Raw genomic sequence first — 230686 nt, 5'->3', positions numbered from 1 at the left:
TAGTTGGTGTCATTCCCGATTTTCTGGATGCCAAGGAGCTGGCCCACAAAGGCTGCACCGAGTTGTACGTGGTAAAATCCATGCACGAGCGCAAGCTCATGATGGCCGACCGCGCCGACGGCTTCATTGCCATGCCCGGCGGCTACGGCACCCTCGAAGAGCTGTTTGAAGTACTGACCTGGGGCCAGCTCGGCCTGCACCAAAAGCCCGTGGCCCTGCTGAACGTGGACGGCTACTACGACCTGCTCCTGCAATCCCTCGACCGCATGCGCGATGACCAGCTGTTGCGCGCCGAAAACCGCGCCCAGCTCCTGCAATCCGCTAACCCAGAAGAATTATTGGCGCTGATGGCGGCGTACAAACCGGTGCAATTGGAGAAGTGGCTCACGCCGCCCACTACCTGATTGCACTCGCGGACTAAAAGTCTGCGCTACAATCAGGCAGTCCGAAAACCTATTGACCTTCGTAAGGTTACGCAAACACTACTTACGCCAAATCATGAAAAATTCCCTGCTTCTCACGCTGGCTACCGCTGCCACGGCTGTAGTCATTATCGCAGCCAAGCCGGCTGCCCCCACCGCCATGACCATGCCCGCCGAAACCACCGCCGCCCCCACCTCCGTGTATGATTTCACCGTGAAATCCATCGACGGCAAAGAAGTGAAGCTGAGCAAATACAAAGGCAAGAAGCTGCTGATTGTGAACACCGCCTCGAAATGCGGCTTCACCCCGCAGTACAAAGAGCTGGAGGAGCTGTCGAAGAAATACGGCAATAAGGTGGTTGTGCTGGGCTTTCCCTCGAATAGCTTCAACCAGGAACTGGCTTCCAATGCAGAAGTAGCCTCGTTTTGTGAAAAGAACTACGGCGTGACCTTCCCGCTGTTCGAAACCGTGTCGGTGAAAGGCGACGACGCTACGCCGCTCTACAAATACCTGTCAGACAAGACCAAAAACGGTGCAGTATCTGACGCGCCGAACTGGAATTTCTGCAAATACCTGGTCGATGAGAAAGGCCACGTGGTAAAGTTCTACAACTCGAAGGTGACGCCCCTGAGCCCCGAGCTGGTGGCTGATATCACGAAGTAATTTTCTGTCGAAATGCATTTTGAAAGAACGTCGTGCCCTGCATGACGTTCTTTTGTTTTTATTTCTGTTTGCCTCGTTGCCCATGTCCCCCTGGATTTCTGCATTCCGCCCCCGTACGTTGCCGCTGGCCCTGGCCAGCATCCTCACCGGCGCATTTCTTGCCGCCGCCGCCGGCCATTTTAATGGCTTGGTGGTGGCCTTGGCCGCCCTCACCACCATCCTGCTGCAAGTGCTGAGCAACCTTGCCAACGACTACGGCGACTCCCAAAACGGCGCCGACAGTGTGCACCGGCAGGGCCCGCAGCGCGCCGTGCAAAGCGGCGCCATCACCCCGGCCCAGATGAAGCGCGGCATGTGGATTTGCGGCTTGCTGGCGCTGAGCAGTGGCCTGGCGCTGCTGTGGGTGGCCCTGGGCGCGGCGGGCATTGGGCTGTTTCTGGCATTTCTGGCGCTGGGGCTGGCGGCCATCTGGGCGGCGGTGAACTACACGGCGGGCTCGAACCCCTACGGCTACGCGGGCTTTGGTGATATTTCGGTGTTCCTGTTTTTTGGCATTGTGGGCGTGTGCGGCACGTATTTTTTGCAAACCCGCACGCTACCGCTGCAAGTGCTGCTGCCCGCTGCCGCGCTCGGCTGTTTCGCCACGGCCGTGCTGAACGTGAACAATATCCGCGACATTAATTCGGATGTGCTGGCCGGTAAAATCACGATTCCGGTGCGGCTGGGACCTATTCATGCGCGGCGCTACCACTGGCTGCTGCTGGTGCTGGGCATCGGCTGCGCCACGGTATTTGTGGCTCTCACGTACCACTCGCCGTGGCAATGGCTGTTTGCGCTGGCCACGCCGCTGTTTGCCTTCAATGCCATCCAGGTGTGGCAGCGACAGGAATCAATGCAACTCGACCCCTTGCTGAAGCAAATGGCCCTGAGTACGTTGGTGTTCACGGTACTGTTTGGGGTGGGGCAGGTGCTGGGGTAGAAGCTTCATTTACAAATCATATGGCTGGATTGTCTGCAGCTTCCAACTTGCTTGCTCCTGCATATTACTTGCTGGTAGAACAAGGATTTTCTGTGCGCTACGAATCGGCACAAAGCTGGTGGATAGCTGAAAAAGACGATATTCAATTACTAGCCTATGACCCCATTGAATTGTGTGGATTGGCCTTTATACAGGAGAAAAAAGGCAATGACTGGGCTGTTTCAGACGAAGCCATCGAAGCATTTCTGAAGATGGAATAATAATCTATGCTCTCTGAAAAAGAAACCACCCGACGCAGCAAGCTGCTAAGCCTCGTATTGCGCCACGAACCCGCCCACATCGGCATTAGTTTGGATGAGCAGGGCTGGACCGATGTGCCGACACTGCTGTCGCAGCTGGCAAAACATCAGCAGCCTCTCACGTTTGAGCAGTTGGTTTACATCGTGGAAACCAACGCCAAGCAGCGCTTCCGCTTCAACGACGACCGAAGCAGAATCCGAGCCAGCCAGGGGCACTCCGTCGACGTGGAGCTGGGCTACACGCCGGTGGCGCCGCCTGAAGTGCTGTATCATGGCACGGCCGTTCAGCATCAGGCGGCTATCCTGCGCGACGGGCTCCGGAAAATGTCGCGCCACCATGTTCACCTGAGTGCCGATATCGCTACGGCCCGTACCGTGGGCCGCCGGCATGGCCGGCTGGTACTATTCGAAGTGGCCGCCGGGCCGCTGCATCGCGAAGGCCAGGCTTTTTACCAAGCCGATAACGGCGTCTGGCTGACGGATGAGGTGCCGACTGGGTACCTGCGCCAGTTGCCCGAAATGGCGTAACCGTTGCACAGTAGGCATTAGGCAGAACCGCGGGTTTACCTTGCAGCCTCTACCCGCTACTGCATGCAACGCGCCTATTACCACGCCCCAATTGCCGATTTTCTCGGCCACCACGAAGACCAAGTTATGGGCACGCTGGCAGTGGCCCACAGGCACGCGTTGGAAGAGTTGCAGAAAAACGCTTGGCAGCAGCAGATTCGCATCCTGCAACGGGAGCTGGCCGGATTTGCGCACGGCTACGTGCTGTTCGAAGTAGCAATTCCGCGCATGGGCAAGCGCGCCGATGTCATCTTATTGCTAGATGATGCCGTGTTCGTGCTCGAATTCAAAGTGGGTAGCACTACTTACGGCCAGAGCGGCCAGGACCAAGTTCTTGATTATGCACTCGACCTGAAGAATTTCCACGCCGGTAGCCTCCACGCGCGCATTTTGCCGGTGTTGGTTGCCACTGGGGCGTCCGAATATGATAACCAGCTTCAGCCTTATGAGGATGGGCTTTATGAACCGCTGCTAGCCAATGCCACGCAGCTGACGGCCGTGCTGCAACTGGGCTTGGCCGCGGCCACCAACGCGGCGTTGAATCCGACCGAATGGGTGCAGGCTGGCTACCATCCCACGCCCACCATCATCGAAGCAGCCCAGGCGCTCTACAAAGGCCACCGGGTAGCGGACATTACCCGTTCCGATGCGGGAGCGGCCAACTTAGCCATTACCGGAACGTGCATTTCGACTATTATCGACCGCGCTAAAGCCACCGGGCGCAAAGCTATTTGTTTTGTGACAGGCGTGCCGGGCGCGGGCAAAACCCTGGCCGGCCTCAACATCGCCAACGAGCGCACGCAGGTAGATGCGCAGGAACACGCCGTATTTCTCTCTGGCAATGGCCCACTGGTGGAGGTGCTGCGCGAGGCCCTGGCCCGCGACAAAGTGCAGGACGAGAAACAGCACGGCAACCGCCTCAACAAGAAACAGGCGGTGTCACAGGTGCAGTCGTTCATCCAGAACATTCACCATTTCCGCGACGAAGCCTTACGCCACGCGGGGCCACCCATTGAGAGAGTAACGGTATTTGATGAGGCCCAACGGGCATGGTCAGCCCAGCAAGCCAGCAAGTTCATGCAGCAGAAACGGGGGCAGGCCGACTTCTTCATGTCGGAGCCCGAATTTCTGGTGGAAGTGATGGACCGCCACTCCGATTGGTGCACGGTGGTCTGTTTAATTGGCGGCGGCCAGGAAATCAATACTGGCGAGGCCGGCCTGGAAGAGTGGCTACGGGCTTTCGAAACACGCTTTTCGGCGTGGGATATTTACTACTCCCGCCGCATCCGCGACGACCGCAACTACCTGCCCGATGCCAGCGCCGTGGCCCGGCTGGATGCCTTGGTGGCTGAGCCGCTGGATGAGTTGCACCTGGCCGTTTCGGTGCGCTCTTTCCGGGCCGAGCAGCTGGCGGCTTTCGTGCAGGCCGTGCTTGATGCCAACCTGACCGAAGCCCGTGACCTCTACACCAGTCATTTACAGCAGGTGTATCCGCTATACCTCACGCGCCGGCTCGAAACGGCTAGGGCATGGCTTCGGCAGCATGCCCGCGGCACCGAGCGGTGCGGACTGGTGGCCTCATCGGGCGCACACCGGCTCAAGCCATTGGGGTTGAATATCAAGGACAAGATTGACGCGCCCGTGTGGTTTTTGAACGACCGGGCTGACGTACGCTCGTCGTACTACCTCGAAGACGTGGCCACGGAATTCGATATTCAGGGCCTGGAACTGGATTGGGTGGGAGTGGCTTGGGATGCTGATTTGCGGTTGCACCAGGGCCAGTGGCACTACCAGAAATTTGTGGGAACCAAGTGGCAGCAATGCCATACTGCCGACAGCCGCTGCTACCTACTCAATGCGTATCGGGTATTACTTACGCGCGCCCGGCAGGGGATGGTGCTGTTCATTCCGGAAGGCAATGCGGCCGACCCAACGCGCTTGCCGGGTTTTTATCAGGAAGTTTATGAATTCTTTCGGGCAATAGGCATTCCCGAGCTGGAGCAAATGCGGAGTTAAAGCAGAGCGTGCACCCATCCGCTATGGATGAAATACGCTTAGCCATTCTCAACCGTGCCCAAAACTATTTTCATCACCGGCGCGGCCACCGTCCGCCTCTTCGCCCAACGCGGCTGGCAAGTGGCTGCCACCATGCGCAATCCCGCCGATGCAAAGACCCAACCAATGACGCCGACCCCTACGCCAGCAAGATACGCAGCGTCATTGCCGCTTTCAACGAGCGCAGCGACGCCGCAAGCTTGAGCAGATTGCCGAAGTCATCTGCCGCTACCCTCGCAGCTGCGCTACATCGCCGGCGATGATGCCAAAGGCATCCTTGGCGCGAAAGCCTAGATGTACGAAGCCGATTTCGCAGCCATGATTCAGAAAAACTTCGGCATCTAGTTTACCAGGCTTCGCTTTCGTGTGAAGCTTTGCCGCACAAAAAAGCGGCCCCTTGAGGCCGCTTTTTTGTGCGGCAAAGCTACTGCTATTCGGTTGCTGCCGGGGCTGCGGGCGCATCGCCCGCTGGCGAAGCGCTGCCTTCCGGCTTGGGCCCACGGCTACGGTTACGGCCGCCGCGGCTACGGCGACGCTCGCCGTCGGCCCGAGGCTCCCGGACTTGGCTTGCGCCTTCCTTTAGTTCGCCTTCGGGGCGGGGCGGGCGGGCCTCGCCTGCCGGACGAGGGGCGCGCGGTTCGCGCGGTGGGCGGGCTTCACCCTCAGGGCGCGGCGTGCGCTCAGGACGGGGGCCACGGTCGCGGCGCTCTTCGCCTTCGGGGCGGGGTGGGCGCTGGTAGGGCACGCTAGGAGCTTGGCCGGCATCAAGGGCTGCCAAGGCATTTTTGGCGGCGGCGAGGCGCTCCAAGTGCTTGGGGTCTTTGGGGTCGGGGGCATCGCGGCGGGGTTTGCCACCATCCCGGCCACCGTCGCGGCCACGGCCACCTCCGCCACCTTCGCGGCGCGGGCCGCGGTCGCCGTCGGCACGGGGGCCACGGTCGCGGCCACCACCGCTGCCGCCGTGGCCACCACGGGCGGGGCGGCCACCGATTTTGCCACCCAGACCGGCGAAGCGCTTGGGGTCGAACTCGGGGGCTTCGCCCAGACCGAGCTCTTCGGTAATTTTCTGCTTCTCAATGTCGCGCTCAATGAGGCGCTCGATTTTCACCACCCGGTCCTGGTCCTGGTCCGAGATGAAGGTGATGGCCGTGCCTTTGGTAGCGGCGCGGGCGGTGCGGCCGATGCGGTGCACGTAGTCCTCGGCGGCGCGCGGGATGTCGTAGTTCACCACGTGGCTCAGCGAGTCGATGTCGATGCCGCGGCTGAGTACGTCGGTGGCTACCAGCACCGGAAACTGCTTGTTTTTGAAGGCGCGCATGATTTCCTCGCGTTCTTCCTGGGTGCGGTCGGAGCTGATGCCGCGGGCTTCGATGCCGAGCTTGTTTACCGCCTTCACGATGCCGCCCACGGCCGCTTTCTGGCTGGTGAAGAGCACCATGCTCTGCACGTCCTGGGTCTTGATGATGTGCTCGAGCAGGTAGATTTTCTGGCGGTCGTAGGCCATGTAGAACTGCTGGTCGATGCCGGCGGCGGGCTTGGAGACGGCCAGCCGGATTTCGTCGGGGCTCTTGAGAATCTGCTGCGAGAAGTCGCGGATTTTGCTGGGCATGGTGGCCGAGAACAGCAGGGTCTGGCGCTCCTTGGGCAGCTGGCGCACGATGTTGAGGATGTCATCGCTGAAGCCCATGTCCATCATCTTGTCGGCTTCGTCCAGCACCAGGTACTTGATTCGGTCGAACTTCACGTAGCCCATTTGCAGGTGCGCAATGAGGCGGCCGGGCGTGGCAATGATGATGTCGGCGCCGGAGGTGAGGGCGCGTTTCTGCTGCTCCCAGTTTTCGGATTTGCCGCCGCCGTAGATGGCGATTGAGCTGGCTTCCACGTAGTAGCCGAAGCCCATTACTTGCTCGTCAATCTGGGTGGCGAGCTCGCGGGTGGGCACCAGAATGAGGGTGGTGGTGTGGCCGTGCTTGGCATGCGAAATCTTGTCGAGCAGCGGCAGCAGGTAGGCGGCCGTTTTGCCGGTGCCGGTTTGGGCACAGGCAATGAGGTCTTTGCCGTCGAGGATTTTGGGGATGGCCTGCTCCTGAATGGGGGTGGCCTGCTGGTAGTTCATGGCGTCGATGCCAGAAAGCAGGTCGTCGTGGAGGTTAAATTCGTGAAACGTCAAGGTTCAGCTAAATAAAAGTTGGTAAAGGGCTGACCGTGATGCCTGGGCCAGCAAACCGCTTGATTTGAGGTAAAGATACGGCGCAGGTTAGGGTTGGGGCGACAATGGGCGGCTGGTTGGGAAAAGCTGTCATGCTGAGCGCAGCTGAAGCCTCTCTGCCGCATCGTTGAGACAATTGGATTGCTTATGCAGTAGAGAAGATGCTTCGGCTACGCTCAGCATGACGTTCTTTGGCCCCGTCAACCCTACAAATTCACCCCATGCCTGCCCTCGACCGTTTCTCCACCCAGGCCGCCGATTACGCCCGCTATCGAATCGCCTACCCCACCGAGCTCTACGACTGGCTGTTGCCCCAAATCGAAAGCCGCGAGCGCGCCTGGGACTGCGCCACCGGCAACGGCCAGGTAGCGGCGGTGCTGGCCGATTCATTTGTGCGAGTTGATGCTACCGACCTCAGTGAAAATCAATTAGCCCAGGCTCCGGTGCGGCCCAACATCCACTACCAGCAGGCCACCGCTGAGCACACGCCTTTCCCCGACCAGCGCTTCGACCTCATCACCGTGGCCCAGGCCGTGCATTGGTTCGATAGCGAAGCCTACCACCGCGAGGTGCGCCGCGTGGCTCGTCCCGGCGCGGTGCTGGCCGAGTGGGGCTACCAGCTCTGCCGCCTCGAAACGCCCGAGCTGAACCAGGTGCTCGATGAGTTTCACAACGTCACCTCCGGCCCGTACTGGGATGCCAACCGCCGCCACATCGAAAACGAGTACGCCAACCTGCCCTTCCCGTTTGCCGACGTGCAACACGCCCGCTTTGCCGTGGAAAAGCACTGGACGGCGGATGACATGCTGAATTATCTGCGCACCTGGTCGGCCACGGCCAACTACGCCCGGCAGCACAACGGGGCCGACATGGTGGCCCTGGTGGCCGACGAGCTGACGCGGCTTTGGGGGCCGCAACCGCGCCTGGCCGCGTTCCCCATATTTGGGCGGGCCGGGCGGGTAGAGTAATTGACCGGTCGCCGCGTTCATCCACTGAAACAACGGTTCACCGCTACGCCGAGGTGCTGCCCATCTGCGACGTGGTGTACCTGCTGCATCAGGGCCGCCTGCTGAAACTGGACGGCGACGTGCGCGGGCAGTTGAGCGATTATGGCTATTTGGCGAGCTGAGCCAATTTGTGGCCCGGCGCGTAGCTTGCCGGTTCTCTAACCAGTCTGATATGTCGTTGCCGCTTCCCTTCGCCCACCTGCGCATTCTTGAACTCGCCTCGGTGCTAGCCGGCCCGCAGGTGGGGCAGTTTTTTGCCGAGTTGGGAGCTGAAGTGCTCAAAGTTGAAAGCCCGGCTGGCGACGTCACCCGTACCTGGAAAACCAGCGCCGAAAAGCCCGCCTCATCAGCTGCTGGAGATGCTTCGGTTTCAGCCTACTTCGCGGCTTCCAACTGGGGCAAAAGCTCCCTGGTGCTGGACCTGACCACCGCCGACGGCCAAACTGAGCTGCACCGCCTGGCCGCCCAAGCCGACATCATTCTCGCCAGCTACAAGCCCGGCGATGCCGAAAAGCTGCGTGCCGACTACGCCACGCTGTCTGCCGAAAACCCGCGCCTCATCTACGGTCACCTCACCGGCTACGGGCCCGATAACGCCCGCGCCGGCTACGACGCCGTGCTGCAAGCCGAAGCCGGATTCATGTACCTCAATGCTCCCGGCCCTGACCAGCCACCCCAGAAAATGCCTGTTGCCATGGTGGATTTACTGGCCGCGCATCAATTGAAAGAGGGCTTGCTCACAGCCCTCTTTCAGCGCGAGCGCACCAGTTGCGGCGCGCTGGTGCAAGTCAGTCTACTCGACAGCGCCCTTTCGGCCCTGGCTAACCAGGCAGCCACCTCCCTCGTCACGGGCCACGACCCGCAGCCACTGGGCTCGGGCCATCCCAGCATCGTGCCCTACGGCACCGTGTACCGCGCTGCCGATGGCCGGGCGCTGGTGCTGGCCGTAGGCTCCGATGGTCAGTTTCGGCAGCTCTGCGCCGCGCTGGGCCGCTTGGAGTGGGCAACAGATGCCCGCTTTGCTACCAACCCGGCCCGCGTGGCGCACCGCCCGGAGCTGGAAACCATACTAAGCGAAGCCATTGCTGCTGTGAATGGCGACGACCTATTGGCCGAGTTAGAGCGCCGCGCCGTGCCGGCCGGGGCCGTGCAAACGGTGGGGGAGGCCCTAAACCATACCTCGGCTCAAGCTATGCTGCTGCCGGGCCACGGGGCAGGCCCACAAGGCCTGCGCACGGTGGCTTTCCACAGCCCGCAATGGTCCGTGGCGGCGCAATTGAGCGCGCCGCCAGCGCTAGGCTCGGCAGAAAGTACCGCCTTCACGCCCAATTCATCGGCGCCGGATGAAACTACGGCCCCGCTTGCTTGCGTACCCCCTACATCCTAAACGGCTAGCCGGTGGCCCGTCGTTATGCGTTGAAATAGCTAATCTCCTGCCCCGTGCCGCGCTCATTCGCGGCTTATTCCCCTTCCGCATGGCTAAATCATCCCCCAAGAAAAGCGTCGCTTACGAGCCATTAATTAACCCTAAGCCGACGGCTAAGCCTGAACCCGCGCCGGCCCGCCGCAAAGCCGCTAAAGCGCCCAAAGCGGCTGCCAACCCCAGCGCTCCAACGCCGGCGGCGCCCGAAACGGGCCACACCGGGGCCACCGCCACCAACAATTACCCCACGGCTGCGGCCGGCTCGCCCACCGAGGCACCGGCCGACCGCCTCAACCAGATTTTCGAGGGCCTCAAGCAAAAATCCACCGCCAAGCAGGCCATTTACCGCAACACCCAGGCGGCGTTCGATTGCCTGCGGCTGGTGTCGCAGGAGTTGGTGCTCGAACTCAGCCGCAAGCTCACGCCCCTCGATTCGAGCGTGGTGATTGAATACCGCTCCATCAACGACATGGAGTTTCACATTCGGTTTTCGGGCGATTTGCTGGTGTTTGTGATGCATTCCAACATCGTCACCTTCCCCGACGATTATGGTCCCATGCCCAGTAAGTACGTCGAAGCCGATTTCCGCCGCCGCTTCTTCGGCCATATCATGGCCTACAACTTCATGGCCGACAGCATCAAATACCAGCGCCTGAACGACCCCGGTTACCTCGTGGGCCGCCTGCTCGTAAACATCAACAACCACTACTTTCTCGAAGGCGTGCAGCAGCTTGAGCTACCCGATAACGACATGAGCGACAACCCGGTAACGCCCGAGTCCATGCGCCTCTTCGTGGAAAGCGCCATGATTGCCGCCGTGAATAACGACCTCATCGCCCCGCCGCTGCCCGAAATTCAGAAAATATCGGTGAAGCAAAAGCTGGAAAACCAGCAAGTGAGTCGCGGCAGCAAAGTCGGCTTCAGCTTCTCGGCTCAGCAGGCGTTTTAGCTTTCGTTTGTCATTGCGAGGCCGCAGGCCCTGGCAATCCGTCCTGTCAAAATCAGATGCGTTCTTACACCAAAAGCCCCAATACTGCTCAGTATTGGGGCTTTTGAATTGAAAAAGGCTTTATCACATCTGATAGCTAGTCGCATTGAGAGGACGGATTGCCAGGGCCTGCGGCCTCGCAATGACAAACGAACCCTACCGCCCGTAGCCCACCTTTTGGCGCACCTTCGCCAGCACGCCCGCGCCGTATTCCTGCGCCCGCTTCGCCCCAACGGCCAGCGCTGCGTCTAGTTCCGGCAGGTTGTTCATGTAAAAATCGAACCGTTCGCGCTCCGCGGCAAACCGGCGCAAAATCAGCTCGTACAACTCCTTTTTGGCGTGGCCGTAACCATAGCCGCCGGCCAGGTAGTTGGCGCGCATCGTCTCGATTTCGGCCGGCGTAGCCAGCAACGAATACAGCTTGAACGTGACATCCGTATCCGGATTCTTAGGCGCTTCGAGCGGCGTGCTATCCGAAATAATGGTTTTGACGGCCTTCAGCAAGTCTTTTTCGGTCGCGAAAACGTCGATGATGTTGCCGTAGCTCTTGCTCATCTTTGCGCCATCGGTGCCAGGAATGGTCATCAGCTGCTCATCGGCGCGGGCCTGGGGCAGCACCAGCGTTTCGCCGTAGCGGTTGTTGAAGGCGCTGGCGATGTCGCGGGCAATTTCGAGGTGCTGAATCTGGTCTTTGCCCACGGGCACGATGTCGGCATCGTAGAGCAGAATATCAGCCGCCATCAGCACCGGGTAAGTGAAGAGGCCGGCGTTCACATCCGAGAGCTTGTCGCTCTTGTCCTTGAAGCTGTGCGCGTTGGCCAGCATGGGGTAAGGCGTGAAGCAGCTCAGGTACCAAGTCAGCTCCGTTACCTGCGGCACGTCGGACTGCCGGTAAAACAGGTTTTTCTCGGTGTCAAAACCGCAGGCCAGCCACGCGGCAGCCACGGCGTAGGTGTTGGCGCGCAGCACGGCAGGGTCGCGCACGGTGGTGAGCGAGTGCAGGTCGGCGATGAAATACAGCGAGTCGTTGGCCGGGTTTTTCGACAGCTCAATGGCGGGCAGGATAGCGCCGAGCAGGTTGCCGAGGTGCGGGCGCCCGGTGCTCTGGATGCCGGTAAGAATGCGGGACATGTTAGGTAGTTAATGAGTTAAGCGCACGCCTTGATTATAAGCGTGCACGACGGCAGCGAGCTGGGCCCGGCTGACGGCATTGGTGGCAAATTGCCGCTGGAGCACCGGGTCGGCCGGAAACAGGGCCGCCACGAAGCCGCCGGGCGCTAGTTTCTGGTCGAACCCCGGCGTGTGGCCAGGACTGTACGCAAAGAACGTACTCGTGCCGGCTTTGCGCAGCACCGGCAGCTTCACGTGGGCCTTAAAATTGGTGCCCATCTCTACCTGATAGTAATAGTAAAACAACTCTACTGGCCCGGTTTCGAGGATTTCGAGCAGCGCGGGCTCCTTAAAATCTGCATCGGTGCCGCTGAGGAACCGGAAATCATTCACCCGCACAAACCGGTGTTTTTCCACGGTGAAGGCCGTGACTTCGGCGGCGCGGAACTTGCGCTCCTTGCCGTTTTTTATACCCACCATCATCGTAGGACTGCCGTTTTCGGCCAGCGCCAGCTTCAGCGAAGCTTCGCCTTTGGAGCCGTTGGCGAGCTGGTAGGTGCCGGGGGCAAAATTGAATTGGGCGCGGGCCACGGTGGGCAGCAAAAAGGCCCCGGCCGCCAGCAGGAAATGGGAAAGTCGCATGGCGGTGAAAGGCGGACGAGCAAAGAAAAGTTACACGCTCACGTTTTCCACGGCTTCTTCCTGCAGCTCGGCCGTTTCCTCCTGGCCCAGGTACTTGTCAATCAGGAAGTGCGCCAGGTAGAGCACCGGCGTGAGCAGGATGGCGGCCGCAAACTTGTACCAGTAGTTGGTATTCGCCACGCTGATAACCTGGTTGAATGTCCAATTGCCGAACACGTAAAAGGCCACGTACAGCACCACAAACGAATCGACCAACTGCGAAATCAGAGTCGAGCCCGTGGCGCGTAGCCAGATGTAGCGCCCGCCCGTAGCCTGGCGCAGGGCCGTGAAAATAGTGGCATCAAGCACCTGCCCTACGGCAAACGCCACGATGGACCCTGTGATAATGCCCAGCCCCTGCCGGAAAATGCTCTGGTAGGCAAAATCAATGTTGAAGGGCCGGCCCAAGTTATCGGTTTTGTTCACATCGAGCCAGAAATCGGCCGGCGGGAGTTTGGTGGTGAGGTAGATAACCCCGAATGCAAACAGAATAAGCACCACCGTTAAGTAGCTGATGCGCAGCACGCCGGCCTTGCCAAAATACTCGTTGATGATGTCCGTGGTCACAAAAACCACCGGCCAGATGAGCACGCCCGCCGTGAGGTTGCCGGGCAGCCCCATCAGCTTATCGGCCGAAAAAATCTTGACGCCGATGATTTCGGCCAGCAGCGCATTCACCAGAAAAATCCCGCTGAGCACGAGGTAGAGTTGCTGTTTTTTATGGGCGAAGGTGTTCATAATCAAATCGAACTACAGGCTCACGACTAATCCCTCGGTGGCCAGCTCGGCGGTGGGGAACAGGGCCTGGGCCTCGTGCAGCAGCGGCTCCAGGGCCTTGTAGCGGCTGGAGAAGTGGCCCAGCAACAGACGTTTCACACCGGCAGCCTCGGCAATGGCAGCGGCCTGGCGGGCGGTGCTGTGGTGGGTTTGGGCGGCGCGCTCCCGCAGGTCTTCCAGGAAGGTGGCCTCGTGATAGAGCAAATCGACCCCTTGGATGAGGGGCACCAGCGCGGGCGTGTAGAGGGTGTCGGAGAAGAAGGCGTAGCGGCGTGGCGTGGGGGCGGGGCCGGCCACATCGGCGTGGCGCAGGCCGGGCTGCTGGTCGTCGGGCGGCAGGTCGTCGCCCTGGGCCAGGCGCGCCAGCTGGGCAGGGGCGAGGCCGGGGGGCAGTTTTTCCTTCAGCAAATTGGCGCGGCGCGGCCGTTCGGCAAACAGGTAGCCGGCGCACGGCACGCGGTGGCGCATGGGCAGCGTGGCCACGGTCATGTTTTCGTCCTCGTACACCACGGCGTGGGCTTCGGTGTCCACCACCGTAAAATCCATGGCAAAGCCCAGCTGCATGTTGGACACCCGGGCCTGGGTCACCAGCACTTCGTCGAGGCCGGGCGGGCCGATGATGGCCAGCGGCTGGGTGCGGCCCTGCAGGTGCATGGTGCCGAGCAGCCCAAACAGCCCAAAATAATGGTCGCCATGCAGGTGCGAGATGAAGATGGCCCGGACGTGGTGCGGCCGCACGCGGTACTCCAGCATCTGCCACTGGGTGCATTCGCCGCAGTCAATCAGGTAGTTCGACGCGCCGACGGTGAGCACCTGGGCCGTGGGGTGACGCCCGGCCGTTGGCGTGGCCGAAGCCGAACCCAGAATCTTTAGCTCAAAAGTCAAAACGAAATAGTTGTCAGTTGATAGTTGTCGGTTGTCAGGCCTGAATCGGGTCGTGCAGAAAACAAAAGTTGGTTGCCAGTTGCCAGCTTCAACAAACTGACAACTGACAACCAACAACTGGCAACTAAAAAAAGCTATTCCTTATCCGTCAGGTCGCGCTCGATGGCGTGCAAAAACACGCGGTCGATGCCTTCTTCTACCGTGGGCAGGATGTGCAATACCGACTCCAGCTTGCTGATAGTGATGAGTTTCAGCACGTGGTCCTGCAAGCCGGTGAGCACCAGCAGGCCGCCCGTGGAGTTGCACAAGCGGTTGGCAATAAGGATGGAGCTGAGGCCCGACGAATCCGTGTATTTTACGTTCGTGAGGTCGAGTATCAGGTTGTTAATGCCTTCAGCGTTCAGCTTCACGAATTCCGACTTGAGGTCGGGCGCGACGGTGGTATCGAGCTTCTTCTCCTCAATGGTGATGATGGTGTAGCTATCTTTTTTATCAATCGTGTACTTCATACAGCGTAGGGCGAGGGAGGGTAAGAGAACGGCGAAGGTAAAGAAAAAACCTAAAATTTTGGGTGAAGTTTGGCTAATGTTTTGCGGGAATCCGCAGAACGGCGGCCGGACCGGCGAAAGTTAGCGATGCCCAGGTAGATTGCCAATCGGCGCGGGCGCGCAATTTGGCCGGGGCGGCGCTCATATCCACGGCCGCCAGCAGGTAGGGGCCGGGTCCGGATAAGCGTAACAGGATTCGGCCGTTTTGGTTGGCGCGGGTGGTGTAATGCGTGGTGGGCAGGCCGCCGGGCTGGCGCTGCCACACTTGCACGGCCGCGCCAAACGCGGGCCGACCGGCGCGTAGTACGCGCACGGTCAGGGCTTTGTCGGCGGCCAGGCGGTAAGGGTTTTGCTCCGGCACCAGCTCCAGCGGCAGGCCGTAGATGTGGCAGCAGGCGCTGTCGGTGACTGCTGCGGTAGCGGAAGCTTCGCCTACCTGAATCAGGGTTTTAGCGCAGCGGCGGTAGGTTTCGCGGCCGGGCTTGGCCATTTCTTCGTTTTCCTGGCGGAGTTTCAGGGCGTAGTCGAGGCCTTCTTCGCGCAGGTAAGCGGTGAACTGGTCGGCGGGCAGCTCGATGAAGGAATTGGTGGAGCGCAGCAGCACGACGTGGGTGCCGGGCTGGGCAAAAGGGAAACCGGTGCGGAAGGTGTCGGTTTCGGTGGCGTTTTTGGGCGTGAGGTCGGTTGAGTCGGTGCGGGTGGGGCCGAAACGGACGAGGCGCTGGATTTTGGCGGCTTTGGTGGTCCAGGGCTCGCCCTTGAAATCGGTCCCGATGAAGGTGTGCACGTTCACGGTTTCGCCCGGCTGGAGGCGGAACCGCGGGGCTTCGAGCCAGAACTCGTGAGCGAGGGCGGCGGTGGTTAGAACGAGAAAAGGAAGCAGCCTGAACAGTTTTGTCATTGCGAGCGAAGCGCGGCAATCCGTTCTCTCACTGCAGAAAGCCTGATGAACTCAGGATGTCTTCTGCAAAAAGAAAAGAGTCTGTAAGTTTAATAAAAAGCTTTCTGGGGCAAGGACGTTTGTCCCATTGAGAGGAAGGATTGCCGCGCTTCGCTCGCAATGACAGGCGATTACTGCCGTTCCAGGGCCAAGGCATAAGCCCTATCATAGTGTACGCGCAGGTTCTTCCAGTCGAAAAGCTCGGCGGAGCTTTCCACGGCGTTGCGCTGCATGATGCGGTCGCGGCGGTTGAGCTGCACGAACTGCCAGAGCATGTCGCAGAGCTCCTCGGCAGACTCGTCGAAGGATTTTTCTTGGCGGTGGACCACAAAAATGCCTTTGCCTTCGGGGTCGGGCACGTTTTGCAGGGCGTAGTCGCCGAAGCCGGAGAGGTCGGAGGTGATGGCGGGCACGCCGCGGGCCACGCATTCGAGCGGGGTGTAGCCCCAGGGCTCGTAGTAGCTCGGGAACACGCCCATGTGGCAGCCGCGCACAAACTGGCCGTACTCCATGCCCAGCAGGGGCGAGGCGGGCGACACAAAATCGGGATGGTACACCATCTTCACCCGGTCGTGGCGGTGGTTGAGCAGGTTGGAGCGGCGCAGGTAGTTCAGGATTTCGTCGTCGGCATCGTTCACCAGGTTGTGGGTGATGACCGGGGGCAGGGCGCTGGTTTTCCAGCTCTGGAGCTGGCGGCGGTAGCGTAGCTTCCAGTAGTCGTCCACCATCGAGCCGAGCTCGGGCAACCGGTGGTCCTGGCTGGCGGCGGCGGCATAAAAGAGGCGCTCGCCCACCTGGCGCTCAATGGCCTTGCAGGTTTCGTGCACTTCATCGAGCATGGCGCGGCGTTCCAGCACCTGCGGGTTGATGCTGGTGAAGGGCCGCTTGGTGATGAAAAACATCACCACCTGCGTTTCGAGGCCGCTTTGCTGGAGGCGGTAGTTGAGGCGGGCCAGGGCCTCAAGGGTCATATCGAAGCCCTTGTTGTGGTACTCGTAGCGGCCCGAGGTGAAGAAGTACAGCGTCTTATCCAAATCGAAGGCATACGACTGGAAGAAGTGGGCCATCACGAATTCGTGGATTTTGGCCTTATACTGCTGGTGCAGGTTCTGGAACTCGTGCAGGGCCACGAAGCGCTCGATGTTGAGGCCGTTGGGCAGCACCGCGTCCGGAATTCTATCCAGTAAGTAGATGCACTCGCGCACCGTCAGCTCGCTCACCGTGGTGAAAACGTGGCTGCCGTGGGCAGCAGCACGCTCCATGCGTACGGCGGGCTCGATGTTGAATTTCTTGGCCTCGGCTTCCCAGTTCACCCACATGAGGTGGTCGTAGAACGCGGGGTCGTTCATGGCCAGGTAGCGGCCCAGCAGCGTGGCGTGGGTGGTGAAGAGCAGGTGCGCGGGCACTTGCAGGCGGCGCAGCTCAGGAATGGCCACGCCGGTCATCCACTCGTGGAAGTGGCCCAACAGGCGCTGCTCGGCCAGCTTTTGGGCGGCCAGGTGCTGGAAGAAAACGGTGGCAAGGTGCCCAAAGGCGATGACCTGGTGCAGCAGGTCGTCGTTGTCGGGAGACGGGATGCTGTGGCGGCCCCAGAGGTCGGTTTTGAGCTGGCCCAGCCGGTCGTAAACCTGAAACGGGTTGATGAGCACCACCCGGGGGCGGCCAGTGATGAGCCAGGTGCCAATCTGCACATCGTAGCCCTGGGCGCGCATGGTGCGCACAGCGGCGGCAAAAGGGTCGGCGCCGGTGTGTACCGTCAAGTCGTCGTAGGGCTCAAACTCGCCCTGGGCCATGTTGGGGAAATAGGGGCCCAGCAGGCAATATCGGTCGCCCCAGGCCGGCACGGTGGCCGGCACCTTGCTGCGAATAACGGTGTAGATGCCGCCCACCTGGTTGCAAACTTCCCAGGCCACTTCTACGAGCAGCGAATTGGGAAACAAGGCATCGGGAGCTTCGGGGGCGTGGGGCGCGGGCTGCATAAGCGGGGGAGGAAGGACAGGGCGGGAAAAAGAACGTGGCGAAAGGTAAGCCGATTGGGGCTTAGTTGGCATCGGAGGCCATATTTTTTCAGATACCTTGGAAAAACAGGATTGAAGATGAGCCAAAACTTCGCGTTAGCGTGGTGGTTATCCGGCTTCACCCTCATTCATCCCCATTCTAATGGCCGATACCACCAACGTTCTGAAACTCGAACACGAAATAATGCCCGTGCTGACCCAGCGCCGCAGCACCCGCGCCTACTCCGACAAAGCCGTTTCGGCCGAAGTAGTGGAGCAGATTTTTACCGCCGCTTCGTCGGCGGCTTCCTGCTTTGGCGAGCAGCCCTGGCGCTACATTCTGGGCAGCCAGTCGAGCAGTCCCGAGGCCTTTGAGAAAATCCTGGGCGGTCTGCTGGGATTCAATCAGGTGTGGGCCAAAAATGCTCCCGTTCTGGTCGTGGGCGTCGCCAAGCTTCAGTTTTCGCACGACAACAACCCGAATGGATGGGCCAAGTACGACGTGGGCCAGTCTACCGCCACCATGGCGATAGAAGCCACCGAGCTGGGCCTGCAAATCCACCAGATGGCCGGTTTCTCGCCCGATGACCTGCGCGCCGCGTTCAGCATTCCCGAGGGCTTCGAGCCGGTAGTGGTGTTCACGCTGGGCTACCCCGGCCCGGCTTCGGCCCTGCCTGACCCCATCCGCGAGCGCGAGGAAGCGCCCCGCACCCGCAAGCCCCTGGCCGAGTTTCTGTTTGAAGGCGCGTGGCCCACGCCCGCCGGCGAGCGGTATGACCAGGCGGCGGTGTAAGGATAGAACGAAGTAGGGGCGGGGTCGTACCCGGTAGGGCTTGCCCCCGCCCCTACACTTTTTTTACCTCCAGCATACCGGGAATAATTACTTCGTCCGGCAGCCTTCCAGTGCGCGCAAAATCGGCCCAGAGCTGCCGCACTTGTCGGCCAGCCGTATCAAATTCCTCCCAATTGGCCTCGCCCAGCAGCGGGGTAGCGGCCCAACCAGCCTGCGTGCCCAGCAGCAGTGGCAAATCAATGACGTGTGCCGCGCCGAATGGACTGCCGGGCGGCTGGTACGTGAGCAAAAACCGATAGGCCCGGCCACCCGCTCGGGCCTGATGCCTGGCAAAGGCCCGGGCCGGGTCCAGGTAAATGCGGCGGGAAGTCACGCTGGTCAGCAAGCGCACCAAATGGCTGCCAGCCACGGGCAAGCGCTGCAACCAGTTGAAAGTAGGGTCGATGACGGCGAAAAACCGGGTTTCTTCGGCCGTTGCTCCAATGAGAACATCGATGTGCGGGGCTACGGCCGCCCAGGTTGAGTCAATGGCGTTTTCGGGTGGCAGCGGGGTGGCTCCGTATTGCGGGCCGAAGGGCATGCCGCTTTTCAGGCCCTGCCAGCGGGCGGCTTTTATCACGGCGCTTTCCCGGGCCAGCACGTCGGCGGCGGAAGCGGTGGCCGGGATTGTGCCGACGGCCCGGCTCATGGCGTGCAGCATGCGCTGGCGGTTGCGGGTGAGGCCCAGCGGAGCGCTGTGCAGCATCACGCGGCGGAACAGGCTTGGGGCTTCGGGCACCAGCATGAGCTGGGCAATGGCATCGGCCCCCGAAGAATGGCCGAATAGCGTTAGCAGTGCCGGGTCGCCGCCGAATGCGGCAATGTTGCGCTGCACCCAGCGCAAGGCTTCCAGCAAATCGAGCAGGCCGAGGTTGGGAGGAGAGGTTTCGGTGCCCAGAAACCCGAACAGCCCCAGCCGGTAGGTAACGGCCACGAACACCACGCGCCGCTCGGCTACCCAGGTGGCGGGGTCATAAATGGCCAAATCGCCGGCCCCGGACACGTAGGAGCCGCCGTGCACCCACACGATGACGGGCAGGATTTCATCAGGCCGGCGGTCGGCCGGCAGCGTGATGGACAGGCGCAGGCAGTCCTCGTCGAAGCTGAGAGCCGCGAACAGGTCGCCCATCACCTGGTCCACCCGTGGGTCGGCCAGCTGCGGGCAGGCGGGCGCAGCGGCTGTGGCTCGGATGGGCTCCCTGGCGGGCGGCTCGGGTTCCGGCGGGCAAAAGCGGGCGGCCCGGGCGTAGCGGATGCCCGTGGCGCGCAGCACCGGCCCATCGGCCCGGCCGATGATGGTGCCGGCCGGGGTGGTGAAGTGAGGAGCGGTGGGGGCAGATTGCAAGTGAAGGGGTATTGGGTTAGGAGTAAGGAGTTTCTACTGAACGGTCATGCTGAGCGTAGCCGAAGCATCTCTACTGCGCAACTAATCCTTTCGATTGGATTACTTCTGCGGTAGAGATGCTTCGGCTGCGCTCAGCATGACCGTTCCTTTTGTAACAATTCAACCCTAGTGCAACGCCCGTTTTTTAATGATGCCGCCCTGCGCGTCATCAATGCGGTACTGCACGATGAAGGCGTTGGGGTCGACTTCCTGCACCGCCGTGCGCAGGGCGGGCAGCTCCAGCCGGGTCACGACGGTGAACACGATGTCGCGCTCCAGGCCCAGCTCGCCGCGCTTGCCGTAGCCCGATTTGCCCTGGTACATCGTCACGCCCCGGCCCAGCTTTTCGGTGATGACCTTGCGCACATCGTCGCTGTATTCCGACACGATGGTGACGCCGGTGTACTGCTCAATGCCGTTGAGCACGAACTCCAGCACGCGGGCGGCGGCGAAGTAAGTCAGCATGGAATACAGGGCGGGCTCGGTGCCCAGCACCAGCACGGCCACCCCGAAAATAACAACGTTGAGAATCAGAATCAAGTCGCTCACTTTGAGCAGCACCAGGAAGCGGCTCACGAGCAGGGCCGCGATTTCGGTGCCGTCCAGCACGGCGCCGCCGCGCATGGCCAGGCCAATGCCCGCCCCGATGAATACGCCGCCGAACACGGCCGTCAGGAGCAAATCATGCGTTACGTCGGGGAAGGGCACGAAGGCCAGCATCAGCGCCAGCCCGCCGATGCCCAGGGCGCTGCGCAACGCGAATCGACGGCCCAGCTGCTTATACCCGAGGGCAATGAATGGCAGGTTGATAATGAGAATGAATACCGAGAGCGGCAGCCGAAAGCCCGTGGCCAGCAGCATCGAAACGCCCGTGACGCCGCCATCAATGAAGTGGCTGGACAACAGAAACGACTTCAGGCCAAATGCCGCGGAAACAACGCCCGCGATGATGAACGCCGCGTTGGTCAGCTCAGAATTGGGACGGTTGATGGTTTTTGCAGAGGTAGGTATGTCCATGCAGGTGGGGTTGGGTGAATTTAATAATACCAAAGAACGTCATGCTTCAACTGCGCGGACGCTGGTTGGGCATGACGTTCTTCTATACGGGCAACCGAGAGCTTTACCCTTCCTGCGACAAAATCAGCACGGCATACGGGGCGATGGCAATGCTGCCGTGCCACTCGAAACCGTCATACTCGCCTTTCTCGGCGTCGATACCGAAGCTGGGCATGTCGCCAAACTCGCCGTCGTAGCCCTGCCAGTCGCTGTTGAAGCGCACCTGCCAGTGGCCCGGGCCGGGCAGGCCGATGGTGTAAGCCTCGTACGCCTGGTTGGCGAAGTTGGCCAGCACCACGGTGGTATCGCCGGGGCCGCCCTCACCGGCCTGACGGCCGAAAGCCACCAGCTTGGCCTCGTCATTTACGTGGAAAACTTTGGTGTGCTGCCCGCCCAGGCCGCGCGTTTTGCCGTGCAGGTTGCGGCGCAGGCCAATGAGGTCGCGGTAGAGGTTCACTAGGCCGTTGCGCTCTTTCACGCGCTCCCAGCGAATGGGTTCGGTGTCGACAAACGACCCATCGGCCAGCATTTCCTGGCCCTGAAACAGCATGGGGATGCCGGGGGCCGTCATCACCAGGGCCGCGCCCAGGGTGGTGCGCTTCTTGGCAAACCAGTGGTCGGCCGCGCCGGGCATGATTTCCTCGGCCACGCGGCTCTTGCCGTTGGCCACTTCGTCGTGGCTTTCGGTGTAGATGACGCGCCGGAAGGCGTTGTCGTTGTAGACCTGGGCCAGTGCCTGGGCCACGGCCTGCATGTCGCGGTCGGCATCATTCGGGGTCGTCAGCGCATCGCGGATGGGGTATACAAACGAGCCGTCCCACTGCGAGTCGAAGCCCTGGCCGCCGTTGGCGGTGGCTTCGGTGATGGCGGGGTTGCCGCGCAGGTCCTCGGCGATGGTGATTTTCCAGGGCATCGTCTGGTCGATTTCCTCGTTAATCCAGCGCATCAGGCTCCAGCCGTCGGGCAGGTCGTCGCCGGGGTTTTCCTCGCCGTTCACGTTGCGGATGAAGGCAATGGCATCGGCGCGCAGGCCGTCACAGCGGTACTCGTTTAGCCACATCAGGGCGTTGTCGCGGATGTACTGGCGCACCTCGGGGCGGCCGTAGTCGGGGCGGTTTTCGCCCCACGGCGTTTTGGCGCGCCAGTCGTTGTAGAAGTAGATGCCGCCGCCGTCGTTCTCGCTCCAGCCATCAAACTGCCAGAGGTCGAGGTCGCCGGGCCCGAAGTGGTTGTACACCACATCGAGCACCACCGCGATGCCGTGCTGGTGGGCCTGCTTCACCATTTCCTTGAAGGCCACCGGCCCGCCGTAGTCGCTTTCCAGCGCAAACGGGTTGGCGGGGTTGTAGCCCCACGAGCGGCTGCCCGGAAACTCCGTGGCCGGCAGCAATTCGATGCAGTTAATGCCCAAATCGCGCAGGTAGGGCAGCTTTTCGGCCACGCTCATGAAGGTGCCCACGTGTTCGGCATCGGGGGCGTTGAAGGTGCCCACGTGCAGCTCGTAAATCACCAGCTCGTTCCAGGCCGGCATCTGGAACTGGTCGTCGCCCCAATCAAAATTCGGGTCGTGCACCACCGACGAGCCCGCCGAGTTCGTGACCTGGCGGGCGTAGGGGTCGTTGCGGTCGAAGGTTTGCTTGCCATTGATGAGGTGAAATTTGTATTCGTCGCCCACTTTGGCCGCAGCCACATCGGTGGCCCAATAGCCGTTTTCTTCGGCTTGCAGCGGGTTTTTGTCGGCCTGCCAGTCATTAAAAGTGCCGATGACGGAAACCGACTCGGCGTGGGGTGCCCACACCCGGAAGGTGGTGCCGGCCGCGTGGGGCACGGCGCCCATGCCGGGCTGCAGGGTGGGACTGGGGGCTGCTTGCGGCACTTTGGCCGGAGCTGGTTTAGAAGAAGCTTTCGGAGCAGTTTTAGCGCGGGAAGCGGGTTTGGGAGCAGAAGCGTTGGACATCGAAAAAAAGACTCTCCACCGCCCGGGCAGCCGAAAATGCGGCGGGTACGGGGCGGCAGGTACCGCTGATATACGAAACTGTCGCGCTTTTGGCCACTTGTGCGCCGCTCGGCCGTCGCATCGGCTGGCCCTCAACGAAATTAAACCCTTGCGATATTCCGGCCGGATTACAACCGGAAAAATATTTTGCCGACTTTTCAGTCATGGACACCGCCATACTCCCCACCACCCAGGGCCGCACCACCCTCTACCACCGCCGCCACGCCTGGCAGCAGCGCGTCAAAACGCTGAGCCATCTAGGCCCGGCCCTGGTGTTGCTCTTTGCCGTGCAGCCCGTGCTGGCGGGCAATGAAGCTTTCACGCCCCTGGTAGCGCTGGAGTTTGGGGTGGGCGCGGCCTACCTCGTGCTCATGGTGCGCGAGCTGCTGCACCTGCGCCACAACCCCTTTCACCAGGAGCGGGTGGCGTGGCTGGAGCTGGCCGCCGCCGGCATTCTGGCCCTCGAAAGCTACCACATCTGGCACCGCCACCACGTAGCCGAGGCGGCCCAGGGCGTACACCGGCTGCATACCCTGCCCTGGATTTACGCGGCCGTGGCCGTGGCATACGTGGTCATGGCCTTCCGCACGCGGCAAATGGCCGGCCGCCGCTTCCTGCACCTGCACCCCGCGGGCTTTGGCGTGCGCACCACCCGCCTCGGCCGCGCCCACGAGCTGCGCTGGGCCGACTTGGCCGCCGCCGAGCCCGCCGGCCCCGCCGACGTGCTGCTGCGCCGCCACGACGGCCAGACCCACCGCATCTCCTTTGCCGACCTGCACGACGGCCCCGCCCACCGCGACCGCCTGCTGGCCCACGCCGCCCAAGCCCTGGCCCCCGCCCCCGAGGGTGCCTGAGCAAGCGCATTGGACAACTTTACCGGCGTATTTGGGGTTTTCAGGGTAATCTTTGCCCCGATTTATCGCCCTTATGCCCCGTCCCAAGCCCGTTATTTTTGGCCTCTACGGCTGGTCGCCCGACTACGGCTTCCGCTACATTCATCCCGCCAACCGCCGCGCCTTTGAGTTGCTGGAGCCCGTGGGCAAGCTGTTTGAAAAGATTTCCGAGGACGAAGAAGGCGAGTGGATAACCATCCGCTACGACGAGCAGCAGTTCCTCGTGCGCCCCGAGCTATTTAAGGAAATCTACCACAAGCCGAAATTCAGCTTCGGCGACGCCGTCGAAGAAGTCACGCCCCAGCCCGGGCAGTACCGCCACTTCGGCCACGTCTCCGACGTGTTCTGGGACGAGGCCACCGATACCGCCACCTACCAGATTGTGGAGCGCAAGCGCAAGCTGCCCCACGTGTTCCAGGCCACCGAGCTACGCGCCGACTAACGGCAGCACCGTATCTGCTGGTGCCAGTAGGATATCTTTAATAGGCAGTAGGATATCTGCTAGGGGTATAGGTGTGTCGGATGTAAGTAATTGGATATATTTTAGCTAAATTAAGATATCTGCTGGATGCAGGGACGTGTCAGCGGTTTTTATACCGCTAAAAGGCTATTTGGGCCCGTCAGCGGGCTTGGCCGCCCCGTCCTACACCCCCACCGCGATGCCCACCACCACCGCCACGGCCCCCAGCGCAAACAGCGCGGCCCACAGCGGCGCGGCAAACTTCACCCACTGCTCAAACCGCACGCCCGTGGCCGCCAGCATGGCCATGAGCGTGCCGTTGGTGGGCGAGATGAGCTCGCACAGCCCCGCCCCGTACTGAAACGCCAGCACCGTCACCTGCCGCGACAGGCCCAGAATATCGGACAGCGGAACCAGCAGCGGCATGGTAAGGGTGGCTTGCCCGCTGCCGCTGGGCACGGGCAGGTGGAGCAGGGTTTGCACGCCCATCATGCCCAGGGCGGCCAGCGCCACGGGCAGGTGCCCCAGCGGCGCGGCCAGCCCGTGCACAATGGTATCCACGATGTGGCCCTGCTCCAGCACCACAAAAATGGCCCGGGCAAACCCCACCAGCATGGCCGAAAACGCAATGTCCCGGAAGCCCGCAATGAATCCCTCGGCCGTGCCCGTGAGCCCGCGCCCGCCCACCAGCCCCGCCACCACGCCCAGCCCCAGAAACAGGGCCGACATCTGCTCGAACTCCCAGTGCAGCTGCACCACGCCGTAGGCAAACACCGCGAATGCGCCCAGCATGAGCAGCAGCACCAGGCCCGGGCGGCCGCTCTCGGCTGCCGGGCCCGCGGCCATTTCGTTGGCATCGAGGCTTAAGTCCGGGGCCATGCGGTGGCGCACGGCGTGGCGCGTGGTGGCCCACAGCCACAGCCCCACCGCTACTAGCAAAAAGCCCATCCGAAACGCCCCGCCCGAAAGCAGCGGAAGCTGCGCCAGCTTCTGGGCAATGCCCACCTGAAACGGGTTTATTGGGCTGAAGGAAGCGCCCACAAAGGCCGCCCCCACGCTGGCCGCCACCGCCGTGAGGGTGGGGTAGCCCAGTCGCCGCATTAGCACGAGCAGCACGGGCACCAGCGGAATTATCTCCTCGCCCATGTTTTCCAGCGCGCCCATGGTGGCGAAGAGCGTGCCCACCAGCGGAATCACGAGCACCTCGCGGCCATGAGCGCGGCGCAGCAGCCAGTCCACCCCAAAGCGCAGCGCCCCGGTCTGGTCGACCACCGTGAAGGCCCCGCCGGCCAGGAAAATCAGGAACACCACGGCCGCCGCGTCGGCCAGGCCCTTGGGCACGTCCACCAGCACGTCGAGCGGGCTCACCGGGGTGGCGGGCACGGCGTGGTAGGAGCCGGCCACCACCACCTGCCGCCCGGTCACGGCATCGAGGTGGCGCGTGAATTCGCCGGCCGGCAGCACGTAGCTCAACGCCGCCGCCAGGATGATAAAACCAACAATGAGCACCAGCGGGTGCGGAAAACGAAATCGATTCATGACGCGAACTTAGGGCGGCCGCGCACGAACTTTGCAAAAGCGCCGTTTCGCTTCCCATGACCATCACCGCGTTCAAAGCCCTGCATCAGCGCCGCCAGCTCGACTACCTGGCCCGGCACGGCACGCGCCTGGCCGAGCGGCCGGAAGACAGCTTCGAGCTCACGCTCTACGCCGTGGAGGACTTTTATGCCGAAACCTGGCGCAGCCGGGGCGAAGAGCACATCCTCTTCATCCACGTTTTCCAGAAGCCCGCCGGCCTGGGCGAATACCTGGCCCGCGTGCAACTGCCCGCTAATCTCTAAGGTCCTTGCGCCGCCCCGGCACTACCGCCGCAAGGCATAAAACCAGCTGAATGCGCCAACTATTACTGTCTCTGTTGCTGCTGGTGGGGCTGAGTAGCTCGGTTTTCGCCCAGAAAAATCCGGCCGCCCCGCAAACGCCGCTGGAATTTGGGTTTGGGCATCTGGTGGTGATGTTTGGCAAGGACAGCGTGGATTTGCTTATTCAATCGCCGCCCGGGCGGGAGGCGGCCACGCTGCCAGTGCTGCTGTGGGCGCAGGGCTCGCTGCCCAAGCCACTCATTTTGTATGACCAGCACGGCGCCTACGGCGTGTTTCCGTTCCTGAATAAGAAGACATTTCCTAATTGCCACCTCGTCATCATCGGCAAGCCCGGCGTGCCGCTGGTGATGAATGTGGAGGGCCAGAACCCCAACCAAGTATTTCGCACGGCCACGCCACCGGCCTATTATTGCCAGCGCAACTACCTCGACTACTACGTGCGGCGCGACGAGGCCATCATCCGCTACCTCAAAAAGCAGCCCTGGGTTGATGCCAAGAATGTGGTGGCCGGCGGGCATTCCGAAGGCAGCGCCGTGGTGGCGCAACTGGCCGCCATGCCGGGTCTGCTGCGCCGGGCCGTGTACCTGAGCGGCAGCCCCTTGGGCCGCGAGCTTACCAAAATAACCCGCGACCCCACCGATGCCGACAGCGCCGCCGTGGAGGCCGAGTTTGCCCGCTGGCAGCATGCCGTGGACCATGCCACGCAGAACGACTGCGGCCCGGGCGACAGCGACCTGAACGTGTTTTCGCACGGGCAGTCGGAGCTGCCCGCGCTGCTGGGCGCGGCGGTGCCCATCTTCGTGGGCTACGGCACCCGCGACGCCGGCGCGGCCGCCAACGACTACCTGCGCCTCGAAGCCATCCGGCAGCACAAAACCACTCTCACCTTCCGGCCCTACATCGGCCGCGAGCACAACTTCTTCGGCTTCAAGAACGGCCAAGTGAATTACGATGACTATTACTGGGAGAAAGTCGGGGCTGAATTTCTGCGCTGGGCCGGGCTGCAATAGCGTCGGCATATACGCCAAAGCGCTACCTTGCCGGGCATGAACCGCTTGCTCCCGCTCGTCTTTGCCCTGCTCAAGTTTGTCTCCGGCTATCTCCTCAGCAATCCGCAGTACGACCTACACCGCGATGAATACCTCTACCTCAACCAGGGCCAGCACCTGGCCTGGGGCTACTTGGAAGTGCCCCCGCTGATGGCCGCGCAGGGCTGGGTGAGCCTGGCGCTGGGCGGTAGCTTTTTCTGGGTGAAGTTCTGGCCGTTTCTGTGGGGCGCGGCCACGCTCTACCTCGTGATGCGGCTGACGCAGCAGTTGGGCGGTGGCTGGTTTGCCACGGCGCTGGCGGGCACCTGCTACCTGGGCACATCCTTCGCGCGGCTCAACCTGCTGTTTCAGCCCAACTCATTCGAGGTGTTTGGGTTCGTGTTTTGCCTGTTCGGGCTGGTACGGTACGTGCAGACGGAACGGCCCCGGTTCCTGTACTGGCTGGGCGTGGGGCTGGGCCTGGGCCTGCTGAATAAGTACACCACGCTGTTTTTTATTGTGGCGCTGGGCGGGGCCCTGCTGCTCACGCCCTGGCGGCGCTTGCTGGCGCAACGGCACTTTTGGGGCGCGGCGGGGCTGGCGCTGCTGCTGTGGCTGCCCAACCTGGCCTGGCAAATCCGGCACGGCATCCCCTTTCTGCACCACATGCAGCTGCTGCACGACAGCCAGCTGGTGCACGTCGAGGCCGCCGAATTCTGGAAAATGCAGCTGCTGATGTGCATTGGGGCCGTGTGGGTGTGGGTACCGGGTCTGTTGGCGCTGCTGCTGAGCCGCGCCCTGCGGCCCTACCGGGTGGTGGGACTGGTGGTGGGCTTTGGCATCGGCTTGCAGGCGGTGCTACACGGCAAGGCCTACTACACGCTTGGTTACTATCCGGTGCTGTTCAGCTTTGGAGCGTGGTGGTGGGAGATGCGGTTCCGGCAGTTTGGGCGGCCAACTCGGCCGGGCAGCCTGGCCTGGCGGCCGGTGGCCCAGGTGGTACTGCTGAGCCTGCCGCTGCTGTTGCTGCTGCCCATCCTGCCGTTCATCTATCCGCTGCGGTCACCGGCGGCCATGGCGGCCATGGCGGCCCTGCGGTCCGGCTTCGTCGGTCTGGGCCTCTACCGCTGGGAAGATGGCCAGAACCACGCCCTGCCCCAGGACTATGCCGACATGCGCGGCTGGCGCGAAATGGCCGACAAAACCTGGGCCGCCTACCAAAGCCTGCCCGCGCCGGTGCGCGCCCACACCCTCATCAAGTGCGATAACTACGGAGAGGCCAGCGCCATCAACTACTATAACGCCCGCCGGGGCATGCCGCCGGTACAGAGCTTCAACGGCAGCTTTTTGTACTGGTACCCGGTGCGGCTGGACTGGCGGGCCATCATCATGGTTGATGATGAGCCCGACGCGGAACTGATGTCGCATTTTGCCTCCTGCCGCCCATTCGGCCGCGTGCAGGATGCCTACGCCCGGGAAAAAGGGACGGTTATTAGCGTTGGAATAAAGCCAGATAGCGCAATAATCAGTCGGGCTAATAATGAGCACCGCGCCGCACTGGCCGAGTGGGAAGGCCCGGCCGCACACCCCTGATTGCCTCGGAAATAACGGCACCAACTCCGGCCAATCTGGACTGCAATAAAGACGATATTGATTTTTAATATGAATAAGTAAATAAGTTGTTTTTGTGGCGCCTTATTGGGCTCTCAGGTGAGGCATGCGTATTTACCCGTATGTATTTTTGCCGCCGAGCCATTGGTGCGCCGCTGGTTCTCACCCTATCACTTTCCCTTGAGCCATGGCTGTCTACCAGCTAATCTACCGCAGCGTCGCCACCCGTTTACCCAGCGGCAAGGAATTGGCGAGAATGGTTGAGCAGGCGCGCATCCACAACTACAGCCAAGCCATTACCGGCGTGTTGTTTTACGCCGAAGGCCGGTTTTTGCAGGTGCTGGAAGGGGAGATAGCGCCGGTAGAGGCCCTGTATGAGCATATCCGTCAGGATTCGCGGCACACCGAAGTGGTTAAAATGCACGGCGCTCCCGGCGCGCAACGCCTGTTCCCTCACTGGAGCCTGGGCTTTGGCCAAGTGGCCGCGCCGGCGCTGGCCCGCCTTCTTGCGTACCTCGACCCCGAGCATCGGGCCGAGTTGCTGCCCCAGGGCTACGCCGCCGAGGAGTTTATTGCCGACACGCTCCAGGAATTTGCGCGCGAGGAGCTGACGGGGGCAGGTAAGCCGCTCGGACAATAGCGGCCGGGCGGGCTAAGCAAGGAATGGAAACTCGGCCAGGCTTTCCCACGGCCCGTTGCGGTAGGCCCACAGGTGCAGGCCGGTGCCCTGGGCTTCGAAGGGCGTGAAACCGGCCTGCAAATCGGCCAGGAGCGTGCGGGCTTCTTCAGGAGCTACTTTATTTTGGATGGTGATGTGGGGCTGAAGCTTCTGCTGGTCCTGGGGCGTGAGGTACGGGGCGAAGGTGGCCTGGAGCCGGCGGTGCAGGGCGCGCAAGTCGTCGTTTTCGAGAGTGAAGGCCACGCCCCGGCCCAGCGAGCGCAGGCCCGTGACCGCCAGGGGCAGCCGGGGCTGGCTGGGCGCAATGGCCTGGAGCTGCGCCTGCACGGCGGCCAGCTCCGCGCCGGGCAGGTGATGAAACAGCGTGAGGTGTGCCGCCAAATAGTTGATGGCTGGCGGGAAATGCTGGCGGCGCAGGTCATTGAAGTAAGCCTGCGCCGCGGCATCGAGGGCGAGGGTGAGAATGAGCGGAGCGGGGGTGAAATTGGGCATTGGATGGGGCAGAAGTAGCACGGGCACCTACGCAAAGCTGCCCGTCGAAGCCGTACTTTGCCGCTCCACCCACTCGCTTTTGCCATGCCGCACCCCGTCTCTTACACCCTTCTCATTCAGCACGCCGCGCAGGTACTCACGCTGGCCGGCGGCCCGACCGACCGGCCCCTGGCCGGCCCCGACCTGAGCGGCTGGACGATAATCGAGCGCGGCTACGTGGCTTGCGTGGATGATAAAATTGTGGCCGTTGGCCCGATGAACGAGCTGGACCTCTCGCGCATTGGCCCCGAAACCCGCCTCGTAGATGCCACCGGTTGCGTGGTGATGCCTGGCCTGGTGGAGTGCCACACCCATTTGGTATTCGGCGGCAACCGCGCCCACGAGTTCGAGCGCAAGCTGCGCGGCGAGTCCTACCTCGACATTCTGGCCAGCGGCGGGGGCATTCTGAGCACCGTGCGCGCCACCCGCGCCGCCTCGGAAGCGGAGCTGCTGGAAAATGCCCTGCACCATCTGGACGGGTTCCGGCGCTACGGCGTGACTACCGTGGAGGCCAAAAGTGGGTACGGCCTCGACCGCGACACCGAGCTGCGCCTCGTGCGCGTGGCCCGCCAGGCCGGCCGGCAGCAGCCCGTGCGGGTGGTACCTACGTTTCTGGGGGCGCACGTGGTGCCGCCCGAGTTCAAGGAAGCCGGCCCGCAGGCCTATGTCGATTTCATTTTGCGCGAAGTGCTGTCGGACCTGAAAGGGGAGGCGGCGTTCGTGGATATTTTCTGCGAGCAGGGCGCGTTTCCGCTCGAAGTTTCGCGGTATTACCTGGAGCAGGCCCGCCACATGGGCTTCGGCCTGAAAATCCACGCCGAGCAGCTGCACGACCTCGGCGGCTGCGAAATGGCCGCCGCCCTGGGCGCGGTCAGCGTCGACCATTGCGATTACCTCATGCCGGCCGCCGCCGGCCGCATCGCGCAGCAAACCCAGGGGCAAACCGTGGCCGTGCTGCTGCCGCTGGTGCCGCTGTTCCTAAGACAAGAGAAGTACGCGCCCGGCCGCGAGTTCATCGAAAACGGCCTGCCCGTGGCCCTGAGCACCGATTTTAACCCCGGCTCGTGCCCCAGCAAAAACCTCTGGCTGGCCCTGTCGGTGGCCTGCCTCAAAATGGGCTTCACCCCTAAGGAGGCCGTGGCCGCCGCCACCCTCAACGCCGCCTGGGCCATCAATCAGCAGCACGACTGCGGCAGCCTGGCCCCCGGCAAGCGCGCCGACGTACTGGTATTGAACGTGGGCAGCGTGGCCGAAATCCCCTACTGGCTGGGCGAAAACCCAGTGCGTAATGTGATAATCGGCGGGCAGTAGCTGGTAGTTGTTCAAACGTAAAAAGGCCAGTCCGAAGCTTCAGATTGGCCTTTTTTAGTGGAAAAGGAAGGAAGATACGGGTTACAACTGCCGGATGCGCTGCACGATTTCGGCGGCGCTGAGGGCTTGCAGCGTGGGCGTGACCACGGCTCCGGCGGCGGTGGTCAGGCGCTGGGTGCCGTAGTAAAGCAGGCCGTCGCGCTCCTGCAGCACAATGGCGATGACATCAGCTCCGTAGGGCAGGGAACTGTTCCAGCGGGTGGGCGAGGCCGCCGTGGGATAGCAGCGAGCCAAGCCATTGTAGCCCACCGGGCGGAAGTACACTCGCGTGCCGGTAGTGGTGCTGTTGAAAGGCACATCCACCCCGATTTGCCCAGTGCTATTGGCCGAGTAAGCATGCCAGAACTGGTCGAGGTTCCAGAGGCTGAGCGAGTCGAGCGGGATGGACGCATGGTAGTAGCCGGTCGGTCCGGGCCCAACCGGCGTTGAGCCGACTATTACATTGGTCGTGTCAATTGGCAACTGCCACCCCGACGAATCCTGGGGTGTACCAGCTAAAGGACTCGCCGGCTGCTGCCACAGTAACATGGGCGACGTCGCATCGAGGCCGGCGGTGGGCTTGGGGGAGGTCAGTGAAAGCCGCTGGACAACGCCGGTGGGCGAAACCCGGGCTAGGCGCAGTCGCGTGCTGCCCTGCCACACCTGAATGTCGAACTCGCCGCCGGAAATCAGCATCTGGTGCGACGAGGCCGCCGTGGTGGGCAGGTTGGCCAGCACCATGTCGGGCACCGAATAAATCTCGCGCACCCGCAGCTGGGCTTGGCCCGTAGCCAACTGGCGGTTGGGCAGTTCGAAAACATTGGCGTCGAAAGCCAACGTGGCTCCGGCCCGGGTACGGAAGCTCTGGGCCTGATTCAGGGCGAAGGTGAAGGTTTGGACGGCCGGCGCGGCGGCCCGCAAATCGGCGAAGGTGGCCGGCGTGGCAGCCGGAGCACACACCACTATGTCGTCTTCTTTGCGGCAAGCGGCCAGCAGGGCCACGCCCAGGCATAAACATGCGAACTGTTTCATGAAAACCAGGAAGGAAAAAATGGGTGGAAAGTCCCTCATCAGGCGCAGGTTTTCCGGCCGCTGGCCAGCCAGTCGGAAGCCCGCACCGAGGCATTTAGGGCAAATTGAAAGCCGCTCCCAGCAGCGCTGCGCCTCCAACCAGGTGGCGCTGGTAATAGGCCGAGGTGGCCGGGGCCAGGGGCGTGAGCAGGTAAGTGGCCGTGGGCTGCGCCAGCAGCTCCCAGCGCCCGCCCTCACCCAGGCGGTAGCGGACTTCAGCCCCCAGGCTGGCCCCCACGCTCACGCGGCGGTAAGGGCTATTGTTGAAGCTCCAGGTCTGGCTCTGGCAGGCGCACGAGCTGCCCTCGGTGCTGCTGCCGCCCACGTACACGGCCGCTTCGGCTCCGGCAAGCACGCCCACGCGCCAGCGCCCCGAGAGCGTCCAGCCGTAGCCCACCTGCATCGGCACCGTCACAAACCGGTAGGTATCGCGCCGGTGAATGCCGGTGGTGGCGGATGCGGAATCCAGGCTGTTGGCAACGGCTCCGGTCGTGGCGGCATGCACTTGTTGCAGGGCCAGGGCAGCAGCATACTCGGCGTAGCCAAGGCCTGCGCTCAGGCTCCAGTGCCCCCCGAGGGTGCGCCGCACGGTGACTTGCGCCGTGCTGCCCAGGGCCGGCCGTTCCAGCGCGGCCGCCGCACTGGTCGTGCTATTGGTATTGGTAGGTAGAAAAGTCGAGGCGCTTGCGCCTGCGCTCCCTGTGTTTAGCGTCCGGTAGGTGAGTGCCGGGCCGGCCACCACCTGCACCGCCCAGTGCGATGCGAAGGGCAGTGGCAGCGGGCTGGGTGCCACGGCCACCAGTTGCGGGGTGGGCAGCCCCGGCCCGGCAGCCAGCTGCACGGCTACTGCCCGGGCGGGCTGTACGGTCTCGGCAGTGCGCTGGCTGAAGCGGTTTGCCACCAAGTGGGCAGCGCTGGCAGCGGCCGTTGTTGGGGCCGATTGGCGAATAGGCGGGTCTGCAGTTGGCGGTGTGGGGGACTGCGACTGAGGCAGCGGCTGCCCGGCGGCGGGAGTTGCCACCGCCGACAGCGCCGCTTCGGACTGGTGGTGGCTACGCGCCAGACGCTTTCCCGAAGCCGTTAGTGCTGGAAATGATTGACTGATTACTGCCGTTGAAGATTTGTGACCCGGCCGTGCTGGACCGGACCGGAGCACTGCCGACTTTGTGGTTTTGGGCAAATGGTTGGCGGTACCCGCTACGGAAACAGCCGGTTTGCCCATTCCCGGCACTTGCCCACGAGCGGCCACGGATGAATTCTTTCGGCGAATACTGCCCGCGGCCCGGTCTTTAGTGGCCGGCGTAACTACGCTACGGCCGGCCCGGCCCGAAATACCAGCAGAGGCCCCCTGAGCAGCCAAAGCAGCGGCAACCGACCCTGTCGCACCTGAAACCGTTCCCCCAACCGAAGCCGAAGTAGCAGCCGATGCCGGCGCTGCTGCCCCCTTGGAGCCCCGTACTGCCACCGGGCCTTTTAAATCCGAAACTGCTGAACCGGCCATTGAAGTGCCAGCCGACCCGGCAGCTGCACCAACAGATAATTGCTGTTGGGCGGTAGCGGAAGAAGCTTTTGTTGCCGCGGGCTGGCTCAGGGCCACTGCCTGCGGGAGTGCGCGCCTGGAAATAATGGCGTTTTGCGGGCTGGCGGTGGAAGTTCTGGCAGCGGTAGGCGTTAAAATACGGGAATTCGTTCGGCCCACCTTTGAAACAGTCGTCGCCGGCTTCACTCCCCACCAGTGCCAGCCCGCGCCCACGGCCACCATCGTCAACGTAACCAAAAACAACCACGCTACCGGCACCCGCCGCCGGCGCTTCCGCAGCTGCGGCGCGGCTACGGGCGGCGGCAACTGCGCCCGAATGCCCGCCCACAGTGCGGCCGGCGGCTCCTGGCCGTAGTCGGCCAGGCGGTCGCGCAGGGCATCGTACAAGTCGTCGGGTTTGCGGTCGGTCATGGCAATTGGGGGTGATGGTGGGCCGCCAGGCGGGTTTCGAGCAGCCGGCGGGCCCGCGCCAGCTGCGATTTGGACGTGCCTTCGGCGATGCCCAGCAATTCGCCGATTTCCTGGTGCGAGTAGCCCTCCACGGCGTAGAGGTTGAGCACCGTGCGGTAGCCGGGCGGCAGGGTGGCCAGCAGGGCCAGCAGGTCGTCGGCGGCCAGGTGCTCCAGGGCCGAGGGCTCGGCGGTGGGCAGGTCGCCGGCCAGGTCGTCGAGGGCCTCACCGGCCGGGCCGGGGTGGCGCAGGCGGTGCTGCTCCAGGGCGTGCAGCGAAGTGGTGACGGCAATGCGCCGCGCCCAGGCCTCGAACGGCCCCTGCCCCCGAAACTGGTCGAGGCGGGTGAAGATTTTAACGAACGTGTTTTGCAGGGCGTCTTCGGCTTCGGCCCGGTTGGGGCAGTAGCGCAGGCACACGCCCATCAGGGCATAGGAAAGTTTCTGATAGAGCTGGTACTGCGCCGCCGATTCGCCCCGCCGGCACGCAGCCAGCAGCGCCTCATCAACCAGGGTAATGGGTGGCGGCATGCAGTGGAAAAGTAGGAGTGAAGGCAAGCGGTACCGGCCCGCCTTATACCCCCCTGACCGGCCAGTGCCGGCCCGGGTTGCGTGGCCTGTAAAAGATTTTAAAAATAAACTGCTAGAAACCAGCCCGGCAATTTGCCAACGCGACCCGTGCCGTATTCTTGCCGAAAGAATCCGCTCCCATTCCCCCAACCTTCCCGAACCCGCCATGCGCTACTTCCACGTCGACGCCTTCGCCCAAACGCCCTTTGCTGGCAACCCCGCCGGCGTGTGCCCGCTCGCAGCCCCGCTGCCCGCCGCCCTCATGCAGCAAATTGCGGCCGAAAACCACCTGGCCGAAACCGCCTTCTTCGTGCCCCGCCCCGGCACCCCGGCCGAATTTGATATCCGCTGGTTCACGCCGGCCGTCGAAATTGACCTTTGTGGCCACGCCACGCTGGCCTCGGCCCACGTCCTGTTCACGCACCTCGGCTTCGCGGGGCCACAGGTCACCTTCCACAGCCAGAGCGGCCCGCTGCGCGTAACGCGCGAAGCCGATGGCCGGCTCACCCTCGATTTCCCCTCGCGCCCGCCGCAGGAGCTGGCCGTGCATCCCACCGGCCTCACCGACGCCCTCGGGGCCACGCCGCTGCGGGTGCTGGCCGCCCGCGACCTGCTGGCCGTGTTCAATTCCGAAGCCGAAGTGCGCGCCCTAGCCCCCAACTTCGCCCGCATCGCGGCCCTGGAGTACGTGGGCGTCATCGCCACCGCGCCCGGCTCCAATGGCGTTGATTTCGTGTCGCGGTTTTTCGCGCCCCGCGTGGGCATCACCGAAGACCCCGTCACCGGCTCGGCCCATAGCATCCTCATTCCCTTTTGGGCCGAAAAGCTGGGCAAAACCGAACTACGCGCCCGCCAGATTTCCCCGCGCGGCGGCGACCTCTGGTGCCGCCTGCGCGGTGATAGAGTGGATATTAGCGGCTACGCCGTGACGTATGCGGCGGGGGAGTTGCTGGTGAGCACTGAGCAACATTAATCAGTTTCTTAGGGCGACAATAAATTCCAGAAAGACCGTTGCTTGATGCCAACTCCTTACTCCTTTACCATGATGAAAATATTGACTCTACTGCTGTGGGGCTGCAGCATCGGCTCGGCACTGGCACAAAGCAACGATGCTCCGGTACGTGAGCTAGTGAAAGAGGGCGTGAAGCTCTACGACGCGGGCAAATACGAGGAAGCCATTGCTAAATACCAGCAGGCCTTGGCGGCTGCGCCCAAAGACGAGACAGCCCTCAGCGAGTTGGCTCTCACCTATAATGAGCTGGGCCGCAACGCCGACGCCGCGGCCATTTGCGAGAAGCTGGTGAAAGCCAACCCCGACATCGACGCCAGCGTGTACGTGACTTACGGCAACAGCCTCGACGCGATGAAGAAAAGCAAGCAGGCCAACCAAGTGTACGAGCAGGGCCTGAAACACCACCCCGATGCCTATTCGCTGTATTACAACGCCGGCGTGGCCCAGGCCGGCAGCAATCAGTTGCCAGCTGCTATCAACAATTTTCAGCAGGCGGTGATGCTCAATCCGCAGCACGGCAGCTCGCACATGAGCTTGGGCATGATACAATTAGGCAGCCGCGCCCGCGTGCCGGGCATGTTGGCCTTGGGTCGGTTTCTGGTGCTGGAGCCGCGCAGTGCTCGGGCCGCCCAGCGCCTGCCGTTGCTGGACCGCGCCATGACGCAGGGCGTGGCCAAAACGGGTGAAAATGCCATCACCATCAACATATCGGCCGATGCGCTGAAGGGTAGCAACGGCAAAAGCAGCGGCCCCGACAACTTCGGTCCGGCTGAAATGATGTTGTCCATTTCGGGTGCCACGGCCCTCACCACGCCGCCCGGCCTGCCCGTGCCCACGGCCATGGAGCAGTTCAGCAGCCGGTTCAGCAGCCTGTGTAAGGTGCTGCGCGAGTTGAACGAAAAACAACCCCAGGCGGGCTTTACCTGGAATTACTACGTGCCCTACTTCGTGGAAATGGAAAAGAAAGGCTTTGTGCCGGCTTTCACCTACCTCGTCCACGCCTCGAAAGCCGATGAGCCCGAGGTGCAGCAGTGGCTGGCCGCGCACCCCACCGAGGTGGAAGTGTTTCAGGAATGGTCGAAAAACTACATCTGGCCTAAAGCCATGCGCTAGCCGGCCTTAGAGGTAGGCGGAGATTATACCGTTTTTCGGGGAGCTTTTTTTGAAGTGGTGCTGGCTCCCAGCCGCTCCGGATTGTCAGCCAGGAACTTTCCCCAGCTTTTGCCGCCGCTCACGGTGTTGTTGTTGCCCTTCTGGTAGTGGTGGCACAGGGCCACGGCCAGGGCATCGGTGGCGTCCAGAAACTTGCTGGCTTCGGCGATGGGCGGCAGCGTGAGCGTCTGGCGCAGCATGTGGGCCACCTGCTCCTTGGTGGCCGAGCCCGAGCCCGTGACGGACTGCTTCACCTTGGTGGGGGCGTACTCAACGTAGGGAATCTGGCGGGAGAGGGCAGCCGCGATGGCCACGCCCTGCGCCCGGCCCAGCTTGAGCATGCTCTGCACGTTGACGCCGAAAAACGGGGCCTCGATGGCCAACTCGTCGGGTAGGTACTCGTCGATGAGCTCCAGCATGCGGTCGAAAATCCGCTTTAGCTTTACGGCGTGATTCGAGCCCAGGGCCTTCATATTGATAACGTCGTAGCACAGCACGTCCACGCGCTGGCCGCGCACCTCAATCAGGGCGTAGCCCATAATCTGGGTGCCGGGGTCGACGCCCAGAATGATTTTGGGCAGCAGCTCGACGGCGGGGCGGGGGCGAAGGGGAGCGGGCATCTTTCACAAAGTTACGACCCCGGCAAGGCCGATGCCCCGGAAACTGGTGTTCCATCGGCAGCGGCCGGTGCTTCGGCAACTAGTTTCGGCCCGGGCGCATCATCGCCAGAACCCGAAAAGCGCCGGGCCCGGCAGTGGAAACGCCTGGTGTTCTGGGGCAAAATCGGCGTCACGCTGCTCACGCTGGGGCTGCTGTATAATTCCATCTTCGCCGCGCCCGACACGGCGGCGGCCTGGCGGCACCTGCTCAGCACCACGCTCAGCGGGGCGGGGCGCGGCCCAGTGCTGCTGGCCCTGGCCCTGGTGCCTGCCAACTGGGGCCTGGAGGCCTGGAAATGGTACCGCCTGGCCCGGCACCTGGAGCCGGTCACGTTCGGGCGCAGCTTCCGGGCGGTGCTGGTGGGCCTTACGCTGGGCTTCGCCACCCCCAACCGCGTGGGCGACTACGCCGGTCGCATCATCGAGCTCAAAAGCCGCCGCGTGAGTGCGCTGGGGGCCGTTTTTCTGGGGCGCTACTGCCAGCTGGTGGCCACGGTGCTGGCGGGCGTGGCGGGCCTGCTGTACTTCCTGCTGACTTTTTACCTGAACGGCTACCCGGCGGCCGGGCTGGGCGTGGCGGCCTCGGCGGCGCTGCTGAGCGGGCTGGTGCTGGTGCCGCTGTACCGGTCGCGGCTGCTGCTGGCGGCGCTGGGCGTGTGGCGGCCGTTGCGGCGGTTTCGGCCGGCACTGGCTATTATGCCTACCTATCCGGCCACGGCGCTGCATGCGGTGCTGGCCATTTCGGGGCTGCGCTACGGGGTTTTTTGTGCGCAGTTTATGCTGCTGCTCGCGGCGTACGGCGTGGGCGGGCCGCTGGGGCCGGGGCTGGCCGCCGTGGCGGGCACGTTCTTTTTGAAGTCGCTGGTGCCCTCGCTCAATGCCCTGGCCGATGTCGGAGTGCGTGAGCTGTCAGCCACGCATTTGTTTGGGTTGCTGGGGCAGCCGGCACTGCCGGTGCTCTCGGCCAGCCTGAGCTTGTGGGTTATCAATATTGCTCTGCCCAGCGCGGCCGGCCTGCTGCTGGTGCCCGGCCTGCGGGTGCTGCGCGAGAAGCGCGCCGGGAAATGATGGCCGCGGTTGGCATTGGGTTGTTGGTGCTGCCGGCGCTGTACGCGGCGCTGATGGGATGGCTGCGCGGCGGGTGGGCGAGGAATGAAGATTTAAGCGCGAAGCATCAGGGATTGAGGATTGATAATTCTTCGAGGCTCTCTGTTGATTCCGCTTCAACTCCTCTGTTCTCAGTTCTCATTGCCGCCCGCAACGAGGCCAAAAACCTCCCCCAACTCCTGCGCGACCTCGCCGCCCAAACCCAGCCGGCTGCCTGCTTCGAAGTCCTCATTGCCGACGACCATTCCTCCGATGCCACCGCCGCGCTGGTAGCCGCCGCCGCTCAGGAAGCTGCTTTTACCCTGCGTCTCATCAAATTACCCGCCGCCCTAACCGGCAAAAAAGCCGCTCTGCTCACGGCCTTGCACGCCGCCCGTGCTCCCTGGCTGGTATGCACCGATGCCGACTGCCGCCTCGGCCCCGGCTGGCTGGCGGCCTACGCAGCCCTGCTACAGCGGCAGCCACAGGCCAATTTCATTAGCGGCCCGGTACTGCTCACGGGGTCGAATTCACTGTTCATGACCCTCATGGGGCTGGAATTTGCTGGTTTGGTGGGCGTGGGCGCGGCCTGCCTGGCCTGCCAGCAGCCCACCATGTGCAACGGCGCCAACCTGGCCTACCGCCGCGCCGCCTTCGAAACCGTGGGCGGCTTCGCCGATAATGCCCACCTCGCCAGTGGCGACGACGAGTTTCTGCTCCATAAAATCCACGCGGCTTTTCCCGGCACGGCCCATTTCCTGACCGATGCGGCCGCCATTGCCCGCACAGCAGCACCCCCTACGCTGCGGGCGCTGCTGCGGCAGCGGGTGCGCTGGGCCAGCAAATGGCGGCACTACCAAAGCGCCGCCTCGCGCCGCCTGGCCCTGCTGGTGCTGGGAGCCAACGTGGCCCTGGCCGTCGGCCCCCTTGCGCTGCTGAAATGGCCCAGCCTCTGGCCCTGGGTGCTGGTGGCGTGGCTACTCAAGCTGGGCGGCGATGTGTGGCTGCTGAGCCCGGTGCTGCGGTTTTTCGGGCGGCGGAAGTGGCTGTGGGGGCTGCTGCCGCTGCAACTGTTGTACGCGCCGTATGCGCTGGCGGTAGGAGCGGCCGGCTGGCGCGGCGGCTACGAGTGGAAGGGGCGGGCAGTGCGGTAGGGCAAGGCATTATTGGGCCTGAAAAGCAGCGTCAAAAAAATACTGTCTCGCGGGCTTGGAAGGTAAATTTGCCGCATATATATTCCACCTAAGCCCGACGTGTTATGCGCTTCAATTCGGTTGGTTTCGCCCTTTCAGTCGGCATGATGCTGGTAGTCGTGCTCATTGGTTTCACCCTGTTGAGCGCCGCCGGGCTGGTGGGCTTCGCGGCCGATGACGCCGAGGCCGCGCGTATCGAAGCTGAAAAACCCATCAATGAGCGCGGCCCGGCAGTGCCGCAGGTAGTCGTTAGCCGGTCACGCCCGGCAGCTGGCCCGGAAGCGGCTGAAGTAGCTGCGGGCGACGCCCTGTTCAAAGGCAACTGCGCTCAATGCCATGCGGTGAATGAGCAGGTGGTGGGCCCGGCGCTGGCTGGCATTTCGCAGCGCCGGCCCATGAGCTGGATTTTGCCCTGGGTGAAGAACTCCAGCAAAGTGGTGGCCAGCGGCGATGAGTATGCGGTGGCGCTTTTTGCCAAGTTTAATAAGCAGCAAATGCCGTCGTTTGCGCTTTCAGACAAGGAAATCCGGTCTATTGTTGCCTACATCGAATCCGAGCGGGCGTACAGCATGGCAGTGGCCCGGCAATAACAGCGGGAGTTTATCCGGGCACTGCCAGCCGGAGCTGGATTGGCCGCGACCGGGTCAGCCGGTCGCGCAGCCGCAGGAAGGGCGTCTCGAAGTAGTGAAAAGACAAGCTGCTCACGGCCACCGTCGCGCCAAAAATCAGCCCGACCAAGAGCAGGTTTTCGCCCACGGTACCGACGATAATGCCGTGGTTGGTGCAGTATTGAATGGCGACGTGGATGGCGACGATGTGAAAAACGTAAAGCCCGTAGCTGATGCGCCCCAGGTAGGCCAGTACCGGATTGGTGAGCCGAATGGCCGAGCCGGCCGGCAAAAACATGGCGACAAGTGAGGCAAACAGCGCGGCTACCAGGCTGGGACGGAATACGTTGAACCAGCTGCCCGGCACGTACGGCAGCACGTCGATTTGAAACACCACCGCCAGCAACACGAGCCCAATGAGCCCGTAGCGCCACCCCAGCCCCAGGCCATTGACCCGCGTCGAAAAGCCGACGTAATCAGTGGCCACCCAGTGGCCCAGCAGCCCGCCGATGGCAAACACGTCGAGGTGCGTGAGCAGGTCGTTGGTTTCCATCGAAACGTTATGTGGGAACACGAATGGCTCGGCGTAGCGGCAGGCCCAGGCGATGGGCAGGCACGCCAGCAGAAACGTGGGAATGTGCCGCCGAGCCACCAGGAAAAGGACCAGCACCCACACCAGGTAAAAATGCTCCTCAATGCACAACGACCAAAACACCGGCAGCGGCGTAGTGCGCGGGAAATTGTCCATCAGCAGCATCTTGTAGTTCTCCAGAAACGTGAAGGAGAAACGCCAGTCGGGCACGTAGCCGCCGCTCATCATGTGGAAGCCCCAGCGGGTGGCCAGGTCGTCGGGCAGCAGGAAGGCCAGCAGGACCCCGGCATAAAATAGCGGCCAGATGCGCAGGCTGCGGCGAATGAGGAAGTTGCGCACGCCGACCTGGCCCCGGGCCAGCTTTTCGGCCACCAGCAGGTAGGTGATGAGAAACCCGCTCAGCACGAAGAAGAAATCCACCCCGATACCGCCGCCCCGCTTCAGGTACTGTAGCACCGGCCAATCGAGCTGAATGGGAACATGGAAAAAGAAGACCTTGAGAAACGCGAAAAAGCGTAAGGCTTCGAGCGAGGCAAAGTGCAGCTTGGGGGGTGGAGAAAGCAAAAGGACAGGCTGCATCAGCAAAAAAGCAGGGCTAAGGCCCAAAAGTAGGAGTTGGTTCCATCATGCCGCCCACCGGGCTTACATTTGCCCAAAACCCAGCCCGCCGTTTCTCTCCGTGACTGACCCCGAATTCGACCTGCTCGACGAACTGTACTTCGTCACCCCGTTCCGCACGCTGCTCCAGAAAACCGGCCTGCCCGCCGCTGAGCTCGAAGACCAGCTCCGCACCTTGCTGGAGCAGGGCCTCATCCGCAGCTACTGGCCCGACCCCGACACCGAGCTGGCCTACGAAACCACGTCCTTCGGCGCCATTGCCCGCGATGCGTCCTACCTGGCCTCGAAGGAAGGCCTGCTGCAACACAACACCCGCTAACGGTGGCGACGGCAGCAACGGCAGCACCACCCACCACTGCGGCCGCCGCCCGGCCGCCCGGCTACTACGTGCGCCAGCGCCTGTGGCAAAACCGCCCCGCCGTGGCTGGGCTGGCCTTTATTGCCCTGTGTACGCTGGTGGCGCTGCTGGGCTACTGGGTGCTGCCCGACAACTCGCCCAACGCCAACCACGGCTTCGTGCAGATTCAGAAGGAGCGGCCCGGCCTGCGCGTGCTGCTGCTGCGCCAGCCGCTGCCCGATTCGGCCCGCACCGGCCTGGCCCCGGCCAACATCTTCAGCACCTGGCTGCGCGGCCGCGAACCCGAAATGCAGGAAATGCCCATCGGCGGCTACCAGTTTTCCGGCGATTCCATCATCCTGAAACCCCTGGGCCAGCATTCGGCCGAGGCGGGCCGCCGCCGACGTCTGGCGCTGGCTACCGTGGTCGGCCACGCTGGCCCGGCCGCCGAATTGCAGCGAGAAATCAAGGCCAGTCACCTCGTCACCCGCACCTACGCCCTGGGCACCGACAAAGCCGGGCGCGACGAGCTGAGCCGGCTGCTGCTGGGCACGCGCATCTCGCTGGGCATCGGCTTGGTGGCGGTGCTGATTTCGGTGGTGCTGGGCATGGCCGTGGGCGCGGTGGCCGGCTATTTTGGCGGCTGGGTCGATTCCGTTTTGCTGGGCCTGATGACCGTGGTGTGGAGCATTCCGGGCATCATGCTGGTTATTGCCATTTCGCTGGCGCTCGATAGCAAGGGCGTGTGGGTCAGCTTCGTAGCGGTGGGCCTCACCATGTGGGTGGACGTGGCCCGCGTGGTGCGCGGCCAGATGCTTAGCCTGCGCTCGGCCACCTTCGTGGAGGCTGGCCGGGTGCTGGGGCTGCCCACGTCGCGGCTCATTGCGCGGCACCTGCTGCCCAATATGCGCGGGCCGCTCATTGTGCTGGCCACCAGTAATTTTGCCTCCGCTATTCTGCTCGAAGCCGGTCTGAGTTTTCTGGGACTCGGGGTGCAACCGCCCGCGCCCAGCTGGGGCCTCATGGTGAAGGAAGGCTACGATTTGCTTGGTACCGAGGCAGGGTTGTGGCTCACGCTGCTGCCGGGTACGGCCATTTCACTGCTCGTACTCAGCTTCAACCTGCTCGGCAACGGACTGCGCGACGCCTACGACCCCAAAACGCCCGTAGCGGTGTAAATTTACGGTCCCGCGCCTGGGTTCCCGGCGTATTGCTTACCTTGCTGCATGCCTGCTGTCGCTCCAAATTCTCCCACCGAACCACTGGCAAATTCTGCCGCCGAGCTTGCCGCGCGCGATGAGCAGCTTAAGCAGCTTCGTCGTCAGCTGCAACTCAAGCAGTTCGAGCTGGATACGGTGCTGGGCGTGGCCTACGACATGACCGCCCGCGACCACTCCGTGGATGAGCTGTACCATATGTTGCGCCTCACCCTGCAGGGCCAGCGCAACGTGGTGCAACTGGTTTTGTTTGCCCGCGAAGACCACCATTTTCGCGCCCGCCTCGCACTGGGCACCGACCTGGCCACGGCCGAAAAGCTGGTGCTTTCGCCTGCTTTGATTGATGGGGAAATAAAAGAGCCGCACGCAGTGGAAGACCTGCTGCTGGGGCCGGCTTGGGACAAATATGAGCTGGTGCTGCCCATTCTGCGGCAGCGCCAAGTGGTGGCTTATGTGTTCGTGGGCGGGCTGCGCACCGATTTCGACCGCCAGCAGCTCATTCCCTTCCTCACCTCGCTGGCCAACACGCTGATGGGCGCCGTGGAAAACCGCCGCCTCCAGGCCCAGCGCGTGGCCGATGCCGCCGTGCGCAAGGAAATCGAAATTGCTCAGGAAGTGCAGGCCATGCTCTTCCCGCGCAAATTGCCCAACGACGCTGACCTGGCCATCGAGCGCAGCTACGTGCCGCACACCGAAATCGGGGGCGACTACTACGACGTGGTCGAAATCGACGCCGACCGCCTGCTGCTGTGCGTGGCCGACGTGAGCGGCAAGGGCGTGCCCGCCTCGCTGCTCATGTCGAACTTCCAGGCCGGGTTGCGCACGCTGCTGCGCCAGGGCGTGCCGCTGGTCACCATCGTGCCCGAGCTCAACCACTTGCTGTTTCGCAATTCGGGCGGCGAGAAGTTCATCACGGCTTTTCTGGGTATCTACAACCGCCGCACGCGTCGCCTGCAATACGTGAACGCCGGCCACAACGACCCGCTGCTGCTGGCCGACAATGGCACCGTAACCACGCTGAAAGAGGGTACCGTGATGCTCGGCATCATGGAAGAACTGCCGCTGCTGCGGGTGGGCGAAACCGAAATTCCCCACCATTCGCTGCTGTTGCTCTACACCGATGGCCTCACCGAGGTATTCGACGCGAACAACAACGAATTCGGCGAGGAAGGCGTGCTGGCCGTGCTGCATCGCAGCCGCTACCTGCCGCTGCCCAAGCTGCACCAGGAACTACTGCGCAGCATCAACGCCTTCAGCGCCCACAACGCGCAATTTGCTGATGACGTGACGATTCTTAGCTGCCGGTTTAAGTAAAGTCCTGCTCTGTCATTGCGAGTGGAGCGCAGCGGAACGCGGCAATCCATCCTGTACAATGTGCTAAGCCCTGAGATGTGAAAAGCCCCGGCTCTACCAGGAGTCGGGGCTTTTCACATCTCAGGGCTGGTTGCTTCGAGAGGAAGGATTAGCTTCGCTGACCTTCGGTTGCCACGGCCTGCGGCCGCGCAAGGACAGCCTCAGCTGACGCTTCCGCCCCTTCTTCCAGCCACGACTGCGCCCGCACCAGCAGGGCCAGGCAGATGAAGAATATTGGCCCAATCTTGTCCACTTCAATCAGCTCATTCAGAGTGAGGTGGAAGATGATAACGACCAGCGAGAGCGTAGCGGCCAGCACCACGCGGCGCACTGCCGGCTGCGCGCGGGAGCGGTGGTAGAGGTTTTCGGCGAATAACAGCGACGTGGCTATCAGCGTGACGAACAGCAGGAAGCCCGGGATTCCCTGCTCGGCCAGTTGCAACAGAAAGTAATTGTGAGTCGTGGATTTCTCGGGGTTGTCGCTCACGTAGGTACGGAAGCTCTTCACCGTGTAGCGCTTATATTCGGGGTAGAAGGTGGCCGCGCCGCTGCCGGTGATGGGCTTGTCGCCAATCATGCGGGCGGCGGCTACCCAGCGGTACACCCGCTCCATGCCCGATACGTCCTGCAATTTGTAGGTGGCTTCGAGGTGCTTTTCGAAGTTCTGGCCGTTGAAGACGGTGCGCTCGTAGTTGGGCGCAAACTCCATGTACCGGTCGCCGGTCACCACATACACCACGCTTAGCGTCACGCCCACGGCCACGGCTAGCAGCAGCAGCCGCGTAAGGCGCAGGCGCATCACCAAATAAAACAGCCCCGCGATGGGCAGCGACAGGATGGAAGCCCGCGTGTAGGAAGTGAGCAGGCCAAATAGCACAATGCCCAGCCCCACGCGCCACGCCAGCCGCACGCCGCCCCGGCTGCTGGCCTGACTGGCAAACCAGGCAAATGGCACCAGCAGCGCCAGCATGGCGGCATAAATCACGTGGTTGCGAAAAAACGGGTGCAGCGCCCAGTTGATTTCGGCGAAGCTAAAGCCCTTGGTGGCGTGCCGGCTGGCTACGTACAGCACACTCAGGGCGGCCCCGGTCACGTACACGGCCGCGAAACGCCAGGTTTCGTTGGGGCGCCGCACAATCAGCAGCGTGCCCAGCAGGAAAGGCACGATGTACCACGCCTTAGCCAACAGGTACTTAAAGGACTTCAGCGTGTCAACCGAAAACAGGAGGTCGACGCCCGTCCACAGCAGCATGAGGGCTAAAATGACCAGCAACGGGTTTATGAGCTCGCGGCGCGGGATGTGGCCCACGCCCAGTATCATGGCGCCCAGTACGCAGGCCGTGAGCACCAGCATCAGCGGCTCGGAAGGCACGTCCATGCTCAGCCCCCCAAACAGGCCGATTTCCTGCGAAAAAGGCAGCACGAAAAACAGCAGGTAGTAGAGCCAGCGCCATTCAACCAAAGCCACCAGCACGCCGATGGCCAGCAGCGCCGGCAGGAACAGGGCCGGTAACTGGGCCAGGGCCGCCGCCGCACCACCGGCCAGCAGCAGCCCCACAAACCCCATAAACAGGAGTTGGGGCGTATCGAAAGACCGCCAGACCCGGCCCAGCCGCTCGTTCACGGGCGGGTTCACGCCGGGCGCACGGCCCCGGGCCGGTTGTGGCGGTACAGCTCCAGCAGCGCGATGAACACCACCGACAGCGCAAAGGTGAGCAACATAGAACCTAGCACGATGAGCGAGCGCACCGGCTTGAATTTCTTGGTGGCCGGGTAGGCCTTTTGCACCATGTATACGCTCGAAATATGACCATTAATGCTAAGCTCTGCCGTTTCGTAGGCCGAGCGTGCCCCGATGAGGCGGCCCTGCAAGTCCGCCACGCGGGTCGTGAACATGGCCAGTGAGTCGGTGCCTGCCACGTAGCTTTCCAGGTTGATGAGGTTGCCGCCATCGGCGCGGGTCAGGCCGCGCAGTGCGCGCTTGAGGCCGGCCACGTCGCCGCCGCTGGCTTCGGCCTTGCGCAGGGCGGCCTCGGTTTCGATGAGCTGCTTCACCATGTAGCGGCCCTGCATTTCAAGCCCGAAGATGCCGTAGCGGTGGCGGGCCCCCACCAGCTCGCGGCGGCTGCGCTCGTAGCTGGTGCTCAGGTAGTTGTAGCGCTGGCGGTAGAGGTTGAGCACCTGGCGGCGGTTTTCCAGCGTCAGCTGCTGGTTCACTGAGTCGATGACCTGCACCAGCGTGTTGGCGATGCGGGCGGCCAGGTTTTTATCCTTGTCGACGAAGGTCAGCTCGATGGCGTCGCGCTCGTTGTGCACGATGTCGAGGTTGCTGCTAAACTCGCTCAGCACGGCGTTGTCGGCCGCGTCGTCGCCGGGCGTGCCGGCTTTGTAGTGCTGGTGTAGCTTGAATTTTTTGATGACCAGCTCGGCCACCGGCTGCGACTCGCCGATGGTGATGGCGCGGTCCAAATCCTCGGCCCGACCGCTGAGCTCCAGCTTGCCGCCGTCCACCAGGCGGTCAGGGTCAGTGGTTTGCGGGTTGGTTGGGATGAAAACGGCGGTGGAGCGGTACATGTTGGGCAGCAGCAAGGCCACCACGATGCTCACAACGGCTGCCAGCGCCACGGCGCCGGCTACGAAATATTTCCAGCGGTTGATAATGGGACCCAGGCCCACCAGCGAGAAAGAAGATGCAGACATAGAAAGGAAAACCGCTGGCTCAGCCTGCAAAAATTAGTTGGGCAGGGAGCAACAAAGCGGCCGGCAAAGATAACCGGAAAATAGCCCTTCGCACCTAATAGCACGGCTGCCCCGGCGCGGTTCGTAGCTTTGCGGGCTAAGCACCCCGCCCCGGGGCGCGTTCTCGGAATCTAGCTCTCCCTCCAGCATCAAACGCTTTTTTGGCAATATCAGCTTCGTCGTCCTGCTCAACCTGCTGGTGAAACCCGGCTGGGTGGTGGTCGAAAACCTGGTGCAGGACCGGCTCGGACACGCCACATTTGGCCTCATCACGGCGCTCTCGGCCCTCACGATGGTGGTCGCAGCCATTTCCGATTTGGGCCTGACCCCCTACGCCGTACAGCGCGTAGCGGCCGAGCCTAGTTTCATGGCCGAAACCTTCCCCACGCTGCTGCCTCTGCGCGGCGCGCTCAACTTCGTGGCCCTGGCCGCCATGCTGGTGGTGGGCGGGGTATTGGGCTACCGCGGCCCTGAACTGGCCTTGCTGGCGGCCGTGGGCGCGGCCCTGCTACTGGCCCAGTACGGACAATTTTTGCGGGGCACGCTCCAGGCTCACCAAAAATTCAACACCGACGCCGTGCTCTCGGTGGTCGAAAAATTTCTGCTGCTCGGGGCCGTGCTCGTGCTCATTCCGGTGGGGCTCACGCTGCCGCGCTACGTGGGCGCGCGGCTGGGCGCGGCGGCCTTCACTACAGTAATCCTGTACGGGCTGATGACGCGGTTTTTCGGCCGCGTGAAGTACCGCTGGAAAGGCCCGGTGGCCCGCACCGCCCTGCGCGCCAGTCTGCCCTTCGCCCTCATGACGCTGCTTTACGGCGTGAATGAGCGCATCGACATGGTGATGCTCGAACGCCTGGCCTCGCCCACCGAGGCGGGCTATTACGCCGGCGCCTACCGCTGGGTCGACGCCGTGATGATGTACGCCTGGACGGTGCTGCCGCTGTTTTTTGCCAAGTTTGCCAGCGTGCCGAAGGATGCCGGTGCACAACGCGAACTGCTACGCTTCGGCCAGCGCATCGTCACGCTGCCGCTGCTGTTTGTGGTGGCCTTCATCTTTTTCCGGGGCGAGGTGGTGTTCTGGCAGTTCAAGCACAGTAGCCCGGCCGAAGTGGCCCGCATGACGCTCTGCCTGAAGATATTATTCGTCAACGTGCTGGTGCACGGCTTTTTCGCCATCTACAGCACCTTGCTCACCAGCACCACCCACGAGCGCGCTGTGAGCTGGCTGGTGGCGCTCAGCATTGCCCTCAACATCGGCCTGAACTTGGTTTTCCTGCCCAAATTCGGAGCTGTTGCGGCTTCCGTTGATACATTGGTTTGCGCTGCCGCCGTATCGGTTGGCTACCTAGTGCTGGTGGTGCGGCGCACCGGCGTGGGCGTGCCCGGCCGCCTGCTGGCCCGCCTGTTGCTGTGCTTCGGGCTGCTGTGCGGGGCGTGGGCTGGCCTGCAATATGGTATGTATCTGAAATGGTGGCTGGAAGCGGGCATCATGGCCGTGGTATTTGGGCTGATTGTGCTGGGCACCGGCCTGGTGCGGCAAAGCGAAATCAAGCAGCTTATTCCTGGTAAGAAAGCATGACCTCTGCGCCTCTGCACATCGCCGTAAACACCCGTTTCCTGCTGCCCGGCGACCACCTCGAAGGCATCGGCCGCTTTACCTATGAAACACTGCTGCGCCTTGTGGCGCAGCACCCGGAGGTCACGTTTCACTTCCTGTTCGACCGCGCTTACGATACTCGCTACCTGTTCGGGCCCAACGTGGTGCCGCACGTATTGCACCCGCCGGCGCGGCATCCGTTTCTGTTTGTGGCGTGGTTTGAGGGCGCGGTGGCGGCGTGGCTGGCCCGGCACCGGCCGGCCGCCTTCCTCAGCCCCGACGGCTTCACGGCGCTGAACACCAGCGTGCCCCGCGTTACGGTCATCCACGACCTGGCCTTCGAGCATTTTCCGCTCGATGTGGGCCTGCTGCAGCGCAAGTACTATCATTTTTTTTCGCCGCGTTTCGCCCGTGCCTCGGCGCAAATAGTGGCCGTGTCGGAAGCCACGAAGGCCGACATTGTGCAGACCTATGGCACCGCGCCCGAAAAAATCAGCGTGGCCTACAATGCGCCGGCTGATTTATTTCAGCCCCAAACTGAGCACAGCCAGCGGGAAATTCGCCGGAAATTCAGCCACGGGCAGCCGTATTTTCTGTTCGTCGGGGCCTTGCAGCCGCGCAAGAATCTGGGCAACCTGCTCCGCGCCTTCGACCAGTTCAAAGCCACCGGCGGTGCGGCCGTGGCCGATGCCCAACTGCTCATCGTGGGCCGCAAGGCCTGGAAAGCCGGCCCCATCCTCGCTGCTTATGAGCAAATGCGCCATCAGAATGCCGTGCATTTCACCGGCCGCGTGGCCGATGCCGAACTGGCCGGCCTCTACGCGGCGGCCCGGGCTACGGTGTACGTGCCTTATTTCGAGGGTTTTGGGATTCCGATTGTGGAGGCGCAGGCCAGCGGCTGCCCGGTGCTTACCTCGGACGTCAGCTCGATGCCGGAGGTGGCGGGGGAGGGCGGCGCGCTGCTGGTCGACCCGCGCGATGTCGGCAGCATTGCCGCCGGCCTGGCCCGTTTGTGGAACGATGCCGACCTGCGCCACCAATTGGTGGCCCGGGGACACGCCAATATGAGCCGGTTTTCGTGGGCGCAAAGTGCCGAAGTGCTGTGGCAGACCATAGAAAAGGCCATCGGCAAGCGGTAATTATGAAGTGGTAGTATGTACCGCACGAAGTGCCGGCCGGCCGTACTTTTGCACCTAGTTATGGCCCGTTTGCACCCCTACAATTTCGCCCACGTTCTGCTGCCGCAATTGGCGTGGCGTCGTCCTTCGTCGGTGCGCCGCGAACTCAGCGACCCCTATCTGGCCAGGGAATTGCTGCATTACGTGTGGGACAAAGCGGCCGAGCACGTGGCTCCCGCCGACCGTGTGCCGCCCCGGGGCCTGCGCCTGAGCTGGCACGAAGTAGCCGGGCGGGTCACGGCCCTGTTCCATCTGCCCGCGCCCCAGGCCACCATGGAGGCCCATTTTTCGGCGCTGGTATATGAAGAGGACGATGAACCCGCCGAAACCGAAGCCGAAGAAACGCGCCCTCGCTACTTCACCCTCGAAGCCACGCTGGGCCTGAGCGGCCCCGCCGGCACGCCCACCGTGGTGGGCGAATGGGCCGGCGATGTGCACCGCCACTTAGTCCGTGGCCCCGCCGGCGGCCGCCCTAACACAGCCGATGCTTTCCTCGAAGCCTTGGCGACCGTGCTCGGTCCGCTGCCCGATAACAGCGTGCCCTTCATGCGCATCGTCCGTTCCTGATGAGTGCTTCGTCTGCCTGGCTCGAAGCGGCCGTGCTCACGCGCCCGCCCCGGCTGCTGCACGCCCTGCTGCCCGGCTGTGAGTGGACCGGTCCGGCCACCACGCCCGCCGGCGCGCCCGTCGTCTACCTCACGTTCGACGACGGCCCCATCCCCGAAGAAACGCCGTGGGTGCTGGAGCAATTGGCTCTGTTTCAAGCTAAAGCCACCTTTTTCTGCGTGGGCGAAAACCTGGTTCGCTACCCCGAAATTGCCCGCGCCGCTCTGGCCGCCGGCCACCGCCTCGGCAACCATACCCACCGTCACCGCAGCGCCTGGGCCACCGCCCGGCCCGATTACCTGGCTGACGTGGCGGTTTGTCAGGCGCAAATTGATAAGCTGCTGAATGAGGCTGGGCAAACGGCCCCAGCGCTTTTCCGCCCGCCCTACGGCCGGCTTACCTGGCCGCTGCTGCCTGCGCTGGGACGTGATTTTCGGGTCATTATGTGGTCGGTGCTTACCCGGGACTATGACCCCGGCCTGAGCCCGGAAACCTGCCTGCGGTTTGCCTTGGATGCCATTCGGGCCGGCGATGTGGTCGTGTTTCACGACAGCCGCAAGGCCAGCGCCCGGCTGCGCTATGTGTTGCCCCGGGTGCTGGCCCATCTGGCCGGGCAGGGCTTTCAATTCGCCACGTTGTGAGTGAGCTGCTGCTGAATGCGCTGTTAATTTACCTGGGGCTGTGGCTGCTGGGTATGGCGTTTACGGCGTGGCGCTTCGCCAGCGGGCGTGGGGCCAAAGCGGCCGAAAAGCTGCTTGCGCCGCTGCCCCGCGTCAGCATCCTCATTGCCGCCCGCGACGAAGAAGCCGCCTTGCCGCGCTGCCTGGCCAGCCTGCGGGCGTTGGATTACCCGGTTGAATTGCTGGAAATCCTCGTCGGCGATGATGGCAGTACCGACCGCACCGCCGCCGTGGCCGCCCACGCTATGCAAGGCTTCAAGGGTCAGTTCCAGATAATTCCCATCTCCGAAAACCGGGGCCAGGCGCGGGGCAAGGCCAACGTGCTGGCCCATCTGGCCCGCCTGGCCACCACCGATTTCTTCTTCATTACGGATGCCGATATCAGCCTGCCCAGAACCTGGATAGCCGGCCTGCTGGCCCATGCCGCGCCGGGCGTGGGCACGGTTACGGGCGTCACGGCCGTGCGCGGGCCGCGCTTATTCGTCCAGTTGCAGGGCATCGACTGGCTGCTCTCGCTGAGCATGGTGCAGGTAGTGAGCGACTTGGGTCGGCCTGTGACGGCCATGGGCAACAACATGCTCGTGACCCGCGCCGCCTACGAGGCCACGGGCGGCTACGAAGCGCTGCCCTTTTCCGTGACCGAGGATTTTGCCCTCTTTCAGGCCGTGCTAACGGCGGGTTTCGGCTTCCGGCAGGTGTTTCAGGCCGACATCCGGGCCGATTCATTGCCCATGCCCACCTGGGCGGCGTTGCTGCGGCAGCGCAAGCGCTGGCTGCGCGGGGTGGCCGGACTGCCACTGCGTCTGCGTATGGAGTTGCTGTTTTTTAGTGGTTTCTGGCCGGCTCTGGCGGGCGTGGCGGCGCTGGCGGGGCCGGCCGTGGCGCTTGGTATCTGGGGCGTTAAAGTGCTGGTGCAGGGCGCGCTGGCAGCGGCAGCGCACCACCGGGCCGGCCTGCGGCTGCGCTGGTGGCTACTGCCGTTGTTCGAACTGTACACGCTCGGCCTGACGGCGGCCATTCTGGTGTTTCAGCTGAGCGGCGGGAAAGTGGTGTGGAAGGGGAGAAGCTACGAGTAGCTGTTGCTGCCACCGTATCCCAAAGCATTTCAATCCGGCCGTATTGTTTTCAGAGTCAATAACCAAGTAGGGTGCGGGGCTTGCCCCCACCCGCCGTTGAACGAAACCAGCATTGGCTGTTCAACGGCGGGCGGGGGCAAGCCCCGCAGGAAGCCATTACTTAGCTTTTTCTACCACAACCAGCGCAATATTTACCAGGTCGGTAGACTCATTAGGCCGCATTACCGGTGCGGAGTTGATGCCCACTTTATTGGGGTCAAACTCACCTTGCTGGGCCAAAATGCGTTGCGTTTCCATCAGCTTGGCCCGGCTGAAATCCTCGCCCGAGCGCAGTGGAATCAGCTTGAGCAGGGCGGCCGTGGAAGTTTTGGTGTTGCCCGTGATGGTGATGCGGCCAATCTGCGCTTTCCGGCCTTCGGAAATGTTGAAAGTCAGGTCGGTAGTGCCGTCGGGCTGGCGGGTGGCTTTGGGCGTTACCGAGAAAAACAGGTAGCCGTGGTCCATGTAGCGCGAAGTGATATCGCCGCCCTTGGGGTCGAAGCTTATCCGGCGGGCCACGGCGGCAGAGTCGTAGGCATCACCGGGTTTGAGGCCCAGCGCCTGGTTCAGCTCGGCCGTCGACAAGAACGTATTGCCCTGCCAGCTGATGCGGCCAATGCGCCCCGCCGCTGGCGCAGCCGAGGAATTAGCTGAATTAGCAGCCGGAACCGCAGTTTCCGGAGCCGGTGAGCCGACGCAGGCTGTGGCCGCCCAGGTGAAGGCAAATACGGGCACAATGAGCAGAAAACGAAGCTTTTTCATGGGAGAGGAAGTTGGTTGAGTGAGCATGTGGATTCGCAGGAAAATTTGTTTGTGGGAGAAGGCATGGACCAGGGCAAAGGGCAATTGCTGCGCCGCCAGCTTTATCAGCAGCTCCCCGTAGGGAGTGGCGCTGGCCTGGGTGCGGGCCACGGCTGCGTCGGTCAGATATTCGTGCACCACTTTTAGCTGCCGGCCGATGTACGCCACCGCGCCGTTGAACCAAAAAACCACGCCCAGCGCCTCCACCAGCAATAAATCCACGGTGTGGTGCTGTCGGACGTGCACTTCCTCGTGCAGCAACAGCTGCTGCCGCTCGGCCGGGCTCAGCGCCCCGTGCTGCGGCGACAAAAACACGTGCCGCCCGAAGGAAAACGCCGGCAGGCTAGGTTCAGGCAGATGCACAATGGCAAAAGTGCCCAGCTCAGTTTGCGGATTGCGCCGCGCCAGTTGGCGCAGCGCCTGCACGTTGCGCACGGCCCTAACCAGCTTGTAGAGTGCCCCCGATGCGTAAATAATCACGGCTCCGGTAAACAGCAGCGCTAGCCAATCCGGACCGCCGGCTGTGGGCGCTGCCACCGTGTGGGCCGGCGGCGCATTCAGCTGCCAGTTGAGGCGGAACGGCAGTTGGGCCACGGTCGGCGCGGTGGCCGGGTTGGCCAGCCAAGCGGCCAAACCCGGAAAAGCCAGCAGCGGAATCACCACGCTCGCAAGCAGCGTGCCCAGCAGGTAGGCCCGGTTCCAGGCGAAATAGGTGAGGCCGGCCAGCAGCAGGCGATAGGCCAGGGCAAATACTGCCATGCAGAAGCTGGCCTCGGCCAGGTAGAGCAGGAGGCTAGTGAGCATCGCCGTCGGGTTTGGGGCCGTTTTCGGAATCGTGGAGCAGGTCAAGCAGCTGCTGCTTTTCGCGCTGGCTCAGCGTTTCTTCCACCATAAATGACACCAGCGCCGTGGGCGAATTGTCGAAATACTGCGCCAGCATGCGCTTCAGGCTGGAGGCCCGGTACTCCATCTTGCTGATGAGCGGGAAGTACTCATAGGTCTTGCCATAGGCCTTAAAACCCACGTAGCCCTTGCGCTCCAAGATGCGCACTACCGACGAAATGGTGTTGTAGGGCGGCTTCGGGTCGTCGGGTAGGTGGTCGATAACGTCCTTGATGAACGCCTTCTTCAGCTTCCACAGCGCCTGCATGATGCGCTCTTCGGTTTTAGTCAATTCTTCCATGAATCAAATGTATAACGGATGAATCAGTTTTAAAACTTATTTTTCAGTTTTGAAACTGATTCATCCGTTGATAGTCGTTTTTGAGTTCGTAAGACGCTTTTTGCTTTGCAAAATTGTTGTCGGCCCGCACCTTCGCCCGACCTTTGCCCCACTATGCACATCACCGATTCGCACGCCCATCTCTACTCCGAACAGTTCCGGCCCGACCGCCTCGACGCCCTGCGCCGCGCCCAGGAAGCCGGCGTGCGCACCATCGTCATGCCCAACGTCGACCACAGCACCATCGACGCCATGCTGGAGCTGGAAGCCGAGGCCCCGGAAACCTGTTTCGCCATGATGGGCCTGCACCCGTGCTCGGTCACGCGCAATTTTGAGCAGCAGCTGTACGAGGTGGAAACGTGGCTGGGCCGCCGCCCTTTCGCCGCCGTAGGCGAGGCCGGGCTTGATTTGCACTGGGACAAAACCCTGCTGGCCGAGCAGCAGCAGGCCCTGAAAATTCAGCTCGACCTGGCCAAAAAGCACAGTCTGCCCATCGTGCTGCACACCCGCGAGGCTTTTGCCGAAACCGTGGCGCTGGTCGAAGCCGCGCAGGATGGCACCCTACGAGGCGTGTTCCACTGCTTCTCCGGTACGCCCGAGGAGGCCGAGCAGGCTATCAAACTAGGCTTTAAGCTGGGCATCGGCGGCGTGGCCACCTTTAAGAATGGCGGGGCCGACAAGGTGCTGCCCGGCATTGGGCTGGAGCACCTGCTGCTCGAAACCGACTGCCCGTACCTGGCGCCCGTGCCGCACCGGGGCAAGCGCAACGAGCCGGCCTATCTGCCGCTGGTGCTGCGCCGCGTGGCCTCGCTGCTGGCCCTGCCCGAGACGGAGGTGGCCGAAGCCACCACGCGCAACGCGGCGGCGCTGTTCAATCTGTGATAACCAGACGTCGTTTTAAGCTCCCAAACCGCTTTACGCGGCGCGTTCCAGGCTGGTGAGCAGGCTTTCAATCTGGTCGGAGTAGGCGTTGACCTGGTCGAGGCCGGCGCGGGCTTCTTCGAGGTGGCCGCGCTGGTAGCGGTTGGCCAGGTCCTGGCCGGTGTTGAGCATGCGTTGGAGGACGTGTTCGAGCTCGCGCACGGCGGGCTGGCCGGGGGCCTGGGGCTTGAGCACGGTTTGAATCCACTGGCCCAGCGGGTTTTCGGTAAAGGAAAACAGGCCCGGCTCGGCTTCACGCACGCCGTAGAGCACCGAGCGCAGCCGCGACTTAAACAGCACCTGCTTCACGCGGGCTTGCTGAAAGTCGAAAGAAGATAGAGGCATGCTGGGAGCTGAAAAAGTCGGGCAGAAAGGACCGCAAAGATACGCCGGTTTTAGCCGCCTGTGGCATTGTCGAGGGCATCGGTGGCGGCGTTGCGCACCTGCTCCAGGGCCTTGCGGGCCATTACCAGGTCGGTAACCTCGAAGGCAAATACCATAATACCAGCCGGCTCGCCGTTTTCGCGGAACTGTTGGTAGATAAAATTGAAATAGCTGTCCTTGAGTACGCTGGTGGCGTCACGCTCGAGCTGCATTTTTAGCTCGTTGCCGTGAAATGTTTCTCCGGTGCGGAACACATCGTCGAGAATGGTGATGATGCCCTGGTCTTTGACTTCGGGTATCACTTCGGCCACGGTGCGCCCCACCAGCTGGCGGTGCGGAAACAGCTGCTGGTAAGTCGGGTTCACGAACTCGTAGCGGTGTTCGGGCCCGCGCAGGATGCATATCATGGCCGGGGCCTGCGTGAACAGATTCTCGTAGGTTTCGCGCTGGTTCTCGGCCTTCTGATACATCTGGTAGGCCTGCTCGGAGAGGGCGGCCTGCTGTTCGTTGGCCGTCAAGAGCTCCTGCACCATCTGGCGCTGCTCGTGGATGTCGGTAGCGCCGCCTACCCAGAGGTTGATGCGGCCCTCGGCATCGCGGCGGGGCACGGCGCGCACCAAAATCCAGCGGTATTGGCCATCGTGGCGGCGCAGGCGGTATTCCACCTGGTATAGGTCGCCGGTTTTGACGGAGTGCTGCCAGGTGGCGAGCACGCGGGCGCGGTCTTCGTCGTGAATGGCTTCGGTCCATTGCAGGCCGGTTTGCTCGGCCAAGGGCTTGCCGGTGAAGGCGAGCCAGCGGGAGTTGAAGTAGTCGCGGTGGCCGTCGGCGGCGGCCGTCCAGATGAGGACGGGCAGGTTTTCGAGCATGAAGCGGGTGCGGTCCTGGGCCTCGTCGAGGTCGCGCTGCACCTGGGCGGCGCGCAGGGCAGCGCGGTGCGCCTCGGTCACGTTTTCGGTGCGTTGCAGGATGTATTCCAGCTCGCCCTGCTCGTTCAGGATGGGGTAGTGGGTGGCCTGCCAGTACATTTCCTCGAAACCGCCGCCCTGCTCGGCGGGCAGGGCCAGGTCGTAGCGAATGAGGGGCATTGTGTGCGGCGTATGGTGCTGGCGCACGTGCTCATGCGATTGAAAAATAACGTCGCCCTCGTTCTGGTCCACCGATGGGAAGGCTTCAAACAGCGTTTTGCCCACCACCTCGGCCCGGGGTTTCAGCGAAGCTGCTACGTGGCCGTCGGTGTTGTCGACGATGGTAGCATCAGGCATCATCAACAGCAGGTTTTCAGGCAAAGAGCGAAACAGGCGCTGATAATCGGGGGAAGCAATGAAGGCAGTCATTTTGTCAAACAGGGAAACGAAACGCAATACAAGCGGAAACGGCCAGGGGCCGGCAATTGAAGCCTTAAAAGTACGGCCAGCGGCACACTACGCAATGCCGGCCGTTAGAGGGTTTAGGCCACGGCCAGGCCGCGCTCCAGGGAAAGGAGCAGGGCTTCGATGTGGTCGGCGAAGGTGTTGATTTGGTCGAGGCCGGTGCGGGCTTCCTCGATGTGGCCGCGCTGGTAGCGGGTGGCCAGGTCCTGGCCGGTGCGCAGCATCTGCTGCACGGTGCGGTCGAGCTCGCGCACCTCGGGGTGGGTGCCGTGCTGGGGCTGGAGCACGGTGTGCAGCCACTGGCCCAACGGGTTTTCCAGGGGCGAAAAGAGGCTGGGTTCGGCCTCTCGCACGCCGTAGAGCACGGAGCGCAGCCGCGACTTAAACAGCACCTGCTTCACGCGGGCCTGCTGAAAGTCGAACGAAGTAAGAGGCATAGAAGGGAGAAAAAAGAATAGAACGGAGGCCCTGGGGGCCGGACGACTGGTGACTGAAGAGCCGCCAGCCGCGCTAATGGTTGCGGGCGGCCTACCACAAATCAGGCCAAGGAGGCGTCGGGGCTGGCATCGCGCAGCTTTTCCAGCGCCTGGCGGGCGCGCACGAGGTCGGAAACCTCGTAGGCAAAGACCATGATGCCGGCCGACTGGCCATTCTCGCGAAACTGCTGATAAGTGAAATTGAAGTAATAGGTATGCAGCTCGCCGCTGGCGTCGCGGTCCAGCTGCAAGGGCAGCTCGTGGGCTTCGAAGGTTTCGCCGGTCTGGTACACTTTGTCCAGCAATTCAATAATGCCCTGGTCTTTGACTTCGGGCAGGGCTTCGGCCACGGGCAGGCCCACCAACTGGCGGTGCGGAAAAATTTGCTGGTAGCGCGGGTTCACGAATTCGTAGCGGTGCTCGGGCCCGCGCAGGATGCAGATGAGGGCCGGGGCCTGGGAGAACAGGTTTTCGTAGGTCTCGCGCTGGCTTTCGGCCTTCTGGAACTGCTGGTAGGCCTGTTCGGAGAGGACGGCCTGGTGTTCGTTGGCAGTGAGGAGCTCCTGCACCATCTGGCGCTGCTCGTGGATGTCGCTGGCCGCGCCTACCCACATGATAATCTGGCCGGCCTCATCGCGCCGGGGCGAAACCCGCAGCAGGAGCCAGCGGTACTGGCCGTCGTGGCGGCGCAGGCGGTACTCGTGTTGAAACAGCCGGCCCTCGCGCAGCGCCTCCTGCCAGGCTTGCACCAGCCCGGCGCGGTCGCCGGGGTAGGTCAGCTCGTCCCATGCCGCTTCTGCCAGCAGCTGCTCGTGGGTTTTGCCCGTGAACTCCAGCCAGCGCGGATTGAAATAATCGGGCGTACCGTCGGGGCGGTTGGTCCACACCATCACGGGCAGGCTATCGAGAATGAACTCGGTGCGCCGCTGCGATTCGTTGAGGGCCTGCTGGGCTTCGGTTGCGGCGAGGCCGGCGCGGTGCGCGGCCGTCACGTCCTGCGGCATTTGCAGGATGTATTGCAACTGGCCCTGGGCATCAAGAATGGGAAAGTGCGTGACTTGCCAGTACCGCTCCTCGGTGCCGCCGCCCAGTTCGGCGGGGCGTTCCAGGTCGTAGCGCAGCAGGGGCATGGTGTCGGGGCGCAGGGTGCGGCGCACCTGCTCGTGCGAGGCGTGCAGGTCGCGCTGGCTTTCGGGGGCCGAAGGGTAGGCGTCGAAGATATTGCGGCCCACGGCCTGGGCCCGGGGCAGCAGCGACACGCCGACATGCTGGTCAGAATTATCGAGCACGGTGCCATCGGGAGCCAGCAGCAGGTAGGAGCCGGGCAGGGCCTGAAACAGGGCCTGGTAATCGATGGGCAAAGAAGTGTCAGCCATGAAGCGTACTAAACTGGATGGTGCCGCAAACTTCGGCGGGCAAGAATGATGATGCCGTGAAGGTGGTTTCTAAGCCGGCAGACCGGGAAAAGTAGTCTGGACTGTTGGCGCTACATGTCGTGGCGGGGGCGCTGTCAGAAGTACGAGACGCGGGCCGTTACGGTTGGAATTATCCAATTTTTGAGGCTGAAGTGTCAGAAATTCTGGCTCAACTCATCACCAGGCTCGACGGTTCATCCGCTTCATCCGACGGTTCGGAAACGGGAAGTTGAACACCGGCAAGAGGCGCAGGCACCTTTGAGCCATCAAAACGCCCGCCCCATGAAAACCTCGCTACTTCCGCTGCTCCTGCTGCTGAGCGCCACGCCCGCTGCCCTGGCCCAAAACGCCCCGGCCCAAAAATCGCTCAGTCACCCCGCCACTCAGTCGCTCCACGGCGTGGTGCGCGACGCCGCCGGCCAGCCCCTGCCAGGCGTGAACGTGTTCCTGAAAAGCACCTTCGACGGGGCCAGCACCGACTCGCTGGGCCGCTTCGATTTCCGCACCGACCACGCCGCCGGCCCGGCCGTGCTCGTGGTCAGCTTCATCGGCTACGTGCCGCAGGAGCTGCTCGTGAACCTGGGCGAAGGCCCCATCAGCCTGCCCAATATCCGGCTGAAATTGAATCCCGCCGCCCTTGGCGACGTGGTGGTGACGGCCGGGGCCTTCGAGGCCAGCGACACCAAGCGCGGCACCCTGCTCAAGCCCATCGACATTGTGACCACGGCCGGGGCCCTCGGCGACGTAGCCGGCGCCCTGAATGCCCTGCCCGGCACCACGCGGGTGGGGGAGGACGGCAAGCTGTTTGTGCGCGGCGGGGCGGCTTCGGAAACCAAGTACTACATCGACGGCCTGCCCGTACAGACGCCCTACGGCGGCGCGGTGCCCAACGTGGCGTCGCGGGGCCGGTTTTCGCCTTTCCTGTTTAAAGGATTGGTGTTCAGCACGGGTGGCTACTCGGCCGAGTACGGGCAGGCACTGAGCGCGGTGGTGGTGCAGAACTCGACGGATTTAGCCCCGGAGACGCAGTCGAGCATCTCGCTGATGTCGGTGGGCGGCAGCCTGGGCCGCACCCGGCGCTGGGAGCGCACCAGCGTGGCCGTGAGCGCCGACTACACCAACCTCGCGCCCTACTACAACCTTGTGCCCCAGAACCTGGGCTGGGACCGCGCTCCGCTGGCGCTGGGCGGCTCGCTCAAAGTGGCCCACAAAGTAGGGGAGGCCGGCATGCTGAAAATCTACAGCACCTACAGCCGCCAGCGCCTGGCTCTGCGCCAGCCCGACCCCAGCCCCGCCTATGCCGCCGATGGCCACCCCATTACGCTCGGCAACGACAACGCCTACCTCAACGCCACCTACCGCGCCCCGCTGCGCCGCGGCTGGAGCCTGAACACCGGCCTGGCCCTGACCGTGGATGATAACCTGATTCGCCCCGACGTGCAGTCGGTGCGCGACCTCGACCAGTCGGCCGTGGCCCGGCTCGTGCTCACCAACGACTCGGCCAGCACCTGGTTCAACCTCAAAATGGGCCTCGAAGGCTACGCCCAGCGCTACCGCCAGCAGTACCAGTCCTCGGCCGAAGCAAGTACGCTGGCCCTGGCCGTGAATGAGCAGCGCGGCAGCGGCTTCGCGGAAAGCGAGATGGTGCTGAGCCACCGCCTGGCCGCCCGCGTGGGCGCGCGGGCCGAGTATTCGGCGCTGCTGCACCAGTTCAATGCCGCGCCGCGCCTGGGCCTGGCCTACAAAACCGGCGAGCACAGCCAGCTCTCGGCCGCTTGGGGCTACTTCTACCAAACGCCTACCACCGATTTGCTGCGCGTCAACCACGCTCTCAACTTCGAGCGGGCCGAGCATTACAGCCTGCTGTTTGAGCGCACCGTGCACGACCGCACCCTGCGCGCCGAAGCCTACCAGAAAAACTACCGCCAGCTTGTGACCTACGACCGCGCCAACATTTACAACCCGGCTGGCTACCAGAACGCCGGCAGCGGCTACGCCCGCGGCCTCGACGTGCTGTTCCGCGACCGCGGCACCTTCAAAATGGCCGATTATTGGGTTAGCTACGGCCTGCTCGACACCCGCCGCCAGTACCGGGCCGACCCCGTGGCGGCCATCCCCACCTTCGCCGCCCGGCACAACCTGAGCGTGGTGGGCAAGTACTACGTGGCCAAAATGCACACCCAGTTTGGCTTCACCTACAGCTACGGCAGCGGCCGCCGCTACTTCGACCCCAACCAACCCGGCTACAACCAGGCCACCCTGCCCGCCTACCAGGACCTGAGCCTGAATGTGAGCTACCTCACCCACTGGTTCAAGCAGTACACCATTGTGTACGTCTCGGCCAGCAACGTGCTCAACCGCCAGAACATCTACGGCTACACCTTCGCCGGCTCGCCCGATGCCGGCGGGCAGTTCCGCAGCGCAGCGGTGCTGCCGCCCGCGCCCAGGATGCTGTTCGTGGGCGTGTTCATCTCGATTAATAAGACCACGAAAGTGGATTTGGAGAAGCGACCGGATTAATAGTATTTGCTGGTACGCGTCTGCGACGCATGCCGACTGGACTGGCGTTTTCAACGCCCGTGGTCACGCCGTTTGGGCACGCAGCCAAACTGGCCCCACATGCGCCGCAAACAGCCGCCTTTTTTGGCATGATTTGCCCTGTTGCAAGTGTGTCGTTCGCCTCACCTTTGTGCCAGTCATTCACCCACCCACAGCCCCATGAGAAAGCTTAGCATCCTGGCCCACATCTCCCTGGATGGCGTCATCCAACACGAAAACGACGCCCACTTCACGCACGGCGACTGGACGACACCCTACCGCACTCCGGCCGGGCTGGCCGCTGTGCTGGAAGCCCAGGGCAGTAACTTCGATTTGCTGCTGGGCCGCCGCACCTACGACCTCTGGGCCGGCTACTGGCCCACAGCTGGCGGTACACCGGTTGCGAAGGGGATAAATGCGGCCACCAAATACGTGGCCACCCACCGGCCCGACAGCCTGGCCTGGGGGCCGGCCCAGGGGCTGGGACCCGACGTGGCGGCCGACATTCGCCGCCTCAAGGCCACCGCCGACCCCAACCTTATCGTGTGGGGCAGCTCCACGCTCACCTCCGGGCTGCTCGACGCGGGGCTGGTAGACGAGGTGGTGCTGCTGACGTACCCCGTGCTGCTGGGTCCGGGCAAGCGCCTATTTTCGGACCGCATTGCCGCCCGCGAGCTGGCCTTCGTCGGCTCGCAGACCACGCCCTCGGGCGTGCTCATCACCACTTATCGGCACGTCGGGGCGCTGCCCGGGTAGCCGTGGACCCCGGGGCCGGCTCGCCAAAGCCACCGACGACGTAACGCGCTACGCCGCCCGCAAAGCCAACCTGGAGCTGAGCAACACCGCCGCGACCGGCCTCACTGCGTTATGTAAAAAGCGGCCGCTCCCAATGTGGGAGCGGCCGCTTTTGCGTGGCGAGCCGTTGGCGCTAGCTCCCGAAGCGGTAGCGCAGGCCCAGGGCGCTACTGCCGATGAAGTCGGGGCGAGTGAGGTCGCGGTTGGTGGCGATGTCGAAGTTGAGCTCGACACTCGGGCTAATGCGGTAGCGCGCGGCCAGGCCTGCGGTGAGGAGCCAGTTGTTGGAGGCGCGGCGCTGGGAAAACGGCGCGGTCTGGGGGCTGCCCGAGAGGGTATTGGTGCTGCGGTAATAGTTGTCGGTGTGCACCAGCCCGAAGCCGCCCAGCACGTCGAACTGCAGGCGGTGGGGCTGGCGCGTGAGGGCGTAGCGGGCCAGAGCCGACGCCGTGGTGGTGCGCAACGTGGACGTGGTGCTGGATTGGTAGTAGTATGGCGTGCCCGCCGTGGTGTAAGCGACGCCATCGTAGGTGGTGGCGCTGCTGCGGCCGCTGTAGGCCGCGCCCACCTCCAGGGCCAGGCGGGGGCACAGCTGGTAGCCGGCCACCAGCTGCACCGGCACCCGAAAGCCGGTGTCGCCGTAGCGCATGGCCAGGTTCTGGTAATTGCTGTGGTAGGCCCCCAGGCCCACGTAGAAGCGGTGCGGGGCGGGCGCGTCGGCCGGGGTTTGGGCGCGGGCGGGGAGGGTGGTGGCCAACAGCAGGCCGCCGAAGACGAAACGTAGAAAACGCATGAGCTGGAGGAAAGGAAGTATGGGAAGATGAGGCTGCCGGAGGGCACAAGGTTGCACGGCCGCCGCCTGGTTTGGTAAGGGAACGCGCTATCCGCTCGTCTATTGCGGCCGACGCTTCATCCGCTTCATCCGACGCTTCGGGAACACCCATTTTCCCCCGGCCCGGCCTGCCGCCACCTTTGAATCATCAACCACGGCAAACCAACTTTCACCATCACCCCAAGCCCAGTACCATGAAAACCCTCGTCCTTACGCTCGCTTTCGCCGCCGCTTCACTTGTCGCCTGCGCCCAGTCGCAGCCCATTGCTGCTGTAGCGCCGGCCGCCGCACCCGCCGATGCCTACACTACGATGATGGCTGCCACCATCACCGAGCTGATGAGTACCGGCGACCCGGCTGCCCTCAAAGCCGTGGCCGCTAAGTTTGAGCGCGCCGCCACCGTAGCCCCCAAGGACTGGCTGCCCCGCTACTACCAAGCCTATGCACTGGTCATGAATGTATTTCAGAGCAAGGAAGACGGCGATGCCAAAGACAAAACCCTCGACCAGGCTGAGGCGGCCCTCGCCCAGGCCCGCCAGCTGCATGGCGACGAGTCGGAGCTGCTCACGCTGCAAGCCTACGCCTATCAGGCCCGCCTGGGCATTTCGCCCATGATGCGCGCGCAGAAATATTCCGAAATGGTGGGCGAAGCCGTGGCCAAAGCCCAGGCCCTGAACTCCGCCAACCCGCGCCCCTACCTGGTAGAAGCCAACAACGTGTACTACACGCCCAAGATGTTCGGCGGCGGGGCCGAGGCCGCCAAGCCGCTCTACGAGCAGGCCCAGGTCAAATTCGCTGCCTTCGTGCCCGCCGGCCCGCTGGTACCCAACTGGGGCCAGCGCCAGTTGCAAGGCCGGATGAAGCAGTACGAGCCGGCCACCACGACAGCTGCTAAGTAGGGGCGCGGGATAGGGGCGGGAACTGGACAGAAGGTCATGCAGAGCGCAGCGAAGCATGACTTTCTACAAGATGCTTCGCTGTGCTCTGCATGACCTTCTATGTAATTCGTTCTTGCCTCCCACCCCCTTACTTTGATGGAAACTTGCCCGCCTACCGCCGTGCTGCCGCCCCACCCGCCCCTTGCCCAGCCCTGGATAACGACCACCGAACCCTCGCAGCTGCGCAGCATCTGGAAGCGGCGCTGGTGGATACTGCTGGGCACGGCTGGCTTCGCGTTCTCCAACGAGCACCAGCCCTGGCTGCACCCGGTGAACTACGCCATCAGCTTTGCCATTTCGCTGGGGTATTTTGTGGGGCTGTGGCTGGCCAATGGCTACACCGGCGACTGGCTGAATCGCCACCAGGGTTGGACGGAGCGGCCCATGCGCCGCCTGCTGCTCACGGTGGGGGCCTCGGTGCTGGCTTCTTTTTCGGTGATTCTGTTGATGGGCGAGTTCATTACCGTGGTGCTATGGCACAAAGGCCCCTTGTTTCCGTTTCGGCACAACGTGGCCGGGCAGGTGCTGGCCCCGCTGGTAATGACGGTCATCATCTCCCTGTTCATGCACTCGCGCTCCTTTCTACTGGGCTGGCGCGAGGCCACGGTGCGCGTTGAGCGCCTCGAAAAGGAAACCGCCGTGGCCCGCCTCGATTCGCTGCGCCGGCAGGTCGACCCGCACTTCCTGTTTAACTCGCTGAATGCGCTGACCTCGCTAGTGGAGGAAAACGACCCCGCCCGCGCCGTGCGCTTCATCCGGCAGCTCTCGCAGGTGTACCGCTACGTGCTCGACAGCGAAAACAAAGAACTGGTGCCGCTGGCCGATGAAATTGCTTTTGCCGAAAGCTATTTGTACCTCCAGAAAACCCGTCTCGGCGATGCGCTAGTCGTGGAAATGGACCTGCCGCCCGCCGCCGTGGCCCCGTACTATGTGCCGCCGCTGGCCCTGCAATTGCTGCTCGAAAACGTGCTAAAGCACAACGCCGCTTACCAGACCGACCCGCTGCACCTGCACGTAACGCTGGACCCCGCCGCCCACACCCTGATGGTACGCAACACCCGCCGCCCGCGCCGGCTGGCCCCGGGCGAGTCGTCGGGCCGGGGCCTGGCCAACCTGGCCGCCCGCTACGCTTTCCTGACGGACAAGCCCGTGGTGAGCGGCGAGGAAAACGGCGAATTTGTGGTGACGCTGCCGCTGTTGGTGCTGTAGAAGCCGGTATTAAAAGAACGTGCGGGATGCCGAGCACAGCCAAGGCATCCCGCGTGTAGCAATAAATCAATCGTTGAAACAGCATTGATTTGTGCCCCACACCCGATGCTTCGACTATGCTCGGCATGACGTTCTTTTGGGTTTCAATTACTCCGTCGCTTGCCTTCCCAATGCCCATTCGCGCTCTCATCGTCGAAGACGAACCCCTCGCCGCCCGCCGCCTAGCCGATATGTTAGCCCGCCAGCCCGAGCCGCTTGAACTCCTCGGCACGGCCGAATCGGTGGCGCAGGCGGTGCAGCGGCTGCAAGCTGGCCCCGACCCCGATGTGCTGTTTCTCGACATCAACCTGGCTGATGGCCTAAGCTTCGAGATTTTTGAGCAGGTGGCGGTGCGCTGTCCGGTCATCTTCACCACTGCCTACGACAATTATGCGCTGCAAGCCTTCAAGGTGAACAGCGTGGATTACCTGCTCAAGCCCATCGATGCCGACGAGCTGGCCGCGGCCCTCACCAAGCTCCGCCAACGCCTGCCCGCCGCGCCGGCTGCCGCTTTGGTGCCGGCTTTCGACCCTGCGCTGCTGGCCCAGCTCATGCAGCAGATGCAGCAAACCGCCGCGCCCGCCGCCGCCAGCTACAAAACCCAGTTTGTGGTGCGCGTGGGCGAGCACCTGAAAGTGGTGCCGCTCGACCAGATTGCCTACTTCTTCAGCCTCGAAAAAGCCACCTTCCTGCAAACTACCGAAGGCCGCAAGTTCGTGGTTGATTACACGATGGACCAGCTCGAAACGCTGCTCGACCCGCGCCGCTTTTTCCGGCTCAACCGCGCCTACCTGGCCCAGCAGTCGGCCATTCAGGACATCATTCACTACACCAACTCCCGCCTGCAAACCGTGCTCAAGCCCACCGCGCCCGATGCCCAGGTGCTGGTGAGTAGGGAGAAGGTGAACGTGTTCAAGAGCTGGCTGGATAGGTAGTTACTGTCATTGCTGCGCGCGCCATGACAAGGCAAAAGCTACCCTTCCAGCCAGGCCTTCAGGGCGGGGGCTTTCTCGCGGCTCACCAGGATTTCCTCGGCCGGGGCGGGGTATAATTCCACCACCAGCTTGCCGCCGAAATGCGGGTGCAGGCGGCGCACGGCCGGCAATTGCGCAATCACCTGGCGGTTGAGGCGGAAGAACTGAGCGGGATTGAGCAGGCCTTCGAGCTGCTCCAGGGTGTGGTCGAGCACGAAGCGGCGGCCGTCGGTGGCTACCAGCGTCACGGTTTCGTTGCGGCTGAGAAACCAGGCGGCTTCGGCCACCGGCAGGGGCAGCAGCTGCTCGCCCTGCCGCACCAGAAACCGCGTTTTGTAGGGCCGCAAGGCATCGAGCATTTGCTCGATGGAGTTCAGCGTTAGGGGTGAAGCGTTAAGCGTTGGGCCGGAAGCATCAACCGAATCAACTCTTAACTCTTCACTCCTAACTCTTAACTGACTCAACTCACTCCATTGCCGCAGTTTGGCCAGGGCGGCTTGCAGCTCAGCCAGCTTCACCGGCTTGAGCAAATATGCCACGCTGTGGGCCTGGAAAGCCCGGATGGCATAAGCATCGAAGGCGGTGGTGAAAATGACCGGACTGGGCACCACGGCCTGCTCCCAGATTTCGAGGCTCAGGCCGTCGGCCAGCTGAATGTCGCTGAGGATGAGGTCGGGGGCGGGGTGGGCGGCCAGCCAGGCCAGGGCGCCGGCCACGGTGTCGAGCACGGCCAGCACCCGGGCCTCGGGCGCAGCTTGCAGCAGCAGGCGCTGGAGGCGCTCGGCGGCGGGGTACTCGTCTTCGAGGAGGAGAACGGTCATGGTGGCGGGTTAGCTCTGGGCCGGTAGCAGGGGCAGCTTTACTACGAATTTGCCGTCGGTGGCGCTGGTTTCCACGGTTTTCGCCGCGCCCAGCAGCGCGTAGCGGCGGCGCACGTTGGCTAGGCCGGTGCCCGTGCCCGGCGCAAAACCAGCCTGGCGGGGCCGCAGCGTGTTTTCGACCACTAAAATATCCGGCGCATCGGCGGCAACGGTTAGCCGCAGGTGCAGCGGGTGCTCGCGCGAGGCCACGTTGTGCTTCAGCGCATTCTCTACCAGCAGCTGCACGCTGAGCGGGGCGACGTGCCGGGCCAGCGCGGCGGGCGCAATGCCGATTTCGACCCGCAGATTGTCCCGAAAACGGGCTTTGTGCAGCGCCAGGTAGGTTTCGATGAAGGCCAGCTCCTCGGCCAGGGGCACGGTGGCGCGGCCCTGTGCCAGCAGCACGTAGCGGTACACGTCGGCCAGCTGCTCCACAAACCGCTGGGCCGGGGCGTTACCGGGCTCGATGAGGGCGGAGAGCGTGTTGAGGTTGTTGAACAGAAAATGCGGGTCGAGCTGGCTTTGCAGGGCTTCGAGCTGGGCCTGGTTTTGGGCGCGGCCCAGCTCCTCGGCGCGGCCCAGGCTGGCCTTCCATTGCTCGAAGAAATACATGGTTTCGTAGAGCGTGAGCACGGCGGTGGTGGGCACCAGACTGAACCTGGTTTGTTTCGCCAGGAAGCTCAACGACAGCTCGAAATAGCTGGGCAGCAGCCAGTGCATGGGTAGAAAAAGCACCACCGAAGCGGCCGTGGTGACGAGCAGCGCCAGGCCCGCCAGCAGCCAGAGGCGGCGCGGCGTCTGCTCGGGGCGGGGGAAGCGGGCCAGCAGCGCCCGCCACAGCTGCCGGTTGGTGAGCCAATACCCGGTGGTGAAGTAGAGCGAGATGGCCCAGTGCGCCAGCATCACCGGCCAGCTATGCACTCCGGCGGGCAGGTCGAAGGCCGCAATCAGCAGGCTCAACAGCGGAATGCCTCCCAGCAGAAAGCGACGGTCATTCATAGGCCGGCCAAGGTACTGGACTTTACGCACCGGCTGCCGAAAAAGCAGCGGCGTGCCTGCGCCGCCGCCGATACACATACCCCATAAAACCCACCGCTACCGCCGACCCCAGCAGCGACGGCAGAAACTGGCTGTACGGCTTATACGCTTCGAGCACCGTGCCGGTAAAGGCCGACAGCAGCGCGGCGTAGGTGCTCATCATCTTCCAGATGTGCTCGTAGAGCCAGGCCCCGCGCCGCCACCGCGCCCGCCACCAGGGCCGGCTCAGGTCGTACACCGTCATGGCCAGCAGCGCGCCCAGCGTGCTGTACATCACCACGGGCGACCACACCAGATGGATGTGCGGCAGCGCCAGCAGAAAAGCCAGTCCGCCCAGCAGGAACACCGCCGAAAACAGAACATCGCGCCGGGTCGGGCCGGTGGCGCGGGTGAGCAGCACGCGGTAGCCGGAGTACGCCTGATACACGCTCAGCAGCACAATAACCACCAGAAACGGCCGGAAGTTGAACACGGCCAGCCCCAGCACCGCCGTGGCCAGCACCACCGTGCTCAGCCCCAAAAACCAGCGCCCGAACCGCGCGTGCGTGCGTCCGCCCTTGGTCGTCACAATGGGCACAAGCCCCACCAGCAGCGCCAGCGTTCCGAATAGTATGTGCACCAGAATGTTGAGGCGATGCAGGGTTTCCATGACAAGCGAGCAGAAAAAGGTGGACGAAGGGAGGGGTTTTAACTACTGGCAACGCGCCATTGCGGCCTGCGTTTGGGCCGCGCCCCAGGTGGGCACCGCCGGAGTGGCGGGCCGAAAAGCCCGGAAACACGCCTCGGCTTTCGCGTAGCTGGCCCGGGCGACGGCGGCCCCGCCCCCCAGCAGCCGGGGACGGTGAAAGTCGTCGTTGCCGAGCACAAAATACAGCCGTGGGTTATCCGGGGCCAGTTGCCGGGCGCGGTCGAGGGTACTGCGGGTGAGCGACGAATAATGCAGGACCTGCGTGAAGGGCGCCGTGGTCAGGCGAATCTGGTAGAGGTAGGCCTGCAACACCAGCAGCTCGGCCGCGCCGGCCGGTGTGGGCGCGGCCGCCTGCGCCAGGGTGTGCTGGGCCTGGTCGAGGTACGCCGTCTGCCGCGGGGCATCCGGTGCCGCCAGCAGCGCCAGCCGGATGCAGGCATAAGCCTGGTAGTAGCGCGGCAGCCAGCCCAAAGCGGCCGAGGCGGCAGGCAGCAGCGCCAGTTGCTGCACCGCGCGCAACAGGGCTGCGGAGCCAACGGCAGGCGTTTGCACCGCGCTGGCCAGCGGCATCAGCCGTTCGGTAAAAGCATCGATTGGCACCGAAGGCTGGCGGAGTGAAAGGGGACGAGTGAGGGCTGTACCCCAGGCGAGGAACAGGGCTCCCCACAGCAGCAGTCGCATAACTGAAACAAGAATTAGAAGGCTTGATTTTCATTATAGTGCCCACAGCGGCCGGCCCGCCATGGCCAGCACAAACAGCCCGGCCACGGCCCCGGCATACAGCGCCGCCCCGGCCCAGGTGAGCCCGGTGGCTTGTTGCGGTGCCCAGCGGCTCAGGGCCCAGCCCAGCAGGGGCAGGGCTTGCAGGGCATGCATGCCCAGGAAGTGGGCGGCGCGCAGGTCGCCGGCGCGGGTGCTCCAGCCCAGGCCGGGCAGGCCGGGGCCGCCGTCGGGCGCGCCCACCGTGTGCTGCTGGTTATGAATCATGAAACCGCCCAGCACCGAGCCCACCAGAAACACCAGCAGCCCCAGGCGCAGGCCCCATACGTAGCCCGCCGGCCCAAACGGCTGGTAGCGCCAGGCCAGGTACAGGGCCCACACCGTCATCAGGGTATTGACCAGAATAAACACGCCCATCAGCCCGAACAGGACGGCGTTGAGCGCCGAGGAATTGTTGTAGTGCGAGGTGGTGCCGCGCGCCGCCTGGGTAAAAATCACGGCCTGCTCCACCACCATGCTCACGGCCACGCCCCAGCTCAGCAGCTGCACGCTGCGCTGGGCCGAAGCCGGCAAATCGGCCAGCAGCCAGCCCAGCGTCCAGACGAAGGCGGTGATGGACAGCGCGAATTTTAGCGGCTTGAGCCAGACCAGGGCACCGGTCACGTGGCGCTGGTCGAAGGGCAGCAGGGTTAGGGCCAGCACGGCCAGCGCCACGTTCAGCCAGCCGGTGTAGGAGAGCACGGGGTTCACGCGGTGCAGCAGCCGCAGGGCATCGCCCACGGTGTTGGCGGCAGGCGCAAGGGTGCTCAGTGGCGAAAAATCAGCCGTCGAAAGCAAGGTGGTTTTCATGGGCGTAGGCACTAAATGGAGGGATTTGAACCAGCAATTATCAGGCGTCTCCGGCGGGCTCCGGATACCGGCTGCGCACCCCGAAATACAGCAGCAGCCCCACCGGCCCGAACATAAACGTGAGCAGCAGGCAGGGCACCAGCAGCAGGTGCGGCACGCCGCGCCGCTGGGCATCGCGCAGCTCCCAGGCCCCGGTCCACATATCGAAGCAGAGGTAGTGCACCCAGCCGGCCAGCAGCGCCCACCGGTTGCGGAACAGCGCCGCCACCTCATCGAGCGACCCAAAACCGCCCTCGCCGCCGTGCGGCCCCAGGTAGTGCGCCGCAATGAGCACCGCGTAAGCCGCAGCCAGCAGCAGGGGCAGCGCGCCGCTGAGCACCACGGCGCGGGTGCCACGCCAGCGCGGGGCCAGCACCAGCAAGGCCCAGCCCAGCAGGGCCACGGGGCTGGCCAGAGAAAACAGGAAATCGGGCGTGAGCATAGGAGCAGGGCGAAGAAGTTGGTCAAAGCTAGCGGCCAACCCCGGGGGGCGCCAGCCGTTTCGGGGCGAAGCGGCCAAACAACCGGGCGAAGCGGCGGTTGTGGCCGGGTGAAATTCCCGACCTTTGCCATTGGTCGGTTTTTGGTTTGCTATGCTCCGGTTGTTGCGTTTTGTGTGGTTGAGTGTGGGCCTGCTGCCGGCGGGCGCGTGGGCGCAGGCCGTGGCGCCGGCCCGGCCCGACTCGGTGGTGCGCCGGCCCAACATCCTGCGCCTGCCGCACAACCGCTTCGTGGTGCAGTACGACTCGCGCTACTCCATCCTCAACCACCACCTCACCACTATCAACGGCCTCAAGCTGGGCATCGAGTTCAAGAGCCGGTTCCGCACCGGCGCGGCCATCTACTTTCTGAGCACCGGCGTGCCCTCGCGCCAGGCCAAGCCCGACAACGCCGCCGAAGACGCCGACGCCGAAATCCGCTTCCGCTACCTGGCTGCCTACGCCGGCTACGTGCTGCTCGAAAACCGCCGCTGGGAGCTCAGCGCCAACCTTCAGCTGGGCCTGGGCTCGGCCTATGTGCTCTACCAAGCCGATAACGGCGTCTCCGACAAAACCCCGCGCGAGTTCATGGGCATCGTGGAGCCCACGCTGGCCGCCCAGTACCGCGTGTTTCGCTGGGGCGGCGCGGGCACGGGCCTGGGCTGGCGGCAGCCGGTGTTCGTGCCCGGGGCTATCCAGAAAGAGCTGAACGGCCCGGTGTTCTACCTGCGCGCCAACCTGTTTCTGGGCGAATTATTCAAGGTGATGAAGGACAAGGAGCCGCTCTTCACCCAAACCAACATGCGCCCCTAAAAACGCCAAAACGCCCAACGACTGGCTGCTCCTGCTGAGCAACCGGCCGTTGGGCGTTTTCGGGTGTGGCTTTGGGGCCGCCCCTAATTAGTCGATAAATTTCAGCTGCAACGCATCGGCCACCTGCTCGGCCGGAATGGCGAAGCCGATGCCCTCGATGCCGCGGCCCACCAGCTTGGCGTTCACGATGCCCAGCAGGTGGCCGCCGTGGCTCACCAGGGCGCCGCCGCTGTTGCCGCCGTTGATACTCACGTCGGTTTGCAGGAAGGAGTGGCCCTCAATCTTGCGGCGGCCGCTGATGATTCCCTTCGTGATGGTCTGGCCCAGCTCCTTGTCGGCGGGCGTGCCGATTGCAAACACGTCGGCCCCGATTTCGGCGGCGCTGGTGCTGGGCACCTGGAAGGCCACGAGGCCATCGGTGTCGATTTTCACTAGGGCCAGGTCCATTTCGGGGTTCACGCGCACCACCTGGCCTTTGGCGGTCAGGCCGTCGGCCATCAGCACTTTCACTTGCGCGTCATCGCCTACCACGTGCGCGTTGGTCACGATGTAGCCGTCGGCAGAAATGATGCAGCCGCTGCCGTGGCCGTCCGAGGTTTCCACGATAACCACGCTTTTGGCGGCCGTGCTCACGCCGTTGTCGGCCGTGGCTTTGCTCAGCGCCGCGCGGTGCACGGCAATGGGCGCCAGCTCGTTGTCGGCGGCGGCTCCGGCGGGGGCACCGCCGCTAGCCTTGGCCAGCGCGTCGCTCACCTCCTTGTTGGCCATGAAGGCGTAGAGCGAGTTCTCGAACGCGTCTTCAAACGCCGCGTTGCCGCCCTTCTCAAACTTGATGCTTTTGCCCGCCGCTTTTTGCTCAAATACGGTTTTGCGGTTCTGGTTCACCAGCTTCCAGGTCACCTCCACTGCGCAGTGCGTCTCAAACTTGGCGTAGGCCTCGTACTTGTTGGTGGCGTAGATGTCGTACTTCAAGTCGCGCATTTCACCCTGTAGTGTGTAGCGCGACGACGTGCCCGTGGAGAACATGCTGCGGCCCTCGCTGGTGGGCACCGTGTAGCCCAGGTCTTTGAGGCTGCCGTTCACGTCGGCCTTCAGGTGGTCGGCGTCGAAATCCAGCGACTTGCCGAAGTACAGGATGTCGGTGGGCTCCTTGGCGATGATGATGTTGCCCATCTTTTCGCCGCCCTTGATGCGTACGTTCATCACCCCGCACTGCACCGTTTGGCTGCCGGCCACGGCGGTGGGCATGCGCACCATGCTGGGAGTCAGTTCGCTTTTGTTGAGGCGGTGGTTTGAACCGCTGGCCAGGTCCACGAAGTAACCGCCGATGGAGGCCAGCCAGCCGTAGGTGGTCACCGGGCTGATGTTACTTTCGCCGTTCACGGTTTCAATGCCTTTGCCCAGGCCGTAGAGCGTGCCGGCCAGGCCCAGGTAGTTGAGGTACACCACCGGATTGCCGCGGTCGGGGTACACTACTTCGCTATAGTCTTTGTAGCCAGCGTGCTTCACCTTCACCTCGGCGCTTTTGCTGCGCTTGAGGCGGATGTAGGTGCCAGTGGCCTTGATTTTGGCTTTCACTTCTTTGTCATTCACAAAGTAAGTGCTGCCGTCAGGCTGCCCGCTCACCTTCACCGACTGAAACGGGGTGCTGATTACGGTGGCGCAGCTTTGCAGCAGTAGCGCCCCCATAATGGTGCCATTGAGGACGATAGTAGAGGTTTTTTTCATTAAGTACCCGGTAAACGTGTGGAGAATTGACTAAAAAGGACCAGAAAATGAATTGCGAAAAGTGCGCATTTGTGCAAATTCGGTTCAATACTACTACCAAAAAATTCCTATTCCTACATTCACTTGCCCGACGAGTAGGCAAAGCCGACCGAGAGTGTGCCGTTGGCCCGGCTGCGGCTCTGCACCACCACGCTTTCGTAGGAAAACGAGTAGGCCAGGTTCAGGGCCAGGTGCTGGTATAGTTTAAAGGCCAGCACGGTGGCGCTGTTCAGGCGGTAGTCGCCGCCCGGGTCGCGCAGGCTGGGCTGATAAAAAAACAGTTCCGACGCGCTGAACACGCCCCGGTTCAGGCGTAGCTTGAGGCGGGTGGAATTGCGCACCACGTGCCGCGAAAAATCGGGCTCGGCGTTGTAGTCGGTGCGCTCATTGAGCAGGAAGGAGCTCACGGCGGCCTCGTTGCTGAGGGTGTCGGTGTAGAGCTGGTAGCCCACGCCGCCGCCCGCCACCACGCGGCGGTCGATGGCGCGCAGGTTGCTGGTTTCAAACTCGCCCAGTGCGTAGAATTTCCACCGGCCAATGCGGTAGTCGGGCGTGCTGAGCAGCAGCAGCTCCCGCTCGCGCAGCGCCCCGTCCTGTCGGCCGTAGCTGTAGCTCAGGGCCGCCGGAAACTGCCAGTGCCCCGCCGTGAAGCCGCCCGTGTGGCTGGTGCTGAAATACACCCGCTCCACCGTACCCGTGGTGTAAATGCCGGTGAGAGCTGCCGTGTAGCGCACGCCGGTGCCGTCCACATTGTAGGTCTCAAACTCGGCCGAAGGCAGCCCGGCCGGCGGTGGCGCAATGCTGCCGACGCTGTTCACCACCGCCGAATCGGGCGCGGCCGTGCCGGTCGAGTCCGGCTCCTGCGCCCATGCCGCCGGGCTGGCCAGCAGCCCCAGCAAGCAAATCAACCAACCGAAAAAACTCCGAATTTTCATCAAGCTACAGCGTGCGCAGCGTGGCCGCCCGGTTGAGCTTGCCCGTGGCCGTCATCTGAAATTCGGGCAGGTAGATGAAGTGCCGGGGCTGCTCGTAGCGCCCTAGCCGGGCCGCCAGCAGGGTTTTGAGCTCGCCTTCCTGGGCTTCCGTCAAAGCCTTTCCTTCGATAAAAGCCGTCACTACCTGGCCCAGCCGCTCATCGGGCTGCCCGGCCACGAAGCAGCGCCGCGAAGCGCCAATTTCGGCCAGCGCCACATCCAGCACCAGCTCCACTTTCTCCGCCGGCACCTTCACGCCGCCCGAGTTTATCACGAAATCGGCCCGGCCCAGCCACTCAAACGTGTGCGCGTCGGCGTTCAGCTGCACCACGTCGTTGGTGGTGATGAGCTGGTCGTCGGTCACGTCGCCGCGCAGCGTGAGGCAGCCACGCTCGTCCTGCCCCGCCGCAATGCCCGGCAGCACGCGGAAGCTGGTGGTGGCGTGCGGCCCGTTGAGGCGGCGCAAGGCTACGTGCGAGCACGTTTCAGTCATGCCGTAGGTCAGCCACGCGGCGGCTTTCAGCGGTTGCAAGTCCTGTTGCAGCGCCGCATCGGCCGGCGCGCCACCTATCAGAAACGACTTCATTTTATCAAGCCGCGCGGCGTGGCCGGCCGCCAGCACGGCCTTCAACTGCAAGGGCACGAAGGCCGAAAAGTCGAATTCTGCGTCCTCGGCCACGTAGGCAAACGGGTCGGCGTGCGGCTCCACGATGGTGAGGTGCATATTGCGCTCCAGCCCGCGCACCAGCATCATCATGCCCCCGATGTACTCGCAGTTGAGGCAGACCAGCGCCCGGTCGCCGGGGCCGAGGTCGAAGAAATCGGCGGTGCGGCGGGCCGAAGCTTCCAGCTGCCGCCGCCGCAGCACGATGGGCGAAGGCGGCCCCGTGCTGCCCGACGTGGTGAGGGTGAATTCCTGCGTCCCATTCAGCCATTGCCGGATAAAATCCAGCACCTTAGCTTCGTAGCCGTTTACGGGCGCATCAAGCTGGGCAGGGTATTCACGAATGGCGGCGTAGGCGTATTCGCGGCCGTTGAGCAGGAGGGAAGTGGGCAGGGTAGCAGGCATGGCGCGAAAGTACGCCGGGCGGCCGGCTTGACTTTCCGACACAAATTCCGTATTATTACAATACACTACTCCCTCAGCGCCATGCAATCCCACCCGCAACCTGCCACTGTCGTGGCTCCCGCAGCCGGCAGCCCGCCCCCCAAAGTCCGCAGCTTTGAGCTGTCCGAAATCAAGGCCCGCGCCAAAGCCATCAAAAAGCAGCGCAAGCAGGAAGACCGACGGTACTTTTTCAGCTGGTGCGCGTGCCTGCACGCCATCGGGTTCAGCTATTAGCGGTTTCGTAGACAATTCTCCCATAAAAAAGGCGCGTCTGCTTTCTGCCGAGAGGTAGAAAACAGACGCGCCTTTTTAGCTAAGCTCCGGGATGAGCTTACGGGAATTTTGGGAATTTCGAGAAGTCCGGCTGGCGCTTTTCCATGTAGGCGTTGCGGCCTTCTTTCGCCTCATCGGAGAGGTAATAAAGCAGCGTGGCGTTGCCGGCCAGCTCCTGAATACCAGCTTGTCCGTCCAGCTCCGCGTTGAAGCTCGATTTGAGCATGCGCAGCGAGAGCGGGCTTTTCTGCAGAATCTTGTGGCACCAGGCCACGGTGGTTTCTTCCAGTTTGTCGAGGGGCACCACTTTGTTCACAAGGCCCATGTCGAGGGCTTCCTGGGCGTCGTACTGGTCGCAGAGAAACCAGATTTCACGGGCCTTCTTCTGGCCCACCACGCGGGCGAGGTAAGAAGCGCCAAAGCCGCCATCGAACGAACCCACATTCGGGCCGGTCTGACCGAAACGGGCGTTTTCGGCCGCAATGGTGAGATCGCACACCACGTGCAGTACGTGCCCGCCGCCAATGGCCCAGCCCGCCACCATGGCAATGACCGGCTTGGGGATGGAGCGGATGATTTTCTGCAGTTCCAGCACGTTGAGGCGGGGCACGGTGTCCTCGCCCACGTAGCCGCCGTGGCCGCGCACGCTCTGGTCGCCGCCCGAGCAGAAGGCCCGGCCGCCCTCGCCGGTGAGGATGATGACGCCGATGTCGGTGCGGTCCTGGCAGATGCGCATGGCCTCAATCATCTCCTGCACCGTGAGCGGCGTGAAAGCGTTGTGCACCTGCGGCCGGTTGATGCTGATTTTGGCGATGCCGCCAAACTGCGAGAAGAGAATTTCTTTGAACTCCTTAATCGGGGTCCACTCAATGGGTTCGGTCATAGGGAAGATGGGAAAAAGAACGTTAGGCGAATGCGGCTTTCACCGCACTACGGTATTCTTCGAAAAACGCCGCGTTGGTCTTCGAGTCGGTGAAGACTTCCAGAATGGCCGCGCCGGTTTCGGCTGCAAAGAAAACCGGTAGCGCGGCTTCCAGTTCTTCAAACGATGAAACCGGGAAGTAGCGCAGGTTAAAATCTTTGGCCGTGTTCTCGGCCGTGAGCAACTGGCGCGTCTCAAAAAACTCGTCCAGCTCCGGCTGCTGGCGCGGCCCGTCGATGATGCGGAAGATGCCGCCCCCGTGGTTGTTGAACAGCACCACCCGCAGGTTGGGCAGCGGGTAATTGTGCCAGAAGGCGTTGCGGTCGTAGAAAAACGCTACGTCGCCGGTGAGCAGGACTACCGGCCGCTCCGACTGGGCCAGTGCCGCGCCCACGGCCGTACTGGTGCAGCCGTCGATGCCGCTGGTGCCCCGGTTGGCAAAGACTTCGATTTGCCGGCCTTGCGGAATGCCGAGGATGTTGGCGTAGCGCACGGCCATGCTGTTGGCGAGGTGCAGGGCGGTGGTTTCAGGTAATGCGGCCAGATTATGGCGGAAGGCAGAGAATTCGTTAAAAGGCTGGGTTTCGTCCGTGAAAAATCGGCTGATAAATTCAGCAGACTGTTGATTCGCACGACGCCACACCTTTCCATATGGCATAGCTTGCACTCGCACTTCCTGTGAGAATTCGTGTGCAAAATCGCCCAGAAAAATTGTTGGACTGGTTCGAATAACTTTTGTGAGGGAGCGAAATACATCTGCCACCACACCAGAATGCGGTTGAAGGTGCCATTGCTGCTCCGCTGGATATTTTCGCAGGTATAATTTCAGCGCTTTTGATATCAACGATTTTCCGAACGTTATCAGGAGACTAGGCCGCAATGACTCCCGAAATTCCTCATTGGCGCTGCTTAGAAAAATATCCTGCGACATAATTGCCGGAATATCTGTTGAAAGGTTGCTAATAGAATCTGCAACCACAATAGCGCCGGATTGATGCGCAAAATCCCTAATCGCCGCTACCATTGATGAATCACTGACATGCTGGCCAACTACCACCAGAATGCGATTTAAAAGCCCGTCGTAGGGCGATGATGCATGTGCTTCTGCGTAGAAAGTGGCTGACGGTACGTCTGCATCATCCCGAATAATCTTCACATCCTTCTCATACCCAATTCCCTCGCCCGCCTTCGGATAAAACGGCTCCCGCAGCGGCACATTCACCTGTACCGGCCCGGCGGGCGCGGCTTGGGCCAGGTTGATGGCCTCGTTCACAATGCGGGCCGAGTGCCACTTGGCATCCGCATGTGAGGTATCGACTGGTAATTCAAACTCGCCCTTGGCATGCGCGCCGTACAAATTGCGTTGGCGGATGGTCTGCCCATCGAGTTGGTCAATCCATTCAGGCGGCCGGTCAGCGGTGAAAATCACCAGCGGAATATGCTGGAAAAAAGCCTCTGCCACGGCGGGCGCGTAGTTCAGCCCGGCAGTGCCGGACGTGCACACCAGCGCCACCGCCCGCCGCTGTGCCTGCGCAATGCCCAGGCCAATGAAGGCGGCGGCCCGCTCATCGGGCACCACGCGCACGTTCAAACCCGGGTGGCGCGCAAAGGCCAGTGTGAGCGGCGCGGAGCGCGAACCGGGCGACAAAACAACATCGGTAATGCCGTGTTGGGCGCAGATTTCGGCGATATTATAAATGGCTTGCATCATTCTTAATCAATCAAACATCACTGAAGCACCGCGCCCACGGTTTGCAATTTCATTTCGGTTTCCTGCCACTCGCGGGCGGGGTCAGAGTCGACGGTGAGGCCGGTGCCGGCGTAGAGAATGGCCTCGGTGGGGCGCAGCTGCAGGCAGCGCAGGTTCACAAACAGGCGGGCAATGCCGGGCGCGGCCACATTCACCGGCCCCAGGAAGCCACTGTAGTAGGCGCGGTCGTAGCCCTCGTGGCGGCGCAGGAAATCGAGCGCGGCCGTTTTGGGCATGCCGCCCACCGCCGAGGTGGGGTGCAGCAGCCGCAGCATATCGGTGCCCAGCGAGGCAGCGTTGGGCACGTTTTGTAGGTCTACTTCGAAGTCGGTGCGCAGGTGCAGGAGCTGCCCGGCGGCCACGGTGCGCGGGCCGGTTTCGTGGTATTCACGCAGCCGCAACTGCTTGAAACAGCTCACGATGTAGCGCGCCACCAGCGCCTGCTCCTCAATTTCCTTCTGCCGCCAGATGGCATCCTGCGGGCGCGTGTCCGGCAGCAGCGGCTGCGTGCCGGCCAGCGCCATGGTATGAAAATGCCCGTCGGCTGTGACTTCGGCCAGCACCTCGGGCGAGGCCCCCAGCCAGGTGCCCACGCCCGGCACGCTCACCAGCGACACAAAGGCGCGCGGATATTTTTCGCTTAACTCATCAAACGCCGCCAGCGGGTCGAAGCCCACCGGCAGTGGGCGGCGGGCAGCGCGGGAACTCACCACCTTCACCACTTCCTTGGCCTCGATGGCGGCCACGCCGCGCCGCACCAGGGCAGTGTACTCGGCCTCGGTGGCGGCGGGCGGGGCGGGCTGCGGGCCGTAGTGCCAGGCCAGCTCCGTCGGCGTGGGCAAGCCCAGCCAGGCCGTGAGGCCCGGCACCAGCTCGCGGGCCGCCGGGGCCACGGTCACGGCTTCAGGTTGGGCTAGGTTGTAGCCCACGTCAGCGGGCAGGAACAGGGCCGGGTTGTGGTCCGAATCGCGGAACGGGAAAAAGGCGAAACCGGCCGGAGCTTGAGCATCAAGCGCGGGCGGCAGGCCGGTGTAGGCGGCTTCGAGGGAGCGGGCCACCAGCAGGCGCGGCGGCGCGGCTCCGGGCTCGCGCCACAGGGCCAGCGGGCGGTTGGTGCGCAGCGCGCCGGCCACGAGGTGGCGCAGCCGGGCCGGGGCATCCAGCCCCGCCGCCACCGCCGGCCAGGGCAGGTATCGAAGTTGACCAGCCTGCATTTAAACCGCCTTGGAGCTAGCGGCCGGCAAATCAATCACGGCCATCGTAATGCGGCTGATGCACACCAGCGCCCCGGTTTCTTCGTGCGAAATGCGGATTTCCCACACCTGCGTGCTCCGGCCGATGTGCACCGGCGTGGCGCGGCCCAGCACCCAGCCATCGCGCACGCCCTTGAGGTGGTTGGCGTTGATTTCGAGGCCCACGCAGGCCTGTTTGGTGCGGTCCACGCGCAGGGTGGCGGCAATGCTGCCCAGGGTTTCGGCCAGCGCCACCGACGCTCCGCCGTGCAACAGGCCCATGGGCTGGTGCGTGCGGCCGTCCACGGGCATCCGGCCTTCGAGGTAATCGTCGGTTACGGTGGTGATTTCCATGCCGAGGGCATCGGCCAGGGTGGGGCGGGAGGCCGTCCAGCGCTTTACTTCTTCCAGATTCATGGGGTGGGGCAGGAGAGCGGCCGGGGAAGCTCCGCTCGTCGGTGAATGATAGGGCGTAAAGGTCAACTGTTGGGGTTTAAACTCCGTACTTTGAAGAATTGTTGACCGATTGTTACGCAAAACTACCGCGAAAGTGAGGCCCCGGACCATCTTCCTCCTGCGCCATGGCCAGACCGATTTCAACGTGCGCGGCATCGTGCAGGGCAGCGGCGTCGATTCCAGCCTGAACGATACGGGCCGCCGCCAGGCCGCCCAGTTCTTCGCGGCCTACAGCCACGTGCCCTTCGATAAGGTCTACACCTCCACCCTGCGCCGCACCCACGAGTCGGTGCAGCAGTTCCTCGACCTCGGCCTCCCCCACGAGGCCCACGCCGGCCTCAACGAAATCAGCTGGGGCGTGCGTGAGGGCACCCGCATCACCATGGAAGAGGATGCCGAATACCGCCAGGTACTGGCCGGCTGGGTGGCCGGCGATACCCACGCCCGTCTCACCGGCGGCGAAAGCCCGGAGGAAGTGGCCGCCCGTCAGCGCCCGTTCATCGAGCTGCTAAAGGCGCGGGAGGCCGAGGAAACCGTCCTCGTCTGCATGCACGGCCGGGCCATGCGCGTCATGCTCTGCCAGCTGCTCAACTACCCGCTCAGCTGCATGGAAGGCTTCGAGCACAGCAATTTATGCCTGTATAAGTTGGAGTACACCGGCTCGGTGTTCACCATCAAGAATTTTCTGGACGTGACGCACTTGCAAGCAGCCGGCTGATGCTTAGACGTATTGTCCAAAACGTCATGCAGAGCGTAGCGAAGCATCTTGCCCGTAGTAAGTGAATCAATTGCAAAGGTTTAGTTGTGCAGGCAAGATGCTTCGCTACGCTCTGCATGACGTTCTTTATTCGTTCGATGAGCCAGTCCTTACATTCTCCCTATAATAACATTGCCCCCGCCAACTTTTCCGGCTAATTTTGGCCTTCTCAACTCTAGCGCTTCTATATCCGATGGCCGAAATCATAAAAATGCCCAAAATGAGCGACACGATGACCGAAGGGACCATCGCGGCCTGGCTCAAAAAAGTGGGTGATAAAGTTAAGTCCGGGGACATCCTGGCCGAAGTCGAAACCGACAAAGCCACCATGGAGCTGGAAAATTACGAAGACGGCACCCTGCTCTACATCGGGCCGAAAGAGAAGGATTCCGTGCCGGTTGATGGCATTCTGGCCATCGTGGGCAAGGAAGGCGAAGACATTTCGGGCCTGCTGAATGGCCAGAGCGGCGGTGCCGCCCCGGCTCCGGCGGCTGCACCAGCCCCGGCCCCCGCCGCCGAAGCTCCCAAAGCACCGGAAGCTGCTGCGCCGGCTCCCGCGCCAGTTGCTGCTGCCCCGGCCGCGCCCGCCAATGGCAAGAAAGCTACCGTGGTCCGCATGCCCAAAATGAGCGACACAATGACCGAAGGCACTATTGCCGCTTGGTTGAAAAACGTGGGCGACAAAGTAAAATCGGGTGATGTGCTGGCCGAAGTCGAAACCGACAAAGCCACGATGGAACTCGAAAACTACGAGGACGGCACCCTGCTTTACACTGGCCCCAAAGCTGGCGAAGCCGTTGCTGTTGACGGTATTCTGGCCATCATCGGCGAAGAAGGCGCTGACATTCAGGCGCTGCTCGGCGGTGGTTCGGCTCCGGCCGCTGCTCCCGTGGCCGCCCCGGCTGCTCCCGCCGCCGAAGCTGCTCCGGCTGCTGCCGTAGCTTCGGCTACCCCTGCTGCTTCCGCCAACAGCGGCCGCATCCTGGCCTCACCCTTGGCCAAGAGCATTGCCAAGGAAAAAGGCATTAACCTCTCGCAGGTTGTAGGCAGCGGCGATAATGGCCGCATCGTGCAGCGCGACGTGGAGAACTTCCAGCCCTCCGGCGCTACTGCCGCGCCCGCGCCGCAAGCTGCTCCGGCTGCTGCACCGCAGGCGGCTCCGGCCCCGCAGGCTGCTCCCGCCAGCGCCCCGGCCTCGACCGATACGTACACCGACACGCCCGTGTCGCAGATGCGCAAAGTCATTGCCAAGCGCCTATCCGAGAGCCTGTTCACCGCCCCGCATTTCTATCTCACGATGGAAATCAACATGGACAAGGCCATGGAAGCCCGCGTGAAGCTCAACGAGCTTTCGCCGGTGAAACTCAGCTTCAACGACCTGGTGCTGAAGTCGGCAGCTATTGCCCTTCGCTCGCACCCGGCCGTAAATTCTTCGTGGCTCGGCGACCGCATCCGTCAGAACAAGGTCATCAACATTGGCGTGGCCGTGGCCGTGGACGAAGGCCTGCTGGTGCCCGTGATTCGCAACGCCGACCAGAAAGGCCTGGCCAGCATTGCCAACGAGGTGAAGGAGCTGGCCGGCAAAGCCAAATCCAAGAAGCTACAGCCCGCCGAGTGGGAAGGCAGCACCTTCACCATCTCGAACCTGGGCATGTTCGGCATCGATGAATTCACGGCCATCATCAACCCGCCGGATGCCTGCATCCTGGCCGTGGGCGGCATCAAGCAAACCGCCATTGTGAAAGACGGCGCGCTCGCCATCGGCAACATCATGAAGGTGACGCTGAGCTGCGACCACCGCGTGGTGGACGGCGCTACCGGCGCAGCCTTCCTGCAAACGCTGAAAAGCCTGCTGGAAGACCCGATGCGTTTGATGATTTGATTTTAACTGAAGTAGGGGGCGGGGCTCATCCCCGCCCGTCGTTGAACGGAATTGGCTAGGTTTTGCCTAACTCAAACGTTCAACGACGGGCGGGGACGAGCCCCGCCCCTACATTTTACCGAACCTAATGACCAGAATCCGCTCTACTACCGTTCTCGGCATTCGCCACAACGGGGAAATTGCCGTGGGGGCCGATGGCCAGGCCACCATGGACAAGCACGTCGCCAAAAACAACGTGCGCAAAATCCGTAAGCTGCAGGATGGCAAAGTCGTGACCGGTTTCGCCGGCTCTACCGCCGATGCGTTTATGCTGCTCGACCGCTTCGACGAGAAGCTGACCAGCTACGGCGGCAACCTCAAGCGCGCTGCCATCGAACTGGCCAAGGACTGGCGCAAAGACCAGTACCTGCGCAAGCTGGAAGCCATGATGGTGGTGGCCGATAAAGACGAGCTGCTAATCCTAAGCGGCACCGGCGACGTACTGGAACCCGACTCGGACGTGGCTGCCATCGGCTCGGGCGCGATGTATGCGCAGGCCGCCGCACTGGCTCTTAAGAAACATGCGCCGCATTTAACGGCCCGCCAGATGGTGGAAGAAGGCCTGCACATCGCGGCCGATATCTGCATTTACACCAATCATAATTTGATGATTGAGTCGCCGTCGTAGGCAACTCTGAATAAACCAGAATGTCATGCTTCGGCTACGCTCAGCATGACATTCCCCCCAACCCTGAAAACAACCCCATCCAACCCATGCAAATCACCAATTTCCTCAAGCATCATTACCGCCACTTCAACGCTGCTGCGCTCATCGACGCGGCCGATGGCTACAACAAGCACCTCGCCGATGGCGGCAAAATGATGATTACCCTGGCCGGCGCCATGAGCACCGCCGAAATGGGTATTCAGCTGGCCGAGTTGATTCGGCAGGACAAGGTGCAGATTATCAGCTGCACCGGGGCCAACCTGGAGGAGGACATCTTCAACCTCGTGGCCCACGATTTTTACGAGCGCGTGCCCAACTACCGCGACCTCACGCCCGCCGACGAGCAGGCCCTGCTGGAGCGCCACATGAACCGCGTGACCGATACCTGCATCCCCGAAGAGGAAGCCATGCGCCGCTTGGAGCACACCGTGCTCAAGTTCTGGGAGAAGGCCGACCAGGAAGGCAAGGCCTACTTCCCGCACGAGTTTTTCTACCAGATTCTGCTCAGCGGCGAGCTGGAGCAGTATTACCAGATTGACCCCAAAGATTCCTGGATGTTGGCCGCGGCTGAGAAAAACCTGCCCATCATTTGCCCCGGTTGGGAAGACTCCACGCTCGGCAACATCTACGCCGGCCACGTCATTTCGGGTGACATCAAGAACGTGCACACCATGAAGACGGGCATTCAGTACATGATGTACTTGGCCGACTGGTACACCAACACCGCCACCGAGGAAAGCAAAGTGGGCTTCTTCCAGATTGGCGGCGGCATTGCCGGCGACTTCCCCATCTGTGTGGTGCCCATGCTGCACCAGGATTTGCAGCGCCACTCGGTGCCGCTGTGGGGCTATTTCTGCCAGATTTCGGACTCCACCACCAGCTACGGCAGCTACTCCGGGGCCGTGCCCAACGAGAAAATCACCTGGGGCAAGCTGGGCGAGAAAACCCCGAAATTCATCATCGAAAGCGACGCCACGATTGTGGCTCCGTTGATTTTCGCCATCGTGCTGGGGCAGTAAGGTGCCTGTGGGCTAGGGTGAAACCAACCCTGCTTCACAAAAAGCCCCGGTACCGTGCTGTACCGGGGCTTTTTTGTGAAGCAGTGGATTACTTAGTTAGCACCTCTTCGCCAATGTTATCGCGGCCTACTTTCTTGATGGCGGTCATCGACACAGCGGTGCCAGGGTAGTCACAGCCCTCTGCGGTCATTTCGGGCAGGGGCTTGCCTTTCGTGGCGGCCATTGCCACAGCGCCGACAATCGGCACGAAGCTCAGTCCTTTGCGAGCGTTGGAATCCTTAAGACCGGCCGTGCCGGTGCTGATGCGGTTTTTCAGCGCAATCGGGGCCGAAGTATAAACTTTGGTGCTGGTATAGATGGCGTCGCCCTGGTCGGTGAAGCGCCCGGAATGCGTATAGGTGTAGATTTCTACATACATGACGCTGCCGGAATATTTGCCGGGGTCAAACTCCGTGTACTTCAGTAGGTTGACCGAGGGCATGTTCTCCTCGGCAAAGTATTCTTCACTGGGGCGGTATTCGCGGTGGGCGTTGAAGCGCTCGAGCAAGCCGGAGCGGGTGATAACCCCGTAGCCCTTGTTGGCATACTTGGCGCGCACGGCGTCGGCATCGCCGTCTTTGTACATGGTGAATTCGCGCAGCTCGTTCACAAACTGGCCTTTGTTGTTGAGGGAGCCGGCCCGCAGCCCAATCGAGAAGTAATTGCACACATCGAGCGGGGCGAGGTAAGGATATACGATGGTGTACTCGTTCATCCCGTAGCAATCAATTTCCGATACGCGCTTGCCGTTGAGGTAGAGGCCGGCGTATTGGGGAGCTTCCTGGTCAGCGGGGGCTTCTTCGGCGGCCGCTGTCTCTTCTTCGGTGGCGGCAGGCGCGGCAGCGGCTTTCGCAGCTGGCTTGGCGGCGGGCTTGGCAACGGATTTGGCAGCGGGGCGAGCCTGGCCGTGGGCAGCGCCAAGCATAGAAACTGCCAGGACGGCAGAAAGGTAAAGGTGTTTCATCGATGTGGATGACGAATGAAAAGGAGTGATTCCCTACTTTCAGAATAGATTGACCGCTGTTTCGGGATAATTCCGGCCTTATGGATACTAATGTTCCAAGCTACAATGATACAATGTTTAGTTGATTGCTCAAAATAAAAACATCTGCTATTTTCAATAGTCGCCTGGGGCACTGGGCGCAGGCCCACAATCACGCTCCGAACCAGCCCCAAACTGCCGCAAAAATGTCGTGCCAACGGGTAAATGGCCGCATTTGCGCTACAAAAAGAGCCGGCCGCTTCATCAGCGGCCGGCTCTTTTTGCGGTTATGTCGGGTTGACTAGCCCAGGACGTGTTCGGCTAATACTTTTTGCAGGTCATAAATATTGACCTGTTTATTGAATTTGCGCGTCACGCTAGGAAGCGCTTCACTCGATACCCAGATTTTCAATTCCGCGTCAAGGTCCATATGCCCTGCGGTTTCGATGGCAAAGCGGGAAATACTTTTATATAATACGGAAAGGTATTCTATTTTCTTGCCCGTTAATCCTTGCTTATCAACCAGGATAAGGCGTTTGTTGGTGAAAATAAATACATCTCGCATCAATTTGAAGCCAATTTCGATGACCTCGCCATTGGCGAGCAAAATGCCATACTCCGTATTTAACTCGGCTGGCTGTGCAACCCCGGCATTGCCGAGAATAGCAGAAAAAAAACCCATGATTTTTGGTTATTAAAGTGAGTTTCAAATGTAGCTCACTACCAATGGGAATTACGCCATTTCCAACTCCCGTGTCTTCACCATGCCCACGGCCTCAAAGGCTTGGCTCAGGTCCAGCATCAAATCCTGCGGGTCTTCGACGCCGATGCTCAGGCGAATCATTTGGGGGGTGATGCCCATTTCGCGCTGTTCGGGCACCGAGATGTCGGAGTGGGTCATGGTGCCGGGGTGCTCGGCGAGGCTTTCGGTGCCGCCGAGGCTCACGGCCAGCTTGATGAGCTTGAGGGCGTTGAGGAAGCGGAAGGCTTCGGCCTCGCCGCCGCGGATGTCAAAGGAAATCATGGAGCCAGGCGACAGGCAGTGGCGGCGGTAGATGTCCTGCTGGGCGGGGCAGTGCTCCAGGTGGGTGAGGTAGTAGGTGCGCTGCACCAGCGGGTGGGCGCGGAGCCAGTCGGCAATGATTTGGGCCGAAGTGGCGGCGCGCTCCATGCGCAGCTTCAGGGTTTCGAGGGAGCGCATGAGCATCCAGCCGGTGTTGGGGTCGCACATGGTGCCCATGAAGGTGCGCATAGCTTTGATTTCCTTCATGAGGGGCTTGCTGGCCAGGGCCGCACCCGCGATGAGGTCGGAATGCCCGCCCAAAAACTTGGTGGCCGAGTACAGCACCACGTCGGCCCCGTGCTTGAGGGGGTGTTGAAACACCGGCCCGAGGAAGGTATTATCGACCACCAGCCGGATGGGATGGTCCTCGGTGCCGTGCTGGCGGGCCAGGGCGGCACAGGCTTCCAGGTCGACGAGGTGGTTGGTGGGGTTGGCAGGCGTTTCCACGAAAATCATGGCCAGACGGCCCTGCTCAATGCCGGCCACCTGAGCCGTTAGCTCCTCCGGGGTGGCGGTGGGGCGGAAGCCCACGGCGGTGATGCCGAACTTGGGCAGCACGTTTTTGAGGAAAAAATCGGAGCCGCCGTACACGGGTTCAGAGTGCAGCACCACGTCGCCGGGCTTGAGCAAGGCCAGCAGGGTGGTGCTGATGGCGGCCATGCCGCTGGCGAAGCTGGCCGCCTCCTCGGCACCGTCCCAGAGGGTGAGGCGGTGCTCCAGAATCTCCAGGCTGGGGTTGTTGAGGCGGGAGTAGATGAGGCCCATTTCCTCGTCGGGGCGCTGCTGGCGCAGGCCATAGGCCAGCTCGAAGAAGGCTTTGCCTTCTTCGGCGCTGTTGAAAACGAAGGTAGAGGTCTGGAAAATGGGCGGCTTAATGGCGCCCTCGCTCCAGGCGGGGGTGTAGCCGTAGCTCATCATGAGGCTTTCGGGGCGCAGTGCTTGGCCGCCGATGTGGGCGTGGTCGTGCAGGGTGGGCATGAACGGGAGTTGGGTGGGGGTGAGAGATTAGGTGGGACGAAGGTAGGATTTTGTTTTGAGGACGGGCAATAAAAAGCCCCGCCGCGGGAAAGCGGCGGGGCAGTAGCGCGGGTCTTGTCCCTGCCCATCGTTGTACGGAATTAGAGAAATAGCGCAAATGTCCGGGCAAGGGCAAGCCACGTCCATACAACACTATTTTGTAGTGGGCTGCTTCGCCGGCTGCGTAAAAATCTTCGGGTCGTAGTTTGGCCCCAAACTACGACCATAGTTTGGGGCGGGGTGCTTGAGTCTTATTGGGTGTGTCTTTTATCGAATAGGGTAAATCTTTTGACTCTTCAATAGATTTAGGTCGATATAATCGACGAAATAAGCACGCTGTAATAGCTTGGCCTGTCCAAGTTTTTCTATCCAATTATTGACCCTCTCATTCATCTCCCAATAATCAAGGGCAGCCAATGCTGCCAATGACTCTTCATCTGGACAGTACACGCCAAAAACCGGGTAAGCTGGTTCTGAATCTTCTGGCACATAAGGGCCCTGAATGAGAAATAAGTCATACTCGACCGTTGAAGGGAGTTCTCCAAGAATTTTTGGCAACGCGAGCCGTACTGCTTCCAGCCAACGGATGTTCAAGTCCATGCTGGGAAACAGAAACGGATTGTCGGGCACTATTAGCGTATATTCTCTGGGCACCGCACACTCACGTTAAAAAGGCTATCAAACATTTAGGCTGCCTCAAATCTAGTACTTCCCATAGCCCGGACAGTTTACATTATTATCCCCATGCCCACCCCCATCCCCAAAAAACTTCTGGCACGCCAGCACGAAATCACCGCCGATTTCCTGCGCGAAGTAGACCGTCACCTGGCCGATATCGTGGCCGGCCGGGCCACCGAGATGTTCGAAATCCGCGACTTCGCGGGCATCCTTTGCATCCACCCCACGCACCTGAGCAACACCATCAAGCTGGCCACCGGGCACGCGCCGTGCTACTTTTTCGAGGCCCGCATCATGGACGTGGCCCGCGAGCTGCTGCGTGACTCCAGCCGCCCGGTGGCCGCCATCGCCGCCACCCTCACCTACGACCCCTCCAATTTTACCAAGTTTTTCAAGCGCTTCCAGGGCTGCACCCCCAAGCAGTACCGCGAGCAGGTGTGGGCCGCCCAGCGCGCCGAAATTCCGGAAGCTGTTACCATTTAAACGGAACTACTCACCATAAACCCAGCGGCTCCGGGCCAGACCTTTGCCTCATCATTCACCCCAACCAAATTGAACCCGATGAGCACCTCCAAAATCGCCCTCGTCACCGGCGGCAGCCGTGGCCTGGGCAAAGACATGGCCCTCAACCTGGCCCAGAAAGGCCTCAACGTCATCCTCACCTACCACAGCCAGCAGGCCGAAGCCGAAGGCGTGGTGGCCGCTGTGCGCGCCACGGGCCAGCAGGCCGTGGCCCTACAGCTCGATGCCTCCAACGTGAGCAGCTTCGGCGCTTTCTTCGAGCAGGTACGCGCCACCCTGAAGGAAACGTTTGATGCCGAGAAGTTCGATTTCCTCATCAACAACGCCGGCACGGGCCTCTACCAGGCCTTTGCCGAAACCACCGAGCAGCAGTTCGACGACATTCTGAACATCCACTTCAAAGGCCCTTACTTCCTCGCCCAGCAGGCCCTGCCGCTGCTCAACGACGGGGGCGGCATCATCAACATTTCGTCGGGCCTCACGCGCATCGTCATGCCCGGCTCGTCGGCCTACGCCAGCGCCAAAACGGCCGTTGAAGCCCTCACCCGCTACCAAGCCAAGGAGCTGGGCGCACGTCGCATCCGCGTAAACGTGGTGGCCCCCGGTGCCATTGAAACCGATTTCGGTGGCGGCCGCACCCGCGACAACAAGGAAATCAACGCCCACATCGCCAGCCTCACCGCCCTGGGCCGCGTGGGCTTGCCCACCGACATCGGCCCCGTCGTGGCCTTCCTCTGCACCCCCGAAGCCGGCTGGATTAACGGCCAGCGCATCGAAGTATCGGGCGGGCAGGGGATTTAGCCGCGCAGCCACAAAAAAGCCTTCCCGCTACGTAGCGGGAAGGCTTTTGAGTTTTTGCAGGATTTAAGCCGGACTATTTGCCGGCCGCTTTCCGCATCCGGTAGGAATCGACCTGCTGGCGCAGCACGGCCAGCAGCGAGCCGTAGCGTTGGCGGGCTTCCTGAGTGCTTTCCAGCTGTTGAAGGCGGGAGTTAATCAGCTCTGAGAAGTCTTCGACGGAGTAAGTACGTTTCGGCGTGGTGGACACGGCGGGAACAACAAAATGGTTCGGGTAATATAGCGGAGGCGCTACGGCATATACGTAGCGCCTCAAACATAAGACTTAAAACCGAAATAGCGGCCGGGCCGGGTTCCAGATGCCCCACGGAATCATGAGCAGCACCAGTACCAACGCCACGCCGAAATAGAGCAGTGCCTTGCGGTGCTTCTGGGTGCTATCGGCCGTTTTCTTGATGGCAATGCGGCCCACCTGCGCCACAATGGCGGCCAGAATCATCACCACCACGTGCTCCATACCGAAAAAGCGGATGGTGGCATCCTTCATGGCTCCGGCTTGCTTCATGGCGTTCAGGCCCACCGGGCTGAGGCCGAAATACAGGCCCAGGCCGATGATAACCTGCAGCCACATGAAGCCCGAGAAAGCGGCGCTCATTCCGTTGTCGGCGCTCAGGAAGGGGCGACGGCCGGAGTAGCCCACGTAGGCGCGGTACACGGCAATGAGGCCGAAGATGAGCACGAACCAGCGGGACCAGGAGTGCAGAACGAGAAGGGTTTGGTACATAAAAAGGGGAAGAGTGAACAGGGAAATCAGTTGCAAAAGCGGCTTAAGCCATGTCCAGGGCCAGCCGTTTCTTGTCGCGGTGCACCACGAACATAACCACGAACAGCGACACGTAGGGCAGGGCGCACCCAATGCCAAACCATCGCCAGAATGAGCGGCCGTGGTTGTACGCCATAAACGCCGTCATAATCGGCATGAAAAACAACGGCGTTAGAATAACAATAAGGGCTTCAATCATCGAAATAAGTGCGGAATTAATGCAGGCGCAAAGGTATGGCCACCGTTCGGCTGGTCAACCCGGTTGCAGACGACGGCGCGGCTAGAGTTGTGGCGGCCATTGGTGCGGCGGTTGCTGGTGCCGGGCCGCTTTTTCTTCCCGCCACTTATCACGCATAGCCATGAATAGTGCGATAAATACCGACACAAAAGGCAGCAGCAGTCCCAGCCCAAACCACCGCCAGAACGACCGGCCGTAGTTGTAGGCAATGTAGCCGGTGATGGGCGCGAAGACGAGCAGCGAAACCCCGAAAATGAGCAGCAGGCGAAGAAAGAACACGGAAATTGGGGGGGGAGGGAGATAAATGGGGTGACTAGGGTCATGCAGAGCGCAGCGAAGCATCTTTACCGCACAACGCAATTCATTTTCTATTGCGGTAAAGATGCTTCGCTGCGCTCTGCATGACCGTTCTTCGGCATGATGTTCTGCATCAAAAGAAGCATTACCGCACCTTGCCGCGCTTCACCAGGTAAGCATACAGGACTTTCTCAAACGGCTCGCGCACGTCTACGGGCACGAAATCGATGCGCAGCTGGCCGCAGCGCTGGGCCAGCTCCTGTTCGTAGGCCGTCATGGCGGCCTGGTATTGCTCCTTTACCTGGGAGGGCTGGAGCTTGATTTCGAGGCCGGTTTCCACATCTTCGAAGATGTAGGGCCGCTCGGCGAAGTCAAAGTTGGCTTCCGTAGCGCGGTCGAGGACGTGGAACAGCAGGACTTCGTGGTGCTGGTGCTTGAGGTGCTGGAGGGCGGCCAGGGCCGCTTCCTGCTCGTCGGCGCCGCGCCCCAGCATGTCGCTGAACAGGATGACGAGCGAGCGTTTCGGAATCTGCTGCGCGATGGCGTGGATGGTGCCGGCTACGTCGGTGCCCCGGGTTGTTTTGGGCACGGGCGGGCGCTCCAGCAGCTGTTGCAGGGCCAGCAGCAGCGTGTGCCGGTGGGTACTGGTGGAGCGCACCGGCGTTTGCAGCTCAATGGTATCGGCAAAGGTGACGAGGCCCACGGCATCGCGCTGCCGGGTGAGCAGCGTGGTGAGCGCAGCGGCGGCCAGGATGCTGAATTTCAGCTTGTCGAACCCCGGCGCGGGGTAGTACATGCTAGGGCTTACATCGAGCAGGATGTGGGCGCGCAGGTTGGTTTCTTCCTCGTAGCGCTTCACGAAGAGCTTGTCGGTGCGGGCAAACACCTTCCAGTCGATGTGGCGCGTGCTCTCGCCGGGGTTGTAGAGGCGGTGTTCCGAAAACTCGACCGAAAAGCCGTGGTAGGGCGACTGGTGCAGGCCCGTAATGAACCCATCCACCAGCTGGCGGGCCAGAAACTCAATGTTCTCAAAGGAGCGGATGGCGGCAAGGTCAAGGGGCATGAGGGCGGAAGGAAATGGCAACCGTTTGTCATCCTGAGCGCAGCGAAGGACCTTCTCACGTTAAAAACGATTTGTTCTAACGTAAGAAGGTCCTTCGCTGCGCTCAGGATGACAAACGATTTATTAGACAATGTTCAAATATACCCCCAACAGCCGTCCTGCCTCCCGCGTTTATCTTTACCGCATCTTTCGTAAGTTAGTCCTTTCAACCAACCGACCGATTCTATTTCCCACTCATACCCCACCCAATTCCAGTGGACGACCGTCACGACCAGGAAGAAATTTATTCCCAACGCATTAAAGCCGGCAAGCGCACGTACTTCTTCGACGTGAAAGCCACCCGCGGCCAGGATTACTACCTGACCATCACCGAGAGCAAGCGCCGGCAAAACGGCGATGACTCCGTTTCGTACGAAAAACATAAAATCTTCCTCTACAAGGAGGACTTCCTCAAGTTTGTGGATGCCCTGCAGGACGCCGTGGACTACGTGCGCGAGGAGCTGCTGAGCCCCGAGGAAGTAGCCGAGCTCGACCGCCCGCGCGACTACGACGACCGCGACCAGCCGCGCCGCGAGTTCGAGCGCCCCGCCTTCGACCCCAACCGCAGCGACGACAGCTTCTAAGGCAGCGGCGAACGGTTAGCGGTTAACTTTTTGGGTCCGATTTCAACGGCGCGACTGGACTTTGGTCCGGGCGCGCCGTTTTGCGTGGCGGCAGGCCGTACCTTTGCGGCCGAATTGCCTGCAATTCACTCAATCACTTAGTCACTCATTCACTCCCACTATGGGCCTCCGCTGCGGTATCGTCGGCTTGCCGAACGTCGGTAAATCCACCCTTTTCAACGCGCTTTCAAACGCCAAGGCCGAATCGGCCAACTACCCGTTCTGCACCATCGAGCCCAACGTGGGCGTCATCACCGTGCCCGACGAGCGCCTCCAGATTCTGGAAGCCCTCGTGAACCCTAAGCGCGTGCTGCCCACCATCATCGAGTTTGTCGACATTGCCGGCCTCGTGAAAGGCGCCAGCAAGGGCGAAGGCCTGGGCAATAAATTCCTGGCCAACATCCGCGAGGTGGACGCAATTATCCACGTTGTGCGCTGCTTCGACGACCCCAACATCGTGCACGTGGCCGGTGGCGTGGACCCCGTTTTTGATAAGGACGTTATCGACACCGAATTGCAGCTCAAGGACCTGGAAAGCGTTGAGAAGAAGCTGCAGAAGTCGGAGCGCAGCGCCAAAGCCGGCGATGCCGTGGCCAAGAAGGAAGTGGTGTCGCTGCAGAAGTTCAAAGCCGCCCTCGAAGCCGGCCAGAACGCCCGCGCCGTTGATGCTTCGTCCGACGACCTCGAAGCCATTGCCGATTTGCAGCTGCTCACCATCAAGCCCGTGATTTACGTGGCCAACGTGGACGAGGCCAGCATTGCCAGCAACGGCAATAACCACGTCACGGCCCTGCGCGAGCACGTGAAAGCCGAAGGCGCTCAGGTGGTGCTGGTGTCGGCCGCCATCGAGGCCCAGATTGCCGAGATGGAAGACCCCGAGGAAAAAGCCATGTTCCTGGGTGAATATGGCCTCACCGAGTCGGGCCTGAACAAGCTCATCCGCGCCAGCTACGAGCTGCTGAACCTGATTACCTACTTCACAGCCGGCGTGCAGGAAGTGCGCGCCTGGACCATCCACCGCGGCGACAAAGCGCCTGCGGCGGCCGGTGTTATTCACTCTGATTTTGAGAAAGGCTTCATCCGTGCCGAGGTGATTAAGCTGCCGGATTATCAGGAATACAAGACGGAAGTGAAAATCAAAGAAGCCGGCAAAATGGCTGTGGAAGGCAAAGACTACGTGGTGCAGGATGGGGACATCATGCACTTCCGCTTCAATGTGTAGTCTCTATGAAAGAGCTTAAATGGTCAAAGTGGTTGCTCAGCATTGGAATCTTATGTGTTATAACGGCTCCATTTGTCTTGACGCGAAGCTTTGGCCTATTTAGTTTCAATGAGACAGGGCCAATTGGGGACACAATAGGCGGAATTACTTCCCCAATTACAAGCTTGATAGGCTCAGTACTGGTATTTTTTGCCCTAAAAGCACAGATAGATGCTAATGAACTTGTAAGGCAACAGTTTGAGCAGCAACAACTAGATGAAATACAGCGGAAGGTTTTGACCCATCTCACGGAGCAAGTCAATCTAATCAGAAACGATATAAATGATTTTGGATTTGTACACGAGAGAACAGATAACAATTTAGCAGCAGTTGTTATTCCCTATAAGGGTGCGAGTGCGTTTACTGCGTTTGTAGAGCTATTACCTGACTTATTATCTTCAGACTCCATTAGACAAAATCCGTTTGAAGCATTGCCAACGCTGGCAAGCTTGAAAGCTTTACTAGAAATGATTGATAACATACTCAATTCAATTCGTAAAGCGTCACTTTCGGAGGAAGACAAAAATTTCCTTACTGGAGTAATAGCTTATCAGTATACATCCAAAATCAAACCCGCTTTTTCAGCTAAGCTGCATCAGTTTAAAACTATGCCTCTTCATTTTAATATAAGACCGATTCCGGGAAACTCGGAATCGGTCTTTTCTGACAGTTTATACAACCTAGTCCTTGAGATTGACAAGAAAATAGGTGTAGAAAAAATATGACAATTTAACGGCCCACAACCTTGTATAGCATCCCTTTCGGCAGCTTATCAGTGGTTTTCATGCCATTCACGATGGCCAGTTCTTCATAACGGCTTGATGGAACGCCGGCGGATGCCAGGGCCGAGGCCAGCGTTTGGGTGCCGGTGGCGGTGCGGATGTGAATATGCTCGGGCTGGCGGTTTAGCTTGTTGGGGTCGGTGAGGCGGGCGTAGCCCTGGGCGGCTTGCTGGAACTGCGGCGCGTAGGTGCTGAACGAAGCCGGCGCGGCCAAGCCCACGAAGGCGTAGATGCTCTTGCCATCTTGAATGAGCTGGGCCAGGACGTGGGCGGGCGTGCTGCTTTGGTCGGTAGCCTGTTGGTCGCCTTCAAACACGAGGGCCGGGAAGCCGTTGATGGTGGTTTTGCTGGCGTTGGCCGAGGCTAGACCGATGGACTTGGCGAGGCTCTGGCCGGCTTCGTCCAGCGACGAGCCGCTGGCGCCGAGGAACACCAACAGGGCTTTGCCGTTGGGCTCGGCCATCTGGAATTTGTCGGGGGCGTTCTGCGATTTCCAGCCCGAGGGGATGGGGAAGCGGAATTTCAAATCGGGGTGGTAGAACACGCCGCCTTCCACGAAGCCCTGGCGCGGGTCTTCGCCAAAGGTCAGGCCCTCGATGGAGCGCAGGTACTGGTCGCGGTTCACGGCCAGGGTGCGGTTGCCCACGCTCTGCTTGGCCTGGGCGGCCAACTGCTTCACGCGGGTGTAGCGGTCGGCCGAGTTGGGGTGAGTGCTCAGGAAGGTGGGGATGCTGCTACCGCTCTGGGCCTCGGTGCGCTCCAGGGTCTGGAAGAAATCGGCCATGTGGCTGGCGTCGTAGCCGATTTTGGTGGAGTATTTCACGCCCAGGCCGTCGGCCTCGTTCTCGTCGTCGCGGCTGTATTTCAGCATGCCCAGGCCGACCACTTGCTGCGCCACGCCGCCCACCGACTGCATCACGCGCGGGGCCAGCACTGAACCCAGTATCATGCCAATGCCGGCGATGGTGCTGCGCGTCTGCTGTTTCTTGCCGTGCTGGGCGGTGATGTGGCCGAGCTCGTGCCCGAGCACACCGGAAAACTGGGCTTCGTCGTTGAAATACGCCATGATGCCGCGCGTGAAGTACACGTGGCCATCGGGCGTAGCGAAGGCGTTGATAATGGGCGAATCGACGATGGTAAAGCCGTAGTCGCCGGGACGGTCGGAGATGGCCGTCATGGCCTTGCCCCGCGCCGAGATGAGGCTTTGCAGCTTGGCGTTATCATAGAGGCCAAACTGGGCGATAACGGCCGGGTCGGGCTTGGCACCTTGCAGCGGGCGGGCAGCGGGAATGGTCTTGGCAGGGGAGGTAGCCGGGCGGTGGGCAGCCCAATCAGTCATGCTGGAAGAGCTGGCCAGCGGTACCAGCAGCGCGAGTAGCGCGCTGGTGCGCATGGAGGGAAGAAGCGAAAGATTCATGGGAATAAATAAAGCGGAATTACCGGTGAAGGGCAACGGATGGGCTTGCAACGGCGGCGGGGCAAATGCGGTTACGCCACATGACGGTTGGCCTTGATTGGGACTACTGTCGACTTTGCCTTGGAGCCGTTCGAGGCAAGTACCATCGGGGTTATGCCATTTCCCTGCCAGTTTGCGGCCAAACCAGTCACATTCACCCAAAACACACGCAATGCCCGGCAATATTGCGGCTGATTTTGCCCGCTTGTTTTCAGTTTTTGCGATGATTATTTCCCGTTTGTGGCCTGTCTGGCTGCCCGCTGCTTTTTTATTTCTGGCGTGCAGCCGCCAGCCCACGGCCAGCAGCGCCAGCCGGTTTGTACCCGCGCCGCCGGTAGTCGACGGGCTGGCCACGGAGTGGACCGATTCGTTGCACTACGACCCCACCAGCAAGCTGCAATATCAGGTATTGAACGACGGCCGTGCGGTGTACTTGCGCATCAAAGCCGCTGACCCTACCACGCAGGCCAAAATTGTGCGGCTGGGCCTCACGGTCTGGCTCGATACCACGGGGCGAAACCAGCACCAGTTCGGGGTGCGCTTCCCCTTGGGTGGCCCCCTGGCTGGGCGCGGTGGGGCCGAAGGCAGCGACCAGCAACCCGATAATGCCGCCGATTCACCCGCCGACCGCCAAGCCTCCCGGCACGAGCGTATGAAACGAGTTGTTGCCAATTTGCGGGAGATGGAGCTCCTTAACTACAAAGGCAATAAGGAACCCACGCTCACCGATGCCCAGTCGCAGCTCGGCGTGAAAGCTGCCTTGGCCGTGGATGCGCAGGAAGACCTAATTTATGAACTGGCCGTGCCCTTGCGCCTGCTCTACCACAAGCTGCCTGCCCTGGCCGGTGGCCGGCCCGCTGTGGTGGGCATCACCATTGCCGGCAACAAGTGGAACCCGCCCGTGGCTAGCCCCGGCGGCAGCGTAGTGAACAGCGGCCAGGGCGGCATGGGCATGCGTGGCGGTATGCCCGGTGGTATGGGCATGCACGGTGGTGGCATGCGGGGTGGCGGCATGCGCGGAGGCCAGGGAAGCGGCTACGGCGGCTATGGGGGCGAAAGTATCTCGCTGAAAACCAGTGTCCAGCTCAGCGCGAAGTAGCCGTGGCCATGCGCGTCGGCGCTATTGCCGGCTGTTCATGTCCACGGCTTTGTAGCCGATGAGCAGGTCGGCGCGGGTGCCGGGCGGGCGGTAGTACACCAGCAGGTCGTACTGGTTTTCGGTTTCGTAGTGCGTGCCTTCGAAGTAGACTTCGTTGGGAGCCTTGCCGGCGGCTCCGGCCACGGCAAAATCGTAGTTGTAGTAGCCTTGCTTGAGCAGGGCGTGGCCGGTGTAGAGTTGCTGGGCTTCGTCGTATTTCAGCTTGAATTCGTCTTTCAGCTGCCAGTCGGAGAGGGCGCCGAATACGTAGACCGGGCCGGGCGCGGGCTGTGGCGCCTTTAGCTGGAACTCTACGTCGGCGTAGTCGGCATTGGTGGCCCCGCTGCCGTATTCGCGGCTCTCGAACACGCGCTGGCCGTTGGAATCCACGTACTGGTTGTAGGCCGTGAGGGCGCGCGACACTTCGAGCTGGAGCTGCACCGTGGTCACGGGCGTGGCGCGTGGGTCCACGTGCAGCACCCCGATGCCCACCGTCTGGATGGAGCGCGTATCGAAATACCGGTACTCGCTGAGACCGGGGAAGGCGTTTTCGAAGTTGAAATACTGGTACTCAAGTCGGCGCTCGGCGTCGCGCACGAAGGTGGGGCGGAGGTTGTACTTGGCGTTGTCCCAGCGGAAGTTCTGGCGCAGCACCACCTTCACTTCCACAGCGGGGTTCACCAAGTCCACGGTGCCGTAGCCGATGCTGAAATCGAGCTGCTGCATGGTAAACCGCTCCTGCCCACCAATGACGATGCCCGGGGCCAGACCCACATTCACCTGGTTCTCATACACCAGCAGCCGGCGCGATACTACCGGCACGCCGCCCTGGCTTTGCACCACCAGCAGGTAGTTGCCGCTCAGCTTCACCTGCGGGGCCCGCAGCCGGTAGTGGTAATACGGCACTTTGGTGCCCGTGCCCACCCGGTAATCGGTGATGAGAAACTCGTTGATTTCGTTCAGAAACTGCATGTCCGTCAGCACCGAAGGCTGCCAGTCGGCATCGCAATGAATGAGCTTAGCCGTGTAGCGCTGGCTTTGCTCACCCAGCACGTCAAACTCCAGCAGAATGCTCGGGCTCTGGCCCAGCGGCACCACCGCTGGTTGCAGTACTTCGTTGGGCTGGCCGGTGTTCACGTAGCACTGCACACTACGCACGTCGGGCGAGTAGGTGTAGTCCTGGTAGCGCAGGGTGCGGTCGGCGTAGTATTCGGGTGGTTTTTGGGTGCCCGGCGTGGTGCTGGTGATGGGGGTGCCCAGCGGCACGCAGGCGGTGGCGAGGAGGAGGGAAGCAAGGGGAAGGATGCGCATGGGCCGAAAGTTACGGCTCAGCAATAATGATTCGCTCAGCAAGGCTCTGCGCCATTCGCGGCGTGAGGAACCCCGCGCCTGATGGCCGGCCCGCCATAGATGCTGCCTGACAGCTAATCACCTCGCCCCGCAAACCTGATTTGGTTGATTTTCTAAACGGCTTCGCTGCGTTAATTTACGTAACCAACGAAGCGGCCGCAATGCCTGGAGCAACTCAGCCGGCCCTTCTGACGCGTTGCCTTATCGTTCTTTTATCCAAAAAAAATAACAGCCAAATGCGGGTGCACACACAAGAAACCCAAGCCAGCTTAACACCAAAGACTGCGCTTCAGATTTTAAAAGAAGGCAACAGCCGATTCGTCAATAACCTCAAGGCCAACCGCGACTTGCTGGAACAGGCCGGGTACACGGCCGATGGACAATTCCCGTTTGCCGTTATCCTAAGCTGCATTGATAGCCGGACTTCGGCCGAGCTGATTTTTGACCAGGGGCTAGGAGATGTTTTCAGCGTGCGGATAGCCGGAAATATCATCAACGAAGATATTTTGGGCAGCATGGAATTCGCCTGCAAAGTGGCCGGCTCGAAAATAATTGTAGTGCTGGGCCACTCGAAATGCGGCGCGATAAAAGGTGCCTGCGACCACGTGGAAATGGGCAATTTAACGGCCCTGCTGAGTAAAATTCAGCCGGCGGTATTTGATGAGAAAACCGAGTCGGATAACAGAAATTCCAATAATCCGGCTTTCGTAGAAAAAGTGGCATTAATAAACGTGAAAAGAACCGTGCGCGGAATTATGGAGCGCAGCCCAATTCTAAAAGAAATGATTGAGAAGGGAGAAGTCGGAATCATTGGCGGTATGCACGACATTGCGACGGGCCGGGTGGCCTTCCTGGAGGACGAAGTGGCGACGCAACTGCTGTAATACTGGTTGGCCCCACATTATTATTTGGGTTCCTAATTTGGAGCTTACAGAATAGCAATCAGTGCCTGAAATAAAAAAGCCTCTCCGAAGCACGGTGCTTCAGAGAGGCTTTTCGTTTAATTACCTATTCAAATTAAACTTCCGCCAACATTTCCCAACGGTCGTTTAATTGCGCCAATTCCTTTTTTACCTGTTCGAATTTCATCGTCGCGTCTTTTAGCTGCGCTGAATTTTCATAGATTTTTGGGTCGGCAAGCTGCTTTTCGTAGCCGGCTAATTCTTTTTCCAGCGTGTCAATTTTAGCTTCTACTTCGGCCAGTTCTTTCAGCGCTTTTTTCTGGTCGGGCGAGGACGTTTTGGCGGGGGCGGCTTCGGTTTTCTTCTCCTCTTTGGGCTGAGGCTTGGGGGCCGAGGGGCTGGGCAGGCCGGCTTTCTTGGCGGCCTTTTCGCGGTCCTCCATCCACTGCTCGTACTCGTTGTAAGTGCCGGGGTATTCCTTCAGCTGGAAATCCTCGATGTACCAGATTTTGGTGGCCACGTTCTCCACAAAGTACCGGTCGTGGCTGATGACGATGAAAGTGCCTTCGTACTGCTCCAGGGCCTGAATCAGGATGTTTACCGACACCATGTCCAGGTGGTTGGTCGGTTCGTCAAGCAACAGGAAGTTGGCTTCCGAAATCAGGGTTTTGGCCAGGGCCACGCGGCTTTTCTCGCCACCGCTCAACACCTTGATTTTCTTAAAAACTTCCTCGCCTGTGAACAGAAACGAGCCCAGTACCGAGCGCAATTCCATGTCGTTGCGCTTCGAGCCGGCCTCGCTCATCTCCTGCAAAATCTCGTTGTCGAGCGTCAGGGATTCCAGCTGGTGCTGGGCGTAGAACGACATTATCACGTTGTGACCCAGCTGGTGCTTGCCGGCGGTGGGCGCTTCGGTGCCCGCCACGAGGCGCATGAGCGTCGATTTGCCCTTGCCGTTGGCCCCGATTAGCGCAATTTTATCGCCGCGCTCGATGTGCACGTTGGTGTCGCGGAAAATCAGCTTTTGGTCGTACTTCTTGGTCACGTGCTCCATGCGGAGGATGTGGCGGCCGGGCTCAACTTTGAAGGTGAACTTCATGTTGATTTTGGCCGCGTCCTGGGCCACGTCCTCAATGCGCTCCAGCTTGTCGAGGGCCTTCACGCGGCTCTGGGCTTGCTTGGCCTTGCTTGCCTTGGCTTTGAAGCGTTCGATGAACCGCTCGGCCTGCCGAATCTGGGCCTGCTGGTTCTCGAAAGCGCCTTTCTGAATGGCGTTGCGCTCCTCTTTTTCTTCGAGGTAGTAGCTGTAGTTGCCGGCGTAGGGCACCAGCTTGCCGCCGATAACCTCCACCGTGGTGTTGGTGGTGCGGTCGAGGAAAGCCCGGTCGTGACTCACGATGATAACCGCGCCCTCGTAGTCGGCCAGGTAGTTCTCAATCCACTTGATGGACGGCAAGTCCAAGTGGTTGGTAGGTTCGTCGAGCAGCAGGAGCGAGGGCTGCTGGAGCAGGATTTTGGCCAGCATCACGCGCATGCGCCAGCCGCCCGAGAAGCTTTTCAATGGCTTGGCCAGCTCCTCGGTGGTGAAGCCCAGACCTTCGAGGATTTCCTCGGCGCGGGCCTGCATAGTGTAGCCGCCCAGCGCCTCAAACCGCTCCTGCATGGCGGCCAGCTTGTCGATGAGGTCGTCGGAATAATCGGTTTCGAACAACACCAGCAGGTCGTCAATCTTCTTCTGCAACTCCAGCGCTTCCTCGAAAGCCTGCATGGCCACGTGCAGGATGCTCTCGTGCGTGTCGTAGCTCAGCAAATCCTGGTTGAGGAAGCCCAGGGTCACTTCCTTGCTCATCGAAATCGAGCCGCCGTCGGCCTTGTATTCGCCCACCAGCAGGCGCAGCAGGGTAGACTTACCGGTGCCGTTGAGGCCGATGAGGCCGATTTTATCCTTGGGCTTGATGTGCAGGCTGGCGTTGTCGTACAGCGTGCGGGAGCCGAAATGGAAGTCGAGGTCAGAGATTGAAATCATGGGGTCGCGGGGTATTCAGGCGCAAAGGTACGGCCGAGGCGGGGGCCGCCGGCTAAAAAACCGTGCTGCCGGAATACGCAACCGTCAAACAGGGCCAGAAAGTGCGAAACGGAACGGCGCGCTGTTAGCTGACTCAGCGTAACCGACTGATTGTAGCCCTATTTGGATGGACCCTTCGGCAGCGGGGCCTGGTCCTGAGCCTCGCTCAGCTTCTGGGCGATTTTCTGGGGCACGCCCACGTTGTTGAACAGGCCGCTTACCACACCCTGCCGCCAGAGCGCAAACACCGAAAAGCGCGGCTCGCGGGTGCTCTTCATTTCGCCGGTCACCAGTTCGCCGCGCTTGCGTGGGTTCTGGTCGCGAATCACAATAACGTTCACCGCTTTCGAGATGACGCGCTTGATGAGGGTTTTCTTCACTTCCTCGTCTTTGTAACCCAGCAGCTCCATCTGCAGGCCGGTGTATTCGGCCCACATGGTGCCGGTGGAGCCCTGGCGGTCCACCCGCATATCGAAGCGGATGCGCTGGGCCTGGCCGCTCTTGAATTCGACCAGCTTGGTGGGCACGGTCATGGAGTTGAGCATGGAAAACGAGCCGGGCCCGAACGCGCCCCAAATGTGGTGGCGGCCCTTGGGGTCGAGCAAATAGACGGACAACTGCGCATCGAGCCGGCACTGATTCTGCAGGTAAGTAGTGGCCTTGCCGGTGAGGGGCGTGGCCGGCGTCTGGTGGCGGCGGTCGTTGCTCAGGTTGTAGAACGTGCCGTTGAAACGGGTAATGTTCATGGTGCCGGTGATGGGCGTGAGCGGGCTGCGGTAGGTGGTGTAGAGGCTCCCACCAACCAGGTCGAGCCGCGGCACGTCGACGATTACGGGCAGGTTGAGCATCTCCTCGGGGGATATTTTAGATTTATTCGGGTTGATAGGACCGCGGCCGTCGGAGGCGATGAGGGCCACCGGGTTTTGCGCGGTGGCCCGCTTCATGCGAAAATCACCGTGGTTTACCAGCCCCACAAAATCGAGCCCGGCCAGGGTCAGCTGCTTTACTTTAACCGTAACGGCCGGCGCCTGGTAGCCCTTGTGCAGGTTCATACCGATGGGTGAGAACCGGGGCCGCAGCAGCATGTCGTTGAATTTCAACAGATGGGCGTCGGTGTCGAGGTGCACGTGCTGGCTGCTGGCCCGGTAAAAGGGTGGGTCGAAGGGGGCGGAGAACCGGCCGGTATTCAGCAACCAAGCCCGGGCGTAGGCAATGCGGTGCGGGTCGATATTCGCCGCCGAGTCGATGCGGATGGATTTGCCGGTCGCGTTCAGGTCGCGCACGTGGGGCGCGTGCCGCCAGCGGCCGAAACGCACGTCGGCGTGGTTCACGCGCACCACGGCCAGCTCGGAGCGGCGCAGCTGCTTCGAGAGCAGCTTCCAGAAAGGCGGGGGCGGCTGCACGGGCGGCGTAAAGCCGAGGTCGGGCCGGTCCAGCACCAGGCTTTGGGCCTTGAAATGTCGCTGTTGTAATGCTTTGGCATCGAGCCCGGCCAATGCCAGGCCGGGCAGCTTGAGGTCGACACGCACACCGCCGGGCTTGCCCTGGCCAGCCGCGGGCGGCCGAATCCGCACCGAGCGGAGGGTAAACGTGCCTTTCGAGGTTGACAAATGCAGGCTGCCCAGCGCCAGTGCGTGCGCCGCCACCGTGGCCTGGCTGTGGCCCAGGGCCACTTCCCAGGCTTTGGCGAAGAAAATGCGCTGCGCATCGGGCGCATTCACCGAATCGAAGTGAATGGCCGTGCCCGCCACTGCCAAGCCGTGAATAACAGGGTTGGCCGCTGTGCCGTGCACTCGTGCGTAGCCACCCTTCACGGCCAGGTGCGCCAAATCCAGGCTTCTAAGATAGTTTGTAGCCGATGTTGAATTTCCAGCCGAGCCAGTGGCGGGCAAACTAGCAGTAAGCTGCGGCTGCTGAATCAGCAGCGAATCAGCCCGAAAGCGGTGCTGGTGCTGCAAGGTCGCAGCCCGCAGGCCGGTGAGGCGCAGGCGTGGCAGCAGCAAATCGATGCGGGGCTGGCCCGCGCTGGCGGTTCCCTGCGGCTGCACGCGTCCGGAATCAAGCTGGATGAGCTGGTCGCCAGTCGAAATAGTCAGCCCGGCCACGGCTAGCCGGTGGCCAGCCGCCTGCCCCTGCGCGTGTTGCAGCCGAAGATTCCACCCAACGGCGTAGCCCAGGCGCTGCGAATCGGCCGCGCCGGCCGCGCTGATGAGCAGGTTCTGGGCGCTCAAATCGGCGCGGCGGAAGCCAGCTGTAGGCTGGGCATGCGCCCCGTTGGGCTGGTAGTTGGCCTGGGTGTGCAGCAGGCCGAAATAGCCAATATCCAGGCCTTTGAGCTTGAGTGGCAATTGCTCATGCAATGGCTTGCCGGCGTTTCGAGTGGGCTTTTGGGCTAAGGCCAGTACCTCAATCCTAGCCGAATCCAGCACCACGCTATCAATAGGTACCACGCCTTTGCGCAACAGCGTCAACAGGCCGATGCCCGTGACATCAAGCTCGGCCACATCGAGCCGGACGCGGGGCAGGGTATCGGCCACGGTGGCGGCGGGGCGCAGGCGAAGGCCGCTGAGCCGGATGGCGCGCTGCCACAGGCTGGTATGCAGCGCCCCCACCTGCAGGCGGTATTGGCCGTGGGTTTGGGTGGTCACCTGCTGCTCCAGCTTCCGGCGCAGCCACGGGTCGAGCATGCGCTGGGCTACCAGCGTGAGCACCAGCAGCACCAACGCCACGCCCAGCAGCCACCATACCCAACGACGGGGCCGGGGCGAAGGAGCCTCTGGCGCACGAGGGGCGGAGGGCGGTGGGAAGGCGGTGGGTGCGGCTAGTTCGGACACGGTATTGGGCGGAAGGTTGATAACGCAAGCGGCCCCGGTGAGGGTTGTGCTTTAGCGCGCTAAGTCGATGAAAAGGCACGATTCCCCGACCGAGCGGCTGGTTAAAAGTGCTGGCCGGGCTGTCGTAGCTTCGGCCGGATTTATTACTTTTAGGCCATGCCTATCCCATCCGCCGCCGATGCCCTGGGCACGGCCCTGCTGGCTTCCTTTCGCCACAGCTTTCAGCAATATAAAACGCTGGCCGACCGTGCCCTGGCCCAGCTCAGCGACGCCGAGTGGCTGCACCGGCCCGCGCCGGGCAGCAACAGCGCTGCCGTCATTGTGCAGCACCTAGTGGGCAACCTGCGCTCGCGCTTCACCGATTTCCTGACCACCGACGGCGAAAAACCCACCCGCCAGCGCGACCAGGAATTTGAGGAGCCCCGCGACGCGGCCGGCATCCCGGCGCTGCGGCAGGAGTGGGAGGCCGCCTGGGGCATCCTGTTCGGTTTATTGAATGAGCTGCAGCCCGCCGATTTGCTGCGCACCGTTACCATCCGGGGCGAGGCGCACACGGTGCTGGAAGCCGTGCAGCGCCAGGTGGCCCACTACGCCTCGCACGTGGGGCAGCTGGTGCAGCTGGCCAAAATCATCCGGGGCGATGATTTTCAGTCCCTGAGCATCCCGCGCGGCCAGAGCCAGCAGTTCAATCAAACCATGCAGGACCGCAAATAAGCCCGCCCGTGCATCTACTTAGCCGTCCTCCCGTAAGCAGCATACCGATGACTCAGACCGATTTTCTGGCCGACTGCCCCGCCGAAAACCTTGATTGGCCCCCGCCCCATATGCTTGCCATCACCACCCTGCTCACGCCGCCGCACGCCGCGCACATCAACCGCATCATCAAGAAGCTGGAGAAAAAATTCGGCCTCGACGACGTGCAGGCCACCCCCGACCCGCACCTGACCTACCAGCTGGCCGGCGTGCACAAGCTTTCGGCCCTGAAGGAAGTGCTGGCCGACGTGGCCGCCACCACCGAGCCGTTTCCGGCCTTCACCACCGGCCTGGGCGTGTTTCCCGGCGAGCGGCCCGTCATCTACATCCCCGTGCTGCGCTCCGATGCCCTCAATGCCCTGCACCACCGCATCCTCGAGGCCACCGCGCCGCTGTGCCTGCGCACCGACAAGTTCAGCGGCCCCGATTGCTGGCTGCCGCACATCTCCCTGGCCCTGCACGACACCACCCCCGACCTGCTCGGCCCGGTGCTGAGCTTCCTCAACGAGGAAACCTACAACCTGAAAATCGAGGTGAACAACCTCGCCATCCTCCGCCAGCAGGGCGAGTTATTTCTGCAGGAAGAAACGTATCAACTCGGAGTTGAGCATGCAGTACTCAAGGAAAAGTAGGAACTAAACAGAACGGTAAAGACTAAAAAGCCCGTCGTGCTGCGCGCAGCATGACGGGCTTTTTGATTGCCGTTTCCACTACACCGATGGCGGAATCTGGGTGCCGTTGTCCAGGCTTTGCCAGAGGTATTTGCAGGCCAGGGAGCGGTAAGGACGCCAGGATTCGGCAATGACAATCATGCGTTTTTGCAGGGCGCGTCCGGTTTCTTCCAGGCCGTAGTGCTTGCGCATGGCGTTCTGCACGCCCAGGTCGCCTTCGGCAAACACGTCGGGCTGGTCGAGGGCGAACATCTGGAGCATCTGGGCGGTCCAGCGGCCCACGCCTTTGATAGCGGTGAGGTGCTGGGTGAAGGCCTCTTCCGAGAGGCTGGTGAGGTGCTCGTAGTCGAGCAGGCCGCGCTCGTTGTACTCGGCAATGGCCTTGAGGTAACCGGCTTTCTGGCGCGAAAGCCCGACGGCGCGCAACTCGTCCTCGCTCAGGGCCAGCACTTCGCGCGGCTCGGGGTAGCCCTCGGGCGGGAAAAGGCTTTGGAAGCGTTTCCAGATAGCGGCGGCGGCTTTGGTCGAAATCTGCTGGCTCACAATGGCGCGCAGCAGCGCCAGATACAGGTCTTCGTGGGGGCGGGGGTGAATGTCGCGGCCGTTGGCGATGACCGTGCCCAGAATCGGGTCGGCGGCCGAAAGGTGTTCGATGGCGGCTTGGTTGAGCATTTAGCGGGGCGTGAGGTGGGTGAAGCGGGCCTTGTTCAGTAAGTCGTCGGGGTTAACGGGCAGCATAATAATATCGAGCACATCGCCGGTCGGGGAGAGGCGCAGGGCCGTGAGGTTGCGCCCGAACACCGCGCCCGTGTCGATGTACATCGTGTTGGTGGCGCGGTCGAATACCGCGTCGCCGTCGTCCATGGGCGTGTGGCCCACCACTTGCAGCTGCGGAAGGCGCCGCAACGGCCCCCGCCGCCACAGAATGCCGTCGGAGCTGTCGCGGTCCATGGCCACGGCCAGCGGAACATCGGCCAAGCCGGCGTGGCTCACCAGCACGTGGTCGTTTTGCCACAACAGGGGGCGTTGTTCGAGCCAGGGCAGGTGCTGAGCCAGCAGCTTGGGCTGTAGCTTATACTGCTCGGTGGTGCTGCGGCCGCCCCAGCTCATCCAGCCGGGGTAGGGGCCTTGGGGGCTAAAGTGGTGCAGCAGTGCATCCTCGTGGTTGCCCATCAAGAAGGTAGTCGACTCGGGGTACTGCTCGTTCAGCTGCCGGGCCAGTTCCACGGTTTCGGGAATGTGGGCCCCACGGTCCACCAAATCGCCTACCTGAATGAGGTGGTCAGTGGCCGGGTCCCAGCGTTTCAGCATTTCGCTGAAGGTGTGAAAGCAGCCGTGCACATCGCCGATGATGAATAGATTCATGGCCTTAAAAACAGTGGAAAGGGAGTGGAAAGGTCCTGCTGGAAGTGCTTTAGGCGTGTTTTTTTGCCTCATCAATATTCGGCTGCGCCACGCCCAGCCAGCGCACCAGCGGCCCGATGGTAAGGCCCTGGCCGATAATCGAAAACACCACCACTACGTAGGTAATGCCCACCAGCAGCTCGCGCGGCATGGTGGCGGGCAGGCTCAGGGCCAGCGCCACCGACAGGCCCCCGCGCAATCCGCCCCAGGTGAGCACGGTCAGGCTGTGGTCGGAAGCCCGGAATGTGGACCGGATGCGCAGCAGCCCCAGCGGCAGGGCCACCGCCGCCAGCCGCGCTACCAGCACCACTGCTATGGCCGCCAGCCCCGCCAGGACCGTGCGCCCGGGAATGTGCAGCACCAGCACTTCCAGGCCCATCAGCACAAAGAGCAACGCATTCAGCACCTCATCAATCAGTTCCCAGAACTTGTCTACGTAGTCCTGCGACTCGTCCGAAAGCATCCCGCCGCTGCGGCTGAAATGGCCCACCAGCAAGCCCGCCATCACCATGGCCAGCGGCCCCGAAGTGTGCAGGTACGTGGCCAGGGCCGTACCGCCCGCCACCAGCGCCAGCGTGATGAGCACCTCCACCTGGTAGTTATCAATGGTGCGCAGCAGCCAGCCCGCGCCCAGCCCCAACGCCGTGCCTAGGGCCAGGCCGCCCACCGTTTCGCGCAGAAAAATGCCGAGGGCGTGGGGCAGCGTCACGTCGCCCGGGCCCAGCAGGGCCAGTTCCAGCGTCACCACAAACAGCACCACGCCCACGCCATCATTGAACAGCGACTCGCCCACAATCTTCGTTTCCAAGGATTTCGGGATGTTGGCTTTGGTCAGAATGCTGAGCACGGCCACCGGGTCGGTGGGCGAAATCAGCGCCCCAAACAGCAGGCAGTAGATGAACGGCGTGGGCAGCCCAAACCACGGCAGCAGCAAATACATGGCCCCCGCCACAATGGCCGTGCTCAGCGGCGTGCCCACCAGCGCCAGCACACTCACCGGCCATCGCAGCCGCCCCAGGCTGCGGGTATCGACGTGAATAGCCCCCGCAAACAGCAGAAACCCCAGCATCACCTGCATCACGATGGTGCTGAAGTCCAGCCGGTTTACCAGCTTCGCAAATTCCAGCACGGGCTTCACCTCGAAGCGCGCCAGCCCCACCAGCGCCAGCGATGCCACCAGCCCCAGCAACATCAGCCCAATAGCAGTCGGCATTTTCAGGAAACGCAGGTTGACGTAGGCAAAAGCCGCCGCGATGACGAGCAGGAGCGCAAGGGCGGTATAGAGGTCCATAGGGGTAAGGGATGCATGGTTAAATGATTGAATGGGCGCATGCTCATTCGCCCATTCAATCATTTAACCATTGATGAAAGCGCCGCCTCAATGCGCGCCACCATGGCATCGTCCACATCCAAATGGGTCACAAACCGAATCCACTGCGGTCCGAAGCTGCTGGCCCGGATGCCTTGCGCCTCCAGGGAGGCCAGGAAATTGGCGGCGGGCAGGCTGTCGTGCAGGCGGAAAATGACGAGGTTAGTTTCCGGGCTCAGCACCTCGGCCACGTAGGGCTGCAGGCGCAGGGTCGCGGCCAGATGGGCGGCGCGGCGGTGGTCGTCGGCCAAGCGGTCTACATTATTTTCTAAAGCGAAAAGCCCAGCGGCGGCCAGGTAGCCGGCCTGCCGCCACCCGCCGCCCATCACCTTGCGGATGCGCTTGCACTTCTTAATAAAATCGGCCGAGCCCAACAGCACCGAGCCCACTGGCGCGCCCAAGCCCTTGCTCAAGCACACCGAAATCGAGTCGAACAGCTGGCCGTAATCCTCGCTGCGCTGGCCGGTGGCTACCAGTGCATTGAAAATGCGCGCCCCGTCCAGGTGCCGCGCTAGGCCGTGCTTTTTCGCCACCTCGCTGATGGCCTGCAAGTCTTCCAACGCATAGCAGCTGCCGCCGCCCCGGTTGTGCGTGTTTTCCAGGCACACGAGGCGAGTGGTGGGATAATGCACGTTTTCGGGCCGGATGGCGGCCTCCACCTGCGCGGCCGTGAGGCGGCCCCGCTCGCCGGTCAGCAGCGCCACCGATGCCCCCGAATGAAAGGCAATGCCGCCCACTTCCCACAAATAAACGTGGGCCGTCTGCTCGCAAATTACCTCGCTCAGCGGCTCGGTGTGGGCCTTGATGGCAATCTGGTTGGTCATCGTGCCCGAAGGGCAAAACAGCCCAGCCTCCAGCCCGAAGCGGGCAGCGGCGGCTTCTTCGAGGCGGCGCACGGTGGGGTCTTCCTCATACACGTCGTCGCCCACGGGCGCGGCCCACATGGCCGCCAGCATGGCGGGCGTGGGGCGGGTCACGGTGTCGGAGCGCAAATCAACCAGGGGAAGTGCAGGGTGTTCTGTGGACATAATTTGAGATATATGGAAGGAGCCAGAAGAAAATGGTGTGGCAAAAGCCGCCCGGGAAGCTTTTGCGCCGCAAACCAGCGCTACGAAGCCTCCGGCCCGGGCGAGACGGCCGGGGCAAAAGTAGCGTCCGAAACCCGGCGGCCGTCTCCTTGCCGAATACGCAGTAATTCAGCAAAATGCCTTCTGGACTTGCACTTTCAAAATGAAAGCCCTACTTTTGCCCTCCGTTTCGTAAGCCCTAGACTCTAATCATTCCGGCACCATGACCGTTACCCGCCTCAAGCGCAAGCACCGCAAGAACATTGCCCGCGCCAACAACAAGCAGCACATCATTAAGGAGTTGCTCCGCACGCCCGTCCTGAAAAATGTGGACCTGGAAGAGCTGAAATCGCGCTTTGCCCCCACAGGTGTAGCCGGTGCCGTAGCTGCCGTGAAGAAAACGGCCGCTGCTGCCGTCGACAAAGTGAAAGAAGTGGCCGACAGCGTTGCGCACAGCAACGTGGTTGAGAAAGCCAAAGAAGTAGTAGCCGACGCCGTGGATTCTGTTAAAGAAGCCGTTTCTGGCACCGACGAGACGGCCGACAACGCCGCCGCTTTCGATGCTGCTGATGCCGAAACCAAGCCGGTAAACGCCGACGGTCAGGAAGGCGAGCACCCCAAGCCTGAAATTGCTCTGTAAGTAATTTTCCGTTTGCCATCGAGCCGGGCCAAAGCAATTCGGCAGGTTTCGCTGGCCAACTCAAAAATTCGACAAGCCCCGTTTCCTGTTTTGCAGGTCGCGGGGCTTGTTGGTTTTGCCGCCGGTCATTGCCGCGTTCCGCTACGCTCCACTCGTAATGACCGCCTACTTACCGCGCTTGCCCAGTTCCACGGCCTGCAAATCCACCACCTTGCCCGCGTCGATGCCAAAGCGCAGCAGCGTGCGTACCTGGTGGAAGCCGTGCTGCCCGGCCGCGCCGGGGTTCAGGTGCAGCAGGTGGCGGCGCGGGTCCGGCATCACCCGCAAAATGTGCGAGTGCCCGGTAATGAATAGTCCCGGCCGCACGCTGTCGAGCAGGGGCCGGGCGGCCGGCGCGTAGTGCCCCGGGTAGCCGCCAATGTGGGTAATTAAGACGCGCAGGCCCTCAATTTCAAAGCCTTGGACCAGGGGTTGGGTGCGGCGCACGTCCGTGCCGTCGATATTGCCGTACACGCCCCGAAAGCGCGGCGCTAAAGCCTGCAATTCGTCCACCACGCGGGCGTCGCCGAAATCGCCGGCGTGCCATATCTCGTCGCAATCGCGCAGATGGTGCGCAATTCGCTCGTCGAGGTAGCCGTGGGTGTCGGAAAGCAGGCCAATGCGTGTCATGCCGCAAAGATGGGGGCGGCCGGCAAATCAGCCCATTCCCGTATCTTGCAGCCGCTGCCAACGACCAGACTCTTAATTTTTTTCCTGACGTCGGCGGTTTGCTTTTGCCCGACGTCTTCCCTCAATTCGCTTCTTCCGATGAACATTTTCATCAACGACATTCCGCTGGTTATCAAGAAACTCAGCGAAAAAGTGTACAAGCACAAGTTTGACCTCATTCTCAGCCCCGACGACGATTTCACGTCGAAGGACCTGGTGGGCGATGTGCTGGTACGCGACGCCGGCCCGCTGTTCATCGACCGTCTGCTGCGCCTGATGGAGGTGAAAAAGCTGAAAAAGCTGAAGTCGCTGACCATGCTGGTCAAAAAGAAAAAATTCATCACCCTGCATTTCAAAGACCAGTTCAAAATCGCCAAAGCCGGCGGTGGGCTGGTGGTGAAAGGCGACCAGGTGCTCATGATTTACCGCCTCGGCAAGTGGGACCTGCCCAAGGGCAAGCTCAAGAGCGACGAGGACCAGGCCGCGGGTGCGCTGCGCGAAGTGGAAGAGGAAACGAACATCAAGCTGGAGCTCGGCGAGGAATTGCCCAGCACCTGGCACAGCTACGCCTACAAAGGCAACAAGATGCTGAAGAAAACCAGCTGGTTTCTCATGAAGTGCCTCGACGACAGCCTGATGAAGCCGCAAACCGAGGAGTACATCGAGGAAGTGCGCTGGATGTCGCCGCAGGAGGCCTTGGCCAAGCTGGAAGATTCCTACGCCTCCATTGCACTGGTGGTGCGCCACTACCTGACCGAGATGGCCGGCAAACCCTCCAAAGTATCGGCGAACGGAAAATAACAATGCAGTGGTTTCAGACACTTGTGCTTGGTACGTTGGTGGTTGGGGTGGGGGCCTGTTCGGGCGCTCACGAACCCAACCACGACCGCGCCGTGCCCGCCGTCGCCACGGCGGCCCTGAAACTGCCGCAGCTGAACGTAGCGGCCCTGCTGCCGCTGTCCATCGATGAAATAAACCGGCAATTGGGGCCGCGCCTGCCGGTACCGGATGCCTTTACCGACCCCACGCGGGTACCTTCAATCCACTCCGATGAGCGGCCCGATTCAACGGTGTTGTTTCAGCGCCGGGGCCTGAATATTGTGGTGGCTTACGATGCCCGTACCCGGCGCGTGAATGAGCTGCTGCTAATGGGCAGCAACGAAAATGAGCTGATGGCCCGTAGCGGCCTGCAACTCAACTCGCCCGATTATTTAGTGCTGCCATTTTTTCAGCGCCAGCACCCCACACAGCTTATGGGGTTGCGGGTGTTAGCGCTGGCCCTCAGCCAGTAGCGGCCGCGCTACTGCGCCAGCGGCGGCAGCGCAAAAGGCAGGAACGCATCCACATTGCCCCCAAAGCGATGAATATCGCGAATAATGGTGCTGCTGATGGCTCCCAGAGTGGGCGAGGTAAGTAGAAACACCGTTTCCAGCCCGGCATTTATGTGTTGGTTGCCGTAGGCGATGGGCTTTTCGTACTCAAAATCGGGGCTGTTGCGCAAGCCGCGCAGCAGGAAATCAGCCCCGGTTTCGCGGGCAAATTCCGCCGTGAGGCCTTTGAATGTGCGCACCGAAACCCGGGGCTCATGTTCGAAAAGCCCGGCAATCAGGGCCTGCATCTGCTCCACGGGCAGATAGCGCTGCTTGCTGCTATTGGTGCCGATGGCAATAATAACGTGGTCGAACAGTGCCAGCCCGCGCTGCACAATGTCGAGGTGGCCATTGGTAAACGGGTCGAAAGAGCCGGGGAACAGGGCAGTGCGAGGCATGGCGCTATCAGGCAAAATGCAGGCTGAATAAGTCAAAATAGCGGTACTCAAACACGTCGTTGAGCCGGTAGCTGTACTGCACGTTGCCGGGGCGGGGGCCAAAATGCACGTTGCGCACGTAGGTGCGCAGCAGGCTGAACACGGCCGAATCGGGCGTAAGCTCGCCCCACACGGTCACGTCGTCCTGGTCGGGGTCGAGGGCCAGCTCCTGCATTACGAGGATGGTGTAGTACACCACGTCTTCGGCAGTGGTGCAGGGGAATACGTTGCAGTATTCGAGGTGCTGGCCCAATACCACGAGCGTCAGCTCCTGCGGGCCGGGGTTGAGGTACAGCCGGCGCGGGGAGGCCGCGCCGCGCTGGTGCACCAGCCCCGCCAGCAGGGCGCTGGTGTGGTGCAGCAAGCGACCGGTGGCGCCGTACGTGGCCGTCAGCCACTCAGCCAGGGTGGCATCGGCGGCAAATACATTCACCAGCTCGAGGCCGGGGTGGGTGGTGTGGCGCACCACTTCGGTGGGCGTGGGGGTGTGGTGCAGGCGCAAAGCGGCGGCCTCGTCACCGGCCCGGAACAGCGGGGCCGGCAGCAGCGTAAATGCCCGGCCTGTGACGGCCAGCCGCACCGCGTTCCAGCCCCGCAGGCCCAGAAAGTCATGTTGGGCAGCCAAGGCCGGCACGCCGCCATTGGGCAGCTGGTAGTCTTCGAGCACCACGAATTTGCGCCGTTCCACATCGGCCACGGCCACCTGCAGGCGGGCTGGGCTGGCTAGCAGGTATAAGTTGTAGGCCCCCAGGTTGGCGGGGTCGAAGGTCTCATCGCGCAGGCGCAACAGGGGCGGCAACGCCACCGACGACGCGGAAGATGCAGAGGGAGTAGGAGCAGGCACGAATCGAAGCTAAGCAGGCCAACGGCCGGGGCTAAAGATAAGGCCGCGCTTGGGGATGCTGCCGCCGGCGAAACGAGTCAGACCACTTGATTGTCGCTTCAAGACTGCGTTCGTTGCTGGGAATTAATCAAGCGAAGCGCAATTGGGGCACGAACAAGTCGTCGGGGCTGAGTACCATGCGCAGCAGCGGATGCACCTGCGCCGGGGGCACCTGCAGCAGCTGACGGGGCGTAAACCATTGCAGCTCCGTCAGAAGCTGGCGGTCGGCGGCGTGCTCGGGGTCGTGGCCCAGCGCGGGTTGGGCGTCCGCATCGGCCAGCACCTCGAAGAACAGCTCCAAGGCCTGGAGCTCATCGGTGCTGAATTCGTGCAGGTGCAGGAAGCGCCCCACGCGCACCGTGAGGCCGGTTTCTTCCCGGAATTCCCTTACCAAAGCTTGTTTCAGGCTTTCGCCAAATTGCCAGCCCCCGCCCGGTGGCGACCAAAATGGCGCGTCGTGCGGCAGCAGGCCCCGGTGGGCGGCCAGCAGCATGCCGCCATCGCGCACCAGCAGCCCCCCAACCCGCACCCTTACCTTACCAGAATATGCCTGCAATAGCGTGTCAGGGGAAATCTTTGGCGAATCGGGCATGGCTTATTGGGCAGGGTGAAAGGCCATCGGATTATCAGGCGGCAGCCTTGTACGGCAAACGCCCTCGAAACGACATTGTTTCATCAATAATAACTGCGTCCGGATAAGCAATTGTTGGCAAGAAGGTTAGCCGTCGGCTCGGTGTTGGCCCTGTTCCAGCCGGCCCGAGGCTGCCGCGCGGCGGCGCATCCGCCAGCGCCGTAGCCGCGTTAGGATGAACACTAGGAGCAACACCACCAGCCCCGCTGCCACCAGTGGCAGCAGCAGCGTAATGGCCACGCCGCCCACAGCCAGCGTGTTTTCGGCGGTGGCCAGCACGGGGTTGGCCAGGCCGCCGGTGGTGGCGGTGGAGGCACCCCGCAGCAGCGCAGTGCCGGTTTGCACCAGCCCGGCCGTGCCGCCGCCCACCAATATGCCCAGCGTCCAGCGCAATGTGGGGTCGAGGTGGGGGAGGGCCGAAGTCATCAGAATGGTGCCGGCTATGAAGGAAGCTGGCGTGGTCAGCGTATCCAGCAGGTGGTCGACCAGCGGAATGTAGTAGCCCGCCACCTCCACCACCGTGGCCGTGGCCAGCGTGAGCAGCGCCGCCCAGGTGCCCAGCCACACAAAGCCCGCCGCCGGGACCAGGTAGCCGGTGTGATAAACAATACTGGCCGCCAGCAGCGGCACAAACACCCGAAACCCGCTGCACGCCGCCAGCCCCAGGCCCAGCGCGCCCGCCACCAGAAACTGCATTGCCGGGACCTGTTCCATGACCATTGCAAAAGCTGAATTGTGCCGCCGAAAGATACGGGCGCGGTTCGCAAGCCAGTACCTTTGGCGAATGTCTTCAGAAAACCACGTTCCCGTTTCCGCTCCCACGTCCGACCTCGAAACCCGCATCCGCCGCAAGCTGCTGGGCCAGGGCTTCATGCACCTCATTGGGGCCGAAATGACGGTTATCACCCCCGGCCGCGTCGAGGTCGAGCTTACCCTGGAAAACCAGCACTTGCAGCAGCGCGGCTTCGCGCACGGCGGCCTCATTGCCACGCTGGCCGATTTGGTAGCCGGCTTTGCAGCCGTGACGCTCGTGCCGGATACCTTCGGCGTGGTCACCTCCGATTTGAAAATCTCCTACCTGCATCCCGGCGTGGGCCGCCAGCTCCGCGCCATTGGCTGGGTGCTGAAACCCGGCCGCCGCCTGCACTTCTGCGAGGCCGAAGTGTGGTGCGACGACCTGATGATTGCCAAAGCCAGCGCTACCATGGCAGTAATTGAACCGCAGTAATTGATTAAGTGTAATCACTGCTGATGCTCTCCCTCCGTACCCCGTCCGTCCGCGACTATTTCCCTTACGAGCCCACCGACGACCAGGCCCTGCTCTTCACCCAGCTCGACGCTTTTCTGAAAGACCAGCTGCCCGGGCGCAAGGTGTTTGTGCTGCGCGGCTACGCCGGTACCGGCAAAACCACCGTGGTGAGCGCCCTGGTGCAGTGGCTGCACAAGATGCAGCGCAAATACACCCTGATGGCTCCCACCGGCCGCGCCGCCAAGGTGATGGCTGGTTACGCGGGCGTGGCCGCCAGCACCATCCACAAAAAGATTTACCGCCAAACCAGCGGTTCCCCCTCTGAGCGGCTCAACTTCCAGCGCCAGCCCAACCGCGCCGAGCAAACGCTCTACATCGTGGACGAAGCCTCGATGATTTCGGACGAGAAAGCCTTCGGCGAGAACGGCTTGCTGGACGATTTGATGGGCTTTGTGTTTGAGAAAACCAGCAACAAACTCCTCGTCATCGGTGACACGGCGCAGCTGCCGCCGGTGGGCCAGCTCCTGAGCCCGGCCCTCGACCCCGAGCTGCTGGCCCACCGCTTCCGCGCCGATGTGGGCAGTGTAGAGCTGCGCCAGGTAATGCGCCAGGCTCAGGAATCGGGCATTCTGGTGAATGCTACCGAACTGCGGGAGGAATTGCGGGAGGAGTCACCCAATATTCAGCTGCATACCAAGGGCTTCCGCGATATTTTTAAGATGGGCGGCGACAAGCTGGAGGACGGCCTGCGCTGGGCCTACCGCAACTTCGGCCACGAAAACACCACCATCATCTGCCGCTCTAATCGCAACGCTAATCAGTATAACCAGCTCATCCGGAGGGCGTTGTTCGATGCCGAAGAGGAGATTGAGGGCGGCGACTACCTGATGGTGGTGCGCAACAACTACTATTGGCTGCCGAAGGACTCTGAAATTGGCTTCCTGGCCAACGGCGACTTCCTGCAAATCACGAAAGTCATCCGGCGCGAGGAGATGTACGGCTTCCATTTTGCGCAGGCCCAGGTGCGGCTCGTGGATTACCCTGACGAGCCCGAAATTGAGGTTAAGCTGCTGCTCGACACGCTGCATACTGAAAGCCCGGCCTTGCCTTCCGACCGCAACAATGCCCTGTACCTGGCCGTGAGCGAGGATTATGCCCACCTCAAAACCAAGGCCGAGCGCTACAAGGAGATGCGCAAAGACCCTTACCTCAATGCCCTGCAAGTAAAATTTGCCTATGCGCTGACGTGCCACAAGGCGCAGGGCGGGCAGTGGCAGGCCGTGTTTGTCGACCACGGCTTTTTGAAGCCCGACGAGCCACTGGCGGGCGAGTTTGCGCGCTGGCTCTACACGGCCATCACGCGGGCGTCGGAGCGGCTATTCCTGCTCAACTTCCAGCAAAAGCTAATTAGCGACCCGGTTGAGGAAGACTGAACCACTCCGGAACTGCGGAATCATAAGCGCGGCCGCTTCGTTGGGCAATACTTCACCGTTCCTTCAGGCTTGGCCAGCTAGTTTGGTCAGAAATTTGTGAGTGCGCCCGAAACCACTAAATTTGTTCATCCCTCAGCCCATCAACGTTTCATCCCCTTCTGAATTTTTATGAAAAAGTCCCTGCTCCTCGCCCTGAGCCTGACCGCCGCCGCTTACACCGCGCAGGCCCAGGCTCCGGCCGCTAAAGCCGCCACCACGGCTGGCCCCGCCATCACGTTTGAAGAAGTGAAGTACGACTTCGGCTCGGTAGTGCAGGGCGGTACCGTTGACCATACGTTCAAGTTTAAGAACACCGGCACGGCCCCCCTCATCATCTCCAACATTGGCGTGAGCTGCGGCTGCACCACCCCGGAGTGGACCAAAGCCCCGGTGGCTCCCGGCAAAACCGGTACCATCGCCGCTCACTTCAACTCGGCTGGCAAAATGGGCATGCAGAACAAAGTGCTGACTATTGAGTCGAACGCCACCGCCGGCAGCACCACCGTTTCGCTGGTTGGCGAAGTGAAAGAGGCCACCACGGCCGCTGCCAGCGCCACTCCTGCCACCACCGAATCGACTATGACTGCTCCCGCTGTCAAAGACAACGGCAAGAAAGTGAAAGAGAAAGTAGGCGACACCAAGCTGAAAGCTAAAGTGAAATAAGGTTTCACCAAAGCCGAAACCCACGTAAAAAGGCCGCCTGCGCAAGCAGGCGGCCTTTTTTGCGCCCTGAATAAATTGCTTACAGCTCGCGCACGGCCAATATCAGGCTAACCCAGCCGGCCAGAAACAGTAGCCCGCCGATGGGCGCCACGGCTCCTAGCTTGGTCACGCCCGTGAAGCACAAAGCATAAAGCGAGCCGCTGAACACGACGATGCCGCCCAACCAGAGCACGCCCGTAGTGCCTAGGCTCCGTAGCTCGGGGCGGGAGGCCCAGAGCACGCCCACAGCCAGGGCCGCCAGCGCATGGTAAAACTGGTAGCGCACGGCGGTTTCGAAGGTATCGGCGCGGCCGGCTTTCACCAGTATATCGTGCAGGGCGTGCGCTCCGAAGGCCCCGATGGCCACGCCCAGGCCGCCGAAAATCGCGGCCAGCTGAATCAAAAGTCGAGCTGTCATAAAGGAGAATAGGGGAGAATGAAAGCCCGAAGGTAGCCTGCCCGCCCGCAAGCCGGGGCATCAGATTTGTCGCTTGAGGCGCAGGGTAGTGGTATGGAGGTTGCCATCCGGCCGGCGCAGCACGAGCAGGAGCACGCGGCCGTCTTCGGAGTGCAGCATCCGGTCGAGCTGCGTGAGCGTGAAGGCCAGGGCTGGTAAAAAATTGATGCTGAGCAACTCCTCGCCGGGTTCGAGGCCGGCAGAGGCCGCTGGCGAGTCGGGCAAAACCCAGAGTACCAGAAACCGATGGTAATCTTCCCCGGTAGCAAGTAGGTCGAGCCCGGACATGTCGTGCTCAAACGGCTCGCGAAATTTGGTGTTGGGGCGGAGTAGCAGTCGGCGGTGGGTGTAGTCGATGACTAAGGAAAACCGTTTCAGCAGCTCGTAGCCAATGTTGCCATTGCGGGGCACATCGATGCGCCGGTGTACGTCGGCAGCATCGGGGAAGGAGGTGAGGACCGAGTGTAGGGTGTAGCGCCCCAGGTGCAGGGTAGGCACCCGCCCCAGAAATCCCCGTACCGTGCCCGTTAGCCCCCGGCCCAGGTCGGTGGGCAGGCGGCGGGCAGGGGCCGTCATGCGCGGGTCGGAGTCCAGCTCCAGAGACAAGGCATGGCTGGCTCCGGTGTCGAGCACCAGCTTAAGCGGCATGGTGAGCGAATCGTTGAGCTGCACGGGCGCGGTGAGGTAGGCCTTGTTATTTTCCAGCGACAGCGGCAGGCTCGACCAGCGCTTGCCCCGGGGCGGGCGGTAGGTAGCCGGGTCGGTGAGTAAAAGGGAAGATGTTTCTGAATGAACGGCCACCACGAAGCTGCGAAACAGCTCGGAGCCTAGAATGCCGCTAATGGGCAGGCCCACGTAGCCCGAGAGATTGAGTACGTCTTCCGACATCACCAGCCAGTTCATGTGGGGGGCCACTGCGCCGGGCAATTCCACGCGTACGCTGTCGGTTTGGTAGGCGAGCAGGCCGGTATCGGTGCCGCCCATGCCGACAACCCGAAAGTATTCCTTTCTGTGCAGGCGCAACGAGTCGGCCAGCTGCGGGGAAGTGATGATGGACATACCCACGCCCGAGTCGAGCAGAAAATTGAAGGGTCCGGCCCCGTTAAGCCGCAGCTTCACCACCAACAGGTTGCGTTGCACCTGGAAGTTCAGCGAGGTCTGGTGGTCTTTGGCGCGGGTGAAGACGAAAGGACCAGGTGGCAGCGCCGACTGGGCACAAACGGGCGAATTCAGCCCCCCGAAAAGGGCCCAGGCAACCAGCAAAAACACTATGTGCGGGCTACGCATAATCGGGACAACTCAAGCAGGCCGGCAAATAAAGCGAAAAGACACGCTATTATTTACATGGGGTGCAAACGGCCACTGGAGCTGGGGTTGCACCCACTCGTTTGCACCTACCCGGGAGCTTCCCAGGTCCCCTCGGGAGCGTAGCGCAAGGTTCCGCCGCTGAGGTGCAGCGGCGCAGCTAAGTTGTTGTGGTAGAGCCGGCCCGTGCCCAGCCCTTGGGCAAACCCGTGCACGTCGTACTCACCCGTGAGCTGGGCCACGGCGTTCAAACCGACGTTCGATTCCAGGGCCGAAGTAATCCACCAACCGATGCCGCGCGCCTCGGCCAGCGCAATCCAGTGGCGCGTGGCGGCGTGGCCACCCAGTAGTGTGGGCTTGAGCACGACATAGGCAGGCCGAACCGTATCGAGCAGTGCCGACTGCTGCGCGGGTTCGGCTATGCCAATCAGCTCCTCATCGAGGGCAATGGGGATGGGGGAAGTGCGGCACAGCTCGGCCAGGGCGGCCGGTTGCCCCGCCGCAATAGGCTGCTCGATGGAGTGGATGTGGAACGCCGCCAACTGCGTCAGCTTGGCCAGCGCCTCGGCCGGTGCGAAAGCCCCGTTGGCATCCACGCGCAGCGTAAGCTGCTCGGGCGGCGCTACAGCCCTGATTTCAGCCAGCAGGCCCAACTCGGTGGCAAAATCCAATCCCCCGATTTTTAGTTTCAGGCAAGAATAGCCCGCCGCCAGCTTCTGCTGGATTTGTTCCCGCATGAAGGTTGCATCGCCCATCCATACCAAGCCGTTGATGGGCAGAGCTGCTTCGCCCCGGCTGAAAGCATTATCGTAAAGCTGGTGCCGGCCGCCGCGGCCCAGGTCGAGCGCAGCGGTTTCGAGGGCGAAGGTGAGCGCCGGGTGCCCCGGACCCACAAACGCCGGAGCATCGGCCGCTGTAAAAGCAGTGAATGCACCGGCGTTGAAGCGTTGGCAAAGCTCAGCAATGGCGGTGGCAAAACCAGGGCCATAATCGGGACTGAGGCCGGCAAGTGGGGCGGCCTCGCCGAGGCCCTCCACGGCAGGGGAGGCGTCATCGGCCAGATGCAGGTACCAGGCCAGGTGCTCGGCCAGGGCTCCCCGCGAAGTGCGGGCCGAAAAATTGAAGCGCAGCGCACGCTGCGAGAAGCGGAGATGAAGCATGGCGCAAAGATGCGTGCCATGCTTCATCGGTGGGGCGTAGCGGCACTACTTTACCTGGAGGCTTTTGCCACGGCGGCTTACAAGGCCTCCCTTTCGGCCGGCATCGCGGGCCTCATCGGCCGAAAAACGGTGGCCCCGGCCACTGGCGTGCGAAGCTTTGCCGCCTTCGCTGGCGATGCGGCGCTGGGTTTCGGGGCTCATGGCGGCAAAGCCGCGACGACTCTTGGTGCCCACGCGGTTAGCAGGGCGGGTATTGCTTTTCAGTGCGGGTGCAGCTGTTAGCTCGGCGGTGGCGGCGGCAGTCTTCATATGATTAAGGGAAGAAGGTTTTGTGTGTTGCAATGGTAGCGTGGCAAACCAACATTACCTACCACTCTTACCCATAATGGTTACTTTTATCGCTGAAACAGGGCTTAAATACCGCTTTCTACCGAGGATACCCTACGTATTTCTACCCGGGCCTACGTGTTTAATTCGGGTTGCTGGGCTATGTATTTTTGACCTCTCACACAACCTCCGAACTGCTAATACGGTTAGTGATGCAGGCCCGGCTATTTCCACGGCTACTTTGTTATGACCCACGCTCACGTTTCACCCGCCGCCCCCCGCGTGGCCCCGGCCTGGCTGGCCCGCTTCCGTGCCGTGCGCGCCCAAAGTCAGGCCTTGTGCGCGCCGCTGCTGCCCGAAGATACTGTGGTGCAGCCCATGCTCGACGTGAGCCCGCCCAAGTGGCACTTGGCCCACACTACCTGGTTTTGGGAAACCTTTTTGCTGAAGGAGTACGCGCCTGCTTACCAGCTGTTTCATCCGGACTACGCCTACCTGTTCAATTCCTACTATAACTCGCTGGGCTCGCGTGTGAACCGCGCCGACCGCGGCACGCTCTCACGCCCGGCCCTGGCCGACGTGCTGGCCTACCGCGCCCACGTCGATGCCGCGTTTGGCCAGCTGCTCACCGAGCGGCGCGACCTGCCGCCGGTCTTCTTCGAGTTGTTGGAACTGGGCCTTCAGCACGAGCAGCAGCACCAGGAGCTGCTGGCCACCGACATTAAATACATCCTGAGCACCAGCCCGCTGGCCCCGGCCTACCTCGGAGAAGAGTTACCGCGAAGAGCGAAGAGCGAAGAGTCAGGAGTTGATGCAAACTCACCAGCTCCTGACTCTTCGCTCTTCGCTCTTAACTCGAAAGCAGCGGCGTGGCTGCCCGTGCCCGGCGGCGTGCACCGAATAGGCTTTCAGGAAATCGGCTTTTGCTTTGATAATGAGTTGGCGGCGCACGATGTGCTGCTAGCTCCATTTGAGCTGCGAAACTGCTTGATAACCAACGCCGAATACCAGGCGTTCATCGAGGCTGGCGGCTACCGCGATTTCCGCTACTGGATGGGCGAGGGCTGGGACCTGGCCCAGGCCCAGGGCTGGGAAGCGCCGCTCTACTGGGTGCGGCACGCCGATGGCTGGCACCGCTTCACGCACCACGGCCTGCAAGCGGTGGTGGCCGAAGCACCAGTCACGCACATCAGCTTTTACGAGGCCGACGCCTACGCCAACTGGGCCGGCGCTCGCCTGCCCACCGAGGCCGAATGGGAGGCCGCTGCCCGCCACTTTGGGGCCACTACCAGCGCCGGCACCTGGCTCGAAAGCAACCTTTTCGACCCGCAGCCCCTGCCCGCCGATGCCGACCCTGCCCAGTGCCACCAGCTGCTGGGCGACTGCTGGGAGTGGACCTATTCGGCCTACCACGCCTACCCCGGCTACACCCGCGCCGCCGGCGCGCTGGGCGAATACAACGGCAAGTTCATGGTAAACCAGCTGGTGCTGCGCGGCGGCTCCTGTGCCACGCCCGAAAACCACATTCGCGTCAGCTACCGCAATTTTTTCCACGCCGACAAGCGCTGGCAGTTCACGGGCATTCGCCTGGCGCGCTAGGTGGTACTTTGTTTTTTGTTTCTTTAGCTTCCCCTATGCCCATTTCTTCTATCCTGAGCCCCACCGCAACAGAACTGGCGCGGCACGTGGCCACGGGCCTGCACCGCACGCCCAAAGCCTTGTCGTCGATGTATTTCTACGACGACGCGGGCAGCCGCTTGTTTCAGCAAATCATGGATTTGCCGGAGTATTACCCTACGCGGGCCGAGTTTGCTATTTTTCGGGAGCACGGCGCGGCCATCGCGGCGGCCCTGAGCCCGGCGGGGGGCGGCGACTTCGCGCTAGTGGAATTGGGGGCCGGCGACGGGGCCAAAACCAAGCTGCTGCTGCGCGAGCTGCTGGCGGCCGGTACGCCGTTTACCTACGCCCCGGTCGATATTTCGGCGGGAGCCATGACGGGGCTGGTGGCCGCCCTAAAGCAAGAGCTGCCGGCGCTGAACGTGGCCCCCGTGGTGGAGGATTACGCCACGGCCCTCACCCAGCTGCGCACCTGGCCGGGCAGCAAGGCGGTGCTGTTTCTGGGCTCGAACATCGGCAACTTCGGCCCGGCCGAGCGGCTGGATTTTCTGCGCCAACTCGCTGCGCCCCTGGCCCCGGCCGACCGCCTGCTCATTGGCTTCGATTTGCAGAAGGACCCGCGCCGCATCCGGGCGGCGTACGACGATGCCCAAGGCGTGACGGCGGCCTTCAACCTCAACCTGCTCACCCGCCTCAACCGCGAGCTGGGGGCTGATTTCGACCTCGCCCACTGGCAGCACTATACCGACTATAACCCCCTGAACGGGGCCGTGCGCTCCTTTTTGGTGAGCACCCGCGCCCAGAAAGTGCGCGTGGCCGCTCTCGACGAAACCTTCGATTTCGCGGCCTGGGAAGTAATTCACACTGAAAACTCCTACAAATTCACCCTGCCCCAGATTGAGGCCCTGGCCGCTGAAGCCGGCCTGCGGGTAGTGGAATATTTCACCGACGCTGCCACCGATTTTGCCGATGTGGTGCTGGCCGCTCAGTAGCGCGAACGGCCCATTGGCGTCCCGCCGGTTCGCACTACGTTATAAAATTACCCCGATGCTTACCCTCGCCTCCGGCTACGGAAATTTTGCCGTGCCCGCCGTCGCCCTTGCCGCCGCCGATGAAGCCCTGCGCCCCGCCCGGCAGCACGGTCAGCCACTGCCCGTGAGCCCCGTGGCTGGCCTGCCCGAGCTGCGCGAAGCCCTGGCCCAACGCTACCGCCAGCGCGGTGCCACCCACGTCACGGCCGAACAAGTGGTGGTGACGGCCGGAACCAAAGCCGGCCTGTTTGCCCTGCTCAGCGAAATGCTGCGGCCCGGCGATGATGTGCTGCTGCCCACGCCCAACTGGTTCGGCTTCTACGACTTGGTGCGCCGGGCCGGTGGCATACTGCGCACGCTGCCCCTCAGTGCCGCCGATAATTATGCCCTTACGCCCGCAATGCTGCGGGCGGCCCTCACGCCGGCCACGCGGTTACTCATTATCAGCAACCCCAACAACCCCACCGGCCGCGTGTATTCGCGGGCTGAGTGGACGGCGATATTGGCCGTAACGGCCGAATTCCCGGACCTCTGGGTCGTTAGCGATGAGATTTACGAGGGCATCAGTTTCGGGTCGGAGCCGGTGTCCACGCTGCTGGCGCTGCCCGGCTTGCACGAGCGGCATGTAGTGGTGAGTGGCTTCTCGAAGTCGCTGGCGCTGGCGGGTTGGGGTGTGGGCTGCCTGGTGGCCCCGCCCGAGCTGGCACGGGCCGTGGCGGCGCACATATTTAGCACCGGCTTGGCGGTGCCGGTACCGGCCCAAATGGCCGCACTAGCCGCCACGCAGCATGCCGAGGCCATTGGCGCGGCGCTGTGTGCGCAATTGCGGCCTACCCGGCAGCTGCTGCTCGATGGGCTGGCGGCCCTGCCCGGCGCGCCCGCCGTGGCCGCACCTGAAGGCACTTACTACGTTTTTGCGGATTTCACGCGTTTCCTCGCATCTGGTTTGCCGGCGCTGGAAGCCTCCGCCACGCTGGTGCGGCAGCTGGCCGAAGCCGGCGTGGAAGTGGTGGACGGGGCTACCTGCGGCGCACCGGGTTTCCTACGCCTGTCCTACGCCGTAGCGGAGGCCGATTTGCGGCAGGCGCTGGCCATCATCGGAAGCGTGGTGGGGGTGTAGAGACTCATCCTTGCATCTCTACACCGGTCCTGCAACTTCGATTGGGCCGCCCTGCGAGCGGGCGGCCCGTACCTTTGCCGGGCTTTTTTAGGGAATTATGCTGCGTAATATTCGTCCTCATTTGCGGCCCACGCTGTTGCTGGCTTACCCGGTAGTGCTGTCGCAGCTGGGGCACATTCTGGTGAGTTTTGTCGATTCGGTGCTGGTGGGGCGCACGGGTACCGTGCCGCTGGCCGCCGTGAGCCTGGGCGTGAACAGCACCAACGTCATCATGATTCTGGGTATTGGTCTGAGCATGGGCAGCGTGCCGCTGGTGGCCGCCGCTGACGGCCGCCGCGACCTACCCGACCTGGCCCGCCTCCTGGTATCGTCCGTTTGGCTGAGCGTGCTGGCCGGGCTGGCCCTGGCCGGGCTGGGCCAGCTGGTGCCGCCGCTCATGCACTACCTCGGCCAGGCCCCGGCCGTGGAGGCACTGGCTGCACCCTGGGTACGGGTCATCAGCTGGTCGTTTTTGCCGTTGATGATTTTTCAGGGCTTCCGCGAGTTTGCCGAAGGGCTGGGGCTCACCCGGCAGGCCATGTGGCTCTCGGTATTAGCCAATGTGGTGAACGCCGCCCTGTGCTACGCGCTGGTGTTCGGCCACTGGGGGGCGCCCCAAATGGGCCTGATGGGTTCGGCCTGGGCCACGCTTATTGCCCGCACGCTCATGGCCGGGCTTATGGCCGCGTATGTTCTGCTGGCCCAGCGCCTGCACCAGTACCGCGCCGCCGTGCACCGCTGGCTGCCCGATTGGGCCACGCTGGCTCGGCTGTTCAATATCGGCGCGCCCATCGGCGTGCAGATGGCGTTTGAAGTAGGAGCCTTTGCCACGGCCGCCATCATGATTGGCTGGCTGGGCGCGGTGCCGCTGGCCGCGCATCAGGTGGCCATCAACCTGGCTTCGATAACCTACATGGCGGCGAGCGGCATTGCGGCGGCGGCCACCATCCGGGTGGGCAAGCTGATGGGTGGCGGCGACATGGCGGCGGCCCGGCAGGCTGGTTTCGCGGCCTACGTGCTGGGCTTTGGGTTTATGGCCACGATGGGAGCGCTGTTTATTGTGCTGCGGCACCAGGCCCCGCTGCTCTACAGCCACGATGCGGCCGTGGTAGCGCAGGCCGGCACGCTGCTGCTCATCGCGGCCTTGTTTCAGGTTTCCGATGGCTTGCAGGTGATGGGGCTGGGCGCATTGCGCGGGCTGGAGGATGTGAAAGTGCCGTCGGTGGTGGCCTTGCTGGCGTATTGGGCGGTGGCGCTGCCGCTGGGCTATTTCCTGGGGTTCCGGCTGCATTTTGGGGCGCCGGGCGTGTGGACGGGGCTGCTGCTGGGGCTTACCATCGTGGCGGGCGTGCTCATTGTGCGCTTCCGGCGCGAAACCGCGCCGGGCTTCGTGCCCGAGCCGGTAGCCGTGCCGTAGCGCACACTTTGTAGTTCGCGTCCCCAACAACAATCGTTGCATTGGCGCGGGGACGCGAACTACAAAGTGTACGCTACGGTTCGCGCTATGGCCGTCGGCAATTCGCGCCGGCTGCGTGCATATTCTTATTTTGCCTCATGCTTTCTCTTTTGACTTCGCTTCTGACGGCTGCGGCGCTGCTGCAAGGCCCGGCCGTGAAACCTCAATCTGTGGCCCCCCCCGTTGCCAAGCCCGCGCCCGCACCGCCCATTCCGTGGTCGGCTACGCGGCGGCTCACGATGGCCGACTTTCAGGGCCACCCCGGGCCGTCGGACCGGCTGGCGGCCCTCACTTCGGCCGATATTAAGTCCAATGCGGCCTGCCGCGACTTTGTGTTCAGCGCTACCGTGACGGCCTCGTTCGACCCCAATACCTCGTGGTTTCAAAACCCCAAACTGGCCTCCGAAGCCCTGTTGCGCCACGAACAATTGCACTTCGACATCACCGAAGCCTATGCCCGCCTCATGCGCCAGAAGCTGGCCGCTTTCGCCGCCAAGGCCGATTGCAACAAGCTTCAGCCGGCTTTCAACAACGTGACCAAAGCCGTGTACGCGGCCTGGGACAATGAGCAGAACCGCTACGACCAGGAAACCGGCCACGGCCTGAACGCCGTCCGCCAGGCCGCCTGGGAAAAGCAGACGCAGCTAAAGCTGGAGCAACTCAAGGCATTTGCGGTGCAGTAAGGAGCTTTGTTGAAGTTTGTTTCAGCAAAAGAACGGTCATGCTGAGCGCAGTCGAAGCATCTCTACCGTGTAACTAATCCAATCGAAAGGAATAGTATTGCGGTAGAGATGCTATGATTGCGCTCAGCATGACCTTTTTTGTTCCCTGATTTATCCTCTGTACCCCATGACTTCCCCATCCATCCCCGCTACCATCACCTGGGCCGATTTCGAGCGCGTCGACGTGCGTGTGGGCACCATCCGGGAGGCGCGGGCTTTCCCGGAAGCGCGCCGGCCGGCGTACCAATTGCTGATTGACTTCGGGCCGGAAATCGGCCTCAAAAAGTCCAGCGCTCAAATTACGCACCACTACACCTTGGAGGAATTGGTAGACCGGCAGGTGCTGGCCGTGGTTAATTTCCCGCCCAAGCAGATTGGGAAGTTCCGCTCTGAGGTGCTGGTAACCGGCTTTGCTGATGCCGACGGGCACATTGTGCTGGCCGCCGTGGCGGGTGCGGTGCCCAACGGGCAGCGGCTGGTTTAGTTGGTTTTGGCCGGGGCCGGTCCCCACTGGTCGGCGCGCGGTTGGTTAGCGGTGGCGGGGTTCAGCCGGGCTTCCCGCTGGTTGAGCGTGTCGATAACGCCGGCGTAGATTTCGTTCAAATCCTTGTTGTGGATGCCGTAGTAGCGGTAGCTGCGCTGAAAAGAGGAGTCGGTGACTTCGTGCTTCCAGAACAGGTTTTTCTGCTGGGTCAGGAACAGCGCCCGGGCCGAATCGGGCGAGAGGCGGCTGCTTTCCACCTGCGCTTCGAGCTGGTGCAGGTCGGCCAGCATCTGGGCCATTTTCTCCCGGGGCACCAGGTCGAGCGGTTTGGGGGCTTCTTCGGGAACATCGCAGGCGGGCAAGGCCAGCAGGAGGGGGGCCAGCACCAGGCCCAGGCAGCAGCGACGAAATGATTTCACGCCGCAAAGTTAGCCCCGCGCCGTAGCTTCGTCGCCATGAACCCCTCCGTGCCCTCGGCCCTCACCGACCTGGTGCGCCGCCTGCGCCACCTCGAAATCCGCATTCGCAAGGCGGTGGAGGCCCAGCTACAGGGCGATTTCCACTCCGTATTCAAGGGCACGGGCCTCGAATTCGACGACGTGCGCCTCTACCAGTACGGCGACGAGGTGCGCGCCATCGACTGGAACGTATCGAGCAAGGGCCACGGCACCTTCGTGAAAACCTACAAGGAGGAAAAGGAGCAGCAGGTGCTGGTGCTGCTGGACGTGAGCGGCTCGCTGGACGTGGGCGACGGCCAGCGCCGCAAGCTCGACGTGGCCCGCGACATTGCGGGGCTGCTGGCGCTCTCGGCCGCCCGGCAGGGCTCGGCGCTGGGCCTGTTCGCGTTTTCCGACCAGAAGGAGCTGTATTTGCCGCCCGGCAAGGGGCCGCGGGCGGCCTATGCGCTCATCAACCGGCTGTTTGGGCTGGTGCCGGTTTCGGCCCGTACGGGGGTGGGGGCGGGCATCCGACAGGCGCTGGGGCTGCTCAAGCGCCGCAGTCTGGTGGTGCTGGTGTCCGATTTTATTGATGGCAACTACGAGCGCGAGCTCACCATGCTGGCCCAGCGCCACGACCTGATTGTGGTGCAGCTCCAGGCCCCGCGCGAGCGCACGTTTCCGCCCTTGGGCATCGTGCCCCTGCGCGATGCCGAAACCGGCCAGGTGCGCTGGGTGAACACCTCCAGCCCCGATTTCCGCGCCCGCATGGAGGCCCAAGCCGAGCGCCAGGAGGCCGAGTTGGTGAATATTTGCCGCCGCCACCGCACCGGCTTCCTGGCCCTGAGCACGGAGGGCGATTTCGTGCCGCAGCTCGTGAACCTGTTTCGCCACCGCCGTCAATTGGGTCGAAATGGGTAAGCACATCGGGCATTTTGAGGGAGGACGGCGTGTGGTGCTCAGCCTGCTTGTCAGCTTGCTGCCGGGCATTACTGCCTTGGCCCAGACCCCGCCCCCCATCCCGCAGGGCCGCTTTCTGAAACAAACCGTGCTGGTGGGCGAGCCGCTCGACTACGAGCTGCGCTACGAGCACGCGCCCGATTTGGAGGTGGTGTTCCCCGATTCGCTGGCCAAGTTTGCGCCGTTCGAGTACGCGGGCAAGACCTTTTACCCCACCCGCACCCGGCGCGGCGTCAGCCTCGACCGCGCCGTGTACCACCTGCGCACCTTCCGGCTCGATTCGGTGCAAACGCTGGCCCTGCCCGTGGCCGTGCTGCAAGGCCCCGACACGCTGAACATTCTGCCGCTGCCCAGCCGCGTGCGTCTGCTGCGCACGGCAGCGCCGCTGCGTGGTGCCGCCGCGCTGCCCGCCCTGCGCCAAAACCTGGTGCTGGTGCCCATCGAGCCCATTTTTAACTACCCGTATTGGCTGGCCGGGGCGCTGGCCGTGCTGATGCTGCTGGCGGGCGGGGCGGCGCTGTTTCGGCGGGGGCTGGTGCGGCGCTACTCGGCCTACAAGCGGCGCAAAAACCACGGCTATTTCCTGGCGCAGTTCGCGCGGCACGTCGAGCGGTTCGAACTCTCGCGCTCGGCCACCAACGTGGAGCGGGCCGTGGTGCTTTGGAAAAACTACCTCGCCGGCCTCGAAAACAGCGGCCTGAACTCCTTCACCACCCGCGAAATCGTGGCCTATTTTGAGAATGATTCCGACGTGCGCAAAGCCCTAAACGTCACCGATAAGGTGATTTACGGCAACGTGCAAACCGAGGAAGCCGCCGAAGTAGACCGTGCCTTCCAGCGCCTGCGGGGCTTTGCCGAGCGGCGGTATGCGTCCGTCACGGAGTAGCGCGGACTTTTAGTCCGCGCGTCCAAATGACTTTCAATTCCGGGCGCGGACTAAAAGTCCGCGCTACTTTCGCCCCCGCTTGAACGACTTTTTCAACCTTCTGCGCTACACTACGCTGGCCGGCTACCAGTGGCAGCAGCCGCGGTTGCTGCTGCTCATCGCGGCCGTGCCGCTGCTGTTTGTATTGCGCTGGGTGCTGGCGCGGCGGCGGGCGCAGGTGGCGGTGGCCTTCGCGCCCGGCCCCGTGCGGCGCGACTGGTCGGCTGTGCTGCGCTTCCTGCCCGATGTGGTGCTGGGCCTCGCCCTCAGCTTTGCCATTGTGGCCCTGGCCCGCCCCCAGCGCACCGACGAGCGCGTGGAGCAGTCCGGCCGGGGCATCGACCTGGTGCTGGCCCTCGACGTGTCGGGCTCAATGGAAATCCAGGACCTGCGCCCCAGCCGCCTCGAAGCCGCCAAGCGCATTGCCACCGAGTTCCTGAGCTCCCGCGCCGGCGACCGCCTCGCCCTGGTGGCCTTCGCCGGCGAAGCCTACTCGCTGGCCCCCCTCACCACCGACTACGACCTGCTACGCGAAGACCTCGCCAGCCTGCGCGTGGGCATGATTAAGGAAGACGGCACGGCCATTGGCACGGCCCTGGGCGTGGCCACCAACCGCCTGCGCGAGTCCACGGCCAAGTCGCGGGTCTGCATCCTGCTCTCCGATGGCGAGAACAATGCCGGCAGCCTCGACCCGCTGCTGGCCGCGCAGCTGGCCCACGCCTTCGGCATCCGCATCTACACCATCGGGCTGGGCAAGGATGGCTTCGTGCCCTACGGCCAGGATTCGCTCGGCCGCACCCGCTACGTGAGTACCCGCCTCGACGAAACCACCATGCGTCAGCTCGCCGCTGCCGCCGATGGCCGCTTCTTCCGCGCCACCGATACGGGCGCGTTGCGCGAAGTCTTTGCCCAAATCAACCGACTCGAAAAATCCGAAATCAAGCAGCTCCGCTTTCGCAACACCAAGGATTTCTACCGGCCCTATCTGTGGCTCAGCATTGGGCTGTGGCTGCTGTGGCTGCTGCTGAAAAATACGTTTCTGAGCAACCCGCTGGAAGATTAGCGGGGTGAGGATTGAAAGGACGTCATGCAGAGCGCAGCGAAGCATCGTTACCTCAATAGTAGAATCAATCAGTTGCGCGGTAAAGATGCTTCGCTGCGCGCTGCATGACGGGCTACCGTCGTTCAATTATCCAAATGAAAATGTCCATCGCCGATAACATCCACCGCATCAACGCCGAGTTGGCTGGCACAGCCGCGCGCCTGTGCGTCGTCACCAAAACCCACCCCGTCGAGCTACTACAGGAGGCGTATGCGGCTGGGGCACGGTGCTTCGGCGAAAACCGGCCCCAGGAAATGGCCGCCAAGCACCCGCAGTTGCCGTCCGATGTGGAGTGGCACCTCATCGGCCAGCTCCAGACCAACAAGGTGAAGCTGCTGGCCCCCTTCGTGCACACCATCCAGAGCATCGACAGCCTGAAGTTGCTGCGCGAAATAAACAAGCACGCCGCCGCGAATAACCGCGTCATCAATGGCCTGCTGCAATTTCACATCGCGCAGGAAGAAACCAAATCGGGCCTCTCGCTGGCCGAAGCCGAGGAAATCCTGACCTCGCCCGAGTTTCCGCAGCTCACCCACATCCGCCTTACCGGCGTGATGGGCGTGGCCACCTTCACCCACGACGAGGACCAGCTGCGGCAGGAATTCCAAACGCTGCACCGCTATTTTGACCACCTGAAAGCAACGTATTTCGCCGAGTCGCCGGCCTTCGTCGACATCTCGATGGGCATGAGCGGCGACTACCCGCTGGCCGTAGCCGAAGGCAGTACGCTGGTGCGGGTGGGCAGCGCCATATTCGGCAGCCGGGGGTAGGGGCGGCGTCTGCGTTGTCTTCTGTGGCGCCTTCTGCGCCCTCTGCGGTAAAAAAACGCCCGGGCTCCACAAGCGCGGCGCTATAAATTCTCCTATCTTCCCCCGTCCGCCGCAAATTTCCACCATGCCCGCCACCACCGCGTCTTCGTTGCCCCCGCCGGCCATTGTGGCCAACCAGCACATCTACGACGACTATTTCGAGGAGGAGTTTACCCGCACGGTGGACGAAAATATCCTGCAGCTCCTCGACCGTGTGTGGTTTCGCTCCGAGCTGGTGGGCTTCGAGAATTTCCCGCAGCGCAACAACCCCGACCGGCCCCTGATTTTCGCTAGCAACCACTCCGGCATGGCCTTCCCCTGGGATGCCATCGTGGCGCTGTCGCACCTGTTTCGCTACCTGCCCAGGCACGAGAATATGAGCGACCTGCCGCGCCCGCTCTCGGCCCCGCTGCTCTCGCAAACGGCCCTCATGAACCCCTACCTGGTCAAAGACTTCTGGAAAAAATGCGGCTGCGTGGATGCCACGACGCTGAATTTTGAAACCATGATGTACTACCAGGACCACAACCTGATGCTCTACCCCGAGGGCGTGCCCGGCATCGGCAAAGGGTTCAACCGCAAGTACCAGCTCCAGCGCCTGGCCACCAGCATGGTGCGCCTGGCCCTGCAGCACGGCACCGACATTGTGCCCTTCTACACCATCAACGCCGAATACCTCAACCCTTACGCCTACAGCTGGGACGGCATTAACAACCTGACCAAGAAAATCGGCATTCCGTTTCTGCCGCTCACGCTGCTGCTTTTGTTGGTTCTGATTCAGCCCTGGGCCTTTTACCTGGCCTTCCCGGCCAAGCTCATCTTCGTGATGGGCACCCGCATTCGCCCGTCTGACCTCACCACTAAAACCGTGGACGAGCTGAGCCGCGCCGAATACCTGGCCCTGAGCGAGCAAATCCGCCAGCAGATGCAGGGCGAAATGGATGCCGCCGTAGCCGCGCACGGCCAAAAGCCCTACCGCTGGGGAGAACTCTGGCAGCGCATCAAAGAAAACCGCCGCTTCTTCCCGTTTTTCCTGCCCTTTGCCTGGCCGGCCATGTTCACCGAATTCGAGCGCCTCTACGTGAAGGAAGGCCGCCGCAATTTCCGCATGCAGCTCGATAAGCCCGGCGCGTGGCTGAAAATGCTTTGGCGCAACCCCATAACCCTGGCCTATTTCATCCCGTTGTTAGGCTGGATTCCGCTGGCTATCAAAGGCTATAAAGGCAATAAGCTGGGGCAGCAGCAAAAGGCTTACCGCAGCAGCTAGCACTTACTGAAAATCGTTTGTCATCCTGAGCTTGCGAAGGACCTTGTCACAGTTGAACGAGTTATTCCAACGTGATAAGGTCCTTCGCAAGCTCAGAATGACAGACGTGCTCCCACACCCTCCATCCCAAATCCCACCCAGTGCCCTCCTTTCAACACCTGCTGCTCAAGCAGTTTCTCACTGCCGCAGCCGCGCCGCTGGCCCGCCGCAAGCCCAGCGTAGGGGCCATGCGCCTGGCCATGGAAGCCGGCGCGCTCTTCCAATTCATGCCCTGGAAGGTGAACCTGGAAAGCTTCAGGCTCGATAATCGCCTCGAAGCCGAGTGGCTGCGGCCCCGCGCCGCGCACCCCACGCGCGTGCTGCTCTACCTGCACGGCGGCGGCTACGTGCTGGGCTCCCTCAACACCCACCGCAGCCTGGTGGGCTGCCTGGCCCAGCGCACCGGCCTCAACGTGCTCACCGTCGATTACCGCAAGGCGCCCGACCACCCGTTCCCGGCCGCGCTCGATGATGCCCGCCGGGCCTACCGCTGGCTGCTGCGCCACGGCCACCAGCCGCACGACATTGTGGTGGGCGGCGATTCGGCCGGCGGCGGCCTTGCCTTCGCGCTGCTCCTGGCCCTGCGCGATGCTGGCGAAGCGCTGCCCGCCGCTGGCATCGGCCTTTCGCCCTGGACCGACCTGAACCTGCCCATCACCGCTCTGCGTCGCGTGGCCCGTGAAGAAGGCCTCCTGCTCGAAGCCCTGCAAATGCGCACCTGGGGGCCGCTCTACGCCCACAAAACTCCTCTCACGCATCCGCTGCTCTCGCCCGCGCAAGCCGATTTGCACGGCCTGCCGCCGCTGCTCATCCAGATTTCCACGGCCGAAGTGTTGTATCACGACGTGGTGAAATTCGCCCGCAAGGCCCGCGCTGCCGACGTGCCCGTTACCCTGCAACCGTTTGAGGGGCTGGTGCATTGGTGGCATCTGTTCTGGCGCGTAGTGCCCGAAGCCCGGCAGGCCCTCGACCAGGTTGCTGCTTTCCTGACGGACATGTGGGCGCAACCAAGTGCCGCCCCCGTGCGCCTGCCGCTGGCCGAACGACGCCTGCCCGTGCGCCGTCGCGCCGCATAAGCTGTTGCTGAATGCATTACGAAGAATAAAAGTGCGTATCGAATATTCAGGAAATCGAAAAAATAAATTCTCTTTTTGATGATTTTAAGCCACTTTTGGAGAAATCCGGCGTACACCGCTCAACTATGTTGGCGAGTGTTCGTAGGTTTGCATCGAATTTAGTCGGCTTGCATACTACTTTAGTATGGCAACGGGCTTTGCTACAGTAAGTTCCATTTTCCTTTCACCCCCAACCCGTTTCCTGCATCATGGAAGATTTGTTTAAAAAGTTCGTAAATGCTGGCGTCGGCTACATCGCCCAGGGCAGCAAGTCGGTTCAAAGCACCATCGACAAGCTGGTGAAGGACAATAAGATGACTCAGGCCGAGGGCAAGAAGATTGTGGATGAGCTGCTGAAAAGCGGCGAAACCAAGCGCGCCGAGCTCGAAAAGCAGTTCCAGGGCCTGGCCGACCGTGTGAAGAGCACCGTGGGCCTCGGCGACTCGAAACCTGCTAAAGGCAAGGCCGCCGCCAAAAAGCCCGCCGCCAAAGCTGCTGCCAAGCCCGCTGCCAAAGCTGCCAGCGTAGTAAGCGCCGCCAAAACCACGGCCAACCAAGCCGCCAGCCGCGCCGCCGGCGCCGTGAAAAACGTGGCCGACCGCGTGAGCGCTGCTGCCGAAACCGCCCAGAAATCTACAGCCGCTATGGCCGGTGCCGCCAAACCAGCTGCCAAAGCTGCCGCTAAGCCTACCGCAACCGCTTCTAAATCGGCTGCTAAAGCCCCAGCCGCGAAAGCAGCTGCTAAGCCAGCCGCCAAGCCCGCTACCAAACCCGCCGCAAAATCAGCAGCTAAGCCTGCTGCCTCTGCGGGTGCATCGGCCTCGGCGGGTGGCGAAGGCAACGCATAAGCGACACCGTATTAGTTAAGCAAAACCCCGTTTGCTCGTTGCAAACGGGGTTTTTTAGCGTAAAGCACCGGCCCTAAAAACAGGCTTGGGGGGCTTGGTAGCCAGCCAAAATCTGCGAAATCAGATTAATCTGCGTAAATCTGCGGTTGATGTTTAAAAATACGATTTCCAACCTCTCCCGCATTCGGCAGGTGGCCGAGGTGTTGCTGCGTTACGGTTTCGAGGATGTGGTGACGACCACGCCGCTGCGCCGCCTCGTGAGCCAGGCGCGCCGCCTGAGCTGGCAGCGGGCCGACCGGCAGGTATTCGAAACCACGCGCTGGGAGCGGGTGCGCCTCATTATCGAGGAGTTAGGGCCCACGTTCATCAAGCTGGCCCAGGCCATGAGCAACCGGGCCGATTTGCTGCCCGAAGCGCTGATTGACGAATTCGAGAAGCTGCAAAGCAACGTGCCGCCCTTCGAGACGGCCGTGGCCCGTCAGATTATTGAGGAGGAGCTGGGCCGGCCGATTTCGGAGGTGTTCAGCGAGTTTGATGACGTGACGCTGGGCTCGGCCAGTATCGGGCAGGTGCACCAGGCGCGGCTGCTGACCGGCGAGGAAGTGGTGGTGAAAGTGCAGCGCCCCGGCGTGCGCGAAAAGGTGCGCTCCGACCTGGCGTTGCTGCACGAGCTGGTGCGGCTCACGTCCGGCTTCCTGCAAAAGCAGGGCCTGGCCAACCCGCAGGACATCGTGGATGCCTTCGAGCGCAGCATGAGCAAGGAGCTGGATTACACCGCCGAAGCCCGCTCGATGGAGCAGTTCCGGAAGCTCTACGAGCACTACACCACGTTTTATGTGCCCAAGCCTTACCGCGAGCTGAGCACGGCGCGCATCCTGGTGATTGAGTTCGTGAGCGGCTGCAAGATTACCGACAAGGCCCAGCTGCAGGAGTGGGACCTGAGCCCCGCCGACGTGGCCGAAAACGGCATGGACATCTACCTGACCCAAATTTTTGAGTTCGGGATTTTCCACGCCGACCCGCACCCCGGCAACGTGCTGGTGCGGCCCGATGGCACCATCGTGCTCATCGATTTCGGCATGGTGGGCCGCCTCACCAAGCAGCAGAAATACGCCTTCGCGGGCGTGTTCATCGGCATGGCGCGGCAGGATGCGCGCAGCATGGCGCTGAACTTCCGGCGGCTGGCCCTCACGGCCGAAATCCCGGATATGCGCGCTTTCGAGTCGGACCTCAGCCAGCTGATTGAGGATTTCGCCATGCTCGATGTGAAGGAAATGAGCATGAGCGACCTCGCCGACGCGTTGCAGGGCATCATTTACACCTACAAGCTGCAGGTGCCGGGCGCGGTCTTCCTCATCCTGCGGGCGCTGGTGATTCTGGAAGGCATCGGCAAAGTTTTGCACCCGAATTTCAACACCTTCGAGTTCGTGGCGCCCTACGGAGCCAAGATAATCCGGGAGCAATACTCGCGCGAAAACCTGCTGACGGAGGCTGAATACACTGGCACGCAGCTGCTGGCCCTGCTGCAAACCCTGCCGGCCGACGTGCGCCAGATTGTGCGCAAAATCAGCAAGGGCGAGCTGCGGCTGAAATTTGAGCTGGTGGGCTACACGACCCTGCTGCGCAAGGCCGACCAGCTGGTGAGCCGCACCATACTGGCGCTGCTGGCCGTGGGCGGGCTGCTGTTTTCGGGCCTGTCGCTCATGGGCCGCTACTCGCCGGATATGCCTTACCACCGCGGCGTGCCCGAAATAACGTGGTGGAGCCTGGGCGCAACCGGCTTTCTGCTGCTGATACTGCTGCTGCTGGGCACCCGGCGGCGCGAGAAGTAAGCTCAAGCAGTGAATTTGGACTGAAGGTTTGGCGACGGACCCTGCGCGGCCCGACCTTTGCAGCCGTGCGGTTGTATTTCGGCCCGCCTGCTGCAATGTCTGCTTCCTTCGTCGTCCGTGTTACGTTTGCTGTTTTTGGGATTTTATGGGGAGCGATGCCGCATATGGCCGTCGCCCAGACGGCCCCGGTCGGTCCGCCGGTGCTGCGTGAAGCCAGCCTGCAGACCGATACGGCTACCTACCTGCTGAGCCGAAATACAGTCGCTGTGCAGGGCGTGCCCGCGCTGTACTTCTGGTACCGGCGCGACGATGAAACCGTGGAGCTGCGCCTGTATCCGGCCAATGCCAAGCCGTTGCGCCTGCGCCGCAACCCCGATTTTCAGCAGCTCGACTCGCTGACGAAGGAAGATGACGGTGGTTTCCGCACCCGCCTCAAGTTCCAGAACCTGACCAGCAGCCGCTTTTTGCGCCTGGTGGTAGAGCAGGCCGCCGACTCGGCCGGGCGCGAGCCGCGCCGCGAGGTGGTGCCGCTGCTGCCGCTGGTGCGCACCACGCTGGCGCTGCGCGTGGCCGATAACGAGCTGTTTGTGGGCGAGGAAAAGGTGTTTGAGCTTACCAGCTCGAACGCGCGCAACGTGCACGCCACCGGCGAGTGGGTGCGCGGCACCGAGTTCGACTACCGCCTGGTGGCCGAGGCCAACGGCACCCTGCGCCTGCACGTGCTGCCCAACCAGCTCGGCCTGCGCACGCTGGCCGTGAAGCTGCAAACCGAGCGCCCAATATTGCTGGCCGACCACCGCATCAGCTACCAACTGCCGGTGCTGAAGCAGGAGTTCAACGTGAAGGCCAGCCGCCTGCGCTTCCTCTCGCCCGACAAGCGCAGCGTAACCCTGGACGACGTGAGTCGCCGCAAAGGCAACGAGCTGATTCTCGACAACGGCCGCAGCTTCGAGCTGCGCCGCACCTACCGCGTGGAGGACCAAGAGGAGCCCGGCGGCACGCTCATCGCCGAAATCTTCACCCGCCAGTTTCTCAGCAACGACCGGGTGCTGTGCTACCTGCGCCCCTACAACACCCACCGCCAGACCGAAGGCTACCTCTACATCAAGGAAAACGATGTGGCCCGCTACCTCACCAACCTCGACATCACGCCCCAAACCGTGATTCGGAACGTGCAGGTGCTGCACCGCGGCGGCGAATGGACCCCCGGCCTGAGCGTGAGCCCCGGCGAAACCGTCGACGTGCGCCTCGAAGGCGAGGGCCTGCAAAAAGCCCGCATCTCGTTCGAGGATTTGCCGGTTATTCCCTCCGATTCGTCGGTGCGGACCGATGCCCGGCTGGTGTACCGCGTGCGGGTGCCGGTGAGCTACGACAAGCGGAAAAGCAACATCTACAACGCCGGCCAGGCTACCGGCTACACGCTGAATATCAAAGAATTTCAGCGGCCACATCCGCTTGATTTCGTGTCGGTGACCTACGGCGACGCGGCCCGGCCCATCACCCGGCTCAACGGCCCGGTGCTCTACGACGGCACCATCCGCGACGTGGTGTTTCAGTTCAACCCGGCCGGCATCGACAAGGCCGACCAGCTTTTCGGCAAGCAGTATCTGAGCTTTGAAATTCGCACCGTCAACGCCAAGGGCGACCTCGTGGAGCTGCGCAACGTGGAAAGCCTGCTGGTGTGCCCCGGCGACAACTCGCCCCGCGCTGCCTTCTACGCCGACAAGCAGTGCCGCACCGACCCGCTGAGCCTCAATGCCATCCTGAGCCGCAAAACCTACGACCTCGACGAGTGGAGCCGCATCTTCGTGACGGTGAAGCACCAGGCCAGCCAGTACGGCGAAACCGGCTACACCCAAACCGTGGAGCTGGTGCTCAAGCGCAGCTACAAGTTTGACATCGACGTGAGCTTCCCGGCCGGCCTGCTCACCCGCAAGCAGAAAGAAGACAAATTCGGCGACCTGGGCGGCATCTCGCTGGCTACGCTGGCGCAGTTCAGCTTCTACAGCCCCAACAAAATCAACCGCCTGCGCCCCTACAAAATCGGCGCCGGCTTTGTGGCCCTCAACGCCTTCAACCTCGGCAGCAGCACCGCCAACCGCGACCTGGGCGTCGTGATTCTCGGCTCAGTGTACCCCACCCGGCGCGAGGCCAAATTCACGTTTCCGCTCTACCTGGGCGGCGGCTATTTGCTGGGCACCAGTCAGTGGTTTTTTATGCTCGGGCCCGGCATTGGGGTGCGGCTGTAGCGCGGTCGACGTGGGTGGGCTGGGGACAATCGGCTAGCTTTTCGGGCTGTTGGCAGAAAAAGCAGAAGGGTAGGCACGGTTGGGCGGTAGTTTTGGGCCATGAAACCAACCCGTTCCGCTGCGCTGTCCGTTTTTTGCCTGACTCAATCCGTCGGCGGCGGGCGCTGGCCTTGGCTGGCCGCCGGACTGCTGGTGGCGGGCGCGCTGCCGCAAATGGCTCAGGCCCAAGGGCGCGTCACCATCAGCGGTACGATTAAGGATGCCAAAACGGGCGAGGATTTAACCGGCGCATCCATCCGCATCGTGGAGCTGCCGGGCACGGGCACGGCCGCCAATGCCTACGGCTTTTATACCCTCACGCTGCCGGCGGGCACCTACACAGTGGAGGCCAGCTTCGTGGGCTACGCCGCCCAGCCGCGCAAAGTGACGCTCGACAAAAGCCAGCGGCTCGATTTCAAGCTGGCCGGCAGCGGGCAGGAGCTGAACGAGGTCGTAGTAACCGGCCGCAGCAGCCAGGCCAACATCAGCAAAGCCCAGTCCGGCGTGGAAACGCTGGACATGAAGCAGATTGCCAAGGTGCCGGTGCTGTTTGGTGAGAAGGACGTCATCAAAACGCTGACTCTGCTGCCGGGCATCAAAACGGCGGGGGAGGGCAGCAGCGGCTTTTCGGTGCGCGGCGGCAACGTGGACCAGAACCTGATTCTGCTTGATGAAGCGCCCGTGTACAACGCCTCGCACCTGCTGGGCTTCTTTTCGACGTTCAACTCCGACGCCATCAAGGACCTGACGGTGTACAAGGGCGGGATGCCGGCGCAGTACGGCGGGCGGCTGTCGTCGGTAGTCGACATTAAAATGAAGGACGGCAACAACCAGCAGCTGCACGGCAGCGGCGGCATCGGCCTCATTGCTTCGCGCCTAGCACTGGAAGGGCCGATTGTGAAGGACAAAGGCTCGTTTCTGGTAACCGGTCGCCGCACCTACGCCGACATCTTCCTGAAGCTGTCGAACAACGAAACCACCAAAAGCGCCCGCCTCTACTTCTACGATTTCAACGCCAAGGCCAACTATACACTCGATGCCCGCAACCGCATCTACTTTTCGGGCTACCTGGGGCGCGACGTGCTCGGCATCAGTACCTTCGAGAACAACTACGGCAACCAGACGGCCACGCTGCGCTTCAATCACCTGTTTACCGACCGGCTGTTCTCGAACACTTCGCTCATCTACAGCAAGTACGATTACCAGATAAAAATCCGCGCCAACGACTCGGATTTCAGCATCGATTCCAAGATTAAAGACTGGAACCTGAAGCAGGATTTCGAGTTTACGCCCAGCTCGAAGCAGACGCTGCGCTTCGGGGCCAACGTCATTTACCACACCATCACGCCCGGCCACGTGACGGCCGCGGCCGATGCAGCGGTAAATTCCACGGCCGACAAAACCAACTATTCGCTGGAATCGGCGGCCTATGTGTCGCACGAATGGGCGGCTACGGATAAGCTGGATTTCACCACGGGCCTGCGGCTGTCTTCCTTCAGTCTGCTGGGCGCGGGCACGTATTCAAACTATAATCTAGCCGGCACCGTGCTCAGCAGCCAGAGCTATTCGTCGGGCCAGGTCATCAAAACCTACGTGAACCTGGAGCCGCGCCTCGCGGTGAGCTACCAGCTTTCGGACAATACTGCCCTGAAGGCCGGCTACGCCCGCAACGTGCAGAACCTGCATTTGCTGAGCAATTCGGCTGCGTCATCGCCCACCGATTTGTACGTGCCCACCACCAACAACGTGAAGCCTGAGCTGGCCGACCAGCTCTCGGGCGGCTATTTCCGCAAGCTGGGGGCCAATCAGGGCTATTCGTTTTCGGCCGAGGTGTACTACAAGTGGCTGCAAAACCAGATTGACTACCGCGACGGCACCCAGCTGCGCGGCAACCAGGACGTGGAAAGCACGCTGCTCTACGGCAAGGGCCGGGCCTACGGCGTCGAGTTTCTGCTAAAAAAGGAAACCGGCCGCCTCACCGGCTGGGTGGGCTACACGCTGAGCAAATCGGAACGCCAGTTCACCGACATCAACAGCGGCAGCTGGTTCAACGCCCGGCAGGACCGGCCCAACGACCTCTCGGTGGTGGGCGTGTACCAGCTCTCGCCCATCTGGAGCCTGTCGGGCACCTACGTGGCCAGCACCGGCAACGCCGTGACTTACCCCGTGGGCAAGTACTTCGTGGCCGGCCAGGTGGTGAGCCTCTACGGCCAGCGCAACACCGACCGCCTGCCCGGCTACCGCCGCCTCGACGTGGGCGCCACCCTCGACAAGCCGCAGAAAGAAGGCCGCCGCTTCCACCACAGCTGGAACTTCTCCATCTACAACGTGCTGGGCCGCGAAAACCCCTACAGCATCACTTTCCAAACCAATCCGGACGACCCCAGCCGCACGCAAGCGCTGCAAACCGCCCTGTTCCGCATGGTGCCCTCGGCGACGTACAATTTCAACTTTTAAGGGTGCCCGAACTGCCCGAAACGTCATGCAGAGCGTAGCGAAGCATGACGGGCTGTTAAATCCGATATTCACAATGAAAAACCGTTTCACCCTTCGCTTCCTCGCCGCAGCCGCCACCGTGCTGCTTGCTGCGTCCTGTCAGAAGGTTATTACGCTTGACCTCAAGGAAAGCGCCCCGCGTCTGAGCATCGAAGGCAATCTGGCCGATGACGGGCAGCCCTGCACTGTGCTGCTGGCGCGCAGCGTGAGCTACACCGAAACCAACACCTTTCCGGCCGTGAGCGGGGCCGTCATCACGCTGAGCGACGACGCGGGCGGCATCGAAACCCTGGTCGAAACCAGCACGCCCGGCCAGTACCGGGGCCGCACCGTGCTGGGCCAGCCCGGCCGGCGCTACACCCTGCGCGTGGAAACCGACGGACAGGCCTACGTGGCCGTGTCCACGTTGCCCTCACCCGTTGTTCCGCTGGCAGGGCTGCGGGCGCAGAAAGCCCCAATTGGTACCAATATTCAGGCGTTGCCGGATTACCTGGACCCCGCCGGTACGCGCAATTACTACCTGTTCCGGCAGTACCGCAACGGCCGCCTGAACAATAATATCTACCTGCAAAACGATGAATTCACCGATGGCAAGGCCAACGTGCGCGGCCTGGGCACGGGGGGCGGCGGCCGCGGCACCGATGCCGACAAACTCGTGGCCGGCGACAGCCTGCGCGTGGAAATGCAAAACGTGGACGCTGACGTGTACGAATATTTCCGCACGCTCAACCTGACCTTGCAGGGCGGTGGCATGGCCACGGCCTCCCCAGCTAATCCGAAATCAAACTTTTCGGGTAACGTGCTGGGGTATTTCAGCGCGCACTCGGTGCGGCGGCGCACCATATTGGTGCCTGCGCTGTAGTCGGGGTGTTGAATTTGACCTAATAAAAAAGGCCGTCACGCTCAGCATGACGGCCTTTTTTATGCAACTACTGACGCTTTATGCGAGCTTCATATCCGCAATTATCGCCTTGATTTTCTCGTGGCCCAAGCGGTTGGCTAGGTCATAATCCACGGCTGATTTCAGGGGCTGTTTCACGCTGAAATAAAATTTGATTTTGGGCTCGGTGCCGCTGGGGCGGGCCGAAATCTTGCTGCCGTCTTCGGTGAGGAACTGGAGCACGTTGGAGCTTTCCACGCCGGTATCGGTGCTGAGGCCGGTGGCCAGGTCGTGGATTTTGCCGGTTTTGTAGTCGCGGATTTCCACCACTTTCAGGCCGGCAATGTGCTGCGGTGGGTTAGCGCGCAGGCTGGCCATCATCTCCTGAATTTCCTCGGCCCCGCGCTGGCCTTTTTTGGTGAGCGAAATCAAATCCTCCACGTAGAGGCCGTACTGAGCATACATGGCCACCATTTCCTGGTAGAGGGTGCGGCCCTGGTCTTTGGCCACGGCGGCCATTTCGGCCACCAGCGCGCAGGCCGAGACGGCGTCCTTGTCGCGCACAAAGTCGCCGATGAGGAAGCCGTAGCTTTCCTCACCGCCGCCGATGTATTTCTCCTGTCCCTCAAGCTCGCGAATGAGGCCCGCGATGTACTTGAAGCCGGTGAGCGTGCGGTAGCTCTTCACGTTGTACTCGCGGGCAATGTCGCCGAGGATTTCACTGGTCACAATGGTGTACACGATGAAGTCCTGCGGGGTGCTCTGGCGGGCGCGGTGCCGGGCCGAAAGCAGGTAGTTGGTGAGCATGGCCGCCGTCTGGTTGCCGTTGAGCAGCACCCATTCGCCCTGGTCGTTTTTCACGCCCACGCCCACGCGGTCGGCATCTGGGTCGGTGGCCAGCACGATGTCGGCATTGGTGGCTTTGGCCTGGTCGAGGGCCAGTTGCATGGCGCTTTTCTCCTCGGGGTTGGGCGACTGCACCGTGGGGAAGTTGCCGTCAGGCGTGGCCTGGGCTTGCACCACGTTCACGTTGGTGAAGCCGAATTCGCGCAGCAGACCCGGCACCAGCGTGATGCCCGAACCGTGAATGGGCGTGTACACGATGTTCAAATCGTGCTGACGCTGGATGGCGGCCGGGTCGATGCTGAGCTTCTTGGCAGCCGCAAAATACCGGGCGTCGATATCGGCCCCGATGCGGATGATTTTCGAGTTATCGGCCGCAAATTTCACCTCGCTCGGGCTGGTGATTCTGTTGACTTCGATAATGATGTTGGTGTCGTGCGGGGCCACCACCTGCGAGCCGTCGTTCCAGTACACCTTGTAGCCGTTGTACTCCTTGGGGTTGTGCGAAGCCGTTATCACACAGCCGCTTTGGCAGTCCAGCTCCCGAATAGCAAACGACAATTCAGGCGTGGGGCGCAGCGCGTCAAACAGGTAAACGGTGATGCCATTGGCCGAGAAAATACCGGCTGCGATTTCGGCAAATTCGGTGCTGTTGTTGCGGCTGTCGTGCGCGATGGCGACCTTGATTTCCTGATTGGGGAAGCTCTGCAACAGGTAGTTGCACAGGCCCTGCGTGGCCATGCCCAGCGTGTAGCGGTTCATGCGGTTCGAGCCCGGCCCCATGATGCCGCGCAGGCCGCCGGTGCCAAACTCCAGGCTGCGGTAAAAGGCATCGGTGAGGGCGTCGTCCTGGCCACTGGCCTGCATGTCGCGGATGGCCTGCTGGGTTTGGGCGTCGTATTCCGGCGTGAGCCAGGTGCTAATGGAGTGCTGGATTTCGAGGGTGAGTGGCATGAGGAATAGAGAAAGAGTGTCGGTGGGGTCAGAAACGGGCGTAAAGGAAAGAGGTTTGGGCGGAAAAACCGCGTGGCGCAAGTTGCCGGCTCAACAGGGGAATGCTGGCCCGGAGCAGGCGAGGAGCAGGCTATGGGATTTCGATTTTCTGCGAGAAGATTCCGTCCACCGATTCAATTTTCAACAAGTACAAGCCCGCCGCCACCCGCGATACATCCAGGGCCTGCGCGGCGCTGCCCGCGGGCATGGTGGCCGTGAGCGTGGTGCGGCCCTGCATATCGAGCAGCGCGAGGGCCAGTGGGCCAGCCGGCCCGGTCGCTCGCTCCACCCGAATGGTTTGGCGGGCGGGGTTGGGCGCAATGCTGATGCCCGCCAGGGCCGCGGCCCTAGTGGCCGTGGGCACAGCCGGGGCCAGCCAGGAGCGGGTGTTCAGCGCATACAGCCGCTGCGGAACGGTGACAATATTGACAATCCGCTCGTTGGAGATGAACACGCGGTATTGGTCCACAAAAGTGAGTCCTTCGGCCTGGCCGATGAACAGGGCATTGGGCAGCTCAATGCGCCGCTTGTTGCCTTTGAGAAACTGCCCGTTGCGGAAGTCCGAGAGCAGCCACAGAAAAGTGGCGCCGGTGCTGCTGTTGTAGCCCAGCAGGCCCGCGCCAGTGCCGGCCGCGTTGAGGTCGGCAGCGGTGATGAGGCCGTTCGTGTTGAAACTGCCTTTGAGATGCGCCACGTAGGTGCCGGGCTGGGCCGGAATGGTGTAGTATTTGGTGCGCAGGTCGGCCCAGTTTTTTGTGAACAGATGCAGCGAGTCGTTGGCGTAAAAGAACGCCTCGCAGTCGAAATTGTGGTTGTTGGTGCCGGGGCTGAAATTGGTTTGGTCGGGGTAGCTGAAGTTGATGGCCTGTGCCGTGACGGACTCGTTAGGCGAGGTGCCGATGGCCGACTTCTGCACCCGCAGCACCTTCAGGTCGTGGCGGTCACCATTGTTGTTACCAAAGTCGCCCACGTAGAGGTACTGCGCATCGGTGGCAATGTCTTCCCAGTCCACGTTGATGAAATTGGTGATGACGACCTGTTGCAGCACCGCGCCTGAAGTCGAATCGACTTTGTACAGACTAGGCGTGTTGCCGCTGTCGTTGAACGTCCACAAGCCCTGGCTGGTGAGCTGCAAGCCCGAGCTTTCGGGCACTGCCGCATCAAGCAGTGCTTTGGTCAGGAGCGTGGTAGTGGTGGTGGCGTATTGGCAGGAACCATCGTTGCTGGTTGCGGCCGGATTGTAATTGGTGGCGCGCGGGTCGGTGCAGCCGCTTTGGGCGCGGGCCTGGATGGTCACCAGCGAAACCAATACAGCTAAGAGGAAAGTATATCTAGGCATCGTGCAATATAGAGCCAAAACGTCCTGTTCAGCTGGCGTCGGCGAAGCCAAAGCGTCCTTACCAGGTTACTAAATGTGATTAGTAGCGGGGTTGTGATGCTTCGGTTTCGCGGACGCCAGCTGAACAGGACGTTCTATTGCTGAGCGAAATACCCGATTTTACAAATTGCCCCGCAGCGCCTGCTCGCGTTCAATGCTCTCGAACAGGGCTTTGAAATTGCCTTTGCCGAAGCTCTTGGCGCCTTTGCGCTGGATGATTTCGTAGAATACCGTGGGCCGGTCCTCCACGGGCTTGGTGAAAATCTGGAGCAGGTAGCCTTCCTCGTCGCGGTCCACGAGCAGGTTCAGGGCTTTCAGCGACTCCAAATCCTCGTCAATCGCGCCGATACGTTCCAGCAGGTCTTCGTAGTACGCGCCGGGCACGGTCAGAAACTCCACGCCGCGGCGGCGCAGCTCGGTCACCGTCGCGCGGATGTCCTTGGTGGCGATGGCAATGTGCTGCACCCCGGGCGAGTGGTAATAGTCGAGATACTCTTCAATCTGCGACTTTTTCTTGCCTTCGGCGGGCTCGTTGATGGGGAATTTCACGTAGCCATTGCCGTTGGACACCACCTTGCTCATCAGGGCCGAATACTCGGTCGAAATGTCTTCGTCATCGAAGGTGAGCAGCAGCTTGAAGCCCATCACATCCTCGTAAAACTTCACCCACTGGTTCATTTCGCCCCAGCCTACGTTGCCCACGCAATGGTCGACGTGCAGCAGGCCCACCGGTGCGCCCTGCGGCACCAGGCTGCTTTTGGCCACGTAGCCGGGCATGAACGGGCCGCTATAATTGGTGCGCTCCACGAAGGTGTGGATGCTTTCGCCGTAGGTGTAAATGCCCGAGAGCGTCACGCTGCCGTGTTCATCCTCAATGGTATAGGGCTCGAAAGCCGACTTGGCGCCGCGCTTGGTGGTTTCTTCCCACGACTTGCGGGCGTCGTCCACCCACAGGGCCATCACCTTCACGCCGTCGCCGTGCTTGGCCACGTGCTGGGTGATTTCGGAATCGGGCAGGAGGGAGGTGGTGAGCACCAGGCGAATTTTGCCCTGCTGCAATACGTAGCTGGCGCGGTCGCGCAGGCCCGTTTCGGGGCCGGCATAGGCCACCAGTTCGAAGCCGAACGCGGCCTGATAATAATAGGCCGACTGCTTGGCGTTGCCGACGTAGAATTCGACGAAATCGGTGCCTTTGAGGGGGAGGAAATCCTGAGCGGGTTGGGCCAGCACTTCGGGCGAGGTCATGGTTTGCATGGGTGGGAAGGGGAAATTTGCGGGGTGAATGACAGGGTAAAAATACAGCTTCCATCGGTTTGAAGCGACTATTGACCGAAAGCCGCCCAAACCCGGAGTCGGAACCGCGCGCGTTTGCCAATTCATTCCCATTTTTGTGCCCAATCATCTGCCTTAGCGCTCCCATGAATACCGAAGAACTGAACCGCGCCCTCGTGGCCCTGATTGAAAAAAAGGCCGAGTTGCACACCCTCAAGTACGACGACGCCCGCTACGACGAAGTGGAAGAGGCCCTGCACGACCTCGAAGACGACTTTAACGACGAGTACGGCGACTTCCTGGAAACGGCGCTCGACAAAGTGCACACCGACCTGAAATCGGATACCGACGTGTTGCTGCCCACTGCCTACCTGCCCAGCAACCCCGGCTCCACGCCCACGCCCAAAGAAGGCGTTTGGGTTGATTCGGAAAAATACCCCGGCAAGGAAGCCCGCATTACCTTGGTTCCCAATCCTGTACGCATCATGCTCACCGTGGGCAAGCAGGTGCAGCAGGAGCTGTGGAAAGCCTAAGAAGGGCTGAGTTTTGAGGGTTGAATGTTGAGTTATTAATGATGCACTGCGAATGAGCAATTCAACATTCAACCCTCAAAACTCAACCTTTCTTTACCGCATCGCCGAGCCCGCCGACTGGTACCACGCCCAGCAAACCGGCTTTTTCGCCAGCGCCGACCTCGCCGCCGAGGGTTTCATTCACTCCTCGGAGCAGCACCAGATTCTTGAAACGGCCCGCCGGTACTATGCCGGGCGGGCCGATTTGGTTTTGCTGGAATGGGACGAAACCGCCCTGGTCGCCGCCGGCGTGCGCGTGGAGCGCGAATGGGTGGCGAGCCGGCAGCAGCATTTTGCCCACGTTTTTGGGCCGGTGCCATTGGCCGCGGTGCGCCGTTATTGGCCATTTGGAGCCGATGAAAGCGGTGATTTTCAGTTGCCGCCGGAGCTGCTTACTTTAGGAGAATAATTTTTTGTCGCCGTGCAACCTCGCTCCGGCCGGAGGCATCTTCCGACCAGAAGCTTTCACTAAATCGTCAGTTGTATGCTGCCTTTTTACGTTCGTTCGTTGCGTTGGCTGGCTTTGGCCGGGCTGGCTACGGCCTGCGCGCCCACCTATCAATTGGGGATGAAACCGACCCGGGCCACCGGCTTTTTTGTGGAAGGCCGCGAGCAGGCCCAGGCCGTGGCCGACAGCATGGAGGTACGCCTGAGTTTTGTGTGCTACGAGCCCACCCGGGTTGTTTTTGAGGCCGAGTACCGCAACCCCACCCGTCACGCGTTGGTGGTCGACCCGGCCGCTTTCCAATACGAAGCCAACCGCCTGCCTGCTCCGGCCCCCGGCCCCAAAGCCAAGCGCCCCAAGCCCCTGCCCGGCACCGAAGTAACCGCCGCCGTGGCCGCCGCCAGCATGGCCCTGCCGCTGCCCCCGTTGCCGCCCAACGCCGTGGCCGCCTTCGACCCCGAACCTGAAATAACCGCCTTGCACAGCAAAGCCGAAAGCGAAGCCACCAAAGCTGCCAAATTCGACTGGCTGGGGCTGGCCTTGGGTGCGGCCAGCCTCGCCACGGATGTGGCCAGCATCGGCAAGCGCGAAACCGCCGCCCAATACCAGAGCCGCGCCGCTATCCACGATGCGGCCTTGGCCTACAGCGTCATCTCCACTGCGACCAAAATCGAGCACGCTGTGACGGCCGAAGTACTTCAGCAGCGCGCCGCCATGCTCCAGGACTACGCCCTGCGCAAGGTGACGCTGGAGCCCGGCCAGCAGGTGCGCGGCTACCTCTACTTCCCGCGCTACGACGCGGCTGATGGTTTGGTCGTACGCGCCCCGGTAGGGGGGCGCACGGTGCCGCTGGAGTTTGCGCAGGTGCGCAAGCGGCAATAAAAAATAATTGCTAAATGCAACGCTATTTGCTGTATCTTTCGGTTCCTTTCCACGCTTTACCACTTTACCAGCATGCAAACTTCGCCTTCTTCGTGGCTCATTGAAAGCGCCCGACACCAGAAAAAGTCTCAGCGAAACGGATTGATTTTAAGCGGAATACTGGTAGCGGCCGCCGTGCTAGTCCAGATATTTGGTTGAAAAAAATACTTAGTCAACAAAAAAGCCCCGGCATACTGCCGGGGCTTTTTTGTTGCTCATGGGGCGTTGGCTCATGGCTAATGAGCCGGTTGTGGTCTACCCCAGGTCGGCCAATTCCAGCCAACGTTCTTCTTTCTCGCCCAGCTCCTTCTCGATGGCTTGCAGGCGAGCACCCCAGGTGGCGAATTCCTGCGGCGAACCGCTGCCCCCGTTAAGCTTGGCGGTGATTTCCTGCTTCTCGGCTTCCAGCGTAGCCATGGCTTTTTCGAGCTGCTCGTACTCTTTTTTCTCGGCGAAGGTGGCGCGGCGCTTGGCGGGTGAGGGCGCAACGGCCGTGCTCACGGCAGCCGGCGTGATGGCCGCTTTCGCAGCGGCGCGGGCAGCTTTGGCGGCCTTTTCTTCTTCAATGAGGGCGGCTTCGGCTTCGCGCTCTTCGAGGTATTCGCGGTAGTCGGTGTAGTTGCCGGGGAAGTTGAGGACGGCGCCGCCGGGCTCCAGCACGAAGAGGTGCTCGGCGAGGTGGTCGAGGAAGTACCGGTCGTGGCTCACGATGAGTAGGCAGCCGGTGAAGTGCAGCAGGAAGTCTTCCAGAATGTTGAGCGTGGCCAGGTCCAGGTCGTTGGTCGGCTCGTCAAGAATGAGGAAGTTGGGGTTTTTGATGAGGACACGCAGCAGCTGCAGGCGGCGCTTTTCGCCGCCGCTCAGCTTGCTCACCAGCGTGTATTGCTGGGCCGGCGGGAACAGGAACAGGTTGAGGAACTGGCTGGCCGTGAGCACGTCACCATTGGCCAGCTCCACCACTTCGGCCACTTCCTTCACGATGTCGATGACGCGCTGCGAGGGGTCGAATTCCAGCTCGGTCTGGGTGTAGTAGCCGAACACGGTGTTGGTGCCCACGTCGATGGTGCCGGAATCGGGCTTAAGCTTGCCCGTGAGCATGTTGAGCAGCGTGGATTTGCCCGCGCCGTTGGGGCCTACCAGGCCAATCCGGTCCTTTTTCTTGAAGACGTAGCTGAAATCGTCGAGCACCACGTTGTCGCCGAAGCGCTTGTTCAGATGATGAGCTTCGATGATTTTGCCGCCCTGGCGGGTGGTTTTCACGCTCAGCTCAATCTGCTGCTTGTTGAGGTTGGTGCTGGCTTTTTCCTTGGTCACATAAAAGGCGTCGATGCGGGCTTTTTGCTTGGTGCCGCGGGCCTGGGGCATGCGGCGCATCCACTCCAATTCTTTTTTGAAGAGCTGGCGGGCCTTCTCCACTTCCACGGTTTCGCGCATTTCGCGGTCGGCCTTTTTCTCCACGAAATAGGCGTAGTTGCCCTGGTAGCGGTACACCTGGCCCTTGTCGAGCTCCACGATTTCATTGGCCACTTTGTCGAGGAAGTAGCGGTCGTGGGTCACCATCAGCAGGGTGAGGCTGGGCGAGTTCAGGCGGTTTTCGAGCCACTCGATGGTGGCCAGGTCGAGGTGGTTGGTGGGCTCGTCAAGGAGCAGCACGTCGGGCTCTTCGATGAGGACGCGGGCCAGGGCCACGCGCTTGCGCTGCCCGCCCGAGAGCTGGCTCACGTTGCGCGTGAGCAGCTCGCCGAGGATGCCCAGCTTGCCCAGAATCTGTTGCACCTGGGCTTCGTAGTCCCAGGCGTTGAGGGCGTCCATGCGTTCGAGCACGCGCTGCAGGTCGTCGGCTTTGTGGTCGGGGTCGTTCACCACGTGCTCGTACTCCTGGATGGCCTTGAGCGTGTCGTTCTGGCTGGCGAAGATGGTTTGCTCCACGCTCAGGCTTTCGTCGAACACGGGGTTCTGGCCCAGGTAGGTGACGCGGATGCCCTTGCGCACGCTCACCTCGCCGGTATCGGGGGCTTCGAGGCCGGCCAGCACCTTCATGAGGGTGGTCTTGCCGGTGCCATTGATGCCTACAAAGGCCACGCGCTGCCCTTGGTTGAGGCCGAAGTTGAGGTCTTTAAACAGCCAGCGGTCGGCGTAATTCTTCGAGATGTTCTCGGCGGATAACAGGTTCATAGGCCACAAAGGTACGGCCGGGGCGGGCGGGGCTTTTGCCCTCTTCGTTAATTTCGACTTTGCCGAATTAGCATGTAGCGTAAGCGCCCGCGTTGACGCTTGTAAGTAGAGGTGTCATCATGCAGCGTGTAGAGACGGATAGTATCACCATTCATAGCAAAGGCTAACTCATCCTGTGCCTTTTGATAAATATCTAAAAACACGCTGTCGAAGTCGTGAAATGGTCCTTCAAAATCTGTGTTTACCTGATATGCTTTGTGCCCTGGTAAACCCTGCACTTTGCCATCTGCCGTGAAGTGTACGGAAGAAACATGGCCGGCAGAATCGGTCATTGAATGAGTCCCGGTAAAAGTCAGGTCGTTGACAAAACGAGCTAACGGAACCTGGAGGGGTGGGCTCTGTAGGGCTGCACCCGCACCGGAAGAGCCGCGTAACCGCTGAAATGCAGTAGTTATGACACGTCTCGTTTTTTTGTTTCGTTGGTCGAGATACAATAGCGTATCTGCATTGTGAACTTGGTATCGAAGGCTCATTTCAAGCAATTCATCCCCAATTTCCTCCGCATTAGAAGTCGTGGGCCATGAATTAGCCGCCGTGCTCTCTCGCAGGTGAACAAAGCGCAACGGAAGCCCTTCATGATTTGCAGCGCCTATTGCGACAGCCAAGCTGTCGCCTTTAAAAGACATTGGGTCAATCAGTATTTCCGTAATGTCGCTATTGCCCCAATGCCCGTGGGCTCGCCGGGGTGAGCGGGTTTTTTGCAAATAAGCGGCGTACGTGGTGTTTAGCCATGCGCCGCCCAAAAGTGGCCGCATCTGTTGGGCAATAGAGCCCGCTCTTGAAGTGACTTCCGTAGCAGTTGGCTGAGATGAAGTCACTGAATCAGCATAGGTAAGTGGTTTTGTAATACTTTGCGCTGTATCAGTTGCTTTGTCATGGCAACCAAGGAGCAGAAATAAGCTTAGAAACGAGATTTGAGTCTGTTTATAAAGGAAATGCATGATACAAAGTAAGCATTCCTGATTCCTTGAATCTCCAGCCCCTCCCGTGGCTCCCAACACGTACGTCGCGGCGGGGGCGCGGGGCCAAACGGCACTTCCAGAATCTCAGCAGCGCTGATGAACCATTTCAAAGGCCCATTTCCAGTGTGGAGACGGGCCTTTTGCGTTAAGCAGATTGGGGTAAACCAATTCATCAGCTTAGAGGAAATCAGCGGGCGATTATTGGTAAAAATAAACCGGCCGGCCAAGCCCGTATTTCTACCCCATCCCGGCCCCGTATTTCTACCTGCCCTTAAAAACGGGTGGTTTTACCCTGTTTCGGCCCTGCGCCGGCCGCTAGGTTTGCATCAGTTATTTACAACGATTAGCCAGCCAGTAGCTGAAGCGACCCATGTGCAGCGGGCCGGCTTTTCGGAGAATAATGAGTGGAGCAGAAACCACTAGGTCAAACGGGGCGATTATTCCGAAAAGCCTTACGAGTAGGAAAAATAATTAACCAATAAACCCATGTCAACTGCAAACACCGCGGCCCCGGCCGCCGACCAGCACACGGATACCATGCCCGGTGGCTGGACCCCCTATCACCCCCTCACGGCCACCGACAAGAAGGTGTGGGAAGAGGCCATGCACGGCTTCGTAGGCGTGAAATACACGCCCACGGCGGTTTCGACACAGGTAGTGAACGGCACCAACTACAGGTTTGAGTGCAATGCCACCATGCCGCCTTCCAACGCCATCTGGCGCGCCATTGTAGAGATTTATGCCCCGTTGAAAGGCCAGCCGCACGTGGTGAGCATTCACCGGATGTAATTAATTAGCAAGTGAATTAGTAGGAGAATACGAGAAGCCCCCTGATATTATCAGGGGGCTTCTCTGCTTTTAATTTGATGGATGGCATCGCGGGTGGGGCCTGGACGAACATTAGCCCTCGGCCCGCAGCACCTCCAGCGGCGAGCGGCGCAGCACGTCGCGGCTGTTGAACAAGCCAATGGCGGCCGTAAGGACCGTGACCAGCGCCGCCAGCCCCAGCAGCGGCAGCAGCGCCGGCCCGAAGCTGGCCTCGAACACCCACACAGCCAGCGCCCAGGCCGCCAGCACCGCCAGCCCGATGCCAGCCAGCGCCGCCAGCAGTCCCAGCAGGCCGTACTCGACCAGGGTGATGCGCAGAATCTGCGCCCGGCTGGCGCCCAGCGTGCGCAGCAACACGCTTTCGCGCACCCGTTGGTAGCGACTGATGACCACCGAACTGCTGAGCACCAGCAAGCCGGTGAGGATGCTGAACCCGGCCATGAAACGAATCACGAAGGAGATTTTATCGATAATGTCGTTGAGCGTGGTCAGAATCAGGCCCAGGTCGATGGCCGACACGTTGGGAAACTGCTTTACAAGTTGCTGCTCCATCGCCGCCAGCGCGGCCGTGCTGGGCGTGTGCGTGAGCACCACCTGGAACTGCGGCGCGCCCTCCAGCACCCCGGCCGGGAAGATGACCAGGAAGCTGGGCTGTACGCGGCTGCGGTCTATCTCCCGCGTGCCGCCGATGATGGTGCGCTGCGGCAGTCCCTGCACGTTGAAATCCAGCGTATCGCCGAGGTTCAGCTTGACGCGCTCCAGATAGCCTTTTTCTACCGAGATGTGCGGAATTTTATCGGGGCCGATGGTAGGCGGGGTGCCGGCGGTGAGCTTTTCGGACGAGTTGAGCGAGTCGCGGTAGGTGACGCGGTATTCACGGGTGAGGGCCCAGGCAGGGATGCCCCGCGCCGTATCCTTTTTGATGACGGAAACGGACGTGCCATTGATGGCCGTGAGGCGCATGGTCACGATGGGTACGCGCTGGAGCACGGGCAGCTTCCGGGACGTCAGCAGGGCCTCGACGCCGGCGCGCTGCTCGGGCTGAATGTCGAACAGCACGAGGTTGGCGGCCGATTTCTGGCCGCCAACCTGCACGCGGCCCAGCAGCATGGCCTGGGTGAGGAAAAGCGTGGCCAATAAGAACGTGCCGAGGCCAATGGACGTGACCAGCGTGAGCGTCTGGTTTTGGGGACGATATAAATTCGCCAGGCCCTGCCGCCACACGTAGCCCCAGCCGGCGGGGAAAAAGCGCCGCACGGCCCCCATCAGCAGGCGGCCCAAGCCGGCCAGCGCCGCAAACGCCGCCAGCAGCCCCGCCCCGAAGCCCAGCGTGAGCTTCCAGTCGCGGGTTTGGCCGTAGGCGAAGGCGAGAATGAACAGGCCGATAACGCCAATCACCACGGCCCGCACCGGGTCGGGCGCAGTGGTATCGTCTTCAAACGCTGTGCGCAGCACCCGCAGCGGCGACACCCGCCGGATGCTCAGCAGTGGCAGCAACGCGAAGAGTACGGCCATCAGTAGCCCCGTGAGCAGGCCCATGGCAATGGAGGGCCACGACACGCTCACGCTAATGTCCACCGGCAGGAAATCGCCCAGCACCCGGGGCAGCAGCCCCTGCACGGCCGCGCCCAGGCCCGCGCCCAGCACCGCGCCGATAAAGCCGAGGCCGGCCGTTTGAATCAGGTAAATCAGCAGCGCCTGCCGGCCGCTGGCCCCCAGGCACCGTAGCACCGCCACAGCGGCCAGTTTTTCGCGCACGTAGAGGTTTACGGCGCTGGCCACGCCCACGCAGCCCAGCAGCAGCGCCACAAAAGCCACCAGGCTGAGGTAGCGGGTGAGGTCGGCGAAGGCCCGGCCGGTGCTTTGCTGGCGGCTGGCCACGGTATCGGTGTCGATATCGGCCGCATCGAGGCGGGCTTGCAGGGGCTTGAGCACGGCGGCCACGTCGGTGCCCGGCGCAAACTGGTAGCTGCGCGTGTACTTCACCCGGCTGCCGCGCTGCACCAGCCCGGTGGCGGCCACCTCTTTCAACGGCAGAAACACCGTGGGCGCCACCGCCGTGCTGATGCCCGACTGCCCCGGCGTTTTCAAAACCCGCCCAATGATGGGCAGCACCACTTGCCCCACCTGCACCGAGTCACCGACTTTGGCCCCGAACTGCACCAGCAGCGCGTCATCGACCAGCGCGCCGGGGGCGGCCGTGGTATTGGCAAAGCGCTGGGCGGCGGCTTTGGGTTCGGTGTCCCAGTCGCCGTAGAAAAAGCCGCCGTCGCGCGCCCGCACCTGGGCCAGCCGGGTGCCCCGGCCCGGCCGGAACTGCACCAGCGAAGCAAAGGAAATTTCCCGAGTGCGGGCCGTGCCGAGGCTTGCCAGGGTCGGCTCCAGCTTGGCATCGAAGGGCTGGTTGGCGCTCAGCACGAGGTCGGCCCCAAGCAGCTCCCGCGCCTGCCCGGCAATGCTGCGGGCCAGGTTGTCGCCGAAGGAATTGATGCCCACCAGCGCCGCGATGCCCAGAATAATGCTGGCCATAAACAGCAGCAGCCGCGCCCGGCTGCGGCGGCTGTCGCGCCACGCCATGCGGAAAAGCCAGCCGGTAGTTGAAGGGGAGGATGTTGGGAGGGAGACCGGCACAATAAGAAAATAAGAATACTGGAAGCAGAATGCAATGCGGCAGACGGGGGAGGCGGTAATTAACTTTAGAAAACTACTTTGTAACTCGCATCACCTTCGGTTTCAAAATGAAAACCAGGAGCTAACACGCTACGGAAATATATTGTGATTAGGATGCACCTCATTTCGCTCATGCGTCGATTGTTACGGCTAATGCAATTTGCCCTATGTTTCGGTATGCTATGTTTAGCTGCTTGCCATTCACCTCGGATAGTAATTTCTGGTACTGCGCCACCAGCACCACCCGTTGCCGTTCCTGAATCGCCCAGAATGGTAACCATGTATGGGAAAGTTTATGGCCAAGACAGCACAACAGTTGTTCCGGGCTGCGAACTGCTGTTTAGTAATAAAATGTCAGATTCGGCTGCACAAATTCACCCGGTAATTTCCTTTCTTGACGGAAATTACCGGGTAAAAATGCTCGCCGGCTATACATATCGGGTTATACTAAATAAGGATGGAGTAACTATTGGAAATCAAGATTTTGAGATTGTAAATGTGCGCTCTGACACCAGCAGTATTGTGAAGAATTTTTACGTCAAATACAGTGATGGATGCTGCGTCGACTACTTTCTTCCTACGTTTTGGTTTGATACCAATCGCTCGGTATTGCGGCCCGAATCAATGGACAGGTTAAATTCCATTATAAAACAATATCCCGCAGCAGTCAGCGACAGTATCGTCTTGGTAGTAGAGGGCCATGCCGAGTGGGGGGAAGCGCCTCGTAACCAGTCGAGAAAGTCGCAATATCTAAGCTGGTTGGCAATGGAGCGGGCAAAAAGCGCTTGTGCGTACCTGCGAAAAAAGGGAGTTGACAGCAGCAAATTGTTTGTAATCAGCTACGGCGAACGGCATCCGGCGGCCCCGAACACCTCGCCGGAAAACCGGCAGTTGAACCGACGGGTTGAGGTCCGACCTGTATCTGTGCATGATGTAGCGTGGAGGTTTCAATACCATGCCATTCCTTATAAAGCAGTTGTTGGGCGAGCCAAAACGAGTACAGCTCGCAAACCGATTTCGCGGCCCCGAACCGTAGTAACGCCGCGTCCAGCCCCCAAAGCTCAAATCACTAGGCCATAGTTTCCGCCACCACCTTGCCGCCGCGCAGCCGCAGCGTGCGTTGCGTCTTGGCGGCCAGCTCCAAATCGTGCGTCACCAGCACCAGCGTGGTGCCGGCTTCGCGGTTCAACTCAAACAGCAGGTTCACCACCCGCTCGCTGGTGTCGGGGTCGAGGTTGCCGGTGGGCTCATCGGCGAAGAGCACCGCCGGGCGGTTGGCGAAGGCACGGGCCAGGCTCACGCGCTGCTGCTCGCCACCCGAGAGCTGGGCCGGGTAGTGATTGGCGCGGGCGGCCAGGCCCACGCGGTCAAGCAGGTCGAGGGCGGTGCGGGTGGCGCCGCGCTGGCCGCGCAGCTCCAGCGGCACCAGCACGTTTTCGAGGGCCGTGAGGGTGGGCAGGAGCTGGAAGTTCTGGAAGATGAAGCCGACGTGTTCGTTGCGCACGGCGGCGCGCTGGTCCTCGCTCAGGTTATCGAGCCGAATGCCGTTGACCCACACGCTGCCCGAGGTAGCGCGGTCGAGGCCGGCGCAGAGGCCAAGCAGCGTGGTTTTGCCTGAGCCCGAAGGGCCGACGATGGCAAAGGTGTCGCCGGCCTGCAGGTCGAAGCTGACGGCGTGCAGCACCGTGAGCGGCTGGCCGGCGCTGGGATATGTTTTGGTGAGGTTATCGACGCGGAGGATGGACATTTTTCAGGGTAGGAGGGCGTGGGGGTAGGAGGGTATGAGTAGTAGCAACAAAAAGGCGGTCATGCTGCGCTGTGCTCGGCATGACCGTTCGTTTCTTTCAGTCGTTCCAAAACCCATCCCACAACCGCGCCGCCGCTCGTTCGTTACCCTAGACTAGACGTTGAAACCTCCGGTATATTTTCCAGCTTTACGGTTTCGTGCCCAAAACGCTGCTTATGAAATTCCTTCACCTGCCCCTGGCCGCCCTGCTCGGGCTGGCCCTCACAGCCTGCAATTCCGGTCCCACGGCCGAAAAACCGGCGGCTTCAGCCGCGCCCGCCGCTGCTACGCCGGCAGCTACGCCTGCTACCAAAAAACGCCTGTTGTTTTTCGGCAACAGCCTCACGGCCGGCTACGGCGTAGAGCCCGAGCAAGCCTTCGCCGGCCTCATTGGCCAGAAAATTGACTCCCTCGGCCTGCCTTATGAAGTAATAAACGCCGGCCTGAGTGGCGAAACCACCGCCGGCGGCCGCAGCCGCGTGGGCTGGATTCTGAAGCAGCCCGTGGATGTGTTCGTACTGGAGCTGGGCGGTAACGACGGCCTGCGTGGCCTGCCGCTCTCGGCCACCCGCGAAAACCTGCAGGGCATCATCGACACGGTGCGGCGGCGCAGCCCCGGAGCGCAAATCGTGCTGGCCGGCATGCAGATTCCGCCCAACATGGGCCAGGCGTATGCCCAGGATTTCAAGGCCCTGTACCAGGAAATAGCCACCAAAAATCACCTGGTATTGATACCCTTCCTGCTAGCAGGCGTGGGCGGCGACCGCGCCCTAAACCAAGCCGACGGCATTCATCCCACGCCGGCCGGGCACCGCATTGTGGCTCGCACCGTGTGGGCGGTGCTCCAGCCGCTGCTGGTGACGAAAAGCTAAATTACCCGCAGCCCGTCGAGGTTCACTTCGTCGCGCAGCAGTTCGAGGTGGCGGTAGGCGAGGGGCCGGCCGGCGTCGGTGCTGAGGTCGGGGAGGGCGGCGCGGGCGGCATCGAGGGTAAGCTGGGTGAGCTTGCGCTCGCCCAGGTAAATAGCGACCGGGCGGCCCAGACGGGCGTCGTGCACGGCCAGGGCGTGGTCAATTTCGGCCAGAATGGTGCTCATAGAAAAAGAATTGAGCTGAAAATTGGCGGAAATATAGCAGCCAGTTTTTAGTTAGGAATTAGTAGTGAAGAGTTTTCAGTTAAGAACAGCACTGCTAGCTATTCACTGAAAACCGTTCACTGCCAACCCGGCTACCTTTGCCGCATGACTACTGTTGCTCCCGCGCCGGCCGTTTCGGCGGCTTTGGCCGCCCGGCCCATTGGCATGTTCGACTCCGGCATTGGCGGCCTCACGGTGGCGCGGGCCGTGGCCCAGCGCCTGCCCCACGAGCGCATCGTGTACTTCGGCGATACCGCCCACCTGCCCTATGGCGACAAAAGCACGGCCGCCATCCAGGCCTATTCTATCAAAATCTGCGATTTGCTGCTGCGCCAGCACTGCAAGCTGATTGTGATTGCCTGCAACTCGGCTTCGGCGGCGGCCTACGAGCTGGTGCGCGAGTACGTGGGCAGCAAAGCCCAGGTGCTGAGCGTGATTGACCCCATTGTGGCGCACCTGGGCCGGGCCTACGCCGGCCGCCGCGTGGGCCTCATCGGCACGAAGCAGACGGTGAACTCCAATGTGTATAAGAAGAAGGTCGACGACCTCGACGCGGGCGTGGACCTGCAGTCATTGGCTACCCCGCTGCTGGTGCCCATGATTGAGGAAGGCTTCTTCAGGAACTCGATTTCGGATGACATCATCGGCACTTACTTGGGCAATCCGGCCCTGGCCGACATCGATGCCTTGGTGCTGGCCTGCACGCATTACCCGCTGATAAAGGAGCAGATTGCGCGCTTCTACGCCGGCCGCGTCGACGTGCTGGATGCCTCGGACGTGGTGGCGGCGGCGGCCGAAAGTTATTTGGCGGCCCACGGCCTGCTGGCTCCTGCGTCGGCCGCGCCGCCCGCGCACCACTTCTACGTGTCCGATTTCACCCGCTCTTTCGAAGAAAGCACGCGCATCTTCTTCGAGCAGGAAGTGCATCTGGAGCATTATCCGCTCTGGGAGTAAAAAGGCCTCGTCCCAAACGCAACGTCAAGGCTCATGCTCACATCCGGCGGCTCCGACCGCCCGGTTTTGGGGAGGAGATAATTCCGTAACTTTCCAACCGCGCCGCGCCGCTCTATCTTTGAGGCGTATGAGCGCGGTTGCTGTACTTACGTTACTCACTTTTTTTATCTTCCTTTTTCACTTTATTTCTTCTCTATGAAGCATTTCTTCACAACGCGCCTGCTTTCCTGTCTGGCGGTGCTGGGCCTAACGGGACCCACGCTGGCAGTACAGGCACAAGCGCTTACCCAAGCCGATTTTACGGGCGTTGTAGTACCTCAGTACCTGAGCAATGGCAACAACAGCGGTACGGCTACTTTTCCGGGCCCGCGTCTGGCGGTGGCCTTCCGCGCCACCCTTTCTAATTTGACCGCCAGCACCATGTACCGCTACTATGTGCAGGCGGCCACGCAGTCGGAATTCGGCAACTCGGCTTCGGGTGCGGGGGTTGTGCTTTCGGCCACGCCGGGCACCACGCCGGCTACTTCTACCTATGCCACCTCCAGCACGGGTAGCCTGTCTACGGCGGGCTCGTATGCCACCTTCACCACCGATGCGGCGGGTAGCTACACGGGCTGGTTTTTCTTCGTGAATTCGAACAACGCCACCCGCTTCCAGACGCCGGGTACCGTGCTGTTCCCCACCATTACCCTGGCTACTGATGCGGTACCGGGTACCATTGTGGCCCGGCGGGCTCTTAACCAAAGCATCACCCTGCTCGGCTTCCTGTCCGGCGCTGGTGCCAACAACGGCACCCTGCTCACCGGCTCGTCGTCGGCCACGCCCAACAACGTAGTATTTACCTACGATAACACGGCGGGTACCGGCCGGCCGCTCAGCGGCGCGGTAGTCGAAAGCATCGGCGTAGCCACCGGCACCACCCAGACCGGTGCCAACGCCTACACCTACAGCACCACCAACGGCTCCTATACCACTGTTATTCCCAACACGCTCGCCAGCGGCGTGCGCCGCGTGGAGGAGCGCAGCATCGTGAGCGGTGCCGTGCTGAACTGCAACAGCGATGCCGACGGCATCTGGCCTTCGGGTGCCAATACGGTGAACCCCGCCGGCGGCACGGCGGCCGTGGTGCTCACTGCCACCGACACGCCCCTAAACGCGGGCTGCAACTCGGCCGCTACGGCCACCATCACCGGCACGCCGGCCAGCCTCACCGCGTTTAGCACGGTAGTGGGTACGCCCTCGGCTACGCAGACCATCACCGTGGGCGGCACGTCGCTCACGGCGGACGTCGTGGTAACGGCCCCGGCCGGCTACGAGGTTTCGCTGAGCGCCACCACCGGCTTTGCCGCTACCGTAACCGTACCCCAGACCAGCGGCACCGCCGCCAACACGCCTGTTTACGTGCGCTTGACCGGTGCTGCCACCGGCACCTTCACCGGCAACGTGGCCTTGAACAGCACCGGCGCTACTTCCGTGAACGTGAACGTGACCGGCACCGTGACCGCCGTGGCTACGCCCGCGCCCACCATCACCAGCTTCACGCCCACTACCGGCGCGGCCGGCACCACCGTCACCATCACCGGCACTAACCTGACCGGCGCCACCGCCGTTACCCTGAATGGCGTGGCCATCACCGGCTTCACCGTACTGAGCGGCACCACCATCACCTTCACCGTGCCCGCCAGCGCTACCACCGGCACCATCGCCGTGACCACGCCCGGCGGCACGGTTACCAGCACCGGCACCTTCACCGTAACGGCTTCGGCTCCTACCATCACCAGCTTCACGCCCACCACGGGCGCGGCCGGCACTACGGTAACCCTCACGGGCACCAACTTCACGGGGGCTACCATTGTAACGGTAGGCGGCATCACCGTCACCGGCTTCACGGTGGTGAATGCTACCACCATCACGTTCGTGCTGCCCGCTACGGCCGTTACCGGCCCCATCGTGGTGACCACGCCCGGCGGCACGGCCACCAGCACCACCAGCTTCACGGTGACGGCGGCCGCTACGCCCACCATCACGACCCTGAGCCCTGCCCGTGCCGTGGTGGGCGGCCCTGCTTTCGTGCTCACCGTAGGGGGCACCAACCTGTCCGCTACCACGCAGGTGAACTTCCGCGGCCAGAACTACACGGCGGCCACGGTTACCAGCACCACTAGCATCACGGTCAACATCCCCGCCAGCGCCATTGCTACCCTCGGCCAATTTACCGTGACGGTAACCAACGGCGGTACGGCCTCTAACACGCTGGACTTCGCGGTAGTACCCGCCGCCACGACTCTCGCCTACGAAGATTTTGAGCAGGGCGTCCGCACCAGCTACACCGATGCCGCGCCCGTAGCGTTGCGCTCCGGTGCCTGGACTTTTACCCAGGCCCTGCTGGGAGACTTGTTCAACGACCGCGTGAACCAAACGAAGTCGGCCCGGATTCGCGGCGGCGGCTCCATTGCCATGAACTTCGACAAGCCCAACGGCGCGGGTATCGTTACCATTTCGGCGGGCTTGTACGGTTCCGATACGGGCCCCACGTTCACGGCCGAAGTATCCACCGACGGCGGTGCTAACTATCAGCCCATTGCCGGTACGCCGACCGCCCTCACCAACACGCTAACCCCTTATACCCTGACGGTAAACCGGGCCGGCAACGTGCGGCTGCGCTTTAACACGACCAACGCCACGACGGGCCAGAACCCCCGCATCAACCTCGACGACCTGACCATCACCGACTACGTCGGCACGGCTACGGCTGCCAGCCAGGCCCTGCCCGGCCTGTCGGTGTTCCCGAACCCGGCTACCGACCGCATCACCGTGGCCCTGCCTTCGGCTGGTGCTGCTACCGTAGCCCTGCGCGACCTCACCGGCCGCGTGGTGCTGGCCCCGGCCACGCTGGGTGCTGATAAGCAGCTGGCGCTGCCGGCCACGCTGGCCCGCGGCATCTACCTGCTCGAAGTGAAGCAAGGCGACGTAACCGCCGTGCGCCGCATCGAGAAGAACTAAGTCTTCGTGTGAGCTGACCGAAACCGGTCAGTATCGGTGAAAAAGCCCCCGCCCACGCGGGGGCTTTTTTTTGTGCCTTTGCGCCAGAGCAGCAAGCGGATGGAAAATATGGATAGGAAAGAAGCCCGTTGGCATCGTTGCCGGGAACGATTGCGCAACTAAAAAAGCCCGTTTGCTTGGCGTATGGCGAATTAAATCAGACTTTTAATCGGCTGATAAGAGATAAAATATATATTTTTAAATACTTCATCTTGCTGTGTTTGCCTCACCCCAGTCAGCCTCGCTCTGCTTCGCTTTACTAATTCTCACCCAAACCTTTTTTCCGATGAAAAACCGTTATTTCCTACTGTTCTGGCTGATATTAATCAGCTGCCTGGCCCACAGCCCGCGGGCCTGGGCGCAGGCTACGCGTCGCATCACCGGCACGGTGCGGGCTTCGGATTCCAAGGAGGGCCTGCCCGGCGTGACGGTGCTGGTGAAGGGCACCAACAACGGGGCCTCGACCGGGGCCGACGGCAACTATGAGGTGACCGTGCCCGCCACGGGCGCCGTCACGCTCAGCTTCAGCTTCGTGGGCTACGCCAATAAGGAAGTGGCCGTGGGCAGCCAAAGCCAGGTGGACGTGACGCTGACCGTGGACACCAAGCAGCTCGACGACGTGGTGGTGATTGGCTACCAGGCCGTGCAGCGGCGCGACGTGACCGGCTCGGTGTCATCTGTCAGCGCGCAGCAGATTAAGGACGTGCCGGTGAACTCGGCCGCCGAGGCACTTAGCGGCCGGCTGGCCGGCGTGCAGGTCACGAGTTCGGAAGGCACGCCCGGCAACCAAAGCGTAAACATCCGCATTCGCGGCGGCGGGTCCGTGACGCAGGACAACTCGCCGCTGTACGTGGTGGACGGCGTGCAGGTTGAAAACGCTCTGAACGTGATTTCGCCCCAGGATATTCAGTCGGTTGACGTGCTGAAGGACGCCGCCGCCACCGCCATTTATGGCGCGCGCGGGGCCAACGGAGTGGTCATCATCACCACCAAGGGCGGCAAGGAAGGCAAGCTGGTGGTGTCGTACAACGGCTTCGCGGGCGTGCGCCAGCTCTCGCGCAAGCTGGACGTGATGCAGCCCGCCGACTTTGTGAACTACCAGTACGAGCGCGCCCTGAGCATCGACAGGGCCGCCGGCAATACCACCACGTTTGGCGGCCTGAATACCTTCAAGTCGTTCTTCAAATCGAAAAATTACAACAGCGACACGCTGAACCAGATTCGCAACTCGCCCTTCCTCGACTGGCAGGACCAGGTGTTTGGGCGCGATGCGTTCCAGCAAACGCACAACATCTCGCTCTCGGGCGGTGGGGCCAACTCGACCTACGCCCTGAGCGTGACCCGCAACAACGAGGACGGCATCCAGCTGGGCTCGGGCTTTATCCGCAACCTGGTGAACTTCCGCTTCGACAACAAAGCCACCGATAAGTTCCGCTTCGGCGTGAACGTGCGCTTCAACGACCAGAAGGTAGAAGGCCTGGGTACCTCGTCGCAGCTCTCGACCACTACGACGCGCCTGCGCAACGCCATCGAATACATCCCGCTGGCCATCAACCTGCCCGGCGGCTTCGACCCCAGCACGCTCGACGAAACCTTCGCCACCAACACCACGCTGGTGAATCCCATTCTGGCCATTGGCAGCGACATCCGCCACGACAAGCAGCGTACCCTGAACCTGGCCGCCAACGCCACCTACAACTTCACCAAAGACCTGGCCTTCCGCTCCACGGTGGGGTTTGATTTCGGCAATTCGACGCTGGAAAGCTTCTCGGGGCGCAATTCGCCGGCCATCCGGCAGCCCGGTGGCGGTTTCAACCTGCAGCCGTTCGTGTCCATCGCCACCGGCTCGGCGCTGTCCATCAACCAATCCAACGTGCTGAGCTACGCCCACCAAATCGGCAAGCATTCCTTCGATGCGCTGGTGGGCGAGGAAATCTACCAGCAGAGCAGCCGCATTCTGACGGTGCAAACCAACTTCCTGCCGCTCGACATCACGGCCGAGCAGGCCATTGCCAACATCAACCAGGGCGTGCTGCCGTCGTCTTCGTTTCAGCAGCCCACGCCCACCAGCGACAACCCTACGCTCCAGCATTTGCTGTCGGGCTTTGGGCGGTTGAACTATTCTTTCGATGACAAATACCTCGCTACGGTAACGTTCCGGGCCGATGGCTCGTCGAAGTTTGCGGCCGGCCGGCGGGTGGGCTACTTCCCGGCCGCCTCGCTGGCCTGGCGCGTGTCGAAGGAGGACTTCATGAAGTCGCTCTCGAACACGATTTCGGATTTGAAGCTGCGCCTGAGCTACGGCCTGGCTGGCAACAACCGCATCAACGACTTCGGCTACAGCGAGTTTTACCGCACCGGCCTGGGGCAGTACTCGCTCAACCACGCCGTGTCGCTGGGCACGGTGGTCACGGGCCTGCCCAACCCGTTTTTGAAGTGGGAAACCACCACCGCCCGCAACGTGGGCGTGGACCTGGCCCTGTTCAACAACCGCGTGCAGTTTTCCGTCGATGCCTACTATAACTCGACCCACGACCTGCTCGTGAACGTGCCGATTTCGCCCACCCTGGGCTACCAGACCCAGTTCCAGAACGTGGGCTCAACCACCAACCGGGGCCTGGAATTCCAGCTGGCCGGCACCGTGCTCAAAACGCCGGATTTCACCTGGTCGGCCAGCGGCAACGCTTCCATGAACCGGGGCCGCATCGAGGAGCTGGGTCCGATTACGGCCATTCCCGGCGTGTATTCGGGCTGGGCCAGCACCACCATTGCCAGCGACTTCCTGGCCCGCGTGGGCGACCCGGTGGGCATTTTCTACGGTTACCAGACCGACGGCTTTTACACCGTAGACGACTTCACCGGCTACAACGCCGCCACCCGCACCTGGACCCTGAAGCCCGGCGTGGCAAACGACGTGGCCGTGCAGGGCCAGCCCCTGGCCCCCGGCATCATCAAGCTGAAAAACGTGGTGGACACCCCCGGCGCCGCCACCAACATTGTGGATGCCAACGACCGTACGGCCATCGGCAACGCCAACCCTAAAGTGACCGGCGGCATCAACCAGCAGTTCACCTACAAAGGCTTCGATGCCAGCGTGTTCTTCAATTTCGTGTACGGCAACCAGGTGTTCAACGCCAACAAGGTGGAATTCACCACGGCTGTGAACCCGTTCAGCAACCTGCTCACGATGATGAACGACCGGTACCGCACCATCGACAATAACGGCGTGCCGATTACCGACCTCGAAACCTCGCGCAGCCTCAACCAGAACGCCAAAATCTGGCAGCCCACCCGCACGCTGTTCGTGCACAGCTGGGCCATCGAGGACGGCTCGTTCATCCGCCTCAACAACATTACGCTGGGCTATTCGCTGCCCAAAACCCTGATTTCGAAGGTGAAGATGACGCAGCTGCGCTTCTACGTAACCGGCAGCAACCTCTACACCTGGACCAAATACAGCGGCTACGACCCCGAAGCCAACACCCGCCGCGCCTCGCCGCTCACGCCGGGCGTGGACTACGCCGGCTACCCGCGCAGCCGCTTGCTGCTGTTCGGCGTGAACCTGGCGCTGTAATTCTTCCAACCTGAAAATTCCCATCCTCCGATGAAACCGCTATTTTTCCGTTCCACCCTGGCCGTGGCCGCCGTGCTGGCCGCTGCAGCCCTGCCGGCCTGCAAAGACTACCTCGACGTGAAGCCCGACTCGCTTTATACCAACGAGCAGGCTTTCAGCAGCGTAGGCAGCGCCACCAGCGCCGTGATTGGCGCCTACGACATGCTCTCGGGCGATACCGGCTACGGCACCCGCCTGAGCATGTATTACCCCTACGACACCGACGAGATGCAGGGTGCGCCCGGTCCTTTTGATGGCCGCTCGCGCAGCATCTCGCGCTACACCGCCGAGCCCTCGAACCCCGAGGTAACGAACCCCTTCAACAACCTGTACCAAGGCGTGGAGCGGGCCAACATCTGCATCCAGAGCATCCCGAAGATGCCGCTCTACACCACCGGCTCCTCGGCCGATACGGCCGCCCTGCACCGTCTGTATGGCGAAGCGCTGACGCTGCGGGCCCAGTATTATTTCGAGCTGATTCGGAACTGGGGCGATGTGCCCGCGCCCATGGTGCCCACCTACACCACGGCCCTGGCCGGCGGCGAGCTCACCCAGCCCAACACCGACCGCCTCGCCACCTACGACCGCCTCATTGCCGACTTGCTGCAAGCCGAAAAGCTGGTGCCCTGGCGGTCGCAGGCCGGCGCAGCCAACGAGCGCATCACCAAAGGTGCCGTGAAGGCCCTGCGTGCCCGGCTGGCCCTGTTCCGGGGCGGCTACTCGCTGCACGGCACCCAGATGACGCGGCCTGCCGACTACCTGGCCTCCTACGCCATTGCTCGGCAGGAGTGCCTGGATTTGATGAACAAGCGCAGCGAGCACACCCTCAACCCGAGCTTCCGTGAGCTGTTCAAGAGCATCAACGAACTGCGGCCAGAGGCTACTTCCAACGAAATTATTTTCCAGGTGGCCATGGGCGGCTCCAGCATTTCGGGCGATAGCAAGCTGGGCTACTACAACGGCCCGCTGCTGAGCTCGTCGCCCATCTACGGAAGCACTCAGGCCCAGATTCGGCCCCTGCCCACCTATTTCTACGCCTTCGACTCAACCGATGTGCGGCGCGACATCACCCTGACCACCTACAGCATCGACGGCTCCAACAACCAGAAAGGTGTGCAGCTGAATGCCCTCACCGATGGTAAGTTCCGGCGCGACTGGCGCGTGCCCACCCTCAACGGCGCGGGCAACTACCTGGGCTACAACTGGCCCATCATCCGCTTCGCCGATGTGCTGCTGATGTTTGCCGAAACCGAAAACGAAATCAACGGACCCACGCCCGCTGCTCTGGCGGCCCTGCGCGAAGTGCGTCAGCGCGGGTTCGGGGGCAGCACCACGCTAGGCCAGATTCCTGCGCCGGCCGATAAAGCTGCCATGTTCAACGCCATCGCCAACGAGCGTTTCCTCGAATTCGGCGGCGAAGGCATCCGCAAATACGACCTGCTGCGCTGGAACCTGCTCGGTACCAAAATCACGGAAGCTCGCGCGAACCTCACCCTGCTCATGAACGGGCTGACTCCTTACGCCTTCGTGCCGGCCACCATGTACTACCGCGTAACCGGCGGGCAGGTGGTGTGGGCCCGCTCATTCTACAAGCCTTCGCCGGCCACCGCGCCCGCCGGCACTACCGCCGTCCTCTGGCGCACGTCAGTAACGGCCGCTTCCATCGCCAACGTGGCCTCGGAATACGCGCCCGGCAAGGGCAAGGAGCTGCTGCCATACCCGCAAGGCACCGTGGATACAAACAAAAACGCCGGCTTTAAGCAGAACGAGGGGTATTAAGGGGTAGGGCGCGGGGCTTGCCCCGCCCGGCGTTGAACGGAATCGTTGCAACGGTGCGAATGCCGGGCGGGGGCAAGCCCCGAACCCTACGCTCGGGAACGATTGCGCAATTAAAAAGCCCGCCAGCCTTGTCGGCAATCCAACCAGGTCGGACTTTTAAGGTCCGACCTGGTCTTTTTACCTGATATCATGACCACCCAACCCACTGCCCAACCTGCCTTCGTGACCGATGCTGCCGCTGCTTGGGAAACCACCGGCCCCGGCGTACGCCGCAAAGTGCTGGCCCACGGCCCCGACCTCATGCTCACCCGCGTGGCGTTCGAAACCGGTGGGGTAGGGGCGCGCCACCAGCACCCGCACGCCCAACTCAGCTACGTGGAAAGCGGCGTGTTCGAGTACACCATCGAAGCCGAAACGCACACCCTGCGCCCCGGCGACAGCTGCTACGTGCCACCGTTGGCTTGGCACGGCGTGACCTGTACCGAAGCCGGCGTGCTGGTGGATGCCTTCACGCCCCGCCGCGACGATTTTCTGAGCTAACTCAGTCCATTCGGCTGTTCATTTCCCTCTCGATGAAAACGACTTTTCTGCGCCTGCTGGGGCTGGCCATGCTGCTATTGCTGGGCCTGTGCCTACTGCCCGCCCGCGCCCAAACCATCACCGTGGCCGCCGATGGCTCGGGCAGCTTCCGCACCATTCAGGAGGCCATCAACAGCGTGCCCGAAACGGCGGCGCGGCCCCGTACTATCTTCATCAAAAACGGCACCTACCGCGAGAAGGTCTTTATCGACGGTAAGAACAACCTGATTCTCAAAGGCCAGAGCGAATCCGGCGTTATCCTGACTTACCCGCAGGCCCGCGACATGTGGAGCTGCGGCCCAGGCGCCACCGCCGGCGACTGGGGCGTGGCCACCCTCAACCTGCGCAATAGCCCCGATATCACCCTCGAAAACCTCTCCGTCATCAACAGCTACGGTTTTGATGCTGCGGGCGAAGTCACCATCGACTGCCCCACCGCGCCAACCGGCAAGAAAACCGTGAGCAAAACCGGGCACCAGATGGCCCTGCGCGCCCTGCCCGGCGCCACCCGCCTCATTGTGCGGCACTGCACCTTCCGGGCGCTGGGCGGCGACACGGTGAGCCCCTGGGATACGGAGGCAGGCGCATATTATTTCAAAGACTGCACCATGGAGGGCGGCGTGGATTTCTACTGCCCGCGTGGCTGGGCCTACGCCGAAAACTGCCGCTTCATCTGCCACAGCAAGGAGGCCGCCATCTGGCACGACGGCTCGGGCAACCGCGACTCGAAAACGGTGCTGCGCCACTGCACTTTCAGCGGCGATGACGGCTTCAAGCTGGGCCGCTTCCACCGCGAGGCGCAGTTTTATCTGGTCGACTGCCAGTTCGCGGCGAACATGGCCGATGCCGACATCTACCACGCCGTATCGGGGCCGGGGGCCAAGCTCTGGGGCCGCCGCGTGTACTACGCCGGCTGCCACCGCCAGGGCGGCGACTACGCCTGGATGAAGGACAACCTGAGCACCGCCGAGGGCGCCCCCAGGCCCAAAGACCTCACCGCCGCTTGGACCTTTGGCGGGCGCTGGAACCCGCTGACCGGGGCCGTGCGCGCCACGCCGTCGGTCGCCGCCGCGCAAGTCGACACTACCGCCGAGAAGATGCTGCTCTACCAACGCGCCGTGGGCGGCTGGCCCAAGGCCCTGGGCGAGGTGAAGGTGAACTATGCCGCCCGCCTCAGCGCCGGGGCCCGCGCCGGCCTGCTCGACAGCAAGAACCTGAACGACGCCACCATCGACAACGACGCCACGACCCGCGAAATCAATTACCTTGTGGTCGCCTTCCAGAAAACCAACAACCCGGCCTACCGCAAAGCCGCCGAAAACGGCATCCGCTACCTGCTCAAAATGCAGTACCCCAACGGCGGCTTCCCCCAGTTTTACCCCGACCTGAGCGGCTACCACCACGAAATTACCTTCAACGACGACGCCATGATTCGGGCCCTGACCGTGCTGCGCCACGTGGCCCGCCAGCAGGGCGCCTTCGCCACCGTCGACCCTGATTTGGTAGCGCTCTCGAAAGCCGCCGTGGCCCGGGGCATCGAGTGCATTCTCAAAACGCAGTACGTGCACAACGGCCAGCCCACCGCCTGGTGCGCCCAATACGACGAGGTGAGCCTGCTGCCGGCCAAGGCCCGCGCCTTCGAACTGCCCTCGCTCAGCGGCGAGGAGTCGGTGAGCATCGTGCGCTTTCTGATGGACATCGAACAACCTTCCGCTGCCGAAAAAGCGGCCATTGAAGGCGCCGTGCGTTGGTTTGAAAAGGTGAAGATGCCCAACCTGGCCCTCAAAGAAATTGCCGCGCCGCAGGAGCCCCGGGGCCGCGACCGCGTCATTGTGTCCGCGCCCGGCGCGGTGCTCTGGGCGCGCTTCTACGAGCTGGGCACCGACCGGCCCATTTATGTCGGCCGCGACAGCCAGGTGCATTACCAGCTCACCGAAATCGAAAACGAGCGTCGCGCCGGCTACATCTACGCCGGCACCTGGCCCGCTGAGCTGCTAACCCAAGACTACCCCGCCTGGCAAAAGCGCATGGCCGGCGAAGCCCGAAAGTAGCCCGAACCCCCGCCAAAACGGTATCGTCCTGACCATCAAAAATGTTACGGGTGCCCATTGCGCCCGCAACCACGCCCCCGGGATATTCCGGGATGCAGCTGATGGCCGCAATGGCCACTCCGTTGAGTTGCGGCAGGCTTTATCGATTGCTCAGAGCTTCTCCTCCAGCCACAGGTACCCGGCCGCCAGCAGAAACAGCCCGAAGAACCAGCCCGCTGGCAACGGTTCCGCCACTGTATCGGTCGCAGCTTCGGCTGCGGTTGGGGAGCCGGTACGTAGTTGCGCGGCGGCCTGCCGGCGCTCCTGTAGCTCCGGCCCCAACCAGGCCGTGGGCGGGTACACATAAAAATGGTGGCGGATGCGGCCCGGCCCGCGCACCTGGTGCCAGCCCGCCGCGCCGGGCCAGAACTGGGCCGTGCTCCACTCGGGCAGGCGGGTATCCTGGCGCAGGGCCAGGCGCACGGCGGGGCCGCCGGCCAGCGTGGCCACGGTAGGCGGAGTAGCAGGAAAAGCCGCTTCCAGGTGCAGCGTGAGCGGTTGCGGCGGCCGGGGCCAGCGGCTGCCCGCGTGCCAGCGGGCTTCGGCCGGCGCGGACGGCACGGCCGCCGTCAGCAGCCGGTTCCAGAAGGATGCATATACGGCCGCGTGCCCCTGGAGGCCCCAGCGAAACGTTTCGGGCACCACCGACACCACCGCGAAGCCCAGCCCCACGCGCCGGCTGGCCGCCAGCAACAATTGGTGCGGCCCGCTGATGAGCGCGCGCAACGCCGGCGGATTGGGTTGGAGCTGGGCGGGCAGCGCGGCGCGGGCTTCGCCGGGCGCATCGGGCCAGGCGAGGGGCTGCGGGGGGGCATTTGCCGGCCGGAGCTGCACCGTGAAATCGGCGCGGGCGGGTGCAGTGCGGGGTAGCGGCGCGGCTTCGGCCAGGGTGATGAGGCCGAGCCGGCCGGCGCGTAGGGCCGCTTGCATGGCCTGTGTTTCGGAAGCCGTAAGGGCGGCTAGCGTGGCCGCATCGGCAACCACTACCGAATAATGAGCGAGTAGCGCGGGTGTGAGGCGGTCGAGTGGCTGGGCCGGCTGATTCACGAAATCGGTCTGGACAAGGCCCCGGCTCACGCTCGTGCGCAGGGCCACGGGGTAGTGCGCTTCGGCCAGGTAGTTTTTCAGAAACTTGAACTCGAAGGAAGGTGCGGCCGTGAGCAGCAGCACCGTCGGCAGCGCGGGCGTGGTGATTTCGACGGGCACTGGCTCCGTCAGTGGCGACAGGCTAGGGCGGCGCAACAGTAGCTTGTAGGTAGCCAGTCCGGCCGTTTTGGGCTGATAGCGCAAGTGAAACGGCCCGCCACCGGAGGGCAGTTTTACCGAATCGCGCCCGGTGCCAGCGGCTCGCAGCACCACCCACGCGGCCGCTGCCTGGCCCGGCGGCGCCACCGTGCCTTCCAGTCGTAGCGTCTCGCCCAGCGACAATTTTGCCGGCCAAAAAGCGGTGCTAAAGCCCGTGAATGGTGCCCCTAAATGCTGCTGAACGGCCAGCGCGCCCAGCAGTGGCAGGTCGGCCGCCGGCAGGCCCTGGCCTAAAATGTGCAGACGCCGTAGCGCCGGCCGCAGCTCCGCCAGGGTCAGCAAACTGGCCAGCGGACGCGATTTTGCGGCTTTTTCCACATCGCCGTAAGCCCACACCGCCGTGCCCGCGCCCAGCCGCTGGCGCAGTTGCCGGAGCGTATCGGGCGAATAGCCGGGGGTGAGGAGAATGGCCTCGGCGCGGGCGGCGGGCAGATGGCGCAAGGGCGGAAAAGCCGTGAACCACAGCGCCGCCACGGCCGCCGCGCTGGCCAGCAGCCGGGCCGCTAGCTGCCGCCGGCGAGGCCGCCGCCAGGCCAGTACCAGCAGCCCCGCGCCCAGCAGCAGGCAAAACGCCAGCAGGCCGTAGTAAAAAACCGGATTCGGGGCTAAGAAGGACAACGGATTAACGGCTTAATTCCTGGAAGTAATGCCGCGCCAGCCGGTCGGGGGCGGGTGCGGCGGCCGGCGCGGGGGCGGGCGCGGCCAGCAGGTCGGTGAGGGCGCGGGCCACGGGGGCGCGGCTGGCGGCGCGGGTGGGGCGGCCGGCGCGCACGTCGGCTCCTAATTCGCGCAGGGCGCGGAGGGCCGGCAGGTAGAAGCCCGGCCGGGTGAGGGCCGCGCCGGCCAGCACCGTGCCGGCCTGGTCGAGCACGGCGGCATCGGCGGGGCGGGTGGGCTGGCCGTTATCGGCGGCTGCCAGCCAGCGCAAGGCGGCGCGCACGGCGGGCTGCGGGTTGGGCGCAGGCAGCGTTTGCTGGCGCTGGGGCGCGGCGGCTCCGGCTAGCTCGCCGGTCAGGCGCAGGGTAGCCTCCGGCATGGGCGGCGGGCTGAAACCGGCTTTTTTGACGAAGGCGCGGGTTTGCTGCTGCACCTGTTTGAGCAGGCGCAGGGCGCGGTACTCGTAGGGCAGGGCTTCGCGGAGCTGGCCGGTGCGCAGGCGCAGCTCGGCGGCCCACATCTGGTCGAGTACGGCGCGAAGCTTGGCCTTCACGGCAGGCTCCAGGAAGTCGGCCGTTTCGGCGTCGTCGTGCTTGTGAATGTAAGGGTCCATCAGGGCGTCGGTTTCGGCGGTGGGCGAGGCCTTGGCGGGCGAGGTGGGCGGGGCCGCGTGGTCGTGGTGGGCGTCGGGCTCCGGGGCTTCGGCGGTGGGGGCGGCGGGCGCGTCTTCGTCCTCGGCAATCGGCGAGTGCGCCGCTTCCGCGCCGATGCCGGCTTCGGCTTCTTCGCCCATAAACTTCCCGTAGCGCAGGCGCAGGCTCTGCTGGTCGAAGCCCAGGGCATTGGCCCGGCTGGCCACGGTGGCGGCATCGAGCCTGGGTTTTTCGGCGATGAGCTTTTCGGTGTCAATAATAATCTGACGCTCGCTGCGGAAGTAGGCCGGGGCCACTTTCACGCCCATACCCATGTCGATGGCGCCGTCGGCCACGGCGGTGTCTTGCCATTGCACGAGGTAGGAATCGGTGCGGGCGGTGTGGCCGTTGTTGTCGCGGGCTGTGAGGTAGAAGTATAGCTCGTCGCCGTAGGTCAGGCCCAGCTTGGGCAGGTTGAGCAGGTTGCTTAGGTTGGCCTGCGTTCCGCTCAGCCCCGCGCTTAAATCGCGCCGCACCTCGCGGAACTTCACCGCCTCGCCCTGGCCCTGGGCCACGGTGATGACCAGCTCGGCCCGGCTCAGCCCATAGTCGTCGTGCACCGTGGCGCGGATGGGCACCTCCGGCCGCTGCCCCAGGGCGGCCACCAGCGTGTAAGGCTTCGGCGTGACGATGCGCAGCACCGGCGCGAGGTCGGGCCGCATGTCGATGGCATAATCATCCGACACCGTACCTGCGTAGCGCAGGCGGTACAGCGTGGAGGCGTTCAAAACCAATTCGGTAGCAAAAACTCCCGGCTGCCCGGCTACCGGCTGCAAGCGCCACCGCTGCGCTCCCAACTCCAACTCGGGCGCGGGCTGGCGGCCACTCACGCGCACCTGCCAGCGCACCCGCGCCCCCTGCGGGCATTGGAACGAAGCCTGAGCTGGCGCAAATCCCGCCAAGTGAGTGTACGCCGGGGGCGTCACGAGCAGCGTGGTTTCCGTGATATGGGGTGCGGCTGATGCTGCATTTGCGGGCTGCCGGGCATTGGGCGTGAAGTGCATGCTTACTGCCGATGACTTCGCCATTTGCCGGGGTGGGGGGAGCAGTAAGATTATCGCTGCTCCCAGAAGCAGGCTGGCGCTTATGGCCAATGGCTTTCTGAAGGAAACCGGCAGCAGTGCCGGGCCATCGGCCGTTAGCTGCGCCAGTTGGTGGGCCACGCGCCGGAACTGTAACTGCCCCAAAAACGATAGGCTGGCCGGCTTTTCCAGGACCAAGCCGGTACTGTCCTGCAAGTCGACAAACTGCCGGTCGAGCCGCCGGGCCACGGCGGCGCTGTCCAGCCGCCGCAATGGCATTAGCCACCAAACGGCTGTCATCAGCCAGCCCACTGTAGCTAGCCCTGGCCACATTGGAGACACGGCCGGCCAATGGTGGAATAGGGCAGCCAAAAGGACGCCCGCTGCTGATAGAGGCAATAGTCCGGCCGCGCCATAACGAATGGCATAGCTGCGCCGCACCGCCTGCAATTGAGCAGTGGCCTGGCCTTGCGCGCTAAGCAGACTGGTTTCGGTTGAGTTATAGACGGTTTGCATCATGCCGCGTCCGGTGAAATAAGCTTCGCCCGCCGCTGCGCCAGCAGGCGTTCGAATAGCAGCAGCAGCCCCGCCAGCAGCACCAGCCACGGGCGCAAATCAGTTTGGCGAAAGCCGTGGGCGGGATGAGCATTAATCAGAGCTGGGGTGGCTAGCGTACTTGCACCAGCTAGCTGGGCCGGGGCCAGCGTGCGGCGGTCGTGCGCGGCTTCCGCCTCAGCCAGCCCGGTTTGAATACCGCCGATGTTATCGGCTGCTTCTGGCCGTAGCAGTTCCAGCAGGCGGGCGGGTAGCTGTGGGGCGTCGGCCAGTTCGCTCCAGGCCGGGTTTAGGCGGGTATGGAGTTGGTATACAAAGCCATGGCCTAGCGGCTGGCGCGAGAGAATGGCGCGGCCGCGGCCATCGGCCCACACGGTTTCGCCGCCTTGGAAGGCAGCATGGTCGCCCCGGCGAAACACGGTGACGGCAGCGGCATCTGGCTCGTTGGTGGCCAAGCGCGCCGTATCGACCACGCCCGGCGCGGCGGCTTCTACCCAAAGCTGGTGCTTATTTCTTGCCATATCCTCGCGCCAACCCTGCGGCAGGGGCTCATCCGACAGCCAGAATAACCAATCGGCATGCAGGTTATTCGGTCGCGTTTTCACTTGGCGCAGCTGTGGCACAATGGGCAGTTCGCCTGCTACCGCCCGTAGGCCCGCTTGCAGGTAATGGGCATCGGCGGCGTATTCCGGGGAGGCGTAAATTTCAATCCGCGCGGGCATCGCCTCAATCGCAACACCTTCATCCGATTTTGTTGATGCCGAAGCCGGTTCCAACACCATGTTTTTGCCCCCGGTGCTATTCGACTGTAAGCGCAGCGGGGCCAAACCGGTCACGCGAACTTCTGCGCCCTCGTGCTGCTCCAGTAATCCTTCCTGCCGGAAGGTAGTCTGCGTTTCGGTGCTGCGGCCCACCAGCAGGCGCAGGCTGTCGCCCACTTGCGCGGCACTGGCCAGCCACGCAGTGGAGGTGGTATCGGGCAACGCCTGCCAGGTTACGGCCGCTGGCAGTGTCGGGTGGCTACCTTGGAAGTTGCGCAACGCCGCACCCGTCACGACAAAAAGCGGCTGGCCCGGGAAAACAGTAGTGGCCTGCAGCACCCGCGCCCAGGCAAATAGCTTGGCCCCGTCCGCCACCGAATCGGCCGCGCTGCTGGGGCGGCCCGCCGCCAGCGCCCGCCATGTCCTGCCCGGTACCCGCGGAAAACCCGGGGCCAGCCAGCGCAGCGCGTAGCCTTTCCGGCGCAACGAATCAATGGAAGCTTTCAGGCCTGCCAGTGCGGGCAAGCCCGCCGCGTCAGCGCTTAGCAGCACGACGCCCCGGCTGGTGGGCAGCGCCGTGCGCCACACCGGGCCGGATGCCGCCACGGCCAGCACCGCCAGCAGCGCGGCCCGCAGCAATAGCAATCCGAGCTGCTCCAGCTTCAGGTTGCGCAGGCGACGGTTGGCGCCCGCAGCCAGCCAACGTAGGCTGCCTACGGCTACTTCGCGGCCCGGCCGGCGGTTCCAGAGATGAATGGCCACCGGCACCAGCAAACCCAGTAGGGCGAGTAGCGCGGCAGGGTTGAGCAAGGTGAACAATGGCTAACGGAATCAGAAACGCAATAACAGACAATGAAATGGTGGCAGAAGTGGCTTCGGATTTAACTGCCAAGGTTGCGCCGCCTGATAAACTCCCGCATCGCGGCATCCAGCGGCTGCGAGGTATCCAGCAGATGGTAATCAAAGCCCTGCCGACGGGCCTGCTGGGCTGTTTCGCGCAGCCACTCCTGCAGCTGCTTTTGGTAGGCGGCGCGCTGCTGGTCGGCGTCGATTTGCAGAGTCTGGCCGGTTTCCAAATCCCGGAAGGTAACCGCGCCCTGATAGCTGAATTGTAGCTCGTTATGCGCCATCAGGTGCAGCAGCAATACGTCGCCGCTGGTGGCGCGCAGGCGCGTGAGCAGCGCATTTATTTCGGTGCTCTCCTCATACAAGTCGCTCACGCATACCGTCAGGGCGCGCTGCCGCCGCGCCGTGAGCGGGGCCAGTGTGCCGGCGCCGGGGAAGTGGCCGGTGGCCTCAGCGGTTTCGAGGGCGTGGTAGAGGCGGGGCAGCTGGCGGGCATCGGCGCGGGGCGCGAGGTGGCGCAGGCCGGTGGGACTAAGAATGCTGAGGCCCACGGCGTCACCCTGTTGGGTGGCCAGGTAGGCCAGTGCGCCAAGCAGCAACCGGGCGTAGTCGAGCTTGGTCAGGCCGTTGTCGTCGCGGTGATTCATGCTGGCGCTGGCGTCGAGCAGCAAGTGCACGTTCAGGCTGGTGTCGATTTCCGACTCTCTCAAATAATACCTATCCGAACGGGCGGCCAACCGCCAGTCGAGACGGCGCAGGTCGTCGCCGGGCTGGTAGGGGCGGTACTGGCTGAACTCCATGCCCGCGCCGTGCCGCCGGCTGGCATGCGCGCCGTTCAGGAATCCCTCCGCCGCTTGCCGGGCAGCGAGGGAGAGGTTGCGCAGGCCATGCAGGATTTCGGGAGTGAGCATTTGATTGTAGCGTGGACTTTCAGTCCGCGAATCGAACAGTTAAGCAGAATTATAACACTCGCGGACTAAAAGTCCCTCCGGGTACGACCGCGCTATACCGCCACCGCTTTCAGCAGCTCCGCCACCGCATTATCCGGCGTCAGATTCTCGGCTTCGGCATTGAAATTCAGTAAAACCCGATGCCGCAGCACCGGCGGGGCCAGCGTGCGAATATCCTCCAGCGTAGCGGCGAAGCGGCCGTGCAACAGGGCCCGCGCTTTGGCGCATAGTATCAGCGCCTGCCCGGCGCGCGGCCCCGCGCCCCAGCGCCCGTAGTCCTGAATAAACTTTACTTCCGAGGTGGCGGGGCGGGTGGCGCGTACCAGCCGGTTCACGAAATCCATCAGCTCGGGACTCAAACTCACTTGCCGCACGAGCGCCTGCAGGGCCCGGATGTCGGCCCCGCCCAGCACCGGCTGCACCGCTTGGCCAGCCGCGCCGGTAGTGCCACGCAGCACGGCCAGCTCCTCCGCCGCCGTGGGGTAGCCGATGCGCACGTACAGCAAAAACCGGTCGAGCTGAGCCTCGGGCAGCGGGTAGGTGCCGCTTTGCTCGATAGGGTTTTGGGTGGCCAGCAGGAAAAAGGGCTTGGGTAGCGCGTGCTCCTGCCCGGCATAGGTGACGTGGCCCTCCTGCATGGCTTCCAGCAGGGCGGCCTGGGTTTTGGGCGGGGTGCGGTTTATTTCGTCGGCCAGCACCAGGCTGGCGAAAATCGGCCCGGGGTTAAACTTGAACGAGCGGCGGCCGGTGCCGTGGTCTTCCTCCAACACTTCGGTGCCGAGAATATCCGTCGGCATCAAATCGGGCGTGAACTGGATGCGGCGAAAGGGCAAATCCGTCGCGGCGGCCAAAGTGCGCACCAGCAGCGTTTTGGCCAGGCCGGGCACGCCTTCGAGCAGGGCGTGGCCGCCGGCGAGCAGCGCCACCAGCACTTCATCGAGCACGGTTTCCTGGCCCACAATGACCTTGGCGATTTCGGCCTTCAGCACCGGCAGCTTGGCCAGGAGCGTGTTTACTTCTTGTTCGGTCATTCTTTTAGTTGTCAGTTGCTCGTTGTCAGTTGTTCGTTGGCAAGCGTTGGCTTTGTGGGCCTAACAACTGACAACGAGCAACTGACAACTACATCACGTCAAGGCATAAAGCAAAATATTCACCCCAAACTTGGTGTTGTCTTCCGCCAGAAAGCGCTTGTTGCGGAAGTCGTAGTCCCACTCGCAGCCGTAGTCTTTGTTGGAATACAGCACGCCGATGCGGCCTTTGATTTCCACGGCTTTCAGGTAGTCGTGCACCAGGTCGTCGCCCCAGCCATTCAACTCGAAGCCGGTGTTGGGTGGGCCGTCTTTGAAAGTGAAAAACTGGGAATAAATCGGGTGGGAATTGGGGATTTTCTTCAGGGCGTTGGCCCCAAAGCACTGGCGCATCTGCTCCTCGAAAGAGCGGGCAAACAACCCGTCAATGTCGTGGTTGCAGTCGTCCACGAATACAAAGCCACCGTTGCGCACGTACTGGATAAAGTTCTGCTTTTCAGTACTAGAGAACTGCACCAGTCGGTGCCCGCTCAAGTAGCAGAAGGGGTAGTTGAACAGCTCCGCACTATCGAGGGCCACTACTTTTTCCTTGGGGTCGACGGGCACTTTGGTGTACTGTACCAGCGAGTGCAGCAGGTTGGCGGGCATGCGTTCGTCCACCGCGTCCCAGTCGCCGGAGTGGTATTTCAGGCGCACAAAAGTGAAAGGGGCAGCGGGCACGATGGAAAGGGTAGCGGCGGAGAAAAATGGAGAAAGCAGACAGGCGCTAGCGCGATAGTCGGGCGGGAAATAAATCGGTTGCGCGAAGCGTTGAAATCAGCCGCAATAAATACGCTTCCAAGCTGGAGCGCAACCTTTTGGACGACTCCAACTGTATTAAACCTGACCGTTTCGGCACGACCGTTGCCGAAGCTACGCCTGAAATTCGAGATGGCTCCGGCCGGTTACTTCCATCCTATATCCGCTATTCCCTATGAAAAAGCTGCTGATAATCGCATTATTGAGTTTTGGTTTGATGCCGCTGGCACACGCACAGTTCGGCATCAAAGGCGGCCTGAACGTGGCGGAGATGACCGGCCGCGATGGCGAAAGTGCTTCCTACAAAGCGTTTTATCACGTCGGGGTTTTCTATCAGGCCAAAATTGTGGGGCCGCTGTCCATTCAGCCCGAGGTGCAGTATTCGGTGGCCGGTGGCAACCTGAAATCGGCCCTCACCAACTACGACAGCAAGTTGCACTACCTCACGGTGCCCATTCTGGCCAAGCTTACTGTGGGGCCGGTATTTGTGGAAGCCGGGCCGCAATACGGTATTCTACTCAGCGCCAACCAGTCGGGGCAAATGCAAGTAGGCTTTACCGCCGACGGCCAGCCTGCCTACGGCAACCAGTCGCGGTCGGCCAGCAGCGAGTTTAAGAGCAGTGATTTTAGCGTAGTGGGCGGCGTGGGGCTGAAACTGTCCAGCGACTTTTCGCTGGGTGGCCGCCTCGTGGCGGGCCTGAACGATATCAACGACGCCAAAAACCTGTCCGGCATCAACGACCCACGCCTGAAAAACCGGGTGTTTCAGGTGTACGCAGCCCTGCAGTTTGGCGGGAAGAAATAATGTAGCGTGGACTCGCAGAGTCCACGCTACATTGGCCTAAATAGCGTCCGACAGGCTCGTGAACGTGAAATCCCGGATTTTCAGCGGCGGAATCAGGCAGCCGGCCAGGCGCTGGGGCCGGCCGATGGCCTCGATGTTGTTGAGCATGATAATGGGGCTTTCATTGAAGCGCAGGTTTTTGATGGGGAATTTGATGGCCCCGTTTTCGATGTAAAACGTGCCGTCGCGCGTCAGGCCGGTGTAGAGCAGCGTCTGCGGGTCGACTTCGCGGATGTACCACAGGCGCGTGACCAGAATGCCTTTGGCCGTGCTCTTGATGAGCTCGGCGGTGCTTTGGGTGCCGCCCGCCATGATGAACCCGCTGGGGAAGGCCGTGGCCGCCACCTTGTTTTTCTCGGCCCAGAAGCGCGAGTAGTACAGCTGCTTCACCACGCCTTTCTCAATCCAGCTCAGGCGCTTGGTGGGCAGGCCGTCGCCGTCGAAAGCGCTGCCGGGCACTTCGGCGTTCATGGGGTCGGAGTAGATGTTCACGCGCTCATCGAACAGCTTTTCGCCCTTGCGGTTGCCGCCGCCTTTCTTGGTCATGAAGCTCCGTCCTTCGTCGGCCGAGCGGGCATCCAGCCCATACATCAGCCCGCCGAGCAGCGACAAATCGCCGCCGTCCATCAGCGCGGCCGGCTCCAGAATCACGGTGTATTTGCCGGGCTCGATGGCCTTGGCGTTCACAGAACCCAGGGCTTTGTCGGCGGCGCGCTGGGTGAGGGCTTTGGCGTTGAGCTTGGCGGGGTCCGTCACGTCGGCAATGGCGTAGCCCGAGCCGCGCCCGTCGGCGGTGCGCACCGTCACCGAAAAGTCGGTATTCGTGGACTGCTGGTAGGCTTCGAGGCCCTTGGAATTGCGCAGCGCCTGAAAGCGGGTGCCGCCATCCAGAAAGCCGGCGGCTGTCAGGTTTTTGGCGGCGCAGAGGTTCATGCTGTCGGCGGCAGCCTGGGCGCGGGTGGCCGCCGTGAGCAGGGTAGTGGCCGCCGAGGGCGGACTCACGTAGGTTTGCGGGCCGAGCAGGGGTACGTATTCGGGGCTTTCGGGGGCGAGCTTGGCAATTTCCTCGGCTCGCTGCACGCAGCGTTTCAGGGTAGCGTCGTCGAACTCGTTGCAGGTGGCAATGCCGCTGCGCTTGCCGAAGCGGCTTTCGACGGCCAGCGACACGGAGTTCTGCGAGCCCGCCGTGCTCACGCTGTTGCGGGCGTAGCGGATGTTGCCGGTGGTGCGCCCGTTCAGCGATACCGCGCACTCGTCGGCGGTGCTATAGCTCAGAACTTTTTTGAGTAAAGCCTGGGCTTCGTCTTTGGAGAGAATAGCCATGTTGATTTGCAGAAATGTGGGGAAGGAGTGGGCTAAACTTTGCGGGCGGTGTTGATGACGTTCACGCCATTAAACCGCGTGGTGGCCGAGCCATGGCTCACCGATGACACCTGGGCCGGCTGACCCTTGCCGTCGAAGAAGGTGCCGAACAGGCGGTAGTCCGACTGGTCGCACGAGCCGGCGCAGGCGCCCCAGAATTCCTGGGTGTTCGACTGGTAGGCCACGTCTTCCAATGGCTCAGTGATTTTGCCTTTCTCAATCGCAAAAAACAGCTGCCCGCCAAACTGGAAGTTGAAGCGCTGCTGGTCGATGCTGAACGAGCCGGCGCCAGCAATGTAAATGCCTTTGTCCACGCCCTTCACCATTTCGTCAGGGCTCATTTTGGCGGTGCCGGGGCGCAGGCTCACGTTGGGCATGCGCTGGAACTGCACGTCTTCCCACGACTGCGCGTAGGCGCAACCGTCCGATTCCTTCTGGCCCACGATGTGCGCCTGGTCCCTGATTTTCTGGTAGTTCACCAATTTGCCTTCCTTGATGAGGTCCCACTCGCGGGTTTTCACGCCCTCGTCGTCGTAGCCCACGTTGCCCACCGAGCCGGGCTGTAGCTTGTCGGCCACGATATTTACTTCCTTCGAGCCGTAGGGCAGGTTTTTGGCCTTCCATTCCAGCGTGGCGAATGAAGTGCCAGCAAAATTGGCCTCGTAGCCCAGCACGCGGTCCAACTCCGTGGGGTGGCCGACTGATTCGTGAATCGTCAGACCCAGATGACCAGGGTCGAGCACCAAATCATACTTGCCGGGCGTAACGGATTTCATCGTCAGTTTGGCTTTGGCCTGCTTGCCGGCCAGCGCCGCATCGGTCAGCATATCGTAGCGCAGCTTGTAGCCAATGGTATCGGTCCCCTGCGGCCCGCGGACCTGCTCGGCCGCGCTGGGCGTGAGGTACTCAAAACCCAAACCCACCGGCGCGCTCAGCGCATCGCGCGAGCGGAACTTGCCTGACTTCATATCCACGGCCGTGGCCGAAAACGTGGGCCAGAGCCGGTGAATGTCCTGGTCGATGTAGGAGCCGTCGGTGCTGGCGAAATACTTCTGCTCGTTCACCTGAAACAGGGCCGAGTTGATGTAGTTGGCGCCTGCATCGAGCGCAGCGGCGTTGGCAGCCAGCAGCAAGTCCACCTTCTGCTTGATGGGCACCTCGAAAGCGCTTTGCTGGATGGGTGTTTTCCAGCTCACGTCGCCATAGCCCTGCTGCGGGGCCAGCTGCACGGGCTCTTTCATCACCAGCTTGTTGGCCTTGGCAATGCTCACGGCCTCGCGGGCGGTGGCGGCCAGGTTGGCTTCGGTAACAACGCTGGTGGAGGCGAAGCCCCAGCAGCCGCTCACCAGCACCCGAATGCCCACGCCGTAGCTCTCGGTGCTCACGATGTTCTGCACCTGCTTCTCGCGCGTGAACACGTATTGGTTCAGCGAGCGGCCGATGCGGACGTCGGCGTAGTCGGCCCCGGCGGCTTTGGCGGCGTTCAGGGCCGCGTCGGCCAGGCGTTTTTTCACGATGACATCGGCCCCCGGTTCCAGCAGGCGGGCGGGGTCCACGGGCGTGTGGCCGAAGCCCGGCAGGCTCGGCAGAAACAGGGCTCCGGCGGCGAGGCCGGTGAGGCCCACAAAGTCGCGTCTTTTCATAAGGTTTGCAGAAAAAAGTGAAAGTGTAGCGTGGACTCTGCGAGCCCGCGCCTCGGTTAGTAATGCAAGAGGGAAACCCGCTAAGCGCGGACTCGCAGAGTCCACGCTACAAACTACACCGCGTCCGACAGGCTCGTGAACGTGAAGTCCCGGATTTTGAGCGGCGGCACGAGGTTGCCGTTCAGGCGCACCGGTTTGCCGATGGCTTCGAGGTTATTGAGCATAATCACCGGGCTTTCGTTGAAGCGGAAATTCTTCACCGGAAACTTGATTTGGCCGTTTTCGATGTAGAATGTTCCATCCCGCGTGAGGCCAGTGAAGAGCAGCGTCTGCGGGTCGACGGGGCGGATGTACCACAGACGCGTCACGAGAATGCCTTTTGCGGTGCCCTTGATGAGGTCGGCGGTGCTTTGGGTGCCGCCTTCCATAATCCAGCCGTTGGGGCGGGGCAGGTCGGGGATGCCGGCCTTCTGCGCCCAGTAGCGCGAGGTGTAGAGGTTCTTCACCACGCCCTTTTCAATCCAGGTGGTGCGCTGCTGCGGCCGGCCGTCGCCGCTGAAAGTCAGGTCGCTGATTTCCGGATTCAGCGGGTCGGAGTAAATCGTAACCCGCTCATCGAACAGCTTTTCGCCCTTGCGGTTGCCGCCGCCTTTTTTGCTCAGAAAGCTGCGGCCTTCGTCGGCATTGCGGGCGTCGAGGCTCTGCATGAGCGCGCCAATGAGCGACGTATCTACGTTGGACAGCAGCGCGTTGGGCTCCAGAATTACGGTGTATTTGCCCGGCTCAATGGCCCGCGCCTTCACCGAAGAAGCCGCCTTGTCGGCCGCAATTTTCGTGAAGCGGGCCGCGTCCATCTTGCTCGAATCGATGTAGTCGCCCGAGGCGTAGCCCGAGCCGGTACCGTCCGGCGTGCGCACCGTTACCGAAAACGTGACGTTGGAAACCTGCTGGTAAGCCTCCAGGCCTTTCGAATTGCGCTTGGCCACAAAGCCGTGCGAATCGTCCAGAAAGCCCGCCGAGCTGAGCTTGCGCTGGTCGCAGAGCGCCATGCTGGCCCCGATTTGCGCGGCGCGGTAGTCGGGCGTGATGCCAGCCGTGGCGGCCGAGTAGGAGCGGCTGCCATCGATGTACTGCTGCGGCCCGAGCAGCGGCATATACTCCGGGCTTTCCGGCGCGAGGCGTGCAATTTCCTCGGCCCGCTGCACGCAGCGGCGCAGGGTGGCTTCGTCGAACTCGTTGCAGGTAGCCACGCCGGCACGCTTGCCGAAGCGGCTTTCCACGGCCAGCGAAATATTGTCGCTGGCCCCGGCGGTGCTGATGGAGTTGCGCGCCGAGCGCACGTTGCCGCCGGTGTTGCCGCTCAGCGTGGCGTCGCACTCGTCGGCGGTGCTGAAGCTGAGGACTTTCTTGAGTATCGTTTGGGCTTCGTCTTTGGAGAGAATGGCCATGATATTTTCAGATGTGGGGATGACGGTCTGATAGGACCTTTCAGTTAACCGATTTTGCGCGCCGTGTTAATCACGTTCACGCCGTTGAACCGCGTGGTACTCGACCCGTGGCTCACCGCCGAGCTCTGGCTAGGCTGCCCTTTGCCGTCGTTGAAGGCGCCGAAGAAACGGTAGTCGCTTTCGTCGCAGGTGGCGGCGCAGGAGTTCCAGAATTCCTGGGTGTTGGCTTGATAGGCCACGTCTTCCAGCATTTCGGTGATTTTGCCTTTCTCAATGGCGTAGAACACCTGCCCGCCAAACTGGAAATTGTAGCGCTGCTGGTCGATGGAGAACGAGCCGTTGCCGGCGATGTAAATGCCCTTGTCCACCTTGCTCACCAGCTCGTCCACGCTCAGCTTGTCCTTGCCGGGCAGCAGGCTCACGTTGGGCATGCGCTGAAACTGCACGTCCTGCCACGACTGCGAGTAGCAGCAGCCATCGGAGTGGTCCTGGCCCACGACATGCGCCTGGTCGCGGATTTTCTCATAGTCCACGAGGCGGCCTTCTTTAATCAAATCCCAGCGGCGGGTTTTCACGCCTTCGTCGTCGTAGCCCACCGCGCCCAAGGTATTGGGCTGGGTTTTGTCGGCCACGATGTTCACCACTTTCGAGCCGTAGGGGATGCCCTTGGCCTTCCACTCCAGGGTGGCAAACGAAGTGCCGGCGTAGTTGGCCTCGTAGCCCAGCACGCGGTCGAGCTCCAGCGGGTGGCCGACGGATTCGTGGATGGTCAGGCCCAGGTGGTGCGGGTCGAGCACGAGGTCGTACTTGCCAGGAACTACCGACTTCGCGGTCAGCTTCTGCTTCACCTGCTTGGCGGCCGAGGCCACGTCTTCCAGCATGTCGTAGCTGTACTTGTAGCCGATAATATCGGAGCCTGTGGGGCCGGCCACCTTATCGGCGGCTTTGGGCGTGAGGTACTCGTAGCCCATGCCCACGGGCGAGCTCATGGCCTGCCGCGAGCGGAATTTGCCGCTGGCCCGGTCGATGGCCGTGACGCCGAACGTGGGGTAAATCCGGTGCACATCCTGGTCGATGTAGGAGCCGTCCGTGCTGGCAAAATACTTCTGCTCGTTCACCTGAAATAACACTGAGTTGATGAACGATACCCCCAAATCAAGCGCCTTGGCGTTCACGCCCAGCAGCAAATCCACCTTGTCCTTGATGGGCACCTCGAAGGCATTCTGCTGAATCGGGGCTTTCCAGCTCACCTCGCCGTAGCCCTGCTGCGGGGCCAGCTGCACCTTTTCCTTCTGCACTTTCGAGTTGGCCTTGGCAATCTGCACGGCCAGCTGAGCGGCTTTTGCAATGCCGGCCTCGGTCACATTGTTGGTCGAGGCAAAGCCCCAGGTGCCGTTGGCAATGACGCGGATGCCCACGCCGTAGCTCTCGGTGCTGGCAATATTCTGCACCTGCTTTTCGCGGGTGAAAATGCCCTGATTGAGGTAGCGGCCGATGCGCACGTCGGCGTAGCTGGCCCCGGCGGCTTTGGCGGCATTAAGGCCGGCATCGGCGAGGCGTTTTTTCACGGCCACGTCGGCGCCGGGCTCCAGCAGGCGGGCGGGGTCCACGAGGGTGCCGCCCAGGCTGGGGAAGCTGGGCAGAAAAAGGGCCCCGGCTGCCAGGCCGGAAAGTCCCACAAAGTCGCGTCTTTTCATTGAAGGGAAGAAATGTAGCGTGGACTCTGCGAGTCCGCGCGTGGGAGAGTTTTAGTTAAAGTTGAAAGCGAATGCGCCAGCTGCAAGCCGGCCGATGCGCGGACTCGCAGAGTCCACGCTACAAACTACACCGCGTCTGAGAGGCTGGTGAAGGTGAAGTCCCGGATTTTGAGCGGCGGCACGAGGCTGCCGTTCAGGCGCACGGGCTTGCCCAGCGCTTCCAGATTGTTCAGTATAATTACCGGGCTTTCGTTGAAGCGGAAGTTTTTCACCGGGAATTTAATCTGGCCGTTTTCGATGTAGAACGTGCCGTCCCGCGTCAGTCCCGTGTAGAGCAGCGTCTGCGGGTCGACGGCCCGAATGTAGTAGAGGCGCGTCACGAGAATGCCCTTGGCCGTGCCTTTGATGAGCTCGGCCGTGCTTTGAGTGCCGCCCTGCATAATCCAGCCGCCGGGGGGCGGGATGTCGGGCACGCCCGATTTTTGCGCCCAGAAGCGCGAGGTGTACAGGTTTTTCACGATGCCTTTTTCCACCCACGTCACTTTCTGCTGCGGGCGGCCGTCGTTAGCGAAGGTCAGGTCGGGCACGTCGGGGTTGGTCGGGTCGGAGTAAATGGTCACCCGCTCGTCGAAGACCTTTTCGCCTTTCTTGTTGCCGCCGCCTTTTTTGCTGAGGAAGCTGCGGCCCTCGTCGGCGTTGCGGGCGTCCATTGCGCCCATCATGTTGTTGAGCAAGTCGATGGCGGCGGCCGGCTCCAGAATCACGGTGTACTTGCCCGGCTCAATGGCCTTCGCGCCTACTGACGATGCCGCCTTATCGGCCGCCACCCGCGTCAGGCGGGCCGCGTCGAACTTCGCTAAATCCGTGTAGTTGGCAATGGCGTAGCCCGAGCCCGTGCCATCGGCCGTCCGCACGGTGATGGAGAAATCGACACTGCTTACCTGCTGATAAGCCTCCAGCCCCTTGGAGTTGCGCTTGGCCACAAAGCCCGCCGAGTCATTAAAGAAACCGGCAGAACTCAGCTTCTTTTGCTCGCACAGCGCCATGCTGGCCCCAATCTGCTCGGCCCGGTAATCGGGCGTGATAGCAGCCGCGCGCTGGGCAAACGAGCCCGGCGACGCCAGATAGGTCTGCGGCCCGAGCAGCGGCACGTACTCCGGCGACTCGGGGGCGAGGCGGGCAATTTCCTCGGCCCGCTGCACGCAGCGGCGCAGCGAAGCGTCATCAAACTCGTTGCAGGTGGCAGTGCCACTGCGCTTGCCGAAGCGCGCCTGCACGGCCAGCGCCACGTTCTCGGCCGCCCCGGCGGTGCTGATGGAGTTGCGCGCCGAGCGCACGTTGCCGCCGGTGCTGCCATTTAGCGTGGCCTCGCATTCATCGGCGGTGCTGAAGCTGAGGACTTTCTTGAGTATCGTTTGGGCTTCGTCTTTGGAGAGAATGGCCATGTTTTCAAATGTGGAGATGCTGGATGATTTCAGCACGACGTGCTGGAAATGTCGATTAGCCGATTTTGCGCGCCGTATTTATCACGTTCACACCATTAAACCGCGTCGTGCTGCTGCCGTGGCTCACGGCCGAAACCTGGCTGGGCTGCCCTTTCCCGTCGAAAAATGACCCGAACAACCGGTAGTCCGATTCGTCGCAAATCGCGGCGCAGGAATTCCAGAATTCCTGGGTGTTGGCCTGATAGGCTACGTCCTCAATCATGCCCGCAATCTGGCCTTTTTCGATGGCGTAAAACACCTGCCCGCCGAACTGGAAGTTGTAGCGCTGCTGGTCGATGGAGTAGGAGCCACGCCCGGCAATGTAGATGCCTTTGTCAACGCCCTTAATCATCTCGTCCACGCTCATTTTGGTTTTGCCGGGCTGCAAACTCACGTTGGGCATGCGCTGGAACTGCACCGAATCCCAGGAATCGGCGTAGCAGCAGCCGTCCGATTCGGTCTGGCCGACGATGTGGGCCTGGTCGCGAATTTTCTCATAATTGACCAGCACGCCGTCCTTGATGAGATCCCAGCGCTTGGTTTTCACGCCTTCGTCGTCGTAGCCCACCGCGCCCAGCGAGCCGGGCTGCAGCTTGTCGGCCACAATGTTCACCAGCTTCGAGCCATAGGGAATCTGCTTGGCCTTCCACTCCAGCGTGGCAAACGAAGTGCCCGCGTAGTTGGCCTCGTAGCCCAGCACGCGGTCCAGTTCCAGCGGGTGGCCGATGCTTTCATGAATTGTAAGTCCCAGGTGATTGGGGTCGAGCACGAGGTCGTATTTGCCGGCCGTTACCGACTTCGCGGTTAGCTTTTCCTTCACCTGCTTGGCGGCCAGGGCGGCATCTTCCAGCATGTCGTAAGAGTTGCGGTAGCCGATGAGGCCGGTGCCGCTGGCCCCCGGAATCTTGTCGGCGGCCTGGGGCGTGAGGTACTCGTAGCCCAGGCCCATGGGCGCGCTCAACGCATCGCGGGAGCGAAACTTGCCGCTGGCCCGGTCGATGCCCGTGACCGAAAACGTGGGCCAGATGCGGTGCACGTCCTGGTCGATGTAGGAGCCGTCGGTGCTGGCAAAATACTTCTGCTCGTTGATTTGGAAGAGCGAGGAATTCACGAAGCTGGCACCGTTGTCGGTGGCTTTCGCGTTCGCGGCCAGCAGCAATTCCACCTTCTGGGCCACCGGCACCTCAAAGGAATTCTGCTTGATGGGCGTGCGCCAGCTCACCTCGCCGTAGCCCTGTTGTGGGGCCAGCTGCACCTTCTCCTTCTGCACTTTGGCATTGGCTTTGGCGATGGCCACGGCCAGCTGGGCGGCTTTGGCCAGGCCGGCTTCGGTCACGGTATTGGTAGCGGCAAAGCCCCAGGTGCCATTGGCCAGTACCCGCACGCCGCACCCAAAGCTCTCGCCGCTGGCGATGTTCTGCACCTGTTTTTCGCGGGTGAAGATGTTCTGGTTGAGGTAGCGGCCGATGCGCACATCGGCGTAGCTGGCCCCGGCGGCTTTGGCGGCGTTCAGGGCCGCGTCGGCCAGGCGTTTTTTCTGGGCGGGGTCGAGGCCGGGCTCCAGCAGGCGGGCGGCATCTACGGGCGTGCCGCCCAGGCTGGGGAAGCTGGGCAGGAAGAGGGCTCCGGCGGCCAGGCCGGACAGTCCCACGAAGTCGCGTCTTTTCAAAAGTGAGTAAGGATTCGGGTGATAGGGAAAGCAGATTCGTAAAGATGGGACGAAATCTTAATGAAAAAGACAGCGAAGCGAACGCAGCGTTGCGTTGCATAACCAAAGGAATTATAGCACCGCGCCACTTCGCCGGCCTGCCCCACCTTCTGACGCGCCCTGTTGCTAACGCTGAGATGCAAAAAGCCCCGGTACTGTGTAGTACCGGGGCTTTTTGAAATTTGACACACCTTAGGGGCGGTTTCACATTAAGCTGTTTGCATTAAATTCCTGGGCCGCCTCTACAGCATTCAAACGTCATTTTTTGCCCAGGCAAACAGCTGCTTACTTCGACGGCCGCCACGAAATGGTCATGCCCGGCGTACCATTGCCGAAATACGTGGGCGACATGCTGACATCGCGCCCGATGGACTTGCGGCCCCAGCGGTTGCGGTGGCTCAGGTAGGCCAGGTGGGCGGAGAGGATGCCGAAGCCCGCGCCGGCGACCACGTCGCTCTGCCAGTGCTTATCGTTAATCATGCGTAGGGCCGCCACGCTGGTGGCAATGGTATAGGCCCCAACGCCATACCACTGGCTTTTATCCCGAAACTCGGTGTGCACGATGCTGGCCGCCAGAAATGCCTGCGCCGTGTGCCCCGACGGAAACGACAGGTTATCTGCCTGATTAGGCCGCTGCTCGTTGGCGAGGTACTTTACGGCGAAGGTGCTGGCCAGCATAATGGCCTCGCCTTTGGCAATGATGAGCAGCGTGTTGATGCGGTCGTTACGAGACTCTACGCCCGCCAGCGCCACGGCACCAAGCTCAAGGTAGGGCAGGAAAATTACCGTGTTGTCAATCATCGTATTGACGGGACGGAACTGCTTCTGCACATACGTTCGGGCGTCGTGGTTAACGCCCGCATCGCCCTGCGCTGTGATGGCTCCGTAGGTAATCATCACCGCCGGAATGGCCACGGCTTTGAATAGCTTGCTTTTAAAAAACGGCTTATTAACGGGCGAGGAAACACCACCGGGATTCGCGTATTTTTTGGTGGTATCGGTACGGGCAGGATTAACCTGGGCCTGGGCCGGATGCATTGCCCCGAACAACAGCATAGCGGCGGCGAAACGGGTAACTAGAAATGAGCGCATGAAAAGAAAATTGGAGTCAGCAAAAATTCGATTTTGGTATTACGGACCCGATAGCATAAACGTAACAGCAGATTTGCATGGAAATCTTAACGCCCTGATTTTGCGCTCATTGTTAGCATAAAAAAATCCCCGCCAGCGGGGCGGGGATTTTGAAATCTGTGCGAAATCTGTGGATTTAGCCACTATTCCCAGCCGCCGCCCAGCGCTCGCACCAGCGCCACGCTGGCGCCTAGCAGGTTGCTTTGGGCCTGGGTGAGCAGCGTGGCTGCGTCGAGGGTTTGGCGGTCGGCGTCCACTACTTCAAAATAGGTGGTGAGGCCGGCGCGGTACCGCTCCTTGGTGAGGGCGCTGGCCAGGCGGGCGGCGCGGTAGGCGCGCTGGCGGGCTGCCACCTGGGCCTGGTACTGGCGCACGTCGGCCTGACTGGTTTCCACTTCCTGAAACGCCACGAGGGCGGCCTGCCGATAGTCGGCCACCAGCGCTTCTGATTCGGAGCGGGCCACCTGCTCGTTGGCCCGGTTGCGGCCGCCGTTGAAGACGGGGATGCTCACGCCGCCGCCTACGTAATAGGTGTAGTTGTCGCCGAAGCGGGCCAGGTCGCCCAGCTGGGCGCTTTGCGGGCCGAGGAAGCCGTTGAGGCGCACGGTGGGCAGGCGCGTAAGCTTGGCCACATCTACCCGGGCGCTGGCGGCGGCGAGGCGGCGCTCGGCCTGCTGCAAATCGGGCCGGCGGGCCAGCAGCGCGGCGGGTAATGAGGCCGGCACGAGCGGCGCGGTCAGCGGCCCAGCCTGCGCCGGCACCGCAAAGCCGCTGGCCGGCACACCCAGCACCGTGGCCAGCGAGGATTCGAGGCCGAGGCGCTGGCGGCGGGTTTCGACCACGCTGGCATCCACGTTGGCTAACTCAGTTTCGGCGCGGTGCACGGCAATTTCGTTGTCGACGCCGGCTTGGTAGCGGGCGCGGGTCAGCTCCAGGCTGTGCTGGCGGTCGAGGCGGGCGGTGTCAAGCACCAGCAGCTGCGCATCGAGCCCGCGAATACCGAAGTAGTAAGTCGCGGCATCGGCCGTGAGCGAGAGCAGCACGGTGCGGCGGTTCGCTTCCTGCACTTGGGCATCGGCCTCGGCGGCCCGAATACTGCTGCGAATGCGGCCCCATACATCAAACTCATAGCTGGCATTGATGGGGATATAATATTGCGTCTGGACCACGCCCGCGTTGTTGGCGGCCACCGGAAACGGCAGCGGCCGCAACGCCGAAAGCCGCGAGCGGTACACTTGCGGGTCCACCGTCACCAGCGGCGAGCGGTAGGAGTTGGCCACGCGCACGTTGGCGCGGGCGCTTTCCACGCGGGCCAGGGCGGCTTGCAGGCTGAAATTCTGGGCAGTGGCCTGTTGCTCCAGGGTGTTCAGCCCGGCATCGTTGAAGAGCGTCCACCAGCTGGCGGGCGCGGGCGGGTTGTCGACGGTGGGTGGCGTGCTGCTGGCCACGGCGGCCGGCGGTGTGGCGGCCGTGAGGCTATCGGCAGTGTTTTTCCAGGCGGCGGGCGTGGGCAGGCTGGGTGGCGCGTAGCTGGGCGGACGCACGCAGCTGGCCAGCAGCGCGAGGAGAAGAAAAGGGGAGAGGCGGAGGGTCATTGGTATATCGTGTTCTTGAAGAACGTCATGCAGAGCGTAGCGAAGCATCTTTACCGCAGTCACTAATCCATTCGATTGGTTTACTTACTGCGGGCAAGATGCTTCGCTACGCTCTGCATGACGGTCTTGCCGACGTTCTATAAAAGAAAACCTACTTCACCGGCGACGACACCCGCGGTGCATCGGGGTCGTTGGGGCGGGGCTTGGCGGGCGGCGGGCCGGCGGGTTTGGCCGGCGGGGTGAAGGCTTTGGTTTGCACCGCCTGGCCTTCGACCAGGGTTTCGGCGGGGTTCAGCGCCAGCAGCTCGCCGCCCTTCAGGCCCTGTAACACTTCGAGTTGATTGCCAAAATCGCGGCCTATCGTGATGGGCTGGTAATGGATTTTGCCGTCCTGCACGGTGGCTACGCGGCTGTCGGTGCCGCCGGGCACTAGCGCATTGGCCGGGATGATGACGCTGGGCGCGGTGCGCGGCAGGTAAAATTTCACCTGGGCGTAGGAGCCGGGGCGCAGCTCGCCGCGCGGGTTGGGCACCTGCACTTCGGTGAGCAGCGTGCGGGTGCTGGGGTCGAGGGCGCCGGCATCGCGCACCACCTTGCCTTTGAAGGCCTTACCCACGAACTCGGGCACCAGATAATCGGCCGTCATGCCGTTTTTGATGGCCGGGGCAAAGTTCTGCGGTACCTGCACGTAGGCGCGTAGCTTGTCGGTTTGCTCAATCTTGAACAGCTGCGAGCCCGGCGCGTTGCTGCTGCTCACGAGGCTGCCCACTTCCACGTTCCGCTGCGTGACAATGCCACTGAACGGGGCCGTGACGCGGCGGAAACCCTGCTGCGCCAGCAACTGCTGCACGCCGGCCTGCTGGGCGGCATACTGGGCTTTGGCTGCGTCCAACTCCTGCTTGGAGATGGCACCGGGCAGGCCCACGCCGGCCAGGCGGTTGTAGCTGGTTTTGGCCAGCCCAAGGTTGGCGCGCGCTTCGGCTACCTGTTGGTCAAGTTCGGGGGTGGTTACTTCGGCCAGCACCTGCCCGGCGTGCACTTTCTGGCCAATGTCGGCACTCCACGATTTCACGTAGCCGTTGGCGCGGGCAAATACGAAGGTTTCGCGCAGCGACTTGGTATCGGCGGGCAGGGTGACGGTGGTGGTATCGGGCGCGGCTTTGGCCGGAGCCACGGTCACGGTCGGGTTCGCGTCGATAACCTGTTTGGCCTCGGTATCGCGGGCTTTTTCCTGCTTGTGGCGCGGCATATAGCCCAGCGCAAACAAGCCGGCAAACACCACCAGAACAACAAGAATCAGCAACCAGAACCGGCCAGAGCCGGAAGAATTAGAGTCAGACATTAGGCAAATGAATCGGGGCGGAAAGCGGGGAGTTAAAAAGGTGGTCGGGCGAAGTCCCGCCGTTAGGCCGTCTCCGCCTTCACCGGCGCGGGCTTTTTCAAATACGAGAACATAATCGGCACAAAAAACAGGGTCGTCACCGTGGCCAGCATGAGGCCGCCAATCACGGCGCGGCCGAGCGGGGCGTTTTGCTCACCACCCTCGCCCATGCCCAGCGACATGGGCAGCAGGCCGATAATCATGGCCAGGGCCGTCATCAGCACGGGGCGCAGGCGGGTGAAACCGGCATCCAGCGCCGCATCGCGGGGGCTCAAATCCGGCTCTTCCTCGCGCCGCTCATTGGCGAAGGTGACGAGCAGAATGGAGTTGGCCGTGGCCACGCCGATGCACATGATGGCGCCCATCAAAGCCGGCACGCTGAGGGTGGTTTGCGTCACAAACAGCATCCACAAGATGCCGGCCAGGGCGCCCGGCAGGGCCGTGATGATGATGAGCGGGTCCATCCAGCTCTGGAAATTCACCACCATCAGCAAATACACCAGCACAATTGCCCCGGCCAGCCCCAGGCCCAGCCCGGCGAAGGACGTGCGCATGGAATCGGCCTGCCCGCGCAGGGCCAACGTGGTGCCTTTGGGTAGGTTCTTCTCCGTGTCGGCCAGGATTTTACGGATGTCCTTGCTCACGCCGCCCAGGTCGCGGCCGCTCACGCTGGCGTACACGTCCACGGTGCGCTGGATGTTGTAGTCCGATACCACGGCCAGCGCCTGGGTGCGGCGCACCGTGGCGAAGTTGCTCAGCAGCTGGGCCTGCGCCTGGCCCGCCCCGGTCACGCCGATATTGCCGACTTCATCGAGGGTGGAGAGGGCACGGGGCGGCGTTTGCACAGCCACCGTGTAGCTCACGCCGGTGCTGGGGTTTAGCCACTGGTTGGGGCTGGTTTGGGTGCTGCTGCTCAGGTTCACGAGCACGTTGTTGGCGATGTCGCGCTGCGAGAGGCCGGCCTCCTGAGCGCGCACCCGGTCAATGTCGAGGCGCAGCTGGGGCTGGTCGAAGGCCTGATAGACAAAGGCATCGACGAGGCCGGGAATCTTCACGATTTTCTCCTTGATTTCGGCCGCGATGCGCTGGTTGGCTACTTTATCGCGGCCAATTACCTGAATATCAATCGGGGCGGGCAGACCGAAGTTCAGGGTCTGGTTCACGATGTCGGCCGGCTGGAAGAAGATGGTCAGGTCCGGGTACTGCTGGCGCAGGCGGCGCCGGATTTCGTTGATGTACCCGGCCGTGGGGCCGTGTTCCTCCTTCATGCTCACCAGGATTTCACCGTCGCCCGCCCCAATGGTCGGGTTATCGCTCAGCAGCAGGTTGATGGGGATGACCGGCAGGCCGATATTGTCGAGCACAAGGTCGAGCTCATCGGCCGGAATCACCTGCCGAATCACATTCTCTACCTGCCGGAAGCGCGCTTCCGTTTCCTCTACCCGCGTGCCGGTGGGCACCCGCACGTGCAGGCGCAGCTGCCCGGCATCCACGGTCGGAAAGAAGTTCTGGCCAATGAGCGGGAACAGACCGAGCGAGCCAATAAATAGCACCATGAACGCCAGAATAACCTTCGGGCGGTTGCTCAGGGCCCAGTCCAGCGCCCCGCCATACACGGCGCGGAATTTCTCGAACTGGTGCTCGAAGCCCTTGTGCAGCTTCCAGACCCAGGTTTGGGTGATGGCCTCACCGGCTTTCCGTTCCGAATCGGTGATTTCGTCTTCGGCCTCTTCCTCGGGCGTGCCGCTGGGGTGGGCCTTTTCATACTGCTCGCGCCGAATGATTTCGAGGTCGCGCTCAATCTTGCTCACGGGCTGGCCGTTGCGCTGGTGCAGGCTGGGCAGGTCGGGCTCTTCCTGGGCGTGATAGATGGGCAACTCCTTGCGCAGCAGGTACATCACCAGCGTGGGCACCAGCGTCCGGCTGAGGATGTAGGAAGCCAGCATGGCGAAAATCACCGCCGTGGCCAGCGGCGCGAAGATGGCTGAGGCCACCCCGCCCAGGAAAAATACTGGCACAAACACGATGCAAATGGCCAGCGTGGCCACCAGCGCGGGCGTGGCAATCTGCTGAGCCCCATCAAGAATGCTGCGCTTGAGCAGCTTCTTCATGCCCATGTTGCGGTGGATGTTCTCGATTTCCACCGTCGCATCGTCCACCAGAATGCCCACGGCCAGCGAAAGCCCACCCAGGGTCATGATATTCAGGGTTTGCCCCAGAATATTCATCATGATAATGCTGACCAGAATACTCAGCGGAATACTCGTCGCAATAATCAGCGTGGACCGCCAGGAGCCCAGAAACAGCAGAATCATGAGGGCCGTGAGGGCCGCCGCGATGCAGGCCTCGATGATAACGCCCTTGATGCTGGCCCGCACGAAAAACGACTGGTCGAACAACAGCTTGATGTTCAGGGCCGGAGGCGCGTTGGCCTGGATGTTGGGCAGGGCCTTCTTGATTTTCTCGATAATGTCCAGCGTGCTGGCCGCGCCGCTTTTCAGGATGGGGATGATGGCGGTGCGGCGGCCGTTCTGGCGCACAATGTTGGTTTGCACGGCCGCGCCCTCGTGCACGAACGCCACGTCGCGGATGTACGTCGTGGTGCCATTTACCGTCTTGATGGGCAGGTCGTTGAGCGTGGCAATGGCCTCGGGGCTGGAGTTTAGCTTGACGTCGTATTCCCGGTCGCCGATTTTGGCCGAGCCGGCCGGGATGATGAGGTTCTGGGCCAGCAGGGCCGTTACTACGTCGTTGCCGCTCAGGTTCTTACCAGCCAGCTTGTCGGGGTCGAGGTCGACCATGATTTGCTTGGGCTTGCCGCCGTTGGGCAGCAGCACCGAGGCGCCCTGCACCACCGCTAAGCCCGGCCGGATGAAGGCGTTGGCCGCATCAAAAAGGTCCGACTCGCCCAAGGTTTCGCTGCTGAGCGAGGTCTGCGCAATCGGCACGTTGGAGGCCGAGTAGCGGATGATGAGCGGCGGCGTGATGCCCGTGGGCAGCACCCGCAGCAGCGTCTGGGTGATGGCCGTGAGCTGGGCCACGCCGGCGTCGGGGTTCGAGCCGGGCTGGAAAAACACCTTAATCAGGCCCACGCCCTTCAGGCTCTGGCTTTCCTGGTGCTCCACGTTGTTCACGGTGGTCGTGATGGCGCGCTCCACCGGGATGATGATGCGCTGGTTCATCTCCTCGGGCGAAATGCCGGAGTAGCCCCACACCACGCCCACCACCGGAATCGGAATGTCGGGGAAAATATCCACCGCCATCCGCTGAATGGTGAGGCCGCCGCCCACCAGAATGAGCAGCGCCATCACCACGAAGGTGTAGGGGCGCGCCAGCGCTAGTCTAACTATCCACATATCGTCGGTTTTCTGCGTTCGCCGATGCAGCGCATCGACTGCAAGGGCTCTTAACCACTCAGCGCGAGTTTTTGTTAAGATGATAGCGCAAAATTAACCCCCGACGGCCGTTAAAGCCGTTTTCATCGACGGGGAGGGGGTGTTTTATCGACGGGGCTCCCGCAATCGGGGACTGGGCTTTTGCTACGCAGCGGTAGCGCTTAACTGGGGCTTCTCCGGTATCGTTTGCTGCTGGTAGGAGAGGCGCAACAGGCTGGGCAACACCATCAACAGCAGCGGAAGCGCCAGCAGCAGCCCGCCAATCACGGCAATGGCCAGGGGCTGGTGCAGCTGTGCGCCCGCCCCAATGCCGAGGGCCAGCGGAGACAGTGCCGCAATGGCCGAGAGGGCCGTCATCAGCTTGGGGCGCAGGCGGGCGGCGATGGCATAGCCCACGGCCTGCTCCACGGGCCGGCCTTCCTCCAATATCTCGAAAAACTGCTGGAAGGTGAAAATGGCATTCTCCCCGATGATGCCGACCACCATAATCAGGCCGGTGTAGGAGCCCACGTTCAGCGGCGTATTTGTGAGAAACAAAGCCAGCGAGCCGCCGGCCGGCCCCAGCACGGCAATCAAAAGGATAAGGCCCGCCGCCTTCAAATCCCGAAACAGAAACAGCGCCACCGCAAACACCAGCAAACACGCCGTGCCCAGAATGGTGAGCAGCTCCTGAAACGACTGCTGCTGCTCGGCATACGAGCCGCCGTACTGGATGAAGTAGCCGGGCGGCAGCGGCACTTCCTTGTCGAGTTTCTGGCGGATTTCGCTCATGGCCCCGCCCAGGTCGCGGCCGTCGAGGCGGGCCGTGACGGCGGTCATGGCTTGCAGGTTTTCGCGCTCCAGCTCGGCGTCGCCGACCGAAACGCGCACCGTCGCCAGCTCGTCGAGGCGGCGGCGCTGGCCGTTGGGCAGGAACACCGGCTCGCCGCGCATCTGGGCCAGGTTGGCCTGGGCGGCGTTGGGGTAGCGCATGCGGATGTTCAGGAGCTGCTCGCCTTCGAGTACGTTGCCGGCGGTGGTGCCGGCCAGCTGGGTTTGCAGCTGGGACTGGAAATCGGTGGCGGTGAGGCCGTACTGGGCAAGGCGGCGCGGGTCGGGGCGCACGTCCACACTCGGGCCCATGCGCACGATGCCGTCGAACACGTCGGCGGTGCCACTTACGCCTTCCACCACTTTGGTTACCTGCTCGGCCAGGGCGTAGCGCTTGGTGGCATCGGGGCCGAAGACTTTGATTTCGATGGGCTGCACGGTGCTCATGAGGTCGCCCAGCATGTCGCCGATGACCTGGCCGAAGTCGATGGTGAGGGCCGGCTGGGTGGCTTCGATGCGCGTGCGGATGTCGGCAATGACTTCCTCGGTGCTGCGCTTGCGGTCGGTTTTGAGGCGGATGAGGTAATCGCCGCTGTTGGGCTCGGTGATGAAGAAGCCCATCTGGGTGCCGGTGCGGCGCGAGTAGCTGGCCACTTCCGGGACTTTCACAATCAGCTTTTCGGCCTGGCGCAGCATGCGGTCGGTTTCCTCCAGGCCGGTGCCGGGCGGCGAGTGGTAGTCGAGCACGATGGCGCCTTCATCCATGTCGGGCAGGAAGCCGGTGGCCAGGCGCGGAATGATGAGCACCATGCTGCCAATGAGCACCAGAATGCCGATGATGGAATAGGCCGGGTGGCGGATGACGGCGCGGACCCAGGGGATTTCGTGGTGGGCGGCGTCGGCATTAGGTCCTTCGACACCGCTGCCATCGACCGCCACTTGCGCAGGAGCATCGATGTTATCGGCTTCCGGGGAGGTGCCCATCTGGCCGGCCTTGCCCTTCCGGCTCAAGAGCAGATAAATGACCGGCAGCCCCAGCCACGCCACCAGGAAGGAGCACACCAGCGCCACCACCATCGTGGTGGCCAGTACCTTGAAGTAGGCCCCCGCCACGCCGCCCAGCAGCGCGAAGGGCAGAAAAATCACAATCGTGGAGAGGCTGGAGCCCACCAGCGCGGGCAGCAGGTGGCCCACCGAGCGGCGCACCACCTCGCCGGGCGTGGCCTCGGGGTGTTCCTCGCCCACGCGGTGCAGCTGCTCCACCATCACCACGGCGTCGTCAATCATGAGGCCGATGGCGGCGGCGATGGCGCCCAGCGTCATGATATTAAAGGAGTAGCCCAGGCCAAAGTAGAGTACCGCGATGGTGAGCGCGAGCGCCACCGGAATGGCCCCAAGAATCGTCATGGTGGCCCGGAAGGAGCGCAGGAACAGCGCCGTGACCACGAGGGCCAGCGCGAGGCCAATCCACAGCGCGTCCTGCACCGACTTCACAACTTCGGCCACGAAATCGGCCTGGTCATAATAAGGAGCCATGCGCACGCCGCTCGGCAGGCCGGGTTTCAGGGCCGCTACCTTGGCCCGCACGCCGTCGGATACCTGCACCACGTTGGCATCGGGCTGGCGCACGATGGAGACGAGCACGGCATCGGAGCCGTTGGCGTTGATGCGGATGTACTCGGGCTGCTCGCCCAAGGTCACGGTGGCCACGTCGGCAAGGCGCACGATGCGGTGGCCATCGTTGCGCAGCACCAGGTTTTCGAGGTCTTCTTTTTGGACGATGGTGGCGTCCGTGACGGTGAGGTAGAGGCGGCGGTAGTCGCTGAGATAACCGTTGCTCTGCACGAAATTGGTTGCCGTCAAAGCCTTGGTCACGTCATCCGGCCCAAGGGCGAGGGCGGCCAGCTGGTCGGGCAGCAGCTGAATCTGGTACTCCTTGGTGCGCCCGCCCTGAATCTGCACCGACGACACGCCATCGACCTGCGAGAGGAAGGGCTTGATGGTGTAGAGGGCCAGCTTGCGCAGCTCCAGCGCCGAGCGCCCCGGCGCTTCCAGCGTGTAGCCCATCACCGGCAGAATGGCCGGGTTCATGCGCTCCACGGAGATGTTGACGGTGGAGGGGAGGTCGCCCCGAATCTGGTTGAGGCGCGACTCGATGAGCGTCTGGCTCTTGGCCACGTCCACGTTCCAGTCCAGGAAGGCCGAGATTTCGCAGCTGCCCCGGCTGGTAGTGCTGCGCAGCAGTTTCAGCCCCGGCACCCGCTTGATGGCGTCTTCCATGGGCTTGGTCACGGTCACCATCATGCGGTCGACGGGCTGAAGGCCGTTCTCGGCAATCACCTTCACCTTCGGGAACGTCACCTCCGGAAACAGAGCTACGTTGATACGCCGGTAGGCCACCGTGCCCAGCGCCAGGGCCAGCGCCAGCAGCACCGCGATGGGCGCTTTGTAGGCTTGAAAAATGGAAGGGCGCATGAGGGAGGCAAATAAGTAAGGGAAAATAAACCGATGCTCAGGCTGGCCAGCAGCACTGAGAAATTTGCTGGCACCGCCGCCCGGATTGCCGGCAATGCGGGGCAGATTGCTGGTCTACTGCTTCGCCGGGACCGGCGCGGCCACCGCACGGGTCACCTTCACGGCGGCCGTGTCGTCCAGACCGAAGTTGCCGCTGAGCAGGATTTTATCGCGGGGGCTGAAGCGGGGCGCTTTGATTTCAATGTGGTCCTTTTCCTGAGCCCCCACAGTCACGGGGACTTTCACGGCGGTGGAATCATTGAGTAGCTTCATCACCCAGAACTCGGTCTGGGTTTCATCGGTGAGCACCGCGCTGCGGGGCAGGATGCTGGCCTGGCGCGGGGCCGTGCGGTCCAGCTCGACCTGCACGGCCAGGTTCTCGGGCAGGTCCGGCACCGGGCCGGTGGGCCGGATGGTATAGCGCTGGGTCTGAATGCTGACATCGGCGGTGGCTAGCACCTCGGCCACGCGGCCGGTCAGCACGCGGCCATCGGGTAGGATGATGCGGCAATCCTGGCCGGTGTGCACGTAGCGCAGCTGGGTCACGGGCACGTCGAGGATGAAGCCGAAGCGGCTGCGGTCGTAGGTGAGGCCGAGCTGCTCGCCGTCCTGCACGTAGTCGCCGGCCAGCTTGTCCACGGTGGCCAGTACGCCGTTGCGGGCCGATTTTATCTGGATGATGCCGCTAAATTTCAGGCGGGGGTCGCCGGTCAGCTTATCCAGGTGCAGCGTTCTCGATTCCTTGGTCTGGATGGTAAATACCGTCTGGCCGGCGCGCACCTGCTGGCCCACCACCGGCGAAGGCGGTAGCACGTAGCCCGTAGTAGTGGCCCGCAGCGCATCCTTGGCCGGGAAGGCCGACACGGCGCTCAGCCGCAGTACATCGGTCAGGGTATCGGTCCGGACGGTGCCGATGGTGACCAGGGCCTTGGGCTTCACGGCGGGCTCTTCCTCGCCGGCGGGGGGGGCGGCTTTGTCGTCGGCAGCAGCCGGGTCTTTCGAGCCGCAGGCCGTGAGGCTGGCGAAGGCAAGGAGGAAGAAAAGGTGGCGGGGGATATTCATGAAAGCAAGTGGAGAAATGTAGCGTGGACTCTGCGAGTCCGCGAGCGTAGCGAGCAATGTTGTTGGGATAAGCCGCGTGGTTCGTGCTGTGCGCTACGCTCGCTCGCGGGCTCAGCAGAGTCCACGCTACTGCTCGGCTAGGTAATCCAGCGCAAATCTGCTCCGCAGTTGGTCCGTCTGGGCCTGCGTGAGGCTGAATTGTAGGGTCCGGTAGCTCGTCACCAGATTGAGATAGTCGAGAATGGCCACGTCGCCCGTCGCCAGCTGCTGCCGGGCGGCCCCTACCAGCGCATCGGCCACCCGCAGCTGCTCCCGGATGCGGCCCAGCAGCGCATCGGAGTCCCGAATGAGGCCCTCCAGCTGCTCGTACTGCTGCTGCCGCTGCACCGTGAGAAACTGCCGGAAGCCGCGCCGGCTTTGCTCGCTCAGCTCAATGCGCTGGTACTGAAGCTGGCGCTGGTGGCCGTCGAAAATCGGAATATTCAGCTGCAGGCCGCCCCCGATGCCCACGCTGTGGGCCAGCGCCACGGGCAGGTAGGAAGAAGATTGCAGACCTGCATCCACCACGGCACTCACTTTGGGGCGATAGTACGCATCCACGGCGCGGCGGTCGAGCAGCAGGCGCAGGCTGTCGAGCGTGTACTGGCGCTGGGCGGGGGCCAGCAGGCCCGCCAGCGGGCGGTGGGTGGGCGGGGTAGGGGCCTCGAGGGCAATGAGGGCCGTATCGGCTACGCCGGCCAGGGCGCGTAGGGTGCCCAGCTCGCGGCGGTAGGCCAGCCGGTTCTGCTCCACGGTCACTTCCTGGGTGCGAACGGAGAGGTAAAAACTCAGGTACTGAGTCTGCTTGAAAATGCCGCCGTTCACCAGCTGGCGCAGCAGCTTGTCCTGCTCCCGGAGCTGGGTGAGCAGCGCGCGGCTGAAGGTGAGCTGGGTTTCGGCGGCGTAGGCGGTCAGAAACTGGTCGGTGATGTTGCGGCGTAGGTCCAGGGCCGAGAGGCGGCCGGTATTGCGCAGCACCTGGCCCTGGCTGGCGATAATCTGGTAGTCGTTCTGGAGCTGAAAGCGGTTCAGAATGGGCTTGGTGGCCTGCGCGATGGCGGCGTAGTTGCCGCCATTGGTCACGGCGTTGTCGTAGCCCAGCACGCTTTCGCCCTTGCTATTGGTGATGGACGGATAGTACAGCGCCGAGCCGATGCCGCCCACCTGCACGCCGTTCTGGCGGGCCCGCACGAGGCTGTCGATGCGGTTCTGACGCACCTGGTTGGCAGTTTCGCGTAGCAGCGGGCTGTTCTGGCGGGCCACCAGCAGGAAATCATCGAGGCGGCGCGGGCTGGCAGGCGCGGCGGCTATAGCCGGCAAGGGGGCCAGCACGGCCGGAGCCGCGCCGGTCTGGGCGTGGGCGGTGCCGGCAAGCAGTACCGGCAGCCCGCTTAGGGCGAGGCACCAAATCAGGCAGGAGAAGCGAGCGAACAACAGACGGGGGAGGATGGTAAGCGCCACAAAGCTGCGGGCCAATTCTGAAGAAAATCGGCCACTTGTCGGGCCGTATTGCCTCATACGTGCCATCTCACAGAATATATACAAACTTTGCCCGTTCCTTCGCGGCTGTGCCGCAATCCCTTCGGCCCCGCTGCTTATGAAAATTCTCCTCGTTGAAGACGAAGCCGCCCTGCGCACCGCCCTCATGGGCTCGCTGAAGCAGGCCGGATATCTGGTAGAAGCCGCCGCCGACTTTGCCCAGGCGCACGAAAAAATCAAGCTCTACCAGTACGACTGCGTGCTGCTCGACCTCACCTTGCCCGACGGCTCCGGCCTCGACCTGCTGCGCGCCCTCAAATCGGACGGCTCGCCGGCCGGTGTGCTCATCATCACGGCCCGCGACGCGCTCGACGACAAAATTGCGGGCCTCGACCTCGGGGCCGACGACTACCTCATCAAGCCCTTTCACCTGTCCGAGCTCAACGCCCGGCTGCGGGCCATCATCCGCCGCCGCCAGTTCCAGGGCCAGCAGCAAATCACCTTTCGCGACCTGCTGGTGCTGCCCGAACTGGCCGAAGTACACGTCCGGGGCGAACTCATTACCCTCACGCGCAAGGAGTACGACCTGCTCCTGTACCTGCTCGCCAACCCCGGCCGCGTGCTCACCAAGGAAGCCATTGCCGAACACCTCTGCGGCGATGCCGTGGACGCGGCCGACTCGTTCGATTTCATCTACACCCACCTCAAAAACCTGCGCAAAAAGCTCCAGGAGAAGGGTGCGGACAACTACATCCGCACCATGTACGGCGTGGGCTACAAGCTGAGCCACGAATAACCGGCCACGGCAGAAACAAAAGCGGCCCGGGCATACTCGTATTATTGCATCCGCTCCGCGCTGCTCCTCCGTCTCTGCATGAACCTGCTCAACGCTACCACTCGCTACTACCTTCTGCTGGCCTTACTCTTGTTTGTGGGCGGCAGTCTGGGGCTGTATTATGGTATCAACTGGGCGCTGCGCACAGAAATTGAGGAGCAGCTGGCCAGCCGCCGCCTGGAGCTGCTGGCCAAAGCCCGCGCCAACGAGCTGCCGCCCGTAGACCAGCTGGCCATCCTGCTCGATATCAGCCGCACGCCCCGCCCGCTGGGCTTCCGCGATACCCTATTGCTCGACAGCACCGAAAACGAGATGGTGCCGCACCGGCAGCTCACGTTTCCGCTCACGGTGCGCGGCGAGGGGCCGGTGTGGGTGTCGCTGCGCAAGTCGCTGGTAGAGGCCGAGGACCTGCTTGGCGTGGTACTAGCCGTGATGCTGAGCATATTGGCCCTGCTGCTCGGCGGCATGGTGGTGCTGAACCGTTGGCTGTCGAGCCGGCTGTGGGCACCTTTCCGGCACACGTTGGCAGCGCTGCGCCAGTACGATTTGCAACAGCACCAGCCCCTGGCGCTGCCCACGCCCGCCGTGGCAGAATTCGCCGAGCTGAACCAAGCCCTGAACGGCTTCAGCCAGCGCCTGGTGGCTGATTATGAAAGCCTGCGGGAGTTCACGGCCAACGCTGCCCACGAAACCCAGACGCCCCTGGCCATTATGCAGGCCCAACTGGAGCAGCTGCTGCAAGTGCCCGCCCTGGCCGAAGACCCGGCCGCCGCCCCGCTCGTGGCCGACCTCTACGGGGCCACGCTGCGCCTCTCGCGCCTGCACCAGGCCTTGAGTTTGCTCAGCAAAATCGAAAACCGGCAGTTTGCCGAGGCCCAGCCCGTGCGCCTCGACCAATTGCTGGAAGAAAAAGTGTCCCAGCTCGAACCGCTCTTCGAAGCCCGCGAACTGCGCTATGGCCTCGATATCAGCAACGGGCCCGTGGTGGTGCAGATGCACCCCGGCCTGGCCGATTCGCTGCTCCAAAACCTGCTGCAAAATGCCGTGAAGCACAACGTGCGCGGCGGCGAGGTGCTCGTATTATTATCGACTACCGAGTTGAAAGTCAGCAACACTGGCCCGGCCGTGGAGGGTGACCCAGCCCGGTTCTTCGAGCGCTTCCGCAAGCACAACGCGGCCTCCGAGTCGCCGGGCCTGGGCCTGAGCATCGTGCAGCAAATCTGCGGCTACTACGGCTTCGGGGTTGAGTATTCGGTGGCGAAGCAGGGCACCCGCCACACCCTGCGCGTCATCCTGAACCCCACGGCTGGGGTGCCCGCGAAAAAAAGCAGCGCGGCTTCCCTCGCCACAGAGTAGCTCCAGAATGGCCGGATAGATTTGGTGAAATATTCACCTTTTAACTCCTGCAATTTTATGAAAAAGCAACTCCTGCTGGCCGCTGCGGTTATGCTTACCGCCGGTGCCGCCCAGGCTCAGAAAGTCGCTGCCACGCAAGTGCCGGCCGCCGCCGCTGCCACGTTCAAAAAAAACTTCCCCACCGTGAAAACCGTGAAGTGGGAGAAGGAGGGGCCCGACTACGAAGCCGGTTTCGACATGGGCAAGGCCGAAATGTCGGCCGTCATCACCGCCGCCGGCGCGCTCAAGGAAACCGAGACGGAAATGGCCGTGGCCCAGCTGCCCGCCCCCGTGCAAAAGGCCCTGGCCACTAACTACAAAGGCCACAAAATCACGGAAGCCGCCAAAATTGTGACCGCCGCCACCGGCGCTACCACTTATGAGGCCGAAATCAGCCAGGCCGGCAAGCACCGCGACGTGCTGTTCAACGCCGACGGCACGGAAGTGAAGAAATAGCGGCCACCCGTTTATCTCAAACAAAACAGCCCGGTTGCCCTAGCGGCGGCCGGGCTGTTTTGTTTGAGATAAACCCCGCCGATTGGGGCGCGTATGCCTTTTACACGCTTTCCGGTCGCCTTATTGTCTTCATCAAAAGCACAGGCGACGCTGGTAGCATTACGGCCTCAATAGTTCTTCCACCAGCCCTCATTTCTCCGCATGGCATCTCCCGACCCCCGGCGTCTCGCCAATCAAATTGCCCTCGTCACGGGGGCCAGCTCCGGCATTGGCGTGGCCGTGGCCGTCGCCCTGGCTGCCCACGGTGCCAAAGTAGTGGTGAACTATGGCCACGACGAAGAAGGTGCCAACGCCACCGTAGCCACCATTGAGGCGGCCGGCGGCACGGCCCTGGCCATCAAGGCCGATGTGAGCAAGGAAGACGAAGTGCAGGCCATGTTCAAGCAGACCATCGAGCAGTTTGGCACGGTTCACATCGTGGTGGCCAATGCCGGCTTGCAAGTCGATGCGAAGTTTGTCGACATGACCCTGGCCCAGTGGCAGAAGGTAATTGACGTGAACCTGACCGGCCAGTTTCTGTGCCTGCGCGAGGGGGCCCGCGAGTTCATCCGGCGCGGCGAACAACCCGAGATTTCCCGCGCCACCGGCAAGCTCATTTGCATGAGCTCGGTGCACGAGGTTATTCCATGGGCCGGCCATGTGAACTACGCGGCTAGCAAGGGTGGCATCATGCAACTCATGAAAAGCACCGCTCAGGAGCTGGCCCCCCACAAAATCCGGGTTAATAGCATTGCCCCCGGGGCCATTGCCACGCCCATCAACCTCTCGGCGCGTGACACCCCCGAGGAAGAAAAAGCCTTGCTCACGCTCATTCCCTACAACCGCGTGGGCGACCCTGCCGACATCGGCAACCTCGCCGCGTGGCTCGCTTCGGACGAAGCCGACTACATCACCGGCCAAACCATTTTCATGGACGGTGGCATGACGCTATACCCGGGCTTCGCCGATAACGGCTGAGTTGTAGCGTGGACTCCGCGAGTCCGCGCCAGGAGCGTACGATGCGCGGACTCGCGGAGTCCACGCTACAACTTGCATACCCATGAACCCCGAACAAACCCGCCTCGCCGAAGCCAACGCCGGCACCAAGCCTTGGCGAAAGTTTGGCCCCTACGTGGCCGAGCGGCAGTGGGGCACCGTGCGCGAGGACTACTCGGCCAACGGCGACGCCTGGAACTTCACCACCCACGACCAGGCCCGTAGCCGTGCCTACCGCTGGGGCGAGGAAGCCCTGGCCGGTTTCTGCGACGACGAGCAGCATCTCTGCTTCGGGCTGGGCCTCTGGAACGGGCAGGATGCTATTCTAAAGGAGCGGCTATTTGGGCTGAGCGGGCCGGAGGGTAACCACGGCGAGGACGTGAAGGAAGTTTATTATTACCTCGATGCCACGCCCACGCACTCCTACCAGCGCATGCTGTATAAGTACCCGCAGCACGCCTTTCCCTACGAGTGGCTGGTAAAGGAAAACGCCCGCCGCGACCGCAACAAGCCTGAGTTTGAGTTGATGGACACGGCCATCTTTCTGGAAAATAAGTACTTCGACGTATTCGTGGAGTATGCCAAGGCCGATGCCGAGGACGTGCTCATCCAGCTCACCATCATCAATCGTGGCCCCGCTGAGGCCACGCTGCACCTGCTGCCGCAGCTCTGGTTTCGCAATACCTGGGCCTGGGGCGAGGATGCCTACCGGCCCCGGCTGGCCGCCACCCCCGACAACCACATCCACGCCGAGCACCGCGATTTGGGCGCGCTCACGCTGTATTGTGACGAAGCGCCCAGCCTGCTTTTCTGCGAAAACGCCACCAACACCGGCCGCCTCCACAACGCGCCCTCGACGGAGCAGTTTTTCAAAGACGGCATCAACAACTACCTGCTCCACGGCCAGGCCGGGGCCGTGAACCCCGAGCGCACCGGCACCAAAGCCGCCGCGCACTACGAGTTGGTGATTGCGGCGGGCGCTACGCGGGTGGTGCGCCTGCGCTTGGCCGCGCCGGACCTGAAGACTCCCTTCGCCGATTTCGACCAGACCCTGAAGCTGCGCCTGAGCGAAGCCGACCAGTTTTACCAAACCCTGCAAGCTGACCTGCCTAATGCCGATGCCCGCCTCGTGCAACGCCAGGCCTTTGCCGGCATGCTCTGGAGCAAGCAGTTTTATTATTACGACGTGCCCCGCTGGCTGACCGGCGACCCGGCTTTCCCGCCGCCGCCGCCCGAGCGCCTAGAAGGCCGTAACGGCACCGGCTGGGTGCACCTCAACAATCAGCACATCATCTCCATGCCCGATACCTGGGAGTACCCCTGGTACGCGGCCTGGGACCTGGCCTTCCACTGCCTGCCGCTGGCTCAGCTCGATGCACAGTTTGCGAAAAACCAACTGCTGCTGCTATGCCGCGACTGGTATATGCACCCCAACGGCCAGCTGCCCGCCTACGAGTGGAAGCTGAGCGACGTGAACCCGCCGGTGCACGCCTACGCCACCTGGCGCGTGTTCAAAATGGACCAGAAGGCCCACGGCGGCCACGGCGACGTGAAGTTTCTGGAAACCATTTTCCACCGCCTGCTCCTCAACTTCACCTGGTGGGTGAACCGCAAGGACCGCGACGGCCGCAACATTTTCGAGGGTGGCTTTCTGGGGCTGGATAACATCGGCGTGTTCGACCGCTCGGCGCCGCTGCCCTTCGGCGGCTTCCTGGAGCAGGCCGACGGTACCGCCTGGGTGGCCATGTACGCGCTCAACATGATGCGCATCGCCTTGCAGCTCAGCCAGACCAACCCCGTGTACCAGGACCTGGCCAGCAAGTTTTTCGAGCATTTCCTGTACATCGCCGAGGCCATGACCAACATGGGCAATCAGGAAATGGACCTCTGGGACGATGAAGACGAGTTTTACTACGACGCCCTGAACACGCCCGCCCGCGGCCACGAGTTGCTGAAAGTGCGCAGCCTGGTGGGTTTGATTCCGCTGTTCGCGGTGGAGGTCATTGACGAGGATTTGCTGGCCGGCGCGCCGCTCTTTTTGGCCCGCATGAACTGGTTTCTCGACAACCGGCCCGCAATGGCCGCGCTGGTGTCGCGCTGGCAGGAGCCCGGCAAAGGCGCCCGGCACCTGCTTTCGCTGCTGCGCGGCCACCGGGTAAAGCGCTTGTTATCCAGAATGTTGGATGAGGCCGAATTCCTCTCGCCCTACGGGGTGCGCAGCCTCTCGCGTTATCATCAGGACCATCCGTTCATCTTCCGGGGCACCGAAACCCAGTTCACCGTGAACTACGAGCCGGCCGAGTCGCAAACCAGTCTTTTCGGCGGCAACAGCAACTGGCGCGGCCCCGTCTGGATGCCCATGAACTTCCTGCTCATCGAGTCGCTGCAACGCTTTCACCACTACTACGGCGACGATTTCAAGGTGGAATACCCTACCAATTCCGGCAAAACGGTAACACTGCTCGAAGTGGCCGACGCCCTGACCACGCGCCTCACCCAACTCTTCCTGCGCGACCCCGACACCGGCCGCCGCGCCTGCTTCGGCGACGACAAGCAGCTGCAAGCCGACCCCAATTTCCGCGACTACCTCTGGTTCCACGAATACTTCCACGGCGACAATGGCCACGGCCTCGGCGCCAGCCACCAAACCGGCTGGACGGGCCTGATTGCAAAGCTGCTCCAGCCTCGAAGTGGGGTATAGTGGGAATACAAGGAACGGTCATGATTCGCTGTGTTCTGCATGACCGTTCTCTTTTAGCAATTTCAACCAAGCCTACATCCCATCATGCCCATACCTACCCCCTGGCTCGACGCCACCACGCCCATCCGCGACGGCATGGTGCACTGGTCCGATAACGCCCCCGTCCACGTCAAAAAAACGCTCAGCATCGCCACCGGCGCGGCAGCCAACGTTACCGAAGTTTCGATGAGCGCCCACACCGGCACCCACGTCGATGCCCCGTTGCACTTCACCGCCCATGCCGGCGACACCACTACGCTGGACCTCGGCCGCCTCATGGGTCCGGCCCGCGTCGTGGCCATCACCGACCCCAAAAGCATCGGCCTGGCCGAAGTGCAGCGCCTGAAAATCGAGCCCGGCGCCCGGCTGCTGTTCCGCACCCGCATGTCGGATTCGGAGTGGAGCACCATGCCCTTTCAGCCCGATTTCGTGGCTTTGGACGGTGATGCGGCCGTTTTCCTGCGCGATGCGGGGGTAGTCTGCGTCGGCGTCGATTACCTTTCCGTAGGCAAAGCCGATGCCCACCACGCCCTGCTCGATGCCGGAATTTGCGTGATTGAAGGTTTGGCTTTGCAGCACATTGCGCCCGGCGAATACGAAATGCTGTGCCTCCCGCTGAAAATTATAGACAGCGACGGCGCTCCCGCCCGCGTGCTGCTGCGCCCTCAGTAACAGCCGGGAACAACCCGGAGTACTTCCGCCCTGGCCATTCCCCGGGCAGAAGAATCGCACCCGAAGCAGCCTGGCTTCGTATTTGACGTATACGGTTCACCGCCGGCCCTTGGGCCGTGCGGTTTTCGTTATTCAGGCTGTTTCTTTTATGTCTTTGCGCTCCCTTTGGCTTTGCGGAGCCGTTGCCGGCCTGCTGGCACTACCCGGGCCGGCGCACGCCCGCCAAACGCCCAACAACGACGGCTTCCAGCGCCGCAACGGCCAGATGCAGGTAATCCGCAACGGTCAGGCCCGCCCCATGACCCGCGATGCCCACCTGCCCACCGGGGCCACCGTCACCAAAGACGGCTTCGTGGTGAGCCCCACCGGCCAGCGCACCGAGCTGCGCGAAGGCCAGGGCTGCGACCTGCGCGGCCGCCCCGTAGCCGTGCACACCACCGCCAATGGTGCATTGGCCTTGGGCACGTCTTCCGCTCCGGTCTCCATTCGCAGTGCCCGCCCCGTGCCTCCACCAACTTTATTGGAGCAGGTATTTGGTTCGGGTGATGACGAAGGCAAAGGAAAATTCAAATTCAAAAAGCGCAAAAAGCACCACGGCAAGGGCCACGGCCGCTGGAAGGGCGACGACTAGCGGCCGGCCGCGCATCTCAGTATTCCATGGTTCACTGTTTTCTCGCTTCTCCTTTCATTGATGCGGCCCGCGCCGGGCAGTTTGCGGCCGTGCAAGCCGCGCTGCAAGCCGAAGCTGGTCCCGATACCCTACTGCTGGGCAATCTGGTGCTGGCCGATGGCAACGCCCCGCTCGATGCCGTGGTGGTGCGTCCGCATAGCATCACGCTCCTGATATTCGCACCCCGTGGCGGCCGGCTGAGCATTCCTGCGCTGGGCTACGGCCGCTGGCTGCTCGACGGCGCGCCCGTGCCCAGCTCGGAAGATTTTGATAATCCTTTCGAGCAGTTTCGGGAGCAGAAAGCTGCGCTGGCCGACTGGCTCCAGCCGCGGTTCACCGCCGGGCAGGCCGATTTGCACGGTGTATCTGGTCTGGTCCTGTTTGAAGCCCCGGTTGAATTCGGTCCCGATGTCGAAGCAGCGTTGACCGAAGCCCCGGCCGGCTTCCAAATTGCCGGCCATCTGGCCGACATGCCAAGCCGCCTACGTGACCTGGCGATGCCCGAAATCAACCTCACCGGTGCTGATATCGCCGAGTGGGCCGCCGAGTGGGCGGCCTTCGTGGCCACGCCTGCTCAGTCCGAAACAGGAACCGCCGCTGGCGCGCCAACCAGCGCCCCGCCCCGCGGCACTGCCGGTGCCACCGGCGTAGCCAGCACCTTTTTGGGCCAGAAAGCCCGGGCTCTCTGGGGCTGGCTCGGGGCCAACGACGTGCCCGACGACGACCTGCCCTACGGCTACGCCAATACCCTGAGCGCCCGCAACGAGGAAAAACAGCAGCTCGAACAACTGCGCCAGCAAATGCAGGCCGACCTCAGCACCCAGCTCCAGGCCCTGGAGGCCCGCGAAGCCGAGCGTGAGCGCAGCATTGCCCAGCTCCGCGCGGAGCTGGCCCAGGCCCCGCCCGTAGCCGCCGAGGCCACCGCCCTGGTCTCGCGCCTCGGGGCCGAAACCCGCGAAAAAGCTGCTCTGGAAGCCGAAATGCAGGCCTCGCGGGATGAGTTGGCCGCCCGCAATCAGGAGTTGGATGCCAAGATTCAGCAGCTCAGTCAACTCATCGGGCAGCTAAGCGCCAGTCCAATTGCCAGTGCACCAGCTGCTCCGGGGCCGCCCGCGGCCTCTGCTGCTCCGGCAGTTGCCGATACGGCGCACCCTGCTGACAAAAAGACCGCTCCGGCGGTTCAGGCTGATATTTCAGATAGACCAGTGGCGGCACCAGTCAGTTCCGGCCCTGCGCCAACTGCGCATGCAGCAAGTGCAGCCTTCCACGTTTCGTCACCAACTATTTCCGCTCTCAACGGCCTCGAACACCTGCGAGCCAGGATGCGGGCCGCCTTGGCAATGTTGCGGCCCCGGCTACGGCAAACGCAGGAGTGGGGGCAGGCGCAGCCCCGGGCCGTGCTGGCCGCGGCCGCCGTGGCTGTGCTCGGCTTGGGCATCTGGGGCCTGAGCCATGTGGGCAGCACGCCGCCCGTGCCCTTTCAGAAAAATGGCCGATGGGGCTATGCCGACGCCAGCGGCCAGCTCGTAATCCCGGCGCAGTTCACGGCCGCCAGCCCGTTTGAGAAAGGGCAGGCCGTGGTGGCAAAAGACGGCGCGTACGGGTTCGTGAACGAGAAAGGCAAAGAAATAATACCTGCCGCCTACGATGCCCTCAACCCCTACGCCGGCGGCTACGCACGCGCCCGGGTAGGCGACGCCTACACCTTCATCGACGAAGACGGCCAGGAATTCGACCATTATTATTTCAACGCCCTCGACTTCGCCGAAGGCCACGCCGCCGTACTCGACCACCGGGGCTGGCACTACATCAGCGGCCCCACCGAGCCCGATACGCCGCCCGTTATCTTCAAAGAAGCCTATTCCTTTGCCGACGGCCTGGCCCGCGTGAAGCTGCCCGATGGCTACACCTTTATTACCCCCGATTACCTCGCCGACCCCAGCCGGGGCACCAAGCCCTTCGGCCGCTACCAGCAGGCCACCGACTTTGCCGATGGCAAAGCCCGGGTTAAAAAAGACGGCCGCAGCTTCACCATTAATAAGGACGGCGAAGAAGTGAAGTGACCTAATTCTGCCAAAGCAGGTAAAATATTCAGGCGCAGGCCGGCTACCATTGGTGGACCGCCTGCGCCTGATTACTTTAGGCAGATTTTCTGGATGAAATATGCGCCTGTATATGAGCCGGTTTGAAAATATTTCCTTCGGAAACGATTGTGGAGATATTCCATATCCCGCAAAACCCTTAGCTTGCACCCCGCTTAACAATAAGGTAACATGGAAGTTCAAACATTGAAGTATCCGGCCATCCGCAACTACGTGGCTGGCCAGTCGGTAGAAAGTGCCTCTACGCCCACCATGGACGTATTTAGCCCCCTCAACGGGCAGTTGATTTCCACATTGCCGCTCAGCAATGCCGCCGCGCTTGACGCCGCCGTGCAAGCCGCCAAAGCCGCCTTCCCCTCATGGTCGGCCACGCCCATCAAGGAGCGGGTTCAAATCTTCTATCGATACAAAACGTTGCTGGAACGCGACATGAAAGCCCTCGCCGACCTCGTGCGCGAGGAAAACGGCAAAACCTACGACGAAGCCCGCGCCGAAGTCGAAAAAGCCATCGAGCTGACCGAGTTTGCCTGCTCTATGCCGCAGCTCATTCAGGGCGAATTCCTCGAAGTGAGCAAGGGCGTGGAAGCCCGCGCCGAGCGCAAGCCCCTGGGCGTGGTGGCCAGCATCGCCCCGTTCAACTTCCCCAACATGGTCCCGCACTGGACCATCCCGAACGCCATTGTGCTCGGCAACACCATGATTCTGAAACCTTCGGAGCAAGTGCCGCTGAGCGCCGTGAAAATCGCCGAGCTGCTGAAAGAAGCCGGCCTGCCCGACGGCGTCCTGAACATCGTGAACGGCGACAAGGAAATCGTGGAAGCCATCTGCGACCATCCCGAAATTCAGGCCGTGAGCTTTGTGGGCTCCACCAAAATCGCCAAAGTTGTCTACATCCGCGCCACCAGCAACCTGAAGCGTTGCGTGGCTCTCGGCGGCGCCAAAAACCACCTCATGGTGCTGCCCGATGCCCACCCCGAAATGACGGCCTCGAACGTGGCCGCCAGCATGTCGGGCTGCGCGGGCCAGCGCTGCATGGCCGGCTCCACTATGGTAGGAGTGGGCGCGATTGATGGCATCGTGGCCAAAATCGTGGAAGAAGCCAAGAAGATTGTGGCCGGCCAGAACCTCGGCTCGGTCATCAGCAAAGAAGCCAAGGAGCGCATCGAAAACCACATCACCGAAGCCGAAGCTGCCGGCGCTAAAGTCCTGCTCGACGGCCGCAATGCCGTGGTGCCCGGCCACGAAGACGGCTACTACGTGGGCGCCACCGTCATCGATTACGTGACGCCCGACATGCGCATTGCCCAGGAAGAAGTCTTCGGCCCGGTGCTCGCCATCATGCGCACCAACACCCTCGACGAGGCCCTGGCCATCGAAAACGCCAACCCCTACGGCAACGCCGCCGCCGTGTTCACCAGCAGCGGCAGCAGCGCCCGCTACGTGATGGACCACGCCAACGCCGGCATGATTGGCGTGAACATCGGCGTGCCCGTGCCCCGCGAGCCCTTCTCCTTCGGCGGCTGGAACGACTCGAAATTCGGTGCCTGCGATATCACCGGCAAAAGCTCCATCGAATTCTGGACGCAGCTGAAGAAAACCACGACGAAGTGGAACCCGGAGTCGCGGGTGAACTGGATGTCGTAACTTGATTTGTGACGTTCTGACTCTGATTCACAAGAAGCCTAAGTTGATTGTGGTATGTGGTTGGTACGTCCGAAGATTATTGTGACACTGAAGATTCAGCGGATGATGGCTGGTAACCTTGCCGTTATTAACGACATCAAAAATCCACCAAATAAGATAATTGTACAGTGTACCTCATTTGAGCACGGCGAAGAAATCATTGCTAAAATAAAAGCAGCTTCTGCCGGCGAAAGGATTAGCCTTTAAAGGCTTTCCTGATTCATTATTTCGTTTTTGACAGTTATCCTCATGGAAACCACCTTCGCCACCGACAAAGACCAAATCCTGCACGACAACCTCGACCACACGCTCTTCTCGTGGTCGAAGCAAACGGGCCTGAATCCCATCAACGCCGAGCGCGCCGAAGGCGTGTACGTGTACGACCGCGACGGCAAGCGCTACATCGACTTCTCGGCCCAACTGATGAACGTGAACATCGGCCACGGCGACCAGCGCGTGACCGAAGCCGTAGCCGCCCAGATGCGCGAGCTCAGCTACGTGTACCCCGGCATGATTACCAAGGCCCGCGGCGACCTCGGCAAGCGCCTGGCCGAAATCACCGCGCCCAACCTCACCAAGGCATTTTTCACGCTGGGCGGGGCCGAAGCTATCGAAAACGCCATCAAGCTGGCGCGGGTGTACACCGGCCGCCACAAGATTGTATCGCTCTACCAATCGTTTCACGGGGCCAGCTACGGCGCCATGAGCGTGGGCGGCGACCCGCGCAAATTTGCCGTGGACAGCCAGGCCATGCCCAACACGGTGCACGTCGAAAACCCGTTTTTCTATCGCTGCCCGTGGCACAGCTCCACGCCCGAGGAGTGCGCCCAGCGCGCCGCCGATGCCATGGAGCGCATCATCGGCTACGAAAACCCCGGCAGCGTGGCCGCCATCGTGCTCGAAGGCGAGTCGGGCACTTCCGGCTGCATCAAGTACCCGCCCGGCTACTGGACGCGCATCCGCGAAATCTGCGACAAGCACGGCATCCTGCTCATTGCCGATGAGGTGATGTCAGGCTTCGGCCGCACCGGCAAGTGGTTCGGCTCCGACCATCACAACGTCAAAATCGACATCATGTGCATGGCCAAGGGCATCACCGCCGGCTACCTGCCCCTGGGAGCCGTGATGGTGGACGAAAAAATCGCCAAATCCTTCGACGACAAGCCGCTGCCGCTGGGCCTCACGTACTCGGCGCACCCGGTATCCTGCGCCGCCGCCGTGGCCGTGCTCGATATTTACGAGTCGGACAACCTGCTCGAAAACACCGTGGAAATGGGCAAGTACATGGACGAGCAGGTGGCCCAGCTCATGCGCCACCACCCCAGCATCGGCGACTGGCGCAACACCGGCCTTTTCGGCTGCATCGAGCTGGTGAAAAACCGCGAAACCAAAGAGCCCATGGCCCCCTGGAACGCCACACCCGCCCAAATGGATATCATGAACCAGGTAGCCGCCAAAATCCGCGAGCTGGGCATGTACACCTTCGTGCGCTGGAATTACATTTTCATCTGCCCGCCGCTGACAATTAATAAAGAGGAAATCGACGAGGGTTTGGCCATTATTTCAGAGGCCATCAGCATCGCCGATAAATATGTGCATTAGCATGCAGCGCGGCCGTGCCCAGCAGGGACTTCCAGTCCGCGACAGATACTAATTGAGCCGCCATTAACTGTGTAAGGCCGCGGACTAAAACCGCGCTACTTTTTCCATATGCCCATTCTCCTCAAAAACGGCCGCGTCGTCACCGCCGATTCGGATGCCGTCTGCGATATTTTGATTGAAGGCGAAACCATCGTTTCCATCGGCCGCAACCTATCGGCCGATGGGGCGGAGGTAATTGACTGCACCGGCAAAATCATCGTGCCCGGCGGCATCGACCCGCATGTGCACCTCGAAATGCCTTTCATGGGCACCTTCAGTTCTGATACTTACGAAACCGGCACCCGTGCTGCCCTGCACGGTGGCACCACGATGGTCATCGATTTCATCCTGCAAAAACAGGGAAATTCGCTGCGTTCGGCCTTCGAGGAGTGGAGCGGCCGCGCCACCGGCAACGCCGTGGGCGACTACAGTTTCCACATGGCCGTCACGGATTTCAACCCGAGCACCAAGGAGGAAATCAAGGACATGGTAGCCGAAGGCATCACTTCCTTCAAAACCTTCATGGCCTACAAGGGCGCGCTCATGATTGACGACGCGCAGATGGTGGGCCTGATGCAGGAAGTGAAAAAGCACGGTGGCCTCGTAACGGCCCACGCCACCAACGGCGACATGATTGACACGCTCATCGCCCAGCACCGGGCGCAGGGCAAGCTCACCCCGCTCTACCATTACCTATCGCAGCCCGAAGTAACCGAAGCTGAGGCGTCGGGTCGCTTTGCCGACATCGCCAACTACACGGGCGTGAATGCCTATATCGTGCACCTCACCTGCGAGGGCGCGCTCAACCAGGTGCGCCGCGCCACCGAGCGCAACCAGCGCGTGCTGGTCGAAACCTGCATTCAGTACCTGGTGCTGGATGCCTCCCTGTATGAGGATGAGGCAAACGGCGCGAAAGTGGTAATGTCGCCGCCGCTACGCGAGAAAAAAGACCAGGCCACGCTCTGGGCGGGGCTGAATCAAGGATTGGTCAACGTTGTTGGCACCGACCATTGCCCTTTTATGTGGGAGCAGAAGTTGATGGGAAAAGACGACTTCTCGAAAATCCCCAATGGCCACCCCGCCGTGGAACACCGCATGGAATTGCTGTTTTCGGAAGGGGTAAACAAGGGAAAAATAACGCTGAATAAATTCGTGGAAGTAACTTCTACGAATGCTGCGAAAATCTTCGGGATGTTTCCACGCAAAGGCACCATCGGTATCGGCGCGGATGCCGATTTGGTGATTTTCGACCCGAATAAAAAGCACACGATTTCGGCCGATACGCACCACATGAATTGCGACTATTCGGCCTACGAGGGCTGGGAGCTAACGGGTAAGATTGACACCGTGTTACTCCGTGGAAAAGTGGCCGTAGATGCCGGAGAAACCAAAGTAGCCAAAGGGTACGGACAGTTTATCAAGCGCGGCAAAACCAATTTCTAACAGGCAATTATCATTGCCAACGGAGCGTCTGACATTACGAGTGCCTTAAGGCATTCATTTCTTGCTGTGTCCTAGTGCGTAGGGCGTGCAAATGCCCATTTTTTTGCTTAATTTAAAGCCCGCTTTGGGCTGTTTAATCTGAATTAACATTCATCACGACTTTAAGCAATGTGCCTTGCCGGGAATTCTTGCCGCAGGACACTCGCCACGACCAAACTCAACTTCATCCATTCTCACCCCAACAATGCCCAGAATTATTAAATCCGGCCTCATCCAGATGAGCCTGCCGATGACCGAAGGCGAAGGCACCATTCAGGAAATCATGGCTGCCATGGAAGCCAAGCACATTCCGCTCATTGAAGAAGCTGGCCGCCAGGGTGTGCAGATTCTCTGTTTGCAGGAAATTTTCAACACCCCGTATTTCTGCCCCGGCCAGGACAAAGCCTGGTATGCCTCGGCCGAATCGGTGCCCGGCCCGACTACCGAGCGCATGGCCGAATACGCCAAGAAGTACAACATGGTGATGATTGTGCCCGTGTACGAGCGCGAGTCGGCCGGTTTCCTCTACAACACCGCTGCCGTGATTGATGCCGACGGCACCTACCTCGGCAAGTACCGCAAAAACCACATCCCGCACACCACCGGCTTCTGGGAGAAGTTTTTCTTCAAGCCCGGTAACATGGGCTACCCCGTGTTCCAGACCAAATACGCCAAAGTAGGCGTGTACATCTGCTACGACCGCCACTTCCCCGATGGTGCCCGCATCCTGGGCCTGAACGGGGCCGAAATCGTGTACAACCCCTCGGCCACCGTGGCCGGCCTCTCGCAGTACCTCTGGAAGCTGGAACAGCCCGCTCACGCGGCCGCCAATGGCTATTTCATGGGCTGCATCAACCGCGTCGGCGAGGAGAAGCCCTGGAACCTGGGCCGTTTCTACGGCACCTCGTATTTCGTGGACCCGCGTGGCCAAATTATCGCGCAGGCCGATGAATATAAGGACGAATTGCTGATTGCTGAATTCGACCTCGACATGATTGAGGAAGTGCGCAATACCTGGCAGTTCTTCCGCGACCGCCGTCCGGAAACCTACGAGAAACTGGTAGAATTGTAGGCGCTTGGCTGACATAAAAACGGTCATGCTAAGCAAAATCGAAGCATGACCGTTTTTTTATTCACTAATAATTCGAATTAACCTGCCCCAATGGCTGAATTTTCTACACCTACCACCGAACAGCAATTCGCGGAAAATTTCGCGCAATTGAAGCCGGTGATGAACCGCACCGAGGCGCTTTACGAAAGCTCCCGCTGCCTCTTTTGCTTCGATGCGCCGTGTATAAAAGCGTGCCCGTCGGGGATTGATATTCCGCAGTTTATCCGCCAGATAAATTCGGGCAACGACACCGGCGCGGCGCGTACTATCTACGAGGCCAACTACTTCGGCAACGCCTGCGGCAAAGTGTGCCCTACGGAAGTGCTGTGCGAAGGTGCCTGCGTGTACAACTTGCAGGAAGTGAAGCCAATTGAGATTGGCCGCTTGCAAAGCTACGCCACCACCAAGGTGATTAAGAGCGGTGAAAAACTGTTCGGCCCTGGTGCGGATAATGGCAAGAAAGTGGCTGTAATTGGAGCTGGCCCGGCTGGCATTTCGGCTGCTTGTGAGCTCCGCTCGCTGGGTTACGGCGTCGATGTTTTTGAAGCTAAAGCGCAGCCTTCTGGATTGACGGTTTACGGCGTAGCGCCGTACAAAATCACCAACGAAGAAACGCTGGCCGAAATGGCCTATTTACAGGCGCAATTTGGCTATAATGTGCATTTCAATTCGGCTATTTCTTCGCGTGAGGAATTAGAGAAATTGGAGGATAAATACGACGCTATTTTCCTCGGAATTGGCCTAGGTAAAACCAATGAGTTGGGCTTGCCCGGCGAGGATAAAATCAACTGCACCGGCGCGGTAGAATTTATTGCCGAACTGCGTCAGTTCCAACATAAAGTTGCTGTTGGACGCAAGGTGATTGTGCTGGGCGGCGGCAATACTGCCATGGACGCTGCCTCCGAATCTTCCCGTCTGGGCGCTGAAAATGTGATTCTGGCTTACCGCCGGGCTAAGGAGGAAATGGGTGCTTACGAATTCGAGTATGACCTGGCCAAAGGGGTAGGAGTGAAGGGCTTGTTTAACGTAGCGCCGGTGGAAATTACGGGCAATGGCTACGTGGCGGGCGTGAAATTCATTCGTACCGAAACCAAGGATGGCAAGGTATCGGAAATCGCCGGCTCTGAGTTTGTTGAGCCTTGTGATATGGTGATTAAAGCCACCGGCCAGGCCAAGCAAACGGAATTCCTGAGCCTGATTCCTGGCCTGAAGCTGGATGGCAAAGGCCGCATCATCGCCAATGCGCACACCGGGCAGACTTCGAATCCGAAATACTTCGCTTCCGGTGATGCCTGGAATGGCGGGGCCGAAGTGGTGAACGCAGCAGCGGAAGCGAAGCTTACGGCGCGCGGTATTCACGCTTATTTGAGCAAGTAGCGCGGACTGTTAGTCCGCGAGTTGAATCCATCTTCATTTCGTACTCAATCGCGGACTAACAGTCCGCGCTACATTATGCCTGATTTATCCATCAATTTCGCCGGCATTAAATCGCCGAACCCGTTCTGGCTGGCTTCGGCCCCGCCCACCAATTCCGGCTACCAGATTATGAAAGCCTTCGACGCCGGCTGGGGCGGCGCGGTGTGGAAGACACTGGGTGTGCCCGTCGTGAACGTATCGAGCCGCTATGGCGGCGTGAACTACCGCGACAAGCGCCTCGTGGGCTTCAACAACATCGAACTGATTTCGGACCGCCCGCTGGCCGACAACCTGCGCGAGATTGAGGAAGTGAAAAAGCGCTTCCCCAACCACGCCGTCATCGCCTCGCTGATGGTGCAGACGCGTCAGGAGTGGCACGACATCGTGCGCCAGAGCCAGGACGCGGGTGCCGATGGTTTCGAGCTGAATTTTGGCTGTCCGCACGGCATGTGCGAGCGTGGCATGGGCTCGGCGGTAGGGCAGGAGCCCAAGGTGCTCCAGATGATTGTGGAATGGGTGATGGAAGTGGCCAAAAAGCCCGTCATCGTGAAGCTCACGCCCAACATCTCGGATATCACGGAGCCCGCCATGGCTGCCCGTCGAGGCGGCGCAGATGCCATCTCGCTCATTAATACGATTCAGAGCATCGTAGGCGTCGATTTGGACCATTTTGCCCCGTACCCGATTGTGGATGGCAAAGGCACCAACGGCGGCTACTGCGGTCCGGCCGTGAAGCCCATTGCCCTGAACATGGTAAAAAACTGCGCGCAGCACCCCGACGTACGCCTGCCCATCTCGGGCATTGGCGGCATTGAGAACTGGCGCGATGCGGTGGAGCATATTCTACTTGGTGCTTCGAGCGTGCAGGTGTGCACGGCGGCCATGCACTTTGGCTTCGGCATCATCCGCGAGATGACTTCGGGGCTGGAGCAGTACATGGTGGAAAAGGGCTTCAACACCATTTATGACATGGTGGGCAAGGCCCTGCCCAATGTGCTGCACTGGGAAGACCTGAACATGAAGTACAAGGTGACGGCCAACATCAACGAGGACAAGTGCATTGGCTGCCAGCTGTGCTATACGGCCTGCGAAGATGGTGCCCACCAGGCCATTAAGCTGAACGCTGGTACGCGCATCCCCGAAATCATAGAGGAAAACTGCGTGGGCTGCAACCTCTGCTCGCTCGTGTGCCCCGTGGAGCAGTGCATCACGATGGAGCGCACCGACGACGGCACCCAGCACCTCACCTGGAAAGAGCGCACCGAAGCCGGGACCGCCCCCACCGAATTTAACGACGAACGTGCCGGTGGCCGCCACCATTGGGTACCCGAGCCCAGCGCCGCACTGGGCAAGGAGCGCCACAAAACCCTGCCCGGCAAAGCCCGGCTGTATTCGGGCGAAACCGTTTTGCCGACCGAGGCTTAAGCAGGAGCTTGGCCCGGTCTGAATGCACTAATTCTGGTCCGTATTTTGTTAATAGACGTAGAAGTACACTAACCTGTAAATCGACGTGCTTCGGCACGCTGCCTATATCATGAAGACCAAATCGGTGATTTTTGCATTGAGCATCTGCTTGCTTATGTTGGGGGGTTGCGTTGCTGCCGGCCCGGGCTATGGCCCCGACTACGGCTATTACCCGCCCGCCCCACGACCGTACTATGGCTACGCACGTCCCTACTACGTCAATCCTCGCCCCGTGATTGTAGTCCCTCGCGGAGGATACAATCGTCCTCACTATGAAGGTAATCACTATGGTGGCGGTTACGGCGGAGGCCGGGGCTACGGTGGCGGTCATGGTGGCGGACGCCGCCGCGGTGATTAAAACGGTAGCAATTGGATAGCAAAATGGGCTGCTCACTTACGTGAGTAGCCCATTTTTTTTGTGCGGTTAATTCGGTGAATCAGTCGAAAATAACGGTTTTGTTGCCGTGCACGAATACCTGCTCGTCGAATACCATTTTGAGGGAGCGGGCCAGCACAATTTTTTCCACGTCGCGGCCGGCCTGGGCCATTTCGTGGGCGCTCTGGGTATGGTCGATGGGGATGACGTTCTGGGCGATGATGGGGCCCTGGTCGAGTTGCTCGTTCACGAAATGGGCAGTAGCTCCGATGATTTTCACGCCCCGGGCGTAGGCTTGCGCGTAAGGGTTGGCCCCCACAAAGGCTGGCAGAAACGAGTGGTGAATGTTGATGAGCCGATTGGAATAATGCGCCACGAACTCAGGAGTCAGGATGCGCATGTATTTGGCCAGCACCACAAAATCGGGCTGGTACTGGGCCAGTACGGCCAGCACTTCGGCCTCGTGCGTTTCGCGGGAGCGGTCGGCGTGGGGCAGGTAGTGGAAGGGCAAGTTGAACTTGCGGGTGAGGTCGCCGAGCACCTCGTAGTTGCTGATGACGGCCAGGACGCGGGCATTCAACTCGCCGAATTCGTGGCGCACCAGCAGCTCACTTAGGCAGTGATGCTCTTTAGTGGCCATCAGCACAATGTTTTTCGGCTGATTGGTGGTGAGGCGGATGACGGCCGACGGGGGCAGAGCCGTGCGCAAATCGGCTTGGAGCGCCTCCGGGTCGAACGCACCGGCCACTTCGGTGCGCATGAAAAAGTGGTTGCCGTCGCGCTCCACAAATTCGCCGTTCCGAATGATGTTGAGACCGTGCTTGAACAGCACGCCCGTGATTTTAAAGACCAGGCCCGGTTCGTCGGGGCAATGAATAAGTAGCAGATGCGTCATGCGGAAGAGCGTGAGTAATCAGTTGAATTGGCAAAAAGCCGCGCTGCAAAAGTAGAGCGCTGGCTATTGGTTAACAGGGGCTTTTATTTGCTGCGTAATTCTCCTTTGATATTTCTGTGCATCCACTTCTACCTGCCCGGATTTTACCGGCCTTGCTGCTCAGCACCTGTTTGCTAGTTCCATCCATCAGTAGGGCGCAGGGGTATGCCGAGGGCATCGGCCTGAGTTACGAAGTGCTGCCCCTAAAGCAGAAAAGCGGCAGCGAAGTCACATTCCGGGGCGATGTTTTTCGGGCCAATATCATCGCACCCCTTGCCGTGGCGGCTGATACTTCGCACGCAGTTTTAGCCGGACTGAACCTCGAAACGTTGCGTTTCAGTGGCAACCGGCCCGGTTTTGAGGTGCACAACGTGTACAGCATCACGCCGGTGCTGGGCTACCGCCAGCGCCTGTCGCCCCGTACGGAGCTGACAGGCCTCGTGCTGCCCGCTCTCAACTCGGACCTGCGCGAAGTGCGCGGGGCCGATGTCACCTGGGGCGGCGTGGTCCGGGCCGCCTACCGTAGCAGCGCCCGCCGCGCTTATCGGCTCACGGTGGGCTACCGGCAGCAGTTTTATGGCCCGCAATATGTGCTGCTGCTGGGCCTCGATTGGCAGCTGGGGCAGCGGTGGCGACTGTTTGGCGACTTACCCACCACCTTCACGGCCAGCTATGCCGCTACGCCCCGGGTAAATATCGGCTTCAATCTGAACGGCATCAACACGGCTTATCGGCTGCTGAATAACGACCAATATTTCCAATACCAGCAGGGGCATTATGGCTTGTTTGCCGAAGCATATTTGAGCACCCATTGGGCGCTCCGGGCCACCGCCGCCTATGCGGTGACGCGGCGGCTCGAAGTGTATGCCAGGGACGAGCAGTGGCCCGCTACCATCGATTACATCGGGCTGGGCAAGGCTCCCTCGCCGCTGAGTTCGCCGATTGAAAAAGGCCTGGCGTTCCGGCTGGCGCTGAGTTACCGGGTGCCCGCCCCGTGATTAGCATTAGGCCGTTTCAATCGTTGCCCGGCTGCTTGCTTTAGGCGAATCAGCATGAATAGCGGCCGTTGTGTCGCGCAGGTGCTGGGGCTGCCGTTTGTTTTTTACGGCCTGAATTTCGGCTACGATAGCCAGCGCGATTTCCTCCGGCGTCTCCCCGCCCAGGCTTAGGCCAATGGGGCTGTGCAGGCGGTTTTGCAACGCATTCAAAATTTCTGCTTCGGATAGATTCAGCTCATCTTCCCGCAGCAGCCTCCCGGCTTTGGCGCGCGGGCCGAGCAGGCCGATATAGGGCGCGGAAACGGGCAGCAGCGTTTGCAGCGCGGCCAAATCGTAAGCATAATTGTGGCTGAGCAGTACATGGTAAGCGCCCGCATCAGGGGCAAGCATTTCCAATTCCCGAACGGGCACGATGCGTACTTCGGCCGCCTCTGGGAATCGGGCGGCGGTGGCCAGATTGGGCCGGCCATCCAGCACCGTAGTGTGCCAGCCGAGCGAGGCGGCCAGGTGCACCAGCGGCTGCGCGTCGTTGCCCGCGCCGTACACCACCAGGCGCAGCGGCGGCGTGAGCACCTCCAGGAGCGCACGCACCGGGCCAGCATCGGTTTCGATGTCAAGAATTTGCGACTGGCCCTGGTCCAGCGTTTGCCTGGCTGCTTCGGCCAGCGGAGCGGCCAGCAGGGGAGTGCCCCGCAGCGCCCCGGTAGCGGAGAGGAGCAAGCGTTGCCCAACAGTTGCTTTCAGGCCCGAGGTATCGGTTTCAAACACGGTGGCCAGCACAGCCGGCTCGGGATGTTGGGCGAAGGCGCGCAGCAGCTCCACCGGGTTATCCAGGGCCGCAAAGTCCAGCGGTTCCAGTAGGATGCGGACCACGCCCTGGCAACCGGGACCGAGGCCGTGGCGCGGGTCGTCCTCGTCGCGGGTGTCGTAGGTGACCAGCGCGGGCTGGCCCCGGAAAATGGCCTGGCGCGCGCGCTGGCGCGCATCGCCCTCCAGGCAGCCCCCGCTGATGGCCCCGGTCAGCTCGCCGTCTTCGGTCACGAGCATGCGGGCGCCGGGGCGGCGGTAGGCCGAGCCCAGCACCTCGACTACCGTGGCCAGGGCGCAGGGGCGGGCCTGGGCGCGGTGGCGGTCGTAGGCGAGGAGCAGGCGTTGGAGTTCGGTCATGGAGCGGCAGTTGGCGGAGGAAGTACGCCCGGTGGCGGGACGGGGTTATGTAAACCGCCGGCTGGGAGGTGTGGTTTAGAACGGGGCCGAGGCTCCGACTAACGACTGTATCTTGTCTATTATGACGGCCGCCATTCCCCTCTATCAACTAGACGCCCTTACTGAAACCGCCGAAACGTCGGCGGCAGTATTCTTTTTAGGGCCGAATTCGGTGTCGGCTCATCTGCCCATCGACCTGCCGTATCGCAGCAATTACTATAAAATTGGCGTCTGCCTGCGCGGCAGGGCCTGCTTGAAGGTCAACCTGGAAACCTACGATATTGGGCCTGATTCACTGATGCTCTTATCACCCTATGTCATCAAGCAGTGGCCGTTTATGTCGGCTGACTTCGAAGGTCTGAGCATCTTTTTTACCCGGGAATTTATTTCGGCCAATAGCAGCTTCAATCCGGATGCCTTTTCGTTTTTTGAGCGCGATGCCCGTCATGTATTTCAATTAGCCGCCGCGCCGGCCAAAAGTATCAGCGCGCTGCTGCATACCATCGAAGAAAAATACGAGGCACCGCACGCCTACCGCGAAGAAATTCTGCGTAGCCTCATCCATATTCTGCTGCACGAAATAGCACCCGTTTACAGCGCGCAGCACGTTTCATCGAAGGCCATCCAGACGCGCAGCCAATTGATTGCCGCCGAGTTTAAAAAGCTGGTCGGTACCCACTACGCCGCCGAGCGGAGCCTGGCTTTTTATGCCGATAAGCTCTGCATCACTCCCAAGCACTTGGCTAAAACCGTGAAGGAGGCCACCGGCAAGCGCGCCGGGGAGTGGCTGGCCGAGGCCGTGCTGCTGGAAGCCAATGTGCTACTGCAAAACCCGGCCCTCACCATCGGCCAAATTGCCGATACGCTCCATTTTGCCGACCAATCCACGTTTGGCCGTTTCTTTCGGAAAGGTACCGGTGTTTCGCCGGCTACTTACCGGCAGCGCTGGGCCTGAGGCTTGCCGCACTTTGGCCCAATTTTCCCGCCGTTTCGCCCTTTCTTGGGGCTGAAGGTAGTCGGAGCTTTGCCGTATGAAAATCATTCTCACCGGTTCCCTCGGGAACATCAGCAAGCCCCTGGCCACCGCGCTGGTGCAGCAGGGCCACGCCGTCACGGTCATCAGCAGTAAGCCGGACAAGCAGGCGGAAATTGAAGCGCTAGGGGCTACCGCCGCCATCGGCACGGTGGAAGATGTAGACTTCCTGACGGCGACTTTCACGCGTGCCGATGCAGTGTATCTGATGGTGCCGCCGCACTTCGCCGTAGCCGATTCGCGGGCATACCACCAGCAAATTGGTCGCAACTATGCCCTGGCTGTTCAGCAATCGGGGGTGCGGCGCGTGGTGCAGCTCAGCAGCTGGGGCGCGCATCTGGCAGAGGGTACCGGCGGCATTCTCGGCTCGTACGACGTGGAGATGATTCTGCGCGAAGTGCCCGGCATTGCGCTCACGCACCTGCGGCCCACGTCTTTCTACACCAATTTTTATCCCTCGGCCGGGATGATAAAAAGTGCAGGAATAATGGGCGCCAATTATGCGGGCGATATCAAAGTAGCCTTTGTGCACCCGCGGGATATTGCCGTAGCCGCTGCCGAAGAACTAACCAAACCAGCAATTGCTACTGCCCAGAACGTGCGCTACGTAGCCAGCGACGAACGAACCGCCGATGAAGTTGCGCAAGTGCTAGGCGCCGCCATTGGCAAGCCCGAATTGAAATGGGTGGCCTTCACTGATGAGCAGATGCGGGAAGGAATGGTGAAAAACGGCGTGCCGGCTGATAGAGCCGATGAAGTCGTGGACATCTATGCCAGCATCAACAGCGGCAAATTGGGGGAGGATTATTGGCGGCATCGGCCCGGCTTAGGCAGGGTAAAGCTGGAAGATTTCGCAAAGGAATTTGCGGCGGCTTTTTAATGAGTAGAAGGGAAGGCAGCCCATCCTGCTGAGCGTAACCGCAGTATCTCTATCTCGCAACTAATCTCGTTTAATATTGCGGTATCGATGCTTGGGCTGCGCTCAGCATGATGGGCCCGCGGACCTAGCATAGGTACATGGCCTGGCTACTGGTACATCCTTTACTTAAGTGTAAAGCCGCACCCGAATTAACCCTAACTAGATTCTAATGTGATGAAAACCGTCGATATCACTCTGAGTAAAACGGTAAGAAACGATTTAGACACGCTGTTTCAGTTTCAGCTTGACGAAGAAGCAAACCGTTTAGCCGCGTTCACTCAGAAAGACCCGAGCGACAAAAATGCCTACATCGAAAAATATGCAAAGCATTTAGCTGACCCGACAATAAATATGCAGACGATAAAATCCAACGGGGAAATTGTAGGCAGTATAGCGAAATTTATATTGCACGGGGAAGCTGGAATTACTTATTGGATTGACAAGAAATTTTGGGGCCACGGAATTGCTACGAATGCTTTGCGTGAATTCTTGAAAATTGAACAAGCCAGACCCATTTATGGCGGTGTAGCTTTCGATAATTATGGCTCACAAAAGGTTCTGGAGAAATGCGGCTTTGTGAAAACGGGAACGGATAAAGGATTTGCCAACGCTCGGCAAACCGAAATTGAAGAATTTATTTATAAGCTTTCGGACTGAAAAGCTGCCTTGAATTCCCGGTAATCTCACCAAATCGTAGCGCTCCTGCCATCCGTTGCGGGCCGCAGGCGAGGCCACCGAGTGGCAGGGCTACTCCCCAGAATAGCTAAACGCCATGAAAGAGCTCCTTGAGCGAATGAAGCGACTTGACATTAAGGCGATTGAGGAAGGAAAGATGCCGTAACACTTTTTATGCAGACCGTGATATAGGGCAGGGCCTATATTTTATATAATTAGCAGCAATAGTGAATGATTTGTAGCCTGTGGTATCTGTTGTCCAAATAAATGTGTCTATATTGCTGCATCAAGTACTTGTTCTGAGTACTTGCCTGTCGCAGTGAGTGCTCTGAATGGAAAAATGGCCTTCTGTGATAGTTTACTCAACTCACTCAATTTTAGTAACTCAATCAACAAAAAGGCATGAATAAAATTTCTGTAAAAAACATCGTGACTTTTCGGAATAAATCTGAAAAAAGCCAGAAAACGTTTCTTGAGAATTTGAGGAAGAAAAGTGAAATAAAATCAGAAGGCGGTGGTGGCGATTACTGGGTTAGAAGTCTGAGCGCAATGAGTAATGCTGTCAGGGAGAAAAATACCAAGCCAATTAAAGAGAAAATTGCCGATATTCTAGCTAGCATTAAGCCAGATATTTCTAAACAAACAAAGGATATGTACGAAAGGAGCCTTAGTGTGCTTCATAATTATGAAGACACTGCTTTCAATGATTGGTTGCCATTAAACAGTGTAATACTCAATAAAGACAGTAAAAAAGCAATAATTGAAATAGCTGATGTTCCTGTGCAGATAACTCCCGCTCAAGTATATTCATATGACGACGGAAATAATAGATACGTTGGCGCAATATGGTTTTTAGCAAAACTAGAAGGCTTCAAAAATGGAGAATTGGGTATTTTCGCAGAAGCACTCCAAATTTATTTAACACACAATTTTAGAACAAAATATCAAATAAAGCCTGAAGATTGTTTAGTTGTTGACGTTTTAAGCAAAGAGGAAGTGGATTATAGAATGGTGGTTGACAAGGAAATCCCATCATTGCTTTATCCGACTCTGGAAAGGATAAAAAAAGTGAGATAACTAACTGTGGCTGATGCCCGATTTAAACCCAAAAACGCCCCGCGACAAATCTGTCGCGGGGCGTTTCTCTTTTAGGCAATAGCTGCTTCAGCTACTCGCGGGGCCTGATTACTTCCAACCGCCGCCCAGGGCGCGGTACACGTTCACCGAGGCGTTGAGCTGCTGCATGCGCGTTTCGATGAGGTCGAACTTCGATTCCAAGGCGTCGCGCTGAGTGAACAGGACTTCCGTGTAGTCGGCGCGGGCGTAGCGGAAGAGGCTGTTGGAAATGTCGACCGACTGATTGAGGGCGGCCACTTCCTTGGCTTTCGCGTCGTAGCTGTTGGCCAGGTTGCCGATGTTGGCCACCTGGTTCGACACCTCCATGTAGGCGTTCAGTACCGTCTTTTCGTACTGATAGGCGGCTTGGGTTTGCGCAGCGTTGGCGGTATAGTAAGCCGCCTTTATGCCATTGCGGTTGAACAGCGGACCGGCTAAGTCGGCGCCCAGTGCGTAGAGCATGGACTGGGGCGTAGACACCAGCAGGCCGGGCGTGAAGGCCGCCAGACCCACACCGCCCGTCAGGCCCAGCGAGGGGTAGAAGTTGGCGCGCGCCACCTGCACGTTGATTTTGGCGGCGGCCAGCTGCTGCTCGGCCTGCCGGATATCGGGGCGGTTAGCCAGGAGCTGTGCGGGCGAGCCAGCCTGAATGGTGAATGGCAGCAGGTCGTTGAACGACTGCGCGTTGCGCGCCACCGGCTGCGGGTAGCGGCCGGCCAAGTAGTTCAGCTTGTTCTCGGTTTCGACGATGCTTTGCTGAAGCTTGAACTGCAGGGCCTTGGTGTGCTGCACCTGCGCCTCGAAGCGTTTCACAGCCAGTTCGGTAGCCCGGGCCGACTCCTTTTGCAGCTTCACCAGCTCCAGCGCGTTGCTTTGGATGCCGATGTTCTGCTTCACAATGGCCAGCTGATTGTCGTAGGCCAGCAACTCGTAGTAGGAGTTGGCGATTTCAGCAATCAGGTTGGTCACCATGAAGTTTTTACCCTCCACCGTGGCCAGGTAGCGGATGGCCGCAGCCTTCTTGGCATTGCGCAGCTTGTGCCAGATATCGACTTCCCACGTGGCAAACGCGCCCAGCTGGAAGTTGGTGAGTGGGTCGGGCGTGCGGCGGTTTTCCTGAATCTGAACCTGCTCCTCGGTGGCGCCTTGCAGGGTGTAGCGGCCCACTTTTTCGGCGTCGGCACGAGCGCCCAGGCTCACGAAGGGCAGGTACTCGCCCTGGCGGGCGCGGATTTCGTTGCGGGCAATTTCGATTTCCTGGAGCGTGATGTTCAGCTCCTGGTTGTTTTGCAGGGCGGTTTCGATGAGCGCCTGCAGGTTGGGGTCGTTGAAAAACTGCTTCCACTGCACGCGGGCGGTGTTGGCGCTGTCGAGGGAAGCGGCCGAGGACGTGGCGGTGGAATAGCTGGCCGGCACGTTGCGGCTTTCATTCTTCACCACCAATTCGGGTGTTTTGCAGGCTCCTACGGCAAGGGCCAGGCTGGCCGCGCCGAGGACTTTATAAATTCGT

204 protein-coding genes (2 of these 204 running past the window's edge) are annotated in these 230686 nt (G+C 61.9%); 107 read left to right on the top strand and 97 right to left on the bottom strand.

All coding sequences use genetic code 11. The features are described from left to right. The 6 genes from ACYU7Q_RS06915 to ACYU7Q_RS06890 form a co-directional block, all read left to right on the top strand. Positions 1-404 carry the 3' portion of an LOG family protein gene (locus ACYU7Q_RS06915; RefSeq protein ID WP_460608697.1) on the top strand. It extends 178 nt beyond the left edge of the window, so the window shows 404 of its 582 coding nt (coding positions 179-582); the start codon falls outside the window, past its left edge; the stop codon is at positions 402-404. Between the two features lie 94 nt (positions 405-498). Next, a complete protein-coding gene (locus ACYU7Q_RS06910) occupies positions 499-1086 on the top strand; it encodes a glutathione peroxidase (RefSeq protein WP_460608696.1) in 588 nt (195 codons plus the stop codon). An 82-nt stretch (positions 1087-1168) separates the two neighbouring features. Next, positions 1169-2065 carry a 1,4-dihydroxy-2-naphthoate polyprenyltransferase gene (locus ACYU7Q_RS06905; protein ID WP_460608695.1) on the top strand — a complete coding sequence of 299 codons (897 nt, stop codon included), beginning with the start codon at positions 1169-1171 and terminating at the stop codon, positions 2063-2065. A 20-nt stretch (positions 2066-2085) separates the two neighbouring features. Continuing rightward, the gene (locus ACYU7Q_RS06900; RefSeq protein WP_460608694.1) at positions 2086-2325 is read left to right on the top strand and encodes a hypothetical protein; all 240 of its coding nucleotides are present in this window, start codon (positions 2086-2088) and stop codon (positions 2323-2325) included. 6 nt (positions 2326-2331) lie between these two features. Next, the gene (locus ACYU7Q_RS06895) at positions 2332-2892 is read left to right on the top strand and encodes an RNA 2'-phosphotransferase (protein ID WP_460608693.1); all 561 of its coding nucleotides are present in this window, start codon (positions 2332-2334) and stop codon (positions 2890-2892) included. 63 nt (positions 2893-2955) lie between these two features. Further along, positions 2956-4947, top strand: coding sequence for a DUF2075 domain-containing protein (locus ACYU7Q_RS06890; protein ID WP_460608692.1), 1992 nt, complete (start codon positions 2956-2958; stop codon positions 4945-4947). Positions 4948-5416: 469 nt separating this feature from the next. Here ACYU7Q_RS06890 and ACYU7Q_RS06885 read toward each other — a convergent pair whose 3' ends face one another. After that, entirely contained in the window at positions 5417-7156 is a 1740-nt protein-coding gene (locus tag ACYU7Q_RS06885; RefSeq protein WP_460608691.1) for a DEAD/DEAH box helicase, read from the bottom strand. A 260-nt stretch (positions 7157-7416) separates the two neighbouring features. On the opposite strand from ACYU7Q_RS06885, the gene ACYU7Q_RS06880 reads away from it, so the two are divergent. The 3 genes from ACYU7Q_RS06880 to ACYU7Q_RS06870 all read left to right on the top strand — a co-directional run bounded on the left by ACYU7Q_RS06880 (position 7417) and on the right by ACYU7Q_RS06870 (position 10574). Then, positions 7417-8163 (top strand): class I SAM-dependent methyltransferase, encoded by a 747-nt coding sequence (locus ACYU7Q_RS06880; RefSeq protein ID WP_460608690.1) that lies wholly within the window; start codon positions 7417-7419, stop codon positions 8161-8163. 211 nt (positions 8164-8374) lie between these two features. Continuing rightward, complete coding sequence (locus tag ACYU7Q_RS06875; RefSeq protein WP_460608689.1) at positions 8375-9589, top strand: CaiB/BaiF CoA transferase family protein; 1215 nt, start codon at positions 8375-8377, stop codon at positions 9587-9589. An 88-nt stretch (positions 9590-9677) separates the two neighbouring features. Then, complete coding sequence (locus ACYU7Q_RS06870; RefSeq protein WP_460608688.1) at positions 9678-10574, top strand: hypothetical protein; 897 nt, start codon at positions 9678-9680, stop codon at positions 10572-10574. A 195-nt stretch (positions 10575-10769) separates the two neighbouring features. Here the strand turns inward: ACYU7Q_RS06870 and trpS are convergent, their stop codons facing one another. The 7 genes from trpS to ACYU7Q_RS06835 form a co-directional block, all read right to left on the bottom strand. Next, the gene (gene trpS, locus ACYU7Q_RS06865; protein WP_460608687.1) at positions 10770-11744 is read right to left on the bottom strand and encodes a tryptophan--tRNA ligase; all 975 of its coding nucleotides are present in this window, start codon (positions 11742-11744) and stop codon (positions 10770-10772) included. A 9-nt stretch (positions 11745-11753) separates the two neighbouring features. Next, complete coding sequence (locus tag ACYU7Q_RS06860; RefSeq protein ID WP_460608686.1) at positions 11754-12365, bottom strand: hypothetical protein; 612 nt, start codon at positions 12363-12365, stop codon at positions 11754-11756. 30 nt (positions 12366-12395) lie between these two features. After that, on the bottom strand, positions 12396-13142 hold the full coding sequence (locus tag ACYU7Q_RS06855) for a VUT family protein (RefSeq protein WP_460608685.1): 747 nt from the start codon (positions 13140-13142) through the stop codon (positions 12396-12398). Between the two features lie 12 nt (positions 13143-13154). After that, on the bottom strand, positions 13155-14066 hold the full coding sequence (locus ACYU7Q_RS06850) for a ribonuclease Z (protein ID WP_460608684.1): 912 nt from the start codon (positions 14064-14066) through the stop codon (positions 13155-13157). Positions 14067-14200: 134 nt separating this feature from the next. Beyond that, a complete protein-coding gene (locus ACYU7Q_RS06845; protein WP_168675310.1) occupies positions 14201-14575 on the bottom strand; it encodes an STAS domain-containing protein in 375 nt (124 codons plus the stop codon). 73 nt (positions 14576-14648) lie between these two features. Then, positions 14649-15515 (bottom strand): DUF4198 domain-containing protein, encoded by an 867-nt coding sequence (locus tag ACYU7Q_RS06840; protein WP_460608683.1) that lies wholly within the window; start codon positions 15513-15515, stop codon positions 14649-14651. A gap of 170 nt (positions 15516-15685) precedes the next feature. Then, entirely contained in the window at positions 15686-17533 is a 1848-nt protein-coding gene (locus ACYU7Q_RS06835; RefSeq protein WP_460608682.1) for a glycosyltransferase family protein, read from the bottom strand. Between the two features lie 181 nt (positions 17534-17714). Between ACYU7Q_RS06835 and ACYU7Q_RS06830 the strand changes: the two genes are divergently transcribed. Further along, positions 17715-18344 (top strand): nitroreductase family protein, encoded by a 630-nt coding sequence (locus ACYU7Q_RS06830; protein WP_460608681.1) that lies wholly within the window; start codon positions 17715-17717, stop codon positions 18342-18344. A 52-nt stretch (positions 18345-18396) separates the two neighbouring features. Here ACYU7Q_RS06830 and ACYU7Q_RS06825 read toward each other — a convergent pair whose 3' ends face one another. From ACYU7Q_RS06825 to ACYU7Q_RS06815, 3 genes are all read right to left on the bottom strand, one after another. Next, entirely contained in the window at positions 18397-19728 is a 1332-nt protein-coding gene (locus ACYU7Q_RS06825; RefSeq protein ID WP_460608680.1) for a carboxylesterase/lipase family protein, read from the bottom strand. Positions 19729-19893: 165 nt separating this feature from the next. Next, positions 19894-20784: a YitT family protein gene (locus tag ACYU7Q_RS06820; protein ID WP_460608679.1), complete on the bottom strand. Its 891-nt coding sequence runs from the start codon at positions 20782-20784 to the stop codon at positions 19894-19896. Positions 20785-20887: 103 nt separating this feature from the next. Next, a complete protein-coding gene (locus ACYU7Q_RS06815; RefSeq protein WP_460608678.1) occupies positions 20888-22780 on the bottom strand; it encodes an alpha-amylase family glycosyl hydrolase in 1893 nt (630 codons plus the stop codon). 203 nt (positions 22781-22983) lie between these two features. Between ACYU7Q_RS06815 and ACYU7Q_RS06810 the strand changes: the two genes are divergently transcribed. Both ACYU7Q_RS06810 and ACYU7Q_RS06805 read left to right on the top strand, forming a co-directional pair. Beyond that, positions 22984-23673 carry a hypothetical protein gene (locus ACYU7Q_RS06810; RefSeq protein WP_460608677.1) on the top strand — a complete coding sequence of 230 codons (690 nt, stop codon included), beginning with the start codon at positions 22984-22986 and terminating at the stop codon, positions 23671-23673. Positions 23674-23746: 73 nt separating this feature from the next. Then, positions 23747-24154, top strand: a complete 408-nt coding sequence (locus ACYU7Q_RS06805) for a DUF6960 family protein (protein WP_460608676.1) — start codon at positions 23747-23749, stop codon at positions 24152-24154. 201 nt (positions 24155-24355) lie between these two features. Here ACYU7Q_RS06805 and ACYU7Q_RS06800 read toward each other — a convergent pair whose 3' ends face one another. Further along, on the bottom strand, positions 24356-25711 hold the full coding sequence (locus ACYU7Q_RS06800) for a YfcC family protein (RefSeq protein WP_460608675.1): 1356 nt from the start codon (positions 25709-25711) through the stop codon (positions 24356-24358). Between the two features lie 56 nt (positions 25712-25767). Here ACYU7Q_RS06800 and ACYU7Q_RS06795 point away from each other — a divergent pair, with 56 nt between their 5' ends. From ACYU7Q_RS06795 to ACYU7Q_RS06780, 4 genes are all read left to right on the top strand, one after another. After that, positions 25768-26013 (top strand): hypothetical protein, encoded by a 246-nt coding sequence (locus tag ACYU7Q_RS06795; RefSeq protein WP_460608674.1) that lies wholly within the window; start codon positions 25768-25770, stop codon positions 26011-26013. A gap of 50 nt (positions 26014-26063) precedes the next feature. Beyond that, on the top strand, positions 26064-27062 hold the full coding sequence (locus ACYU7Q_RS06790) for an alpha/beta hydrolase family protein (protein ID WP_460608673.1): 999 nt from the start codon (positions 26064-26066) through the stop codon (positions 27060-27062). A gap of 36 nt (positions 27063-27098) precedes the next feature. After that, positions 27099-28673, top strand: coding sequence for a glycosyltransferase family protein (locus tag ACYU7Q_RS06785; protein ID WP_460608672.1), 1575 nt, complete (start codon positions 27099-27101; stop codon positions 28671-28673). 205 nt (positions 28674-28878) lie between these two features. Beyond that, positions 28879-29331, top strand: coding sequence for a BLUF domain-containing protein (locus tag ACYU7Q_RS06780; RefSeq protein ID WP_460608671.1), 453 nt, complete (start codon positions 28879-28881; stop codon positions 29329-29331). Positions 29332-29343: 12 nt separating this feature from the next. On the opposite strand, the gene ACYU7Q_RS06775 is transcribed toward ACYU7Q_RS06780, so the two are convergent. Further along, positions 29344-29862, bottom strand: a complete 519-nt coding sequence (locus tag ACYU7Q_RS06775) for a 2'-5' RNA ligase family protein (RefSeq protein WP_460608670.1) — start codon at positions 29860-29862, stop codon at positions 29344-29346. Between the two features lie 84 nt (positions 29863-29946). Here ACYU7Q_RS06775 and hutI point away from each other — a divergent pair, with 84 nt between their 5' ends. Continuing rightward, positions 29947-31212, top strand: coding sequence for an amidohydrolase family protein (gene hutI, locus ACYU7Q_RS06770; RefSeq protein ID WP_460608669.1), 1266 nt, complete (start codon positions 29947-29949; stop codon positions 31210-31212). 81 nt (positions 31213-31293) lie between these two features. On the opposite strand, the gene ACYU7Q_RS06765 is transcribed toward hutI, so the two are convergent. Next, a complete protein-coding gene (locus tag ACYU7Q_RS06765) occupies positions 31294-32283 on the bottom strand; it encodes a hypothetical protein (protein ID WP_460608668.1) in 990 nt (329 codons plus the stop codon). Positions 32284-32377: 94 nt separating this feature from the next. Further along, positions 32378-33223 carry an outer membrane beta-barrel protein gene (locus ACYU7Q_RS06760; RefSeq protein WP_460608667.1) on the bottom strand — a complete coding sequence of 282 codons (846 nt, stop codon included), beginning with the start codon at positions 33221-33223 and terminating at the stop codon, positions 32378-32380. Positions 33224-33968: 745 nt separating this feature from the next. On the opposite strand from ACYU7Q_RS06760, the gene ACYU7Q_RS06755 reads away from it, so the two are divergent. Next, complete coding sequence (locus tag ACYU7Q_RS06755) at positions 33969-34217, top strand: hypothetical protein (protein ID WP_460608666.1); 249 nt, start codon at positions 33969-33971, stop codon at positions 34215-34217. Positions 34218-34269: 52 nt separating this feature from the next. On the opposite strand, the gene ACYU7Q_RS06750 is transcribed toward ACYU7Q_RS06755, so the two are convergent. Next, on the bottom strand, positions 34270-34842 hold the full coding sequence (locus ACYU7Q_RS06750) for an RNA polymerase sigma factor (protein WP_460608665.1): 573 nt from the start codon (positions 34840-34842) through the stop codon (positions 34270-34272). Between the two features lie 205 nt (positions 34843-35047). Between ACYU7Q_RS06750 and ACYU7Q_RS06745 the strand changes: the two genes are divergently transcribed. Then, on the top strand, positions 35048-35854 hold the full coding sequence (locus ACYU7Q_RS06745; protein WP_460608664.1) for a PhzF family phenazine biosynthesis protein: 807 nt from the start codon (positions 35048-35050) through the stop codon (positions 35852-35854). Between the two features lie 72 nt (positions 35855-35926). Next, a complete protein-coding gene (locus tag ACYU7Q_RS06740; RefSeq protein WP_460608663.1) occupies positions 35927-37006 on the top strand; it encodes a tetratricopeptide repeat protein in 1080 nt (359 codons plus the stop codon). Between the two features lie 23 nt (positions 37007-37029). Here the strand turns inward: ACYU7Q_RS06740 and ruvC are convergent, their stop codons facing one another. Further along, positions 37030-37665: a crossover junction endodeoxyribonuclease RuvC gene (gene ruvC, locus ACYU7Q_RS06735; protein ID WP_460608662.1), complete on the bottom strand. Its 636-nt coding sequence runs from the start codon at positions 37663-37665 to the stop codon at positions 37030-37032. A gap of 147 nt (positions 37666-37812) precedes the next feature. On the opposite strand from ruvC, the gene ACYU7Q_RS06730 reads away from it, so the two are divergent. The 3 genes from ACYU7Q_RS06730 to ACYU7Q_RS06720 all read left to right on the top strand — a co-directional run bounded on the left by ACYU7Q_RS06730 (position 37813) and on the right by ACYU7Q_RS06720 (position 40573). Next, positions 37813-38772, top strand: a complete 960-nt coding sequence (locus tag ACYU7Q_RS06730) for a lysylphosphatidylglycerol synthase domain-containing protein (RefSeq protein ID WP_460608661.1) — start codon at positions 37813-37815, stop codon at positions 38770-38772. Then, on the top strand, positions 38769-39944 hold the full coding sequence (locus ACYU7Q_RS06725; protein WP_460608660.1) for a glycosyltransferase: 1176 nt from the start codon (positions 38769-38771) through the stop codon (positions 39942-39944). The genes ACYU7Q_RS06730 and ACYU7Q_RS06725 overlap by 4 nt, the downstream gene beginning before the upstream one ends. Positions 39945-40048: 104 nt before the next feature. After that, on the top strand, positions 40049-40573 hold the full coding sequence (locus ACYU7Q_RS06720) for a c-type cytochrome (RefSeq protein WP_460608659.1): 525 nt from the start codon (positions 40049-40051) through the stop codon (positions 40571-40573). 10 nt (positions 40574-40583) lie between these two features. Here ACYU7Q_RS06720 and ACYU7Q_RS06715 read toward each other — a convergent pair whose 3' ends face one another. Then, positions 40584-41747 carry an acyltransferase family protein gene (locus ACYU7Q_RS06715; protein WP_460608658.1) on the bottom strand — a complete coding sequence of 388 codons (1164 nt, stop codon included), beginning with the start codon at positions 41745-41747 and terminating at the stop codon, positions 40584-40586. A 115-nt stretch (positions 41748-41862) separates the two neighbouring features. Between ACYU7Q_RS06715 and ACYU7Q_RS06710 the strand changes: the two genes are divergently transcribed. From ACYU7Q_RS06710 to ACYU7Q_RS06700, 3 genes are read left to right on the top strand one after another with little or no spacing between them, the layout of a single operon-like run. Next, a complete protein-coding gene (locus tag ACYU7Q_RS06710; RefSeq protein ID WP_198070155.1) occupies positions 41863-42120 on the top strand; it encodes a hypothetical protein in 258 nt (85 codons plus the stop codon). Positions 42121-42122: 2 nt separating this feature from the next. Next, a complete protein-coding gene (locus ACYU7Q_RS06705) occupies positions 42123-43316 on the top strand; it encodes an ABC transporter permease (RefSeq protein ID WP_460608657.1) in 1194 nt (397 codons plus the stop codon). A gap of 48 nt (positions 43317-43364) precedes the next feature. Next, positions 43365-44669: a PP2C family protein-serine/threonine phosphatase gene (locus tag ACYU7Q_RS06700; protein ID WP_460608656.1), complete on the top strand. Its 1305-nt coding sequence runs from the start codon at positions 43365-43367 to the stop codon at positions 44667-44669. Positions 44670-44817: 148 nt separating this feature from the next. Here ACYU7Q_RS06700 and ACYU7Q_RS06695 read toward each other — a convergent pair whose 3' ends face one another. Both ACYU7Q_RS06695 and ACYU7Q_RS06690 read right to left on the bottom strand, forming a co-directional pair. After that, positions 44818-46344, bottom strand: a complete 1527-nt coding sequence (locus ACYU7Q_RS06695; protein ID WP_460608655.1) for an O-antigen ligase family protein — start codon at positions 46342-46344, stop codon at positions 44818-44820. Continuing rightward, on the bottom strand, positions 46341-47408 hold the full coding sequence (locus tag ACYU7Q_RS06690) for a GumC domain-containing protein (RefSeq protein WP_460608654.1): 1068 nt from the start codon (positions 47406-47408) through the stop codon (positions 46341-46343). The genes ACYU7Q_RS06695 and ACYU7Q_RS06690 overlap by 4 nt, the downstream gene beginning before the upstream one ends. Before the next feature lie 187 nt (positions 47409-47595). Between ACYU7Q_RS06690 and ACYU7Q_RS06685 the strand changes: the two genes are divergently transcribed. From ACYU7Q_RS06685 to ACYU7Q_RS06665, 5 genes are read left to right on the top strand one after another with little or no spacing between them, the layout of a single operon-like run. After that, complete coding sequence (locus ACYU7Q_RS06685; protein ID WP_460608738.1) at positions 47596-49026, top strand: oligosaccharide flippase family protein; 1431 nt, start codon at positions 47596-47598, stop codon at positions 49024-49026. Next, positions 49023-50183: a glycosyltransferase family 4 protein gene (locus ACYU7Q_RS06680; protein ID WP_460608653.1), complete on the top strand. Its 1161-nt coding sequence runs from the start codon at positions 49023-49025 to the stop codon at positions 50181-50183. The genes ACYU7Q_RS06685 and ACYU7Q_RS06680 overlap by 4 nt, the downstream gene beginning before the upstream one ends. 60 nt (positions 50184-50243) lie before the next feature. Beyond that, entirely contained in the window at positions 50244-50789 is a 546-nt protein-coding gene (locus ACYU7Q_RS06675) for a hypothetical protein (RefSeq protein WP_460608652.1), read from the top strand. Then, positions 50789-51469 carry a polysaccharide deacetylase family protein gene (locus ACYU7Q_RS06670; protein ID WP_460608651.1) on the top strand — a complete coding sequence of 227 codons (681 nt, stop codon included), beginning with the start codon at positions 50789-50791 and terminating at the stop codon, positions 51467-51469. The genes ACYU7Q_RS06675 and ACYU7Q_RS06670 overlap by 1 nt, the downstream gene beginning before the upstream one ends. Continuing rightward, positions 51466-52584 carry a glycosyltransferase family protein gene (locus tag ACYU7Q_RS06665; protein ID WP_460608650.1) on the top strand — a complete coding sequence of 373 codons (1119 nt, stop codon included), beginning with the start codon at positions 51466-51468 and terminating at the stop codon, positions 52582-52584. Before ACYU7Q_RS06670 ends, ACYU7Q_RS06665 begins: the two co-directional genes overlap by 4 nt. A 156-nt stretch (positions 52585-52740) precedes the next feature. On the opposite strand, the gene ACYU7Q_RS06660 is transcribed toward ACYU7Q_RS06665, so the two are convergent. Then, complete coding sequence (locus tag ACYU7Q_RS06660; protein WP_460608649.1) at positions 52741-54228, bottom strand: M56 family metallopeptidase; 1488 nt, start codon at positions 54226-54228, stop codon at positions 52741-52743. Then, the gene (locus ACYU7Q_RS06655; protein ID WP_460608648.1) at positions 54218-54607 is read right to left on the bottom strand and encodes a BlaI/MecI/CopY family transcriptional regulator; all 390 of its coding nucleotides are present in this window, start codon (positions 54605-54607) and stop codon (positions 54218-54220) included. The genes ACYU7Q_RS06660 and ACYU7Q_RS06655 overlap by 11 nt, the downstream gene beginning before the upstream one ends. Positions 54608-54760: 153 nt before the next feature. Between ACYU7Q_RS06655 and ACYU7Q_RS06650 the strand changes: the two genes are divergently transcribed. Continuing rightward, positions 54761-55528, top strand: coding sequence for a TatD family hydrolase (locus tag ACYU7Q_RS06650; protein WP_460608647.1), 768 nt, complete (start codon positions 54761-54763; stop codon positions 55526-55528). Between the two features lie 33 nt (positions 55529-55561). Here the strand turns inward: ACYU7Q_RS06650 and ACYU7Q_RS06645 are convergent, their stop codons facing one another. From ACYU7Q_RS06645 to ACYU7Q_RS06630, 4 genes are all read right to left on the bottom strand, one after another. Continuing rightward, the gene (locus ACYU7Q_RS06645) at positions 55562-55912 is read right to left on the bottom strand and encodes a hypothetical protein (RefSeq protein WP_460608646.1); all 351 of its coding nucleotides are present in this window, start codon (positions 55910-55912) and stop codon (positions 55562-55564) included. Positions 55913-55962: 50 nt separating this feature from the next. Beyond that, positions 55963-57288, bottom strand: coding sequence for a PAS domain-containing protein (locus ACYU7Q_RS06640; protein WP_460608645.1), 1326 nt, complete (start codon positions 57286-57288; stop codon positions 55963-55965). Positions 57289-57401: 113 nt separating this feature from the next. Further along, entirely contained in the window at positions 57402-57761 is a 360-nt protein-coding gene (locus ACYU7Q_RS06635; protein ID WP_460608644.1) for a hypothetical protein, read from the bottom strand. 101 nt (positions 57762-57862) lie between these two features. Next, positions 57863-59176 carry a PAS domain-containing protein gene (locus tag ACYU7Q_RS06630; protein WP_460608643.1) on the bottom strand — a complete coding sequence of 438 codons (1314 nt, stop codon included), beginning with the start codon at positions 59174-59176 and terminating at the stop codon, positions 57863-57865. 321 nt (positions 59177-59497) lie between these two features. Between ACYU7Q_RS06630 and ACYU7Q_RS06625 the strand changes: the two genes are divergently transcribed. Beyond that, entirely contained in the window at positions 59498-61735 is a 2238-nt protein-coding gene (locus tag ACYU7Q_RS06625) for a TonB-dependent receptor (RefSeq protein WP_460608642.1), read from the top strand. A gap of 198 nt (positions 61736-61933) precedes the next feature. Next, positions 61934-62509 carry a dihydrofolate reductase family protein gene (locus tag ACYU7Q_RS06620; protein WP_460608641.1) on the top strand — a complete coding sequence of 192 codons (576 nt, stop codon included), beginning with the start codon at positions 61934-61936 and terminating at the stop codon, positions 62507-62509. A gap of 172 nt (positions 62510-62681) precedes the next feature. On the opposite strand, the gene ACYU7Q_RS06615 is transcribed toward ACYU7Q_RS06620, so the two are convergent. Next, the gene (locus ACYU7Q_RS06615) at positions 62682-63341 is read right to left on the bottom strand and encodes a porin family protein (protein WP_460608640.1); all 660 of its coding nucleotides are present in this window, start codon (positions 63339-63341) and stop codon (positions 62682-62684) included. Positions 63342-63574: 233 nt separating this feature from the next. On the opposite strand from ACYU7Q_RS06615, the gene ACYU7Q_RS06610 reads away from it, so the two are divergent. From ACYU7Q_RS06610 to ACYU7Q_RS06600, 3 genes are all read left to right on the top strand, one after another. Then, positions 63575-64279, top strand: a complete 705-nt coding sequence (locus ACYU7Q_RS06610; protein ID WP_460608639.1) for a hypothetical protein — start codon at positions 63575-63577, stop codon at positions 64277-64279. Between the two features lie 135 nt (positions 64280-64414). Further along, positions 64415-65527 carry a sensor histidine kinase gene (locus ACYU7Q_RS06605; protein WP_460608638.1) on the top strand — a complete coding sequence of 371 codons (1113 nt, stop codon included), beginning with the start codon at positions 64415-64417 and terminating at the stop codon, positions 65525-65527. A gap of 170 nt (positions 65528-65697) precedes the next feature. Beyond that, positions 65698-66501, top strand: a complete 804-nt coding sequence (locus ACYU7Q_RS06600; RefSeq protein ID WP_460608637.1) for a LytR/AlgR family response regulator transcription factor — start codon at positions 65698-65700, stop codon at positions 66499-66501. 38 nt (positions 66502-66539) lie between these two features. Here ACYU7Q_RS06600 and ACYU7Q_RS06595 read toward each other — a convergent pair whose 3' ends face one another. Genes ACYU7Q_RS06595 through ACYU7Q_RS06570 form a run of 6 tightly spaced genes read right to left on the bottom strand, consistent with a single transcriptional unit; the run spans position 66540 to position 71176 of the window. Beyond that, a complete protein-coding gene (locus ACYU7Q_RS06595; RefSeq protein ID WP_460608636.1) occupies positions 66540-67361 on the bottom strand; it encodes a LytR/AlgR family response regulator transcription factor in 822 nt (273 codons plus the stop codon). A gap of 9 nt (positions 67362-67370) precedes the next feature. Next, entirely contained in the window at positions 67371-68399 is a 1029-nt protein-coding gene (locus ACYU7Q_RS06590) for a sensor histidine kinase (protein ID WP_460608635.1), read from the bottom strand. 22 nt (positions 68400-68421) lie between these two features. Further along, entirely contained in the window at positions 68422-69087 is a 666-nt protein-coding gene (locus ACYU7Q_RS06585; protein WP_460608634.1) for a hypothetical protein, read from the bottom strand. Positions 69088-69129: 42 nt separating this feature from the next. Continuing rightward, positions 69130-69807 (bottom strand): hypothetical protein, encoded by a 678-nt coding sequence (locus tag ACYU7Q_RS06580; RefSeq protein ID WP_460608633.1) that lies wholly within the window; start codon positions 69805-69807, stop codon positions 69130-69132. A gap of 33 nt (positions 69808-69840) precedes the next feature. Further along, positions 69841-70695, bottom strand: a complete 855-nt coding sequence (locus ACYU7Q_RS06575) for a hypothetical protein (protein ID WP_460608632.1) — start codon at positions 70693-70695, stop codon at positions 69841-69843. Between the two features lie 40 nt (positions 70696-70735). Then, on the bottom strand, positions 70736-71176 hold the full coding sequence (locus ACYU7Q_RS06570) for an ABA4-like family protein (RefSeq protein WP_460608631.1): 441 nt from the start codon (positions 71174-71176) through the stop codon (positions 70736-70738). Between the two features lie 151 nt (positions 71177-71327). Between ACYU7Q_RS06570 and ACYU7Q_RS06565 the strand changes: the two genes are divergently transcribed. Further along, the gene (locus ACYU7Q_RS06565; RefSeq protein WP_460608630.1) at positions 71328-72026 is read left to right on the top strand and encodes a hypothetical protein; all 699 of its coding nucleotides are present in this window, start codon (positions 71328-71330) and stop codon (positions 72024-72026) included. 87 nt (positions 72027-72113) lie between these two features. On the opposite strand, the gene ACYU7Q_RS06560 is transcribed toward ACYU7Q_RS06565, so the two are convergent. The 3 genes from ACYU7Q_RS06560 to ACYU7Q_RS06550 all read right to left on the bottom strand — a co-directional run bounded on the left by ACYU7Q_RS06560 (position 72114) and on the right by ACYU7Q_RS06550 (position 75836). Beyond that, complete coding sequence (locus ACYU7Q_RS06560) at positions 72114-73754, bottom strand: S1C family serine protease (protein ID WP_460608629.1); 1641 nt, start codon at positions 73752-73754, stop codon at positions 72114-72116. 119 nt (positions 73755-73873) lie between these two features. Further along, entirely contained in the window at positions 73874-74728 is an 855-nt protein-coding gene (locus tag ACYU7Q_RS06555; RefSeq protein WP_460608628.1) for a DUF481 domain-containing protein, read from the bottom strand. Between the two features lie 4 nt (positions 74729-74732). Then, complete coding sequence (locus ACYU7Q_RS06550; RefSeq protein WP_460608627.1) at positions 74733-75836, bottom strand: acyl-CoA synthetase family protein; 1104 nt, start codon at positions 75834-75836, stop codon at positions 74733-74735. An 81-nt stretch (positions 75837-75917) separates the two neighbouring features. Between ACYU7Q_RS06550 and ACYU7Q_RS06545 the strand changes: the two genes are divergently transcribed. Then, positions 75918-76109 carry a hypothetical protein gene (locus ACYU7Q_RS06545; protein ID WP_460608626.1) on the top strand — a complete coding sequence of 64 codons (192 nt, stop codon included), beginning with the start codon at positions 75918-75920 and terminating at the stop codon, positions 76107-76109. A gap of 97 nt (positions 76110-76206) precedes the next feature. On the opposite strand, the gene menB is transcribed toward ACYU7Q_RS06545, so the two are convergent. The 4 genes from menB to ACYU7Q_RS06525 are packed head-to-tail and all read right to left on the bottom strand — an operon-like array spanning position 76207 to position 80469. Next, on the bottom strand, positions 76207-77031 hold the full coding sequence (gene menB, locus ACYU7Q_RS06540; protein ID WP_460608625.1) for a 1,4-dihydroxy-2-naphthoyl-CoA synthase: 825 nt from the start codon (positions 77029-77031) through the stop codon (positions 76207-76209). A 22-nt stretch (positions 77032-77053) separates the two neighbouring features. Beyond that, entirely contained in the window at positions 77054-78781 is a 1728-nt protein-coding gene (gene menD, locus ACYU7Q_RS06535) for a 2-succinyl-5-enolpyruvyl-6-hydroxy-3-cyclohexene-1-carboxylate synthase (protein ID WP_460608624.1), read from the bottom strand. A gap of 17 nt (positions 78782-78798) precedes the next feature. Further along, the gene (locus tag ACYU7Q_RS06530) at positions 78799-80034 is read right to left on the bottom strand and encodes a chorismate-binding protein (RefSeq protein WP_460608623.1); all 1236 of its coding nucleotides are present in this window, start codon (positions 80032-80034) and stop codon (positions 78799-78801) included. After that, on the bottom strand, positions 80035-80469 hold the full coding sequence (locus tag ACYU7Q_RS06525; RefSeq protein ID WP_460608622.1) for a hotdog fold thioesterase: 435 nt from the start codon (positions 80467-80469) through the stop codon (positions 80035-80037). Between the two features lie 133 nt (positions 80470-80602). On the opposite strand from ACYU7Q_RS06525, the gene ACYU7Q_RS06520 reads away from it, so the two are divergent. From ACYU7Q_RS06520 to ACYU7Q_RS06505, 4 genes are all read left to right on the top strand, one after another. Continuing rightward, complete coding sequence (locus ACYU7Q_RS06520) at positions 80603-81226, top strand: histidine phosphatase family protein (RefSeq protein WP_460608621.1); 624 nt, start codon at positions 80603-80605, stop codon at positions 81224-81226. A gap of 232 nt (positions 81227-81458) precedes the next feature. After that, positions 81459-83147, top strand: a complete 1689-nt coding sequence (locus tag ACYU7Q_RS06515) for a pyruvate dehydrogenase complex dihydrolipoamide acetyltransferase (protein WP_460608620.1) — start codon at positions 81459-81461, stop codon at positions 83145-83147. Between the two features lie 127 nt (positions 83148-83274). Then, the gene (hslV, locus tag ACYU7Q_RS06510) at positions 83275-83814 is read left to right on the top strand and encodes an ATP-dependent protease subunit HslV (protein WP_460608619.1); all 540 of its coding nucleotides are present in this window, start codon (positions 83275-83277) and stop codon (positions 83812-83814) included. A gap of 86 nt (positions 83815-83900) precedes the next feature. Further along, complete coding sequence (locus ACYU7Q_RS06505; protein WP_460608618.1) at positions 83901-84872, top strand: deoxyhypusine synthase family protein; 972 nt, start codon at positions 83901-83903, stop codon at positions 84870-84872. A gap of 88 nt (positions 84873-84960) precedes the next feature. Here the strand turns inward: ACYU7Q_RS06505 and ACYU7Q_RS06500 are convergent, their stop codons facing one another. The 4 genes from ACYU7Q_RS06500 to ACYU7Q_RS06485 all read right to left on the bottom strand — a co-directional run bounded on the left by ACYU7Q_RS06500 (position 84961) and on the right by ACYU7Q_RS06485 (position 88573). Next, positions 84961-85836 carry a hypothetical protein gene (locus tag ACYU7Q_RS06500; RefSeq protein WP_460608617.1) on the bottom strand — a complete coding sequence of 292 codons (876 nt, stop codon included), beginning with the start codon at positions 85834-85836 and terminating at the stop codon, positions 84961-84963. Between the two features lie 358 nt (positions 85837-86194). Further along, positions 86195-86575: a PH domain-containing protein gene (locus ACYU7Q_RS06495; RefSeq protein WP_460608616.1), complete on the bottom strand. Its 381-nt coding sequence runs from the start codon at positions 86573-86575 to the stop codon at positions 86195-86197. Between the two features lie 51 nt (positions 86576-86626). Next, a complete protein-coding gene (locus tag ACYU7Q_RS06490; RefSeq protein WP_460608615.1) occupies positions 86627-87934 on the bottom strand; it encodes a PLP-dependent aminotransferase family protein in 1308 nt (435 codons plus the stop codon). A 306-nt stretch (positions 87935-88240) separates the two neighbouring features. Further along, the gene (locus ACYU7Q_RS06485) at positions 88241-88573 is read right to left on the bottom strand and encodes a hypothetical protein (protein ID WP_460608614.1); all 333 of its coding nucleotides are present in this window, start codon (positions 88571-88573) and stop codon (positions 88241-88243) included. Positions 88574-88717: 144 nt separating this feature from the next. Between ACYU7Q_RS06485 and ACYU7Q_RS06480 the strand changes: the two genes are divergently transcribed. After that, positions 88718-89134 carry a helix-turn-helix domain-containing protein gene (locus tag ACYU7Q_RS06480; RefSeq protein ID WP_460608613.1) on the top strand — a complete coding sequence of 139 codons (417 nt, stop codon included), beginning with the start codon at positions 88718-88720 and terminating at the stop codon, positions 89132-89134. A 78-nt stretch (positions 89135-89212) separates the two neighbouring features. Continuing rightward, the gene (locus tag ACYU7Q_RS06475; protein ID WP_460608612.1) at positions 89213-89974 is read left to right on the top strand and encodes a Rossmann-fold NAD(P)-binding domain-containing protein; all 762 of its coding nucleotides are present in this window, start codon (positions 89213-89215) and stop codon (positions 89972-89974) included. A 73-nt stretch (positions 89975-90047) separates the two neighbouring features. Here the strand turns inward: ACYU7Q_RS06475 and ACYU7Q_RS06470 are convergent, their stop codons facing one another. From ACYU7Q_RS06470 to ACYU7Q_RS06450, 5 genes are all read right to left on the bottom strand, one after another. After that, complete coding sequence (locus ACYU7Q_RS06470; RefSeq protein ID WP_460608611.1) at positions 90048-90221, bottom strand: hypothetical protein; 174 nt, start codon at positions 90219-90221, stop codon at positions 90048-90050. A 75-nt stretch (positions 90222-90296) separates the two neighbouring features. After that, entirely contained in the window at positions 90297-90755 is a 459-nt protein-coding gene (locus ACYU7Q_RS06465; protein WP_460608610.1) for a hypothetical protein, read from the bottom strand. A gap of 43 nt (positions 90756-90798) precedes the next feature. After that, on the bottom strand, positions 90799-90993 hold the full coding sequence (locus tag ACYU7Q_RS06460; protein ID WP_460608609.1) for a hypothetical protein: 195 nt from the start codon (positions 90991-90993) through the stop codon (positions 90799-90801). A gap of 81 nt (positions 90994-91074) precedes the next feature. Then, entirely contained in the window at positions 91075-91311 is a 237-nt protein-coding gene (locus ACYU7Q_RS06455; protein ID WP_460608608.1) for a hypothetical protein, read from the bottom strand. A gap of 163 nt (positions 91312-91474) precedes the next feature. Continuing rightward, entirely contained in the window at positions 91475-92392 is a 918-nt protein-coding gene (locus ACYU7Q_RS06450; protein WP_460608607.1) for a DUF58 domain-containing protein, read from the bottom strand. Between the two features lie 254 nt (positions 92393-92646). On the opposite strand from ACYU7Q_RS06450, the gene ACYU7Q_RS06445 reads away from it, so the two are divergent. The 3 genes from ACYU7Q_RS06445 to ACYU7Q_RS06435 all read left to right on the top strand — a co-directional run bounded on the left by ACYU7Q_RS06445 (position 92647) and on the right by ACYU7Q_RS06435 (position 95040). Further along, the gene (locus ACYU7Q_RS06445; RefSeq protein WP_198070206.1) at positions 92647-93015 is read left to right on the top strand and encodes a DUF3276 family protein; all 369 of its coding nucleotides are present in this window, start codon (positions 92647-92649) and stop codon (positions 93013-93015) included. A gap of 160 nt (positions 93016-93175) precedes the next feature. Next, a complete protein-coding gene (gene ychF, locus ACYU7Q_RS06440) occupies positions 93176-94276 on the top strand; it encodes a redox-regulated ATPase YchF (RefSeq protein ID WP_460608606.1) in 1101 nt (366 codons plus the stop codon). Positions 94277-94281: 5 nt separating this feature from the next. Next, positions 94282-95040, top strand: coding sequence for a hypothetical protein (locus ACYU7Q_RS06435; protein ID WP_460608605.1), 759 nt, complete (start codon positions 94282-94284; stop codon positions 95038-95040). 4 nt (positions 95041-95044) lie between these two features. Here ACYU7Q_RS06435 and ACYU7Q_RS06430 read toward each other — a convergent pair whose 3' ends face one another. Further along, positions 95045-96514 (bottom strand): M48 family metalloprotease, encoded by a 1470-nt coding sequence (locus ACYU7Q_RS06430; protein ID WP_460608604.1) that lies wholly within the window; start codon positions 96512-96514, stop codon positions 95045-95047. A gap of 211 nt (positions 96515-96725) precedes the next feature. Between ACYU7Q_RS06430 and ACYU7Q_RS06425 the strand changes: the two genes are divergently transcribed. Further along, positions 96726-97652 carry a hypothetical protein gene (locus ACYU7Q_RS06425; protein ID WP_460608603.1) on the top strand — a complete coding sequence of 309 codons (927 nt, stop codon included), beginning with the start codon at positions 96726-96728 and terminating at the stop codon, positions 97650-97652. Positions 97653-97673: 21 nt separating this feature from the next. Here the strand turns inward: ACYU7Q_RS06425 and ACYU7Q_RS06420 are convergent, their stop codons facing one another. Continuing rightward, positions 97674-99002 carry a type IX secretion system plug protein gene (locus ACYU7Q_RS06420; protein WP_460608602.1) on the bottom strand — a complete coding sequence of 443 codons (1329 nt, stop codon included), beginning with the start codon at positions 99000-99002 and terminating at the stop codon, positions 97674-97676. A gap of 140 nt (positions 99003-99142) precedes the next feature. Between ACYU7Q_RS06420 and ACYU7Q_RS06415 the strand changes: the two genes are divergently transcribed. After that, on the top strand, positions 99143-99925 hold the full coding sequence (locus ACYU7Q_RS06415; RefSeq protein ID WP_460608601.1) for a carbonic anhydrase family protein: 783 nt from the start codon (positions 99143-99145) through the stop codon (positions 99923-99925). 133 nt (positions 99926-100058) lie between these two features. Here ACYU7Q_RS06415 and ACYU7Q_RS06410 read toward each other — a convergent pair whose 3' ends face one another. Together ACYU7Q_RS06410 and ACYU7Q_RS06405 are read right to left on the bottom strand one after the other, a co-directional pair. Next, entirely contained in the window at positions 100059-101969 is a 1911-nt protein-coding gene (locus tag ACYU7Q_RS06410; RefSeq protein ID WP_460608600.1) for an ABC-F family ATP-binding cassette domain-containing protein, read from the bottom strand. Positions 101970-102127: 158 nt separating this feature from the next. Further along, complete coding sequence (locus ACYU7Q_RS06405; RefSeq protein ID WP_460608599.1) at positions 102128-104842, bottom strand: hypothetical protein; 2715 nt, start codon at positions 104840-104842, stop codon at positions 102128-102130. Positions 104843-104998: 156 nt separating this feature from the next. Here ACYU7Q_RS06405 and ACYU7Q_RS06400 point away from each other — a divergent pair, with 156 nt between their 5' ends. Next, positions 104999-105556, top strand: a complete 558-nt coding sequence (locus ACYU7Q_RS06400) for a DinB family protein (RefSeq protein ID WP_460608598.1) — start codon at positions 104999-105001, stop codon at positions 105554-105556. 47 nt (positions 105557-105603) lie between these two features. Beyond that, complete coding sequence (locus ACYU7Q_RS06395; RefSeq protein WP_460608597.1) at positions 105604-106227, top strand: 2'-5' RNA ligase family protein; 624 nt, start codon at positions 105604-105606, stop codon at positions 106225-106227. Positions 106228-106305: 78 nt separating this feature from the next. On the opposite strand, the gene ACYU7Q_RS06390 is transcribed toward ACYU7Q_RS06395, so the two are convergent. The 4 genes from ACYU7Q_RS06390 to ACYU7Q_RS06375 are packed head-to-tail and all read right to left on the bottom strand — an operon-like array spanning position 106306 to position 110067. Further along, positions 106306-106938: a DNA-3-methyladenine glycosylase family protein gene (locus tag ACYU7Q_RS06390; RefSeq protein WP_460608596.1), complete on the bottom strand. Its 633-nt coding sequence runs from the start codon at positions 106936-106938 to the stop codon at positions 106306-106308. Further along, entirely contained in the window at positions 106939-107631 is a 693-nt protein-coding gene (locus ACYU7Q_RS06385) for a metallophosphoesterase family protein (RefSeq protein ID WP_460608595.1), read from the bottom strand. A gap of 49 nt (positions 107632-107680) precedes the next feature. Next, the gene (locus tag ACYU7Q_RS06380; protein WP_460608594.1) at positions 107681-108961 is read right to left on the bottom strand and encodes a cation:proton antiporter; all 1281 of its coding nucleotides are present in this window, start codon (positions 108959-108961) and stop codon (positions 107681-107683) included. Positions 108962-109020: 59 nt separating this feature from the next. Then, positions 109021-110067, bottom strand: a complete 1047-nt coding sequence (locus ACYU7Q_RS06375) for a threonine aldolase family protein (RefSeq protein WP_460608593.1) — start codon at positions 110065-110067, stop codon at positions 109021-109023. A gap of 262 nt (positions 110068-110329) precedes the next feature. On the opposite strand from ACYU7Q_RS06375, the gene ACYU7Q_RS06370 reads away from it, so the two are divergent. After that, positions 110330-110746: a hypothetical protein gene (locus tag ACYU7Q_RS06370; protein ID WP_460608592.1), complete on the top strand. Its 417-nt coding sequence runs from the start codon at positions 110330-110332 to the stop codon at positions 110744-110746. 165 nt (positions 110747-110911) lie between these two features. Here ACYU7Q_RS06370 and ACYU7Q_RS06365 read toward each other — a convergent pair whose 3' ends face one another. Continuing rightward, entirely contained in the window at positions 110912-111415 is a 504-nt protein-coding gene (locus ACYU7Q_RS06365) for a metallophosphoesterase family protein (RefSeq protein ID WP_460608591.1), read from the bottom strand. Between the two features lie 138 nt (positions 111416-111553). Between ACYU7Q_RS06365 and ACYU7Q_RS06360 the strand changes: the two genes are divergently transcribed. Both ACYU7Q_RS06360 and ACYU7Q_RS06355 read left to right on the top strand, forming a co-directional pair. Beyond that, positions 111554-112255: an NUDIX hydrolase gene (locus ACYU7Q_RS06360; protein ID WP_460608590.1), complete on the top strand. Its 702-nt coding sequence runs from the start codon at positions 111554-111556 to the stop codon at positions 112253-112255. Between the two features lie 23 nt (positions 112256-112278). Further along, positions 112279-112746 (top strand): hypothetical protein, encoded by a 468-nt coding sequence (locus ACYU7Q_RS06355; RefSeq protein WP_460608589.1) that lies wholly within the window; start codon positions 112279-112281, stop codon positions 112744-112746. A gap of 8 nt (positions 112747-112754) precedes the next feature. Here the strand turns inward: ACYU7Q_RS06355 and coaD are convergent, their stop codons facing one another. From coaD to ACYU7Q_RS06335, 4 genes are all read right to left on the bottom strand, one after another. Further along, a complete protein-coding gene (gene coaD / locus ACYU7Q_RS06350; protein ID WP_460608588.1) occupies positions 112755-113222 on the bottom strand; it encodes a pantetheine-phosphate adenylyltransferase in 468 nt (155 codons plus the stop codon). Positions 113223-113229: 7 nt separating this feature from the next. Continuing rightward, the gene (locus tag ACYU7Q_RS06345; protein WP_460608587.1) at positions 113230-114105 is read right to left on the bottom strand and encodes a DUF3822 family protein; all 876 of its coding nucleotides are present in this window, start codon (positions 114103-114105) and stop codon (positions 113230-113232) included. A gap of 127 nt (positions 114106-114232) precedes the next feature. Next, on the bottom strand, positions 114233-114736 hold the full coding sequence (locus ACYU7Q_RS06340; RefSeq protein WP_460608586.1) for an NUDIX hydrolase: 504 nt from the start codon (positions 114734-114736) through the stop codon (positions 114233-114235). Positions 114737-114862: 126 nt separating this feature from the next. After that, positions 114863-115489, bottom strand: coding sequence for a DUF4126 domain-containing protein (locus tag ACYU7Q_RS06335; protein ID WP_460608585.1), 627 nt, complete (start codon positions 115487-115489; stop codon positions 114863-114865). A 70-nt stretch (positions 115490-115559) separates the two neighbouring features. Between ACYU7Q_RS06335 and ACYU7Q_RS06330 the strand changes: the two genes are divergently transcribed. The 3 genes from ACYU7Q_RS06330 to ACYU7Q_RS06320 all read left to right on the top strand — a co-directional run bounded on the left by ACYU7Q_RS06330 (position 115560) and on the right by ACYU7Q_RS06320 (position 118159). Then, positions 115560-116003: a PaaI family thioesterase gene (locus tag ACYU7Q_RS06330; protein WP_460608584.1), complete on the top strand. Its 444-nt coding sequence runs from the start codon at positions 115560-115562 to the stop codon at positions 116001-116003. Between the two features lie 23 nt (positions 116004-116026). After that, positions 116027-117457, top strand: coding sequence for an ATP-dependent DNA helicase (locus ACYU7Q_RS06325; protein WP_460608583.1), 1431 nt, complete (start codon positions 116027-116029; stop codon positions 117455-117457). A gap of 168 nt (positions 117458-117625) precedes the next feature. Continuing rightward, positions 117626-118159: a DUF1573 domain-containing protein gene (locus ACYU7Q_RS06320; protein WP_460608582.1), complete on the top strand. Its 534-nt coding sequence runs from the start codon at positions 117626-117628 to the stop codon at positions 118157-118159. A gap of 79 nt (positions 118160-118238) precedes the next feature. Here ACYU7Q_RS06320 and ACYU7Q_RS06315 read toward each other — a convergent pair whose 3' ends face one another. The 4 genes from ACYU7Q_RS06315 to ACYU7Q_RS06300 all read right to left on the bottom strand — a co-directional run bounded on the left by ACYU7Q_RS06315 (position 118239) and on the right by ACYU7Q_RS06300 (position 121429). Then, positions 118239-118616, bottom strand: coding sequence for a DUF423 domain-containing protein (locus ACYU7Q_RS06315; RefSeq protein ID WP_460608581.1), 378 nt, complete (start codon positions 118614-118616; stop codon positions 118239-118241). A gap of 60 nt (positions 118617-118676) precedes the next feature. Continuing rightward, positions 118677-119942 carry an aspartyl protease family protein gene (locus ACYU7Q_RS06310; protein WP_460608580.1) on the bottom strand — a complete coding sequence of 422 codons (1266 nt, stop codon included), beginning with the start codon at positions 119940-119942 and terminating at the stop codon, positions 118677-118679. Positions 119943-120049: 107 nt separating this feature from the next. Further along, positions 120050-121120 carry an o-succinylbenzoate synthase gene (locus ACYU7Q_RS06305; RefSeq protein ID WP_460608579.1) on the bottom strand — a complete coding sequence of 357 codons (1071 nt, stop codon included), beginning with the start codon at positions 121118-121120 and terminating at the stop codon, positions 120050-120052. A 45-nt stretch (positions 121121-121165) separates the two neighbouring features. Continuing rightward, positions 121166-121429 (bottom strand): KGG domain-containing protein, encoded by a 264-nt coding sequence (locus ACYU7Q_RS06300; RefSeq protein ID WP_460608578.1) that lies wholly within the window; start codon positions 121427-121429, stop codon positions 121166-121168. Positions 121430-121693: 264 nt separating this feature from the next. Between ACYU7Q_RS06300 and egtB the strand changes: the two genes are divergently transcribed. The 6 genes from egtB (at position 121694) to ACYU7Q_RS06270 (ending at position 127916) form a co-directional block, all read left to right on the top strand. Continuing rightward, entirely contained in the window at positions 121694-123046 is a 1353-nt protein-coding gene (gene egtB, locus ACYU7Q_RS06295; RefSeq protein ID WP_460608577.1) for an ergothioneine biosynthesis protein EgtB, read from the top strand. Positions 123047-123081: 35 nt separating this feature from the next. Continuing rightward, complete coding sequence (gene egtD / locus ACYU7Q_RS06290) at positions 123082-124056, top strand: L-histidine N(alpha)-methyltransferase (RefSeq protein ID WP_460608576.1); 975 nt, start codon at positions 123082-123084, stop codon at positions 124054-124056. A gap of 55 nt (positions 124057-124111) precedes the next feature. Further along, positions 124112-125215, top strand: a complete 1104-nt coding sequence (locus tag ACYU7Q_RS06285; RefSeq protein ID WP_460608575.1) for a pyridoxal phosphate-dependent aminotransferase — start codon at positions 124112-124114, stop codon at positions 125213-125215. 97 nt (positions 125216-125312) lie between these two features. Then, positions 125313-126671, top strand: coding sequence for an MATE family efflux transporter (locus ACYU7Q_RS06280; protein ID WP_460608574.1), 1359 nt, complete (start codon positions 125313-125315; stop codon positions 126669-126671). Between the two features lie 137 nt (positions 126672-126808). Then, on the top strand, positions 126809-127393 hold the full coding sequence (locus ACYU7Q_RS06275) for a DUF922 domain-containing protein (RefSeq protein ID WP_460608573.1): 585 nt from the start codon (positions 126809-126811) through the stop codon (positions 127391-127393). 166 nt (positions 127394-127559) lie between these two features. After that, complete coding sequence (locus ACYU7Q_RS06270) at positions 127560-127916, top strand: tRNA-binding protein (protein WP_460608572.1); 357 nt, start codon at positions 127560-127562, stop codon at positions 127914-127916. On the opposite strand, the gene ACYU7Q_RS06265 is transcribed toward ACYU7Q_RS06270, so the two are convergent. Then, positions 127913-128335 carry a DUF4296 domain-containing protein gene (locus ACYU7Q_RS06265; protein WP_460608571.1) on the bottom strand — a complete coding sequence of 141 codons (423 nt, stop codon included), beginning with the start codon at positions 128333-128335 and terminating at the stop codon, positions 127913-127915. The genes ACYU7Q_RS06270 and ACYU7Q_RS06265 overlap by 4 nt on opposite strands. A 36-nt stretch (positions 128336-128371) precedes the next feature. Here ACYU7Q_RS06265 and ACYU7Q_RS06260 point away from each other — a divergent pair, with 36 nt between their 5' ends. From ACYU7Q_RS06260 to ACYU7Q_RS06210, 11 genes are all read left to right on the top strand, one after another. Next, complete coding sequence (locus ACYU7Q_RS06260; RefSeq protein WP_460608570.1) at positions 128372-129274, top strand: DUF58 domain-containing protein; 903 nt, start codon at positions 128372-128374, stop codon at positions 129272-129274. Next, the gene (locus ACYU7Q_RS06255) at positions 129267-130199 is read left to right on the top strand and encodes a hypothetical protein (RefSeq protein WP_460608569.1); all 933 of its coding nucleotides are present in this window, start codon (positions 129267-129269) and stop codon (positions 130197-130199) included. Before ACYU7Q_RS06260 ends, ACYU7Q_RS06255 begins: the two co-directional genes overlap by 8 nt. 79 nt (positions 130200-130278) lie before the next feature. Then, on the top strand, positions 130279-131301 hold the full coding sequence (locus tag ACYU7Q_RS06250) for a vWA domain-containing protein (protein WP_460608568.1): 1023 nt from the start codon (positions 130279-130281) through the stop codon (positions 131299-131301). A 140-nt stretch (positions 131302-131441) separates the two neighbouring features. Continuing rightward, positions 131442-132110 (top strand): YggS family pyridoxal phosphate-dependent enzyme, encoded by a 669-nt coding sequence (locus ACYU7Q_RS06245; protein ID WP_460608737.1) that lies wholly within the window; start codon positions 131442-131444, stop codon positions 132108-132110. A gap of 124 nt (positions 132111-132234) precedes the next feature. Then, positions 132235-133416, top strand: a complete 1182-nt coding sequence (locus ACYU7Q_RS06240; RefSeq protein ID WP_460608567.1) for a lysophospholipid acyltransferase family protein — start codon at positions 132235-132237, stop codon at positions 133414-133416. 140 nt (positions 133417-133556) lie between these two features. Continuing rightward, on the top strand, positions 133557-134531 hold the full coding sequence (locus ACYU7Q_RS06235) for an alpha/beta hydrolase (protein ID WP_460608566.1): 975 nt from the start codon (positions 133557-133559) through the stop codon (positions 134529-134531). A gap of 248 nt (positions 134532-134779) precedes the next feature. Continuing rightward, entirely contained in the window at positions 134780-135418 is a 639-nt protein-coding gene (locus ACYU7Q_RS06230) for a phasin family protein (RefSeq protein ID WP_460608565.1), read from the top strand. 149 nt (positions 135419-135567) lie between these two features. Further along, complete coding sequence (locus ACYU7Q_RS06225; protein WP_460608564.1) at positions 135568-137250, top strand: ABC1 kinase family protein; 1683 nt, start codon at positions 135568-135570, stop codon at positions 137248-137250. A gap of 164 nt (positions 137251-137414) precedes the next feature. Further along, positions 137415-139499 carry a hypothetical protein gene (locus tag ACYU7Q_RS06220; protein WP_460608563.1) on the top strand — a complete coding sequence of 695 codons (2085 nt, stop codon included), beginning with the start codon at positions 137415-137417 and terminating at the stop codon, positions 139497-139499. A 99-nt stretch (positions 139500-139598) separates the two neighbouring features. Then, positions 139599-141995, top strand: coding sequence for a TonB-dependent receptor (locus ACYU7Q_RS06215; protein ID WP_460608562.1), 2397 nt, complete (start codon positions 139599-139601; stop codon positions 141993-141995). Positions 141996-142068: 73 nt separating this feature from the next. After that, positions 142069-142896 (top strand): DUF4249 domain-containing protein, encoded by an 828-nt coding sequence (locus tag ACYU7Q_RS06210; protein ID WP_460608561.1) that lies wholly within the window; start codon positions 142069-142071, stop codon positions 142894-142896. 78 nt (positions 142897-142974) lie between these two features. On the opposite strand, the gene ACYU7Q_RS06205 is transcribed toward ACYU7Q_RS06210, so the two are convergent. The 3 genes from ACYU7Q_RS06205 to hppD form a co-directional block, all read right to left on the bottom strand. After that, positions 142975-144711, bottom strand: a complete 1737-nt coding sequence (locus tag ACYU7Q_RS06205; RefSeq protein WP_460608560.1) for a phospho-sugar mutase — start codon at positions 144709-144711, stop codon at positions 142975-142977. Positions 144712-144841: 130 nt separating this feature from the next. Continuing rightward, positions 144842-146089 carry a T9SS type A sorting domain-containing protein gene (locus ACYU7Q_RS06200; protein ID WP_460608559.1) on the bottom strand — a complete coding sequence of 416 codons (1248 nt, stop codon included), beginning with the start codon at positions 146087-146089 and terminating at the stop codon, positions 144842-144844. A gap of 159 nt (positions 146090-146248) precedes the next feature. Then, complete coding sequence (gene hppD, locus ACYU7Q_RS06195; protein WP_460608558.1) at positions 146249-147382, bottom strand: 4-hydroxyphenylpyruvate dioxygenase family protein; 1134 nt, start codon at positions 147380-147382, stop codon at positions 146249-146251. A 164-nt stretch (positions 147383-147546) separates the two neighbouring features. Between hppD and ACYU7Q_RS06190 the strand changes: the two genes are divergently transcribed. From ACYU7Q_RS06190 to ACYU7Q_RS06180, 3 genes are all read left to right on the top strand, one after another. After that, complete coding sequence (locus tag ACYU7Q_RS06190) at positions 147547-147933, top strand: hypothetical protein (protein ID WP_460608557.1); 387 nt, start codon at positions 147547-147549, stop codon at positions 147931-147933. A gap of 52 nt (positions 147934-147985) precedes the next feature. After that, the gene (locus ACYU7Q_RS06185) at positions 147986-148381 is read left to right on the top strand and encodes a DUF952 domain-containing protein (RefSeq protein ID WP_460608556.1); all 396 of its coding nucleotides are present in this window, start codon (positions 147986-147988) and stop codon (positions 148379-148381) included. Between the two features lie 75 nt (positions 148382-148456). Beyond that, positions 148457-149299: a hypothetical protein gene (locus ACYU7Q_RS06180; RefSeq protein ID WP_460608555.1), complete on the top strand. Its 843-nt coding sequence runs from the start codon at positions 148457-148459 to the stop codon at positions 149297-149299. A 294-nt stretch (positions 149300-149593) separates the two neighbouring features. Here ACYU7Q_RS06180 and ACYU7Q_RS06175 read toward each other — a convergent pair whose 3' ends face one another. Then, positions 149594-151513 (bottom strand): ABC-F family ATP-binding cassette domain-containing protein, encoded by a 1920-nt coding sequence (locus tag ACYU7Q_RS06175; RefSeq protein ID WP_460608554.1) that lies wholly within the window; start codon positions 151511-151513, stop codon positions 149594-149596. A 47-nt stretch (positions 151514-151560) separates the two neighbouring features. Then, positions 151561-152514, bottom strand: coding sequence for a hypothetical protein (locus ACYU7Q_RS06170; RefSeq protein WP_460608553.1), 954 nt, complete (start codon positions 152512-152514; stop codon positions 151561-151563). Between the two features lie 507 nt (positions 152515-153021). On the opposite strand from ACYU7Q_RS06170, the gene ACYU7Q_RS06165 reads away from it, so the two are divergent. Continuing rightward, the gene (locus ACYU7Q_RS06165; RefSeq protein ID WP_460608552.1) at positions 153022-153324 is read left to right on the top strand and encodes a hypothetical protein; all 303 of its coding nucleotides are present in this window, start codon (positions 153022-153024) and stop codon (positions 153322-153324) included. Between the two features lie 111 nt (positions 153325-153435). Here ACYU7Q_RS06165 and ACYU7Q_RS06160 read toward each other — a convergent pair whose 3' ends face one another. Beyond that, positions 153436-155994: an ABC transporter permease gene (locus ACYU7Q_RS06160; RefSeq protein ID WP_460608551.1), complete on the bottom strand. Its 2559-nt coding sequence runs from the start codon at positions 155992-155994 to the stop codon at positions 153436-153438. Positions 155995-156303: 309 nt separating this feature from the next. Here ACYU7Q_RS06160 and ACYU7Q_RS06155 point away from each other — a divergent pair, with 309 nt between their 5' ends. Beyond that, entirely contained in the window at positions 156304-157113 is an 810-nt protein-coding gene (locus ACYU7Q_RS06155; RefSeq protein WP_460608550.1) for an OmpA family protein, read from the top strand. On the opposite strand, the gene ACYU7Q_RS06150 is transcribed toward ACYU7Q_RS06155, so the two are convergent. Next, positions 157103-157780: an ABC transporter ATP-binding protein gene (locus tag ACYU7Q_RS06150; protein WP_460608549.1), complete on the bottom strand. Its 678-nt coding sequence runs from the start codon at positions 157778-157780 to the stop codon at positions 157103-157105. The genes ACYU7Q_RS06155 and ACYU7Q_RS06150 overlap by 11 nt on opposite strands. Before the next feature lie 215 nt (positions 157781-157995). Between ACYU7Q_RS06150 and ACYU7Q_RS06145 the strand changes: the two genes are divergently transcribed. Continuing rightward, the gene (locus ACYU7Q_RS06145; protein WP_460608548.1) at positions 157996-158691 is read left to right on the top strand and encodes an arylesterase; all 696 of its coding nucleotides are present in this window, start codon (positions 157996-157998) and stop codon (positions 158689-158691) included. On the opposite strand, the gene ACYU7Q_RS06140 is transcribed toward ACYU7Q_RS06145, so the two are convergent. Then, positions 158688-158915, bottom strand: coding sequence for a hypothetical protein (locus ACYU7Q_RS06140; protein WP_460608547.1), 228 nt, complete (start codon positions 158913-158915; stop codon positions 158688-158690). The genes ACYU7Q_RS06145 and ACYU7Q_RS06140 overlap by 4 nt on opposite strands. Positions 158916-159059: 144 nt before the next feature. On the opposite strand from ACYU7Q_RS06140, the gene murI reads away from it, so the two are divergent. From murI to pelA, 6 genes are all read left to right on the top strand, one after another. After that, the gene (gene murI, locus ACYU7Q_RS06135) at positions 159060-159908 is read left to right on the top strand and encodes a glutamate racemase (RefSeq protein WP_460608546.1); all 849 of its coding nucleotides are present in this window, start codon (positions 159060-159062) and stop codon (positions 159906-159908) included. Positions 159909-160103: 195 nt separating this feature from the next. Continuing rightward, entirely contained in the window at positions 160104-162911 is a 2808-nt protein-coding gene (locus ACYU7Q_RS06130; protein WP_460608545.1) for a beta strand repeat-containing protein, read from the top strand. A 325-nt stretch (positions 162912-163236) separates the two neighbouring features. Continuing rightward, a complete protein-coding gene (locus tag ACYU7Q_RS06125) occupies positions 163237-166524 on the top strand; it encodes a SusC/RagA family TonB-linked outer membrane protein (protein WP_460608544.1) in 3288 nt (1095 codons plus the stop codon). 30 nt (positions 166525-166554) lie between these two features. After that, positions 166555-168342, top strand: a complete 1788-nt coding sequence (locus ACYU7Q_RS06120) for a RagB/SusD family nutrient uptake outer membrane protein (protein ID WP_460608543.1) — start codon at positions 166555-166557, stop codon at positions 168340-168342. Between the two features lie 189 nt (positions 168343-168531). Then, positions 168532-168882: a cupin domain-containing protein gene (locus ACYU7Q_RS06115; protein ID WP_460608542.1), complete on the top strand. Its 351-nt coding sequence runs from the start codon at positions 168532-168534 to the stop codon at positions 168880-168882. 32 nt (positions 168883-168914) lie between these two features. Further along, on the top strand, positions 168915-170972 hold the full coding sequence (gene pelA / locus ACYU7Q_RS06110) for a pectate lyase (RefSeq protein ID WP_460608541.1): 2058 nt from the start codon (positions 168915-168917) through the stop codon (positions 170970-170972). A 150-nt stretch (positions 170973-171122) separates the two neighbouring features. Here the strand turns inward: pelA and ACYU7Q_RS06105 are convergent, their stop codons facing one another. The 6 genes from ACYU7Q_RS06105 to ACYU7Q_RS06080 all read right to left on the bottom strand — a co-directional run bounded on the left by ACYU7Q_RS06105 (position 171123) and on the right by ACYU7Q_RS06080 (position 179547). Then, a complete protein-coding gene (locus ACYU7Q_RS06105) occupies positions 171123-172934 on the bottom strand; it encodes a hypothetical protein (protein ID WP_460608540.1) in 1812 nt (603 codons plus the stop codon). A gap of 4 nt (positions 172935-172938) precedes the next feature. Beyond that, positions 172939-174987, bottom strand: coding sequence for a hypothetical protein (locus ACYU7Q_RS06100; protein ID WP_460608539.1), 2049 nt, complete (start codon positions 174985-174987; stop codon positions 172939-172941). Between the two features lie 215 nt (positions 174988-175202). After that, complete coding sequence (locus ACYU7Q_RS06095) at positions 175203-176822, bottom strand: BatA domain-containing protein (RefSeq protein ID WP_460608538.1); 1620 nt, start codon at positions 176820-176822, stop codon at positions 175203-175205. A gap of 62 nt (positions 176823-176884) precedes the next feature. Further along, entirely contained in the window at positions 176885-177760 is an 876-nt protein-coding gene (locus ACYU7Q_RS06090) for a DUF58 domain-containing protein (protein ID WP_460608537.1), read from the bottom strand. Positions 177761-177852: 92 nt separating this feature from the next. Further along, entirely contained in the window at positions 177853-178830 is a 978-nt protein-coding gene (locus ACYU7Q_RS06085; RefSeq protein ID WP_460608536.1) for an AAA family ATPase, read from the bottom strand. A 93-nt stretch (positions 178831-178923) separates the two neighbouring features. Continuing rightward, complete coding sequence (locus ACYU7Q_RS06080) at positions 178924-179547, bottom strand: DUF4159 domain-containing protein (RefSeq protein WP_460608535.1); 624 nt, start codon at positions 179545-179547, stop codon at positions 178924-178926. Positions 179548-179800: 253 nt separating this feature from the next. Here ACYU7Q_RS06080 and ACYU7Q_RS06075 point away from each other — a divergent pair, with 253 nt between their 5' ends. Then, positions 179801-180430: a porin family protein gene (locus ACYU7Q_RS06075; protein WP_460608534.1), complete on the top strand. Its 630-nt coding sequence runs from the start codon at positions 179801-179803 to the stop codon at positions 180428-180430. 36 nt (positions 180431-180466) lie between these two features. Here ACYU7Q_RS06075 and ACYU7Q_RS06070 read toward each other — a convergent pair whose 3' ends face one another. The 13 genes from ACYU7Q_RS06070 to ACYU7Q_RS06010 form a co-directional block, all read right to left on the bottom strand. Continuing rightward, positions 180467-181792: a TldD/PmbA family protein gene (locus ACYU7Q_RS06070; RefSeq protein WP_460608533.1), complete on the bottom strand. Its 1326-nt coding sequence runs from the start codon at positions 181790-181792 to the stop codon at positions 180467-180469. A gap of 32 nt (positions 181793-181824) precedes the next feature. Further along, positions 181825-183474, bottom strand: a complete 1650-nt coding sequence (locus ACYU7Q_RS06065) for a TldD/PmbA family protein (RefSeq protein WP_460608532.1) — start codon at positions 183472-183474, stop codon at positions 181825-181827. A gap of 113 nt (positions 183475-183587) precedes the next feature. Further along, entirely contained in the window at positions 183588-184922 is a 1335-nt protein-coding gene (locus ACYU7Q_RS06060) for a TldD/PmbA family protein (RefSeq protein WP_460608531.1), read from the bottom strand. 44 nt (positions 184923-184966) lie between these two features. After that, the gene (locus tag ACYU7Q_RS06055) at positions 184967-186619 is read right to left on the bottom strand and encodes a TldD/PmbA family protein (protein ID WP_460608530.1); all 1653 of its coding nucleotides are present in this window, start codon (positions 186617-186619) and stop codon (positions 184967-184969) included. A gap of 125 nt (positions 186620-186744) precedes the next feature. Further along, a complete protein-coding gene (locus tag ACYU7Q_RS06050; protein ID WP_460608529.1) occupies positions 186745-188064 on the bottom strand; it encodes a TldD/PmbA family protein in 1320 nt (439 codons plus the stop codon). 55 nt (positions 188065-188119) lie between these two features. Next, positions 188120-189772: a TldD/PmbA family protein gene (locus tag ACYU7Q_RS06045; protein ID WP_460608528.1), complete on the bottom strand. Its 1653-nt coding sequence runs from the start codon at positions 189770-189772 to the stop codon at positions 188120-188122. 324 nt (positions 189773-190096) lie between these two features. After that, positions 190097-190903: a phosphatase PAP2 family protein gene (locus tag ACYU7Q_RS06040; RefSeq protein ID WP_460608527.1), complete on the bottom strand. Its 807-nt coding sequence runs from the start codon at positions 190901-190903 to the stop codon at positions 190097-190099. Positions 190904-191085: 182 nt separating this feature from the next. Next, a complete protein-coding gene (locus tag ACYU7Q_RS06035) occupies positions 191086-192537 on the bottom strand; it encodes an outer membrane factor lipoprotein domain-containing protein (protein ID WP_460608526.1) in 1452 nt (483 codons plus the stop codon). 151 nt (positions 192538-192688) lie between these two features. Continuing rightward, entirely contained in the window at positions 192689-193879 is a 1191-nt protein-coding gene (locus tag ACYU7Q_RS06030; RefSeq protein ID WP_460608525.1) for an efflux RND transporter periplasmic adaptor subunit, read from the bottom strand. 62 nt (positions 193880-193941) lie between these two features. Continuing rightward, on the bottom strand, positions 193942-197274 hold the full coding sequence (locus tag ACYU7Q_RS06025) for an efflux RND transporter permease subunit (RefSeq protein ID WP_460608524.1): 3333 nt from the start codon (positions 197272-197274) through the stop codon (positions 193942-193944). Positions 197275-197457: 183 nt separating this feature from the next. Further along, positions 197458-200598: an efflux RND transporter permease subunit gene (locus tag ACYU7Q_RS06020; RefSeq protein ID WP_460608523.1), complete on the bottom strand. Its 3141-nt coding sequence runs from the start codon at positions 200596-200598 to the stop codon at positions 197458-197460. A 114-nt stretch (positions 200599-200712) separates the two neighbouring features. Then, positions 200713-201699 carry an efflux RND transporter periplasmic adaptor subunit gene (locus tag ACYU7Q_RS06015; RefSeq protein ID WP_460608522.1) on the bottom strand — a complete coding sequence of 329 codons (987 nt, stop codon included), beginning with the start codon at positions 201697-201699 and terminating at the stop codon, positions 200713-200715. A gap of 126 nt (positions 201700-201825) precedes the next feature. Further along, the gene (locus ACYU7Q_RS06010) at positions 201826-203172 is read right to left on the bottom strand and encodes a TolC family protein (RefSeq protein WP_460608521.1); all 1347 of its coding nucleotides are present in this window, start codon (positions 203170-203172) and stop codon (positions 201826-201828) included. A gap of 163 nt (positions 203173-203335) precedes the next feature. Here ACYU7Q_RS06010 and ACYU7Q_RS06005 point away from each other — a divergent pair, with 163 nt between their 5' ends. The 14 genes from ACYU7Q_RS06005 (at position 203336) to preA (ending at position 221880) form a co-directional block, all read left to right on the top strand. Beyond that, positions 203336-204013: a response regulator transcription factor gene (locus ACYU7Q_RS06005; RefSeq protein ID WP_460608520.1), complete on the top strand. Its 678-nt coding sequence runs from the start codon at positions 203336-203338 to the stop codon at positions 204011-204013. A 78-nt stretch (positions 204014-204091) separates the two neighbouring features. Then, positions 204092-205408, top strand: a complete 1317-nt coding sequence (locus tag ACYU7Q_RS06000) for a sensor histidine kinase (protein ID WP_460608519.1) — start codon at positions 204092-204094, stop codon at positions 205406-205408. A 57-nt stretch (positions 205409-205465) separates the two neighbouring features. Continuing rightward, positions 205466-205903 (top strand): PepSY-like domain-containing protein, encoded by a 438-nt coding sequence (locus tag ACYU7Q_RS05995; RefSeq protein ID WP_460608518.1) that lies wholly within the window; start codon positions 205466-205468, stop codon positions 205901-205903. A 201-nt stretch (positions 205904-206104) separates the two neighbouring features. Continuing rightward, a complete protein-coding gene (locus ACYU7Q_RS05990; RefSeq protein ID WP_460608517.1) occupies positions 206105-206920 on the top strand; it encodes an SDR family oxidoreductase in 816 nt (271 codons plus the stop codon). 82 nt (positions 206921-207002) lie between these two features. Then, positions 207003-209639 carry a glucosidase family protein gene (locus ACYU7Q_RS05985; RefSeq protein WP_460608516.1) on the top strand — a complete coding sequence of 879 codons (2637 nt, stop codon included), beginning with the start codon at positions 207003-207005 and terminating at the stop codon, positions 209637-209639. An 84-nt stretch (positions 209640-209723) separates the two neighbouring features. Beyond that, on the top strand, positions 209724-210350 hold the full coding sequence (locus tag ACYU7Q_RS05980) for a cyclase family protein (RefSeq protein WP_460608515.1): 627 nt from the start codon (positions 209724-209726) through the stop codon (positions 210348-210350). A 148-nt stretch (positions 210351-210498) separates the two neighbouring features. Next, entirely contained in the window at positions 210499-210981 is a 483-nt protein-coding gene (locus ACYU7Q_RS05975) for a DUF6799 domain-containing protein (protein ID WP_460608514.1), read from the top strand. 26 nt (positions 210982-211007) lie between these two features. After that, positions 211008-213083: a WG repeat-containing protein gene (locus ACYU7Q_RS05970; protein ID WP_460608513.1), complete on the top strand. Its 2076-nt coding sequence runs from the start codon at positions 211008-211010 to the stop codon at positions 213081-213083. Between the two features lie 210 nt (positions 213084-213293). Further along, entirely contained in the window at positions 213294-214766 is a 1473-nt protein-coding gene (locus ACYU7Q_RS05965) for a CoA-acylating methylmalonate-semialdehyde dehydrogenase (protein WP_460608512.1), read from the top strand. 288 nt (positions 214767-215054) lie between these two features. Next, a complete protein-coding gene (locus tag ACYU7Q_RS05960) occupies positions 215055-216407 on the top strand; it encodes an aminotransferase class III-fold pyridoxal phosphate-dependent enzyme (RefSeq protein WP_460608511.1) in 1353 nt (450 codons plus the stop codon). A gap of 108 nt (positions 216408-216515) precedes the next feature. Further along, complete coding sequence (gene hydA / locus ACYU7Q_RS05955; RefSeq protein WP_460608510.1) at positions 216516-217889, top strand: dihydropyrimidinase; 1374 nt, start codon at positions 216516-216518, stop codon at positions 217887-217889. A gap of 244 nt (positions 217890-218133) precedes the next feature. Next, the gene (locus tag ACYU7Q_RS05950) at positions 218134-219000 is read left to right on the top strand and encodes a nitrilase-related carbon-nitrogen hydrolase (RefSeq protein ID WP_460608509.1); all 867 of its coding nucleotides are present in this window, start codon (positions 218134-218136) and stop codon (positions 218998-219000) included. 90 nt (positions 219001-219090) lie between these two features. Continuing rightward, the gene (locus ACYU7Q_RS05945; RefSeq protein WP_460608508.1) at positions 219091-220416 is read left to right on the top strand and encodes an FAD-dependent oxidoreductase; all 1326 of its coding nucleotides are present in this window, start codon (positions 219091-219093) and stop codon (positions 220414-220416) included. Positions 220417-220491: 75 nt separating this feature from the next. Next, positions 220492-221880 (top strand): NAD-dependent dihydropyrimidine dehydrogenase subunit PreA, encoded by a 1389-nt coding sequence (preA, locus tag ACYU7Q_RS05940; protein WP_460608507.1) that lies wholly within the window; start codon positions 220492-220494, stop codon positions 221878-221880. Positions 221881-222356: 476 nt separating this feature from the next. Here preA and purU read toward each other — a convergent pair whose 3' ends face one another. Further along, positions 222357-223190 carry a formyltetrahydrofolate deformylase gene (gene purU / locus ACYU7Q_RS05935; protein ID WP_460608506.1) on the bottom strand — a complete coding sequence of 278 codons (834 nt, stop codon included), beginning with the start codon at positions 223188-223190 and terminating at the stop codon, positions 222357-222359. A gap of 116 nt (positions 223191-223306) precedes the next feature. On the opposite strand from purU, the gene ACYU7Q_RS05930 reads away from it, so the two are divergent. Then, positions 223307-224227 carry a DUF6268 family outer membrane beta-barrel protein gene (locus ACYU7Q_RS05930; protein ID WP_460608505.1) on the top strand — a complete coding sequence of 307 codons (921 nt, stop codon included), beginning with the start codon at positions 223307-223309 and terminating at the stop codon, positions 224225-224227. Positions 224228-224233: 6 nt separating this feature from the next. Here the strand turns inward: ACYU7Q_RS05930 and ACYU7Q_RS05925 are convergent, their stop codons facing one another. Then, positions 224234-225394: an XdhC family protein gene (locus ACYU7Q_RS05925; protein ID WP_460608504.1), complete on the bottom strand. Its 1161-nt coding sequence runs from the start codon at positions 225392-225394 to the stop codon at positions 224234-224236. 121 nt (positions 225395-225515) lie between these two features. Here ACYU7Q_RS05925 and ACYU7Q_RS05920 point away from each other — a divergent pair, with 121 nt between their 5' ends. The 4 genes from ACYU7Q_RS05920 to ACYU7Q_RS05905 all read left to right on the top strand — a co-directional run bounded on the left by ACYU7Q_RS05920 (position 225516) and on the right by ACYU7Q_RS05905 (position 229137). Next, positions 225516-226388 carry a helix-turn-helix domain-containing protein gene (locus ACYU7Q_RS05920; protein ID WP_460608503.1) on the top strand — a complete coding sequence of 291 codons (873 nt, stop codon included), beginning with the start codon at positions 225516-225518 and terminating at the stop codon, positions 226386-226388. A gap of 76 nt (positions 226389-226464) precedes the next feature. Next, complete coding sequence (locus ACYU7Q_RS05915; RefSeq protein WP_460608502.1) at positions 226465-227346, top strand: Rossmann-fold NAD(P)-binding domain-containing protein; 882 nt, start codon at positions 226465-226467, stop codon at positions 227344-227346. A gap of 213 nt (positions 227347-227559) precedes the next feature. Continuing rightward, the gene (locus tag ACYU7Q_RS05910) at positions 227560-228042 is read left to right on the top strand and encodes a GNAT family N-acetyltransferase (protein WP_460608736.1); all 483 of its coding nucleotides are present in this window, start codon (positions 227560-227562) and stop codon (positions 228040-228042) included. Positions 228043-228462: 420 nt separating this feature from the next. After that, positions 228463-229137, top strand: a complete 675-nt coding sequence (locus ACYU7Q_RS05905; protein WP_460608501.1) for a hypothetical protein — start codon at positions 228463-228465, stop codon at positions 229135-229137. A 108-nt stretch (positions 229138-229245) separates the two neighbouring features. Here ACYU7Q_RS05905 and ACYU7Q_RS05900 read toward each other — a convergent pair whose 3' ends face one another. Next, a protein-coding gene (locus ACYU7Q_RS05900; protein ID WP_460608500.1) for an outer membrane factor lipoprotein domain-containing protein crosses the window boundary here: on the bottom strand, positions 229246-230686 show its 3' portion. The gene runs 11 nt beyond the window's last position; only the last 1441 of its 1452 coding nucleotides appear in the window; its start codon lies beyond the right edge, outside the window; its stop codon occupies positions 229246-229248.

The organism is Hymenobacter terrigena, from assembly GCF_054776515.1.
This window is presented reverse-complemented; position numbering and strand designations above follow the sequence as displayed.

Coding starts and splice junctions, on each gene's coding strand:
- ACYU7Q_RS06910 (WP_460608696.1), top strand. CDS start 499: ATGAAAAATTCCCTGCTTCTCACGCTGGCTACCGCTGCCACGGCTGTA.
- ACYU7Q_RS06905 (WP_460608695.1), top strand. CDS start 1,169: ATGTCCCCCTGGATTTCTGCATTCCGCCCCCGTACGTTGCCGCTGGCC.
- ACYU7Q_RS06900 (WP_460608694.1), top strand. CDS start 2,086: ATGGCTGGATTGTCTGCAGCTTCCAACTTGCTTGCTCCTGCATATTAC.
- ACYU7Q_RS06895 (WP_460608693.1), top strand. CDS start 2,332: ATGCTCTCTGAAAAAGAAACCACCCGACGCAGCAAGCTGCTAAGCCTC.
- ACYU7Q_RS06890 (WP_460608692.1), top strand. CDS start 2,956: ATGCAACGCGCCTATTACCACGCCCCAATTGCCGATTTTCTCGGCCAC.
- ACYU7Q_RS06880 (WP_460608690.1), top strand. CDS start 7,417: ATGCCTGCCCTCGACCGTTTCTCCACCCAGGCCGCCGATTACGCCCGC.
- ACYU7Q_RS06875 (WP_460608689.1), top strand. CDS start 8,375: ATGTCGTTGCCGCTTCCCTTCGCCCACCTGCGCATTCTTGAACTCGCC.
- ACYU7Q_RS06870 (WP_460608688.1), top strand. CDS start 9,678: ATGGCTAAATCATCCCCCAAGAAAAGCGTCGCTTACGAGCCATTAATT.
- trpS (WP_460608687.1), bottom strand. CDS start 11,744: ATGTCCCGCATTCTTACCGGCATCCAGAGCACCGGGCGCCCGCACCTC.
- ACYU7Q_RS06860 (WP_460608686.1), bottom strand. CDS start 12,365: ATGCGACTTTCCCATTTCCTGCTGGCGGCCGGGGCCTTTTTGCTGCCC.
- ACYU7Q_RS06855 (WP_460608685.1), bottom strand. CDS start 13,142: ATGAACACCTTCGCCCATAAAAAACAGCAACTCTACCTCGTGCTCAGC.
- ACYU7Q_RS06845 (WP_168675310.1), bottom strand. CDS start 14,575: ATGAAGTACACGATTGATAAAAAAGATAGCTACACCATCATCACCATT.
- ACYU7Q_RS06840 (WP_460608683.1), bottom strand. CDS start 15,515: ATGACAAAACTGTTCAGGCTGCTTCCTTTTCTCGTTCTAACCACCGCC.
- ACYU7Q_RS06835 (WP_460608682.1), bottom strand. CDS start 17,533: ATGCAGCCCGCGCCCCACGCCCCCGAAGCTCCCGATGCCTTGTTTCCC.
- ACYU7Q_RS06830 (WP_460608681.1), top strand. CDS start 17,715: ATGGCCGATACCACCAACGTTCTGAAACTCGAACACGAAATAATGCCC.
- ACYU7Q_RS06820 (WP_460608679.1), bottom strand. CDS start 20,784: ATGGACATACCTACCTCTGCAAAAACCATCAACCGTCCCAATTCTGAG.
- ACYU7Q_RS06815 (WP_460608678.1), bottom strand. CDS start 22,780: ATGTCCAACGCTTCTGCTCCCAAACCCGCTTCCCGCGCTAAAACTGCT.
- ACYU7Q_RS06810 (WP_460608677.1), top strand. CDS start 22,984: ATGGACACCGCCATACTCCCCACCACCCAGGGCCGCACCACCCTCTAC.
- ACYU7Q_RS06805 (WP_460608676.1), top strand. CDS start 23,747: ATGCCCCGTCCCAAGCCCGTTATTTTTGGCCTCTACGGCTGGTCGCCC.
- ACYU7Q_RS06800 (WP_460608675.1), bottom strand. CDS start 25,711: ATGAATCGATTTCGTTTTCCGCACCCGCTGGTGCTCATTGTTGGTTTT.
- ACYU7Q_RS06795 (WP_460608674.1), top strand. CDS start 25,768: ATGACCATCACCGCGTTCAAAGCCCTGCATCAGCGCCGCCAGCTCGAC.
- ACYU7Q_RS06790 (WP_460608673.1), top strand. CDS start 26,064: ATGCGCCAACTATTACTGTCTCTGTTGCTGCTGGTGGGGCTGAGTAGC.
- ACYU7Q_RS06785 (WP_460608672.1), top strand. CDS start 27,099: ATGAACCGCTTGCTCCCGCTCGTCTTTGCCCTGCTCAAGTTTGTCTCC.
- ACYU7Q_RS06780 (WP_460608671.1), top strand. CDS start 28,879: ATGGCTGTCTACCAGCTAATCTACCGCAGCGTCGCCACCCGTTTACCC.
- ACYU7Q_RS06775 (WP_460608670.1), bottom strand. CDS start 29,862: ATGCCCAATTTCACCCCCGCTCCGCTCATTCTCACCCTCGCCCTCGAT.
- hutI (WP_460608669.1), top strand. CDS start 29,947: ATGCCGCACCCCGTCTCTTACACCCTTCTCATTCAGCACGCCGCGCAG.
- ACYU7Q_RS06765 (WP_460608668.1), bottom strand. CDS start 32,283: ATGAAACAGTTCGCATGTTTATGCCTGGGCGTGGCCCTGCTGGCCGCT.
- ACYU7Q_RS06750 (WP_460608665.1), bottom strand. CDS start 34,842: ATGCCGCCACCCATTACCCTGGTTGATGAGGCGCTGCTGGCTGCGTGC.
- ACYU7Q_RS06745 (WP_460608664.1), top strand. CDS start 35,048: ATGCGCTACTTCCACGTCGACGCCTTCGCCCAAACGCCCTTTGCTGGC.
- ACYU7Q_RS06740 (WP_460608663.1), top strand. CDS start 35,927: ATGAAAATATTGACTCTACTGCTGTGGGGCTGCAGCATCGGCTCGGCA.
- ruvC (WP_460608662.1), bottom strand. CDS start 37,665: ATGCCCGCTCCCCTTCGCCCCCGCCCCGCCGTCGAGCTGCTGCCCAAA.
- ACYU7Q_RS06725 (WP_460608660.1), top strand. CDS start 38,769: ATGATGGCCGCGGTTGGCATTGGGTTGTTGGTGCTGCCGGCGCTGTAC.
- ACYU7Q_RS06720 (WP_460608659.1), top strand. CDS start 40,049: ATGCGCTTCAATTCGGTTGGTTTCGCCCTTTCAGTCGGCATGATGCTG.
- ACYU7Q_RS06700 (WP_460608656.1), top strand. CDS start 43,365: ATGCCTGCTGTCGCTCCAAATTCTCCCACCGAACCACTGGCAAATTCT.
- ACYU7Q_RS06690 (WP_460608654.1), bottom strand. CDS start 47,408: ATGTCTGCATCTTCTTTCTCGCTGGTGGGCCTGGGTCCCATTATCAAC.
- ACYU7Q_RS06680 (WP_460608653.1), top strand. CDS start 49,023: ATGACCTCTGCGCCTCTGCACATCGCCGTAAACACCCGTTTCCTGCTG.
- ACYU7Q_RS06675 (WP_460608652.1), top strand. CDS start 50,244: ATGGCCCGTTTGCACCCCTACAATTTCGCCCACGTTCTGCTGCCGCAA.
- ACYU7Q_RS06670 (WP_460608651.1), top strand. CDS start 50,789: ATGAGTGCTTCGTCTGCCTGGCTCGAAGCGGCCGTGCTCACGCGCCCG.
- ACYU7Q_RS06660 (WP_460608649.1), bottom strand. CDS start 54,228: ATGCTCACTAGCCTCCTGCTCTACCTGGCCGAGGCCAGCTTCTGCATG.
- ACYU7Q_RS06655 (WP_460608648.1), bottom strand. CDS start 54,607: ATGGAAGAATTGACTAAAACCGAAGAGCGCATCATGCAGGCGCTGTGG.
- ACYU7Q_RS06650 (WP_460608647.1), top strand. CDS start 54,761: ATGCACATCACCGATTCGCACGCCCATCTCTACTCCGAACAGTTCCGG.
- ACYU7Q_RS06645 (WP_460608646.1), bottom strand. CDS start 55,912: ATGCCTCTATCTTCTTTCGACTTTCAGCAAGCCCGCGTGAAGCAGGTG.
- ACYU7Q_RS06640 (WP_460608645.1), bottom strand. CDS start 57,288: ATGACTGCCTTCATTGCTTCCCCCGATTATCAGCGCCTGTTTCGCTCT.
- ACYU7Q_RS06635 (WP_460608644.1), bottom strand. CDS start 57,761: ATGCCTCTTACTTCGTTCGACTTTCAGCAGGCCCGCGTGAAGCAGGTG.
- ACYU7Q_RS06630 (WP_460608643.1), bottom strand. CDS start 59,176: ATGGCTGACACTTCTTTGCCCATCGATTACCAGGCCCTGTTTCAGGCC.
- ACYU7Q_RS06625 (WP_460608642.1), top strand. CDS start 59,498: ATGAAAACCTCGCTACTTCCGCTGCTCCTGCTGCTGAGCGCCACGCCC.
- ACYU7Q_RS06620 (WP_460608641.1), top strand. CDS start 61,934: ATGAGAAAGCTTAGCATCCTGGCCCACATCTCCCTGGATGGCGTCATC.
- ACYU7Q_RS06615 (WP_460608640.1), bottom strand. CDS start 63,341: ATGCGTTTTCTACGTTTCGTCTTCGGCGGCCTGCTGTTGGCCACCACC.
- ACYU7Q_RS06610 (WP_460608639.1), top strand. CDS start 63,575: ATGAAAACCCTCGTCCTTACGCTCGCTTTCGCCGCCGCTTCACTTGTC.
- ACYU7Q_RS06605 (WP_460608638.1), top strand. CDS start 64,415: ATGGAAACTTGCCCGCCTACCGCCGTGCTGCCGCCCCACCCGCCCCTT.
- ACYU7Q_RS06600 (WP_460608637.1), top strand. CDS start 65,698: ATGCCCATTCGCGCTCTCATCGTCGAAGACGAACCCCTCGCCGCCCGC.
- ACYU7Q_RS06595 (WP_460608636.1), bottom strand. CDS start 67,361: ATGACCGTTCTCCTCCTCGAAGACGAGTACCCCGCCGCCGAGCGCCTC.
- ACYU7Q_RS06590 (WP_460608635.1), bottom strand. CDS start 68,399: ATGAATGACCGTCGCTTTCTGCTGGGAGGCATTCCGCTGTTGAGCCTG.
- ACYU7Q_RS06585 (WP_460608634.1), bottom strand. CDS start 69,087: ATGGAAACCCTGCATCGCCTCAACATTCTGGTGCACATACTATTCGGA.
- ACYU7Q_RS06580 (WP_460608633.1), bottom strand. CDS start 69,807: ATGCGACTGCTGCTGTGGGGAGCCCTGTTCCTCGCCTGGGGTACAGCC.
- ACYU7Q_RS06575 (WP_460608632.1), bottom strand. CDS start 70,695: ATGAAAACCACCTTGCTTTCGACGGCTGATTTTTCGCCACTGAGCACC.
- ACYU7Q_RS06570 (WP_460608631.1), bottom strand. CDS start 71,176: ATGCTCACGCCCGATTTCCTGTTTTCTCTGGCCAGCCCCGTGGCCCTG.
- ACYU7Q_RS06565 (WP_460608630.1), top strand. CDS start 71,328: ATGCTCCGGTTGTTGCGTTTTGTGTGGTTGAGTGTGGGCCTGCTGCCG.
- ACYU7Q_RS06560 (WP_460608629.1), bottom strand. CDS start 73,754: ATGAAAAAAACCTCTACTATCGTCCTCAATGGCACCATTATGGGGGCG.
- ACYU7Q_RS06555 (WP_460608628.1), bottom strand. CDS start 74,728: ATGAAAATTCGGAGTTTTTTCGGTTGGTTGATTTGCTTGCTGGGGCTG.
- ACYU7Q_RS06550 (WP_460608627.1), bottom strand. CDS start 75,836: ATGCCTGCTACCCTGCCCACTTCCCTCCTGCTCAACGGCCGCGAATAC.
- ACYU7Q_RS06545 (WP_460608626.1), top strand. CDS start 75,918: ATGCAATCCCACCCGCAACCTGCCACTGTCGTGGCTCCCGCAGCCGGC.
- menB (WP_460608625.1), bottom strand. CDS start 77,031: ATGACCGAACCCATTGAGTGGACCCCGATTAAGGAGTTCAAAGAAATT.
- menD (WP_460608624.1), bottom strand. CDS start 78,781: ATGATGCAAGCCATTTATAATATCGCCGAAATCTGCGCCCAACACGGC.
- ACYU7Q_RS06530 (WP_460608623.1), bottom strand. CDS start 80,034: ATGCAGGCTGGTCAACTTCGATACCTGCCCTGGCCGGCGGTGGCGGCG.
- ACYU7Q_RS06525 (WP_460608622.1), bottom strand. CDS start 80,469: ATGAATCTGGAAGAAGTAAAGCGCTGGACGGCCTCCCGCCCCACCCTG.
- ACYU7Q_RS06515 (WP_460608620.1), top strand. CDS start 81,459: ATGGCCGAAATCATAAAAATGCCCAAAATGAGCGACACGATGACCGAA.
- hslV (WP_460608619.1), top strand. CDS start 83,275: ATGACCAGAATCCGCTCTACTACCGTTCTCGGCATTCGCCACAACGGG.
- ACYU7Q_RS06505 (WP_460608618.1), top strand. CDS start 83,901: ATGCAAATCACCAATTTCCTCAAGCATCATTACCGCCACTTCAACGCT.
- ACYU7Q_RS06500 (WP_460608617.1), bottom strand. CDS start 85,836: ATGCTTGGCGCTGCCCACGGCCAGGCTCGCCCCGCTGCCAAATCCGTT.
- ACYU7Q_RS06495 (WP_460608616.1), bottom strand. CDS start 86,575: ATGGGTTTTTTTTCTGCTATTCTCGGCAATGCCGGGGTTGCACAGCCA.
- ACYU7Q_RS06490 (WP_460608615.1), bottom strand. CDS start 87,934: ATGCCCACCCTGCACGACCACGCCCACATCGGCGGCCAAGCACTGCGC.
- ACYU7Q_RS06485 (WP_460608614.1), bottom strand. CDS start 88,573: ATGGACTTGAACATCCGTTGGCTGGAAGCAGTACGGCTCGCGTTGCCA.
- ACYU7Q_RS06480 (WP_460608613.1), top strand. CDS start 88,718: ATGCCCACCCCCATCCCCAAAAAACTTCTGGCACGCCAGCACGAAATC.
- ACYU7Q_RS06475 (WP_460608612.1), top strand. CDS start 89,213: ATGAGCACCTCCAAAATCGCCCTCGTCACCGGCGGCAGCCGTGGCCTG.
- ACYU7Q_RS06465 (WP_460608610.1), bottom strand. CDS start 90,755: ATGTACCAAACCCTTCTCGTTCTGCACTCCTGGTCCCGCTGGTTCGTG.
- ACYU7Q_RS06460 (WP_460608609.1), bottom strand. CDS start 90,993: ATGATTGAAGCCCTTATTGTTATTCTAACGCCGTTGTTTTTCATGCCG.
- ACYU7Q_RS06450 (WP_460608607.1), bottom strand. CDS start 92,392: ATGCCCCTTGACCTTGCCGCCATCCGCTCCTTTGAGAACATTGAGTTT.
- ychF (WP_460608606.1), top strand. CDS start 93,176: ATGGGCCTCCGCTGCGGTATCGTCGGCTTGCCGAACGTCGGTAAATCC.
- ACYU7Q_RS06435 (WP_460608605.1), top strand. CDS start 94,282: ATGAAAGAGCTTAAATGGTCAAAGTGGTTGCTCAGCATTGGAATCTTA.
- ACYU7Q_RS06430 (WP_460608604.1), bottom strand. CDS start 96,514: ATGAATCTTTCGCTTCTTCCCTCCATGCGCACCAGCGCGCTACTCGCG.
- ACYU7Q_RS06425 (WP_460608603.1), top strand. CDS start 96,726: ATGCCCGGCAATATTGCGGCTGATTTTGCCCGCTTGTTTTCAGTTTTT.
- ACYU7Q_RS06420 (WP_460608602.1), bottom strand. CDS start 99,002: ATGCGCATCCTTCCCCTTGCTTCCCTCCTCCTCGCCACCGCCTGCGTG.
- ACYU7Q_RS06410 (WP_460608600.1), bottom strand. CDS start 101,969: ATGATTTCAATCTCTGACCTCGACTTCCATTTCGGCTCCCGCACGCTG.
- ACYU7Q_RS06400 (WP_460608598.1), top strand. CDS start 104,999: ATGCCTATCCCATCCGCCGCCGATGCCCTGGGCACGGCCCTGCTGGCT.
- ACYU7Q_RS06395 (WP_460608597.1), top strand. CDS start 105,604: ATGACTCAGACCGATTTTCTGGCCGACTGCCCCGCCGAAAACCTTGAT.
- ACYU7Q_RS06390 (WP_460608596.1), bottom strand. CDS start 106,938: ATGCTCAACCAAGCCGCCATCGAACACCTTTCGGCCGCCGACCCGATT.
- ACYU7Q_RS06385 (WP_460608595.1), bottom strand. CDS start 107,631: ATGAATCTATTCATCATCGGCGATGTGCACGGCTGCTTTCACACCTTC.
- ACYU7Q_RS06380 (WP_460608594.1), bottom strand. CDS start 108,961: ATGGACCTCTATACCGCCCTTGCGCTCCTGCTCGTCATCGCGGCGGCT.
- ACYU7Q_RS06375 (WP_460608593.1), bottom strand. CDS start 110,067: ATGTCCACAGAACACCCTGCACTTCCCCTGGTTGATTTGCGCTCCGAC.
- ACYU7Q_RS06370 (WP_460608592.1), top strand. CDS start 110,330: ATGACCGTTACCCGCCTCAAGCGCAAGCACCGCAAGAACATTGCCCGC.
- ACYU7Q_RS06365 (WP_460608591.1), bottom strand. CDS start 111,415: ATGACACGCATTGGCCTGCTTTCCGACACCCACGGCTACCTCGACGAG.
- ACYU7Q_RS06360 (WP_460608590.1), top strand. CDS start 111,554: ATGAACATTTTCATCAACGACATTCCGCTGGTTATCAAGAAACTCAGC.
- coaD (WP_460608588.1), bottom strand. CDS start 113,222: ATGCCTCGCACTGCCCTGTTCCCCGGCTCTTTCGACCCGTTTACCAAT.
- ACYU7Q_RS06340 (WP_460608586.1), bottom strand. CDS start 114,736: ATGCCCGATTCGCCAAAGATTTCCCCTGACACGCTATTGCAGGCATAT.
- ACYU7Q_RS06335 (WP_460608585.1), bottom strand. CDS start 115,489: ATGGAACAGGTCCCGGCAATGCAGTTTCTGGTGGCGGGCGCGCTGGGC.
- ACYU7Q_RS06330 (WP_460608584.1), top strand. CDS start 115,560: ATGTCTTCAGAAAACCACGTTCCCGTTTCCGCTCCCACGTCCGACCTC.
- ACYU7Q_RS06325 (WP_460608583.1), top strand. CDS start 116,027: ATGCTCTCCCTCCGTACCCCGTCCGTCCGCGACTATTTCCCTTACGAG.
- ACYU7Q_RS06320 (WP_460608582.1), top strand. CDS start 117,626: ATGAAAAAGTCCCTGCTCCTCGCCCTGAGCCTGACCGCCGCCGCTTAC.
- ACYU7Q_RS06315 (WP_460608581.1), bottom strand. CDS start 118,616: ATGACAGCTCGACTTTTGATTCAGCTGGCCGCGATTTTCGGCGGCCTG.
- ACYU7Q_RS06310 (WP_460608580.1), bottom strand. CDS start 119,942: ATGCGTAGCCCGCACATAGTGTTTTTGCTGGTTGCCTGGGCCCTTTTC.
- ACYU7Q_RS06305 (WP_460608579.1), bottom strand. CDS start 121,120: ATGCTTCATCTCCGCTTCTCGCAGCGTGCGCTGCGCTTCAATTTTTCG.
- ACYU7Q_RS06300 (WP_460608578.1), bottom strand. CDS start 121,429: ATGAAGACTGCCGCCGCCACCGCCGAGCTAACAGCTGCACCCGCACTG.
- egtB (WP_460608577.1), top strand. CDS start 121,694: ATGACCCACGCTCACGTTTCACCCGCCGCCCCCCGCGTGGCCCCGGCC.
- egtD (WP_460608576.1), top strand. CDS start 123,082: ATGCCCATTTCTTCTATCCTGAGCCCCACCGCAACAGAACTGGCGCGG.
- ACYU7Q_RS06285 (WP_460608575.1), top strand. CDS start 124,112: ATGCTTACCCTCGCCTCCGGCTACGGAAATTTTGCCGTGCCCGCCGTC.
- ACYU7Q_RS06280 (WP_460608574.1), top strand. CDS start 125,313: ATGCTGCGTAATATTCGTCCTCATTTGCGGCCCACGCTGTTGCTGGCT.
- ACYU7Q_RS06275 (WP_460608573.1), top strand. CDS start 126,809: ATGCTTTCTCTTTTGACTTCGCTTCTGACGGCTGCGGCGCTGCTGCAA.
- ACYU7Q_RS06270 (WP_460608572.1), top strand. CDS start 127,560: ATGACTTCCCCATCCATCCCCGCTACCATCACCTGGGCCGATTTCGAG.
- ACYU7Q_RS06260 (WP_460608570.1), top strand. CDS start 128,372: ATGAACCCCTCCGTGCCCTCGGCCCTCACCGACCTGGTGCGCCGCCTG.
- ACYU7Q_RS06255 (WP_460608569.1), top strand. CDS start 129,267: ATGGGTAAGCACATCGGGCATTTTGAGGGAGGACGGCGTGTGGTGCTC.
- ACYU7Q_RS06245 (WP_460608737.1), top strand. CDS start 131,442: ATGTCCATCGCCGATAACATCCACCGCATCAACGCCGAGTTGGCTGGC.
- ACYU7Q_RS06240 (WP_460608567.1), top strand. CDS start 132,235: ATGCCCGCCACCACCGCGTCTTCGTTGCCCCCGCCGGCCATTGTGGCC.
- ACYU7Q_RS06230 (WP_460608565.1), top strand. CDS start 134,780: ATGGAAGATTTGTTTAAAAAGTTCGTAAATGCTGGCGTCGGCTACATC.
- ACYU7Q_RS06225 (WP_460608564.1), top strand. CDS start 135,568: ATGTTTAAAAATACGATTTCCAACCTCTCCCGCATTCGGCAGGTGGCC.
- ACYU7Q_RS06220 (WP_460608563.1), top strand. CDS start 137,415: ATGGCCGTCGCCCAGACGGCCCCGGTCGGTCCGCCGGTGCTGCGTGAA.
- ACYU7Q_RS06215 (WP_460608562.1), top strand. CDS start 139,599: ATGAAACCAACCCGTTCCGCTGCGCTGTCCGTTTTTTGCCTGACTCAA.
- ACYU7Q_RS06210 (WP_460608561.1), top strand. CDS start 142,069: ATGAAAAACCGTTTCACCCTTCGCTTCCTCGCCGCAGCCGCCACCGTG.
- ACYU7Q_RS06205 (WP_460608560.1), bottom strand. CDS start 144,711: ATGCCACTCACCCTCGAAATCCAGCACTCCATTAGCACCTGGCTCACG.
- ACYU7Q_RS06200 (WP_460608559.1), bottom strand. CDS start 146,089: ATGCCTAGATATACTTTCCTCTTAGCTGTATTGGTTTCGCTGGTGACC.
- hppD (WP_460608558.1), bottom strand. CDS start 147,382: ATGCAAACCATGACCTCGCCCGAAGTGCTGGCCCAACCCGCTCAGGAT.
- ACYU7Q_RS06190 (WP_460608557.1), top strand. CDS start 147,547: ATGAATACCGAAGAACTGAACCGCGCCCTCGTGGCCCTGATTGAAAAA.
- ACYU7Q_RS06185 (WP_460608556.1), top strand. CDS start 147,986: ATGAGCAATTCAACATTCAACCCTCAAAACTCAACCTTTCTTTACCGC.
- ACYU7Q_RS06180 (WP_460608555.1), top strand. CDS start 148,457: ATGCTGCCTTTTTACGTTCGTTCGTTGCGTTGGCTGGCTTTGGCCGGG.
- ACYU7Q_RS06175 (WP_460608554.1), bottom strand. CDS start 151,513: ATGAACCTGTTATCCGCCGAGAACATCTCGAAGAATTACGCCGACCGC.
- ACYU7Q_RS06170 (WP_460608553.1), bottom strand. CDS start 152,514: ATGCATTTCCTTTATAAACAGACTCAAATCTCGTTTCTAAGCTTATTT.
- ACYU7Q_RS06165 (WP_460608552.1), top strand. CDS start 153,022: ATGTCAACTGCAAACACCGCGGCCCCGGCCGCCGACCAGCACACGGAT.
- ACYU7Q_RS06155 (WP_460608550.1), top strand. CDS start 156,304: ATGGTAACCATGTATGGGAAAGTTTATGGCCAAGACAGCACAACAGTT.
- ACYU7Q_RS06150 (WP_460608549.1), bottom strand. CDS start 157,780: ATGTCCATCCTCCGCGTCGATAACCTCACCAAAACATATCCCAGCGCC.
- ACYU7Q_RS06145 (WP_460608548.1), top strand. CDS start 157,996: ATGAAATTCCTTCACCTGCCCCTGGCCGCCCTGCTCGGGCTGGCCCTC.
- ACYU7Q_RS06140 (WP_460608547.1), bottom strand. CDS start 158,915: ATGAGCACCATTCTGGCCGAAATTGACCACGCCCTGGCCGTGCACGAC.
- murI (WP_460608546.1), top strand. CDS start 159,060: ATGACTACTGTTGCTCCCGCGCCGGCCGTTTCGGCGGCTTTGGCCGCC.
- ACYU7Q_RS06130 (WP_460608545.1), top strand. CDS start 160,104: ATGAAGCATTTCTTCACAACGCGCCTGCTTTCCTGTCTGGCGGTGCTG.
- ACYU7Q_RS06125 (WP_460608544.1), top strand. CDS start 163,237: ATGAAAAACCGTTATTTCCTACTGTTCTGGCTGATATTAATCAGCTGC.
- ACYU7Q_RS06120 (WP_460608543.1), top strand. CDS start 166,555: ATGAAACCGCTATTTTTCCGTTCCACCCTGGCCGTGGCCGCCGTGCTG.
- ACYU7Q_RS06115 (WP_460608542.1), top strand. CDS start 168,532: ATGACCACCCAACCCACTGCCCAACCTGCCTTCGTGACCGATGCTGCC.
- pelA (WP_460608541.1), top strand. CDS start 168,915: ATGAAAACGACTTTTCTGCGCCTGCTGGGGCTGGCCATGCTGCTATTG.
- ACYU7Q_RS06100 (WP_460608539.1), bottom strand. CDS start 174,987: ATGACAGCCGTTTGGTGGCTAATGCCATTGCGGCGGCTGGACAGCGCC.
- ACYU7Q_RS06090 (WP_460608537.1), bottom strand. CDS start 177,760: ATGCTCACTCCCGAAATCCTGCATGGCCTGCGCAACCTCTCCCTCGCT.
- ACYU7Q_RS06085 (WP_460608536.1), bottom strand. CDS start 178,830: ATGACCGAACAAGAAGTAAACACGCTCCTGGCCAAGCTGCCGGTGCTG.
- ACYU7Q_RS06075 (WP_460608534.1), top strand. CDS start 179,801: ATGAAAAAGCTGCTGATAATCGCATTATTGAGTTTTGGTTTGATGCCG.
- ACYU7Q_RS06070 (WP_460608533.1), bottom strand. CDS start 181,792: ATGGCTATTCTCTCCAAAGACGAAGCCCAGGCTTTACTCAAAAAAGTT.
- ACYU7Q_RS06065 (WP_460608532.1), bottom strand. CDS start 183,474: ATGAAAAGACGCGACTTTGTGGGCCTCACCGGCCTCGCCGCCGGAGCC.
- ACYU7Q_RS06060 (WP_460608531.1), bottom strand. CDS start 184,922: ATGGCCATTCTCTCCAAAGACGAAGCCCAAACGATACTCAAGAAAGTC.
- ACYU7Q_RS06055 (WP_460608530.1), bottom strand. CDS start 186,619: ATGAAAAGACGCGACTTTGTGGGACTTTCCGGCCTGGCAGCCGGGGCC.
- ACYU7Q_RS06050 (WP_460608529.1), bottom strand. CDS start 188,064: ATGGCCATTCTCTCCAAAGACGAAGCCCAAACGATACTCAAGAAAGTC.
- ACYU7Q_RS06040 (WP_460608527.1), bottom strand. CDS start 190,903: ATGCGCTCATTTCTAGTTACCCGTTTCGCCGCCGCTATGCTGTTGTTC.
- ACYU7Q_RS06035 (WP_460608526.1), bottom strand. CDS start 192,537: ATGACCCTCCGCCTCTCCCCTTTTCTTCTCCTCGCGCTGCTGGCCAGC.
- ACYU7Q_RS06030 (WP_460608525.1), bottom strand. CDS start 193,879: ATGTCTGACTCTAATTCTTCCGGCTCTGGCCGGTTCTGGTTGCTGATT.
- ACYU7Q_RS06025 (WP_460608524.1), bottom strand. CDS start 197,274: ATGTGGATAGTTAGACTAGCGCTGGCGCGCCCCTACACCTTCGTGGTG.
- ACYU7Q_RS06020 (WP_460608523.1), bottom strand. CDS start 200,598: ATGCGCCCTTCCATTTTTCAAGCCTACAAAGCGCCCATCGCGGTGCTG.
- ACYU7Q_RS06015 (WP_460608522.1), bottom strand. CDS start 201,699: ATGAATATCCCCCGCCACCTTTTCTTCCTCCTTGCCTTCGCCAGCCTC.
- ACYU7Q_RS06005 (WP_460608520.1), top strand. CDS start 203,336: ATGAAAATTCTCCTCGTTGAAGACGAAGCCGCCCTGCGCACCGCCCTC.
- ACYU7Q_RS06000 (WP_460608519.1), top strand. CDS start 204,092: ATGAACCTGCTCAACGCTACCACTCGCTACTACCTTCTGCTGGCCTTA.
- ACYU7Q_RS05995 (WP_460608518.1), top strand. CDS start 205,466: ATGAAAAAGCAACTCCTGCTGGCCGCTGCGGTTATGCTTACCGCCGGT.
- ACYU7Q_RS05990 (WP_460608517.1), top strand. CDS start 206,105: ATGGCATCTCCCGACCCCCGGCGTCTCGCCAATCAAATTGCCCTCGTC.
- ACYU7Q_RS05985 (WP_460608516.1), top strand. CDS start 207,003: ATGAACCCCGAACAAACCCGCCTCGCCGAAGCCAACGCCGGCACCAAG.
- ACYU7Q_RS05980 (WP_460608515.1), top strand. CDS start 209,724: ATGCCCATACCTACCCCCTGGCTCGACGCCACCACGCCCATCCGCGAC.
- ACYU7Q_RS05975 (WP_460608514.1), top strand. CDS start 210,499: ATGTCTTTGCGCTCCCTTTGGCTTTGCGGAGCCGTTGCCGGCCTGCTG.
- ACYU7Q_RS05970 (WP_460608513.1), top strand. CDS start 211,008: ATGGTTCACTGTTTTCTCGCTTCTCCTTTCATTGATGCGGCCCGCGCC.
- ACYU7Q_RS05965 (WP_460608512.1), top strand. CDS start 213,294: ATGGAAGTTCAAACATTGAAGTATCCGGCCATCCGCAACTACGTGGCT.
- ACYU7Q_RS05960 (WP_460608511.1), top strand. CDS start 215,055: ATGGAAACCACCTTCGCCACCGACAAAGACCAAATCCTGCACGACAAC.
- hydA (WP_460608510.1), top strand. CDS start 216,516: ATGCCCATTCTCCTCAAAAACGGCCGCGTCGTCACCGCCGATTCGGAT.
- ACYU7Q_RS05950 (WP_460608509.1), top strand. CDS start 218,134: ATGCCCAGAATTATTAAATCCGGCCTCATCCAGATGAGCCTGCCGATG.
- ACYU7Q_RS05945 (WP_460608508.1), top strand. CDS start 219,091: ATGGCTGAATTTTCTACACCTACCACCGAACAGCAATTCGCGGAAAAT.
- preA (WP_460608507.1), top strand. CDS start 220,492: ATGCCTGATTTATCCATCAATTTCGCCGGCATTAAATCGCCGAACCCG.
- purU (WP_460608506.1), bottom strand. CDS start 223,190: ATGACGCATCTGCTACTTATTCATTGCCCCGACGAACCGGGCCTGGTC.
- ACYU7Q_RS05925 (WP_460608504.1), bottom strand. CDS start 225,394: ATGACCGAACTCCAACGCCTGCTCCTCGCCTACGACCGCCACCGCGCC.
- ACYU7Q_RS05920 (WP_460608503.1), top strand. CDS start 225,516: ATGACGGCCGCCATTCCCCTCTATCAACTAGACGCCCTTACTGAAACC.
- ACYU7Q_RS05915 (WP_460608502.1), top strand. CDS start 226,465: ATGAAAATCATTCTCACCGGTTCCCTCGGGAACATCAGCAAGCCCCTG.
- ACYU7Q_RS05910 (WP_460608736.1), top strand. CDS start 227,560: ATGAAAACCGTCGATATCACTCTGAGTAAAACGGTAAGAAACGATTTA.
- ACYU7Q_RS05905 (WP_460608501.1), top strand. CDS start 228,463: ATGAATAAAATTTCTGTAAAAAACATCGTGACTTTTCGGAATAAATCT.